Origin of the sequence: Amycolatopsis keratiniphila subsp. keratiniphila, from assembly GCF_001620365.2 — a bacterium.
Taxonomy (GTDB): domain Bacteria; phylum Actinomycetota; class Actinomycetes; order Mycobacteriales; family Pseudonocardiaceae; genus Amycolatopsis; species Amycolatopsis keratiniphila.
Window position 1 is genome coordinate 1 of record NZ_LQMT02000008.1, and the last position, 203,611, is coordinate 203,611.

Below are 203,611 nucleotides of genomic sequence, written 5' to 3' on the forward strand. Positions count from 1 at the left end.
CGCAACCGCTGCACCTCATCGCGGGTGGCTGGGTCCTCCGTCGCCGGTCCGGCCTCGGCGGCCTGTTTGGCTACGTTGACCCACGATCGCAGGGTTTCGTGATTGACACCGAGCTCGCGGGCGATCTGCCGCAACGGCCGGTCACTGGAGTTGACCAGCTCGATGGCGTCGCGACGGAACTGCTCCGGATACTTCGACCTGCGGGACACCAGGACATCCTCCCTCCAGACCTGTGTCTGGAATCAAGGTGTCCGCTCCCAGGGGGCAACTCCACGAGTTACGGCTTCAAGCACGCATGTTCGATGAAGCGCGTGAAGGCCCCCTTCCCTCGGCTCAACCGAAGGAAGGGGGCCTTCACGCGCTTGGGACACCCGCAAGCGGGCTCTGTCGGAAAGTTGCAAGTTCTCATCCAGTTATTGCGTTAATCCGGGGCTTCACTTTAGAGTGACCGCAATCACGTGACAGCCGTCGCGATCCCGAGATGAGGCTTGAAGATGAGCAGCACTTGGTCCCCTGCCGTGCGCCGCCGGATGTTCTGCCTGCTCCTTGCGGGCGGACTCACCCTGGGGGTGGCCGCCTGCGGTTCCGGCTCCGGTGAAAGCACCGGGGGCAAGGTCAAGATCACCGTGACCGGGCAGCCCCCGACCAGCCAGCCGTTCGAGCGCGGCGTGTTCGACGCCGACGTCAAGGAGTTCGAGGAGAGCCACCCGGACATCGACATCGAGCCGCACGAAGGGTTCATGGACCCGAAGACGTTCTCCGCCAAACTCGCCGGCGGGCAGCTCGAAGACGTCTACTACGTCTACTTCACCGACCCCGCGCAGATCATCGCGCGCCGCCAGGCCGCCGACATCACCGAAGCGGCCAAGGGCCTGAAGAACTTCGGCGACATCAAACCGGAATTACTCGACAACTTCCGGGATGCCGACGGCAAGCTCTACGGCCTCCCGACGATGAACTACAGCATGGGCCTGGTCTACAGCCGCCCGCTGTTCCAGAAGGCCGGGCTCGACCCGAATAAACCGCCGCAGACCTGGGACGAGGTCCGCGCGGCCGCGAAGAAGATCACCGCGCTGGGCAACGGCACCGTCGGATACGCCGACTACAGCAAGAACAACCAGGGCGGCTGGCATCTGACCGCCTGGCTCTACTCCATGGGCAGCGAGGTCGCCCGCAAGGACGGCGACAAGTGGGTCGCCGCCTTCAACAACGAGAAGGCCAAGGCAGCCCTGAACCAGTTGCGCGCCATGCGGTGGGAAGACGACAGCATGGGCAGCAAGCAGTTGCTCGAAGCGCAGGACGTCCAGCGCATGATGGGCGCCGGCCAGCTCGGCATGTACATGGCCGCCCCGGACAACGTCCCGGTGCTCGTCAAGCAGTTCAACGGCAAGTACGAGGACTACGGCGTCGCGGGGATGCCGGGCGGGCAGGGCACGCTGCTCGGCGGCGAGGGCTACATGATCAACCCCAAGGCCTCACCGGAGAAGATCAAGGCCGGTTTGGAATGGGTCCGCTGGAAGTACCTCAACCCGGAGCGCTTCGAGAAGCACGTCCAGCAGTACGTCGACGGCAAGCAGCCGGTCGGGCTGCCGGCCGAGCCGACCCCGGACGTCTGGCAGGGCGCCGTCCGTGATCAGCAGCTCGCGGTGAAGGCCAAGCACGCCAACGTTCCCGCCGAGAACTACCAGTCCTATGTGGACTCCGTTTCGCGGATCAAGGGCAGCATCGAACCACCGAACGCGCAGCAGGTCTACGCCATTCTCGACAGCGTGATGCAGGCGGTGCTCACCGATCGGAACGCGGATATCGACCAGCAGCTGTCCTCGGCCGAGTCGAAGGTCAACAGTGTCCTCGCCCAGGTCAAGTAGCGTCCTCGACTGGCCCGCGACAACGTCGTCGCGGGCCGGTCGGCCGGTCGCCTCGGCGGCCGAACGCCGCCGGAGCCGGTTGCGCCGCAAGCTCAAGGAGAACGTCACCGCGTACGGCCTGCTGTGCGCCGCGCTCGTGGTGTTCGCCCTGTTCTCGTGGTATCCGATCGTGCGCGGGGTGCTACTGAGCTTCCAGCAGGTCGACTTCGTCAACCCGCCGACGTGGGTCGGCTTCGACAATTTCACCCGCCTGTTCGAAGACCCGCTGTTCGGTATCGCCTGGCGCAACACGCTGTTGTTCACCGGGCTGGCACTGGTGTTCGGGTTCGTGGTGCCCTTCCTGACCGCGGTGCTGCTCAACGAACTGCGGCACGCCAAGGCGTTCTTCCGGCTGGCGGTCTACCTGCCGGTGATGCTGCCGCCGGTGGTCACCGCCCTGATGTGGAAGTGGTTCTACGACCCGGGCGCCGGCCTGTTCAACTCCGCCCTCGGTGCCGTCGGCCTGCCCGGCGGCCAGTGGCTGGACTCGAGCGACACGTCGATGCTGTCGCTGGTGTTCGTGTCGACGTGGGCGAACATGGGCAGCACCACGCTGATCTACCTCGCCGCGCTCGGCACCATCCCCGGCGAGCTCTACGAAGCCGCGGAACTGGACGGCGCGGGGCTGTGGAAACGCCTGATCCATGTCACCCTGCCGCAGACGAGGTTCGTGTTGCTGGTGCTCCTGCTGCTACAGGTGGTGGCGACCATGCAGGTGTTCACCGAGCCGTACGTGATGACCGGCGGCGGACCGGACGACTCCACCGTCACCGTGCTCCTGCTGCTGTACCGCTATGCCTTCGTCTACAACGACTTCGGCTCGGCCAGCGCGTTGAGCCTGCTGTTGTTCGTCGCGCTCGGGGTGTTCTCCGCGTTGTACGTGCGCCTGACCCGGAAGGCGGATGAGTCGTGAGGACGCTCGTCTCCCCCAGCACGCTTCGCAGCCCCGGCGGCAAGATCGGGTACGCCGTGATCTTCGCCTGCACGCTGCTCCTGTTCGTCATCGCGTTCCTGTTCCCGTTGTACTGGGCGGTGACCGGCGCGATGAAGTCACCCCAGGAGCTGGCTCAGACACCGGCGACGTTCATTCCGACCGAGTGGCATCCGGAGACCTTCGCCGACGCGTGGGACCAGCTGAGCCTCGGCAAGTACTTCCTCAACACCGTCATCGTCGCCGGCGGTGCCTGGCTGGCCCAGCTGGCCATCGACGTCCCCGCGGCCTTCGCGTTGTCGAAGCTGCGGCCGAAGTTCGGCAACGTCGTGCTCGGGCTGATGCTCGCGACGTTGATGCTCCCCGCCGCGGCCCTGCTGGTGCCCACCTACGTGACGATCACCGACCTGCCGTTGCTGGACATCAACCTGATCAACTCTCCGGCGGCGGTCTGGCTGCCCGCCGCCGCGAACGCGTTCAACATCTACCTGCTGAAACGGTTCTTCGACCAGATCCCCGACGAGCTGATCGAAGCCGCGCGGCTCGACGGCGCGGGACCGGTGCGCACCCTGTGGCGCATCATCCTGCCGATCTCCCGGCCGATCCTGGCCGTGGTCTCGATCCTCGCGGTGGTGGCCGCGTGGAAGGACTTCATCTGGCCGCTGCTGGTGTTCCCGGACACCGAAAAGCAGACGCTGTCGGTGATGCTGCAACGCGTGGCCATCGACATGCCGCTGAACGTGCTGGTCGCCGGCATGGTGCTCGCCAGCCTGCCGATGGTGGCGCTGTTCCTGGCGTTCCAGCGGCACATCCTCGCCGGGCTCACCGCCGGCAGTCTCAAAGGCTGACTCTCGCCGCATTCGGGGTTTCCACAAACGATTGGGAGGGCATTTCGTGACCGCAACAGGGCAGTCCGCCGGATGGTGGCGGAGCGCGGCGATCTACCAGGTCTACCTCCGCAGTTTCGCGGACGGGAACGGTGACGGCGTCGGCGATCTCGCCGGTGTCCGCGCGCGGCTGGACTACCTGGCCGAACTGGGGATCGACGCGATCTGGTTCACCCCGTGGTATCCGTCGCCGATGGACGACGGCGGCTACGACGTCGCCGACTTCCGGGAGATCGACCCGCTCTTCGGCACGCTCGCCGAAGCGGAGGAGCTCATCGCCGCGGCCCACGCCAAGGGGATCCGCGTGATCATCGACATCGTGCCGAACCACTGTTCCGACGAGCACCGCTGGTTCAAGGAGGCCTTGGAGGCCGCGCCGGGATCGCCCGAGCGGCAACGGTTCTGGTTCCGGCCGGGCCGCGGGCCGGACGGCTCCGAGCCGCCGAACAACTGGAAGTCGCGCTTCGGCGGCTCCGCCTGGACGCGGGTCCCGGACGGCGAGTGGTATCTGCACCTGTACAGCTCGCGCCAGCCGGACTTCAACTGGGACAACCAGGAGATCCGCGCCGATTTCGAGGACGTGCTGCGGTTCTGGTTCGACCGCGGGGTCGACGGGTTCCGCATCGACGTCGCCGACGGGCTGGTGAAGGACCCGCGGCTGCCCGACGTCGATCCGGGCGACGAGACGCCGTTCTCCGATCAGGAGGGGTTGCACGAGATCTACCGGTCGTGGCGCAAGATCGCCGACAGCTACCCGGGCGACCGGGTGCTGGTCGGCGAGATGTGGCTGCCGGATATGTCGCGGGCCGCGCGCTATCTGCGCCGCGACGAACTGCACGCGGCGTTCAACTTCGATTTCCTGGTGTGCCCCTGGGATTTCGCCCGGTTCAGAGATGTCATCCAACGGACGCTGGCGGCGCACGAGGAGGTCGGCGCGCCCGCGGCGTGGGTGCTGTCGAACCACGACGTCACCCGGCACGTGACCCGGTACGGCCGCGAGGGCGACACCGGTTTCGCGTTCGCGGACCGGCTGCACGGCACCCCGGTGGACCGGGGACTCGGGACCCGCCGGGCACGGGCGGCGGCGTTGCTGACCATGGCCCTGCCCGGTGGTCTCTATGTCTACCAAGGGGAAGAGCTCGGCCTGTGGGAGATCGAGGACATCCCGGGCGAACTCCGGCAGGATCCGGTGTGGGCCCGGACGAACGGCGCCGACCCCGGCCGGGACGGCTGTCGGGTGCCGCTCCCCTGGTCCGGCGACGCGCCGCCGTTCGGTTTCGGCACGGGCGGAGCGTGGCTGCCCCAGCCCGGGGAATGGCGTTCCAGCACGGCGGAGGCGCAGGCGGACGACCCGGCGTCGATGCTGCGGCTCTACCGCGACGGCCTACGGATGCGCGAGGAACTTCCCGCGCTCGGCCCGGGTGATCTGGAGTGGCTGGAGCTGGGCGACGGCGTGCTCGCGTTCTCCAGGGAGCCTGGCTTCACCTTCGTGCTGAACTTCTCGGACAAGCCCGTACCGCTGCCGCCGCATCGCGAGGTGCTCATGGTCAGTGGCCCCCTCGACCGTGAACTCCCGACGGACACGGCGGTGTGGCTACGCACCTGATCACCGGCCGGTCGTGACCCGGCCGATCCGGCCGCGCATCCGTGCGCGGCCCGCCGGGTCACGCCAGGCGAGGTGCCTGTCGAGCACCTCGCGGAGCACACCGCCGAGGACGAGGCCTTGGGTGGCGGCCTCGACGCAGGCGTGGTCGCGGAGCCAGTCGAACAGCTCCGACGAGCGTCCTCCCGGCAGCACGGACCGAAGGAGGTCTTCGGTGGTGTGGTCCGCTTGCGCGCACACGTACAACGCCCAGCGATGCGCCTCCGTCGGCGGATCACCGGCCAGGTGGGCGTACAGGGTGTCCACCACGTAGCGTGCCGCGTCCGCTTGCGGTGACCTGCTGACTTCGGCGGCCAGGGAGAGCGCGAACGGGTTGCCCGCCGCGAAGTCCACAATGGACTTCCGAAGGTCCGGCCCGACACCGCGTGCTTCGAGCAGCGCCGCGGACTCGTCGTCACTCAAGGGTTCGAGCTTCCGGATCGTGATCCGGCCCGACCACGCCGGATCGACCAGCAGCGTGGCGTCCGGACCCGTACGGCCCGCGATCACGGCCGTGACGTCTCCGGGCAGCCGGCGCAGGGTCTCCGCCGGATCGTCGAGCCCGTCGAACAGCCGCACGGGTCTGCCCACGGACGCCGCGTCGTCGGCGAACTTCCGGATCAGGGTCGACTTCCCGATCCCGGGGGATCCGGTGAGGAACAGCACCCCACCTCTCGCGAGCAATCGCCGGAACTCCGCGCGTTCGCGTTCACGTCCGACGAACAGCGGGTCCGGTCCGCGGGGTGTGGGCGTCCGCTCGTCCTCGGCACGAAGCACCTTTTGGTGCAGTGCCCGCAGTTTCGGCCCCGGCCGGACGCCGAGTTCCGCGTCGAACAGGTCGTGGATCGACCGATAGAGCTCGAGGGCCTCGGCGCGGCGCCCGCCACGATGGAGGGCGAGGAGATAGATCTCGTACAGCGGTTCTTCGAGGCGATTGCGCTCGATCAGCGCGGGCACCTCGGCCACCACCTCGTCGTGCTCCCCGAGTTCGAGGCGCAGCCTGAGCAGTTCCTGGGTTGCGGTCAGCTTCAGCCGCTCAAGGCGCGAACGCTCGTGTTCGGCCGCTTCGCCGGGAACGCCGGCCAGTGCCGTTCCGGTCCACAGTCCGAGCGCCCGCTCCAGCAGCTTCGCCGCCGTCTCCACGGAACGCGCCTGACGCGCGCTTTCGATCAGCCCGGCGAACTCGACCGCGTCGACCTCGAAGCGATCGGGATCCAGCCGGTAGCCGCCGGACCGCGAGACGATCGCCGATCCCAATCCCTGCAAGGAGAGCAACCGCCGGAGACGGGAGATGTAGGTCCGGATCACCGCCTCCCCGGTGGCGGGCGCCCGCTCGCCCCAGAGCCCGTCGATCAGCTCGCCGGTCCGGACGAAACTGCCCGCGTTGGCCAGCAACAGCATCAGCACGGCCTGCTGTTGTGGCGAACCGAGGTCCAGCCGGGTGCCGCCACTGGTGAACCCCGGCGGGCCGAGCACGGTGAAGCGGTACCGGACTTCCTGCGGCAGAGGGGACATGCGCGGAAAGGTAGGCGGACCCCGGCCGCGGCGGCGACCGTCGGACGACGTCGTCGGCGTACGTCGTCCAGGGGTGACGTACACGAATGACGTCATCCGACGGTCGCCGAGGTCAGGGGCGGATTCCTACGGTTGCGGCATGTCTGAAACCACGTACACCGCCGTCGCCACTTCGACCGCGGAAGGCCGCAACGGCGGCCGCGCGACCTCCGACGACGGCGTGCTCGACGTCGGCCTCGCCGTCCCGAAGGCCTTCGGCGGCTCCGGCGACGGCACGAACCCCGAGCAGCTGTTCGCCGCGGGCTGGGCGTCCTGCTTCGTCGGCGCCGTCCGCCGCGTCGCGGGCGTCAAGAAGGTGAAGCTGGAAGACCTCGCTGTCGTCGCCGAGGTGACGCTGCACCACGACACCGACGCGGGCGAGTTCCACCTGAGCGCCGCACTGCACCTGGAGGCCACCGGCATCGACCAGGCCACGGCCGACGAACTGGTGCAGGGCGCGCACCAGGTGTGCCCGTACTCCAAGGCGACGCGCGGGAACGTCGAGGTCACGCTGGACGCCACCGTCGCGTGAGCCGACCGTCTCGTGAGTGGCGAGGACGGCTCTGACCAGGGTGTCTTGGCTGCCTACTGGCTTCCGGCTGCTGCCGGTCCCTGGCTCGCGATCCGTGAAGGTTGTGGAGGTGTGTCGCGAAAGCCACTTTCGGGACATCAGACGTCTCGAAAGTGGCTTTCGCGACATGATCGCCAAGGCGGTAGTGGACCCGGCCACAGCCGACGTTGCGAAAGCCACTTTCGCAACCTTCAGCGTTGCGAAAGTGGCTTTCGCAACCCCCGCGGCGACGGCCGAGCCCGGCCGAAGACACCCTTGGCCCTAACCGTCCTTGCCACTCACGAGCCCCAGCGCTTTCTTGAGTTCCGCCCGCGAACTCACCCCGAGCTTCGGGAAGATCCGGTGCAGATGCGTGCCGACCGTCCGGTGCGACAGGTACAGCCGCTGCCCGATCTCCCGGTTCGTCAGGCCTTCGGCGGCCAGTTGCACGATGCTCAGCTCGTGCGGGGTCAGCTTCTCCCGCGCGTCCGGGCCGCGGTTGGGGCTCGACTCCCCCGCGCTTCGCAGTTCGCGGCGCGCCCGTTCGGCCCACGCGGTCATGCCGAGCGCGTCGAACGTCTCCCGCGCGGTGCGCAGATGTGCCCGCGAGTCCACGGCTCGCCGTTGCCGCCGCAGCCATTCGCCGTAGGCAAGATGCAGCCGCCCGCGTTCGGCCGGCCAGCCGTCGAGCTCCGCCCGCAGCGCGGTCTCGAACAGTTCGTCGCTCGGTTCGAGCACGGCGCGGGCGTACCGCAAGCCGATGTGCAGAGCGGGCGCCGGGGTCGTCGCGGCGAGCGGCTCCATCTCCGCGACGATCTCGCGCAAGGCCTCGACCTGCCCCGCCCGGACCGCGACCTCGGTGAGTTCCGCGATGAAATAGACGCGCAGCGCGAGCTGGAATGCGGGATCGGCGGGGTCGAAGAGACGCCGCAGGTCGGCGAACGCGTCGTCGAAGCGGCCTTCGCTCGACGCGGCGATGCCTCTGGCGAGCTGCACGGTGGCCAGTACCGGCCGGGCACCGGCGGCGAGCGCGGTCCGTTCGGCCTCGTCGGCCAGCGTCTTGGCCTGTTTGTGCTCACCCCGCAGCGCGGCGATCTCGGCCTGGACCGCGGTGGCGAACCCGTACATGAACGGCTGCCCGGTCTCCTTGGCGAATTTGGCCGCCTCCGCCGCGACCGGCACCGCGCCGGCGAGGTCACCGAGCCGGACCCTGCTCCACGCCTGGACAGCCAAGGCACGCGGCAACAACCCGAGCCTGCCTTGCGCCCGCAGCCCCGGAGCCGCGGCCGCGGAGAACCGGGCCGCCAGATCGACCGCGCCGACCTGCAGCGACGCGCTGCCGAGGAAGCGGTCGACCTCGGGGTCGGCACCGGTGGCGGCGGCGAGCCCGCGCAGCTCGCCGAGCACGGCCTCGGCCCGGTCGAACGGCGCCACGTAGGCGGCGACGGCGACCAGCCTCGGGTCGGAGTTCTCCACCGGCAGACGATCCGCGACGGCGAGCAGCGTTCCCCGGGTGTCCGCACCGGGTTCGGCCCAGAAACACCTCATGGCCGCGCCCCACAGGACGCGCATCGCCGAATCCGGGTGCCCGTCCTCCGCGATCGACTCGGCCAGCCGCGCCAGTTCCGCGATCCGTGAGAGATCCTCGCGGGCGCCGTCCTCGAACCCGCTGAGCAGCCAGCTCGCCGTCGCTCGTTGCCGTGAGGTGAGCTCTCCCGCGCGTGCGTCGCGGACGAGCCGTTCCGCCGTCTCACGACCGCCGGATTCGACGGCCAGCTCGGCCGCGCGCAGCAACCGGTCCGCCCGGCGCTCCGGATCGAGGCTCAGCGACGCCGCCTGCTCCAACGCGGCGACGGCGGCCGTCACACCACCGCGATGCCGCGCGCGATCGGCGGCGTTCTCCAGTTCCCGTGCCACGTTCTCGTCGGCTCCGGTGGCGGCCGCCGCCCAGTGCCAGGCGGCGCGATCCGGCTGTCCACGGAAGATCTCGGCGAGGCTCGAGTGCGCGCGTCGCCGTTCCTCGGCCGGCACCGAAGCGGGAATGGCCGAACGCATCAACGGGTGCCGGAACGAGACCGTCCTGGCTTCGAGGTCGATCAGCCGGGCTTCCGCGGCGGCATTCAGCGCCGACGGCTCGACGTCTTCACCCAGCAACGCCGACGCCGCCGCGAGGGTGTCGGCGAGCGAACCGGTCTCGTTGAGCGCGGCGACCAGCAAGGTCGTGCGCGCCGGTTCCGGCAGGGCGGTGAACCGGGCCCCGAACGTGCGCTCCAGTCGCTCGGTGAGGGGTAGCACTGGATCCGAGGTGCCGGTCAGGGCCGACGGCAGCTCGGTCAGGGCCAGCGGGTTGCCCGAGGCTTCGGCCAGGATCCGGGAGCGGACCGGCGAGGTGATCCCAGGGGCGACGGAGTCGAGCAGCTCGGCGGCCACCTCATCGGGAAGGCGCTCCAGGTCCATTGAGGACAGTCCCGCGTCGCGCAACGGCGACGGCTCCCCGTCCCGCAGGGTCGCGATCAGGACGATCGGTTCCGTCTCGATCCGCCTGGCCACGAACGCGAGCACGTCGGCGCTCTCGCGGTCCATCCAGTGGACGTCTTCGGCGGCGATCAGCAACGGTTTGGCCGACGCCTCCTCCGAAAGCAGCGTCAGCGCGGCGAGCCCGACCAGGTACGCGTTCGGCTCCGTCCCTTCGGCCAGCCCGAGCGCCGCCCACAGCGCGGAACGCTGCGGCGCGGGCAGCAGGTCGGCGCCCGCCCGGACCGGATGGAGCAGCTGATGCAGCGCGGCGTACGCGAAGTTGCGTTCGGCCTCGACGCCGGTCGCCCGCAGCACCCGCAGGCCGCCGAGCGTCGCCGCGGCCACGGCCTCCGCGACGAGCGCGGACTTCCCGACGCCCGGTTCGCCCTGGAGGAGCACGCCGCCACAGCCCGCGGCGGGACCGTCGACGAGTTCGGTCAGGTCCTTCAGCTCGGCTTCCCGTCCGAAAAGCGGCATGGTGCGGCATTCCTCCCGTCGGCCAGGGGCGGCCGCACCTTCGACGATACCCAAACGGTCCGGTTAGGACTGGCGGCGGCGTCCACAGGATGTAGACGGCATGTCAACACGATCGGCCTAGCTTCGGTCGCATGCACCAGGCTTCCCGGCTCACCTTCGCTCTCGCGCTCACCGGCCTGGCCGTCGGCTTGGCTCCCGCGACCGCGAACGCCACCCCCGGACGCGGTGTCAGCGCCGTGACCCTCTTCGACCACGTGGTCGGCGGCACCCAGTACGTGCTGAAGGAGATCACGCTGGCGCCCGGTGGCAGCACCGGCTGGCATTTCCACCCCGGCGCGGTCAGCGGAGTGGTCGAACGCGGCGTCCTCAGCCACCACGACGCGACCTGCGCGAGCGATGGCGTCTACCACGCCGGGCAGGCGATCACCGAGGAGAGCGGACCCGGTTACGTCCACATCGGACGCAACCTCGGGACCGAGCCGGTCGTGCTCGAGGTGCTCTACCGGGTGCCCGCAGGTCAGGCGCTGGCCGTCGACGTGCCCGATCCCGGCTGTTCGTTCGACTGAAATCCTGAAGGAAAGTGATGAGACGCAAGAAGCTGTTCCTCGCGGCGGCACCGCTGGCCGCCCTGCTGCCGCTGGTGCTGACCTCGGTCACCCAGACGGCGCCCGCCCAAGCGGCGGCGACGTCGTGCGCGGCGGTCCCCGTTTCGGCGCCGGACGGGGCGCGGATCGAGTCCGTCCAGGCGGAGCACAAGCCCGGCGGCACCGTCACGTTCCCGCCCACCCCGTTCACGCCTCCCGCCACGATCACCGACGTGCCCGCGTACTGCGAGATCACCGTCATCCTGACCCACGGCACGGCGGGTGATCACGTCAAGGTCGCCGTCACCCTGCCCCGGACCGGGTGGACCGGCAGGCTTCAGGCGATCGGCGGCAGCGCGTACACCGCCGGTGACTTCGGCGCCCCGCTCGTCCAGGCGGTCAAGGACGGTTTCAGTGGCGTGACCACCGACGCGGGCGTCCCCCTGACCTTCCTCGACACCTCCTGGGCGCTCACTCCCCGGGGCGAGATCAACCAGCCTCTCGTGACGAACTTCGCGACCCGGTCCGTACACGAGGCCGCGCTCGTCGGGAAGGACGTGACGCAGAAGTTCTACCAGCGGGAAGTCGCCTACTCGTACTGGAACGGCTGCTCGACCGGCGGTCGTCAGGGCTACTCCGAAGCGCAGCGGTATCCGGGCGACTTCGACGGTGTCCTGGCGAACGCGCCCGCCGTGCACTGGGCGGAGTTCGCAGTCGCGACGCTCTGGCCGCGGGTCGTGATGAACCAGGAGAAGACCTTCCCGGCGACCTGCGTCTTCACCGCCTTCCAGCAGGCCGCGATCAAGGCCTGCGACGGCCGGGACGGCGTCACGAACGGCATCGTCGACCGGCCCGACGAGTGCGGTTACGATCCCCGGTCGCTCATCGGCACGAAGGTGCTCTGCGGCGACAAGGAGGTCACCGTCACCGCGGCGGACGCCGAGGTCGTGCGCAAGATCTGGGCCGGGCCGACCGACGAGCACGGACGACGGCTCTGGGCGGGCCTGCCCAAGGGAGCGGATTTCGGCCCGGTGACGACGGCTCCCGGCTTCCCGGTCGCGGTGGGCTGGGTGCGGACGTTCTTGAAGAAGCAGCCCGGATTCGACACCGAGAAGCTCACCTACCGCCAGTTCGCCGACCTGTTCCGCCAGTCGGTGCGGGAATACGACGACGTCATCGGGACCTCGGACCCGGATCTGTCGGACTTCCGGCGGGCTGGCGGCAAGCTGATCACCTTCGTCGGCACCGACGACCAGCTGATCCCGCCGGGCGGAACGCTGCGGTACCGCCACGAGGTGGAGCGCGAACTGGGCGGCTCGAAACGGGTGAACGACTTCTACCGGCTGTTCCTCGCCCCCGGTGTCGCGCATTGCGGCGGCGGCGCGGGCGCCACGCCGACGAACGCGCTGGGCGCGCTCGTCGACTGGGTCGAACACGGTAAGGCACCGGCGACCCTGCCCGCGGCGAACGGCGGCAAGACCCGCGATCTCTGCCCGTATCCGCAGGTTTCGCGGTACCGCGGCCACGGTGATCCCGCGGTGGCGTCGAGCTACCGCTGCACCCTCCGCTGAGGTCCTCCAGACCCGTGCCCGTCGTGCCGGCGCCCCCTCCGGCACGACGGGCACTTCCTCACTCTGTGAGAACTCTTTGCCTTACCCCTCAAAAGTACGGTATTGACGACAGTGGACACCGCGACGGCGCACCTCGCACGGCTGTGCACCACTTCGTCCGAAGAAAGCGAAACCGTTGTACCGCAACGGAATCACCGGCCGGATCAGCACTGAACACCGCCATATCGCCCCGCGTCACGGCCGGGCGATATGACCCAAATGGTATGTACCAGTCGAGTGATACGCCTCGTACGGTCGGGGACGAATCCCCCTCCCCCGCCCGTTTCGAGGAAAGCGTTGAAATGAACAGAAAGATCTTAGCCGCGACTGCCGCGGCCATAACCGGGGCAGGCTTGGTCACCGCCATCGCCCTGACCCCCAGCGCGAGCGCCGGTCAACAAGCCACCGCCGGCGACCAGGTCCAGTCCGAAATGCTGGCCGCGATGGCCCGCGATCTGAAGATCAGCCCCGACCAGGCCAAGCTCCGGCTCGCGAGCGAACAGCGCGCCGCGGTCGCCGACAACACGCTGAAGAAGCAGCTCGGCATGTCGTACGCCGGATCGTGGCTGGACGGCAGCGGGACCACGCTGACCGTGGCGGTCACCGACGCCGCCGTGGGCGATCTGGTGCGCGCCGCGGGCGCGACCCCGAAGACGGTGGCCCGTAGCGCCGCCGACCTCGACGCGGCGAAGCTCCGGCTGGACGCCAAGGCCACCAAGGCACCGAAGACCGTTCCCGGCTGGTACACCGACGTCACCACCAACTCGATCGTCGTACTCGCCAACGCCGGTGGCGAAGCCGCCGCGAAGTCGTGGGCGACCTCCTCGGGCGTGCCGTCCGACGTGGTCCGCGTCGAGACCAGCACCGAACAGCCTCGTCCGCTGATCGACATCATCGGCGGCAACGCCTACACCTTCGGCTCGGGCCGCTGCTCCATCGGTTTCGCGGTCGACGGCGGCTTCGTGACCGCCGGTCACTGCGGCACCACCGGAACCCGCACGTCGAACCCGAGCGGGACCGTGGCCGGTTCCAGCTTCCCCGGCAACGACTACGCGTGGGTCCGCGCCGACGCGGGCAACACCCCGCGCCCGCTGGTGAACCGCTACCCCGGCACCGTGCCGGTCGCCGGTTCGACCGAGGCGCCGGTCAACTCGTCGGTGTGCCGCTCCGGCTCCACCACCGGGTGGCGCTGCGGCACCATCCTGCAGAAGAACACCTCGGTCACCTACCCCGAGGGCACCATCACCGGCCTGACCCGGACCAACGCCTGCGCCGAGCCCGGCGACTCCGGCGGTTCGTGGCTCACCGGCGACCAGGCGCAGGGCGTCACCTCCGGCGGCTCCGGCAACTGCACCTCCGGCGGCACCATCTACTTCCAGCCGATCTCGGAGATCCTGAGCGTCTACAACCTGCGCCTGACGGTCAGCGGGAACCCGCCGTCCAGCACCACCACCACGCCCACGACTCCGACCACGCCGACCAGCCCGACGACGTCGAACCCGCCGGGCGGCACCTGGGCGCCGTACACGTACTACGGCTCCGGCGCGACCGCCACCTACGGCGGCAGCAACTACCGGGTCATCCAGCCGCACACCTCCTTGCCCGGCTGGGAACCGCCGAACGTGCCCGCGCTTTGGGAACTCGCCTGACCTGGACCGCCCCCGGCGACCCGACCTCGCCGGGGGCGGTTCCTCCTCTTGACGACGGCGCGCGGGCGGCGGATCTCGAATCCCTCGTCCCCCGCGCCCGCCGCGGTGACCCCGCGGCGACGAACGAGCTGATGAGCATCGTCCAGCCGGTGGTCGCGGACTACTGCCGCAGCAGGATGGACGGAACGGACGCGCGGGTGATCGCCGCGGAGGACGTCGCGCAGGAGACCTGCCTCGCCGTGCTCACCGCGCTGCCCACCGCGAGGACCACCGGCGGCTCCTTTCTCGCCGCCGTCCTCGGGATCGCCGCCCGGAAGGTCGCCGCTGCCTTCCGGAGGCGAGCCCGGGACAGGTCGGAACCCACACCCGATCCGCCCGAACGCGCGACGCCCGAGACCGACGAACCCGAGCGGCTGGCCCTCGCCGCCGACGGCCACGACCGGTTGACGCGGCTGATGAGCACCCTTCCCGGTATCCAGCAGGAGATCCTCCGGTTGCGGATCACGGTGGGGATGACGGCGCCCGAAACGGGAGCGGTCCTGCGGGTGAGCCCTGGTCTGGTCCGGGTCGCCCAGCATCGCGCCCTGCAGAAACTCCGCACGATCATCAGCGAGGACGACCTGTGATCAGCCCCCTCATCGGTCCCGGGGACGGCCACACCTGGCCGATGGACATCGACGTCCGGCATCTGCGGCTCCTCGACGCGATCGCGTCGGCGGGCAGCATCGCGAAGGCCGCCACCGCGCTCGGGCTCTCCCAGCCCGCGCTGAGCGCGCAGCTCCACCGGGTCGAACGGGCACTGGAACGGACGGTGTTCGAACGCGACCGGCACGGCGTGCGGCCCACCGCGCTGGGCGAAGTGCTGCTGAACCACGCGCGGCGCGTCCTCGCCGCGGCGGACGACCTCGAACTGGCCATCCGCCGGTTCCACACCGCCCCCGACGAGGGGCTGCTCCGGATCGGCGCGCTCCCGACGGTCTTCGCCGAGACGTTGAGCGGCGTGGTCGCCGCGGCCGCCCCCGGCCGTCCGGTCGAACTGCTCACGGTGACCAGCCGGACCGCGCTGTTCTCGGCGCTTCTCGACGACACGGTGGAATTGGCGCTGTACGTGGACCACCCCGGGCAGGAAATCGTTCCGCCCGAGGGAATCAACCTGCTTCCCGTCGGAACGGAGCCGGTGTTCGTGACCGTGTCCCCGGAGCATCCCGTGGCCGGACGCGGTGAGGTTTCGCTGGCGGACCTCGACGGCTCGGCCTGGCTCACCGCGGCCGGTGGGGACGACGAGTTCCTCGATCACCTGACTGATCAGTGCGCACGGGCCGGGCTCGGCGCGATCACCGTGCGGAAGCTGGAACCGGCGGTGCTGCGGCAGACCGTCCGGCGTGATCCCCGTGCGGTGGCGCCGGCCCAGTCCCTCGATTCCGGTTCCACGATGCCCGGCCCGGTGGTCGCGCTCCGGGGTGTACCGCTGAGGACGCGTCATCTCCTGCTGTGGCGCGACGGCTCACCGGTCGACGTCCCGGCCGTCCGAAGTGGACTGGTGCACGCGATCACCGAGCTGGCCGCGATCCGCCACCGGCTTCCCGAGTGGGCGGCGGCGAATCCCGGCTGGCTCGGGACCTAGCGCTGGATGCAGTCGAGGCCGAGCCCGAACGCCGTGAGCACGTACTGGCAGATGTGCGTCGCGTGCACTTCGTCGGTTTCCAGGCAGCCCACCGGAATGCCCAGCAGGTCCACCGCGCACGACGCGTAGAACTGATTCGGGCTGCCGGGCACCGGGTCCGCGGCGGCGGGCGAGGCGGTGACGGCGCCCGCGGAGACCAAGAACGTGACCGCGGCCGCCAAGGCGGCGATTCGAGACTTCATCGTTCTCTCCTTTTCTTCCCCTGGCGGGTCGATGTCCCGCGTATTCCCCGGATCCGGCCGGTTCACCTGCCGATCACCGGAAAGTGTCACGGGTGACGTACACCGATGACGTCGCCCGACGGGCGCCGCGGTCCCCAGGCCGGTCCTAGCTTGAGTTCATGCCCGCCTTTGGGAAGCTCGCCCTCACCGCCGCCGTTCTGCTCACCGCCGCATGCGGCGCTCCCCCGGCGGCGCCCGCACCACCTCCTGGCACGGCCGCCGGCTGGTCGCCCGCCCCCGTCGTGCCGTTGCCGTCGCAACCGCCGCCTTCGCTGGTCGTGGACGCGCCCTTGCCCGATCAGCTGGCGATGGGGCTGGTCGTGTTGCGGTACCGGGCGGAAAACCTCCGGATCGTCCCGGTCTACGGCCCGGCCGCCCTGGACGTGTCGCCGCGGATCGGCCACATCCACGTGACCGTCGACGACGCGGCGTGGCACTGGGCGGACGGCAGCGGGGAGCCGCTGATCATCCAGTCGCTGCCGGCGGGACCGCACAAGGTGTGGATCGGGCTCGCCGATCCGACGCACAAGATCCTCGACGAGAAAACGGTGAACTTCGTCGTTCCCGTCCACAGTGGACACCACTGAGAAATTTTGGAGACCCTCGATGACTTTGGATCAGTACTACCTGCTCGGCCGCTCCGGGCTGCGCGTCAGCCGGATCGCGCTCGGCACGATGAACTTCGGCACCGGCGGTTTCCACGCCGCGTACGGCAAGACCGAGGACGAGGTCCGCCCGATCTTCCGCGAGTACCTCGACGCGGGCGGGAACTTCGTCGACACCGCGGACTTCTACACCGCGGGCGAAAGCGAGACCATCCTCGGCCGCCTCATCGCCGAGGCGAAAGTGCGCGACCGGGTCGTGCTCACCACCAAGTACACCAACAGCGTCGACCCCGGCGATCCGAACGCCGGCGGCAACGGCCGCAAGCATCTGATCCGGGCGCTCGAAGCATCGTTGCGGCGGCTGGGCACCGACCACGTCGACCTGTTCCTGCTGCACACCTGGGATCGCGTCACGCCGGTCGAAGAGGTGATGCGCACGTTCGACGATCTGGTGCGCGCCGGAAAGATCCGCTACGCCGGGCTTTCCGACGTGCCCGCTTGGTACGCCGCGCGAGCGCAGAGCTTCGCCGAGGCGAACGCGCTGACCCCGGTCGTCAATCTCCAGCTGCCCTACTCGCTCGTGGAGCGGACCATCGAGACCGAACACGTGCCGATGGGACGGCATCTCGGGCTCGGCGTCACCGCGTGGAGCCCGCTGGCAGGCGGATTCCTCACCGGCAAGTACCGGCCGACCGGCGAGACGCCGTCGGGCGAAGGCAGGCTGAGCGATCCGGGAAGCTCAGGGAAATCGTGGACTGACCGGGATTGGGCGTTGCTGAAGCCGCTGGAGAAGGTCGCGGACGAACTCGGTGTCACGATGGCGCAGGTCGCGATCAACTGGGTCACGACCCAGCCGGGCGTCGCGGCGGCGATCGTCGGGGCGAGCAGCGCGGACCAGCTGGGCAAGAGCATGGCGGCGCTGGACTTCGAACTGCCGCCGGATCTGCGGGCGCTCCTCGACGAGGCGAGTGCCGTTCCGCCGGAGTCGGTGTACCGGATGTTCACGCCCGAGTACCAGAACTGGGTGATCTCGCCCGGGGTGAAGGTCGGGGACAAGCCGGCGGGGTACGCGCCCGAGGTGCGGAACTGGTGACCGGGCTCCGCGGGTGATGGGGTGTTGCCGGAATTCGGCGACGGGCTTGGCCTGACTCTGTCGCCGATTTCCGGCGACCGGTGTGGATGGCCGACTCGGAACGACCGGCATTGGGCGGACGGTCGCCGTTTCGCGGCAACTGACCTGCTGGTCGTGTCATAGGCGTCTCGGGGGCCGACGCCGTTCTGGCCGTCGTCGGTTTCCGGCGACGGGCCGGGATGGCCAGGCCGAGCTCACGTGAACCGGTCGCCACATCCCGGCAACGAACCGGCCGGTCATGCCATGGCTGCCCCGACGGCACCAACACCGGCCAGAACCGTCGCCGATTTCCGGCAACCGCCGAGACAACCACCTCGCGACCCGATCAGGAACTCCCCGACTTCCTCCGCTGATTGGCCTGAAACCGCGCCTTCTTCGACCGATTCCCGCACGTGTTCATGTCACACCACCGACGTGTGCGGCTCTGGCTGGTGTCGAAGAAGGCGGCCAGACAGGTCGGCGACGCGCACAACGCCATCTTCCCGTCCCGTTCGCCCGAGATGATGCTGATCGCGTCGGCGGCGATCACGCTGAGGGCGTCTTCCACGCCGGCGACCCGCCATCGCCGCTCGCCTTCGGAGGTCAGGACGGCCGCGGCCCGCCCCTGAACGCTGCGGTCGTTGATGACCTGGACAGCGGCAGCGGGCAGGACTTCTCGAGTCGCGGTCGCGGTCGCGGCGGCGTGAATCGCTTCCCTCAGTTCCCGGGCGAGGTCGAGCTGGGCCGCGGTGCAGGACTCCACGGCGAGGCCGCTCACCGCCAGCCAGTCCACGAGCCGCTGCGGCGTGGGAATGCGCTCCACGGGCTCACCACGACGCTCCGTCAAAGTCGCCGTGAAGCTGGTCGCCAGCACGCTGCCGAGGCGGAAGTCGGGGAAGCCGGATCGCATGGAACCACCTTAGCCGGTTGCGTCGCGGCGGGACGAGCTGTTAGAACCGTCTTAGCCGGTTCACGACAGGAGGTCACATGACCAGCGAAGTGCAAGCCTTCGAAGCCCACGCGACCGACGCCGAACTCGACGATCTGCGTGCCCGATTGGCCGCGGCGCGGCTACCGGAAGCCGCGACGGTCCCCCGCTGGGGGCAGGGCGTTCCTCTCGCCGACCTGATCGAGGTCGTGGACTACTGGCGCACGGAGTACGACTGGCGGCGGTTCGAAGATCGCCTCGACCGGATCGGGCAATACCGCACGACCATCGACGGCCTGGGGATCCACTTCCTGCACCGCCGGTCCGCCCGCGCCGACGCCACTCCCCTGGTCCTGACGCACGGCTGGCCGGGCAGCATCGCCGAGTTCGTCGATGTGGTGGACGAACTGGCGGACCCGGCGGCCCCGGACACACCGGCGTTCCACGTCGTGGTCCCGTCGCTGCCGGGCTTCGGCTACAGCGACAAACCGGCCACCACCGGATGGGGAACCGAAAAGATCGCGGCCGCCTGGGTCGAACTCATGGGCAGGCTCGGCTACGACAGGTTCGCGGCCCATGGCGGCGACTGGGGCGGCAACATCACCACGGTCCTCGCCGGCCGGTTCCCGGACCATGTTCTCGGTATCCACACCACGTTCGCGGAGGGACCGCCCGGGCTGACGACCGAAGGACTCACCCCGGCCGAGCGCGAATGGACCGAGGAGACCTACGACTTCTGGCACCACCGCGCGGCCTACGCCAAACAGCAGGCGACCCGCCCGCAGACCATCGGCTACTCGCTCGTCGACTCTCCGGTCGGCCTGCTCGCCTGGATCCTCGACAAGTTCGCCGAGTGGTCGGACACCGAGGACAGCCCGTTCGAGACGATCTCCCGGGACCGCATCCTCGACGACGTCACCCTGTACTGGCTGACCCGGACCGGCGCGTCTTCGGCCCGCATCTACTACGAGAGCCACGACTCGCTCGACCCCGAACTCCGCGTCGACGTCCCGGCGGCGATCACCGTCTACCCCCGCGACATCGAGAAGTACCCGCGCCCCTGGGCGCAGGAGCGGTACCGGCGGATCGTCCGATGGAGGTCACCCGAGTCCGGCGGACATTTCCCGTCCCTGGAGGTTCCCGGGTATTTCGTCAAGGATCTACAGGAAGGCCTCGCGGCGGTGCGGCAAGCGGTATAGGTCGTTATACGATCCTCGACACGGGGCCGCCCGCCTTCACCCGGTCGTAGATCGCCCTCAGCCATGGCTGCCGAACGGCCGGAAGCCGCGCCAGCGTGTACAGGAAGACGTCCGGCGCGGGTGAAAGAGGCCCCCTCGGACGCTTCGGCAACGGGTCGTCCCGGAGAACACCCGCCGGCATGACCCCGGAAACCGGGGCGGTCACCGGGTCCTGTCCGAAAGCCAGCCAGGTCCACACCTCGGCCGCCAGCGGGACCACGTCGGTCGCGCTCGAATGCGGCCACGGACGTCCGGTCACCGGATGCCGCGGCACGAGAGCGATGTCGTCGGAATCCGGCAATCCGGGGCCCGCGAGTGCCAGGTTCCGGCGCGGCGGGCCGGACGAAGGCAGGGCGAGAGCGGCGCCGAAGACCGCGGAGACAAAACCATCCTCCACGGCGATCGTCCCGCCCCCGGAAACCGCGAACAGATGCGCCAGGGCATCGCCGACGGCCGCTTCCCAGTACGGGCACCACGCTCCTGAGGGTTCGACCGGCGGTAAACCTTCGAAAGTCCAGTCCTCGACAAGAGATTCTTCGGAGGGCTCGAATCGCACGGAGTCCGGGACGAACCGCACCTCCTGCCAGCGCGAGCAGTCGTCGATCCGGGTCCCCACCTCCAGTCCACAGCTAGCGCACGCGAGGTTGGGACCGCTACGGCCGTCCACGCCGTAGCAGTAGCCGTCGCACCGTTCCGGAATCAGCACTGTCTCGCAGGTGTCCCCCGGCGCGACCACGATCGATCCGGCCGCCCCGTCCGAAAGCAGGAGGACGGGCGCGAACAGCCTTCGAGCTTCCGCTTCGCTCTCGTCCCACGCTCGCCACGGCGGGCCGAACGGCTCCGGGTCGACGGCATAGGTCCCCGCCCGCATGAGCGGCGGCAGCAGGGCGTGCCCGTAACTGTTGCGCGCGTGCACCGGGAGAGCGACCCGTGTGACCGGCACGGTCAGTTCGGCGCCACAACCCGCACAACAGAACACGACCACCAGCCCCACCCCCAGCCAGGTCGCCAGACTACGCCGGCCCGAGGAACTCCCCCGCCACCGCCGCGAATTCTTCCGGTCTGCTGCCGTGCACCCGATGTCCCGCGTCCTCGACGACCACCAGGCGACAGTCCGGGATCAGCCCGCACATCCGCTCCAGCGACTCACGGCCCACATGACTGGACGGCCCACCGCTGATCAGCAGGGTCGGCGCCGTGATCACGCCGAGCCGCTCCCACCAGGCAGGGTCGGGCGTGCGGAGTTCGGTCATGATCGGGTCGATCAGCCGCCAGTCGAACGGCAACGGCCCGGACGGCTCCTGCGCGGGAGCCAACGGTTCCAACGCCTCGAGTGGAGGTGGCGGGGTGTCCTCGACGACCAGCCGCCGCACGCGGCCGGGCAGCCGCTGGGCGAGCAGCACGGCGACCCGGCCGCCCATCGAATGACCGACCAGGTCCGCTTCCTCGCCGAGGAGTTCGGCCACGCCGTCGGCCATCGCGTCGAGCGAGTAGCTCTCCACGTGGGCACTGTCGCCGTGCCCCGGCAGGTCGACCGCCACGACACGGCGATCCAGGCGGGCGGCGAAATCGTCCCAAGTGCCCGCCTTGCTGCCCAGGGCGTGCAGCAGGACGACGGGCACCCCGCCGGACGGGCCGGTCTCCCGGAAGGCGAGCATCAGGCCCGCAGGTGCGCCCGGTCCGGCGCGACGGCATGCCGCAACGGTTCCCCGAGCACGAATCGCCGCAGTTCCGCCGCCACGAGTTCGCCCATCCGCGCACGCTCGGCGCCCAGCGCGCCGGCCAGATGCGGGGTGAGCACCACGTTCGGCAACGTGTACAGCGGCGAATCCGGCTCCGGCGGTTCCGGCCAGGTGACGTCGAGGATCGCGGTGAGATCGGGACGCTCTGCCAGCACCGGGACGACCGACGGTTCGTCGACGACGGCGCCGCGGGCGGTGTTGATCAGGGTCGCGCCGACGCCCATCCTTGCCACCAGCTCGCCGTCGACGAGCCCTTCGGTCTCCGGCAGCAACGGCGCGTGCAGGCTGACCACGGGACACGTGGCGAACAGTTCGTCCAGGCCCACCAGCCGCACGCCGAGGCCGTCGGCGGTCGCCGGGTCGACGACGGGGTCGCTCGCGAGCACTTCCACGTCGAAACCGCGCAAATGCGACGCGACGAGAGCACCGATCTCGCCGAGACCGAGCAGTCCGACGCGGGACCGGTACGCGCCCGCGACCCGCGGATCCGGCGGATAGGCCCGCCGCTCCCGGATCTCCCGGGAGATGCGGTGCACCTGCTTGAGTCCTAAGAGGACCTGGGCCAGGGTGAACTCGGCGACCGGGACGGCGTTCGCGGCCGCGGCGGACACGATCGGCAGCTCACGCGCCCAGAACTCGGGCGTGGTCAGCGGCCGGACCGAGCCGGCCGCGACGAGCACGGCCCGCAGGTCCCGCGCGTGTCCCAAAAGGACGGAGTCCAGCACCGGGGCACCCCAGCCGGACAGCAGGATTTCGACGCCTTCCAGCGCCGCCGGGTCCTCCGCCAGCCGCTCGCGGGTGAGCGGTTCACGCAGGTCCGCCAGCGTGCCGATCTCCTTCAGCACCGCCTCGGGGTAAACGTCGTCGCGGCGGCGCTCCTCCATCACGAGAAGTGCTGTCGGCCGGTGTCGCAGCTCGGTCATTCCTACCTCCGGCGGCGACCATACATCGGATGCCTGAGCCGGTCCACGGACGGCGAGTCCCGCGCAGAGGCAAACACGGGAGATTGAAATTCGTAATGATCGGACCATTGACCGGAGACCGGGAAAGCGCTTACCGTCCCCTCCGAGGTAGACAGCGTGGTCCACAGTGAACAGGAGAAGCGATGCGGAAATCGCGGTGGATCGGCGTGGGACTCACTGTCTCAGCGCTGGTCCTTTCGGGCTGCTCGGCAGGCCCCGCCGGAACGAACGTCGCGCAGGACACCAAGGCGCCGTTGGAACTGTGGACCCGGACGACCCCCGGCGGCCCCGGCGAACAGGCCACCAAGCGGCTCGCGGAAGCCTTCGAGAAGGCCACGGGATTCAAGGTGCAGGTCACCGCGATCTTCGACGACTTCGAGACGAAGCTGGCCCAGCGCGCCGCCCAGCGCGACCTGCCGGACATCGTGATGAACGACGTCACCCAGGTCGGCACGCTGAAGAGCCAGGGTCTCGTGCGTGAGATCGAACAAGGCAAGATCAAGCACGCGTCGGAGCTCACCGAGCAGGCGCTGAAGTCCAACCAGACCCCGGACGGCAAGCTGTACGGCCTGCCCTACAGCGCGCAGGCTTCGGCGTTGCTGATCCGCAAGGACTGGCGCGAGAAGCTCGGCAAGGGCGTCCCGCAGAGCTGGGCCGAACTGGCGGACCTCGCCAAGGCCTTCACCACCGGCGACCCCGACGGCAACGGGAAGAACGACACCGCGGGCCTGAACGCGACGCTGTCGACCAAGCGGGGTTACGCCTCCTGGTACTTCTCCAACTTCCTGTGGGCCGCGGGCGGCGACTTCATCACCGAAGCCGGTGACGGCAAGTACAAGCCCGCGATGAGCACGCCCGAATCCGTGGCCGCGGTGCAGTGGTTCCGCGACCTCGGCTGCAAGGACAACGTGATCCAGCCCGGTTCGGTCACCATGCCGACCCCCGCGACCAACGAGACCTTCGAAGCGGGCAAGGCCGGGATGTACGTCGTCGGCCCGTACCTGCTGCCCCGGTTCGACAAGTCGCTCGGCAAGGACAAGTACGAGGTCGTCCCGATGCCGAAGGGCGCCAAGAACGCCGACGTCCTCGCCGAGGGCCTGTCGATCTTCATGATGGCCGGTTCGCCGAACCAGGCAGGCCAGGACGCCTTCGGTGACTTCGCGATCTCGGCCGACGGCCAGAAGATCGGCATGGAGGGCGAGTCGGCCTTCATCGTGCAGCTCCCGGTGAACAAGAACGTCGACATCACCCAGGTCCGCTCCGACCCGCGGTGGAAGACCTACGCCGAGATCTACGCGAAGTCCGGCCACTACGCGCCGTCCATCCCGAACTGGACGCCGGTCCGCCAGGACACCGCCGACACGATCAGCGCGCTCGTCGCCGACTGCAAGCTCGATCTCAAGGCGGAACTGTCCAAACTCGACACCAAGCTCACCGCGACCTTGCAGCAACAGGGGATCAGCGCCTCATGACCGTAGATCACGCCAAGCCGGCGGCCGTCGGCGCGGACCGTCCCGCCGTGAAGCGGGCGCCCGCGCCGAAGGCCCGCAGGCGCAGCGACCGCGACGGGAAGTGGTGGACGCCGTGGCTGTTCCTGGCCCCCGCCCTCATCCTGTTCGTGTACTTCAAGTTCATCCCGATGATCACCGCGGTGACGATGTCCTTCCAGGACGTCCAGCCGTATCTGGGCAACCAGTGGGTCGGCGGGCAGAACTACAGCACCGTCCTCGGTGACGAGGCGTTCCACTCCGCGATCTGGCACACGGTCGTGATCGCGGTCGGGCAGACCGCGGGGTCGATGATCCTCGGCCTCGCGCTCGCCCTGCTGATGGAGGGCCAGAGCAAGCGGCTGAAGTTCCTGCGGTCGGCGGCGTTCCTGCCGGTGGTCGTGCCGATCGCGGTGGTCGCCGAACTGTGGCGCATCATGTACCACCCGACCGAGGACGGGATGCTGAACTCCATCCTCGGCCTGGTCGGGCTGGGCCCGTCGGGATTCATCAACGATCCCGACACGTCGATGGTCTCGGTGATCATCACCGGGATCTGGCGCGGCGCCCCGTACGACATGATGATCTTCCTGGCCGGTCTGGCCGGTATCGACCGCGGCCTCTACGAAGCGGCCACTGTGGACGGTGCCTCCCGCTGGCGGAAGATCCTCCACGTGACGCTGCCCGGCCTGCGGTCGGTGTTCTCGATCCTGTTCGTCCTCGCGGCGATCCGCGGCCTGCGCGTGTTCACCGAGGTGTTCCTGCTGACCAACGGCGGGCCGAACGGCTCGACCGAGGTGGCGATGACCCTGATCTACAAACTCGGCCTGGAACAGAACCGGCTGGGCGTCGGCGCGGCGGGCGCGGTCCTGCTGTTCCTCGCGACGCTCGTGCTCACCCTGTTCGTCCAGGTGCTCCGACGGAGGCGAGACGCATGACCGCGGCCAACGATTCCGCCCTCGGCCTCGACGCCGTCAAATCACCGGCCGGACGGGTCCTGAAGTTCGTCCTGTACGCCCTGCTGCTCCTGGTGTTCGCCGGGCCGCTGCTGGCGCTGCTGGTCAGCGCGTTCAACGACGTCTCCGATCCGACGGCGCTGAGCGTCGTCCCGTCGAGCCCCACCCTGGACAACTTCGGCATCGCCTTCGACCTGGGCGTGGGGATGTATCTCCTCAACTCGTTCCTGGTGGTCGGCTTCGGCCTGCTGCTGCAGGTCGTCGTCTCGGTGCTGGCCGGCTACGCGCTGGCGCGCAAGAAGTTCCGGTTCATGACCTTCGTGCTGGTCGCGATCCTGGCGACGCTGATGCTGCCGGAGGAGATCCTCGCGATCCCCCTCTCGCTGATCCTGTCGGATCTGCCGGTGGTGCATCTGAACCTGATCGGCAGCCTCGCCGGGATGATCGTGCCGCTGGGCGCGTGGGCCTTCTCGATCCTGGTGATGACCGAGTTCATGAAGGACGTCCCCCGCGAACTCGAAGAGGCCGCGCGGATCGACGGCGCCGGCGATCTGCGGATCTTCGCGCAGATCATCCTCCCGATGTGCAAGCCCGCGCTCGGCGTGATCGGCGTCTTCGGCTTCACGATGATCTGGGACCAGTACCTGCTGCCGTTGCTGGTGTCGACCGACGCCTCGACCTACACCCTGCCGCTGGCCCTGCGGACCTTGCGGATCGACACGAACGTCACGCCCGGCGTGATCATGGCCGCGTCGCTGCTGGCGCTGCTCCCGTCGGTCGCCGCGTTCCTGTTCTTCCAGCGTTCGTTCGTCCGTGGCCTCGCCTCGGGCGCGCTCAAGGGCTGACCCACCATCACAAGGAGCGATGTGAGTTCCACCGCCTGGTTCACCCACGACCGGTTCGGGATGTTCGTCCACTGGGGACTGTATTCCCTGGCCGCCCGGCACGAATGGGTGCAGAACCACGAGAAGCTGACCGACGAGCAGTACCGGGTCTACTTCGATCACTTCGAGCCGGACAAGTACGACCCGCGGTCCTGGGCGCGCGCCGCGAAGGCCGCGGGCATGACCTACGTCGTGCTGACCACCAAGCACCACGACGGTTTCTGCCTGTGGGACAGCGACCTCACCGACTTCAAGGTGACGAACACGCCGTACGGCAAGGATCTGCTCGGCCCGTTCGTCGACGCCTGCCGCGAGGAAGGCCTGAAGGTCGGCTTCTACCACTCGCTGATCGACTGGCACCACCCGGCTTTCCCCGTCGACGGCACCCATCCCCGCCGTGACGACGCGGAGTACATCGCGGCGCACCAGTACGCCGACATCGCCGAGTACCAGCTCTATCTCCACGGTCAGGTGCGCGAACTGCTCACCCGCTTCGGCACGATCGACTACCTGTTCTTCGACTTCTCGTACAAGGGCCGCAAGGAATGGTGGGGCGGCAAGGGACCGGCCGACTGGGACTCCCCCGGCCTGCTCGCGCTGGTCCGCGAACTCCAGCCCGGCATCCTGGTCAACGACCGCACCGGGATCCCCGGCGACTTCATCACCCCGGAGCAGTACCAGCCGTCCGGCCCGATGACCCGCGACGGTGTCCCCGTGGTGTGGGAGGCGTGCCAGACCCTCAACGGCAGCTGGGGTTACGACCGCGACAACCTCGACTACAAGAGCCCCGAACTGCTCATCCGGATGCTGGTCGACGGCGTGTCCAAGGACGGCAACCTGCTGCTCAACGTCGGGCCGAACGGCCGGGGCGAGATCGACCCCCGTGCGCACGAAGTCCTCGCCGAGATCGGCCGCTGGATGGACCGCCACGAACGCTCCATCCGCGGCTGCGGTCCCAGCGAGTTCACCGCGCCCGCCGACGGCCGCTACACCCAGCGCGGGGACCGGCTGTACCTGCACCTGTTCAGCTGGCCGATGAACCACGTCCACCTGCCCGGGCTCGCCGGGCGGGTGCGTTACGCCCAGTTGCTCGACGACGCCTCGGAAATCCGGCAGGTGCACACGGATCCCGGGCAGACCGCGCAGAACACCCAGATGGGCGGGCAGCCGGAAGGCACGCTCACCCTGAAGCTCCCCATCCGGAAACCGGACACCCCGGTCCCGGTGATCGAACTGTTCCTCAGCACCGAAAGCCCCGCCGCCGAAACCCGCCCCACCGATTGAGCACGGAGGCATCATGGATCGCAGAAGGTTCCTCAGCGGCGCCACCCTCGGCGCCGCGCTGATCACCGTCCCCTGGGTCACCGCGGGCACGGCGTCGGCCAAACCGCAGGGGCTGTGCGCACTGAACGTCAGTTCGCTGACCGAGTTGCAGACCGCGATCAACCGGGCGGCTCCCGGTGCCGTCATCACGGTGGAGAACGGGACGTACGCCGTGCCGTCGGGCAAGCCGATCACCGTCAAGGGCAGGCGCGGCACGAAGGACCAGCCGATCACGATCATCGCCCAGTCCCGCGGCGGGGTGACGTTCACCGGTGAGCAGAGCTTCGTCTTCGACGACTCCACCGGTGTCACGCTCAGCGGATTCGAGTTCCGGCAGAGCACCACGCTGGAGATCCCCGCGAACTGTTCGCGAATCCGCCTCACCCGCAACGATTTCCAGCTGGCCGACCTCCCGGACCTGGACTGGGTGATGGTCCGCGCCGACTACAGCAAGGTCGACCGCAACCATTTCCACCACAAGACGACGATCGGCGTCATGCTCTGCATCGAGGGCGCGGACGACGACAAGATGGCTACCGGCGTCCACGTCGTGCGGAACTACTTCTCCGACCACAGCTTCGCCGGCGACAACGGCGGCGAGCCGATCCGGCTCGGGGTCAGCCCGCGCGCCCTGAGCACCGCCTCCGCCACGGTGGAGTACAACCTGTTCGAACGCGCGAACGGCGACCCGGAGGCGATCTCGGTCAAGTCGTCGGGCAACTTCATCCGCCACAACACCATCCGGAACAGCCGGGGCGGCATCGTGCTGCGCCACGGGAACAAGTCCGTCGTCGAAGCCAACTTCATCCTCGACGGCAAGGACGGCATCCGGATCTACGGCAACGACCACAAGATCGTCAACAACTACATCGCCGGACTGTCCAGCAGGGCGCTGGTCGTCGGCAGCGGCACCGTCCGGGACCACTTCCCGGGAGAATCGAAGGAATCCCGCCGTAAGAACGACGCGGCGGACCGGGTGCTCATCGCGCACAACACGCTGCTGAACAACGGCGGCACGCTCTCCGGCGAGACCAACCGGACGATCGAACCGCGCGACTGCACGATCTCGGACAACATCTTCGTCGGCGACAACGAAGACCTGGTCTCGATGAGCACCACGGGCAACTTCACCTGGTCCGGCAACATCCTGTGGGGTTCGGGCGGGAACGGCAACATCCCGGCCGGCACCTTCCGCCGGGTCGACCCGAAGCTCGTGCAGGGCACCGACGGGATCTCGCGGCTGGCCGCGGGCAGCCCCGCGATCGACTCGGCGACCCTCTCGACCGCACCGGTCACGCTGGACATCGACGGTCAGGCCCGCGGCAGCCTGCGTGACGTCGGCGCCGACGAGTACTCGACGGCCGCCATCGCCAACCGGCCGCTCACCACCGCGGACGTCGGCCCCGGCGCTCCGTAGTGAAAGCCGGGCTCACGCCGGCGGCAGCCCCCGCCGGCGTGAGCCCACCGCACCACCTTGGGAGGAACCATGGCGCAGCGTGCCGCGGGTTCGGCCACCCTGGCCGACGTCGCCCGTGAGGCCGGAGTGTCGCTCGCGACGGCGTCGAGGGCGCTCAACGGCGGGACGAGACAGGTCAGCGGCACCCTGCGCGAATCGGTGCTGCGGGCCGCGGAACGCTTGCAGTACACGGCGAACGTGCCCGCGCAGGCGATGGCCCGCGGCCGCGGCAATGTCGTCGGGCTGCTGGTGCACGACATCGTCGACCCGTACTTCTCCTCGATCGCGTCCGGCGTGATGCGCGTGGCCGCCCGGCACGGGCTGACGGTCACCATCGCGAGCACGGAAAACCATCCGGAGAAGGAACTCGAGTACGTCACGACGTTGCGCGGGCAACGGGCTCGGGCGGTCATCCTCGCCGGGTCGCGGAACGAAGACAGTGCCCTGCAACGGAATCTGACCAAGGAACTCAAGGCGTTCGAGGCCGCCGACGGCCAGGTCGTGGTGATCGGGCAGCGGAAACTCCCCTTCGACACCGTCATGCTGGAGAACCGCGCGGGAGCGGCGGATCTGGCCGAACAACTCGCCCGGCTCGGGCACCGTGACTTCCTCGTCCTCGCCGGGCCGTCCGGCCTGCTGACCTCGCGGGACCGGGTGCTGGGTTTCCGTGACGGCCTCGCCCGCCACGGCGTGCCCTTGCCCGAAAACCACGTGCTGCGCGCGGAATTCACTCGCGACGGCGGCTACGCGGCGATGGTGCGGGCGATCGAGAGCGGCTTCCGCGGCTGCGTGTTCGCGGTCAACGACGTGATGGCCGTCGGCGCGATGGCCGCCTGTCGCGACCGCGGTCTGCTGGTCCCCACGCAGATCGCGATCGCGGGGTTCGACGACATTATTACCTTGCGCGACATAAGGCCTTCGCTGTCGACTGTGCGGGTGCCGATCGAGCGCATGGGCGAACAGGCCCTCGACTTCATCCTCGACCACCGCGCGGACGGTCCCCGTGTCAAGCCGATCACCGGCGAGGTCGTGCTGCGGGAAAGCACTCAACCGTTGGAGGGAAAATGATCCGCCCGGGACTGTGTTCGGTGACCTTGCGGCGGCTGGACGCCGACGACGTCGCCCGTCGCGCCGAGGAGGCGGGGCTGCAGGTGATCGAATGGGGTGCCGACGTCCATGTCCGCCCCGGTGACGACTGGGCGGCCGAGCGCGCGTTCGAGGCCATGGCACGGCACGGGCTGACCTGCGACTCCTACGGTTCCTATTTCCGCGCGACCCCGATGGAGACCGGGAAGTTCGGCGAGATCGCCGCCACCGCGGTCCGGCTCGGCGCCTCGCGGATCCGGGTGTGGGCGGGGAAAGCGGGCTCCGAGGACGTCGACTCCTACGAACGCGAGCAGATCGTCGCCGGGCTCCGCGAGGCCGCCGACGTCGCGAACGAGCACGGACTCGAAGTCGCGCTGGAGTTCCACGGCGGGACGCTGACCGATACCGCCGAATCGACCGTGCGGTTGCTCGAAGAGGTCGGCCGCGACAATCTCGGCACCTACTGGCAGCCGCCGCAGGATCTGCCGGACGAGCAGGCGCTGACAGGGCTGGAACTGGTACTCGACCAGGTCCGCGCGGTGCACGTGTTCTCGTGGTGGCCCAGCAACGAGCGGCATCCGCTGACCTTCCGGACGGAGCTCTGGACGCGGGCGTTCGGTCTGCTCGCCAAGGCCGGACGGCCGCTCGACGCGTTGCTGGAGTTCGTCCCGGACAACGACCCGGACCTGATCCCCGGTGAGGCCGACTCGCTGCGGAAGCTGATCGAGGCGGGCGCGTGAGGTTCACCGAAGCCGACCGCCTGCTGTTCGCCGGCGACTCCATCACCGATTCCAGCCGCGACCGCACCGATCCCGCGTCGCTCGGCAAGGGCTACGTGCGGCGGATCGCGGATCTCCTCGGCGACGGCCCGGAGGTGCTCAACCGGGGGATCAACGGAAATCGGATCTACGACCTCGAAGCCCGCTGGGCCACCGACGTCCTCGCGGCGCGTCCCACGGTGCTGACGGTGAAGATCGGCATCAACGACACCTGGCGGACGTTCGACCGCGGCCTGCCGAGCCCGATCGACAAGTTCCGTGCCGCCTACTCCCGGCTGCTGGCGGGCGCACGGCGGGATCTCCCGGCCGAGTTGTACGTGATCACGCCGTTCCTGCTGCCGGTGGAGCCCGAACAGCAGGACTGGGTCGCCGATCTTGCGCCCCGTGTCGAGGCCGCGATCGAGGTGGCGACCGAGTTCGGCGCGCGGCTGATCCGCGCGGATCTGTTCATGCCGCGGGCGGCCGCCGAGCACGGGGCGGCGACGCTGGCCCCGGACGGCGTCCACCCCAGCCCGCTGGGACATCGCCTGCTCGCCGAAGCCTGGCTCGCGGCGGCCGGGTCGCCGGTCCAGGAGGCCCCGCTCTCGTAGCGGATACAGTTGCGTCCGTGAACCGGGATGCCGTCATTGCCGGACGTTACCGGCTGGAGCGCGAGGTCGGCCGGGGCTCGATGGGCGTGGTGTGGCGGGCGCGGGACGAGCGGCTCGACCGCACGGTGGCGCTCAAGCAGCTGCTGCCGGACACCTCGCCGGACGGCGCGCCGTTCCGGTCGATCGTGCGCGCGATGCGGGAGGCCAGGGTCGCCGCGCGGCTCAAGCATCCGCACGCCGTCACCGTGTACGACGTCGTGGAGCAGGACGGAACGCCGTTCCTGGTCATGGAATACCTGCCGTCGCGGCCGCTGACGGACCTCCTAGCGGACGACGGCCTGCTCCCCGCAGGCCGGGTCGCGGAACTCGGCGCGCGGATCGCCTCGGCGCTGGCCGCCGCGCACGAGGACGGGATCCTGCACCGCGACGTCACGCCCAACAACATCCTGATCACCGGCGACGGGAACGCGAAGATCGCCGATTTCGGCCTGTCCCACGCCACCGGGGAAGGGACCATGACCGGCGGCGGGCTCGTCGTCGGCACTCCCGCCTACCTCTCCCCCGAGGTCGCCGACGGCGAGGAACCCGGCTACCCGTCGGACGTGTTCTCGCTCGGCTCCACGCTCTACACCGTGCTGGAGGGTGCGCCGCCGTTCGGCACCGACGCCAACCAGATCGCGCTCCTCAAACGGGTCGCCCGCGGCGAGATCGTCACGCCCCGCACCACCGGCCCGCTCACGGACGTCCTGCTGCGCATGCTCCGGCGCGATCCCGCGGAACGGCCGGACATGGCCGAGGCCGGACGGATGCTCGCCGCCGTCGCCGACGGCCGTCCGGCGATCCTGGCCGGCACCAAACGGCTTCCCGCGCCCGCCCGCCGATCGCGCTTGCCGATCGCCATCGCGGGCGGCGTGGTGGTGGCGGGAGGCGTCCTGGCGGGGATCCTGCTGTTCGACGGCGACGCACCCGACGCCGTCGCCCCGGTGGCGGTGCCTTCGCCGTCGGCCGCGAAGCCGGTGTGCGAAGCGCGTTACGAGATCGCCAACCGCTGGCCCGGCGGCTCGGAGATCCGCGTGTCCGTCCGCAACGCCCAGGACACCCGGCTCACCGGCTGGGAGGTCAGCTGGACGCTGCCGCCCGGCACCCGTATCGCCAATCTGTGGAACGGTTCCCTCGCGCAGGACGGCGATCGCGTGCGAGTGTCCGAAGTGGACTGGAACGCGGTACTACCCGCCGGCGGGACGACCACGTTCGGCTTCATCGCGACCACCGAGGACGACGGCGGGGACACGCCGGTCGCGGTGTGTCGGAGTTCCTGAGCTGGTTCCCTGCGGAGGCCGTCGTGAGTGGCGATTCGGGTTCTAACCCGAATCGCCACTCACGACCACCTGGACCGAACGGCGGCTTCGCGTGATCGAACGGACAACACGTGTGATCAGACGGACGACACGCGTGACCGGAGGGACGACACGACCGCGACGAAGCCGCAGCCGCGAGTCGTCCGTCCAAACACACGTGTCGTCCATCCAGACACGCGAGTCGTCCATCTGGTCACGCAAGATCGCCAGTGGCTAACGTGCGGTCGATTCCCGCGCGTTCAGGCGCACGGGAACCTCGATCCGGTTCGGCCCACCGTCGACACCCTCGACGAGGTCCATCAACGCCGTGGCGGCACGGCCGCCCACCTCACGGGGATGCACGAACATCCCGGTCACCTGCGGCGAAACGAGCCGGAGCGAACCACTGTCGACGGCACTGCAGATCCCGAGCCCGTCGGGTACCGCGAGCCGTCGGCGGCGGGCCTCGTGGAGGACGCCGAGGGCAAGGTTCTCCGACGTCGTGAAGACGGCATCCGGACGTACCGGGCGGTCGAGCAGCCTGCCCAGCGCATCCGCCGTGCCTTCGGTGGTCGGCGGCTCGTCGATCTCGACCACCACCGGCTCCAGTCCCCGCTCCTCCAGCCAGCCGGTGTAGCCCGCGACCAGGTCCGCCGCGTACGACCGGCGGGTGTCGGTGGTGATCATCGCCGGCCGCTCGTAACCGTTGTCCGCCAAGTGATCCAGCATCAGCCGGGCGGCCGCGACCAGGTCGTTGTCGACGACGACCGGCACCGGGCACGGCGCCGCCATCGGCCGTCCGACGGTGACCAGAGGCCGGTCACGGCACCAGCCGGTCGCGAAGAAAGGCTCGTCGCCACGGGGATCCACCAGGATCGCGCCGTCGACGGCGAAGGCGTTCAGCCGGTCGAGGTCGGCGTCCGTCGGGGCGAGAAGCAAGGCGTACGACCGTTTCGACGCGGCCTCGGCCGCCCCGTTGAGCACTTCGAGGAAGTAGTCCGAGTTGGGCACGAGCGCGCAGGCGCTGCTCGCGTCGACCGAGTTCGCGAGCTGGATCGCCAGGGTGCGGCTGCGCCGGGTGACCAGCTGCTGCGCGTGCACACTCGCCTGATAGCCGAGGTCGGCCGCCGCCCGCGCGACCCGCTGCCGGGTCTGCTCGGAGATCCGCCCCTGTCCGCTGAGCACGTGGGAGACGGTGGTGATCGAGACCCCCGCGGCGGCGGCGACGTCACGGATGGTCGGCGACACTCAGGCCTCCACGGGCGGTCCCCAGACGCGGTTCGGCCGGTCGGTGTCCAGCCGATAGTCGGTGACATGGGCGTCGCCCAGCCTACGGCCGAGATCCTCCGCCGCCGCCAACGGCCGGGCGGGATCACGCTCCACCTCGCCCCGGCTGTTGCCGACGCCGACCACGATCCCGGCGAGATCCTGACGCAGATACCGGGTGAGTTCCTGGAACTGGGCCTCGAGGCCGAGCGTCGCGCCGCGATAGCTCTCCTCGCAGGAAATCAGCACCGCGGCCCGTTTACCCATCAACCCAGGCACGACGTCGGCGGTGTGCGGCGAACTGCCGGAGGTGTAACAGAAAAGCCGGTCGAAGAACGACTTGAGCCGCCCGGTCATGCCGTACCAGTGCAGTGGCGTCGCGTAGACGATCGCGTCCGCCGGGAGCACGTGATCGAACAGCAGACGCTCGTAGCCGTCCCCGATGCCGCACGACCGATCGCTCAGCCGGCAGTCACGGCAGTCGCCCAGCGGCGACTCGACGAACTCGGAGAGCCGGGCGAAGTCGACCGTGTGCCCGGACTCCTCCGCACCTTTGCCCAAAGCCTGCGCGAGAGCCCAGGAATTGCCTTCACGACGCGGGCTCGAATCGAGCACCAAGACCTTCACGTGGTTCTCCCCGGAGAGACTGCAAAAACGCTTTTTCAGTCTCTCCGGGGAGGTTTCACCTGTCAAGCGACCCAGGTCAGGCGACCTTGGCGGCCGCCGCGAGGATGACCTCGGCGACGACGTCCGGCCGCGAGACCGAGACGGCGTGCGAAGCGTCGACCCTGGTGACCTCCGAACCGGCACGGTCGGACATGAACGCCTGCGCGGCGGCGGGGATCGCGTGATCCTGCTCGGCGATCAGCGCCCACGACGGCAGGTTCTTCCACGCCGGCTCGCCGTCGAACGGGGTGCCGAGCGCGCGCTCGGTGACCGGACGCTGGGTGACCGCCATGACGTCGGCGGTCTCCGCGGGGACGTCGGCCGCGAACACGTCCGAGAAGTTCTCGGGCTTGATCGACAGCTCACCCTGGGCGGCCAGCACGTTCGTGGTGTCCGGCCCGAGCTTGCCACCCTCGAACCGGCCGGACAGCTCGAACACGCTCTCCCCCGCCTCCGGCTGGAAGGCGGCGATGTAGACGAGCGCCTTGACGTTGGGCGCGGCGGTGGCCGCGCGGCTGATCACCACACCGCCGTAGGAGTGCCCGGCCAGCACCACGGGGCCGTCCACTCCGTTGACGACGTCGGCGACGTAGGCCGCGTCGGACTCGATGCCGCGCAGCGGGTTCGACGCCGCCAGCACGCGATAGCCTTGCTCACGCAGCTTCGGGACGACGCCGTTCCAGCTGGACGAGTCGGCGAAAGCACCGTGGACCAGGACGATGGTGGGCTTCTGGTTGCTCATTGCTGCTCCTTCAGAGCCAGGGAGAATGATCGGTCTTTCTGCCTCAACCATGTCGGCCCGGGATGCCTTCCGCAACGTGACGAAGACGACCTGGTGGAATGACCGTTCTTTCTCTAGAGTTGAAAGATGCCGACTGTCGACCGGGACGTACACCCGAAGATCCGGCTGCTCGAGACAGCGTCACGGCTCTTCTACGCGGAGGGCATCCATGCCGTCGGCGTGGAGCGTCTGGTCTCCGAAGCGGCCGTGACCAGGGCGACGTTCTACCGCCACTACCCCACCAAGGACGACCTCGTCGCCGCCTACCTGAGCACCACGAGCGAACGGATCCGCGCGGGCGTCGGCGCGGTGACGCAAGGGAAGCCCGCCCGCGAAGCGCTGCTCGCCGCTCTGGGCATCGTCGGCGACCGGACGCTCGACGACGACTTCCGCGGTTGCCAGTTCCTCAACGCCGCCGCCGAATACCCCGATCGCGCGCACCAGGTGCGGCAGGTCATCGACGATCACCGGAACTGGTTCTTCGGCGTGCTCCGGGACTTGGCGCGCGACGCGGGCCATGCCGACCCCGAGCATGCCGCCCGCACGCTCGTCCTCCTCCGCGACGGCGCCCTACACGGCGGGAACCTCGACGACCCCGAGACCGTGCGAACCACCCTGGCCCGAGCGGTGGCCGACGTCGCGGGCTGAGCTTCATCGCGTCTTCTCGACGGTCGTAACAAGTGCTACCTTCGCGGGAGGGGGGGCACGGCCGGACCGAGGAGCGGCGACGATGAGGCTTTCTCCCAGCGCGCATGTCGACCCGTTCTGCCGTGACCGGCTGCCTCCCGCCGATCAGTGGCCGGAGTTCGTCTTCGCCCTGCCGGAACTCCGCTATCCCGACAGGCTGAACGCCGCGACCGCGTTGCTCGACGACACCATCACCCGGCTCGGTCCGGACCGGCCTTGCCTGCTCTCCCCCGCCGAAACGTGGACCTACGGCGAAGTCCTCGCCCGCGCCAACCGCGTCGCCCACGTCCTGGTCACCGAATTCGGTGTGGTCCCGGGCGATCGGGTGCTGCTGCGGGGCACCAACACCCCGTGGCTCGCGACGGTCTGGCTGGCCGTGCTCAAGGCGGGCGCGGTGGCCGTCACGAGCATGCCGATGCTGCGACGGGCCGAACTCGACAAGATCGTCGGCCGCGCGAAGCCCGCGCTCGCCGTCTGCGACGAGCGCCTGACGGACGAACTCCCGCCCGATCTGCCCGTCGTGGCGTACGGAACGGAACTCGCCGCCCGCGCGGAACGGCATCCGGCGACGTTCGCCGACGTCCCGACCGCGGCCGACGACGTCGCCCTGCTGGCCTTCACCTCCGGCACGACGGGCTCCCCGAAAGCGACCATGCATTTCCATCGCGATCTGCTCGCGATCGCCGACACGTTCTCCCGGCACGTCGTGCGCCCGACGTCCGGCGACCTCTTCTGCGGCACACCACCGCTGGCCTTCACGTTCGGACTCGGTGGCCTGCTGGTCTTCCCGTTGCGTGCCGGGGCGGCGACGCTGCTCGTCGAACGCGCCACCCCGGCCGAACTCGCCGCCATCGTCGCCGAGAAGGGCGTCACCGTCCTCTTCACCGCCCCGACCGCGTACCGCGCGATCCTCAACGCCGGCGAGGGACGGCTTCTGGCCGGAGTGCGCCGGGCCGTCTCCGCGGGCGAGTCGCTTCCCGCTCCCGTGGCCGAGCAGTACCGGGCGATCGTCGGGCGGCCGCTCATCGACGGGCTCGGCAGCACCGAAATGCTGCACGTGTTCATCTCCGCCGCCGACGACGACGCGCGTCCCGGCGCGACCGGCAAGGTCGTACCCGGCTACGAGGCGGCCGTCCTCGACATCGACGGTTCGCCCGTACCCGACGGCACGCCCGGCTTCCTGGCGGTGCGCGGCCCCACCGGCTGCCGCTACCTCGAAGACCCGCGCCAGCGCGACTACGTCCGCGACGGCTGGAACTTCACCGGCGACACCTATGTGCGCGACGCCGACGGCTACTTCCGGTTCGTCGCGCGCAGCGACGACATGATCATCTCGTCGGGCTACAACATCGCCGCCCCGGAGGTCGAGGAAGTCCTGCTGACCCATCCGGACGTGGACGAATGCGCCGTGATCGGCACACCGGACCCGGATCGCGGTTCGGTCGTCACCGCGTTCGTCGTCCCCCGCCCCGGCGCCGAACCCGGCACGGATCTCGTGAAAGCCTTGCAGGACCACGCGAAGGCGACCGCGGCGCCGTACAAGTATCCGCGGCGCGTGCGGTTCATCGAGGCGCTGCCGCGCAACGCGAGCGGGAAGCTTCAGCGGTACTTGTTGCGGGAGTTGTGAAAGCGGCTTTCGCCACCGGTCAGCGAATCCCGCGCCGCCGATTCGCCGCCACCAGCGCGACAATGCTCAGCGACGCTGTCGCCAAGAGGTAGTAACCGGGCGAAACAGGCGATCCGGTGGCCGCGATCATCGCGGTCGCGATGGTCGGCGTGAATCCGCCGAAGATCCCGACGGTGGCGTTGTAGGCGAACGAAAGCCCCGTTGCCCTGGTGTGAGCCGGGAAGACATCGGCCATCACCGAAGGAAGCGCGCCGAAGTAGATGGCCTTCAACAGGCCCAGGATCGTCATGGTCACCGTGAGGGTCAGGAACGACGGCGAAGTGGTGACCCACAGATACAACGGCACCACCCCGGCCCCGATCACCGCCGCGGCCACGATCATGATCCCGATGCGGCCGTGCCGGTCGGTGAGCAGTCCCACGATCGGTGTCACGAAGGTCAGAATGGCCGCGGTGATCATCAGGGCGACGAACGACAGCGAGTCGTCGAGGCCGAGGTTCTTGATCGCGAACGTCGGCAGCGACTGCAGGATGAAGTTCAGCGAGGTCGAGACGACCAGCGCTCCGCCGGCGATCAGCAGGCCGCCCCAGTGGAAGCGGAACAGCGTCCGGACCGGCGTCGACTTCGACTGTTTCTCTTGAGCGACTTCGGGTTCGTCGACGTGACGCCGGATGTAGTAGCCGACCGGGCCGACGAGCAGCCCGAAGACGAACGGGATCCGCCAGCCCCACGACGTCATCGCGTCGGCGCTGAGCGAAGCGGTCAGCCCGGCGGCGAACCCGGCGGACATCAGCGTCGCGAAACCCTGGCTGGCGAACTGGAAGCTGCCGAGGAAACCCTTGCGGCGGTCGTCCTGTTCGATCAGGAACGACGTGGCCGCCCCGAATTCCCCGCCCGCGGCGAATCCCTGGATCAGCCGCGCGACGATCACGCCGACCGGCGCGAGGAACCCGATCGTCGCGTAACCCGGCATCACCGCGAGCAGGAACGTCCCGATCACCATCAGCCAGATGGTCAGCACGAGCGCCTTCTTGCGGCCGAACCGGTCGGCGTAGGCACCGAGCACCAGACCGCCGAGCGGGCGCACGAGGAACGTGATGCCGAAGACCGCGTACGCCTGGACGAGCTGCACGGCGGCGTTCCCACCGGGGAAGAAGGTCTTGCCGATGTAGGCCGCCATCAGCGCGTACACGCCGAGGTCGAACCATTCGAGCGCGTTGCCGATGGTCGCCGCGGCGATCGCGCGCCGCGTGGACGACGGCGTGCGCGGTTTGGCCACCGTCCTGCCGGTCGTCATGCCTCCTCCCCGCGCCGTCCGAGCGCGTGGAACAACGCCGTGGCGAGGACGAGGCCTTCGCGCGCGATCGGCGCGAGCAGGTGCTCGTCGGGCGCGTGCTGCAGGCAGCCGGGATAGGAATGCGGCAGCCACAACGTCGGGAGGCCGAGCAGGTCGGTGAACACGTGGTTCGGCAGTCCCCCGCCGAAGCTCGGCAGGATCGCCACCGGCTGCCCGGAAACCTCGTCGAGCACGCTCTTCGCCCAGCCGACCCACGGGTCGTCGACAGGGGTGCGGCTGGCGAGGAAGCTGCCCTCGGCGGTCACGTCGACCATCGGAAACCCGTTCGCGGCAAGGTGTTTCGTGATCGCTTCGCCCACGCCGTCGACATCGGTTCCGGCGACGTAACGCAGTTGCAGCATCGCCCGGGCGCGGCCAGGAATGGCGTTCACCGGACGGTCGATGTCGGCCGCGCCGAGCGAAAGGACTTCGAGCGTGTTCCAGCCGTACAACCGCTCGGCCGCCGTCAGGCCGGTGTCGCCCCAGCCGTCGTCCAGCGCCGGGTCACCCGGTTTGTTCCCGATCTCGAGGCCGGCGAGCGCCGCACGGACGCTGTCCGGGAGCTCGGGCGGCAGGAGTTCCGGCACCTGGACGCGGCCGTGCCCGTCGACGAGACAGGCGATCGCGCCCGCGAGGGTGGTGGCGGGATTGCGCAGGACTCCGCCCCAGTTCCCCGAATGGTAGGCGTCGGGGCGGAGATCGACGTCGAGGGCGATCCGGACGCTGCCCCGCGCGCCGAGGAACACCGTCGGTGTCGCCGCGTCCAGGCGCGGGCCGTCGGACGCGATGAGGACGTCGGCGCTCAGCGCCTCCCGGTTCGCCTCGACGAACTCGTCGAGTCCTGGCGAGCCGATCTCCTCCCCGGTCTCGAAAAGGAACTTGAGGTTGAAGCCGAGCGAACCCGTTTCGGCGAGGAGCAGCCTGAGCGCGGTCAGGTTGATCAGGTGCTGCCCTTTGTTGTCCGCCGAACCGCGGCCGTACCAGCGCTCGCCGTCGGCGGTCAGCGTCCACGGATCCCGGCCTTCGCTCCAGCGGCCCTCGTGCCCGTCGACGACGTCGGCGTGGCCGTAGCACAGGAGGGTCGGCAGGTCCGGGCGCTCGACGCGGGTGCCGATCAGGAACGGGCCGCCGTCCGGGTCGGGATTCGGGTACGTCTCCACCGAACAGCCGAGCGCGGTCAGCGCCGGGGTCAGCACGTCGTCCAGGTATGCCTTGATGGCAACGCGGCCGCTCGGGTGATCGCTCACCGTCGGATATCGGACGAGTTCGGCGAGCTCGGCGAAGAACGCGCCGGAGTCGACGTGCTCGTGGGCCTTCGTGACCAGTTCCGCTGGGATCACCGCGTTGTCTCCCGATTCGCTCGTCGAGTGTCGCAGAGGAGCGTAAGTCGGTTTGCGTACCCTGACCATTGCCGTTTACCGTGCTCCGCGTTCTCATTACGGCAAACCTGCGGAGCCCCTGATGCGACTACTGCCGATCGCGTTGACGTACTTCCTCGAAGTCGCCCGCACCGGCTCGGTGTCCGAGGCGGCGACGGAACTGACGGTCGCCCCCTCGGCGATCAGCCGTCAGATCGCCAAACTCGAAGCGGGTATCGGGGTGCCGTTGTTCGTCCGGCATCCGCGGGGCATGGTGCCGACCGAGGCCGGGACCCGGCTGCTCGACCACGTCCGCCGCAGCGAGGCCGAATCGGCCGTTCTCGTCGACGAACTCCGCACCGGCCGCGGGCTGCACGCCCGGTCCCTGACGGTCGCCTGCTCCGAGGGCTTCGCCCGCCGCGTGGTCCCGCAGGCCATCGCCGCCTTCCGGCGCGACCATGACGTCACGTTCCACATCGACGTCGTGACCAGGGACGAGGCGACACGCCGGGTCCTCGAAGGTGCGGCCGACGTCGCCGTCACGTTCGCGACCGGGCCGCAGCACGGCGTGCGCGTCGAGAGCGCGGTCGTGGTCCCGGTGTACGCGATCGTGCCGCTCGGTCATCCGTTGACCAGCCGCGACGCCGTCGGGCTCGCCGAACTGTGCGAGCATCCGCTCGCGCTGCCGGCGCCGGGACAGAGCCTGCGCGATCTGTTCGACATCGCCGCGCGGATCGAGAACCTCACGGCGCATCCGGTGCTGGAGTGCAACGAACTGAGCCCGAAGTACGAGTTCGTCCGCTGCGGCGGCGGGATCGCCCTGGTCGGCGGGCTGGGTGACATCGAGGAGGACGCGGCCACCGAAGGGGTCGCGTACGTGCTGCTCGACAACGCCGTGTTCCGCAAACGCGAAGCCCAGGTGCAGACCATGGCGGGGCGGACGTTGTCCTTGGCCGCCATGCGGTTCACCGCGCTGCTGACGTCGTTCGTCCGGCCTCCGGTCAGCCGATCAGCACCCCGGGATTGAGGATTCCCGCCGGGTCGAGCGCGGATTTGGCGGCGGTGATCGCGGCGGCGAAGGGGCCGGGACGCTGCCGGTCGTACCAGGGCCGGTGATCGCGGCCGACGGCGTGGTGATGGGTGATCGTGCCGCCGTGACCCGCGATCGCCTCGGAGACGGCGGCCTTGATCTCGTCCCACTGGGCGACCGTGCTCCCCCAGCGCCCGGCGGCGTAGATCCCGTAATAGGGCGCGGGACCGTCGGGGTACACATGACTGAAACGGCAGGTGACGACACCCGCACCACCGCACACCGCGTCGATCGCGGCGCGGGCCGCCGAGGTGATCGCGTCGTGGAACTCCGGGAAGCCGTCCCACGTGCACGCGGTTTCGAAGGTCTCCACGATCAGCGAACGGCGGGCCAGCGCGTCGCGTTGATAAGGCATCCGCAAGAAGGACGAGCGCCAGGCCGATGCGCTGTCCTGACCGGCGGAATCCTTGCTGCGCCTGGCTTTCACCACACCACCGTGGCCCGCGGTCAGTTCGAGCGCGCGGTCGAGCCAGGTGTCGACCGGATGATCGGCGGATTCGAACGCGACCAGCAGGAGACCGCCGCCCACACTCGCGCCCGCGTTGATGAACGCCTCCGCCGGGTCGAGCAGACGGCAGTTCGACGGGTACAGCCCGGACTGCGCGATCGCGCGCGTGGCGGCGACCGCGTCCTCCTGCCGTTCGAAGGCGACGGACGCGGTCACCTGCCAGACCGGCCGGTCCTGCAGGCGCATCCAGGCTTCGGTGATCACGCCGAGCGTCCCCTCGGAGCCGAGGAACATCCGGTCTGGCGAGGGACCCGCGCCCGAGCCCGGCAGGCGCCGCGATTCGCTGATCCCGGCGGGTGTGACGACGCGCAGCGATTCGGTGAGATCGTCGATATGCGTGGCGAGGGTGGCGAAATGCCCGCCCGCACGGGTGGCGAGCCAGCCGCCGAGCGTCGAATGGGCGAACGACTGCGGGAAATGCCGCAGGGTCAGCCCCAGTGGGCGAAGCCGGTCTTCCAGCGCCGGTCCGAAGATCCCGGCCTGGATGCGCGCCGCGCGGCTGACCGTGTCCACTTCGAGCACCTCGCCGAGACCGGCCAGATCCATCGAAACCGCGGGACCGTCGAACCGCGGCTCGACCCCGCCGACCACGGAACTGCCGCCGCCGTAAGGAATCAACGGGGTACCGGAGGCCGTGCACCAGTCCAGGAGGTCGACGACGTCCTGTTCCGTGCGCGGGCGGGCGACCAGATCCGGGACGTGGTCGAGCCGTCCGAGTAGATTGCGGACGACGTCGCGGAACGCCTTGCCGCGAGCGTGGGACAACCGGTCGACCGCTCCGTCGCTGCACAACGCGGCGAGCGTGGCGGGCGGCCGGATCCTCGGCGCCGGGAGGTCGAGATCCGCGGGATCCGGCGGCGCGTGATCGGTGAAGTCGTGGCCGGGCAGCACCCCCGACGTGCGGGCGACCAGCGCGTCGGACTCTTCCTTGGACAGTTCGCCGTCAGTGGTGCCCCAGCCCCACCACGAACGCTCCTCGGCCGGCATCGTCGCCTCCGTTCGATATGACTCCCCAGTAAGTTACTTATCGGTCAGTTACCGTGTCAACGCATGAAGCACAGCACCCCAGGACCAGGGACACGCCGCGGGTGCTTCGAGTGGGTCGACAGCAGCCCTCAGAGGTAGCGAAGGCCTCCTTTCCTACCTTCAGAGTAGGGAAGGAGGCCTTCACGGACCGCGCCCCGACGATCGCCTGACACACCGGACAGCTCTTCCGCCCACGACCGATTCGACGCCTTCGACGCTTTACAACGTTGTATCAACGATGTAAAAACAGTCTGACGGCCAGCCGTGGCCCGGCTCACACCGGTTCCCTCCGGCCACGGGGTCGTGGTTTCACGCCTGCACAGGTCCAGTGGGAGGCGCACCTCCGCCGAGGCGGCCGCCCCCGGAGAAGGGTGTCGAGCAGATGTTGCCAACGTTGTCACCACAACGCCCCCGGAGACGTTTCCGGAAACCCCTGACCGCCGCGGTGGTCGCCATCACCGCCCTGGCGTTGACGTCGGGGGCCGCGACGGCCGCGGAGAGCGGCTGGAAGATGGGCAAGCCACGCCTGACCACCCCGTGGACGAACCAGGTGTCGCCCACCAACGCGCTGCCCGAATACCCACGGCCGCAACTGGTGCGCGAGAACTGGCAGAACCTCAACGGGGTCTGGGAGTTCGCCGGCGCCGCACCGGGCGAGGTCCCGCCTTTCGGCGAGAAGCTCGCCGAGAAGATCCTGGTCCCCTACCCCACCGAATCGGCGCTGTCCGGGATCCAGCGGCACGAGGACTACATGTGGTACCGGCGCACGTTCACCGTGCCCCGGAACTGGAACGTCGGCAAGGAGAACACCCTCCGGATCAACTTCGGCGCCGTGGACTACAAGGCGAAGGTCTACGTCAACGGCAAGGAGGTCGCCGCGCACCAGGGCGGCTACGGCGCGTTCTCCGCGGACGTCACCTCGGCCCTGAAACCCAAGGGAGAGCAGGAGATCATCGTCGGCGTCGAAGACCACACCGACGCCACCTGGCAGCCCGTCGGCAAACAGCGCCGGGTTCCCGACCGCGGGATCTTCTACGAGGGCGCCTCGGGCATCTGGCAGACCGTGTGGATGGAGCCGGTCGCGGCCAAGCACATCGGCACGCTCGGCATGGTCCCTGACCTCAAGTCCTCCACGCTCAAGCTCACCGTCGACACCGGTGGGAACTCCGGGCTGACCGTCGAGGCCGTGGTCCGCGACGGCCGGAAGGTGGTCAGCCGCAGCAAGGCGTCCGCGGCCGGGACGATCTCGCTGCCGGTGCCCAAGGCGAAACTCTGGTCGCCGGATTCGCCGTTCCTCTACGACCTCGACGTCGAGCTGAAGGACGGCCGCCGCACCGTCGACAAGGTGTCGTCCTACTTCGGCATGCGCGAATTCGGCACCGCGAAGGGCGCCGACGGCAAACTCCGGTTCACCCTCAACGGCAAGATCCTCTTCCTCCAGTCCACTTTGGACCAGGGCTACTGGCCGGACGGCATCTACACCGCGCCGACCGACCAGGCGCTGCGCTTCGACCTCGAACAGCACAAGGTCCTCGGCTTCAACACGGTCCGCAAACACATCAAGACCGAACCCGACCGCTGGTACCACCACGCCGACAAGCTCGGCCTGCTCGTCTGGCAGGACATGCCGTCGATGCGCACCGGCGGCCGCCCGCCCGTCGACGCCCAGCGGCAGTTCAAGGCCGAGCTGAAGGAACTGGTGGAGCAGAAGAAGAACTGGACCTCGATCGTCGGCTACGTGCCGTTCAACGAGGGCTGGGCGGAGTGGTCGCGCGAGGAGACCGGGCAGGTCGCCGAGAGCGTCAAGGCCCAGGACCCGACCCGTCTGGTCAACGCGCACAGCGGCGTCAACTGCTGCGATTCGCTCGGCGACTCGGGCAAGGGTGACGTCCTCGACTGGCACGCCTACCCCGGCCCCGCGAAGCCGATGCCCGACGCCAAGCGGATCTCGATCGACGGCGAGCACGGTGGCTACGGTCTCGAAGTCGAGGACCACATGTGGTTCGGCGAAGGTCACGCCTACGAGATGGTGAAGGACCAGGCGACCCTGAACAGCCGCTACGTCCAGAACCAGCGCGACGTGCTCGCGTCCGCGCAGAGCTGCGGCATCAGCGGCTCGATCTACACACAGATCACCGACGTCGAGCACGAGGTCAACGGCTTCTTCACCTACGACAGGCAGGTGAAGAAGATGGACTTCGCGCAGGTGCGCGCGGTCAACCAGGCGATCATCCGCAACGCCGACGGCAGCGGTTCGGGCGCGCCCGACCCCGGTCCCGGCACTCCGGGGATCGACGGTGTGCACGCCTACAAGTTCGACGAGGGCACCGGTTCCAGCGCCAAGGACTCGGTCGGCACCGCGCACGCCACCCTGACCAACGCGCAGTGGGCCGGCGGCGTCGAAGGCGGCGCGCTGGCCTTCACCGGCAACGGACAAGCCGACACCGGGACGAACCTCGTCAACACAGCCGGGAGCTACTCGGTTTCGGCGTGGGCGAAACTGGACGAGGCGAGCGGGGCGTTCCAAACCGTCGTCAGCCAGGACACCGGCCGCGACAGCGCGTTCTTCCTGCAGTACTCCGGGCAGGACCAGCGGTGGGCGATGAGCTTCGTCGGCCTCCGCGCCCTCTCCCCGGAGAAGCCGGAAGTCGGCCGCTGGTACCACCTGACCGGCGTTCGCGACGCCAAGGCGGGCACGTTGTCGCTGTACGTCGACGGCACGAAGGTCGCCTCGCAGAACGCCTGCTCGGCCGCCCCGAGCACCGGCCACACAGTGATCGGCCGCGGCCAGTACGGCGGTCAGCAGGTCGACTTCCTGCGCGGCGCGGTGGACGACGTCCGGCTCTACGACCGGCCGCTGTCTGACGCCGAGGTCGCGACGCTCGCGAAGCGCGACTGAGCCCGAGCACGCGGCGCCGGGGTCACTCCCGGCGCCGCGTGTCCGTCACCCACTCCCGCACGATGTCGCCGAGCACCGGCAGCGGCACCTGCCCGTTCCTCAGCACCACGTCGTGGAAGTCGCGGATGTCGAACGCCTCCCCCAGCTGTTCCTCGGCGAAGGCCCGCAACCGCTGGATCTCCAGCCTGCCCGTCATGTACGACATCGCCTGACCGGGCCATTCGATGTAGCGATCGGTCTCCGATTGCACCTCGACATCGCTGAGCACGCAATGTTCCGCGAGGTAGTCCACGCATCGCTGCCTGCTCCAGCCCAGCGCGTGCAGCCCGGTGTCGACGACGAGCCGCGCGGCGCGCAAGGAATCCTCGGCGACCATGCCGAGCCGCATCACGTCGTCGGAGTACAGCCCCATCTCGTCGGCGAGCCGTTCGGTATAGAGCGCCCAGCCCTCGTCGAACGCCGAGAGCGGGACGAGCCTGCGCAGCCGTGGCACTTCCTCCAGCTCATAGGACACACCGGCCTGGAAATGGTGCCCTGGAACGGCTTCGTGGAAGGCGACCGACTCGGCGATGAACCGGAACCGCTCGGTCACCCGGTAGGTGTTGGTGGAGTAGACGCCGGGACGGCTGCCGTCCGCCGACGGCGGCATGTAGTACGCCTGCGCGGCGGAGGGCCCGTCGGCTTCCGGCACGGCACGCACGACGCATTCGGCCGACGGTATCCGCCGGAACCAGCCGGGTGCGGCGGCCGCGGCCCGCGCGACGGCTTCCGTCGCGGTCGTGACCATCTCGTCCGCGTCCCGCCAGCGCAGGGACGGATCCGTGCGCATCCGGAGCCGGACCGCGACGGGATCGTCCTCGCCGAAGACGGCCGCGCCGAGCCGCCGGTACTCCTCGTCCAGCGCCCGGCCGAGTTCGAGACCGGTCTCGTGCAGTTCCTCCGGCGAGATCCCGGTGGTGGTGTGCGTCTTGACCAGGCCGGCGTAACTTTCCTTGCCGCCATCCAGCCAGCAGAGACCCGGCCGGTCGTCGGGGCGGCCACGTCCGGCGATCTCCCGGGCGAGCATTTCGCGATAGGCGACGAGCGCCGGGCGCACCCGCTCGGTGAACAGCCGCTCCCGCCGCTCGACGCGGTCGCCGGTCAACGGCGGGACGAGCAGCGGGTGGCGTTCGGTGGTCAGGGTCCGGTCCAGGTAGTCGATGGCGTTGCGCACCGCCCGTTCCACCGGTGTCCGGCCCGCCGCGATCCCGGCGCGGTGGCGTTCGGCCAGCGCCGCGAAGAAGTCCGGGAACGCCGCCAGCCTGGCCAGATAGTCCTCCTCCGCCTGTTCCCCCGACGGCTCCAGCTGCGGAAGCCAGGCCAGCGCCCCGATCCCCTCGGCCACCATCGGATCGGCGAGGATGAACTCCGTGAGCCGCGAATCCAGCCTGGTCAGAAGCGATTCCGCGTGATGGGCAATGACTCCGAGGGTGATCCGGTCCGGATCGGCGGACCGGGCGGCGTGCCCGGCGATCCGGGCGGCGCGCTCCCGCAGCCGGTCGTCGCCCGCCTCCGAGACGTCCCGCAGTTCGTGGTCGTGCCCGGGGACGTTGTCGAACGTCGCCATCAAAGGGAGCTCGGTCGCGAGGACGTCGAGGAGTTCGTCGGCCAGCTCCGCCGCGGTGGGCTCATCGCTCATAACCGATGACTACCAGACCGGGACCGGCGTCCGCTGGCAGATATTCGCATTCGCAAAAGCGCGCGCTGAGTCCTGCGCCACAACTCCGACATGGTCGGACTTCCGACTTTTAGGGTGGCTTGGTGAATGACGCCCAGTTCCTCGTCCAGAGCGGAATCGGCCGGATCACGCTGAACCGGCCGCGTGCGCTGAACTCGCTGAACCACGGCATGGTCCTCGCCATGCTCGACCACCTCGAAGCGTGGCGCGCCGACCCGGGGGTCCGTGCCGTGCTGATCGACGGCGCCGGCGATCGCGGGCTCTGCGCCGGCGGCGACATCCGCGCCATCTACGAGGACGCGCGCGCCGGCGGCACCGCGTCGTTGCGGTTCTGGGCCGACGAATACCGTCTCAACCTCCTGATCTCGCGTTACCCGAAGCCGTATCTCGCGCTCATGGACGGGCTTGTGATGGGCGGCGGGGTCGGCGTCTCCGCGCACGGCAGCCACCGGATCGTCACCGAACGCTCCCGTGTCGGCATGCCCGAGACGGGCATCGGTTTCGTCCCCGACGTCGGTGGCACGTATCTGTTGTCGCGGACACCCGGCGAACTCGGGACGCATATCGCGCTCACCGCCGGGGCGATCTCCGGGCCCGACGCGATCCACTGTGGACTCGCCGATCACTTCGTGCCCAGCGAACGGATCCCGGATCTGCTCGACGCGCTCACCTCGCGCCCCACGGACGAAGCGCTGGAACTGATCGCCGAACCCGCGCCGCCGAGCGCGCTGGCCGGGGACGCCGCCTGGATCGACCACTGCTACACGGCGGACACCGTCGAAGAGATCCTTTCCCGGCTCCACGCCGGCGGTGACGCCGCCGCGACCGCCGCCAAGGAGATCGAGGCGAAGTCGCCGACCGCACTGAAGGTGACCCTGCGGGCACTCCGGTCGGCGGCGGCGCTGCCCGACCTGGAAACCGTGCTGGCGCAGGAATACCGGATCTCGGCCCACGCCCTCTCGACCGCCGAATTCGCCGAAGGCATCCGGGCGCAGATCATCGACAAGGACCGTGCTCCGAAGTGGTCGCCCGCCACGCTGTCCGAAGTGGACGAACGGATCGTCGACGCCTACTTCTCCTGACCGGTGATCGCCCGGTAGAGCGGCCGCAGCAGGGCGGTGACCGAGGTTCCGTCCACTGTGGCCTTGAGCGGCGGGACCTCGTCGAGCAGTCCCAGCGGATCCCCGGCCGGCGGGCGACGCCGGTTCGTGACGTCGCCGGCCGGGCCCCAGCCGAAGAAGTCGTCCATCACCTCGTCGAGCTCCGGTGTCTCGTCCTCCGCCGCCGGGGCGGTCACGCGCGCACCCGCCTGACGTCCGATCTCTTCGAGCAGCGTCGCGCGATCGCGCCCGCGAAGCGTGAAGATCGCGAACGGATCCGCGTCCGCCTTGAGGGCGATCAGGGCCGCGACGAGGTGATCGCACGGGACACGGGTGCCGGGACACGTGCAGTCCAGCGACAGTTCCCACGCTGCCTCAGGGAACAGCGGCACCTGCTCGGCGGCGAAGAAGCGATCGATGTCGTCCGGGACCCGTCCGTCGAGCAGGGCGGTCCTCGTGGGCTCGTCCGCCACGACGGCGGCGACGACCGCCGTCCACACCTGCTTGCCGAACGCCGGCAGGCCGATACGGACCTCGTAGAACCGTTGCCGGGTCACCCGGACCCTGGCGACGGCGGCCCCCGGCCCCAGCGTGAGCGTATCGACCGTGCAGGGCGGAACCAGTCCTTTGTGGACGTCCAGTTCGTCGAGCGCCCGGCGGAATCCCTCAGTCATCGGCCGCCTCCCTGCCGAGTGTGAAGACCTCGCGCAGCGAATCGGTGGACAGCTCGGTGAGCCAGTCCTCCCCGTCGGTGACGACGAGATCGGCCAGCGCCTCCTTCTTGGTGATGACGTCGTCGATGCGTTCCTCGATGGTTCCGGGACAGACGAATTTCCGCACCTGGACGCTGCGGCGCTGGCCGATGCGGAACGCGCGGTCGGTGGCCTGTTCCTCCACCGCCGGATTCCACCATCGGTCGAGATGCAGGACGTGGGTGGCGGCGGTGAGGGTCAGCCCCGCTCCCCCGGTCTTCAGCGACGCGAGCAGGATCGACGGGCCCTCGCCCGACTGGAAGTGCTCGACGATCGAATCGCGGCGCCGCTGTGACAGCCCGCCGTGCAGGAAGGCGATCTTCACGTTCAGCCGGTGCGAGAGATGCGGCACGAGCAGGTGGCCGAACTCGGCGAACTGGGTGAAGCACAGCGCGCGGTCGCCGGAGTCCAGGATCTCCGCGAGGAGTTCCTCGAGCCGGTTGACCTTGCCGGAGCGGTGTCCGATCGGCGAACCGTCGTGCAGCAGATGCGCGGGATGGTTGCAGATCTGCTTGAGCTTGGTGATCGCGGCGAGGATGTTGCCACGCCGTTTGACCCCGGCGCTGTCGGCGATCTTCGTCATCATCTCGTCCACGGTCGCGCGGTAGAGCGTCACCTGTTCGCGGGTGAGGCGGTATTCCTGCAGGATTTCGATCTTCTCGGGCAGGTCCGCGAGCACGGTGGGGTCGGTTTTGAGGCGCCGCAACAGGAACGGCCGCGTCAGGCGGCGCAGCTCGGTGGCGGCGGCGAGGTCGCCCCGTCGCTCGATCGGCACCTCGAACCGCTCGCGGAACTCTTGCCTGCCACCGAGGACGCCGGGGTTGAGCAGATCCGAAAGCGACCACAGGTCGGCGAGCCGGTTCTCCACCGGTGTCCCGGTCAGCGCGACCCGGTGCCCGGCGGGGATGCGGCGCAGGGCCTGCGCGGGTCCGGTGTTCTGGTTCTTGACCGCCTGCGCCTCGTCGAGCACGAGCCGGTGCCAGCGGACGCCCGCGAGTTCGTCGGCGTCGCGGGCGGCGGTCGAGTAGGTGGTGACGACGAGATCCGCACCCTCGGTCGGCACGCGGCCGCGGTCGGCGCCGTGATGGAGGTGGACACGCAACTCCGGGGCGAATTTGGCTGTTTCCCGTTGCCACGTCCCGAGCAGCGACATCGGACAGACCAGCAATGTCGGCTGCCTGTCGTCCTGCGCTCTCTCCATCGCTTCGAGCGCGAGCAGCTGGACGGTCTTGCCCAGTCCCATGTCGTCGGCGAGGCAGGCCCCGAGCCCGATCGACGTCATGAACGAAAGCCAGGCGACACCGCGGCTCTGATAGGGCCGCAGCGTCGCGACGAAGGTCGGCGGTGGCTCGACCGGTTCGATGGCGCGCTGGACCCGGCCGGCGAGGAAGTCGTCGATCCAGCCGTCGGTGGTGACTTCGGTGACCGGCAGCGGTGTTTCGAAGCCGCCGCGGAGCAGCGCGAGCAGGTCCGCCGGCGTGGGCAGCGGCGGCTTCTCGCGGTCCGGATCGCGGCGGAGATACTCCAGGCCCGCGCGCAGCAGTTCGGGGTCCACGCTCACCCAGCGGCCGCGCAGCCGCACCAACGACGACTTCGCGGCGGCGAGCCCGGCGAGTTCCTCGTCGGTCAGCGCGTCCTCCCCGACGGCGAGCGCCCAGCGGTAGGAGGCGAGCTGGTGCCGTCCCAGCCGGTGCACGGCGGCCTGGTCGACCGGTGCGCCGCGGACGGACAGCTTGAGCGCGAGCTTCCGCCTGCCGCCCCAGCTCGCCGGGAGCTGGACGTCGAATCCGGCCGCGACCAGCTGTTCCGCGCCGCCGTCGAGGAACTCCACGGCTTCGGCGACGGTGAGGTCGTAGGTGCCCGGCTTCTCGGCATCTACCGCGGGCCCGAGCAGCGGCAGTACCCCGGCTGCACGCTCCAGCTCGGCGGTGAAGAGACCTTCGGGATCGGTGAACTTCGCGCCCGCCTTGCCGGACCAGACGTCCTCGGCCGGGAGCAGGAGACTCGGGTCGGCGGTGGAGCGCAGGAGGAAACGCAGCTGCCACTTGGTGCCGTCTCCGGTCTGATCGTCGGGGTCGTCGGCCGGGCCGTGCAGCGTCGGAACCTCGTCGAGCCGGAGGCAGACCGTACCCTCGGTGAGGTCCGTGTCGCCGATCGCGTCCCAGGCGGCGATGCCCTCCGCGACGATCCCCATCCGCCCCGGCGACTGGCCGACCCGGTCGTCGGCACTCTTCAGCGCGTGGAGCCACGACCCGAACGGGCCTTCGCGACCGTCGCTTTCCGTGGCATGCCCCGCGGCACCCAGCCGATCGCGGACTGCGGCGTCGACCAGGGTGTGGAGGGCGTCGGTGACGAGCGCCACCGGATCCGGCCCGGGATGTTCGGCCCGGCCGACCGGTGGGGTGGCCGCGATCAACGCGCGGACCGCGACCGCGTCACCGCCCCGGGCCACCGGCCGCCAGCGCGCCCGCGCCACGATCTCGTTCCGCACGAGCGTCGGCAGCACCCGGCCGCGGCGGACCAGGTCTTCCGCCAGCCGGACGACGGCGCGGAGATGGCGGACCGAAGTGCCGTAACTGACCGTCTCGGCCAGGTCTTCGAGCTCCGAGGGGTCGACCAGGAGGGCAGGCACCGACCAGGATTCCAGCGTCGGTTCCGGCTGCGGACGGCCACGGATACCCAGTTCGGGCGAGGCGATCGGGCCGCCGCGCCGCGACGGCAACAGCAGGACGGCGGTCGCCGGTTTGCCGGGATGCAGGGCGGTCAGATCCGCGACCGAGGCGGCGAACGGATGCGGCCGGGCCGCGCTCGACGGCCGCATCGACGTCGTCGCCGGGCGGTCGCCGTGTTCACCCCAGAGCACGATCCCGCGGCCACGGGACCACAAGCCGTGCACGACCAGTGGCGACATGTTCCCCCTCTCCGCGGTCTGGTCCCTCCAGCATGCCCGGCACCGATCAGCGGCCGATCAGCGAGTCGCCGATAGGATCACTTCGATGGAGGCAGCCGACGTTCTCGACGCGATCGATCCGCGCGAGGCATTGACCGTTCTCGGCCCTTCCAAGGCCAAGAACCGAGGCGGGAATGCCGCGGGAACCGAGACCGCCTGGCCGGAACCGATGCTTCGCGCACGAGCCGAGATCTTGGCGAGGTCCAAGGTCGAAAGCGGCGGCCTGCGGCCCGCGTGGCTGCGCTACAGCGGGAACTTCTACCGGAATGTCGGCGGCGCGCTGGGTGAGGCGGCCGAGCACGGGCGAACGCTGATCCTCAGCGGCGGCTACGGGATCCTGCGCGCCGGCGAGCCGATCTCCTACTACGACCGGAAGCTGCGGCTCAGCGACTGGCCGCCGGGAGTGCTCGAAGACGCCGTGCTGGGGGAAGCGCGCCGGATCGGCGCGACGAAAGCGGTCACTTTCGTCTCCGCCAGCGCCGATTACGCGAAACTGGCCCGGCGGATCCCTTGGGACATCGAGGCCTTGCTGGTCACGATCGAGTTCCACGGTGGCGGCGCGCAGGTCGAGGTGCCCCGGCGGCTGGCCCAGGCCTTCAGCGCGTGGTGGCGCCGGTCGCCGTCGGACTATCCGGCCGGAATGGTCGTGGAGGAACTGGGCTGATTCACGGCCACTGCGCCTCGGAAAGCACGCGCGCGGCCTTGAGGAACGCCTTCCGGTCGGCGGCCGACAGCCGGCCGAGCAGCCGTTCCTCCTGCTCCTGGATCCGGGCCTGGGCCGACCGCCGCGACGCGCGGCCCGCCTCGGTGATCCCCAGCAGCCGGACCCGGCGGTCCTTCGGGTCCGGCTCGCGGGTGATCAGCCCGTCCGCCTGGAGGGTGTCGAGGGTGCCGATGATCCGGGTCTTGTCCGCACCGATCGCCTTGGCGAGAGCGGCCTGCGTACGGACGGGCCCGTCGTCGAGGGCGCTCAGCACCACGTAGCCCCACATGGTCAACCCGTGCTCGGCCAGCACCGGCGTCTCGGCGTTCATCAGCCGTCGCATCAGCCCGCCGAGCATCGCCGCGAGATCCGGCCTCCCCTGCTCCGCCATGCGCAGACCATACCGACCGAAGTCGCGGAACCGGTTGACGAACTCGTACGCATACGTAGATGATGTGCGTATGCCTATCGATGACCTTCGCATCCTCGACGCCATCGTGACCCGGGCCAGCCTGGACCTCGTCACCAAGATCACCCCCGCGGACCTGGCCGAACCGACCCCGTGCAGTGCCTGGACCCTGCACGGCCTGCTGGCGCACATGGCGACCCAGCACCACGGCTTCGCCGCCGCGGCCGAAGGCGAGAGCCACCTCGACCATTGGCGGCTGGTCCCGCTGGGCGACGACCCCATCGGCACCTACCGCGCCTCGGTGAACCGGGTGCTGAACGCCTTCGTCCCCCACGACCTCGCCGACCGGAAATTCGCCCTTCCCGAGTTCTCCACCGAAGTCACCTTCACCGCGGAGCAGGCCCTCGGCTTCCATTTCGTCGACTACCTGGTGCATTCGTGGGACGTGGCCAAAACCCTCGGCCTGCCGATCACGTTCCAGCAGGAGGTCCTTGACGCCGGACTGCGGTTCGCCAAGGCGATCCCGAACGGGAAGAGCCGAAACGCGCCGGGCGCGGCGTTCGCGCCGGCCGTCGAAGCGACGGGACAGTCCGATTTGGACACGATCGTCGCCCTGCTGGGCCGTTCCCCGTCGTGGCCGGATCAGGTGGCCGCGGCGTGACGCGCGGCCTCGAGAATCCGGGCGGTGACAAGGTCAGGCTTCTCCAGCGACAACCCATGAGTGGCCTTGGGCACGACCTCGACCTCGATGTGCGGGTTCAGTGATGCGAGCCGGGCCGCCACCGCGCGAGCGTCGTGGATGACGCTGCGTTCGCCGACGACGATCCGGGTGGGCACGTCGATCGCCGCCAGCTCGTCGTCACCGAACAGGTGCATCTCAGGGAGTTGCTGCTTGTACTTGAGCGCGGCGAAGAGCAGAGGCCGCACCGTGTGCCGCACGCCTGGATCTCCCGACGCCACCAGCCGCAGGAGCCACTTGGGCAGGAACCAGAGGAAGATCTCGCGCAGGCTCCACCAGATGAAGCTCCGGCCGATCACGCCGAACCCCGCCGCTTCGATGGCGACGACACCCGCGATCCGGGAGGTGGACCGCGTCGCGAGGTTCAGCGCGAGCCAGCCGCCTCGCGAAACACCGGCGAGGTAGACCTTTTGGTGGTCTGTGTCCGCGAGAACGCCTTCGATGACCTCGGCGAGCCAGTCCGCGCAGTCCTCCACGGACTCGATCGGCGCGGTCTGGATCGATCGCCCGGGCTCGCCGAGGGAGTCGACCGCGTGGATCCGGTACCGGACGGCGAGTTCGGCGATATGCGGATACCAAGACAGCGACGTGCCCATCCCACCGGAAAGCAGCACGATCGGCGGGCCGTCCTCAGGCCCGCAACTGCGGACTCGCGTCGGGCCGAATTTCGTCTCGATATCCAACTCTTCGGCGGGAACCGGCCACTTCCGCAGAATCTCGTCGTAGACGGCGAAGAAGCGCTCTTCGGCCTTTTTGTCGGTGAACTCCCCCAGCATCTGGCCTCCTCTGGTTTTTAGTGCACTTGCACCATAACAGTGGGTGGCCATTTCGGCCACCCCTCACCGGCATGGCAGAGTGACCGCGTGCCGAAACGTGTGGACCACCAAGAGCGCAGGCGCGAGATCGCGGAGGCGCTCTTCCGGATCGCCGCCGCCCAAGGACTGCAGGCGGTCACGCTGCGTGCGGTGGCCGCGGAGGCGGGCATCTCGATGAACCTGGTGCAGTACTACTTCCCGACCAAGGAAGAGATGCTGCGCTTCTCCTGGCAGCGGATCGTCGAGCTGACCGCGGAGCACGCCGGGAAGACCATCGGCGAGGCGATGAAGACCGGTGACGAGCGCATCATCGTGCGCGCCTATCTGACCGCGGTACTGCCGGACGACGAGCGCGCCCGCATGCTCTCCGCCGTCCAGATCGCGTATTTCGCCGTCGACGTCACGCGCGGCAGCCAGGATCCCGATCAGGAACCGCTTCTGCCCCACCTCGTCCACGCGATCACCGAACTGCTCCGGGCGGCCCAGGAGAAAGGCGACGTTTCCGCGCACCTCGATCCCCGGCTCGAGGCGGACTCCCTCGCGACGATGTCCGCCGGCCTCGTCACGGCGATCATGGTCGACGCCTACACGGCCGAGCGCGCGTCGGAGATCGTCGACTACCGGCTGGACGGGGTGTTCAGCGGCGCTCGATGAGCGCCTCGATACCGTCCAGGATGCGCCCGAGGCCGAACTCGATGTCCGCTTCCTCGATACCTTCTTCGCCGTACGCCTCACCGGAAATCACGGCGGCGACGCGGGTGTAGCCCCGCTCTTCGAGACGCGGCCCCAGAAACGAGCCCAGGGCCCGGACCCGATCAGGAGGGCTCGCGTTCACGTCCCGGAGCAACGAGGCGGTGCTGCGGACCCATCCGTCGACCAGTACCGCGCAGCCCGTGACGTCCTGAGCGTTCAGCCCTGAATCGGCCATCCCCTCAAGGAAGTTCTCCAGCCACCCCAAGAGATTCGGCGTACTGGGCGCGCTTCGCACCGGCAGGTCGATCAGCCACGGATGACGACGGCAGCGTTCGAGGAGCGCGCGAGCCCAGGCGGTGACCGCGGCGCGCCAATCGCCAGGCGTCGATTTCGGCGGCGGACCCCAGGCCGCTTCGGCCACGAGGACGAGCAGTTCCTCTTTCGAGCTCAGATACCGGTAAAGCGCGTTCGCGGTGACGCCGAGGCGTTTGGCGATCGAAGGCATGGACAGTGCCGCATAGCCCTCCGCGTCGGCCTGCGCGATGGCCGCGTCGACGATCTGCTCGAGGCTGTATCCCGGTTTCGGCCCGCGCCGGGGCGCCGGAGCGTGCCCCCAGGCCAGCGCCGTACCCGGCGGCAGCAACTCGATCTCGACGTCGTCCATCGGGGCATTGTTGCATCCAAAACCGGTAAAGGCATACACTGTTCATGGCATACACAGTTACGTCACGAACTGGGGGATCGACCATGACCGAACCGACCAGGCGGAACGTGCTCCGCGGCGCGGCCGCGCTCGCCATCGCCGGAACGGCCGCGAGCAGCGGATCCGCATTTGCCGCGCCGGCTCCGGCGAAACCGCGCTACCCGTTCCTCGAAGGCGCCTTCGCGCCCGTCACCGAAGAGGTGACCGCGTTCGGGCTACCGGTGACCGGCCGCATTCCGAGCGATCTGTGCGGGCGCTACCTGCGCACGGGGCCGAACGTGCTCGGCCTCGAAGATCCGCGCGCGCACCACTGGATGCTGGGCGAGGGAATGGTGCACGGCGTCCGGCTGCGCGACGGGAAGGCCGAGTGGTACCGCAACCGCTGGGTCCGTTCGTCCGGTGTCGCGGCGAAACTCGGCGAGCGGTACCCGTGGCCGGTGCCCGCCGAGGACTTCGCGCCGAACACGCACGTGATGGCCCATCACGGCCGCATCCTCGCCCTGCAGGAATCCGGCGCCCCGCCGTACGAACTCGACGGCGAGCTGAACACGTTGGGCCCGTTCGATTTCAGCGGTTCACTGGAGGGCTCCTATACCGCGCACACCAAGTTCGACGCCCGCGCCGACGAGCTGCACGCGGTGACCTATCACCCGACCTGGGACCACGTGCGGCATCTGATGGTCGACCGGACCGGCCGCGTGGTGCGGACCACCCGCATCCCGGTCACCGACAGCCCGATGATGCACGACTTCGGGCTCACGGAGAACTACGTGGTCGTCTTCGACGTACCGGTCACCTTCGATCCACAGCCGGGCAAGATCGTGCCCTACAAGTGGAACCCGGATCACCAGGCCCGGGTCGGGGTGATGAAACGCGACGGCGGGCCGGTCCGCTGGTTCGGGGTGGATCCGGTGTTCTACTCGCACACCCTCAACGCCTACGAGCAGGGCTCCACGGTGGTGGTCGACCTGACCACGATGCCCGCGCCCTTCGAGGTCTCCGGAAAGCAGGGCTTCGGTGGTCCGTCCGCGTCGGGACCGCCGGTGCTGGAGCGCTGGACGATCGACCTCGCGCAGGGACGGGTCCGGCGCCGCGTCCTCGACGACCGGCCGCAGGAATTCCCGCGGGTCAACGAAAGCCTCGTCTCTCGACGGCACCGGTACGGCTACTCGGCCTCCCCCGGCGAACTGTTCGACGTCTACCTGGACAAGCCCTCCGGCTCCTTCGGCAACGCGTTGATCAAGCACGACCTGCGGACCGGACGCTCGGACGTGCACCGCTTCGGCCGGGGCGCCGACGCGAGCGAGGCGGTGTTCGTGCCGTCCTCCCGAGGCAAGGCCGAGGACGACGGCTACGCCCTCGCCTACGTCAACAACCCCGACCGCAACGCGTCGGACCTGGTGATCCTCGCGGCGCAGGACTTCACCGCGAAACCCTTGGCACGCATCCACCTGCCGAGGCCGGTACCGCTGGGCTTCCATGGCAGCTGGATCGCCGACTGACCGATCGGGCTGTCGCCGGACTTCCCGGCGACAGCCCATCCGTTCACACTCCGGTGAGCACCTCCTCCAACGCGGCGGCGGAGTCCGGATACCGCTCGAGCAACGCCAAACCGGTGGGCGTGGTGCTCCCCCACGGCTCGTCGCACCCCAGCAGACCCGCCACCGCGTCACACACCGCCGGATGCGCCGCCAGCAGCGCGAGGCCGCCTTTGGCCTTCCTCGCCACCGCGACGGGTTCCGGCTGGTCGTGCCAAGGCGGAACCCATTCGTCGAGCGCCGCGAGACGGCCGGGGAAGATCCGGCCGGCTTCACGCACGAGCAAGGGCACCAGTTCGGCTCCCCGCGACCGCAGGGTGGTGATCAACGTCGGCAACCACGGCAACAGCAACCTGTCCGGAAGCTCGGCGAAGGCGTTCGACACCGCCTCGACGACGAAGTCGGCCAGCCCCGGCGCCGGCTCCAGCGCGTGCACGAACCCACTGAGGTAGCGCGGATAAGCGGGCAGCACCATCGGGTTCGTCAGCAGTCCGGCGCACCGTTCCCGCAGCTCCGCCCGGGAGAGACGGCCGAGCTGCACCTGTGCCGCCCACAGCAACGCCACTTTCGACGGCTCCTGCGGATGCGATCCGACGATCGCCAGCTCCAGCTGGGTGCGGTCGCATCCCAGTGACAAAGCGAGCGACTCCATGCTGAACAGGAAGCCCAGCATCGCGGCGACCTGCTCGACACCGGCTTCGTCGTCGGCGAAGGCCGCCGGGAGCAGGGTGCAGTAGTGCGCGTACCCCGTCCTGACGAAGTCCTCGATCCATCGAGGCAGCACCGGCTCGCTGGTCCGGTAATGCGCCAGCAGCCTGCGCACCCGCCGCAGCACTTCCGGAGCGCCGTCGACGTTCCGTTCGGTGGCCAGCACCTCCAGGGCGCGCGTCCCCAACTCCCCCGCGAGCCGCGCGCTGCGAAGGTAAAGCGTCGCGTCTTCGACCGCTCCGAGCACCTTCGCGGCGGTGGCCTGCGGATGGTAGGCAGCGCGCCGAAGCCGTTGCTCCAGCACCTGCTCGACGCTGACCCCCTCGTAACCCAGCTCGATGAGGGCCCGCTGGTGGGTGCCCAGTGCCAGATCCCACGACTCCTGGATCGGCCGCTCGCCGAGCCGCCGCTCGCCCATGATCGGCCTCGCCGCACCGTGCGGCATCAGATAGCGCAACATCCACAGCAGATCGGAGCAGGGCTCCAGCTCCGGCCGCGACGCTATGTCGAGCAGCGCCCGCTGCACACCTCGTTGCTGCAGCTTGAGGTTCAGCGGCTCCAGCCTGTCGTGCACGTCGCGCGCCAAGGGTGGCAACGCGTCGTACCCGACCTGGCCGATCCGGTCGCCACCCATCATGATCTCGACGAGGCGGCGTATGTCGCGCCTGCCGGGCACGACGTCCTTCTCGATGCAGGTGACCGCCGCGTCCTGGAAGTCGTACGGTGTCGGCTTGGCCCGGTCACGCATGCCCGCCAGCAGGATCGAGGTCTCGAAGACCGCGATGGCGTCGGCCGTCGAGGACAGGTACCCGTTCCGGCGCGCCGCCCGCACGATCTCGACCGACCAGCCCAGCAACTCGGCCTCGTCCAGCCGGTCGAGTACCGGAGACCGTTGCAGGAAGCCGGAAAGCTGGTCCGATGGTTCCACTGCCACCGGATCCGGCGTCGGCGCGGGCAGCGCCGCGGCCTTCTTCCGCTTCGGCCCGCCCACCTGTCCTTCCAGCTGGAACTGCTTCACCTTGGTGCGCTTGAGGTTCTTGGCCCACTCGGTCGCCGCGATCGACACCGATCCCCCGGCGAGCCCGAACTGCGCCTCGATCGAGGCGTGGCTCGACGGGATCAGCCCGTACTGCCAGGTGCTCTCACTGCGCGGGCTGATCACGAACCCGTCCGAACCTTCGACGCCGAACTCCGCGACCCGGCTTGCCGCGTGGAAGGCGCCGCAGACGTAGAGGCACTCCGCCGGGTCCGCCCCTGACGCCGCGAGGTGTTCGCGCATGCGGGTCCACATGTAGCGCTCGCGGTCTTCGTCCACCCGCACGTGCCGGGTGTCCCCCGGCGCGAGACGGCGGAACAGGCTGCCGATCAGGAACATGACCTGGCGATAGGTGTCGTGGTCGCTGTCACCGAGCGGCAGCTCGACGTACTGGTGCCACCACTCCGACCAGTGCCGCACCCGCCCGTGCCGCAGCAGGTGTTCCTCGAGTTCGGCGAACCGGGGCCGCAGATCGCCGATCTCGACGCCGACCGCGTCACCGTGCAGCGCCGCCTCCTCCTCGGCGGGCGGAGCGTCCGGATCAGTGGACGGTTCGCGTTCGTCCCATTGGAAGACGTGGTCCGCCGACCGGTCGACCAGGACGAGCTCGACGCCCGGGGTGTCGAGGGCGTACGCGATCGCCTGGTACTCCGCCGAAGCCTCGGTGATCGGCGCGACCACGGACAAGGGCGCCCACTCCGCGGGGAACCCCTTCACCTCCGTCGCGAACGCCTGCACCGCCACGGGAAGACGGCAGTTGCGCAGCTCGGTCAGCAACGGCGCCATGTCCTCGCACAGTTCGAGGTAGACCACCTTCGGCTGCTTCTCCCGCAACCGCCGTGCCATCGCGACGGCCGAAGCCGGGGAATGGTGGCAGACCGGAAAGATCTCCAACGGCTCGCGCACCGCGCGGTCGACGTCGTCGACGAGCCCGAGCAGGATGCCCTCCAGCGCGCCGGGCCCGTCGGCGAAGGCGGCCGCGGCCTCCTGCAACTGGCCGCGCAACGCCTCTAAGGCGCCGCTCACGAGAGGGTGGCGATCGCGTCGCGGCCGCCGTCGAGGAACTCCGGCCAGTCCCCGCCCTCGTCCTTGCTGCGCGGCTCGACGACACCGTGCAGGTACTTGTTGAGGATCGCCAGATCCTCCGGCTCACGACGGGCGAGCGAGCCGACCAGCGACGACGCCAGGGTGCGGGCGGTCAGCGCGCGTTCCCCGAAGAAGTTGCTGTGCAACACCGCGTCTTCGAGCACGCCGATCTGTTCGGCCGTGGACAACGCGGACTCCAGCTTCTCGTCGTCGCTGCCGGCCGACGCCGCCGCTGCGCGAAGGTCGCCGAAGCTGCGCAAGAGCACATCGAGCAGCGTCGGCGGCACGTCCAGCTCGATCTGGTGACGGCGCAGGAGTTCCTCGGTGCGGAAGCGGACGATCTCCGCCTCGCTCTTCTTGTTCGTCACCACCGGGATGCGGACGAAGTTGAAGCGGCGTTTGAGCGCGGACGACAGATCGTTGACCCCGCGGTCGCGGCTGTTGGCGGTGGCGATCACGGAGAAGCCGGGCTTGGCGAAGACGATGCCGTCGCTGTCCAGCTCCGGTACCGAGATGTACTTCTCCGACAGGATCGAGATCAGCGCGTCCTGGACGTCGCTGGTGGACCGGGTCAGCTCCTCGAACCGGCCGATCGAGCCCGCCTCCATCGCGGTCATGATCGGCGACGGGATCATCGACTCGCGGGACTGGCCCTTCGCGATGACCATCGAGACGTTCCACGAGTACTTGATGTGGTCCTCGGTGGTGCCGGCGGTCCCCTGCACGACGAGGGTCGAGTTGCGGGAGATCGCGGCGGCCAGCAGCTCGGCGAGCCAGCTTTTGCCGGTGCCCGGATCTCCGATCAGCAGGAGCCCGCGGTCCGAGGCGAGCGTGACGATGGCCCGTTCGACGATGCTCCGGTCGCCGAACCACTTCTGCGAAATCTCACGGTCGAGGCCGTCGGCGCGCTCGGACCCCAGGATGAACAGGCGCAGCATCTTCGGGGACAGGCGCCAGGCGAACGGCTTGGGATTGCCGTCGACCGACTCCAGCCAGTCCAGCTCTTCGGCGTACTTGATCTCGGCGGGGGCGCGCAACAGGTCGGACATGTCTTGCCTTTCGGGGAGTTCAGGAGGTGAGGAAAGTTTTGAGTTCGTGGACGAGTTTGGTGATGTGACCGGAGATCACGGGCGTGCCGAGATCCTTGAAGCGCTCGCGGAACCAGGGATTGACGCTGCCCCGGCCGGCGCTGGTGACCGAACCGACCGGGATGAACTTCGCCCCGGACCGGTGGATCGCGGCCATGCTCTCGAAGAGCTGCTCGACGCGGGTCTCGTAGAAGTCCGAGATCCACACCACCACGGTGTTCGCGGGCTCGGCGATCTTCGGCTGGGTCAGCCCCATCGCGACCATGCCGTCGTTGCCGCCGCCCAGGTTCGTGCGCAGCAGCGTTTCGAACGGGTCGTGGACCCACGGGGTGAGGTCGAGCGCCTGCGTGTCGTAGGCGATCAGATGAACGTCCACTTTGGGCAGTCCGGCGAAGATCGAGGCCAGGACCGCGCAGTTGACCATCGAGTCGACCATGGAACCGGACTGGTCGACGACCGCGATGAGCCGCTGTGGCGTGGTCTTCTTCGCGGTCTGCTTGTAGTACAGGCGATCGACGTAGAGCCGTTCCTCTTCCGGGCTCCAGTTGGTGAGGTTCTTCCAAATGGTGCGATCGAGGTCGAGGTTGCGGAACACGCGCTTCGGCGGGACCGAACGATCCACCTTGCCCGTCGAGGCCTTCTCGACCTGGGTCCGCAGGACCTCCGCGATCTCGTCGACGTAGCGCCGGATGAGCGACTTGGCGTTGGCCAACGCCACTCCGGACAGGTTGTCCTTGTCCCGCAACAACTGTTCGATGAGGGACATACTCGGGCTCAGCTTCGCCGCGAGCGCGGGATCGGCGAGGACCTCGCGCAGATGCATCCGCTTCACGAGGTCCGCCTCGATGTCGCCGAGGTCCGGGCCGATGGCCGGGAGGAGGGTGCTCAGATCGGGTGTGCCGCCCCCGCCGGTGCCGCCGAGCCCGGTCGGAGCGCCTCCGGAACGACCACCGCGCAACTCACCAGGGCGGCAGCCGAGCGCGCGCTCCAGCCAGCCCGCGTCGGACTGCCAGCAGGACAGCCGCCCGGCGGTCACCGTGTGCGGCGGCTGAGCGAAGACGTTGAGCAGCACCTTCGATACGAGCGCCGCGCGCCGCACTTCCGCCGCCTTGTCCCGGCCGTCCCCGGCTTCGGGGACCATCAGCCCGTCGAACTCTGCGGCCAGCTCCGGATGACGCTGGACGACCGAGTCGACCGCGACGTTCGGATCCAGCAGCGCCGACGGCAAGCCGATGTCCTCGACCACGGCCACACTCGCGGACTCGAGCGCGGCCTGCTCCTCGGTGTCGAAGAGCCGGGCGAGCAGCCGCCAGTACAGGACCTGGCGGCGGTTGTCCTCGGGTTCGGTCATTTCCGCAGCAACCTTCCGGCACGCTCGCGCAGCACGGCCGCGGCGTCGGTGGCCGCCTTCTCGGCTTTCACTCCGACCTTGTCCGTGGTGCCGCCGGCCCAGGCTCCGGCGTGCACGGCGGTGGTCTTCTTCCGCACGGTGGTCTCGACGGCGAGCGGCTGGAGGCGGAATCCACCGTCCCACCGGATCAGGCCGATGCACGCGCTGGAACTCGCGACGGCCTTCGGCGTCAGCGGACCGGCCGCCGGGATGCGGTCCGTCTCGACGAAGAGCCGATTCCCGGCGAAGGTGAACGTGACCTCGTCTTCGCCACCCTCGATGTCGTAACCCTCGAGGAAGACGGGAACGGCGATCCGCACCGGGTGCCGGTCCAGCGGTGCGACCGCCGGGATGACGGCCTTCGGCAGGGCTACGCGTGCCGTGGAGAAAGCGTCCGCAGGTTCGCCGAGGCGGGCGTGCTCGTCCCGCCAGAGCAAGTCGCCCTCGGCGGTGACCGGCATGCCGGCGAGGTCCATGGAGCGGCCCTCGCTGATCGCCTTGAGCAGGGAAAGATGCGGGCGCAGCAACTGCCAGATCCCGGCGCCGATGATCGTGTCCGGCTTGGGCACGGTCGCGTTCGCACGCACGAGACGGGGCGCTGTGCCGTCCTCGGGTTCGAACACGGCGTGGACCTGGGCCTGCGCGGCCGTCGAGTGTTCGAGCAGGTCGACCCCGAGCGGCAGCAAGCGGCCGGTGACCGTGCCGATCTCCGGCGCTGCCACGGGGAGCGTCAGAACCATCGCCCGCGACCACAGATCGCCCCAGCGCCGGGCGGGGACGCGCTCCAGCGCCGCACCAGGACACGACGCCGCGAGCTCGGCCGCGAAACCGTCGAGCAACACGGCCAGCCGGCGCAGGCTCGGCTCGGCGAGCAGCGCCGAAATCACCTGCGCCGAGCCGGAGATGAGGTCGTGGTCGATGCCCTGCCAGCCGGCCCGGGCAAGGTCCGAGAGCCACGACCGGGCTGCCGCCAGCAGATTCGGCGACTCTGTCGCGGAACTCGGCCGGGTCGAGTCCTCGTCCTGCGGCCGTCCGGTCGCTTCGGCAAGGCGTGCGAAGACCGCGTCGTGCACGGAGCCGAACACCGCGATCCTCGCTGCAGCAAGGGAAACGAAGTGCTCCTCCCCCGCCGCACCGGCCGATGTCTTCTCCGCCGCCTCAGCGACGCGCGCCGCCAAGGGCGATCCGGCGACGGCATCGGCGAGTTCGGTCAGACCGGCGGTCTTCTGAGGACGAAGCAACCCGGCGACGAGCACATCGTCGAAGGCGTCGACAACCGCCAGCGCCTCGTCGAGACCGGCGATGGGATCGGTGAGCAGATCGACGCGCATCAGACCACCGCCCTGGTCGACGGGAACCACTGAAGCTCGGGCACCGGTGCCGTCGAAGCTTCGAATTCCAGGTATGCCAAATGCCGCAGGAATTGGCTGAACACGGAAGCCGCGGCGGTACTGTCACCCTGCGACGGCCGTGTCGCGCCCATGGTCTGCGAAATGGCCTGAGCCGTCGGCTCGGGAACCTCGACGCGCAGGTACCGCGCCACTCGCTCGGCACCGTATTGAAGGGTGGATTCGTTGATCAGGGCCAGAATGTGATTGCAGAACATCCCCCGTGCCCCGCCGCACGGCCGGTTGTTGTTGGTACTACAGGAGAATTCGTACGTGCTCGCCGCGACGGACGAGACGTACACCCGGCCGATGTCCGATCCGCTGGACACCACGCCCTGCACCCGTCCGTCGGCCAGTTCGACGAACGGGACCTTCGCGAGCTTGCGCGGACGAGCGGGTGGCAAAACCCGGGCCGTGCTCACTCTTTCCCAGTCTGACAACGCATCTTCTCCTTGCGGGGGTGCCTCGGTGGGGACTGGGACGAACCTAGCGGGAGGCACCGACAGTTTTGATCACATCCGGAGTTTTGCGAGCTGAACGGCCAGATCGGCGAGGCCGTCGGCATGGAAGTCGAACCGGTCCGTCTCGGACGGCGGGTCGCCTACGGGCCTGGCGACGTAGGCGGTCCGGAGACCGACGCTCTGCGCTCCCCGCAGGTCCCACGCGTGGGTGGCGACCATCAGCAGCCGCTCCGGCTTCGTCCTGGCCAGGTCGACGGCCATCTTGTAGACCGCCGGATCCGGCTTGTAGGTCTGCGCCTCCTCCGCGGAGAGCGCTTGATGCCACCGGAGGCCGGCATGGGCGTTGATCCCGAGCAGACTCGTCCGGCCGGCGTTGGAGAGCCCGATCAGCGTGTGGTGTTCAGCGAGCTTCGCCAGCCCTTCGACGGAGTCGGGCCACGGCGAGAGCTTCGGCACCACGTCCGTCTTGGTGGTGAGCTGGGCTGCTTCGCGGTCGAGAACGTCACTCGGGGCGTACGGCCGCTCCCCCGCGACGATGCGCCGCTGCTCGGTCTCGACGTGGCCCTGCCACAGCTTGACCAGCTCGTCGGCGTCGGCATCCGGCGCGGCCTGCCGGACGGCCGCGCGGATCCCGGCCGGCTCGTCGACGAGCGTGCCGAGGATGTCGAACACCAACGCGTCGATCTCCACGGTGAACCTCCCGGTAAGGGTTAAAGTGTCGGTTAACCGCGAACGTACGAGAGGTTGGTAAGGGATGCAAGTGGCGTTAGACGATTACGTCTGGGCGGCCGGCGTCGCGACCGACCTGGTCAACACGGCGCCGGAGGTATGGCACGGCGAAGACAAACTGCCAGACCTTGCGTCCCTTGCCGCTTTCGCCGAGCAGCGCTCGATACCCGGGAGCACGCGGCCTGGTGACCTGCGTGCCGTTCACCGGCTGCGTGCCACAGTGCGCGATCTGATCGACCAGCCAGCCCAGGCACGCCTCATCACCGGCGCCACCGCGCTCACCTCGTCGATCGGTGACGTCTCCCTCGATGCCACCTCGGGCCGCTCTCGATGGACCGTTTCGCTCCGACAGGGCGCGACCGTCGTCGACGCGCTTTCCTTGATCTGCGGTGTCGGGATACTCGGCGTCGTCCACTCTCTCGATGTGGCACGGTTCCGCGCCTGTGGCGCGCCGACTTGCCGAGGCGCCTTCATCGACACGACGCGCCCCGGCCGGCGGCGCTATTGCATGCCAGGACTCTGCGGGAACCGCGTCAACGTGGCGAATCATCGGGCGCGTAAGGCGTCCGAGCTTCACCACGCTTGAGCCGTCCGACAAAGTCAGCGAGATCGCGCTGCTGCGGGCCGCCACAGTGGCACTGCCCCTACCCGCCGACCACACCAGAGGATATGTCTCCACCGCCGCTAATGGTGGCTGGGTCGCAGGCAGCGGCACCCTTCGGCGCCGCGATCCGCCGGCACCAGGGTGTAGCCGAAGACCTAGAACGGACGTTCGGCCGGCAACGTGTCGACCGTGCGCGTGTGGCTTGTGGTGGCGTGGAGGCTGCTCAGCAGTGCGAGGGTGTGGGCGCTGGGCGTGGCGGGTTCGGCGTGGTAGATGATCAGTTGCTGACCGGGGGCGCTGCGCACGTCGAATGCCTGGTAGGTAAGGGTGAGCGGGCCGACGTCGGGGTGTACGAGGTGTTTGGGTTCGCGGGTCTTGCCGCGCACCTGGTGCGTTTCCCACAAGTCGCGGAAGTGCGCGCTCCCTTCGCTGAGTTCGGCCACCAGGTGCCGCAGGGCTGGGTCGTGTGGGTTGAGACCTGCGGCTACCCGCAGGTTCGCCACGGTGGCCTGTGCGGTCCAATCCCAGCGCGCGTAGAACTGTCGTCCCGCAGGGTCGAGGAAGGTCATGCGGGCGAGGTTGTCCACCGCGCGGAATGGTGAGAACAGCGCGTCGGCGAGGGCGTTGGTGGCCAGTACATCGAGGATGCGGTTGAGCACGAAGGCCGGGGTGTGCGGGTAGCCGTCCATGAGTTGCCGCAGTTCGGGGCTCACGGTCTGAGGTACCGGAGCGGGCGTGTCGTCCGGCGTGGCACCGGCCAGCCGGTACAGGTGCTCGCGGGCGTCGGGGTCGAGATCCAGTTCGCGGCACAGGGCGTCGAGCACTTGCGGTGACGGGTGGGTCTCGCGGCCCTGTTCCAGCCGGGTGTAGTAGTCGACGTTCACTCCGGCGAGCACGGCGACTTCTTCGCGGCGCAGCCCGGTCACCTTGCGGCGGCCGGAGTAGAGCACGCCCGCGTCTTCCGGAGATCGTTGTGCACGGCGCGCTCGCAGGAACGCTCCCAGCTCACCACTGCCCATGGCGATCATGCTAGATCGCTGCGCGTCCGGTTGGGTGGGTGCGGCACACCCAGCCACCACACGCCCTGCCATCGGTTTTCGCCGTCGCCGACGCTGGTCGGTATGACAAGCGATATCGACGTGGTCGGCATGTGGGTCACCGCGGACGGGCATATCCGGCAGGAGCTGCGCGCCGACGGGCGCTACGACGAAGCACGCGGCGGACGGCGTAGCGCCTACACCGGTCGCTACACGGTGACCGGGAACCACCTCGACTACTTGGACGACACCGGCTTCACCGCGACGGGCGACATCCGCGACGGCGTGCTCCACCACGAGCATCTCGTCCTGTATCGCGAATCCGCCGCCGATCACCGGCAGGCACGGCGATGAGCCTGCCACCGATCTCTGGCGACTTGGCGGGCAAGGTCGCGTTGGTCACCGGTGCCGCCCGCGGGGTCGGCGCGGCCACGGTCGCCTGGTTGCACGCCCACGGTGCGCGAGTAATGGCGACTGACCTCCGCCCCGAGGTGAATGGTCTCGCCACCCGGTTCGACCGCGTGTCCACCCTGGTCGGCGACGTGTCCCGAGAGGACACCGCGGTGCGATCGGTGGCCGCGGCCGTCGACCGGTTCGGCAGCGTGGACATCCTGGTCAGCAACGCCGGTCGATCCGTGAACAAGCCGATCACCGAGACCACCGCGACCGACTGGGACGAGCTGATGTCGATCAACGCCCGAGGGGCGTTTCTGCACGCCCGGGAAGCATTCCGGGTCATGCGCGAACACGGCGGGGGCGTGATCGTCACCGTCGGGTCGTTCGCCTGCACCGTCGGGTTGGCCGAGGCCGCGGCCTACAGCGCGGCCAAGGGAGCGTTAGCGCAGTTGACCAAGGTGCTCGCGCTGGAGGGCGGACCGCACGGCATCCGTGCCAACGTCGTCGCCCCCGGTGTGATCGAGACCGACATGCTCGACAACTTCCGGGCCGACAGCCGGGAGTACCTGCGCTCCTTCGGCGATGCCCACCCCCTGGGCCGCGTCGCGCAGCCCGAGGAGATAGCCGAGGTGATCGGTTTCCTGGCGTCGCCCCGCTCCAGCTTCATCACCGGCGCGGTCGTCGCCGCCGACGGCGGCTACACCGCCGCCTGACTCCTAGCAACAACGAGAGAAGGAGCACGTCATGCGTGGACGCCTCGCCGGCAAAGTCGCATTGATCACGGGCGCTACCGGCGGCATCGGGCAAGCCGCCGCGGAACTGTTCGCCCGGGAAGGAGCCAGCCTGGTCGTCACCGACATCTCCCAGGAGACGACGGACGAGCTCGCCGCACGACTGAAAGCCGAGGGCACCGATGCGCTGGCCGTCCGGTTGGATGTCTCCTCGCCGGAGAATTGGAGCGCGGCGATCGAGCTGACCCGGCGGCACTTCGGCCGCCTTGACATCTTGGTCAACATCGCCGGTGTCCTGGACTGGCCCGGCATCGAAGAGACCACAAAGGACGGCTGGGACCAGGTGGTCGCGGTCAACCAGACCGGCACCTGGCTCGGGATGAAGACCGCCATGCCCCTGCTGCGCGCTTCCGGCAACGCCTCCATCATCAATACCTCCTCAGTGCTCGGCCTGGTCGGTAGCGGAGCCGCCGCCGCTTACCAGGCGACCAAGGGAGCAGTGCGCCTGCTGACGAAGACCGCCGCCGTCGAATACGCCACCCGCGGCGTCCGGGTCAACTCAGTGCACCCCGGGGTCATCGCCACCCCGATGATCCAAGATCTGCTCGACGAGCAGGGCGACCGGCAACCCGACATCATGCGCACCCCTATGCGGCGTGCGGGCGACCCCGCCGAGATCGCTCCCGCGATACTGTTCCTGGCCGGCGACGAATCCTCGTTCATCACCGGAACCGAACTCGTCATCGACGGCGGACTCACCGCACACTGATGGTCAGCCCTGGTCCACACCTATGCCGGATATCCGCTCATGCCGCGAGGCGCGCGCTGTCCGCGATCCTGGTGAGGTCCTCTTCGGCAGGCGAGTCCGGCATCTGCAGGTCACCCCACACCACGACCAGCAGCGTCCCCTGGGCGGTGGGCAAGGCGACCACCCGGTAGGTGGTCGACGGCGGGTCGCACTCGGCCCTGCCGTGCGGGGTGACCGTGCCCTGCACCTGCGCCCCGCCGTCCGGGCGGCGTCCGACAGGGCCGGAAGACACCTGACCGCCGCTGCGGAAAGCCCGCGTTCCCCGATACATCAACGCATCCGCCGCGGCCGCCATCGGATCGGTGATACGCGCCCGGTCGAGGTACAGCTGGCCGAGGATGGCTTTCGGATTCGCTGCGCAGTAGCCCGGTTCGTACCGCGCGCCTCGGGTTCGAGCGTCCGGGATGAAGGTTCCGTCGACCGGCTGCCAGGTGGGTGGCACCTCGACGAACACGCCGAGCCCGAGCTCCAGCGTCTTCCAGCCGGGCGCCGGAGGGATTCGAGAGGTACCGCTCTCGCTGATAGGCCAGAATGAGGCAGCGCTGTCGTCGTTGCTGTTCAGGAACACCAGTAGCCCCGCCACCAGACCGGCGATCACCACCAGCACGCCGACGGCAATCCCCGCGAGCATCCCCGTGCGACGCCGTTTCGGCGAAGGCGCCTGGTAACCGGGCTGGGACGGGAAATCCGGAAACCATTGCTGCTGCCCCTGTCGTTCCACGAGCGCAGGCTAGCCCTCCGGCACGCGGTTCCGGCGCGGCTGTCCGCATCCTGCCAACGTCCTGTCACGCCGACGAGACGACCATTGAGCGACCGGTGGTAGTGCACGGCAAGTCATATTTCGTAGGGATAGACCCTGATCTTTTCAGGCTTCAGGTTGATCTCGACCCACGCGCCGGCCATCCCTTGAGGCAGGCCCTCGATATGGCCGAGGTCGATCACCACGTCGACCAACTCCAAGTGCGCCAACGGCGGCTCGGCCTCAATCTCGATGAGGCCGAGCCGTCCCCGGTAGAAGACTCCGCGTTCGTCCTGGTGAATGCACGGTTCCTCGACTGCGGCCGGCGAGCAGTTGGCCCCCCACTGGAACTCCTCGTCCAACTCCCACTCGATGTGGTGCTCGCCGGCCGCTGTCTCCAGGTTTCCGGCCCAAGACGCCGGAGCAGTCACTCATCGCCGATGAAGATCCGGATCGTCACATGCAGTTCGTGAGTCCCCAGTTGTGGGTTTCCACCGGCGGGAATTGACTCGGGCTTACCGCCCAGCCGACGGTGGTCCCACCCGGGACCACGGCGCACGAGCCGACATAGGTGTAAAAGCCGTCGAATGCGACGGCTCGACCGAAGGGAGTGAGACGCAGGCGCAGCGTGCCGCAGTTGTTGTAGTACACGTAAATCGTGGTGTTCACGCCGCCGGGCTGCTCGACTGTCGTGTTGCAGGCACGTCTCTGAGACGAGACCTCGACGGTATTCAGCACCCGGGCTTTCGCTTCGGGGCCGGCGATTTCGGCCACGGGCCGACCGTCGCCGGCGAGGGCGATACCGACGGGAACCAGCGCGACACCGCAGCCGATACCCGCAGCGAGCAGGAGAAGCCGAATTCGTGCGCTGAATGGCATAGGTTTTCCTTTCGAGTCCTTGATGCTGAGGTAGTCCTACGTCGATCGCGTCGTCAACTTTCCGGGACTACGGCATGGATGTCATTCGCACTCAGTCGCCATCGCTGAGCATTCAGTCGCCGATCTTTCGACCGAATGCCTGCTGCCTTTCGCTTCCAAGGGCAGCACACTGGCCGTAGGCGATCATCGCGAAGGGGGAAAATGCTCACCACGATGGACTTCCGGACCGATGACTTGCCTGTCTCGGACCGGGTCGACGCCTTTTTCGGCCGCCTCAGTGCGAACGTGCTCGTCAAGCTCCGCGGTGATCACCGGCCTGATCTGCGGTCGGATCAACGCGTGCTGAGTATGGGCGGCTTGGTCGTGTCGGCGATGACCGGCACGGTGCCGTCGATGCTCCTGCGGCGTACGCCGGCCATCGTCGCACGCGCTGACACGGAAGAGATCCGGCTGTCGTTCTCCGTGGAATCCCGGAGCATAGGGATCGGAGAGGACGACGTCGTGCTCCGCCCGGGCGATTGGTCGGTCGTGGATTCCGCGCTGCTCTACGACATCCCGGTGACAGGTGGCACCCACACCGAAACGTCACTAGGAGTGCCTTACAGCCGGATCCCCGTGCGACGAAGCCGGATCGAGCGGCTGATCGGCCACCCGCTGGACGGAAAGTCAGGTTACGGCGCTCTCCTGGCCCAAGTGCTGACCCAGATCGTGCGGGACGCGGCCTCGTATCGCCCCGAGGACGCGGCACAGCTGGAGACAACGGTCATGGACCTGGTGACCGCGCTCTGCTGCCGGGCTTTGGACAGTGGCTCGTCCGTGCCGTCCGAGAGCCGGCGCCGCACTCTCGTCCTCCGAATCCGAAACTTCGTGCGGGAGAACCTGCACGACCCCGGGCTGACTCCCGGTTCGATCGCCGCGGCTCACCATATCTCCCGCAGCCACCTGCACAACCTTTTCAAGGACCAGGAAGAGACGGTCGCGGCCTGGATCAGACGACAGCGCCTGGAACGGGCCGCCCATGATCTGGCCGACCCCGCCCTGCTCGACACCCCCGTGCACACGATCGCGGCCCGCTGGGGATTTCCCCGACCGGCCGACTTCACCCGAGCGTTCCGAGCCGGCCGCGGAGTCACTCCCCGCGAACACCGCCGGCGGCACACCAGCGCGGAAGTGGGACAGGTTTCCGCGCGAAGCCCGGGCGATCTGCTCAGCCGGCCGTCGGAGCCGGCCTCGTGACCGTCTCGCGCAGTTCGGCGGCGGCCTGGGCCATGAGCTGGGAGAGGGTGGTATCCGGCTCGGCGAGCCAGCGAGGCATGGCGCGCCGATGGATCGCCAGCACCACGTCGATGATGAAGCGTGCTTTGCCGGGCTCGACGCCGCGGCGCCCGAGCGCCGGCACCAGCGCGTCGGCGATGTCGGCGAGCTTGATCAGATCGCGTTCGGCCAGTGCCGGGTTGGCGGCGATCACTCGCCCCCGGCGCAGCAGGAACTCGCGCGGGCGGAAGATCTCCTCGGCGGTTCCCAGCGCGGTCAGCAGCGCCTCGATCGGGGCGAGGTCCGGGTCGGCTGCTTCGACTTGGGCGACGAGGTGGGCCTCGAGTTCGTTGCCGGCGAAGAGGACTTCCCGCTTGTCGGGGAAGTAGCGATAGAAGGAGCGCTCCTTCAGGCCGGCGGCGTCTGCGATCTGCGCGACCGAGGTGCGTTCGAACCCCTGTGTCTCGAACAGCTCGAGCGCCGCGCGCTCGAGCCGGCCCTGTGCGTCGGCTTCCCATCTCGGCATACGCACCAGAGTACGACAACAGAAGCTGTTATCGACTGGTACGGTCGATGACAACAGATGCTGTCATCAAATGGGAGATCGTCATGAAGGCTCTGCAATTCGACCGGTTCGGCTCCCCGGACGTGATCGTGCTCCGCGACGTCCCGCAGCCGGAGCCGGGGCCCGGCCAGATCAGGATCGCCGTGCGGGCGTGCGGCCTGACACCGGCAGACTGGCACGTCGTCGACGGTCTCCTCGCCGACCAGCTGCCGCCGCTGCCACGCGGGCTCGGCCTCGAGGTCGCGGGCACCGTGGACGCGCTCGGCGACGGCGTCGACGGCGTCCGGATCGGCGACCGCGTGTTCGGCCCGGCCACCTTCGACGGACCGACGGCGGGCGCCGCCGAGTACGCGCTGATGCCGGCCTGGGCACACATCCCCGACGGCGTCACCGCCGAGCAGGCCGCCGCGCTGCCGATGGCGGCCGAAACGGCGTGGCGCGCGCTCGACGACCTCGGCATCCAGCCGGGTGAGCTGCTACTCGTCCACGGCGCGGGCACCACCGTGGGCGAAGCCGCGGTGCGCTTCGCGCGGCACCGGGGTATTCGGGTGATCGCCACCGCCGGGCCGACCCGGGCCGCGGCCCTGGAAGAGCTCGGCGCCCAGGTGACCGGCTACGGCGAGGGCATGGCCGAACGCGTCAGCGCATTGGCCGGAGGCCGCGTCGACCGCGCACTGGACACGGCGCCGACCGGGGGCCGGATCGACCGCGCCGACCAGCCCAGTCCGGCCGGCGGCTCGCTCCCGGCCCTGATCGAGCTGACCGGGGATCCCGACCGTGTCCTCACCGTCTCGGACTTCGCCGCCGCGGCCGGGCTGGGCGTCCGGATCACCACCGAGATCCGCTACGACAAGATGGACGAGTTCGCCCGGCTCGCCGGCGAAGGCATCCTGGCCGTACCGGTCGCCCGCACGTACACACTCGAACAGATCCAGGAAGCTGCCGAGCTCAGCCAATCCCGCCGGCCCGGCGGCAAACTCTTGCTCGTCCTGTGATCACCTGGCGGGGGCGGTCCCGCTGCCGGACAAGTCCACCGCCAAGAGCCTGCTCCCCCGGTTACCCGGCGAGCGGGGCCCTCCCCGGCCAACGCCGAGAAGGGCCCCGCTACAACCAAACGTCAGACCCCGGCGATCTGCTGGATCCAGGGCCGGTACCGCGTGATGTTCGTGTACGCGGTCGTCGTCTGCCGGTCGCTCGTCGAGGCGACGCCGACCTGACGGCCGGAGGCGAACATCGGGCCACCCGAGTCCCCGCCGGCGGTGATGCCGTCGCCGCGGCGCGCGCACACCGCGATGCCGCCGTTGTAGTCACGGCACGAGACCGAGGTGACCGAGACGTTGGCGACCTTCAGATAGCGCGACTGGCAGTTGATCTCCGAGCCGCACTGGCTCGTCGCGCCCCAGCCGTAGACCTGGACGGTCTGGCCGACGGAGACGTTGGAGGTGGTGCCCAGCGGCGAGTACGTCGCGTTGACCGATGTCGTCAGCTTCACGATCGCGAGGTCCGCGCTCGGGTGGCGGGTGACGGTGGAGCCGGTGGCCATGGTGCCGCCGCTCTGCTGGTCGAGGCTGCCGATCCGGAAGGTGAACGTGCCACTGCTGGCCACGCAGTGCTTCGCGGTCAGGATGTACTGCGGCGCGATGATCGTCGAGGTACACGTTTGCCGTCCGTTGGCGAAGAGCCTGGCCGCCCACGGGCCGCTCGTCGCGTTCTGGCCGCCGATGATCATCGGCTGGACGTCGGAGGACGGTTCCGCGGCGGACGCCACGGGAGCGGTGACGCCGAGCAACGCCGCGAAGGCGGTGCCGGCGATCAGTGCGAAAGAGCGCAGTCGCATGGTTCCGACTCATTTCTGCGGCCGGGATTCGGCCGCGCGATGGGGACGGGGTGTGCTGATTCTGGGACGTGGCAAGAGAAACCGGAAACCGCCGAAAGTCGTGCAGTAGGTACTTATCTCTTCGCCGTGACCACCGCTAAGTGCCCCTCTAGGTACCGGAACCACCCACCGGCTACGACACCCGGCGTCCGTCCACTTGAGACAGATGGCGGCATAACTCCAGGGACATAACCCGGCGCCGGGGCTTCCCGAAAGCCCATCCCGCCGACAGAATCGCCACCATGACCGCAGCACAGTGGACCCCGACCTACGGCGACCCCTTCGAGCCGGTTCCCTACCGTCCGGCGCGCATGCCCGAGGAAGAATCGCTGGCCACCGCCGCCGATCTGCGCCGTCGCATGGACAGCCGCCGCACCGTGCGGATGTTCTCGACCGATCCGGTGCCCGAGCAGGTGGTCGTCGACGCCATCGCGGTGGCTTCGACCGCGCCCAGCGGCGCGCACCAGCAGCCGTGGACGTTCGTCCTCATCAAGGACGCCGCCACCAAACAACGGATTCGTGAAGCCGCCGAAGAGGAGGAACGCGTTTCGTACGAGGGCAGGCTCGGCGAGGAGTGGCTGTCCGCCTTGCGCCCGCTGGGTACCGACGCCGTGAAGACCCACCTCACCGACGCCCCGTACCTCATCGTGGTCTTCCAGCAGCGCTACTTCCTCGACGAGGACGGCACCAAGCACAAGCACTACTACGTCGACGAGTCGGTGGGCATCGCGGTCGGCATGCTCCTGACGGCGCTCCACCTCTCCGGGCTGGCCGCGTTGACGCATACGCCGTCGCCCATGCGGTTCCTCGGCGAACTGCTCGAACGGCCGCAGAACGAGAAGGCCTTCGCCGTCATCCCGGTCGGCTATCCGGCGGACGACTGCGTGGTGCCGAACCTGGTGCGCAAGTCCATCGACCAGGTGATGATCCGCCGCTGAGCCGGGGCGCGACCCGGGTGTGTACGCGCACCCGGGTTGCGCGAAACAGCGGCCAACAAGCACTCAAACTGCTCATTAGTGCAGTTTAATGCTCACTTTGGCGCATCTCTTGACATATCCGGCGGCGATTGGACAAGGTCTGGACACCGAAGGCGACACGAAGGAGTGTTCTTCATGGCCGACCTGCCCTCTGTCTCCCGGCGGACACTGTTCGGCGGCGCGCTCGCCGCCGGGGCGCTCGCCGCGATACCGGCGAGCGCCACCGCCGCGGAAGAAGCCGCGATTTCGCCCCGCCGTCCCGGTCAGCGCAGCATGATCGGCGTCCCGTTCGAGCGGCACCAGACCGTCCGGATCGGGATGATCGGTCTCGGCAACCGCGGGATGTCCATGATCGGCGGCTGGAGTGCCGTCCCTGGCGCCGCGGTCACGGCCGTCTGCGACATCCGCGCCGAGCGCGCGAAGGCCGCCGCGGACAAGCTCGCCGCCGCTGGGAAGCCGCGCCCCGCGGAGTACGGCGGGTCCGCCGAGGCCTACAAGAAGATGCTCGCGCGCGACGACATCGACCTCGTCTACATCGCCACGCCGTGGGAGTTCCACTACCCGCAGGGCAAGGCCGCGCTGCTGGCCGGCAAGCACGTCGGCGTCGAGCTGCCCATCGCCACCGAGCTCGACCAACTGTGGGACCTCGTCGACACCAGCGAGCAAACCCGCAAACACCTGTTCCTCGCGGAGAACTGCAGTTACGGCCGCAACGAGCTGGCCATCCTCAAGATGGCGCACGAGGGCGTCTTCGGCGAGGTCACCAACGGACACGGCGGCTACCTGCACGACCTGCGCGAGCTGCTGTTCTCCGACACGTACTACACCGACGCCTGGCGCCGGAAGTGGCACACACGCAGCACGGCGAGTTTCTACCCGATGCACGGCCTCGCGCCGATCGCCGCCTGCATGGACGTCAACCGCGGCGACCGGTTCGCCACGTTGCGCGCCACGGCGACCGAGCCGAAGGGCCTCGCCGATTACCGGAAACGCCACATGCCGCCGGGTCACCCGTCGTGGAAGGAGACCTACATCAACGGCGACCTGGTGACCTGCCTGATCGAGACCGAGCAGGGCCGGATCATCCGCGCCGAGCACGACGTCAGCTCGCCTCGTCCGTACAGCCGCATCAACAGCCTCGCCGGCAGCCGCGGCATCGTGGAGGACTACCCCGCCCGGATCTACGTCGAGCCCGACCACGGCGGACACGCGTGGAAGGACTTCGGGCCGTATCGCGAGCGCCACGACCACTGGCTGTGGAAGACGCTCAAGGACGACCCGAACCTCGGCGGGCACGGCGGCATGGACTACGTGCTGCAGTGGCGGATCGTGCAGCAGATGCGCGCCGGGCTGGTGCCGGACATCGACGTCTACGACTCGGCGGCCTGGTGCTCCCCCGTGCCGTTGAGCGTCGTTTCCCTCGCTCGCGGCGGGAAACCGGTGGCGGTACCGGACTTCACGCGTGGTGGCTGGACGAAAGCCCGGCCCGGGCTGGACTCGCAGCCTTCGGAGATGCCCGGTTAAGGCATTCCCCGCAGGTAGGCCGCCAGCGGCCGGGCGAACTGGACGACACTCGCCGGGGTGCCCGCCTCGACGCCGTCGAGGGAGCGCGCACCGGCGAAGCGGTCGAACAGCAGACCTTCGGTCAGGCTGACGAGGTCCGCGCCCGCGGTGGCGGGATCGGACGCGCCGAGGGCTTCGCACAACCGCGTCGCGTGCTCACGGGAAAACAGGGCACGCGCGAGAAGTTCGTGGAGCTCGGGGAAGCCGGCGAGTTCGATCGTCAGCGCGTAGCGGGCGGTGACGTGATGGCGGCGGCTCACCAAAAGGTCGTCGAGCCACGCCGCCATCGCCTGCGCCGCGGCGGCGTGGCCGTCGACGGCGGCGTGCGCCAGGCCGGTCAGCTGGAAGCGGTGGGCGGACGTGTCCGCGATACGCCGGACCACCGCTTCCAGCAACGCCTGGCGCGTGCGGAAGTAGTACGACGTCGAGCCGCGCGGCAGGTCCAGCCGGACGTCGACGGCGCTGTGCGTCAGGCCGCGGATTCCTTGCGAGGCGAGGATTTCCGTCGCGGCTTCGGCGATGAGTGTCCGCCGGTCAGTGGACTCCACAATGGACCTTCCCGTCGGACAGCGCGGTGAGCCTGCTCCGGATCCGGTCCAGATCCGGGACTTCCGGAGGGTCGCGGAAGAGTTCGTCCAACGACGCCCGCGCGTAGACGGCCAGCTCGACGCCCTGATCGACGAGGATGTCGATCAGCACCCGGAACCGCATCGTGGCGTCGGCCCCCGCCGTCCTCAGCGGCGGAACACCGGTGATGGTCCACCGGCGGTGGCGCGCGGCCAGGTCGAGGTAGTCCCCGGTCGACATCTTCGTGGTCGCGCAGAGCTCGTCGAAACCGAACGTGACACCGGACGTCGTCTCCGGGGGCAGGCCGACGACGAATCGGCCCGGCCTGGTTCCCGGCAGGCGGTAGTCGTTCTCGCCGTCGAGGCGCACGACGTCGAGATGCGCTCGAAGCGCCGTCACGACGGTCTCGATCTTGTCGTGGAAGAGCGGATCCGGCAGGAGCCCTTCCGGCGGGTAGTTCGATGTCGCGACCAGCGTGATCTTCCGGGCGAACACCGCGTCCAGCAACCGCCGCAGGAGCATCGCGTCGCCGATGTCGTGCAGATGGAACTCGTCGACGCACAACAGCGAGAGCCGGTCCAGCACCGCGGCGACGGCCCGGTCGATCCCGCCGAGGTCGTGCGCGGTGGATTGCAGATGCGCGAGCAGATGGTGCAGATGCCACCGGCTCTTGCGGCCGGGCGCGGCGGCATGGAAGGCGTCGAGCAGCATCGTCTTGCCCCGCCCGACCGAACCCCACAGGTAGATGCCCCGCCGCTTGCGCGGCACCTCGTCCAGCAGCGCCGCGACGGCGATCTGCCCGGAGTCCAGCTCTATGCCCATAGAGGAATCCTCTATAGGCATAGAGGGCCGGGCAAGCGAAGGTGATCGAGAGGACAGTCAGCCGCCGACCGTGTACCGGGGAACGACCCGGAAGACCCGGAGGTCCTTCGGGGTCCCCTTGGCCCGGAAGTTCCGACGCGGGCGCACGGTGAAGATGTCCTGGTCGAGTTCTTCGACGACACTGGCACTGGCCAGGACCTCGTCGCCGTCGGCGGCGGCCATGATCCGGGCGGCGATGTTCACGTCGACGCCGAGGTAGTCGTCGCCGACCCGCTGCGGATTCCCGCGGTGCAGCCCCGCACGCAGATGGGGCAGGTACCCCTCGGCCTTGATCACACTGACGGCGGAGCACGTCTCGTAGGCGGCGTTCACCGCCTCGCCCGGGTCGGCGAACACGGCCATCACCCCGTCGCCGAGCCCCTTGACGACACTGCCGCGGTGCCCGATGACGACCGACTCGGTCACCTTGGAGACCTCCCGCAGCAGCTGCAGCACGCGGTCGTCGCCGGCCTCCAGTGCCCAGGTCGAGAAGCCGACGAGGTCGGTGAACAGCACGGTGATGCCGTCCGCGGACACCGTCGGGGTGCCGGAGCGCCGGACGGCCTGCCATGCCTGGACCGCGGCCAGCCCCAGCTCGCGGGTGGCACTGGGACGATCGGCGCCCGCTTCGGCGAGCAGACGGGCGAGCCGGTCGGACGAGCGCCCCGTCGACGGCGCCAGCGGCTCGCCGGTCCCGGGGACGAGCCCGCGCAGGAACCGCGCGCCGCGCACCAGTCCCCTACGCTGATCCGTCGCGCGCAGGAACTGGCGGGTCCGGAGGTGCCACGGCTCAGGTCGTTCGGTCACGATCAAGACGATAGTCGTTCGCCGCGCGCACGGGGCACCTGTCACCGGGGTGACAAGAATACGGGCGGCATTCCCCCTTTCCGCCTTCGCGTGACAATTCGGGAACTCACCATTCCACATACGCGTGACAAGATCGAAGCGTAAAGAAAACGCGAGAGATCTTTTCCTTTCCTCGTTGGTGACTTTCCACCTACATTCGGTTTCGAGCCCATTCAACGACGAAAGGACCTGACATGACGGAAACCCTCGTACGGAAGGGTGTCCGGCGATTCCGCGCGGCCGGGATCGCGGCCGTGGTCGCCGGAACCGTAATGCTCACCGCGGCCGGAACCGCGGCCGCCGTCGAAAAGAATCTCACGTACAAGGGCGGCTTCCCCATCATCGGCGACCAGCAGGTGGCGGTGGTGGTGAAGGCGGAAATCCCGGCGACGGCCAAGGCGGGTGAGCCGATTTCGGTGCCGTTCACCCTCGACGTCGATGCCGGTCAGGCCGCCGGTGACGGGCTCCGGCTGGTCGGCGCCAAGAAGCTCTCCGGCACCATCAACTCGAAGGTGAATGTCGCGCTCGGCGAGCAGAAGGTGTCGATCCCGATCGAACTGCCGATCCCGGACACCGAGGTGCCTGCCGAAGGTTCCCTGAAGTTCACCGCGACCGGCAAGGTCGACTTCACCATCCCGGCCGGAACCCCCGCCGGCGAGGCGACCAGCAGCGTGGACCCGGCGGCGACCTCGCATATCGTCACCGACAGCTCGCTCGGCGAGTTCGACGTCAACCTCACCCTCGACCCGCCCGACCAGGACGCCGTCCTGGGCAAGACGACCGTCAGCTGATCGCCTGTCTTTCCTCCGGCTCACCGAGCCGGAGGAAAGACGCGTCTTGACCTCCAGCGCACTGGAGGTCGCAGACTCCCGATCATGTGGATTTGCGACAGGTGCGGTATCGAACATCCAGCCACCCCGGAGCCGCCCCGGTGCGTGCTCGACCGCGGTGAAGTCGGTATGGAGGAAGCCGGTGACCTCGGCGCGCACACCGGCCGCTGGTGGACGCACGAAGAACTGATGTCCTTGCCGCACAAGACCTTGCACCGGGATCACGGCCGCGGGCTGCACAGCATCAGGCGGGACCCGCAACTCGCGATCGGCCACTGGTCGTTCATCGCGACGACCCCGGCGGGCACCCTGCTCTGGGATCCGCCGTCCTGGTTGGACACCGAGGTGCTCGACGTCGTACGCGGGCTCGGCGACGTCGCCGTGATCGCCACCAGCCATCCGCATATGTTCGGCGCCCAGCTCGGCTGGAGCCGCGCGCTGGGCGGGGTCCCGGTGCTGGTCAACGAACGCAACCGCGAATGGCTGCCCGCGCCCGATCCGGCGTTCGAGTTCTGGGACGAACACGTGGAACCCTTGCCCGGCCTCGAACTGATCCGGCTCGGCGGGCATATGCGCGGCAGCGCCGTCGCCAGGACACCGGACGGCAGCATCCTGGCCGGCGACACGATCTCAGGTGGGCTCGCGCCGGGCTGGGTGTCGTTCCAGCGCAACTTCCCCAAGCACATCCCGCTGTCGGCGGCCGTGGTGCGTCGCGTCGTCGACCGGCTCGACGACTTCACCTACGACCGGCTCTACACCCTGGGCGGCGACACGATCGATCGTGACGCCCGCGCCGTCGTGCGCCGAAGCGCCGAGACCCACATCCGGTGGGTCAGCGGCGACTTCGACCACCTCACTTGACCGCGACGTTTTCCTTGGCCTTTTCCTTGCGGCGGAAGAACAACGCGATGACACCCGCCAGCCCCATGAAGAACGCGACGGCCCACATGCCGGGCCGGAAGCTGCCGGTGAGCCCCTGCAGCCAGCCGACGAGGTAGGGGCCCACGAAGCCCGAGAGGTTGCCGAAGGAGTTGATCAGGCCGATCCCGGCGGCCGCGCCGACCCCGGTGAGGAAGGCGTTCGGCAGCTGCCAGAACACCGGGACCGCGGTGAACACGCCGACCGCGCACAGCGTCACCGCGGCCATCACCAGCAAGGGCGAACCCAGGTAGAGCGCGGCCGCGATCGAGACCGCGCCGACGAACGCGGCGATGGCGACATGTCCCGCCCGTTCGCCGGTGCGGTCGGAATGGCGTGCCCACAACACCATCGCGACGGCGGCGATCGCGTACGGAACCGCTGTGATCAGGCCGATTTCGACGATGCTGTACTTGGTCTGGAACTGCTGCTCGAAGCCCTTGATCACCTGCGGGAGGAAGAACGCGAGCACGTAGAGGCCGAAGATGATCCCGAAGTAGACGGCACTCAGCGCGATCACGCGCGGGTCGGTCAGCGCCGACCGGGTGCTCACCTCGTGGCCGACCTCGCGGGTGTCCTCGGAGTCGAGGGTCGACTGCAGCGCGGTGCGCTGGTCCGGGGTCAGCCATTTCGCGTTCTTCGGCCGGTTCGGCAGCAGGAACAGCACCGCGAAGCCGAGCAGGATCGAAGGAACACCTTCGGCGAAGAACATGAAGCGCCAGCCCGCGTCGAAGCCGAGAGCCCCGTCGCCGTGCTTGATGAGCAAAGCGGAGATCGGGCTGCCGATCACCGACGAGAGCGGGACCGCCAGGAAGAACAGCGCGACGATCTTGGCCCGCACCTTCCGCGGGAACCAGTAGGTCAGGTACAGGATGATGCCCGGGAAGAACCCGGCCTCGGCGATGCCGAGCAGCACCCGCACGATGTAGAAGCTGACCTCGCCCTGGATGAACGCGGTGGCCGAGGCGACGATGCCCCAGGTGACCATGATCCGCGCGATCCAGACCCTGGCCCCGACCTTGTGCAGGATCACGTTGCTGGGCACCTCGAAGAAGAAGTACCCGACGAAGAAGAGGCCGGCGCCGAGCCCGTAGGCCGCCGAGCTGATACCGAGATCGGCGTTCATCGTGAGCGCCGCGAACCCGACGTTGACCCGGTCGAGATAGTTGAGCAGATAGAGCAGCCCGAGGAACGGGACCAGCCGGATCATCGCCTTGCGGACCGCCTGCGCGGTGGACACCTCTGCCGTCTGTTCGTCCATCCGCGGGAGTGTAGAGGGCGATCAGAACAACGGGGGCAGGAAGGCACCGAGGTTTCCGCCCGCCGCCCGGTCCGCCGGATCCGGATCGATCAGGACCGAGTCCGGATCGCGCGGGTCGTAGGTGACCTTGACCGTCGAACCACGGGCCGGGGCCTGCAGTGGCGGGGTGACCATCGTGGCGACGACGGTCCGCTCCCCCGCGTCGGTGGGGAACCGGACCTGCACGGTGAACCGGGGATTCCCCATCACCCAGACGTTGGTGAACTCGACGCCGAGCACGTGGCCGATCACCTGGCGGCCGGTCTGGGCCAGCGCCTGCGCGCGGTCGTCCGCTTCGGCCTTGGTGACGAACGCCCGTCCCAGCACCATGATCATGACCAGCGCGGTCACCCCGGCCACCGCCGGGACGAGATACGGCTCGTAGTAGACGACCCAGTCCACCTCGGTCCAGGGTTCGGACGGCAGCCGCTTCCCCACCGACTCCGGCGGCGTCCACGACGGGATCGCGGCGCCGGTGCCGAGCGCGATACCGAGCGACGCGGCCAGGCTGCTCGCCCGGAAGCCGACGCCCATCCCGCGCAGCGACATCCCGCCGCCCCACAGCATCGCGAACCCGAGCGACGAAGCCACCGTGATCGAGACGCTGAAGAACAGGACGAGGGAGACCGCCGGGCCCGCGTCGGGCCCCCACGTGTCGACGCGGTTCAGCGACATCAACCGGAAGCCGTCCAGCAGCCCGAGGGCGCCCGACCAGCCCGCGGCCGCCCAGGCGAGCGTCGTGGGTACGCCGAGCAGCCACAGACGCAGGCCGGGGCGACGGGTCCGCCTGGGGTCGTCGGGCAGGCCGAACTCGAAGGTCCCGAACATCTCCACCACCTAACCGATCGGGCCGAACACGGCGACCTTCGCCGGGTCCGCGGGGTCGACGCGGGCTTCGTGCCGGGTGCCGGGCGCGTACTGCTGGATCGTTCCCAGCGGAGCGATCAGCTGCGTGACCGTCCGGTAAGTGGTGCCGTCGGCGCGGGTGACCTCGAGCGTCGCGGTGTACTGCGCCTGCCCGGCGATCTTCCGGCCGGTCGGCTCCAGCCCGCGGATCACCAGGGTGGCGTGTTCGCAGGTGTCGTAGAGCCGCCGCAATTCGGTGCCGTAGGCCTGCAGTTCCTGCTGCTGGCGCAACTGCTCGTCCATCGGCAGCGCCAAGAACGCCGCCATGTCCGGGTCGGCGTCGAGGCTCCGGAACGCCTGCGCGGCCAGCTGCGGTGTCGGCAGCTGCGGGGTGATGTCGTGCCCCTGCGCGGCGGCGGCCTGCCGGAATTGCTCCGCGTGGCGCTGGAAGTCCTGTTCGCCCCGCGCCATGCCCTGCTGCGTCGCTTCGTTGATCTTGTCGCGGATCTTCTTGAACATCGGGTGCCGCCTTTCGCCGTGTCGTCGGTGCTGGACACAGCTTCGGCGGGGCGTTCCGCTACCGAACCCAGGTTTTCCCGTCGTCGGTCGCGTCGAGGCAGGTCAACGGCGCCCAGAAGACCGGTGAGGTCGCGGGTCCGGGGGTCTCGCGCCAGCGGGCGAGCCGGGATCGCTGCCAGCCGCACAGCTCGGTGACCGGATCCTCACCGGCGAGCGCGGTGTCGACGGCGATGACCAGTTCGGACATCGGGTCCGCCCCGGGCACGGCGGCCGACGTCGGCAGCGCCCAGACCGTGGCGGCGACCAGACCGGCTCCGGCCGCGACGGCGGCGAGCAGCACGCCGAACGGTTCGGCGAGGCCGAAATCGCTCGCGCTGGCACAGCCGACGAGCGCCACCCGCGCGGGCATGTCCATTTCGGACAGTGCGAGGTCGGCGGCGGTGAAGGGCCGGTGCGCGCCGATCGGGGCGGCCGTACCCGACAGCTCGGCCGAACAGGACAGATGCAGCGCGGTCTGCGCGCCGTACTCGTCGCGCACACGGCTGACGTGCCCGACGAACACCAGCCGCGAACAGGGCCCCGTCAGGAGTTCGGCGAGCAGCCGGCGGTCGGTGTCCGTGCGGCGCACCAGATCGAGCCCGCGTTCGGCGGCGGGAAGGAGCGGGCCACCGGCGAGCCGCTCGTCGAGATGGCGGATCAGCGGTGAGGTCGCGTCCTGTTTGCCGAGCACGGAACCCAGCTCGCCGAACGCGCTCTGGCCCGGGATGCGCGGGTCGAGCAGGTAGACCGGCGGGCCGTCGGCCGAAGACGAGGGGCGCGGGATCGCGGCCGGGGCGAGCAGTGAGACGTCGGCGACGTCGAGGATGCGCTCGTCGCCGTCGAAACAGAAGCCGATCTCGTCGAGCTCCAGCACACGATCGGCCCGCCGGTCGGGCAGTGCCAGCAGCCCCCACGGGACACCGGCGAGGCTCGGCGACGGCTGGATCCGCAGGAGCGGACGGTTTCCTCCGACGGCGGCACGCCGGAGCCGCTCGACCAGATCGGCGGGCAGGAGGTTGAGCGCGAGGATACGGGCCAGGCGTTGTTCCCCGGCGAAGCTCCCGAACGCGTCCTCGCCCAGCGACCGCCGGACCGCGTCGGCCACGCTCTCGCCTTCGTGCGGTGTCGGGGAAGCAGCGTCCAGACACTGCCGAGCGGTCGCGACCAGGGCGAAGTCGATCGGGTGGGTGTGGACGGCGTCGAGGTCCTCGGTGGTCCGCCAGGTGAGGAAGGTGTGCCCGGCGTCGGCGAAGCGCAGGAGGAACGTCTCGCGCCCGGGCTTCGCGGCCGGCCAGGTCTCGACGATGTCGGCGGCCGGGCGGGGCAGTCGATACCGCTCGGCGGCGAGGCGGAGCCACGGCTCCAGCTCCATGGGCGACGAAGGCGACCAGCGCAGCGCGGGCGGCGGGGCCAGCCGCAGCGGAAGCGACGAAGTCACGGAACCCAGTGCCGCCAACGGGAGTCCCTCGGCGACCGGGCCCACTTCGAGGGTGGGAAGCGTGCCGGTGAGGTCCAGCGAGCGCTCCTCCGCACCCGTGTACGCGCCGACTGCGCAGGTTCGCTCGATGAGTTCCGCAGCCAGTCGCTGCTCCCCGAGCTTCGCCAGCAGCGCCATCAACAGTTCCATCGCGGGACCGGCGACGTCGCGGGCCCAGGCCGTGCGTGCCTGCGGCGCGGCGAACTCGAAGCGGTACTCCGCCGCCGCGAGGGTCAGCGGAAGCAACAGGTCCAGCACCGCGGTCAGGTTTTCTCCACGGGCGAACCCGATCGAAGCCGCCACGAAATCCGTGTGCAGCAGATCCGCCCAGTCCCCCGACGACCGCGCCGATTCCCTCGCGCGGGTCGCGTGGTGTTCCGCCGTCGCCCAGTCGCCTTCCGCCGCCGCGCAGCGCGCCAGCGCCGTGTCCACCAGGCGCAGGCCCGGGCCGTCGCCGTTCGCCGTCCGGATCGCTCTCGCGTGTTCGAACTGCACTCTGGCCTGCGCGACGTCGCCCGCGTGCAGCAGCAACGAGCCCAGGGCGTGGCTCGCCTCCGCGACGTCACCGGTGAGGCCAGCCGCCGCGAGTTCGTCGCGGGCGGTGACGATCGCGGCGACCGCGCCAGGGAAATCGCCCGCGAGGGCGCGGGCCTCCGCCAGCCCGATACCCACCTTCGCGGCCATCGGGCTGCCCGCGTGCCGGGCGGTCAACCTCAGCAGATCCGCCCGTGCCTCGGCGTCCTCGCCGCCCGCCTGGTGGATCCGGACACGTTCGGCCCTGACCATGGCCTGCTGGTGCACGACCCGCTCGCGGGCCTCGTCGTTGTCCGCGAGGGCGTCCAACGCCGCCAGGATCTCCTCGATGGCCGTCCGCGCGCCCGCGAAGTCCCCGGCGGCGATCTGGACGCGCACGTCGAAGATCCGCAGCTCCAGCTCGTCGAGACCGTGAACGTCGAGCAACTCGGGCGGATATTGTCCGGGCCCGGCCTCTTTGCGGGACGCCGCCCGGCGCCGCTGCCCGGCGATCAGCTCACGCGCCTTGGCGACGTCGCCTTCCTCGGTGGCCAGTGAGATGAGCACGCGCTCGGCGACCTCGCGGGATCCTTCGATCATCCGCGCCTCGGCGTACTGTCCGAAGTGGACGATGGCGACGGCGCTCACCTTGAACACGCCGAGCACGGCTTCGGCGCATTGCCGCGCGTTGCGCAGGTCGCCCGCCGAATAACAGAGCGTGGCCAGATCGCTGACCGCGGCGACTTCGAGATCCGTCCGGTCGAGCCGCTGCGCGATCTCCCGCATCCGGACGTACTTCCGTTGCGCCTCCACGACGTTGCGCGTGACGGCCAGTCGTTTGGCCTCGTCCTGGACCTTGCCCGCCTCCAGCAGCAGCTTCCGGTACTGGCGCTCCGACAGCGAGCACGCGGGAAGTTCGCCGTACGGAGCCGGATCGAGCCCGAAATGCCGTGCGACGCAACGGCAGTTGTACCCGTGTGAGCTCGCGGGGCCCAGTTCGGGCGGAAGCGGGCGGTCCGGCGGGTTCCGGGGCGGCGGCATGCCGACGAGCACGTCAGAACTCCTCGTCGGCGGAAGCGGCCGCCGCCCGTTCGGCCAGCGTCCGGATCCCGGTCGGACGGGCTCGTACGAGCGCGACCACCTCGGCCCGGTCCTCCGCGGTGGTCCCGGCGACGCCCTCGTCCGCCACCCCGACGACGACGGTGATCCGTCCACTGTGGACATGTGCCGCGGTCCCGGCCAACTCGGCCGCGCCGGTGAACCGCCCGGCACCCAGTTCCAGCGGCACCTCCGCGAACGGCTCGCCCTCGTGGCTTGCGAAGGCGGTGATGGCCGCGTCGGCGAACGCGCCCGCGACGACGACTTCGAGCCGGGTGGCGGCCGCGGCGGCCACGATCCGCCAGGTCACCGTGTCCTCGCCGGCGTCCAGGATCCCTGGCGGCACCCGCGCCCAGTCGACGCTCGCGCGCCCGCTCGCCAGTACGCCTTCGCCGGGTGCGACCGGATCGAGGCCTGCGGCCAGCGCGTATGTGTTCTGGGTCGGCGCCGGTGTTTCCACGCGTGCCGCGGCTTCGGCGCGCACGACGTCGTCCTGATCGTCGAACCAGGCGGCGAGGCGCGCACACAGTGCCCGTACGTCGTCGGCGACCGGCGGCGCCGCTGCTGCGAGGGCGCCATCGGCGATCGCCGCGTCGAACAGTTCCGCCGGCGACGCTTCGAAACCGTCGAGAAGCCCTTCGGCCAGGTCCTCCACGTCGGCCGTCGCGACCGCGGTTTCGAGGTCCAGCAACGCCGGGTCCAGCGACGGGATGCCGAGCGACGGGCCCGCTGGCCACCAGCGACGCAACCACAGCAGCAACGCGAGCCTGCCGAGTTCCGGCCGGGCGGGCAGATCCGCCTGGCCCTGGCCGAGGGCGGCGAGGCTCGCTTCCGCGCCCACGAGCCGGGTCAGCCACGGTTCGGCGGCTCCGGCGTCACTGAGTTCGACACGCATCGTGGTCGCCCGGCCCGCGAGAAGATCGGCGAGGGAGAAACTGATGAGGCCGCCATCAGCGGCGATGACGGGCGTGTGCACCGGATGCGTCACGACACGGCCTCCAGATCCGGCAGCCGGGCCACGAGCGCGCGGCGCACCTTCGTCCGCAGATCCAGCGACGTCGAACGGACCACACCGGTGACGAGGTCGCGGACGTCGGCGGCGTCGGCGGGCAGGTCGCCTCGGACGTCGAAGCCGTGCAGCCGGACCCACAGCCTGCCGAGGAAATGCTTGGCGAACTCGCGAAGATCGCGCAACAGTTCGGCGTCGGGCCGCGGGGTGAGCGGGGTGGCCCCGGCCAGGGCACGGCGGGCGTGCAGGACGTAACCCTCCCGCGAGACTTGCGCGTTGAGCCGTCGCGCGAATTCCGGGACCCCGGTGGGTGCCGCGCCGTCGAGCGGCCGCAACGCCGGGGCGAGGACGACACCGAGCGCGAAGCAGGCGGCCAGCGCGGGCAGGCCGAGCCCGAATCCGGCGGCGACCCGGCCGAGTTCGTCGTCGACGAGATCCTCGACGGAGGCCCGCTCGTCCGGGGGAAGGCGACGCAACGTGGCGCGTACTCGACGTTCGACACTGCGTTCGAGCAGTTCAGCACCGGTCTCGGCGCGCCGGCTCAACGGCGGGACGGCGGTGCGTTCCCCGCGCTGCAGACCGAGATCCGGCGTGGGCAGCCCGGAGATCTCCCGGACGATCTCGCCGAACGCGCTTGCCCCGCCCGGCTGCCTCAGCCCGAGCCCGAGCGCGTGCCCGGTCGCCGAATCGGCGAGGACGCGCCAAGCGGTGTCGGAAAGCTCGTCGACGAACGCCCGGAGCGCGGCGATGTCGTGGGACACGGCGGATTCGGCGTGCCAGCGGCGACGCAATTCCGCGGTCAGCCGCGCCTCGTGCCGCGGATCCGCGAGATACGCGGTGAGCTGATCCACGCCGGCCGTGCCGCCCTCGCCGTGCAGATCCCGCAACGCCGCCGCGGCCGTCGCCGCCGCGTCGGGCCCCGGCGAGCCGAACCCCGTCGCCAATTCATACGCCAGGGGAAAACAGACGTCCTGGACGTTGCCCGCCGTGATACGCAGGGCGCGGCGCTGCCGTTTGAGGTGGGTGAACCACGCGGCCGTCGCGCGCAGCCTGTCCGCGTCGGCGAGCAGGAGCTCCGTCAGCTCCGCCGCCGTGACCGCGTCCAGTACCGGACGGCCGAGCCGGGGACGCGCCGCCGTGCGGATCACCAACGGGTCGATGATCTTCTTGATCGTCCGGGTCAGCGGTCCGCCGTCCGCGGACGACAGGACCTCGACGCCGGAAATGTCCGCCCAGGCCCGCGCGAGAACGGCCGACCTCAGCCGGGGTTCGCCCGATCCCGTCATCGCCCTCCCCTGTGCCTCGGCCCCGACTCTAGCCGAGTTGGAACTCGCGGAGCCGGGCGTACACCTCCGCCGCTCTCGGCGCTCCGAGTTCGTTGAAGATGGTCAACGCGTCGCCCCAGCAGGTCTTCGCCCACTCGGATTCGCCTTTCGTCGCCCAGAGCTGGCCCAGGTGGTCGAGCGCGGCCGCTTCGCCATAGCGATCCCCCATGTCACGACGTAGTTCCAAGGCGCGCTTCAGCTGTCCCGCGGACTCGCCGCCCCGGTCGATCTTCTGGAAGACGAGAGCCAGGCCCACCAGGGTCTCCGCTTCGCCGTAGCGGTAGCCGATCCGATGCCGGATGTCCAAGGCCTCCTGGAGGTTCTCGTAAGCCTGGTCGAATCTGCCCAGCCCGTGGTTCGTGAGACCGAGGAAGTGCAGGGTCTGCGCCACTCCCCATTCGTCACCGAGGTGCTGGAACACCTCCAGCGCGTCGGCGTGGTGTCCGAGGGCTTCGGCGAACCGGCCCTGCTCGTGGTACGCGATCCCGAGGCTGATCAGCGACTGGCCCTGCCCCCAGGAATCACCGATCCGCCGCCGGATCGCGAGCGCCGACTCCAAATACGCCAGCGCCTCTTCGAAACGGCAGAGGTCCCGGTGCGCGATGCCCAACCCGGCCAGCAGGGAAGCCTCGCTGAACTGGTCGGAGCATCGTCTCGCGGCCTCCACACCCGCCTTGTAGGTCGCGATCCAGTCGGCCCACGGTTTCCGCAAGGTGAAGTAGGCCCACAGCGCGAGCGGCAGCCTGCACGCGATCGAGCACCAGCCGGCGGCCAGCGCGGCGTGCACCGACGCGACCAGATTGGCCTGCTCGGCCTCGCACCAGGCGAGTGCTTCCCCGTAGCTGCCGAATTCGAACCCGCCGGAGACGTCCGGGGAGACTTCGAGAGCGACGCGCCTTCGCATGGGGGTGAGCACCCGGTCGGCGGAATCGGCGCCGGCGAGATACCACTCGAGCAAGCGCCGAGGCGATTCCTCGCATTCCTCGGCGGACTCCTCCGCATCGACACGTTCCCTCGCGTACACGCGCAGCAGGTCGTGGAAACGGAATCTGTCGCGGTCGACTTCGCTCAGCAGGCAACCCGCGGTGAGCTTGTCGAGCCTGCGCCGGACATCGGCCGTGGGCGGGCCGACGAGCACGGACGCGGTGACCACGGTGACGGTCGGCCCGGGATGCAGGCCGAGCATCCGAAAGACGCGTGCGGTGGCGGGATCCAAGGCTTGGTACGACCACGAGAAGACCGGCCGCAGGGCGGACATTTCGTCGTCACCCGTTTCGAACGCGTCGAGTCTCCGTGCCTCCGACCGGAGTTCCCCGAGGAGGTCCGCCAGCCGCAGATACGGATGAGCCGCCACACGCTCACCCGCGATCCGCACCGCCAGCGGCAGATGTCCGCACAGATCCGCGAGTTCCCTGATCGCGCCGGGTTCGCCGTCCGCCCGGCGCGCACCGATCGCCGTCCGGAGCAGGATCTCCGATTCGGCGGGCATCAGCATGTCCAAGGTGATCCGGCGGGCGCCGTTGGTCACCACGAGGCCGGACAGGTTGCTGCGGCTCGTCACCAGCACGAAACAGCCGGGCGTACTCGGCAGCAGCGGCCGCACCTCGTCGGGCGAGGTGACGTTGTCCAGCACGATGACGAACCGGCGATCGTTCAGCAGCGAGCGGAAGAGCGCCGACTTCGCCTCCAGGCTCCGCGGGATCTTCTTCCCGGGAACCTCGAGCGCGCGCAGGAAACCGGCGAGGACTTCGGGTGACGTACTGGCCGGACCCGGTGCGTAGCCGTGAAGATCGCAGTAGAGATCGCCGTCGGGAAAACGCTCGCGCCGCGCGGACGCCCACTGCACGGCCAAGGCGGTCTTCCCCACCCCTGGCGCGCCCGCGATGATCGCGACCGCGCTGGAGCGGGCGTCCTCCCGGTCCGCGATCGCGCTGATCTTCGCCAATTCCGTTTCCCGCCCGACGAACGTCGCGGTCACGGCGGGGAGCTGGTGCGGGGTGGGCGGAGAACCTTCACCACGCCCGGGGGACTCGTCGTACCAACGATCCATACCGGAACATCGCGCCGGGGCGGACCGGTGTCGCGGGTTCCCGCGGTTCCCACCTGAATGGCGCAGGTCGAGACGGCAAGGCAAAGACCCCGAACGCGACCGTTCGGACTAACTTTCGTCCGTTCTGTACATACTTTCGTTGACTTCGATCGAAAGTCCTCTTAGGTTCAGCGGCGTAACAGAGGTGCTCCGCCGCCGACCCGAGGAGCAACGATGCTTCCGTTTGTCCGCAAGCGCTTCAACCGGTCCATCGTCGCCTCGTTGGCGCTGGTCACGGCATTGACCGGGCTGACGACAGCCCCGGCCGAAGCGGCCATCCCACCCCAGCAACCCGGTGTCACGCTCCGCACGTACGACCTCCAGCGCGAGCTCACCAAGCTCTGCGCGATCAAATCCGGCCAGACCCCCAACGTCGACAAGCTGATGCCGACGATCGACTGGACCACCACCGCCGACTTCGGGCTCGGCGAGCGGTTCGTCTCCGAGGTCATCGGGAACATCAACATCGCCACCGCGGGCCAGTACGAGTTCCGGCTCACCAGCGACGACGGCTCCCGGCTCCGGATCGACGGCCAGACGGTGATCAACCACGACGGCCTGCACGGGGCGACCCCGGCGACCGGCTCGGTGCAGTTGGGCACCGGGTACCACGCGCTGCGGATCGACCATTTCGACAACACCAACGATCAGCAGGTCACCCTCGAATGGCGGCCGCCGGGCGCGGCGGGCTTCGCGCTCGTGCCGAACTCGGTGCTCAGCACCGACGCCGACGTCGTGCGGGTGACGTCGCCGGGACGCAAGGAATGCGAGGGTGCCACGGATTCACCCGGTGACGGCCTGCCACTCAACGGCGTCCACCCCGGGTTCACGCTGACAAACCTGCGTCCGGAGGGCTTCCAACCGCAGGTCACCGGGATGGACTGGCTGCCGGACGGACGGCTCGCGATCGCCACGTGGGGCGGCTCCGACAAGGTCCTCGGCGAAGTCCACCTGCTCAGCAACGTCAGCGGGAACACCGACCCGAGCAAGGTACGCACGCAGCGCGTCGCCAGTGGGCTCAAGGAACCGATGGGCGTCAAGTACGTCGACGGCAAACTGTACGTCTCGGAGAAGACGCGGCTCGTCGAACTGAACGACACCAACGCCGACGGCGTGGCCGACGACTACCGCACGGTCGCCACCTGGCCGTTCGGCGGCAACTTCCACGAGTTCGCGTTCGGCCTGTTGTACAAGGACGGTTACTTCTACGCCAACCTTTCCGTGTCCATCAACTACGGCGGCGCCACGACCGACCCGCAGCCCGCGCCCAACCGCGGCACGACGATCAAGGTGAACAAGGCCACCGGCCAGGTCTCCTACATCGCCGGCGGGCTGCGTACGCCGCACGGCATCGGATGGGGGCCGGAGGGCGACGTCTTCGTCACCGACAACCAGGGCGGCTGGCTGCCGGCGAACAAGCTCGTGCGGGTCAAGCAGGACCGCTTCTTCAACCACTACACCAATCCCGCGGGGCCGTTCGACGCGAAGCCGGTGACCGCGCCGGTGTTGTGGTTGCCGCACAACGAGATCGCGAACTCACCGAGCAACATGGTCATGCTGCCGAAGGGCCCGTTCGCCGGGCAGATGGTGTACGGCGACGTGACCTACGGCGGGCTGCAGCGCGCGTTCCTGGAGAAGGTGAACGGCGAGTACCAGGGCGCGGTCTTCCGCATGACCCAGGGCCTCGAGTCGGGTGTCAGCCGGATCAGCCTCGGGCCCGACGGCGCGATCTACACCGGCGGGATCGACGGCGGCGGGAACTGGGGCCAGCCCGGCAAACTCGCCTACGGCCTCCAGAAGGTGACGCCCAACGGCACGAACGCCTTCGACATCCGGGCGATGCGGGCCGTCGCGGGCGGATTCGAACTGGAGTACACGCAGCCGTTGTCGGCCGGGACCGCGCAGAACCTCGCGGCGAAGTACCAGGCGCAGCAGTGGCGCTACCAGCCCACACCTGCCTACGGCGGGCCGAAGATCGACGAGCAGACCCTGTCCGTCACCTCGGCGAGCCTGTCGGCCGACCGCAAGAAGGTCACGCTGCAGGTGGCGGGGCTGAAGGCCGGGCACGTCGTCCACCTGCGGTCGCCGCGTCCGTTCGCGGCGGAGTCCGGTGCGGCGCTGTGGAGCACGGAAGCCTGGTACACGCTCAACTCACTGGTCGGCGGTCCTCCGGCGAGCACGACCTACGAGGCGGAGCGGGCCGCGCTGAGCGGTGGCGCGGGGACGAACACGAACCACTCGGGCTACACGGGCACCGGCTTCGTCGACGGCTACTGGAACCAGGGCGCCGCGACGACGTTCACCGTCAACGCGCCGAAGTCCGGCGCCTACAACGCGGCCTTGCGCTACTCGAACGGCCCGGATCCGGCGCCGGGGACCAAATCGGTGACCGTCTACGTCAACGGGACGAAGGTGAAACAGGTCAGGCTCGCGAGCACCGGCAACTGGGACACCTGGAACACGCAGCCCGAGACGCTCAACCTCAAAGCGGGATCGAACACGATCTCCTATCGCTACGACGCGGGCGATGCGGGCAACGTCAACCTCGACAGCCTCACCCTGACCGAATCCCGGCGCATCCCGTTGTTCAAGGGCACCGATCTGAACGCGTGGGAGAAACGCGCGGGCGGCGCGGCCACCTGGCCGGTGTCCGGCGGCGCGATGGAGTCGAACGGCGGGGACATCCGCACGAAGCAGCAGTTCGGCGATTTCCGGCTGCACGTCGAATGGAACGAGCCGAACTATCCGCCGGAGGTCACCGGACAGGCCAGGGGTAACAGCGGCGTCTATCTCCAGGAGCGCTACGAACTGCAGGTGCTCGAATCCTTCGGGGACACCACGCTCGCCAACAACGAAGCGGGCGCGATCTACTCGAAGAAGGCACCTGACCGGAACATGGCGACGGCACCCGGGACCTGGCAGACCTACGACGTCACCTTCCGCGCCGCCCGGTTCGACGGTGCCGGGAACAAGACCGACAACGCCCGCGTGACCGTGGTGTGGAACGGCGTCGTGGTCCACAACGACGTGGCGATCGACGGCGGAACGGGCGACAGCATCCCGGAAAGCGCGGCACCGGGCGCGATCCGCTTGCAGGACCACGGGGATCCCGGTGAGAACCCGCGGTTCCGCAACATCTGGATCGAACCCATCGGCTGATCCGGCGCTGTCCGTGAAGGCCTCCTTGAGGGACCCTGGTTCCCTCAAGGAGGCCTTCACGGACTTGTCGGCGCCGCCAGGACGTCGCGCGCGACGAGCACGCCGCCGACGAATCCGACCGGCATCACGATCAGCGCGGCGAACGGGATCAGGCACAGCAGCGACACGGGAAGCCCCAGCCCGAGGGCGAGCGCGCGGTGCCGCCGCAGCACCAGCCGGCGCTGCTTCAGGCCCATCCCGCGCCGGTAGAAGGGCACGGCGATCAGTTCCAGCGCCAGGAACCACGCCGTCACCAACGCCAGCAGGACCGGCACCACGGTCTGCCCCACCACAGGGATGAAGCCCGCGATCAGCAGCGGGATCGTGAACATCAGCGAACGCAGCACCAGGACAAGGCCGTCCTTCAGGCCCATCACCAGCAACCGCCACCCCGACAGGTCCACCGCGCCGGGCACGCCGCCGAGATCGTCCTCGACCTTCTCGGCGATGTGCTCGTAGAACGGCCCGCCGACGGCGAGGGTGATCGCCGTGAAGCCGATCATGGCGATCGCCAGCACCGCCCCGAACACCGCGACGCCGACCGCCACCCGGATCGTCGTCTGCCAGCCCGGCGACCAGTCGTCGGCGAACGGCGTGATGAGCAGCGAGAGATCGTCGATCCAGAACGCCAGCGCGACGATCCCGCCGATCAGCAGCACCGTGGTCAGCAACGCGGGCAGCGCGCCGATCAGCAGCAGCCTCGGCGACCGCGCCAGGATGCCGAGGCCTCGCCCGAACATCCGGATACCCTTGAGAAAGTCCCGCACCGGACATTTCTACCAGTGCAGGCGCTGGCCGGGGTTGAGCAGGTTCCCCGGCGCGTACCGGGCCTTGGCGTCGGCGAGTTTCGGCCAGGCGTCGCCGAAGTGCGCGCGCCAGTCCTCTGTGGACATCGGCAGCGCGTTCGACGGGTAGACCTTTCCGCCGAGGTCGCGCGCCTTCCGGTAGAGGTCCACATTGAGCTCCAGCAGGCGCGCGTTGTGCAGCGGATCCTCGGGAACACCCACCCGCAGCGGGGAAAAGAGCCAGGAGAGCTCACCCGGCGGCACGCTGAACAGCGCGGTCTTCAACCGGTCGTTCCGCACCGGGTAGAGGAGGATGAGCCCGGTGGCGCCCAGTTCGGGCTCGCCGGTGGCGGCGAGGGTTTCGGCGACGAACCGCTCGACCGTGTCGTCGGTGAGGAACACGTTCAGCCACGGATGCGGACGGAACCAGCTCCCCATCGCTCGGAGCGCCGCCTCCCCGTCGGCCATCCGGTTCAGGAAGTCGAAATACGTCGTGTCCTCGTCTTCGGACTCGTCGAAATCCAGCGAGTCCAGCAACGCGGACTCGTCCGGCTCGGCGGGCGGTGTGTGGTAGGCGACCGCCTCCAGCATGTACCGCCAGCCGTCCTCGACGGGGATCAGCTGGCCCTCCACGTAGTCGAAACGACCGTCGCGGACCACCGCGCGCTGATCGGCCAGGAACGCCGGAAGCGTGTCGTAGTAGAGCTTCCACCGGCGGGCCCGCGCCGGGGCCGGGGTCAGCCGCAACGTCACGCGGGTGATCACCCCGCATTGCCCGAGACCGGCGAGGACCGCGTCGAACAGGTCCGCGTTCGTGTCACGGGAGCAGGTGAGCACCTCACCGGTGCCGGTGACGACCTCCAGTTCCACCACGCCATCGGTCTGCGTGCCGTGCTGATGGGTCGCTCCCCCGATCCCGCCGACCACCAGCGTGCCCGCGACGGTCAGTTCGAGATAGTCGGTGAGCACCGGCGGTGCCAGCCCGTGCGGCAGCGTCGTTTCGAGTACCTCCCGCCAGCGGGCACCGGCGTCCACCGATATCAGGTCGCCGGTGACCACCCGGCGCGGCGGCAGCGCGGTCATGTCCAGCACGATGCCGCCCTCGACCTGTCCCTGCCCGTACGGCGAATGCCCGGCGCCGCGGGCGGCCACCGGAAGACCTCGCGCGGCTGCGAACCTGAGCACGACGGCCACATCCGTCGCCGAAGCGGGCCGCACCACCAGGCCCGGCCTCGCGTGGATCAGCTTCCCCCAGTCCTCGCCGGCGAGGGACAAGGCGGCTTCTCCGGTGAGGATCTCTCCGGCGATGGCGGGCAGGATCTCGTCGGTCATGCCCGCACGCTACCGAGCGCGGGCCGATCTAGGCGATCTTCACCGACGCGAACCCCGGCGGCCGGATGCGAGATTCGGTGGCGTGACGAACACCTTGGCACCGACACGGCGGGCTCGCGGCACCGTGCTGGCCGCGGCGCCGCTGACCATCATGGCCGCGGCGATCATCGCGCCCAGCCTGCCCGCGATGCGGGAGGACTTCGCCGATACGCCCGGTTCCGGCCTTCTCGTCCGGTTGGCGCTGACCGTGACCTCACTCGCGATCGCGATCAGCGCACCCCTGTCGGGGATCGTCGCGGACCGCGTCGGACGCCGCCCGCTGCTCTTGTCGGGGCTGGGGCTCTACGCGGTTTCCGGTACGGCCGGGTTCTTCGTGGACGACCTCTACCTGCTGCTGATCACCCGGGCGGCGCTCGGGCTGGCCGTCGGCGGGATCATGACCGCGATCAGCACCCTGATCACCGACTGGTTCACCGGCGGACGCCGCGCCTCTTTCCTCGGTCTGCAGCAGGCTTTCGCGAGCCTGGGCGGCGTCGTCTTCCTGCCCTTGGCCGGATTGCTGGCCACAGTGAACTGGCATGCGCCGTTCTGGATCTACTCGGTTTCGGTGATCGTCGCGGTCTTCGCGCTCGTGTCCCTGCGGGAACCGGAGCGGAACAGCCCCGCGGCCGGTGAAGCTGGCCGGCTGCCCGCTCGCATCGGCGGCGTGTACGTCCTGGCGTTCGTGGTGACGCTGGTCTTCTACATGGCGCCGACCCAGCTGCCGTTCCTGTTGGAGGGCTTCGGCGGCGGGCCCGTCGTAGTCGGTGCCGTGTTCGCCGGGAGCACCTTGACCGGTGTCGTCGGCGCGCTCGCCTTCCCCCGGCTGCGGCGGCGCCTGGGCCCCACCGCGATCACCACCGTCAGTGTCGCGCTCATGGGCGTGGGCTGGCTGGTGATCGGTACCGCGGGCACCGTCGCCCAGGTCGTGGCGGGGCTGCTCGCGGGTGGGCTCGGCGTCGGCTTCGTCGTCCCGAACCTCAACCTGCGCCTGGCCGAGGCCGCCGATCCCGCGCGGCGCGGGCGGGTGCTCAGCGGCCTGGTCACCGGGATCTTCCTCGGCCAGTTCCTGTCCCCGCTCGTCGTCGAACCACTCGTCCAGGGCATCGGCATCGCCGGTGCGTTCACCTGGTCCGGCATCGCCTTGGCTGCCGGAGCGGCACTCGCCGCCCTTCTCTCGAATCGGAACAACGGAAAGGAAACACGATGATCTACCACGGCAACCGTTTCACCCTGCGGCCCGACGCCTCACCGGAGCAGGTCGAAGAGGCCTTGGAGAGCCTCCGGAATCAGGGCCGGGTCATCCCGGCGGTGAAGTCCTTCGTCGTCGGCCGTGATTTCGGCGGCGACTACGAATGGGGTGCCGTCTTCGCGATCGAAGACCTCGACGGGTACTGGGAGTACCTCATGCACCCGGCGCACCGGAACACCGACCGGGTCGGGCTCCCGCTGGTCGACCGGTTCGCGTCGTTCGACGTCACCGACGACCCGGATCCGGAGATGGGCGCGAAGATCGCCGAGCTGCACCAGCGCCGTTACGACAACGACGCCGAGCTCACCGAGCTGATCTCCGGCCTCGGCGAGTACTCCGGCAGTGCCGCGCCGGGAAAACACGGAGCCTGACCGCGGCTTCAGCCACCGTCCGCGAGTGAGCCGCTGCCATCGGGGCCGGTCACGATCACCCGGCTGCTCACCGCGGTCCCGAACGGGATGATCGTGACCTGCCACGTCAGCGGCTCACCGACGTGGATGGTCGCCTTCGCCCGCTCGACCAGGGCAGGGACGCGGTCGACCGCCGCCTCACGGAGGTCGAACCGCGGCACCTGGGCGTCGGTCGGGGCGAAGACCACGGTCAGCCGCCGGTCCTCGACGACCGCGGTGACCACCTGGGAAACGTCCGTGGCCCGCGCCAGCGCGTCGATCGCCCGGCGCAGTTCCCCTTCGCCCAGCAGGGATCTGTCGACGTTCACGGTCGCCGACCCCGAGGAGGAGGTAGTCGTGCCGGACTGGGTTTCTTCCGCCCGGGCGGGCTCTTCCGGCGCGAACAGCTCGACACGGAACAGGAACAGCACGAGAGCCGCGCCGAGCACGAACCCGAGGACCGCGAGCGCGCCGAACGCGCAACCCTCCGCCGGTTCCCGCACCAGGCTGGATTCGGGAGCGGATTCGATCGCCGCTTCGGCCACGCGGCGCTCCCACTCCGGTGACAGGCGCTCGACGACCTCCGCCTTCCACGGCCGGCCTGGCGGGTATCGCACGACCAGGACGTCGCCCGGCCGGTAGACCGGGAGGTCCACCAGGTTGATGCTGTGCGTGACCTTCAACCGGTAGGTCGGCTGGCCGTCGGGGGCGACGGTGAGATCGAAGTAGACCGGGATGTCCCCCGTCTCGGTGCCGCCCGCGCGGAGGCTCTCGATCTTCGCGAGCGCGATCACCGGCGCGACCCTCGCCTCACGAGCACGTCGTGGCGCTCCGGCGAGGTGGAGCAGGATTCCGTAGGCGATGGGGAGTCCGGCGCCCGCGATCATCAGCGGCACGTACTCGATGACGATCCCCACGATGAACGCGCACAGGGTCGTCCCGGTGATGATCCCGGTGAGGAATCCGCGGACGAGGGCGAGCGGCATGGGCGTGACTCCAGACTGTCGGGACTCAGCGGGCGGGCAGCCAGTCGCTGAGGGCGGGATGGCGCCGGAACGCCACGAAGATCTTCTTGTCGTCGGCCGGTGATGCCGGGTCGAACAGCACTTCGGCGGTCACGATCGTGGTGTCCCTCGTGCGGCGGGTCACCCAGTGTCGGACCCCCGCGCCGTCGGTGAACACGACCGTCACGTTCGCGCCCGCGACACGGGTTCCCGATTCGTCACCCGCCAGGCGCAGTTTCACCTCGACGATTCCGGCGGGCACCCGCCGGCCGTGCCGCAGCAACCATTCCCTGGTGCGGGCCGTCTCGGCGTGCCGTCGCGAAACCTGGACGGCGTACCACAGGGCCAGCATCGTCAGGGCGGACAAGAACGCGGGCGCCCACCAGTCGGCGTAGTAGAGGAACCACGCCCAGAGCCCCCATTTTTCGTCCTCGTGGAACACCGGGTCGACAGCGGTGCCGACGGCGAGCGGCGGAAGCCAGTCCCTCGACGAACACCAGAGGCCGAGCGTACTGGCCGCGAATGCCGCCACGACGGGGAACGCCGGTCCCGACGACCGTCCTTGGTAGCGCCTCATGGCGGCCGCCGCGAGGTTGCCGGAGGCGAGACAACCGAGCAAACCGAACGTTCCCCACAGGGGGCCGTAGGGCGGCGCGCCGTCGCCGCGGTCGTCGAAAACGCTGTCGATCGCCATCGTCCGGAACTGTTCGACGAGGTCACCGAAGCCGTGTCCGGCGAAGAAGCCGCAGACCAGGGTGACCGCCGACGCCAGGATCGCGCCCGCGAGCAGACGGCGATCACCCCGCAGCCGCTCGATGCGGTCGTGCCTGGCCTTGGCCGGATCCACCGTGTTCATCACGCTCACCTCCGTTCGGGTCCGCGGCCAGCTTCCGCGGTGCCGGGCGCTACCGAACCCAGGTTTCGGCTACCTAAACTGATTAGGTAAATCCCGAATGGACTATGGTACGGTGGCTGCCATGGCGAGAGCGGGACTGACCACGGAACGCGTGGTCCGGGCGGGCGCGGAGCTCGCCGACGAGATCGGCTTCGAGCACGTGACCCCCACCGAGCTCGCGAAGCGGTGCGGCGTCAAGACGGCGAGCCTGTATTCGCATGTGCGGAACGCCCACGAACTGAAGACCGAGATCGCCCTGCTGGCCTTGGCCGAACTCGCCGATCTCGCCGCCACCGCGGTGGCGGGGCTGGCCGGCAAGGACGCGCTGATCGCCTTGGCGAACGTCCACCGCGACTACGCGCTCGAACACCCCGGCCGCTTCACCGCCGCGAGATTCCGGCTCGCCCCGGAGAAGGCGTCCACCAGCGCCGGTGTCCGCCACGCCGAACTGATGCGGGCGATCCTGCGCGGCTACGACTTGGCAGAGCCGCACCAGACGCACGCGGTCCGGCTGCTGGGCAGCGTGTTCAGCGGCTTCGTCGGGCTGGAGTCCGCCGGAGGCTTCAGCCACAGCACCCCCGGCTCGCAGGAGAGCTGGACCGAGATCCTCGACGCGCTCGACGTCCTGCTGCGCGCTTGGCCCCGAACGAAATGAACGGAAGAATGCTCACCACCCCGATCACCGCCGCCCTCGTCCGGGGCGCGCTGGACCTCGAACACACCGAGCGCGGCGTGCTCCTCCACCGGCTGCCCGCGCGGGCCAGGCAGCAGATCCCCGACGGTCAGCTGGCCATGGCGGAATCGCAGCCTTCCGGAGTGCGGCTCGCCTTCCGCAGCGCGGCGTCGCTCGTCGAGCTGGATGTCCTGGCCACCAAACGGGTCTTCGCCGGCATGCCACCCCGGCCCGATGGCGTCTACGAACTACTCGTCGACGGACGGCTCGCCGGGCGGGCCCGTGTGACCGAAGGCGACACGATCACCGTCGACCTGGCCACCGGCACCGCGCGGCACCAGCCCGGTCCCGTCCGGACCCTGCGGTTCGACGGCCTGCCCGGGCACGAGAAGAACGTCGAGATCTGGCTGCCGCACAACGAGACGACGCGGCTCGTCGCCTTGCGCACCGACGCGTCCGTCCACAGTGTCCAGTCGTCCGGACGCGAGACCTGGCTGCACCACGGCAGTTCCATCAGCCAAGGCTCCAACGCGGCGACCCCGACCGGGATCTGGCCCGCCACGGCCGCGGCCATCGCCGGAAAGGAACTGGTCAATCTCGGCTTCGGCGGCAGCGCGCTGCTCGACCCGTTCACCGCCCGCGCGATGCGGGACACGGCGGCCGACTTCATCAGTGTCAAGATCGGGATCAACGTCGTCAACGCGGACCTGATGCGGCTGCGCGCGTTCGGCCCGGCGGTGCACGGTTTCCTCGACACCATCAGGGAAGGCCATCCCGCCACGCCGTTGCTGGTCGTCTCGCCGCTCTACTGCCCCATCCACGAGCACACACCGGGGCCCGGCGAGTTCGACCCGGACGCCTTGCGGGAAGGAAAGGTGCGGTTCAGGGCGGCCGGCGACCCCGCGGAGACCGCCGAGGGAAAGCTGACGCTCACCGTGATCCGCGACGAACTCGCCCGTATCGTCAAGGAGCGGAGCGCGAACGATCCCCACCTGCGTTATCTCGACGGTCTCGAACTGTACGGCGAGGCGGACCATGCCGAGCTGCCGCTGCCCGACCACCTCCACCCGGACGCGGCCACGCACCGGCTCATCGGGGAACGCTTCGCCCGACTGGCCTTCGAGGCCTCGTAAGCGGTAAGGACGCCGTCGCCGCGGGGTTGCGAAAGCCACTTTCGCAACCTTCAACGTTGCGAAAGTGGCTTTCGCAACCTACCTCCAGCATCTCCACGGCCCGTGAGCCGAAAGCCGGTAGGTGCCAAGACACCGTTGGCTAGAACCGGCCTCACCACTCACGAGACCCATCGATTTACTGTGCGCGTATACCTCGGTAGCCCCGTTTGCCGGTACCTATCTTTCTTCCTGTCCAACGAAAGTCGGTATCCGCCACCGGGGCGCCGGATCACCATGATCGGCACCGGATCACCGGTGCCGGGTCGCCTTGGCCGTGCCCGGCGACCCCACTGTGTCCAGTGCGGCCACCCCTCGCGCTGGATCCTCCCTCGCGAAAGTGAGACACCGGTATGCGCACAAACCCCTTGGCCCGTACCGCCACCACCTTGGTGGCCGCGGCCGCGGCCGTCGGCTTCCTCGCCCCGTCCACGGCCACCGCCACCACGATCGCGGGCTACTCCCCCACCGTGCAGCACGAGGCGGTGACGTCCCTCGCCTCCGAAGCCGGGATCAGCCAGGCCGCCGCGGTCGAGTTCCTCCGGACGCAGACGGCCAGCGTCGAAACGCTGCAGACGCTCACCGCGTCGCTCGGCTCCCGTGCCGCCGACGGTTACCTCGACGACGCCGCCAAGCCGGTGGTGAACGTGCTCGACCAGGCCGCCGCCGACCAGGTGACCGCGACCGGCGCGCGGGCCCGCGTGGTCAAGCACTCCACCGCGGCGCTCACGAGCGCGCAGAACGCCCTGCAGGCGTTGCCCACGGTCGCGCACACCTCGATCGGCCTCGACCCCAAGGCCAACCAGGTCGTGCTGACCATCTCCGACGCCGCGAAGGGCGCCGAGGCCCTCGTGAAGGCGGCCGAAACACTCGGTGATCGGGTCCGGGTGGAGCGGACCACCGGCGAGATGCACACCGCGATCTACAACGGCGAGGCCATCACCGGCGGCGGCACCCGCTGCTCGGTCGGCTTCAACACCAACCGCGGCGGCCAGAACTACATCCTCGACGCCGGCCACTGCACCCGCGCGGTGTCGCAGTGGAACGTCGGACCGTCCCAGGGCGCCAGCTTCCCGACCAACGACTACGGCCTGATCCGCAACACCACCGGCAGCGCGCCGGGCGCGGTCACCCTGTGGAACGGCTCCACCCAGCGGATCGCCTCCGCCGGTTCGGCCACCGTCGGGCAGCGGATCAGCAAGAGCGGCAGCACCACCCGGCTCACCTCGGGTTCGGTGCAGCGGCTGAACGTCACGGTGAACTACGCCGAAGGTTCGGTGTACCAGCTGATCCAGACCAGCGCGCTGGTCAACCCCGGCGACTCGGGCGGTTGCCTGTTCTCCGGCAGCGTCGGGCTGGGCATCACCTCCGGCAAGGGCAGCGGCACTTCGTACTTCCAGCCGATCGGTGAAGCGCTGAGCGCCTACAGCGTCACGCTCAACCCGTAAGCACTTCCCGGGCCCCGGTCACCGCGACCGGGGCCCGGCCTGTGCCTGGAAATGCTCGACGACGTGGTCGCGGAAGCGTTGCGCCGCAGCCGAAAGATAGCTGTCCTCGCGCCACGTGACGCTGAGCACGCGGCGGCAATCGGGGTCGTCGACGTCGAGCCAGACCACCGTCCGGCTGGTTTCCGGCCGCAGTCCGAGCGACGGCACGAGCGCGAGACCGAGGCCCGCGTCGATGAGCTGGAAGAGCACGGCGGCTTCGTCGCCCTCGCAGACGATGTGGAGTTCGAGCCCGGCCTTCGCGAAGAGGCGCTCGACGAGCGCCCGCTGCCAGTACCCGGGGCGCGTGGTGAGGAACGGCTCGCCTTCGAGGTCCGCCAGGCCGACGTGGCCACGCCCGGCGAGCCGGTGCCCGGAAGGCACACAGAGGAACACCTGTTCGTCGAGCAGCACGCGGCTGCGGATGTCGTTGCCCGCCAACGGTTGCGACGAGATGCACAGGTCGACGTCGCCGGATCGCAGCTTCTCCGCCATCCCCGCCGCCGACGCCTGGGACAGCCGCACGTCCACCAGCGGATGGCCCGGCACGAAAGTACGAAGCGGTTCTGTGAGGGCGAGCAGGCTTTCAGCCGCGACGGTGACGGTGCCGCGTTCCAGCCCGGCGGCGTCGTCGAGTTCCTGACGGGCGTCGTCGAGTTCGGCCAGCGCCCGGTCGACGCGGCGGAGGAACGCGGTGCCGAAGCGGTTGAGCCGGATCCGGCGGCCGTGCCGGTCGAACAGCGGCACGCCGAGTTCGCTTTCCAGCCTGGCCAAGGTCCGGCTGAGCGAAGGTTGCGCGACCCGCAGCTTCTCGGCCGCGCGGCCGACGTGTTCGAGCCGGGCGACCGTCTGGAAGTACCGGAGCGCCAGAAGATCCACTGCTGATACCCCACCTGTTATGAACAGATAACCGATCTTGTCTTGGACAGCATAAGGCCTCGGCTCTTACGTTCGATCGCGTGAGTGAAACCCTGACCAGCCCGAGCCGGAAGGCGAACGGGACGCTGGTGGTGAACCGGGTGCTGGTGAGCGCCCACGCCGTCGCGATCATCGGCCAGCCGGTGTTCGCCGGCGGCTATCTCGGCGGCGACTACGACATGCTGTGGCTGCACCGCTGGGGCGCGGACGCGGTGTCGTATCTGGCGTACGCGCAGATCATCGCGGCTTCGGTCCTCTGGCTGGCCCGCGGACCACGCTGGCTGTTCTGGATCAGCCTGCTGCTCGCGGCGGGCGAGACCGCGCAGTACCTCGCCGGGATGGCGGGCGCGCTCGATCTGCACATCCCCCTCGGCGTCGCGCTGGTCACCGGGGCGATCCTGACGACCATCGCCGTCTGGCGGCCGCAGACCTGGCGGGCGCGTCGATGAGCCGCCGCCTTCCTCGCAGGACCTTCCTCGGGCTCGCCGGCGGGGCCGGTGTCCTCGCCGCCGCCGGGATCGCGGCTCCCCGCTTGCTCGCGCAAGGCGCGCCGGGGACCGGTGAGCTGCTGCGCAGCGGAATCCCCTTGCCGGAACCATTCCGGGTGCCGCTGCCGATCCCGCCGGTCCTGCGTCCACAAAGGACCGCCGACGCCGATCACTACACCATCACCCAGCGGGCGGCCACGGCCGAGATCCTGCCCGGCGTCCGGACGCAGATCTGGGGCTACGACGGGATCTTCCCTGGCCCGACGATCGAATCGCGGCGGGACCGGACGGTGGTGGCACACCATCGCAACGAGCTTCCGGTGCCGACCGTGGTCCACCTCCACGGCGGGTACACGCCCGCGGATTCCGACGGTTACCCGACCGATCTCGTCCTGCCGCGGTCGGGCTGGAGCACCGCGCACGCCGGACACGGCATGGTCGACACCCGTGCCCGGATCTCGAACGGCGAGCGCGACTACGTCTTCCCGCTGCGGCAACGGGCCGCGACGCTGTGGTACCACGACCATCGGATGGACTTCACCGGTCCGGCCGTGTACCAGGGCCTGGCCGGATTCCACCTGATCCGCGACGACGAGGAAGACGCCCTGGGACTCCCGTCCGGGGAACGTGAACTGCCGCTGATGATCGCCGACCGTTCCTTCGATGAGCACGGCGAGTTCGCCTACCCCTCCCTCGACCGGTCGCTGCGGACCACTCCGGGAGTCGAAAGTGCTTATGTGGAGGGTGTTTTCGGCGACGTGATCCTCGTCAACGGGGCGCCGTGGCCGGTACACGAAGTCGCGGCCGTGCGGCACAGGCTGCGTCTCCTCAACGGCTCCAACGCGCGGCGGTACGACCTGGCGCTCGACCCGCCGCCACCCGGCGGCGGCGGTTTCGTGCAGATCGGCGCCGACCAGGGCCTGCTCGACGCGCCACGCGCACACGACCATCTCCCCGTCGCCCCGGCGGAACGGTACGACGTCGTCGTCGACTTCGGCCGCTATCCGGTCGGCATCGAAGTCACCCTCGTGAACCGGCTCGGCACCGGCTCGACCGCCCAGGTCATGCGGTTCGTCGTCGCGCGCCGTGCGGCGGACGACAGCCGGGTTCCCGCCAAGCTCAGCGAGATCCCGCCGCTCCCCCGCGAGCAGGCCACGACCACGCGCGACTTCTCGTTCCGTGCGGGCACCGTCCACGGTCGCGCGGGCTGGGTGATCGGCGGGGAACCGTTCTCGCCGGACCTGATGTCCGCGAGCCCGCGCCTCGGCGACACCGAGATCTGGCGGTTCGTCGCCGACATCCACCATCCCGTGCATCTGCATCTGGTGGGCTTCCGGATCCTTTCGCGGGGCGGGCGGCCGCCGGGGCCGTTCGACGGTGGCATCAAGGACACCGTCGATCTGGCGCCGGGCGAGTCGGCCGAGGTCATCGCCCGCTTCGACGGCTATCGAGGCCGGTACGTCTTCCATTGCCACAACGCCGAACACGAGGACATGGCGATGATGGCGAACTTCGAGGTGGTTTGAGACGCCGGGCCGGCAGGTTCCCCGCTCGTGAGTGCGGCCTCCAATCACGCGAGTCACGTCCCTGATCACGCGAGTCACGCCTTCGCTCACGCCGCACCAGTGGGTCACCCACGCCTCGTCGCCGTTCTCCACCAGCGGCGCGCTGGTCGTGGCCAACGCGCCCGCCGGGCAGAACGACAAAGTGTTCCGGGGCTTGATGATCTGGGGATTCAGCATGTGCGCGATCGCGCCGATCGCGACCTGGCTGCTCTTCATTCTGCCCGGCTGAGGCTGAGGCGGCCCATGTGGTCGTGAGTGGCGTTTCGGGTTAGAACCCGAAACGCCACTCACGACCACCCGCACCGTTCTGCTACCGGCTCCGGCGTTCGGCCAGCCAGCGTTCCGAATCGGGGGTGCCGCCGTCGAGCTGGTCCACCACCGCGTCGAGGAAGCTGCCGTGACCGTGATCGGCCAGCGCCCGCAACACCGCGTCCGGGTCGCCGCCCTCGATGATCGTGAGCAGCTCGCGGTGCCGATCGACGTTCTGCATCAACGATTCGCCATCGCGGCGGGCGCTGCGGTTGAGGGCCATGCACAGCTGCATCTGCAGGGAAAGCGCGCGGTAGGCCTCGGTGACCCGCTCGTGCCCGGCCAGCGCGACGATCGACTGATGGAAGTCGTACTTTCGTTGCGTGAACACACCTTCGTCGCCGTCGCGGCCCGCCTGTTCGAATGCCGCGAGGGCGGCCCGGCAGGCTTGCAACCGCTCCGGCGAGCGGACCGGGATCCCGGTCCGGACGGCGAAGGCTTCGAGTTCTTCGCGCAGGGTGACGATTTCGTAGACGTCGTGGCGGGTCAGCGAGCGGACGATGACGCCGCGCCGCGGATGGGGCACTACGAGTCCCTCGAAGGCCAAGACCTGCAACGCTTCCCGCAGCGGCGGCCGGGAAACTCCGAGCCGCTCGGTGAGCTTGGCCTCGACCAAACGCGTGCCGGGCGGGAGTTCGCCGGAAAATATCATCGCGCGCAGCGCCCGGGTGGCCAGGTCGGCCATGCTCGGCGGTGCGACGATCCGGCCGTCCTCGTCCTGCACGGAACTCATGGCCATCGACCCCCTCCCTGTCTGTATACGGTATATCAATCACCGTCGGCGGGCATGAGCGATAGGTCACTTCTTAATCGGTTGGACAATCCGTCCAGCGCTTATACAGTCGGTCTCGTGACCAACGAGCATCCGTATCCGCCCGCCTTCCGCAGCGGCGACCTGGTTTCCGTGTCCGGACGACTCGGCGTGACCGAGACCGGGGCGCTGGTACCCGGCGGATTCGACGCCGAATGCCCGCAGGCCTTCGCCAACCTCGATGCCGCGCTGCGCTCGGTGGGCGCGACCCGCGCGGACGTGGTGAAGGTCGTCGTCTACCTGACCGACATCGCCGACCGCGACGGCCTCAACCGGGTCTACGAGGAGTTCTTCTCCGAGCCCAGGCCCGCCCGTACCTGTGTCGGGGTCGCTTCCCTGCCTTACGGCGGTGTCGTCGAAGTCGAGGCCCTCGCCCGAGTACGCGATGTCTGAGCAGGACGCGATCCTCGACGCGCTCGCCCCGGTCGCCGACGGCATCGCGGCGACGCTCGGCTCGTTCTGCGAGGTCGTGGTGCACGACTTCCGCCGCCCCGAGAAGTCGGTGGTCGCGATCGCCGGCTCGGTCACCGACCGCACCGTGGGCGGCTCGATGAGCGAGATCGGCATGGGCCTGCTCGCCCGCGGCGACGACGCCGAAGACCAGCTGAACTACGTCACGCGGACGGCGTCCGGGAAGCTCGTGAAGTCTTCGACCATGCTGCTGCGCGACAGCGGCGGCTCGGTGTTCGGCGCGCTGTGCGTGAACCTCGACGTCACCGCTCTGAGTCAGCTGCGAACCCTCGTCGGCGAACTCGCCGATGTCGGCACCGCGGCCGAAACGCCGACCACCACCTTCGGCGACGACGTCGACGCCGTGGTGGACGCGATCGTCGACGAGCATCAACTCCGGCTGAACAAACCGTGGACCGCCCTCAGCCGCGAAGAACGTCTCGATCTGTTCCGCAGCCTGCACGCACGTGGAGTGTTCGCCGTGCGGCGGGCCGTACCCCAGGTCGCGGCGCGGATCGGGATCTCCCGCGCCTCCGCCTACAACTATCTCGCCGAAATCCGTGAACAAGGAGCATCATGACCGCCCCCGTGACCATCGACGACATCCGCGACGCGGCCGCCCGGCTGGCCGGGGTCGCGCACCGGACCCCGGTCGTGCGTTCCCGCACCCTCGACGAGCTCGTCGGCGGCGAGGTCTTCATCAAATGCGAAAACCTCCAGCGCGTCGGGGCCTTCAAGTTCCGTGGCGCGTACAACGCCGCGTCCCGGCTTTCGCCGGAGCAGCTGGCCAAGGGCATCGCCGCGTACTCCTCGGGCAACCACGCGCAGGCCGTCGCGCTCGCCGCGCGCGAACTCGGCAGCAGCGCGGTCATCCTGATCCCGGAGGACACCCCGCAGTCCAAAAAGGACGCCACTGCGGGCTACGGCGCCGAGATCGTCACCTACGACCGGTACACCGGCGACCGCGTCGCCATCGGCGAGGCGCTGGCGGCCGACCGCGGTCTCGCACTCATCCCGCCCTACGAGCACCCGCACGTGATCGCGGGACAGGGCACGGCGGCGCTGGAACTGCTGGAGCACACCGAATCCCTCGACACGCTCGTCGTCCCGGTCGGCGGTGGCGGCCTGATCGCGGGCAGCTCGACCGCCGCGAAGGCCGTGCGGCCCGGTATCCGGGTGGTCGGCGTCGAACCCGCCGCGGGTGACGACACCAAACGCTCGCTGGAGGCGGGGGAACGCGTGTCTATCCCGGTGCCGCGGACCATCGCCGACGGCCAGGCCGCCGAGATCCCCGGCGAACTGACTTTCTCGATCAACCGGCGGCTCGTGGACGACATCGCGCTGGTCACCGACGAGCAGGTCCGGGACGCGATGCGGTTCGCGTTCGAACGGCTGAAGCTCGTCATCGAGCCGAGCGGGGCGACCGGTCTCGCCGCGCTGCTCAGCGGTCGGATTCCCGTGTCGGGCCGGGTCGGGGTGATCATCAGCGGCGGGAACGTCAGCCCGGAACGCTTCGCCGAACTGATCGCCGGCTGACGTTGCGAAAGCCACTTTCGCAACGTTGAAGGTTGCGAAAGTGGCTTTCGCAACGCCTCGGCGAGGGCCGCATCTGATCACGCGAGTTCGGCGGCTGTCACAGGCCGAGCCCGCCCGCCAGCACCGGCCAGGAGTTCCGCAGCGCCCGCTGCCAGTACGGCCAGCTGTGCGTACCGTCGCCGTAGTAGTCGACGGTCGCCGGAATCCCCTTGGCCTTCAACCGATCCGTGAAGGTCACCGACGAAGCCAGCGCCTGCGGTTCGAAGATGTCGGACTGGCCGGGCGGGTCGAGCGGGCCGGTCTTGCCGTTCCCGCACGAGATGTAGAGCGCCGTGCCGCGCAGGCCGTCGATGTTGTCGTACGGGTTGTTCGCCGTCCAGATCGGGCGCATCCCCCAGCTGTCGCCCCAGAGCTCCAGGTAGTTGAAGATCCCCGCGCGGGCCAGGATCCCCTGGATGAACAGCGGGGCGCCCTGGTTGAGGGTGTTCGGCACCCCGCTGTAGGACGCCGCGGCGGCGAACATCCCCTTGTGCTTGTACGAATACGCGAGCGCGCCGTAGCCGCCGATCGACAACCCCGCGACCGCCCGGCGCGTGCCCGCCCGGTAACCGCGTTCGACGATCTGCCGCACCTCCAGGGTGTGGAAGGTGTCCCAGTCGGGAGTGCTCCTGAGCCCGAAGTTCCACCACTTCGTGTACATGCCGGCCGGGCCGCCCGTCGGCATGACGACGAGGGCGTCCTTGTCCGCGGTGAACGCCTTGACGTCGGTGAACTGGTCCCACGAGCGGTAGTCGACCGGTTCGCAGCAGCCGTGCAGCAGGTACAGCGTCGGCCAGGTCCGCGTGGGTTGCGCGGCCCAGCCGGCCGGCACCAGCAGGCGGACCATGCCGGTGGTGCCGAGCGCGGGCGAACTGATCTTGAGATCGACCGTGCGCGCGTCCAGCCAGGTCTCCTCGACGACCTTCGCCCCGTTGTCGGCGGAGACCGGCGCGGGCGCCGCGCTCGCCGGGATCGGGCTTCCGAGCAGAGCCACCATGGCCAGCGCCAGCAGACCCCACCGCCGGGTTCGCTTCATCACTTCTCCTCGCTCACAACGGGATGTTTCCGTGCTTCTTGGCCGGGAGGGTCTGCCGTTTGGTCCGCAGCGCGTGCAGGGCCCTCGCCACCTGAAGGCGGGTCTGCGACGGCGCGATGACCTGGTCGACGTAGCCGCGTTCCGCCGCCAAGTAAGGGTTCGAGTGCCGTTCGCGGTACGCCTCGGTCAGCCGTTTCCGTTCGACGGTCCGCTGTTCCGGTGGCAGTGCGGCGAGTTCGTGCCGGTGCAGCACCCGCACCGCGCCCTCGGCGCCCATCACCGCGATCTCGGCGGTGGGCCACGCCAGGTTGACGTCCGCGCCGAGGTGTTTCGAACCCATCACCGCGTAGCCGCCGCCGTAGGCCTTGCGGATCACCACGGTCACCTTCGGCACGGTCGCCTCGGCGTAGGCGTAGATCAGTTTGGCGCCGCGCCGGATGATCCCGTGCCGTTCCTGCGCCTCACCCGGCAGATAGCCGGGGACGTCGGCGAGGGTGAGGATCGGGATGCCGAAAGCATCGCAGAACCGGACGAAGCGCGCCGCCTTCTCCGAGGCGTCGATGTCGATCACGCCTGCCTGATGGAGCGGCTGGTTCGCCACGACTCCGACCGTCCGGCCCCGTATCCGGCCGAACGCGCAGATCATGTTCGGCGCGAAGGCGCTGTGGATCTCGGTGAACTCGCCGTCGTCGACGAGCCGCGAGATCACCTCGGTCATGTCGTAGGCCTGGTTCAGCGAGTCGGGCACCAGCCGGTCGAGTTCGAGATCGGTCGCGGTGAGCTCGGGAGCGGTCTCGTCGGCGTATTCCGGGGCGGGGTCGAGGTTGTTGGACGGCAGATACCCGAGCAAGGTCTGCACCCAGTCGATGGCGTCGTGCTCGTCGGTGGCCCGGTGGTGGGCGTTCCCGGAGACCTCGCTGTTCACCGCGGCGCCGCCGAGCCGCTGGGCGGAGACCCGCTCGCCGCTGACGGCGTGCACGACGTCCGGGCCGGTGACGAACATATGCGCGGTCTCGTCCACCATCACGGTGAAGTCGGTGATCGCCGGCGAGTACACCGCCCCGCCCGCGCACGGTCCCATGATCAGCGAGATCTGTGGGATGACACCGGACGCGAGCGCGTTGCGCCTGCCGAGCTCGGCGTAATAGGCCAGCGAGACGACGCCCTCCTGGATCCGGGCGCCGCCGGAATCGTTGATGCCGACCACCGGACAGCCCAGCGTCATCGCCAGGTCCATCACCTTGAGGACCTTCTCGCCGAAGACCTCGCCCATGCTGCCGCCGAACACGGTGAAGTCCTGGGAGAACACACAGACCTGCCTGCCGTCGACGGTGCCGTGCCCGGTCACCACGCCGTCGCCGTACGGCCGGTTGGCGTCCATCCCGAACTCGGTGCACCGGTGCCGGGCGAACTGGTCGAGCTCGACGAAGGAATCCTGATCCAGCAACAGTTCAACGCGTTCGCGCGCGGTCAGTTTGCCCTTGGCGTGCTGCCGGTCGACGGCTCGTTTCTCGGCGATCCGGAGATCTTCCTGGCGGGCGGCGAGGTCGGCGATCCGGAACGCCGTCGTGTCGGTCATGGCCGCGCCGCCTTGGGTGCCCCCAGCCGGGCCGCGAGCGCGGCGGCGACCACCTCGACATGCGGCGGGTCGATCATCGACAGGTGATCGCCCGGCACCCGGACGACCTCCAGATCCGCGCAGAAGGCGTCCCAGCCGAGGGCTTCGTCGGTGCGCAGGTACCGCGGGTCGAGGGTGGTGGTCAGCGGATGCGGCTCCTGCGCGCGCATCAGCAGCACCGGCCCGGCGTACGGTCCCGGCTCGTACCGTTCCGCCACCCGTGCGTCCACATAGGACTCGTACTGATGCCGCAGCACGCCGTGCCCCATCCCGGGCACCTGTTCGGCCAGCTTACCGATCACCAACCGGATCTGTTCGTCGTCGCCGAGCCGCACGAGATCCTCGCGCGGGATGTCCAACGGGACGCCGTAGGTCCGCTCGACGTGTTCGGCGAAGCGGTCGAACCGGTCCAGCAGGATCTCGTGCGCCGGCTTCCCCGGCGCGGGCAGCGGCAGGATGCTGTCGATCATGAACACGAGATCGACCCGCTCCCCCGCCGCCGTCAGCCGCCGGGCGGTCTCGTAGGCGAGGCAGCCCCCGAACGACCAGCCACCCAGCCGGTACGGGCCTTGCGGCTGGATTTCCCTGATCAGCTCGAGATAGCACTCGGCCTTGTCCTCGACCGTGTCCTCTTCGTCGATCCGTTCGAGACCGTAGACGGGCCTGCCCTCCGGCAGCAGGCGGACGAGCCCTTCGTAGACGCTCGTCGGACCGCCCGCCGGATGGAACAGGAACACCGGACCCGAGCCGCCCTTGCGCAACGGCCGGACCGGGCAGCCTCCGCGTCCCTCGATCGCGTCGCGCAGCAGATCGGCCATCGCGGCGATCGTCGGCGTCGCGAACAGGCCGTCAGGGACCGCTCCGAGCTGCCCGGCGAAAACGACGCGCAGCCGCTCGGCCGCTTCGGCGTCCCCGCCGACGGCGAAGAAGTCGTCGTGGACGCCGGGTTCCGCGCCGCCGAGTTCCGCCTGCCAGTGCCGGGCGATCCAGCGTTCGGCCGGATCACGTGGCCCGACGGCCGCACCCGGCGAGGCGGGCCGTGGATCCGCCTCGCGGAACCCGGCCTGTTCCGCGAGATGGTCGGCGAGTTCGCCGAGGCTCGCACCACGCAACAGCAGCGGGATCGGCAGTGGCAGGCCGAAGTCGCGTTCCACGACTCCCCTGGCACGCATGGCGGTGAGCGAATCCAGGCCGAGCCGGGTGAGCGGCGCGTTCCGGTCGATCTCGTCCGCGGCGAGGCCGAGCATGCCGGCGACGAGCCCGGCCAGATAGTCCGCCAGCATCTCGCGGGCCGCCTCGGGCAGGACCGCCCGCAGCGCGTCCAGTCCGTCCCAAGTGGACGGTCCGGTGACCGGTTCGTCCCCCGGAACCAGGATTTCGAAGAAGGGCCGTCCGGCCAGTCGCGGGAAAAGGGCCAGGACGGTCCCGGCGTCGACGCGGGCGATCCCGGTCGAGGCGCGGTCGCGTCGCAATACGGCGTCCAGCGCTGCCAGCGCCTCCTCCGTACCGAGCGGTTCGAGGACGGGGTTGCGGTTGCCGACGACCGCTCCGGCCTCGCCCCAAGCACCCCAGCCGATGGTCGCGGCCGGCAATCCGGCGGCCCGGCGCCACGTGACGAGCGCGTCCACCCACGCGTTCGCGGTGGCGTAGGCGGCCTGTCCCGGCGATCCGAAGAGTGCGGCCGCCGACGAGTACGTCAGCCACCAGTCGGGTTCGTGCCCGGCCGTCGCTTCGTGCAAACGCCATGCCCCCAGCGCTTTCGCGCGCCAGACGGCCTCGACGGCGTCCTCGTCGAGGCCGGCGGCGGCACCGTCGGACAGCACACCGGCCGCGTGCAGCACGCCACGCAACGGCAATCCACCATCGGTCGCCGCCGCGACCAACGCCTCGGCCGTCCCTGGTGCCGCGATGTCACCCGCCACCACGCGGACGTCGACGCCCTGGTCACGCAAATCCGCCAGCAGCGGTTCGACGGCGGGGCTCGCGCCACGCCGTCCGGAGAGGACGAGCCTGGTCGCGCCGCGTCCGGCCAGCCAGTCCGCGGCGACCAGGCCGAGGCCGCCGAGACCACCGGTGATCACGTAGGAACCTTCGCGCACAACGGTTTCGCGGCGTGGGTCGCCGAGTTCCGGCCGGGCCAGCACCCGGGTGTACCGGACGCCCTCACGCCAGGCGATCTCGTCGTCCGGCGCGTCCGCGCGGAGTTCCGCCGCCAGCTTGGCGACCCAGAGCAGAGCGGGATCCGGCTCGGCGTCGAAGTCGACCTGGCTCGCGCGCAGTTCGGGATGTTCGAAGGCGAGAACGCGGACCAGCCCGCGCAGCCAGGCCTGGCCGGGGTCTCCGCGCTCGCCGGGTTCGATGGCCGACGCGCCCGCGCTGACGAGCCACAACCGCGGCGCCCGTTCGACCAGTTCGGCAACGACACCGGAAAGCGTCGCGACCATCCGCGCGTCCCGCATCGGGTCGGGTTCGCCGGACCCGGCGCAAGCCAGGACTCCCGTGACTTCGCGGGCTCTCAGTGCTTCCGCCAGCGCGGCCCGATCTCCGAGCGGGACCGTCACCAGTTCGTCCCCGGCGAGCCGGTCACGCAACGCCGTCAGCCACGGCGTGTCCTCGTGCAGGACGACCCAGCGGCGCGGGCCCGGCGTGGCCGTCGGCAGATCGGCCTGCCGCCAGACCGTCTCGAACAGCAGCTCCGCCATCGGCACCGGCAACGCCGAACGCTGGAACCGGCGGCAGTAGACCTCTCGGAACTCGACCAGGACGACGCCGTCCGCATCGACCAGCTGGACACCGCCCACCAGGCCGTCACCGGCCGGATCGAGCGAGTCGAGCACGGCGTCGACCCGGGCACCGCGGCGTGGGTCACCGGCGACGACGACCTCGCCCAAGGTCAGCGGCAGGAACACCCCGTCGGTTTCGCGCAGCACGTCCCCGGCGGCCGCGGCCAGCGCGTGCAGGCAGGCATCGGCGATCACCGGCTGCAGGACGTACGCCGGATCGTCGGCGGGCAGGGTGATCGAGGCCGAAGCCCGGCCGGGTGCCGCCAGGACGTCGCGCAACCCGCGGAAAGCGGGACCGTAGCCCTGCCCCATCCCGGCCAGCAGCCGGTACAGGTCGATCGGCCTGGCATCGTCGCCGACCGCGCCGAACGGCACCACCGCGGTGTTCCCGTCGCGGACGCGAGCCGTGGCGTGCCGGACCCAGCCGCCGTCGGCGGACCGCGCGTAGACGTCCACTTCGGACGGCCCGGTACTCAGGCTGGTCGTCACCTCGGTATGCGCGGCGAGCGGGAGGACCCGGTGTAGTTCGAGGCCGCCGACGCGGAGCTGCCCGCCTGGTCGCAGGACCGATTTCGCCGCCGCGAGCGCGAGTTCCAGGAATCCGGCGGCGGGGAACAGCGGGACCCCCATCGCCGCGTGGTCGGCCAGCCAGGGCAGCGTCTCGGTCCCGACGTCCGCACGCCACAGGTGCCCGCCGGTCGGTTGTTCGATGTGGACACCCAGCAACGGATGGGTGCCCCCGGCCCGGTTCGCCGGGCGCCGTGGCCAGAACCGCCGGTGCCGCCAGCGCGGGCCGGGCAGCTCGACCGGAAGCGGGCGGGGCCCACCGTCGTCGAGCACGACGGGCAGCCCGAGGGTGTGGAGCCGGGCGAGCGTGGTCAGGAACGCCACGCGCTCGTCGATCTTGCGGCTCGTCGACGGCACGGCGAGCGCGCCGGTGCTCTGCTCGATCGCGGCCAGCGCCACGGGATGCGGCGAGATCTCGACGAACACGTCGTATCCGTCGGCGGTCGCCGCCGCCAGTGCCTGGCTGAACCGCACCGGACGGCGCAGATTCGCCGCCCAGTAGTCGACGTCGAACACCGGTGACCATTGTGGATCGTCGAGAACACTGCTGTAGCAGGGGATTTCCACCGGTCTCGGGGACAGTTCGCCGAGCTCGGCACGGAACCGGCCGAGAACGGCGTCGACGGCTTCCGAATGGCCCGCGCCGCCGACGGGCAGCCGCTTCGCCAGCCTGCCGAGGCTCTCGACGTGCGACACCAGCGCCTCGACCTGCTCGGCTCCGCCGCTGACGGTGCACTGGACCGGCGAGGCGTAGACCGCGACGGTGATCCCGGGGAAATCCGCTTCCAGATCGGCGAGTTCGGCCGGCGACAGTTCGACCACCGCCATCGCGCCGTCGCCGGAGGCGTCGACCTCGGCCAGCAGCCGGGCGCGGGTGGCCATCACGCGCAGGCCCTCGGCGACGTCCAGCGCACCGGCGACGACGGCGGCCGCGACCTCGCCCATCGAATGCCCGAGCACCGCGGCCGGGACGACACCATGCGCACGCCAGAGCCCGGCGAGGGCGAGCTGCATGCCGAACAACGCGAGTTGCGTCGCGCCGAGGTCCGGCGGGTCGTGGTCGCCGTCGAACACCGCGCGCAGGGAGAATCCGGCTTCGGCCCGGAACACCGGATCGAGTGCCTCCACCTCGGCCCGGAACGCGGGCTCGGTGCCCAGCAGGACGCGACCCATTTCGGGCCACTGGGAGCCGTAACCGGAGAAGACGAACACGACGTCGGACACCGGCGCGGCCTCACCGAGGACGACGTCGACACTCTCGCGCCCGGCGGCCATCGCACGCAAGGCGGCGGCCACCCGGTCGCGTCCCTCCGCGACGACCGCGCCACGGACGGGCAGGTGGTCCCGGCTCCTGGCCAGCGTCGCGGCGACCGTGTCCAGCGAGACCGATCGGTGCGCGGGATCTTCGAGCCAGTCCGCCAGATCGGCCGCCCGCGCCCGGAGCACCTCGGCCGAACGAGCGGACAGCGCGAACACGTGCGCCCTCTCGGTTTCCTTCCCCCGGGCGGCGAACGACGCGGCAGGCCACTCTTCGAGGACGACGTGGGCGTTGGTACCGCCGAATCCGAACGCGGAGACCCCGGCCCGCACGACGTCGGAGTAGCGCGGCCAGTCCGTCCCGGTCCCGACCACGCGAAGGCGGAGACCGGCGAAGTCGATATGCGGGCTGGGTTCGTGATGATGCGGGGTCGGCGGCAGCCGCCGGTGGACCATCGCGAGGACGACCTTGATCAGCCCGGCCATCCCCGCCGCGCCTTCCAGATGGCCCAGGTTCCCCTTCACCGAGCCGATCAGCAGCGGGCGGCCGGGTTCGCGGCAGGCTCCCAGCACCTCGCCGAGCGCCCCCGCCTCGATCGGGTCGCCCACCTCGGTCCCGGTCCCGTGCGCCTCCACGTAGTCCACAGAGGACGGTTCGACGCCCGCCGCCGCGTACGCGTCCCGCAACAGGTCCGCCTGCGCACCGGGGCTGGGCGCCACGAGACCGTTCGACCGGCCGTCGGAATTGACCGCGCTGCCGCGGATCACCGCGAGCACCCGGTCACCCGCGCGGCGAGCGGCCTTCAGCGGTCTCAGCACGATCACCCCGCAGCCCTCGCCGCGGGCGATGCCGTCGGCGGCGGCGTCGAACGGTTTGCAGTGCCCGTCCGGCGCCAGCACCCCGGCTCGCTCGAAGGAGGCGGTGACCGCGGGCGAGAGCAGCAGGTTCACCCCGGCGGCGAGCGCCGTACCGCATTCGCCGCGGCGGAGGCTCTGCACCGCCTGGTGCACCGCGACCAGCGAAGACGAGCACGCGGTGTCGAGGGTGAGGCTGGGGCCGCGCAGGTCGAACAGGTACGACAGGCGGTTCGCGGCGATGCTCGTCGCGGCGCCGGTGGCGGACCAGACGTCGACGGCGGCGGGATCGGCCATCGTCAGGTGGCCGTACTCGCCCGCCGAAAGCCCGACGAACACCCCGGTCCGGCTTCCGCGCAACGTGGACGGCGGGATCCCGGCGTGTTCCAGCGCCGCCCACGCGACTTCGAGCAGCATCCGCTGCTGGGGATCCATCGTCTCGGCCTCAGCCGGGGTGATGCCGAAGAATTCGGCGTCGAAACCGGCTATGTCACCGAGGAACCCGCCGCGGGCGGGGGTCTCCCAGCGATCCTCCGGAACCTCGCGGATGCCGTCGCGTCCGGCGTCCAGGAGCCGCCAGTACCGCTCCGGGGAGTCCGCTCCGCCCGGCAGACGACAGCCGATGCCGACGATCGCGATCGGTTCCTCCTCGCGGCCTTCGCCTTCGACGACCGCGGACTCCTCCACTGTGGACAGACGGGCGGCGAGCGCGGTGATCGTCGGGTACTGCCACACCAGCGTCGGCGGCAGCGGGCGGCCGAGATGCCTGCCCAGCTCCGCCGCCAGTTCCATCGACTCGCGGGAGGAAAGGCCGTTCTCGTACAGTGGCCGGTCCGGGTCGATCTGACCGGCGGGCGTGCCGGTCCGCTCGGCCACCCGTGCGATGAGCCAGGCGCGGATCCGGCCGGTCACCCGAGCCGCCGCGCGGTCAGCGATCCGTCCAGATAGGACTTCCGGCACAGCGCCCGGCTGATCTTGCCGCTGGAGGTGCGCGGGATCTCTCCCGGGGAGAGGAAGACGACGTCGTACGCCCGCAGGCCGTGCGCGGCCGAGACCGTCCTCCGGATCTCGCCGGCCGCGACGACGAGGTCGGCCTCGCTGCCCTTGGCGCGCTCCGCCAGTACGACCGCCGCCTCGCCGTCTTCACGCTCGATCGCGAACGCCGCGGCGGAATGCGGCCGGACGGCGGGATGGGTCTCCACGGTCTGCTCGATGTCCTGCGGATAGTGGTTGCGGCCGTCGACGATGACGAGATCCTTGAGCCTGCCGGTCATGAACAGTTCGCCGTCGTAGCGCACGCCGAGGTCCCCGGTCGCGAGCCAGCCCGCGCCGGACTCCGGGTCGATCGGAGGCAGGCCGAAGACGCCGTCGGACGCGGCGGGTCGCCCCCAGTACCCCACTCCGACGTTCGGGCCGTTGACCTGGATCTCCCCCACCCTGCCGGGTTCGACCAGCGCGCCGGTGACCGGATCGGCGATGCGGACCCGTTGGCCCGCCGGGAATCCGCACGAGACGAGCGTGGTGGACACCGCGCCGGGAAGCGCGGGCGTCGCCAGCCCCGCGGCGAGCTGTTCGCGATCGAAGGCGACCTCTCGCGGCGCCTTGCCCGCCTCGGTGACGGACACGAGCACGGTGGCTTCGGCCAGCCCGTACGACGACCGGTGCACCTCCGGGCGCAGCCCGCATTCCTCGAAGGCGCCGTGGAATTTCGCGATCGTCGACGGGAGGACCGGCTCGCTGCCGTTGATCAGCGAGACGACCCGGCTCAGTTCGAGGTAGCTCTTCTCGGCCTCGGTCACCCGGGAAGCGCTGTAGGCGTAGGCGAAATTGGGTGCCGCGCTGATCGCGCCGGGGCTGGCCGAGAGCGCGCGCAGCCAGCGCGACGGACGTTCGAGGAAGGCGAGCGGATCCATCAGGACCGACGACGCGCCCGCCGCCATCGGCGCGCCGATCCCGAGGATCAGGCCCATGTCGTGGAAGAGCGGCAGCCAGCTGACGGTGGACGTCGTCCCGGTTTCGATCGCGTAGGCGTCGCACGCCTGCCGGGCGTTGGTGAGCGCGTTGCGATGGGTCAGCATCACGCCCGCCGGCGTCCTCGTGGAACCGGACGTGTACTGCAGATACGCCAGTCCGTCCGGTTCCGGTCGCGGCCAGGAGCGGTCACCGGCCGCGACCGGAGCTGTGGTGTCGACGGCGAGCACGGCGGGGCGCTCGATCGCCGTCGAGGCGAGGAAACCGGCGGCGGCGTCGAGTCCGTCGGTGGTGGTGAGCACGACCTTCGGCGCGCAGTCGGCGAGCACGGCGGCCAGCCTGCCCGCGTGCCCGGGGAGATCCGGGGCGAACAGCGGGACCGCGACCAGCCCGGCGCGGATCGCGCCGAGGAAGGCGACGACGTAGTCCACGGACTGCCGTGCCAGGATCGCGGCCCGGTCACCGGCGCCGGTGAACGCGGTCAGCCGGGTGGCGAGGTGATCGACGCGCTCGTCGAGTTCACGCCAGGAGAGGTTGATCGCGCGGCCGTCCGCTCCGGCGCGATGGTCGAGGTAGGTCACCGCGACCTCGTCGCCGAGCCGCCACGCCCAGTACCTCAGCAGCGTCGCGAACGATTCCCCACCGGGTGTGTCGTCCGTGCCGCGGGCGGCGACGACCGTTTCCGAAATGGTTTCCATGGCCCCTCGTTAAGGACGTGAGCAGGAGCGGGTGAATTCGGAACGGCGCCGTTGCCGAAAGCGGATTCCATTCCGGAGACCGTTCTTTGTCTGCCCGGAACTGTATGGACGTCCCGGGAAGGGTGTCAATGAAAGGATGATGGAACGCCGGTGCCCGCGCGGACGTGCTCACCGCGAAGTGAGAAAGGGGGCACCCCGCTTGTCACTTCGGGACGAACTTCGGGGATTCAGGAGCCGGAGCGCGAGGAGCGCTCCGGCGAGTTGCAGCGCCGCGGCGGTCAGCAGCCCGGCCGTGTAGCCGTCCGCCAGCGCGGCCGCGGCGCCCTCGTCGAGCCGGGCCGTGCGGACCACCGACAGGACGACCCCGATCAGCGCGACGCCCAGCGCGCTCGACAGTTCGCGGGACGCGGTGAGCAGTCCGGAGGCCGTGCCCGCGTGCCGTTCGGCGACGATCTCCAGCGCGTACGAGGTCAACGGGGTGGTCAGGGCCGATCCGGCGCCGATCAGCACGAGTCCGGGAATCCTGGGCGGGATTTCCGGCAGATGGTTGACCGCGGCGAGCGCCAGCAGTCCGGCGGCCACCGTGGTCAGCCCGGCCGCGACTGTCCGATGTGGACCCCAGCGTGGTACCGCCCAGGGCACCAGCGGCGTGGCGGCGACGACCGCGACCGCCACCACGACCAGCGGCAATCCGGCGAGCATCGGCCCGAGGCCGAGGGATTCCTGATGCAGCAACGGCGTGAAGAAGAAGACCCCGGAAACCCCCAGTCCCCACAGCAACTGCACGGTGAGCGCGCCGGTGAACACCCGCGTGCCGGTCAGCGCCTTCGGCACCAGCCGCACGCGCGCGCGTCTTTCCCTGACCACGAACCAGATCGCGAAGGCCGTCCCCGCCGCGCAGAGCACCGCGTTCAGCTCCACCACGGCGGCGGTGACCAGGACCATCGCGGTGGTCACCACCAGCATGGACAGCACGGCGGGCCGTCCGGCCGCCGGATCACGATCCGCGAGGGCGACCCTGCGCACCAGCGTCAGCATGGCCGCCACGAACGGGAGGTTGACGAAGAAGATCCAGCCCCAGCCCAGATATTCGCTCAGCACGCCGCCGAGCGTCGGGCCGAGTGCGAGGGCGGCCGCGAGACAGGCGGTCCAGACCGTCGCGCCGACCGCCCGTCTTCGCGCGTCGAGGTCGGTGCGGAGCAGGCTGAGCAGGGCCGGGACCAGGAACGCCGCCGCCGCGCCTTGCAGAATCCGCGCGGCGATGACGAGCCACGCCGTCGTGGCGAATCCTCCGACGGCCGCGCCGGCACCGAACGCGAGCAGCCCCGCCCGCAGGGTCGCGGCCTGGCCCCAGCGGTCCACCAGCGTCCCCGCCACCGGCAGCAACCCGGCGAACGGGAGCATGTAGCCGATGCTCACCCATTGCAGCGTGGACAGATCGAGCCCGAGTTCCCGGGCGAGTGAAGGCGCGCCCGCCGCGACGATCGTGTTGTCGAGGGTGGTGACGAACGCCCCGAGCCCGATCATGAGGAGCGTCGCTCTCATTTCGGCTCCTGGTGAGTGAAGAGGACGGTTCGCGGCCGGGGCGAAGTCGTGACTCGCGTGATCAGACGCCGAACTCGCGTGATTGCAGGCGTAACTCACGTGATCGGAGGCCGCACTCGGTGTGCGGCCTCTACTCACGCGAGATCCGCCTCCAATCACGCGAGATACGTCTCCGATCACGCGAGTCCGGTACCCCGAGCACCGTCTTTACCACTCACGAAACCCGGGCCTGGTCTCTCGTGACAATTCCGGCCGCCCCTATTGGCACTCACGCCATAAAACTCAAAGCCACCCTTGCCGCGAAGCCTGCGCGCCCAGCTGGAACCGGGTCTGCGCGCCCAGCAGTTGCTGCAGGCGGCTGATCCGCCGGAGGACCGTGCGTTCACTGATCCCGAGTTCGCGCGCGATCGCCTCGTCGGTCAGGCCTCCGCTCAGCAACGCGAGCAGACGGCGGGTGGCGACGGTCGGTTCCTGCGTCGCCTCCGCGTCGTCCGGACCGCCCGCCCGCACCGGGACACCCATCCGCCAGAACGATTCGAACAGCTCGATCAGCGCGCTCAGCAGCATCGACGGATGGATCAGCAGGGCCAGCACGTCGCCGGCGTCGGAGTTCGGGACGGCGATCAGCGCCCGGTTGCTGTCGGCGATCACCAGCTTCAGCGGCAGCCTGGGGAACACCCTGGCCTGCTCCCCGAGCGCGATACTCGACTGCACCTGGGCGAATCCGTCGTCGGTCCGCAGCACCGACGAGTCGTAGACGACGCGGTACGCGATGCCGCGCGCCATCGAGCCCGGCTGCACCGTGCTCACTTCGGCCTTCGGGCTCATGTACGACCCCGGGTCCAGCGCGACGATGTCCACGCCCGCCTGCGTCTGCATGGCCTCGAAGGTGGCGATCACTTCGTCCCGGCTCCGCAGCACCTCGACGAAGTCCGCGTCGCGGCCGGTCCGCAGGGAGTAGGCGGCGCCGAGCACCTCGGCCGCTTCCCGTGCGCGGACGGCGGCCGCTTCGTGCTGCGCCGCGAACGCCGACAGCGCCGCGCGCGGCGGGCACACCTCGACGCCGGACGCTCCGGCGCGGATCAGGCCGAACCGCTCCAGCTCCGCCAGTTCGGCGCCGGGCGGACCCGGGCGCCCCTCCAGCAGGGCCCGGTACAGCTGCTCGGCCTCCACCGAAAGACCTCGCGACTCGGCGAGCATGACGCTTCTCCTCCCCAGCCCAGGATCGATCGACGTGACATCGATGTCACGCCTCATCCTTCTTGAGGGGGAAAGCGGCCGGATCGTGCGGCTGGACCGATAACGAAATCGTCACGGATCGCCGAAGAGGCTCCCGCGGGCCGGATCGGCCCGCGGGAGCCCTTGTGCGACGCTGCCGGGGATCAGGCGTTGGCAGGCATGCCCTTCTCGTCGGCTTCCGGCGTGGCGGTGCCTTCGAGCAGCTCACGGACGATCTCGTTCGCCTTGCGCACCTGGGGCGTGATCATCTTGATCTTGATCTTCCCGTCGTGCCCGAGGTTGCCGCCGACCTCGACCGTCTTGTCCTCACTGGGCAAGGGCAGGCCCTGGCAGCCGGTGAACTTCTTCTTCGGCGTGAGACCGGTCTGGAAGTAGGCGACGATCGGGTCGTCGACGCAGTCGGTGTTGTACGGGAAGATCCCGTGGCTGCCTTCGTTGTCGACGCTGATCATCTTGGCGCCCGGCAGGCCGTTCGCGGTGGCGAGCGCGCCCTCGTACGGCGTGGCCGCGTCGAGCTCGGTCTGCGCGATCAGCAGTTTCGGGAACGTCTTGGCGTCCGGCGCCGGCTTGGCGTTGGTGGTCGGCCAGAACGCGCACAGCGGCGCACCCGACAGGGCCATGATCGGCGCGATGAACGGCGCGTTCACGGTCAGGTCGGCCTGCCAGTAGGTCCAGTAGTGCAGGTTCTGGTTCCACTGGCCGTCCTGGCAGCGGATCGCCTCGAACGCCGCGTCCCAGGTCTCGACCTCGGCGCCGCCCTGGTACGAGGCCTTGCGCTCGACCGAGTCCTTCTTCGCGATGGCCTCGAGCGCGTTGCCCTTGGCCTTGTTCAGGAACGCCTTGTTCGCGTCGGTCAGGCCCGGGGTGGCGAGCGCCTTCGCGACGACCTGCTCCAGCTTCTCCGCGTCGGTCCCGGTGGGCGCCGGTCCCTTCGCCAGCGCGGCCACCATGGAGGCCGCCGACGGGTACTGGGTGGTGTCGTACATCGCCGGGATGATGAACCAAGCGGCGTAGAGCATGCCCGCGAATTCCCGCGTGCCGCCCGCCTTCTCCCAGTTGCGACGGATCTCCAGCGGGTCTGTGCCCGCCTTGTACTTGGCGTCGTTGCGCGCGACGTAGGGCAGCAGTGCCTCCTGGAACTGGCGGTCGCGGCTGCGCGGCTGCAGGTCCCAGGTCTTCTCCAGGGTCGAGCGGCTAGCGTCGGTCGACGAGTCGAGCAGGAACCGGTGCGCCTTGCTCGGGAACGTGGTGGCGTACCAGGTGCCGAGCCACGTGCCGTACGAGTAGCCGATGTAGCTGGTCTTCTTCTCGCCGAGCAGCACGCGGATGAAGTCCATGTCGTACGCGGTCTGCTCGGTGGTGATGAACTTCGTCAGCGGGTTCTTCAGGCAGCCTTCGACCTTCGCCCGGCTGATCACGTTCTGATCCGTGCTGTCCGGGACGGTGTAGCTACAGGTCAGCGGGGTGCTCTGGCCGACACCGCGCGGGTCGAAGCCGACGAAGTCGTACTGCGAGGCCAGCACGGGGCTGCGCATCGCCATCGCGGCGCCCCACGGGAGGCCTTCGCCGCCGGGCCCGCCGGGGTTGACCAGCGCGATGCCCTGCCTGCCGGTGCCGGGGTAGGCGGTCCCGGTCTTGGAGACGCGGACGCCGATCGTGTTGCCGTCCTGCGGGTTGTGCCAGTCCCGCGGCACCTGGACCGTGGCGCAGGCCAGGCCCTTGACCTTCTTCAGTTCCGCCTCCGTCGCCGGCGCGACGGACGGGAACGAGCACTCGCCCCAGGCCACGGCCTGCTTGGTCAGCGCACCGGCGAGCGCGGCGGTGTCCGGCTCGGCCTTGACCGCGGGAGCCGCACCCGCGGCGGGCGCCAGCACCAGGCCCGAGGCCAGGAACGCACCGGCGACCACGGCCACCGTGCCTCTCCGCGTCTTTCTCGTACTACTGATCACCATGATCCCTTTCGACAGGAGCCCCCCGACGTCCGTACGTGAAGTAAAGACCGGTGATCAGGTTTCCCACACGGCCACGAGCTGGCGGATACCCGACATGGCGGGATCTCGACACGAACGGTCAACCCGGGCTGGACCAGCCGTGCCGCCAATACCCGGCGAACGAGATGTCCGCCTTCGCCGCACCTCGCTCGGACACCAGATGGCGGCGCAGCGACGTCGCCAGCCGGGACTCCCCCGCGACCCAGGTGTAGAACCGGCCGTGCGGCAGCGATGCCCGCTTGACCGCCTCCAGGGCAAGGGTTCCCGGCCGGAGTCCCGGATCGTCCCTGCTGAGCCAGTGGACGCGGACGCCGTCGGTCGTGTCGTACCGCCGGATGTCCGCAGCGGTGGGCACCTCCAAGAACACCTGCGCGGCAAGGGATTCCGGAGCGTCGTCGAGGATCGCCAGCGCGGCGGGAAGGGCGCTCTCGTCGGCGACGACGAGCTGCCAGCCGACGTCGTCCGGTGGCCGGTACGTGGTGCCCATGTCGAAGATCCCGGCCGGATCACCCGGTCGCACGCGGCGGACCCACTCGCTCATCGGCGAATTCCCGTGGAGGGCGAACTCGATGTCGACCTCGTCGTCGGCGAGCCTCGCCCGGCGGATGGTGAGCGTGCGAACCCAAGGCCGGACCGATTTGGGCAGCAGCATCAGCTCCGGCATCCACGTCTCGTTCGAAAAGGTGGGCATCCGCAGCCCGCGTTGTCCCTCACGGGGGAAGAACAGCCGCACCGTCTGGTCCGCGCCCGTGACGACGAGGTGCTTCAACTCCGGACCGCCCAAGGTGACCGACGCGAAGCTCGGGCTGAGGCTGACGCGCTCCCGGACCTCCAGCGTGATCATCTTCCGCGAGACCGGGGCCTTGAGGCGCGGGATCATCGCGAGCTCTCAGTATTCGTGCAGGTCATAGCACTATTATGAGCATTTCCTCAGTTCTCGGGTACTCGCTTTTGCCTGCCCGGTGGGAGACCTCGGGAGCTGGGACGGGACACGATCGCGGACCGGGCCTGCTCACGTTCCGGCTCAGCCCGCGAGGCTTTCGGCGAACCGCCGCGCCGCGTCGAGATCCGCTGTACCGGGCCGGTTCTTGCCGATGCCGCCGACGAGTTTGAACGGGAGCCAGGTGTCGAAACCGCGGCACGAGAAGGTGCCCACCACATCGAATCCCTTGTGGCGGAGCAGCCGCGCGAGGCTGCGGAGGTAGCGCCGGAACGGCGGTTCGGGCAGCCCGCTCGTGGTGAACACGAACGCCTTCCGCCGCTGCTCCCCCGGCAGGTCCCGGACGAACCGGAGCAGGCGCGGATGGAAGTCCATGCCGAAGATCCCCGAGCCGAATCCCACCAGGTCACAGGAATCGAGGTCGGCCGGCCCGATTTCCTCGGGGCTGACGACGCGGGCGCCGAGCACCCCCGCCATGACGTCGGCGACCCTTCGCGTATTGCCGTGGGACACCGAAACGCACACGATGACGACCTTCATGCCGATCCTCCACTCCGCCGGTCCTTTCCCTCAAGAACCGGGCAGCGGCGAAGAACGTGACATCAGCCCTCGCGCAGGTGATCCCGCAGTTCCCGGGCCACGCGGGCCATCAGCACTTCGGCCTCCGGCTGGATCGCCGCGGACACCTTGGACTCGGTCAGCGCGGCGATCGCGAACATCCCGCCGTCGGCGTGTTCGACCACGCCGACCTCGTGCCGCAGGTTCAGCACGGTGCCCGTCTTCGACGACCATTTCGTGGCATCGGAGACGAAATCCGGGCTCAGCCGTTGCCGCAAGAGGTTGAGCCCCATGAGCTCGCGGACCCGCGCCGCCACCTGTTCGTCCACTTTGGACGGCTTCCACAGCGCTTCGAGCAGGTTCACGAACGCGCGGGCCGAACCGGAGCTCGCGCGTGTGACGTCGAGCTGCGGAACGGGATGGCCCTGCCCCGCGGTCCCCGCGTTGATCGCGAGCGCGTGCGCGAGGTGGACGTCGGCGGGGTCGAAGCGTTCGGCCGGGGTGTCGCTGAGATCCGCGGCCGGATGCCGCGCGGTGATCCCGGTGATGCCCCAGTCGCGCGTCATCCCGGTGACCTCGGCGGGCGGCGTCAGCGCGAACAGCGCGTCCGCGGCGGTCTCGTCGCTGATGGCCATGGTCAGATAGAGCAGGTCGTCGATCGCCACCCTGGCCGGATGCCGGAACCGCGTCAGCCCGGTCGGCCCCGGCGCGGTGGCCCGCCCCGGCTCGACGTCGAGCGCCGCCGAGCCGTCCAGCTCGCCCCGCCGGATGCGCTCCAGGGTCGCCGCGGCGAGCGGGATCTTCACCAGTGAGGCGCTCGGGAACTCGAGGTCGGGGTCGATGCCCACCTCGTGACCGGTCCGCAGATCGCGCACGAGGAAGGAACCCCGCAGCCCCCCGTCGGCCAGGTCGGCGCGCAGCCGCATGAGCAGCGTTTCCGTGTTCACGTCGTCTCCTCCGCGCCGAGACAGCGGGCGATGTCCGGCCCCAATCGTGCCCGGAGCCGCTGCGCGTCCTCGCCGGGCCCCGCCGTGATCTCGAACCCGCGCACGAGCCGGATCTCACCGATGGTCCGCCAGTTCAAGCCGAGGTCGGTGGCCTGCGCCGCCGAGCACAGCAGCAGATCGTCCGAACCGAACACGGCCGCGGCGGCTGCGGTCAGCGAATCGGCGACCGACACCTGCGCGGGCCGCAACCCCACCGCGTCACGGATCCGGAAGAGACGGTCGCGCAGATGCGGGACGTCGTCCTCCGGCTGGATCCAGACCCGCCGAGGCGAACGGCCGGACCGGCCGACCCGCAGCGTTTCCAGATGAAGGACGTCCGCCCGCGGCCTGCCTCCGCCCGCCACCCCGAGCGGCACCTTCCAGCTGCCCTCCTCGCCGGGGACGGCGGCGAGCGCGGCGCGGACCTCCTGCGTGCGCACGAGTTCCGCCCGTTCCCGCGGCGGCGCCTGCCGGAACTCCAGGAAGACGTCCACCGCCCGCGCCGCCGCGTCGAGTTCGGCGAGTTCGCGGACGGTGCAGGTTTCCGGCATCGCGAGCCGCATCGGCCGCAGCCTGGCGCGCCGCGCGTCGTGCTCCAGGGTGTCGGCCAAGGCCACCAGCCGTTTCGCCGACGGCAACATGTCCCGCCCGAACGGGGTGAGCAGGGCGCGCCGGGTGGAGCGGTCGAACAGCCGCTCGCCGAAATGCCGTTCCAGCGCGGCGATCCGGCGGCTCGCCACCGGTTGCGGGATGCGCGCGAGCGCGGCTCCGGCGGTGAACGTCCCGGCCTCGCTCACGCTCACGAACGCCCGGCAACTCCCGATCAGGTCCACGACCACATACTATGCGCGTTTCGCATGAAAGACGTCATTCGTGTCTTGGACAGCATGACCGGAGCTGGACAGACTGCGGGCATGTCCGTCACTTATCGCCGCTGGGCCGCACTACTGGCGCTCTCGGCCGTATCACTCGCCGCGTGTTCCGCACCTGCCCCCGCGCCACCTCCCGCCGCCGCTTCGCCCGTCGCGGCGTCCGGGCGCGCCGACTTCGAACAGCTCGAACGCACCTACCGCGCCCGGGTCGGGGTGTACGCGGTGGACACCGCGACCGGGCGCGAAGTCACCTTCCGCGCCGACGAACGCTTCGCCTACGCCTCGACGCACAAGGTGTTCAGCGCCGGCGGTGTCCTGCAGCGGACACCGATCGCCGAACTGGACCGCACGGTGACCTACGGGAAGCAGGACCTGGTCGTCAATTCGCCGGTCACGGAGAAACACGTGGCGACGGGCCTGCCGCTGCGCGCCGTCATGGACGCGACCCTCCGCTACAGCGACAACACCGGCGGGAACCTGCTCTTCCGTGAACTCGGCGGCCCCGAAGGACTCAACGCGGTGTTCCGCGGGATCGGCGACACCACGAGCCACGCCGACCGGATCGAGCCGGAACTCAACGACACCTTCCCCGGCGACCTCCGGGACACCAGCACACCCCGCGCCCTCGCCGTGAGCCTGCGTGCCTTCGCGCTCGGCGACGCCCTCCCCGAGGACAAGCGCAAGATCCTGGTCGACATGATGCGCGCCAACACCACCGGCGATCAGAACATCCGCGCCGGGGTGCCCGGCTGGGCGGTCGCCGACAAGACCGGGACGGCGGCTTACGGCACGCGCAACGACATCGGGGTGGTGTGGCCGCCGAACCGGGCGCCGATCGTCGTCTCGGTGCTCACCGACCGGCCGGACAAGGACGCCGAGATCGACAACAAGCTCCTCGCCGACGCCACCGCGGCCGCGGTGAAGGCCCTCCCCTGACCGGTCCCGCCGGGACGGACGAGGATCCGTCCGTCCCGGCGGGGTTCAGCGGCTCAGCGACGGCAGGGGTTGCCCGCCGGATGCGCCGAGGTTCCGTGCACGTCGGCCTGGGACTCCGCGAGCACGATCTTCGCGAGCGCGGTGTCCAGCGCGACGGCCTGCTGCTTCACGACGCCGTTCGCCACGGTCTGGCCGTTGAGCTTCAGCGAACCGATGACCAGCGGAATGGTCAGCGGCGCCGAGCCCACCGTGATCGACTCGCCGTTGATCTTCAGCGAGGCGACGTTCGAACTGCCGGCCAGCACCGGCGCGAGCCCGCCCGCCGACGGCTGACAGGTCGCCGTCGCCTGGGACTGGATCACGCCGAGTTCGATGGTCAGCCCGAGCGTGCTGATCACCGTCTTGTCGATCTTGGCCGACGCCAGCGCGCGATCGCCCGCGGCCGGAGCCACCGACTGGTCGTCCGGCGTCAGATCGGTCGACGCGGTCAGCACCTTGGTGTCCACCTTGATCAGGCCGGCGTTGAGCGTCGCTGCGGCGACGGTGCTGCTGTCGTCGGCACACGGCAGATTCGCCGGGTTGGCCCGCGCCGCGGTCACGCCGAGGACGTTCGCCGCGGTACCCGTGCAGGAGAAGACGCCGTCACGGTCGTCGTCGACGATCGTGCCGACCCCGGTCGCGTCGATCAGACCGGCACCGGCCGGGGCCGACAGGTTCACCGTGAAGGTCTCGTCCGGCTCGTCGACCTTGTCCGGGTTGACCAGGACGGTCACCGGTTTGGCCGTCTGCCCGGGAGCGAACGTGACCGTCCCGCCCGCCGCCGCGTAGTCGGCGGGCGCGGTCGCGGTGCCGTTGGCGGTCGCGTACTGGACCGTCACCGGATTCGGGCTGGGGCCGCCGAGCAGCGACACCGTGAACGTCGCCGGGACCTGCGCGCCCCCGGAGCCCTCGCCGACCGTCACGTCGTTGATGCTCAAGCCGAGCACGCGGACCGTGGTGGTCTCGACGTAGCCGCGGGAAACCCCGTCGACCTGGTAGTCGACGACGCACTGGTAGGTGCCGGGAGCGGCGCCGGCCGCCACCTTGATGGTCTCGGTGAACGTGGCGACCTCGCCGCTGGCCACCTTGACGCTGCCGGGGTCGTTGGTGACGGTGAGCTGCGGGTCGCAGCTGGTCACCTTCGGCGTCACGGTGACCTCGATGGACTTGATGCCGTCCAGAATGGCCTGCGAGACCTGGCCTGCCGGGACGTTGTTCAGCAGGACGCCGCCCGTCGCCGAGGTGATGGCGGAGGCCTGTCCCGTGGCGTCGAGTGCGCCGACGTTGACGGCGACCACGCGGATCTTCGCCGCCTGCAGCGCCGCGATGGTCTGGGCCAGTGTGTGCCCGCCGCTCGGATCGTGCGACGGCGCGTCGCCGAACCACGCGATGATGCGGGTGCCGTCCGGCCGGAAGGCGACCGCGCCGGTGGCCAGCTGGTAAAGCGCGTTCAGGTTGGCCTCCGGCGTGTCCCCGCCGCCCGCGGCCACCCACTGGTTGATCCCCGCCTGGACGGCGTTCGTGTCCCCGGTGATGCCCTGGTTGACCTTGAACGGCACCGAGTCGGTGAAGTCCTTGTACTCGGCCACGCCGAACTGCGCGGTCGGCTGCGCGGCGAGTACGTCACCGGTGATGGCGCTGGCGTTCGACCGCACGTTGCCGATCGGCCCGCCCATACTGCCCGTGGTGTCGGCGAGCAGGACGAGGTCGGGGTTCGGCGGCACGGCCGAGGTCGTCACGTTCTTGGTCACGGTCGTGCTCTGCCCCGCGTCGAGGGTGAGATCGACCGTTGCCGGGTCGACTCCCGGCGGGGCCGCGGCGGCGACCGCGGTGGACGCGAACATCGCCGTGACCGCGGTCAAGACGACGAGCAGTGGTCTTCGTGACATGGGTTTCCCTCCTCAGACCCGGCCGGAGCCGGAATTCCTGTGGGCTTCCTCGGAAAAGACGGAATATTTCGTTTTTCGTTAGCGCGAAGGCGGGACTTCACCCGGAGCGCCCTGTGTCAAGAGGCCCAACGGGCTGTTACCGCGAATCCGGGCTACTCGGACCAGGCCGGCATTGCGCCGTCCAGCCGAAGAACCTTCGACACCTCTCACTCTTCAGCGTGAAAGGCGTCGAAGTTTCCTGCGTTTTCCGTGATCAGCTCGGCCGGACGGAATCCGGATTCATCCGGCGAACAGTCACCGAATGTCGCAACGTCACGCGCCGACCGATACCGTGGCGAGACCTCGGGCTCAGTAGACGCACTGGATGATCGCGTCGTCCAAGCGGACGTACTTCGCCGGCCCGCCATCGTTGCCGTAGATCGGCTGGAGATAGACGGTGCCCACACCGTTCAGATTGAGATTGGGCAGAGTTATGGGCTCATAACCCGCCCGGTCGTCGATCCACTTCACCGTGTGGGAGATTTTCCGCCAGCCGTTGGGATCCCAGATCTCGAGGCCGATGTTCGCTCCGCCACCGACCGGGTCGGCGTAGACCGCGGCGGCGCAATTCGACCGATTCGACGGGAAACCGCTGAGCGATTTCGCGGTCCTCATCGCCGACCAGCCGTTGTCCGCGAAGAGCCAGCCGTTGTTGTTGCCGGTCCTGGCCACGCCCATGCCGATGTCGATCCAGAAATGACCGTCACCGCCTTGGATTTCCCGCTCCCAGACACCGAACGGGTTCGATTCGTAGCCGTCGGACCATTGCGTGATACCGGCGTGCGCCGTTCCCGCGAGCCCGAGGAGTACTGTCGAAAAAACCGACAGTACGGCGAATGGTTTCTTGAACACGAGAGTTCCCCCTCTGCGTGCGAAATGAACGCAGTCAGGGGACCAAAGTCCGCGACGCGAGCACAAGGTACCTTCGCGCGCACATTCGACCGCCTTAATCACCTACGCGGAGAGCGGCTCCGGCTGATCAACCTGCGCCAGTAGGCACTAACGGAGTGGTGTAGGCCGAAGGCTCCCTTCACCGAGTCTGATGCGACGAAAGGAGCCTTCGCCCCCGGTCGACTACAGGGAGCGGCGGTTCGGTCGCAGGTGCCCTGGTCCTGGACACTCCGCCCGGCAACACACGTTCTACCTTCGGTTCTCTAGGCGAGATCGACGGGCCGCGTCCGCAGCTTGGCCGCGATCCGGGCCAGCGCCTGCTGGTCCTCCGAGGTCAACGGGTCGAGGACGAGCTCCCGCACCGAACGGACGTGCGTGGGCGCGGCCGCGACGACCACGTCGTAGCCGTCGTCGGTGAGCACGGCGAGGGTGTACCGGCCGTCGCCGGGATCCGGTGTCCGCTCCACCCAGCCGCGCTGCTCGAAGCGTTTGACCACATTGGACAGACGAGAGAGCGAGCCGTTGGCGAGGTAGGCCAGTTCGCTCATCCGCAGCCGCCGTTGCGGCGCCTCCGAAATATGACTGAGGGCGAGGTATTCGAACAGCGTCAGCCCGGCGTCGTGCTGCAACGGCGACTCGAGCCGCCCAGGCAGCAGGAGAACCAGGGAGACCAGCCCGGTCCAGGCCTCCTTTTCGGCAGGGGTCAGCCACAGTGCTTCGTCCGGGTCCAGGGCGGCCATGGCGGAACCTTACCCAGAACGACCTGACTTCACATGTGAAGTGAAATCGTGCTAGCTTGACTTCAAGCATGAAGTCAACGAAGGGATCCGCCATGCCCCAGCCGGAGTTCTTCGCCACGCCTGGCTACGGCGACCGGCAACTGACCGAGATGCGCTACAGCCAGGCGGTACGCGTCGGCGATCGCATCGAGATCTCGGGCCAGGGCGGCTGGGACGACGACTTGAACTTCCCGGAGTCCCTGGAAGAGGAGATCGTCACGGCCTTCGAGAACGTCGCCCGCACCCTCGCCACCGCGGGCGCCACCTGGCGCGACGTCATCTCCGTCGACTCGTTCCACGTCCCGGAGGTCCCCGGCTTCATCGGCGAGACCCACAACCGCGTGATGGTGGCGCAGTTCCGCGAGCACATGGGCGACCGGGCACCGATCTGGACCGAGATCGGCGTCGCCGCCCTCGGCGCGCCGAAGATGCGGGTCGAGATCAGGGTCACCGCCATCGCCGGGAACGCCCACGTGTGAACCCCGGACTCCTTGGGTACTCCATGCCTGCGCCCATGCTCTTGGCCCAGCTGGGAAACCCGCTAAGGAGAACGCGTGGGTATCACGAGTACGAGACAGGCTTACGAATTCCCCACCGGTATCGCCCCGCCATTGGGAGCGGTCCGTGCCTGGCTGCGAGAGCAGCTGGGCGGGGTCGGACGCACCACCATCGCGGACACCGAGCTGCTGACCACGGAACTGGTCACCAACGCGCACGAACACGCGGACGGCGTCGCCGAACTCAGGGTCTCCGTCCCCTCGGGACGGGACGTCGTCCGCATCGAGGTCGACGATCGACGTCCGCGCCTGCGCCCGCGCCGCGTGATCAAGGACGATCCGACGAGCCCGCACGGACGAGGGCTGGCGCTGGTCGAGGCGGTCAGCACCGAATGGGGCGTGGACACCGGCGCCGGGTTCAAGACGGTGTGGGCGGAGATCCCGGCGCTCTGACACGATCATCGGGTGACCGCGCAGCGCCGCCCCCTGATCGCGCCGATGCCACGACCGGCGCCGAACAGGGTGAGCCGCGTTCCGCTTTGTCAAACGCCCCTCGCCCGGTCCGCGAGAGCACTCGCGAGCGAGGCCACCTCCGCCGACAGTCCCGTCCAGTCGTCGGAAGCCGTGCCGAGGTAGCCCGCCCGCGCGCGTTCCAGCAGCACACCGCCGCCGACCAGCGCCGCCGCGGTGTCCTTCGAGACGATCCGTCCCGTTTCGACGGTCACGACGATGCGCGCGAGCGTGAGCAGGACATTGCGTTCGTCGCCTTCGATCTCCGACAGGAGGCCGGGGATGACGCCGAGTGCCGCGTCGCGAAGCCGATCCGGCGGCACCGGATCGACGACCTCCGCGAGCGCGGGACCACGGAGAACCCGGTGCGCCGCATGGGCCGTGGCCGCGAGGATCACGACATCGGGATCCTCGGCAGGCCCGGGAAGACAACCCTCGACGAACTCCTCCCGAAGCCATTCCCCGTACTGGAAATCCCGGCGAGACGGTTCGTCCCCGGCCACGATCCCGGTCAGCTCGATCGGACGCCGGTCCGCCGCGCCGGGAAAGCGGTCGGCGTGGCCGCGCCAGCCCGAAAGCCGCAACAGCAGTGACACCAGCGCGCCACGTTCGTCTTCACCGAGCGACCGGCGGGTGACCAGCAGCAGATCGACGTCGCTGTCCGGTTTGAGCCCGCCCGCCGCGCCGGAACCGAAGAGGTACAACCCGAGGACGCCGCCGGGATCCTCACGGTCGAGATGGTCCAGCAGAGGTTTGATGCGCATGCCTCAACGATCACCCGCTACGCAAGGTATTTCCGCGCCCAGTCGGCGAAACCGGTGAGCGGGATGCCGAGGTCCCGCGCGTATTCCGGCCGTCCCGGCTGGCCGATCACGTTCAGCCACTCGTGCGAAGCGCCCATCGGCGGCATCCCGGCGGCGACCGCCTGCTCGACGGTCATGTCCGGGGCGGCCAGCTTCGTCCCCAGGGCACCGGACAGGATCCCGGCGATCTCGGTCATGGTCAGGAAGTCGCTCGCGAGCTCGAGTTCGACCCCGGCGAACCGGTCCGGGTCGGCGATGGCCGCCGCGGCGGCGGTACCGATGTCGTCGACGGCGGCGAGTGCGAGGGAGGTCGAGGGCTTGATGACGCTCACCAGGCCGCCGTCGACCCCGCGCGGGAACAGGAACTTCATGTCGGGCAGGAAGTTCTCCATGAAGAAGCCCGGCTTGAGCAGTGTCCACCGCGGAAAGCCCGCCTCGCGGAGGCGATCCTGGATCGCGGCCTTGGCGCCCAGCGTCGGCTCCATCGAGGACCAGCGCCCTTCGGCCCATCCGTCCGCCTCGACGTGCTGTCCGGCTCCCGAGACGGAGGTGTGCACGAACTGCGGCACGCCCGCCGCCTTCGCGCCCTCGATGAGGTTGACGCCTTGCGCCACCTCCCCCGCGAAGTCGAATCCGTCTTCGTTCATTCCGGGCATCTGCACCGAGAAGACGGCCCGGGCCCCCTTGGCCGCGCGGATCACGGAGTCCACGTCGTGGAGATCGCCGACGACGAGCTCGGCGCCGAGCCCTTCGAGGGCCTTCGCCTTGGCCGGATCGCGGACGAGCGCGCGGACGGGGACGCCGGCCGCGAGCAGGGCGCGGGCGGTCGCGCCACCCTGCCTGCCGGTGGCGCCGGTGACCAAAACGGGTGCAGCGGACATGATGACTCCCTCGGTCGACTAAGTGGCGGGGCCCACCACTTAATGTCCGCTACAATATGGCGGGCCCCGCCACTTACGCAAACACCGAGGTGAAGCCATGTCCGACGGTCAGCGCGCCGACGCACGGCGGAACTACGCGCGCATCCTCGCGGTGGCCGAGGAGGAGGTCGCGGCCCATGGCTCCGGCGCCTCGCTGGAGCAGATCGCCCGCACCGCCAACGTCGGTTCGGCGACCGTGCGCCGCCACTTCCCCACCCGCCGGGCGCTGCTGGAGGCGGTCTCCGCGAACCGGATCGCCGCGTTGTGTGCCCGCGCCGCCGAATTGACCGGCGAGGAAGACAGCCGGAAAGCGCTGTTGACCTGGCTCGACGAGCTCGTCGTCTACTGCGTCTCCGCCCGTGGCCTGGCGGCCGCGCTGTCGTACGAAGGGCCCACGCACGAGAACTCCTGTTCCGCCGCCATCGAAGACGCGGGGGAACCGCTTGTGCGGCGGGCAGCACGGGACGGCGCGGTGCGGCCGGAAGTCACCGTCGCGGAACTCGTCACGCTGATCGTCGGGATCGTCCTGGCCACCGAGCATCACCCGGATCCGGCCGCCCAGGCGGACCGGCTGTTCCGGCTGGCCGTGGCGGGGCTGAGCCCCCGGACGTGAAAGGGGCCGGAGTGGTCGTCCACTCCGGCCCCGCACGGATTCCGCCTACCGGATGCCGCGGCGGCCCGACGAGACCACCGCCGGCACCGGGGCGCCGTTGATCACGAACTGCGTCCCCGGCTCACGGACGACATCGCCGTTCGCGGAGTTGCTGATCGTCACGTTCGTCAAGGTCGCGCTGCCACGGGCGCCGCTCATCGCGAGGATACCCGCGCCGTTGTTCGACTTGTCGATCTTGACGTTGGTGAGGGCCGCGGTCACGACGCCGCCGCCCGTCTTGAACTGGACACCGTCGTAGGTCGAGTCGTGGATCTCCGTGTCCCGTAGCACGACCCCGGGAATGTCCTTGCCCTGCGCGAAGAACGTGATCGCGCCGAACTCCTGTTGCTCGCCCCAGAACACGCCGCCGCAGCGGTACAGGGCGTTGTTCGCGATGAGTGTCTCCCCGGAGAACGGCAGCGGGTCGTGGTCCGTCGCCAGCATGATGCCCGGGTAGTTCATCGTGTCGTGGACGATGTTGTTCTCGATCTTGTTGCCGTAGCCGCCGTAGACCGCGATCCCGTTGGCACGCCACGGAAGCTGGATCGTGTTGTTGGCGAACACGTTGTCGTGCGCGATGTCCTGCGAAGTATCCTTCACGTACTGGTTCGCCCACACCGCGAGCGAGTCGTCACCGGTGGTGCGGAACGACGAGTTGAACACCTTCGAGTTCCGTGTGCCGTTGGTGAAGTTGATGCCGTCGGCGTAGGTGTTCCGGATCCGCATGCCGCTGAACTCGAGGCCGTCGCCCGGGCCCCAGAGCGCCGGGACGTTGCTGTAGTCCCGGCCGACCCAGGCGCCGACGTTGGCGTGCTCGATCCACACGTTCGTGATCTTCGTGCCGGTGCCGAACCGGCCGTTGAGCCCGACGCCACCTTCCGCGCCGCCGTCCCCGCCCCGGATCCGGCCGGAGCCGAAGATGGCGATGTCGGAGATCTGCGTGTTCTTGTCGATGTCGAAGCCGAAGTTGCCCTCGTGCGGATGGTTGATGCCGCCCGCGTTCTGCGGCTCGATCAGCGAGTACAGCTGCGAATGCCACATGCCGGCGCCCCGGATCGTCACGTTGGAGATGCCGACCTGGTTGTACTGGCCGCCGCCGTTGGGCACGTTCGGGTCGTCGGTCAGGATCTTCTTCTCCTGCCGCCACTGCCCAGCCGGGATCCAGACACAGGCGATCACGCCGTTCTGGTCGTCGGTCACCGCGCGCTGGATCGCCGCCGAATCGTCGTTCCCGTCGTTCGGCACGGCGCCGTATTCCGTGATCGACGTGCAGTTCGCCGGCTTCTCCGACGCCGGGGCGACCTGCTCCAGATCGATGAGATCGACGATGTAGAACGCCGCGTTGTCACCACTGTCCCGCTGTAGCTTGAACTTCGTACCCGGCGGATACGACCGGGACAGCAGCGCGTGCGACTCGTCGAACAGGCGCCGCGCGTTGGCCTGCGGGGTGTTCGTCAGTCCTTCGGGGTCGTCGGTGCTGCCGTAGAGCCAGCTGTGCTTCGACGACAACGTCAGCTTCTGTGTGAACGTCCCATTGACGTAGAGGCTCAGGGTCGCGTCCTGCCCGCCACCGCCGGGGGCGTCCGGGATGGAGTTGCGCACGACGATCGAGTTCGCCTCGTTCGCCGACGTGAACTCCACGTACTGCCCCTGATTCGCCAGCCGCACGGACTTGCGGCCCGAGGACTCGGTCGCGAAGTTCGTGTGGCCGAAGGTGCGCAACGGGTCGGCTTCCAGCAGTTGTCCTTGGTACTGCGCGGCTTCCGCCTCGTACTCGACGTACGGGACGGCCGCGCCGCGGCCCACGACGATCGCCCGCGAGAGGCTGTTGTTGGACTCGTTGGTCTCCGTGACCGTGCCGGTCGCGTCGGCCGTCGCGGTCAGGGTCGCGCCACCGTCGGCGGCGGACCAAGTGCCCGCGATCGCGACGTTCGCGGTGGCCCCCGCCTCGATCGCGCCGGTGGCGCCGGTCAGCGTGGTGCCGCCGACGGTCAGCCGTGTCACCGAGGCGTCCGCGCCGCTCGTGCCGCGGTTGCGCACCGCGACGGTGAAGGACACCGCCGAACCGGCCGCCGGGTTGGGCGGATTCGACGTGATGCCGGCGACCTCGAGATCCGGCCCCGGCGCCTGCGCGACGACCAGCGGGGTCGGCGAGGTGTAGGTGTTGTTGGCCTCGTTCTGCTCGGCCACCGTGCCCGCCGGATCCGCGGTGGCGGCCACGGTGTACGTCCCCTGTGGACGCGTTCCCGCGTCGACGGTCACCGTCGTGGACGCTCCGGCGGCGAGTGCGCCGACCGCCGCCTCACCGACGACGGTGGCGCCGAGGCTGACGTTCACGGTCGTGGCGGCCGCGTTCGCGGTGCCGGCGTTCTTCACCGTCGCCGAGACGGCGAGCTTGCTGGTCTCCGTCGGATTCGACGGCGTCCAGCTCGTGCCGGTGACGACGAGGTCCGGGTTCGGCGCGGGGGTGCCGATCACCTGGAATTCCGCGACCTGGCCGCCGGGAGCGCCGGAGTTGGCGAAGAACTGCAGGCGTACGTCCGAAGCGCGGCCGCTGACCGGTACGACCACCGAGTTCTGGTTGGTGGCCGGGTCGAAACGGTGATCGGCACGGGCTGAAAGTGAGGTGAACGCGGTGGCGCCCTGCGCGCGGCCGAGGATCTCGAAGTTCTGCGTCCGCGCGCCCCAGATCGCGTCCGGGTTGAGCTTCACCACGATCGAGTCGACGTCCGCGTCGACGCCGAGTTTCACCGTCAGCGAGTTCGGATAGCCCGCGGCGGACTCCCAGTAGGTGGCGGTGTTGTTGTCGTTGGCATTGGCGGGGACGAACGAATGGACCGCCGACGTTGCCTCGATCGGTTTGCCCGCCGCCAGGTTCGCGCCCGCGCTCGTCCCCGAGCGCACGACGTGGTTGCTGTCGCCGGACTCGTTGCCCGCCGCGTCCTTGGCACGCACGAAGTACTCGACCCTCGTCCCGGCGGGCCGGGATTCGGTGAACGTGGTGCCGGTGATCGTCGTGACCGGCGTGCCGTCGCGATAGACGGTGTACCCGGTGACCCCGACGTTGTCCGCCGACGGCGACCAGGCCAGCCGGATCTGGCCGGCGGCGGGCTCGGTCAGCGCGAGATTCGCGGGCGCGCTCGGCGCCTGGGTGTCACCGGTGTCCGGTCCGTACAGCTCGAACTCCGACAGCTGCGCGGCGGGCCAGCGCGTGTTCGCGGTGACCTGCAGCCGCACATAGCGGGCCGACGCGGTCATCGGGATGGTGACGGTGTTGGTGCCGGGAGCGAACGCGTAGCCGGCAGGTGCGGCGAGGTCGGTGAACGCGGAGCCGTCGGTGCTTCCGCGCACGGCCAGCGTCTGGGTGCGGGATTCCCAGCCGGACGGCAGTTTCAGCTCGATCCGCGACAGGGATTTGGCCACCCCGAGGTCGGCCTGGATCCACTGCGGGAACGCGTTGTTGGCGGATTCCCAGTAGCTCTCCCGGTTTCCGTCGACGGCGTTCGCGACGGGATAGCCGGGCAACGCGCTGCTCGCCGACACCGTGCGGGTCAACGGCACTTCGGCGAGCGCAGCCGGACCGGGTGGGGCGGCGGGATCCGGTGGTGGCCCGCTCGCGGCGGAGGCGAAGGAGAGTCCGGCGACGGAAAGCCCTGCGACCAGGAGACCGGCGACGATCCGGGACAGGCGCATACGTGTCATGGCGTCTTCTCTTCTTTGAGACGGCGGGGAGGGAGCCAGAGCCGTACGAGCATGCAACAACCCGGTGACAAAATGCAAGAAGTTGACTTCTTTCCGAAATTTTGCGACTTCTCCCGGCTTGAGGCGCGATCAGGCCTTGCTGACGACTACGCACGTTCTCCGAACACGGGGCGACTCCGCTTCTTTTAGACACAGCAAGGGAAGGCGAGATCGCGTATTCCACGAATACGGTGCACGGTTGTACACTCAACGCAGGTTCGCGGCGTGGAGGTCGATCCCTGATGGACGTGACGAAAACCTTGAGGTCCGCACTCACCGGGACGACGGCCGAGTCGCGGTCCGCGGTCCGTGAGCTGCGGCGGGAGACCGAAGACCTGGTGGCGCGCCGCGCGGGCAGGACGGCGAACCGGCTGACCGAACTGGGCGAGCGGCTCGCCGACCTGGTCCTGGTCTCGGGGAGCAGGCTCGCGGGCCTCGCCGACCGGCACAGCAAGCCCGTGGGCGAGGGTGTCCGCCGGGAAGCGGGCCGGATCGGCGATTCGGTGGAGCGGTGGTCCGGCACGCTGTCGAACCGGACCATCCTGCTCGCCGAGGAACTGCTCGATCCGCGGCCTTCCGAGCGCCGCCGACGTCGCTAGGCCTCAGTGGCCTCGCCAGTCCGTGAAGGCCTCCTTGAGGGACCCAGAGTCCCTCAAGGAGGCCTTCACGGACTTGACCTGAACCCGGCCTCAGCCGGAGTACACCTGGCACATCGGTGCCACCGGCACTCGAGTGCCGAAAGCCCGGGTCCCGCGCCGCCCGCCGCGGCCTTCTCCCGTCTTTAGTCGCTATCAACCGCCGTATCCGCTTGCCTAGCATGGGAAAACCGGTATCGGATCCGGCCGGGCGATCCCTGGTGATCCGCCGTGGCCGTAAACGGGTGACCCGTCGATTTCCCTGATTCCCCTGCATTGGAAGGCACCCATGCGCATCCGAGGTCTCCTCACCGCACTGCTGTGCGCGGCCGGGCTCACGACGGTCGCGCCCGCGGCCGTCGCGGCCCCCATCATCGACGGCGAATACGCCCAGTCCGGCCCCTGGGCCGCCATGATCGAGCAGAACGGCGAGCAATGGTGCTCCGGTTCGATCATCAGCGCCCGCTGGGTACTCACCGCGGAGCACTGCATCGACGAACCCGGCGCCGAATACTCCGTCCGGGTGGGCGACGTCGACCACCAGGCCGGAACGTACGCGGTCGTGGCCGACATCTACACGCCGTCCAACGGCGCCGACATCGCACTGCTGAAACTGGACCGCTCGGTGACCACGACGTACGCGTCGCTCGGCACCTCCGTCGCGGTCGGCGACACCGAACACGTTTATGGCTGGGGCTACAACGAAGACGGTGACCTGCAGCGTTATCTCAAGGTCGCCCGGATGACGGTGACCAGTGTCGGGAATGGACTGATCAAGGCCCGCCGCGGCAACGGGCTGACCAACGGAGGCGACTCCGGCGGGCCGGTCTTCGTCGGCGGCAAGCAGGTCGGCGTGCACATCGCGGGCAACAAAGTGGACACCTCCACGCACACCAGCATCTCGGCGAACCGCACCTGGATCCGGAACACGTCGGGAGTCTAGGTCCGAACCGGTCCGGGAGCGGTGGCGCCGCCGCTCCCGGACCGCCGAGAGGCAGGTGGAAAGTGGCATCGACGGCTCCGGACGGGCTCGGCCCGCAGCTGAGCAGGCTGGGCCTCGGCGAAACCGCCGCCCGGATCTACCGGCGGATGCTCGAAAGCGCGCCCGTCACCGCCGAGGAACTGTCCTGGCGGGACGATGACGCGGAGAACGTCGAGCTGGCGCTGAAGGAACTGGCCGATGCAGGGCTCGCGGTGTCGTCCGGAGTGGACGGAGACGAGTACCTGCCGGCGAACCCCAGCGAAGCGCTCACCGCGCTGACCACGCGACGGCAGGCCGAGCTGCACGACGCCCGGCTCGCGGTCCAGACCGCATACCGTGCCTTCAGGCGGGCGCATTCGGGGATGCCGAACGCGCAGGACCTGCTCGAAGTGGTCACCGGCGACGCCATCATCCCCCGGCTGCAGCACCTCGCGACCACGGTGCGGCATCAGGTGCGCCGTCTCGATTCCCCGCCCTATTTCACCGGCGGCCGCCGGAACCTCCTGGAGGAGGAGCAACTGCGGCGCGGGATCGGCTACCGCTGTGTCTACAGTGGAGCGTCGTTCGGCGATCCCGGCTATCTGGCCGCGAACATCCTGCCGTGCCTGCGAGCCGGTGAGCAGGCCCGCCTGCTGCCCGAGCTCCCGGTGAAACTGACGCTGTTCGACGACCGTGCGGCCACCATCGCGCTGACCATCCGCGAGGCCGATCGCAACCAATCCATCGTCATCGTGCGCCCCTGCAGCCTCTTCTCCGCGCTGGAGGGACTGTTCGAAACGTCCTGGGCGGCCGGGCTCCCGATCGACCGTCGTGGCCGGACGTCCGACCAGCCGATCCGGCCGGTCGAGCGGGAGCTGCTGATCCTGCTCGCCGCCGGGCGCAAGGACGACGAGATCGCCACCGAACTCGGCGTCAGCAGACGGACCCTCTTCCGCTATCTCGAAACCCTGATGGACCGCGCGGGCGTCTCCAGCCGGTTCCAGCTGGGTGTCTTCGCCGCGCACAAGAACTGGCTCTGACCACCCCGCATTTCGTCCTCTGAATGCGGGAAGCCCTCACCCGGATGGGGTCACCCGGACAGACCATCCCCGCTGCGGCGAACGCTCCGGGGGCGGATGGTGATCTTGGAAAGGAGGGCGTCACCATGGGGAATCACCGACACCACACCGGCACCGCGTCGCTCCGGATCGCCACCGCGGGCCTGCGCGTGGCCGCGGTCGTCGTCGCGATCGCGGCCTGCGCCTGGCTCGCGCTCTGGCTCGCGTTCACCCTCTGAGACCCGCCGGCCCCGGCTGGGACTCGGGCGGGCTCTCGGGTTCCGGGATCGGGCGGTCCGGTCCCGGATCGGGGAGCCGTTCGGGCACCCCGGGGTCCGGGACCGGCTTGCCCGGGTCGGGCACCGGTTCGGGGATACCGGGTTCCGGCGGCATGGGGTCCGGCGGCGCCGGAGGCGCGGTCGTTCGAGGACTCGTCATCGCACTACCTCCTGCTCACGCCACTACCCGATGCGCCACCGGCCGAAACGGCCGGTTAGCCCGTATGGGTGGCGATCCAGTCCGCGATGACGTCCGCGCGGGAGGTCGTCTCGATGCCGGCGTGCGGGCAGTCCGGCCCGGTGGCCTCCAGCGAGACCAGCGCGCCGCCCGTGTCGCCGGGGACGAAGTACGGCGCCCCCGAGTCGTAGGTGCAGGCACTGGTCGTGATCGACGGCGCGGCGCCGCGGACGCCGATCGTCGTCGGGGCCACCGTCGCCACCTGCACGGTGCCTTGCTGCATCCGGGTGGCCGGAGCGGGATTCTTGGCGGTCAGGCTCCCCCAGCCCGCCAAGGTCAGCTGCTGGCCGACCTTCGGGAGCACCCGGCTCACGGTCAGCGGGGTCACCGTCGACACCGGCGTGTCCAGTTTGATGAGGGCGACGTCGTTTTCCTTCGCCTGCAGCACTTCGGTCGCCTTGCGCGCCACACCCGATTCGACCGCCTCGTCGACCAGGCCCAACGTCACCATCGTCGGATACGGCATCTTGCCCGCGACCCGCTTGCGGTGCGCGTCGTGGAAGCAGTGCCCCGTGGTGACCACCCAGCCAGGCGCGATCAGCGCGCCCGTGCAGTAGCTGCTGTAGGTCGAACCGTCGGGGCGCGGGATCTTCGTCATCGCGATCTTCGCGACGAACCCGAACCGCCCCGGTGGGACATCGGTGCCGTGGGCGACGTCCGGCGCGGCGAGCGCGGCCGGAGCGGTGGTGATGGTCAGGACAGCAGCGGCCAGCAGGGCGCGCAGACGCAATTTCTTACCCTTCGTCGATGAGGTGATCCGAGGCTAGGACCCCCTGCCCGACAAGGGGAATTCCCCGACCAGGTGTCACCCGATGGACGCCTGCTCCTCGATCGGCCCAGCGCGACGAGCGAGCCAATGGCGGTAGGGACGGCTGGTTTCGGTGTCGGAGCGGTAAGCCGCCTCGGCCGCCTCGATCAAGGCATCGGTGTCGCCGCCGAAGGCTCCTTCCACGCTCCAAGCGATCAGATACCGCATCCACAGCGGATCCCCCGCGAGCGGCCGGATCGCGATCCCGGGTGACGAGGGAAAGGTGACCTGACACGGGGAAATCGCCCGGCCCGCCGCGATCAACCGTTGCAGGGGACGCAATTCCGTGCTCCGGTGCGCGACCTGCGGCCGGAATCCCGCGCGGGCACAGGCTTCCTCGAAGCACTCCGGCCATCCGGCACCGTCGGACGGTCCGAGCACCCACCGTTCCCCGGCGAGCTCGGCGAGGTCGATCTCGGCGCGCCGGGCGGCCGGATGGTCGGCGGCGATCGCCACGAACACCGGTTGCGTCGCCAGCGGCCGCGACGCCACCCCCGGTGCCGATGGCAGGAGGTGGCCGGGATAGTCGGCGACGACCGCGGCGTCGAGTTGCCCGCCTGCCACGAGATCCAGCAGCCGCAACGGAGAGAACTCCGTGGTCACCGAAACCGCTTGCCCCCGGCCCGAATCACCGAGCCGGTCCGCCAGCTCGACGACCATGGACCCGCCGATCCCACCCAGCGCGACAGGACGTTTCTCGCCCTCCGCAAGGAAACGCGCCGCGTCCCCGTGCATCGTGTCCACCGCGGCGAGGACGGCCCTGGCACGGACGAGCACACATTCCCCGAACGCCGTCGGGAAGACCCCGTCGCGTCCCCGGACGAACAAGGTTCCCCCGAACGCACGCTCGATCCGTTGCACGGCGGCGGTCAGCGCGGGCTGGGTACTGCCGATCCCGATCGCCGCGCGCGTGATGCTGCCCGCGTCGGCGACGGCGCACACCACTCGCAGATGACGTAACTCGACGTCCATCACGCGGACCTTATGGCCACTTGGGATGTGCCGGAAGCCGTCGAAAGTCGGGATCGTTTTTCGTACTCCTCTCCCCTCTCCTCCCCGCAAGGAGTACGCATGCGACGCGCCTGCCTCATGCTCGCGCTGACCGCCGTCCTCGTCGCCGGGCTCGTTCCCGCGACGGCGTCGGCGGCTCCCCGATTCACGACGTCGATGGAGGCCTTCGAGCCCGGAGGAACCATCACCAGGGTGGACGTCACCCGGCCCGCTTCGGACCGGTCTGCCGCACCGCGGCAGATCACGGCCGCCGCCGCGGTGACCCCGATCGAGACCAACGGCCCCAGCGAGACCACCTTCGACCTGGTCTTCGTCGGTGACGGCTACACCTCCACGCAGCTGGGCACGTATTCGCAGCACGTCCGGTCCAGTATCGCCGCGCTGTTCGCCATCGAGCCGTACAAGAGCTACCGCAAGCAGTTCAACCTCTGGCAGGTCGACGTCGTCTCGCCCCAGTCCGGTATCACCAACGACCCGACCCAGGGCATCCGGCGCAACACCGCGCTGGGCTCGTACTTCTGGTGCGGCGGCATCGAACGGCTGTTGTGCGTCAACGAAACCAAGGCGAACCAGTACGCCGCGGCCGCGCCGGACGTCGATCAGGTCATCATGCTGGCCAACACCACGAAGTACGGCGGCGCCGGCGGCGGGGTCGCGACCTCCTCCGGCGGCAACATCCAGGCCAGCCAGATCGTCGCCCACGAACTCGGGCACTCCATCGGCGGGCTGGCCGACGAGTACGACTACGGCACCTGCGACACCCGGGAACCCCGGGAGCCCAACGCGTCCGCGCTCACCGCCCAGCAGATGAAGGACCGCCGGGCCAAGTGGTACACCTGGCTCGGCAAGCCTTCCCCCGACGGCGGCACGGTCGGCGTCTTCGAGGGCTCCCGCTACTGCAAGACCGGGATGTACCGCCCCAGCGTGAACTCGCTCATGCGCACCCTCGGCCGGCCGTTCAACCCGCCGAGCACCGAAGCGATGATCGCGGGCTTCCACCGTGAAGCCGCGCATCGGCACTGATTCTCCGTCATGGCCTCCGGACCGGGCCGCCGGCATGACCGGCGAGCCCGGTCGCCATGTCGCGCATGAAGCGCCGGAGATACCACCGGAAGACCCACGCGCTCCCCTTGCCCACGCGATACGTTCCATGCCAACGGATCCGCGTTCCCCCACCGGGCGTTTCGCACAGATCGACCGACGCCCGGTAGTCCAGCATCACCGGGACGTCCACCCCCTCGTAGGCGAACCGGCGTTCCGGGTCGAGGGCGGTGATCCGCTCCTTGGTGACCGTCTTACCGGTGCGGAAGGCGCGAACCGCGCCGACCTCGTCCCGGCCGTCGGCGGAAAGTCCTTGCGACGCGGCGACTTCCAGGGAACCGACCCGTGACCAGACCGGCCAGCTGCGGGCATCCAGCAGCAGGGCCCACACCGCGGCGGGCGGCGCCGACGATTCGGCGGTGACGTCGTACGACTGCATTCCACTCACAAGGCTCACCCTAGAAACGGCCGGGCGGGGTCACCATGCGCCGGATTGCGGCGCGGCGATCAGGAATTGCGGTACTCCGAGGGCCGCGATCCGGTGTGCTTCAGGAATGCGGCCGACAGTGCGCCGGGAGTGGCGAATCCGCATCTTCCCGCGATGGCGGCGATCGGGAGATCGGTGCCCCGCAACAACCTTCGCGCCTCCTCGATTCGGAGCCCGCCGAGAAACCGGTGTGGTGTCTCGCCGGTCTTCTCCTTGAAGACCCGGATGAAGTGGTAGACGCTCAGATGCACCTCACCGGCGATTTCGGCGACGCTGAGCGGATCGGCCAGGCGGTCACGCATCATCGCGACGGCCGCGCGGACCCGCTCGTCCTCCCGGCCCACGCTCGGCGGGCCCGGCTTCCGCGCGTGGCGGGTGAGCAGGTGCACGGCGAGGAAGGCGGCCGCGGATTCGGCGTAGAGGTCGTCGTTCTCCCTCGCACTCCCGGCCGCCCTTACCAGCTCTTCGAGCAGCGGATCGCCCCCGGCCACGGACGCCGCCATCGCCTCATGGTCCACCGCGCGGCCGCCCAGCCGTGCGGCGACCGATTCCACCGTGGTACCCGGGATATGCACCTGCAGGCTGCGCATCGACCCGTCCCCACGGTAGCGGCGCCGCAGCGGCCTGCCGGGCATGGCGAGTTCGAGCCGTCCCCATTCGTGCCGGCTCCACCGGCCTTCGCCGCGGGTCTCCATCACCGCCCGCCCGGAAAGCGGGAGGATCAGATGCAGATCCGCGACGGCGGGCAGACGCATGTCCTCCGCGACGGGAACGTGGTCGAACCGCTGGACGAGCAGCGACTCCCAGCCGGAATCCTCCCAGCTGCAATAGGTCCGCCGGACATAGCGGGACATGTCGAAACCGGTGTAGGGCTGAAGGTCGAATCGCTCGGAATCGAACACCACGCCTTCGAGGCTAGCCGAGCAGTTCCCTCACCCGCGGGACAACCTGCTCGCCGTACAGCCGGATCGAGTTCAGACGCTGCTCGTGCGGAAGCTCGCCGACGCTGTACTTGAGCTGGAACCGCGACAGGCCCAGGGTCCGCACCGCCCAGGCGATCTTCTGCGCGACGGTCTCGGGAGAGCCGACGAACAACGCGCCGCGCGGGCCCGCCATGGCGTCATAGTCGGCCCGGGACATCGGGCCCCAGCCCCGTTCGGCGCCGATCTTGGCGAAGGCGGCCTGGTGGTGCGAGAAATGCTGGGAGACGGCCAGTTCGTCGGTCTCGGCGATATGGCCGGGGCTGTGCATCGAGATCGGCAGCTCCTGGTGGCCCGCCTCCTTCAGTGCGCGCCGGTACAGGTCGGCGAGCGGGGTGAACCGTTCCGGCGACCCGCCGATCACCGCCATCACCAGCGGCAGGCCGTACGCCGCCGCGCGGACGACCGACTGCGGGGTGCCGCCGACCCCGACCCACGCGGGCAGGCTGCCCGATTCGGTGACCGGGAAGGCCTGCGCGCCTTCGAGGGCCGGGCGGACGGTCCCGGACCAGTCGACCGGCTTCTCCGCTTGCAGATGCGTGAACAGGTCGAGCTTCTCGGCGAACAGCGCTTCGTAGTCCTCCAGCGAGTAACCGAACAGCGGGAACGACTCGGTGAAAGAGCCACGGCCGAGCGTGACCTCCGCGCGTCCCCGGGAAACCGCGTCCAGCGTGGCGAACCGCTCGTACACGCGCACCGGGTCGTCCGAGCTGAGCACCGTGACCGCCGTGCCCAGCCGGATCCGCTCGGTCCGGCCCGCGATCGCGGCCAGCACGACGTCCGGCGAGGACACCGCCATCTCCGCGCGGTGGTGTTCGCCGACGCCGAAGTAATCCACGCCCACCTGGTCGGCGAGGACGCCCTCGGCCACGACCTCGCGGATGGCCTCGGCCTGGCTCACCGGACGGCCGTTCGCGTCGTTCCCGACGTCGCCGAAGGTGTCCAGGCCGAAGGTCGGCGCCTGCGGGGTGCCCAGGATCTCGTAAGCCATGTCCAACTCCTCAAGTAGTTGAACGCTCAAACGTCGGCTGCGGTGATCCTATTCCGCCCGGTGTACCGCAGGGCAGCGGTGGCGTGGCAGGCACGTCTCGTGACCGAGCGGGCGACACGGGTGATCAGACGGACGACACGCGCACGCGGCCGGGTCCGCCGCGAGTCGTCCATCTGATCACGTGTGTCGTCCATCTGATCACGCGAAACGGTCGGCCTCGACCGCCCCTTACCCACCAAGGGGCGAGGTCAGCCGCCGGCGATGTCACGCGCCAGCCGGCGCGCGTCGTCCATGGTGAATTTGCCGGTGATCTGGGTTTCCCCGCCGGTGATGGCCGACTGGATCGACGGCGCGGTCAGCACCCGGCTCTTCAGCACCATCGCGACCTGCTTGCCGACGTTCGCCGCGGTCCAGTCGGCCCACGTCCGCGCGCCCGCGTCGGTGAAGCTGAGCCCGACGAGCGGGCCCCCGGACTGCGTGTCGAGGCGAGCGTTCGCCCGGCTGAGATCGGCTCCGGTGAGGAAGGCCGGGCCGAGCAGGTATTTCGTGCCCTGCACCCGGTCACAGCTGACCAGCGGGAGCGCCGGGTCGTCGCGGCCGTCCAGCGGATCCGGTCCCCCCGAACAGTCCAGCGCCGCGACGGCGGCCTGCTGCCCGGCCGGATCCGTGCTCTGCCGGTCGGTCGCCGCGCCCGTGGCCGGGCCGGGCGGGAACTCCGCCAGGACCGGGCGGAACCGCAGCCGCGACCCGTCCTTGATCGCGAAACTGTCGCCTTCGGGCTCGGCTTGACCGGAAACCCCGCTCTGGCAACCGGTGACACCGAGCAGGACGAGGGCGATCGCTACGAGGATGTTCCGCACCGGGACATCCTGTCGTGTTCAGCGTCCGCGCGGGGGCGAAACGGCTCGACGCCGCACGGTCCGCTCGAGAATCCCGAGCGTGGCCTTGAGCGCGGATTCGGGAACCACGGGGAAGGTGATGCGTTCCTTCCACTCCTCGCCCACCTCCGACCAGTCGTAGTACGACGTGACCAGCGTGCCGCCCTCGGTGGGCTCCAGCCGGTAGCCGTAGATGTGCCGGGCATGCGGCCGGATCCGGCCTTCGACGGTCCACGCGATCTCCTCGCCCGGCGTGAGCGCCGTGATGACGACCTCGACGTCGTACTTGCCCAAAGGCACGTCCCCGAGCGCTTCCCGGTCCATGTGGACCACGAACCGGTCGCCCGCCTGCTCGACCGGATCCCCTTCCGCGTCGATGAGCATTCCGGACGCGTCGATGTCGACATGCCCCTGCGGATCGCTCAAGACCGCGAAGATTTCCTCGGCGGAGGCGGGAATCAGCCGGGAGACCTCGATGCGTTCGGGACCCGGGGTTTCCGCGGTGGCGATCAGGACCGCGCGAGCGAGAACGTGCGGCGCCATCGTGAAACCGAGGAGGGCGGGCGTGCAGTCGGCCGGGACGCCGAGCGACTCGACATCGAGGGCGTGCACGACGACGAAGTAGCGGTGCACGCCGTGCCCGGCGGGTGGTGCGGCACCGAGAAACCGCGTGAGGCGGGCGTCGTTGGGCACTTGGAAAGCGCCTTCGGGCAGCCCGGAGCCGGTGTCGTCACCGGCGCCTTCTGGCAGCTCCGTTACGGCCGCCGGGATGTCGGCGACCGCCCAGTGCCAGAAACCGGAACCGGTCGGCGCGTCGGGGTCGTAGACGGTGACGGCGTAGCTCTTGGTGCCGGCCGGGGCGCCGCTCCAGCTCAGCTGTGGCGAGACGTCCTTGCCGGCCAGCTGTTCAGGTGACCAGGCGGCGCCGTCGGCGACAGAAGTACTGGTGACAGTGAAGGAGGCCACCTCGGGCAACCTCGCGAAGGGATCGTTCATAAATCGACCATAACACAGATAATCGATTATCTATCGGTTCGTCTATGCTCTGCGGATGGCCTCACCGGACAAGCAGATGCTCTCCGAGCAGGTGTACACCCGCCTGCGGGACGCGATCATGCGCGGCGACCACGCCCCCGGCGCCCCGCTCAAACCGCAGGACCTCGCCAAGGAACACGGCGTGAGCCTGGCGGTCGTCCGGGAGGCACTCGTCCGCGTGGTCGGCGACGGCCTCGCCGACCGGCTCCCCAACCGCGGCTTCGCCGTCCCCGCCTTCTCCGATCGGCGCTGGCAGGAGATCACGGAAGCCCGCCGGACCATCGAGCCGCTCGTCCTACGCCTCTCCGTCGAACGCGGCGACCTCGACTGGGAGGCCCGAGTCCGCGCCGCCCATCACCGGCTGAGCCGGACACCGCCGTTCGTTCCCGAAGAAGGCGAGTACATCAGCGCCGCATGGTCCGAAGCCCACCGCGTCTTCCACCGGACCCTGCTCGACGGCTGCGGAAACCCTGTTCTCCTGGAGACGTTCGACCGGATGTGGACCGCGAGCGAACTGGCCCGCCGCTGGGCGGCGCACCGCGCTCCCGGCCGCGATCATCTCGCCGAACACCGCCTGCTGGAGGAAACGGCCCTCGCGCGCAACGCCGACGCGGCGGCCGAGGCGCTGACCCGGCATCTCACCCTCACCGCCGCCGCCTTGACCGAGTAGCCGCCGGTCCGGTCGGAAAATCACCCGGGCCGACCTAGCCCAGGTCATCACATCGGGTGTTTGCTTGCTCGCAGAACGTCGTTGATCGACGATTTGGGGGCCGCCGATGTCCTTCCGATGGGTACTTCGACTCATTCCGGTGACGCTGCTCGTGACCGCGGTAGCGGTGGCCGTCCCCGCTCCGGCGAACGCGGCTCCCGCCCCTCCCCTGGCGCAGGTATGGCCGACACCCCAGCAGGTGACGCCGCGAGCTGGGCAGGTCACCATCCCGCGTACCGTCGTCGAAGTCGTCGGAGCGGGCACCGATCCGTCCGCGCTCGCCGTCGTGGACCAGGCCCTCCGCGCGGCGGGCACGAGCACGATCGTCAAGGTCACCGACCACGATCAGGCCGCCGTCGACCGGGAACGCGGCAACGGCGGCCTCGTCGTCTTCGTCGGCGGGCCCACCGAAAGCAGGGCGACCGCTCTGGCGCTCACCGCGCTCCGCCTCAAAGGTCCGGAAGGCCTGGCCCCGGGCGGATACGTCCTCGCCGCCGACCGCGGCGTGATCGCACTGTCCGGTGTGGACACTTCGGGGACGTTCTACGCCGCGCAGTCGTTCCGGCAGCTGTTCGCTTCCGGCAAGAGCGGCGCGTTCGGCATCCGCGACTGGCCCGCGGCCCCGCTGCGCGGCGTGATCGAGGGCTTCTACGGCGCGCCGTGGTCGCACGCCGACCGGCTGGCACAGCTGGACTTCTACGGCCGCACCAAGCAGAACATGTACGTCTACTCGCCCAAGGACGACCCGTTCCTGCGCGCCCGCTGGCGTGACCAGTACCCGCCGGAACAGCTTGCCCTGCTCTCGCAACTGGTCGGGCGCGCCGCCGCGAACCACGTCGAGTTCACCTACGCCCTCTCCCCCGGCCTTTCCGTGTGCTACTCCTCCGACGCCGACAAGACCGCGCTGGTCACGAAGTTCCAGTCGCTGTGGGACATCGGGGTGCGGTCGTTCGCGATCCCGCTCGACGACATCTCCTACACCCGCTGGAACTGTGACGCCGACGCCGCGAAATTCGGCACCGGTGGCGCGGCCGCGGGCGCGGCGCAGTCGTTCCTGCTCAACCGCGTTCAGCAGGACTTCATCGCGACACATCCCGGTGTCGAACGTCTGCAGACCGTCCCGACCGAGTACTACGACCTCGCCGACTCCCCGTACAAGACCGCGCTGCGCACCCAGCTCGACAAGGCGGTGATCGTCGAGTGGACCGGCGTCGGCGTGATCGCCGGTCAGATCACCGAAAAGCAGGCCCGGCAGGCGAAGGAGGTCTTCGGGCACGACATCCTGATCTGGGACAACTACCCGGTCAACGACTACATCACCGAACGTCTGCTGCTCGGCCCGTACATCGGCCGTGAGCCCGGGGTCGCGAAGTACCTCTCCGGGATCACCGCGAACCCGATGGTGCAGGCCGAGGCGTCCAAGATCGCCGAATTCACCTCCGGTGACTTCCTGTGGAACCCGGACCGGTACGACCCGGACAAGTCCTGGCTCGCCGCCATCGCCGACCTCGGCGGACCCGCCGCACCCGCGTTGAAGGTGTTCGCGGAGAACAACTATTCGAGTCTGCTCGTCCGTCTCGAAACCGGGAAACCGGATCTGGATTCGCCGGTGCTGCGACCGCTCCTGGCCGCCTTCTGGACCGCGCTGGAGAAGAAGGATCCGTGGGACGCGGCCGCGAAACTGGATCGCTACCTGACCTCGATGGCTTCCAATCCCGAAGATCTGCGGCGCGGAATGGCCTCGAACCCGAAGTTCCTCGCCGAGATCGGACCGTGGCTCGACCAGGTCGGGCTCTACGGTCAGGCCGGCAGGCACGCGGTGCGGATGCTGCTGGCCCAGGTCGACGGCGACGGCGCGAAGGCGTGGGCTGAACGCGGCGAACTCGTCGCCGCGCTCAAGCGGGCACAGGCGATCCGCGTCCCGACCTCGCGGGGCCCACGCAACCCGAGCACCTGCACGGAGGTCTGCGTGCCGTTCCTCGACAGCGCGCTGGCCACCGCCGACCGCTGGTTCGGCCTGCCCGGGATCCGGCCGCGGCCGACGACGTCGCTCGGCACCTATACCGACAACGTCCCCGCCCGGATGGTCGACGGCGATCCCGAGACCTACTACTGGAGCGACTGGGCACCCCGGATCGGCGCCACCATCGGGGTCGACCTCGGTTCCCCGCAGCGGGTGTCCCATGTGGACATCCTGATGGGAAAGCCGACCAGCCCGGACGACTACGTCCGCGACGGCGTCCTCGAATACTCCGCCGACGGCACCCGGTGGACGACGGTGAAGACGGTCACCGAGCCGGTGATCTCGGCCGATCTCCCCGAAGGCGCCGAGGCACGGTTCGTCCGCATCCGCACGACCGGCGCCCAGACCTTCTGGGTCGTGGTGCGGGAGTTCACAGCGTCCACACCGGACAGTCCTAAGTACACCGTCACCGGCACCCCGACGGGATCGAACCTGGCCGCGGCGGCGGACAACAACGCCGATTCGCTGTACGCGGCGGCTTCGGCGCCGATGGCGGGCGACGCGCTCGCCGTCACGGCCGCCTCGCCGAAACCGCTGAGCAAGGTCGTCGTCCTGGCGGCCGACGCCGGCGCGGGCGCCGACGTCCAGGTCGCGGACGCGGCGGGTGGCTGGCGGACGATCGGCCGCATGTCGGGCGGCTACACGGAACTGCCGGCCGAGGGCGTGGTGACCGACAAGGTCCGGCTCCTCTGGTCGCCGGGAGGCGCGGCACCGAAGATCGCGGAGGTCGTCCCGGTCAGTCCACCGCGAGCGTGATGGCGGCCGTGTGCACCCGCCCGCCGTGTGAGAACTCGAGGAACAGCCGGTACTCCCCGCGTTCCGAGAACAGGGAATGGAAGGTCAGTTCGCCGTCGGCCAGCGCCACGCCGAGCGGCTGGACCGGATGCAGATGCGTCGCCGACAGCAGCATGGTGTGGAACCCGGTCATATGGCCGTTGGCGCCGAGATGCGGGTCGACCGCGGTGAGAGGCGTGCCGTCCGGGCCGCGGAGGGCGAACCGGAGGACTTGGGCCCGCATCGACGGGATGCTGGCCGCCCCGTCCACCCGCGCCACCCGGTATCCCGTGGCCGTCACGGTGTCGCCCGCCGGGGCGGGCACCGGTACGAAGGTGGTGTCGCCGGGCACGGTGAACGGGACACCGAGCACCACCGGATGTTTCGGATCCTTCGTGTCGAGCGGTACGAACTCGGCGAACATCCGGTAGGCGCCGCCGTCGGTCAGTGCGAGGTTCGTGTGCCAGGTGTCGCCGTCCAGCCTCGGATGCACGTGCTGGAAGACGTTCATGTCGTCGCGCACGGCGAAGAAGTGCATCTGCTTGGTCTGGTTGTCGAGGAACCGGGTCACCGGCCGCCCGTCGGGGCCGAGGATCCGGAACGCGACCGGTACCTCGGGACCCCGGACGGCGGGGGTGGTGACCCGCTCGAACCGGTAGCCGCTTTCCGCTTCCGACAGCCCGTCGCTGTGGGCTGCCGGAAGCAGATCCGCCGTCACGACGGGCTGCTGCTGGTGAGCCGAATGCGCGGAGCCCGGTGTCGGCCGGAGGGCCACGAACACCGCGGCCGTGCCGATCACCAGGGCCAGCGCGAGGAACAGCCAGTCCGTCAGCCGGGGTTTGCGCACGCCTTGCCCCCGGTCACTTGCCGCCGAGGTTCGGCTTCACCACGACCAGGCCCTGCTCGATCCCGTTGACGATGACGATGCCGCTGGAGAAGTACGGGTAGTTGCTCCACGCCCCGTTGAAGCTCGCGGCGTTGCCCGCCGGGTAGATGTCGAAGTAGCCGACCTCGGACAACTTCGCCGACGCGACCCCGCTGACGTCCAGGATCCGCAGACCGGCCTGGTAGTTCGCCTGGTAGGAATACTGACCCTTGATGTACTGGTTGTGGTCGATCGCGGTGGCGGGCGAACTGTAGACGCCGGTGTGCACGGGGGCGGAAAGCTTGGCCAGATCCCACACGTAGGTCTTGGTGCGCTTGTCGGTGCCGCGAGACTCGTCGAGTTCGTCGTCGAGCAGGAAGTAGCGCTGGTCGCCGGTCAGCCAGCCCTGGTGCGAGTACTGCGCGCCCGAGTAGCCCTTGCGCGAGATCTGGACGGGCCTGGCCTTGTCGGTCACGTCGACGATGGTCAGCGTGTCCTCGTTGGCGTTGAAGCAGATTTCCTTGCCGCTGTACGCCGTGTCCGGTCCGCGGTAGACGACGCACTGCGTGTCGTGGGTGTAGCCGTCCTGCGAAACGCAACCCGCCTTGGCCGGGGCCTTCGGGTTCTGGATGTTGACGATATGCGGCCCGCCGCTGCACGTGTTGGAGCCGATCGCATAGGCGAAGCCGGTCTCCTCGTTGATCGCGATGTTGTGCGCGGGACCGAATTCCTTGTACAGCGCGTCGGCGGTGAAGGTCTGGGGTGTGGTGACGGTGCGCAGCCTGGTCAGGTCGAACACCTGCATCCCGTGCCCGGTGATGAAGTCGGCCACGATGAACGCGTGGTTCTTGTACACCTTCATGTCCCGCCACGAACTGCTGCCGCCGTTGGAGGGCAGGTTGCCGAGGAACTTCGGCGAGGTCGGGACGCTCAGGTCGACGAACGCGGTGCCGTTGGTCCGCCCGACGATGGCGTATTCCTTGCCGGACGAGGGATCGGTCCAACCCCAGATGTCGTTGCCGTTCCCGCCGCCGAGACCGGAGAGGGGCAGCACGCTGAGCAGGTCGACGTTCTTGCACGGGTACTTGTCGGCCTTGCCGTTGACGCACGGGATACCCGCCGCGGTGCCGGTGACGGCGTGCCGCTCGGCCGGGACGTGGTCGGCCAGGAACGTCCGGGCCGCCGCCTGCCCCTCCGCCGTCTCGGGATCGTGCGCGGACGCCGCGGTCATCGACAACACCAACGCGGAGGCCGTCAGCACGGCCAGCCCCATCATCCGCACGAGTTTCATCCGAGGACTCCTCACCGGGTCGCGGTCGGCCTCCGACGATATGGGCACCCGGTCCCGGTGTATCCCGTCGAACGTATGGGGCTTTTAACCGTTTACGGCGGGTTGAAGGTGGGTGGTGGCGCGGTCTGCTCGCGACACGTCGCCGACCGGGCCCTGTCGGTCAGGGATTGCTCAGCTCCCGCACCGCCTGACGCGGTGGATGACGATGGACTTGCCGCGCGGCCATTGCCGGCTCGGTTCGCGATTCTCACGCCGCGCTCGGTCGGTCTCGGACTCGCCTCTGGTCATAGGCGCCGCTCGCGGGGTGCGACGCAGGTCTTTTCGATGGGCTCGACGCCTCCCGACTGCGGGCATGACGAGGGGCCCGTCGCCGGCGTGGCCGACGGGCTCCTCGGGGCCTAGACGTGATGCAGGGTGTTACGCCGGGGATGTCGGAGCGGATCCCGGTACTGAGGTGGGATGAACTCCGGTAACCCATCGGCCGCCATCCGTACTTCCCAGTCACCATGGTGAATCAGCCGATGGTGGAAACCGCAGAGCAGCACCAAGTTCCGGAGATCGGTCGGTCCGCCGTCGGCCCAGTGCTCAATATGATGAGCGTGGCAATTCTTCGGTTTCCGATGACAGCCCGGGAACGCACAACCACCATCGCGGATGTTCAACGCCCGTCTCTGACCGGGTGTGACGAACCGTCTCAGGCGCCCCATATCCAGCGGTTCACCCGAGCCGCTCATCACCACCGGCACCATCAGGCAGTCGCAGGCGGCGAGCCGCGCTTCCCGCGCGGTCATCGTCCCGACGAAGTCCAGGCACGCGGTCCCGAGACCCGATCTGAGTTCCTCGAGTCCGATGGTGACGTGTACCAAGGTGCGGTAGCCGCTGGTGCCGGGCTGATCGGGGCAGGCGATCGCCAGGTCGAGGAGTTCGGCCCAGGCGTCTCCCATGCGCTCGCACTTCATCCGCAGATCCGCCTGCCCGAACTCGTCCACCGGGCGAGGCTGGGCATGCGCCTCCAACGCGGCCGCGGTCCGGGCCCCGGTCTCATCGTCGAGGAGGCCGGTCAGCTTCCAGAACCCGTCTTTCCGGCGCTCCAGGGTGATTTCCCGGCGCGGCTCCTTCGGCTCGGGATCCTTCGGTTCCTTGCCGTCCGGGTCCAGCCAGCCCATCAGTTTCGCCTCAGCCTCGGAGAGCTGGCGGGGACCGGCGCTCGGGGCAAGCTCGCCGAGGATCTTCTCCGCACTCGCCCGATCCTCAGCCGAGGTGTCGGCAGGGAGCCGTTTCAAGATCTCCAAGATCTGATCGATCCGCTCATCCCCGACCAACCCCTGAGCGGCAACCGCGGCAGTGCAGGGAGCAACAGGCGGAACCTCCGTGCCATCCAAGGCCCGGGTGGGATTCAAGGCAAGAGCCCGCTTCACCACCGCGCCCGCTTCACCGCGCGACAACCCCGCCATCTCCGCGAACCAGCTCGCCGTACTGCCATGCCCGTATAAGTCCTTGGCGCCCCGATTCTCGATCTCCGCCAGAAACTGCCCCAAACCGGCAGAGGCCATACGAATCACCTGCAAGAACTGCTGCACACCATGCGCAAGCTCCAGCTTGCCGGCACGCCACAACTCCTGCGGCAACTCGGGAAGAAAGGTCTCGGACACAACTCCATAATACACCAACAAATCGAACACATGTTCGTAATTTTAAGCAACGGTCAAAACCCGCCAACAACACCGAAGAGTGAAACAGCTTCCCGACACCCAGCACATCCAGGCGAAACCAGTCACAGCCTGCAGGTAAGCGTTTTCTGCTAACATCCACCAACCCACTCACCGGAACTCAGGGAATCTCCCCGATGCGCCGACCACGAACCGAAGCGAGAGTGAACCGAACCAGTTCCGACAAGAAGGAGAACAGCACGCAGTGACTTCACCCGCGGCACAGCTCGAATCAGCCCTGGCCACGACCATCGAAGAGAAAACAGCACGAGGAAGAACAGACCAACTGCCCTCCACCAAGGGCTGGCATCCCGGCGCCAGGATCGGCGCCACGGCCGAACTCGGCGCGCTCCTCGCTTACAACGACGACGGATCCACCGGGATCTGCAATCTCGAGAACGGCCGCGGCACGTGGCTGAACCTGCAGCCCCAAGACCGAAAACAAGACGATCGCCCGTACTCGGTCTGGCGATGGACGGCCGCCTACAACGGCCGGCCCGCCTGCCTGATGGGACGTCTCGCTCCCGGAGCAGCCAGGCTGGAGCTCCACGCGAGCGACGGCACGGTCGCCGAAGCCGACGTCGTGGACGGCACCTTCGCCGCCGAAATAGCCGTGGACATGGCCGGTCTGCGCCACGCGCGGGAAAGGCTGGAAGCCCATGAAGCCGCTTCCGCGGAAGGCCGCGCGGAGTTCGAGCGTCTGATGGCCGACTCGCGAACGGAAATGGCGAAGCTCAAGGTCCGGGTCTACGACAGCGCCGGGACCCTCCTCTACGACGGCGCGGCGATCAACGCCACCGACTAGGGACAAACCGTTCGATGGGCTCCGGCCGAGAGCCCATCGAACGGATCTACGCGACCAGCCGCCTGAGCAACGACCCGGCGTCCTCGGCGAGATCGGCTACCTCTACATCGTCGACCGTGCCAAGGCCGTGATCATCACCGGCGTCTCGTCAAGATCCGGAGAGCGCTGCTGGACAACGCTTAGCGCCGCGCGAGCTCCTCCGCGGTCGGCAGCGGCCACTCGTAGCGTTCCTTCGCGATGCGGAGGTGGACCCACGTCTCCGCGGTCACGACGTCGGGTCGGCCGCTGATCTCTTCGAGCGCCCTGTCGAGGGCGCGGGCGGACTGCGCCGCGATGGTGGCGACGACGTCGAACCGGCCGATGGCCCTGGCCAGGAACTCGGTGTCCTCCCGCGCGGCGAGCGCGGCGGTCACGGAATCCCCGGCTCCTCGCACGTTCAGGCCGATCCCGCAGACGAGGCCGGCGTCCGGCCGCGCGCGGCTGAGCACCGGCGCGATCCGGATGACGTCGTGCTCGACCAGGAAGCGCACGCGGGTGCGCGTGGCCGACGGTGACAGCCCGACGTGCTCGGCGATGCTCGCGTAGCTTTCCCGCCCGTCGGCCTGCAACCGCAGCATGATCGCGAGATCGCGGTCGTCGAGCCGTAACCAGGGCGGCAGCGGGCGGCCTGGCATGAACAGGCCCTTGACCACATCCACGTAGACGAGGGTGTTGACCTGTTCCACCTCCGGCAGGCCGCGGATGGCGGCCACCGTGCGATAGAGCTCGGGCGAGTCGGGCAGGCGCAGTTCGGCGACGGTCTGGTGTTCCCCGCTCACCGCGGAGACGAACGCCGCGGCGGGCAGCGCAGCGATGGCGTCCGTCGTCGCCCGGGAGCGGCCCGAAGTGCGGATCGCGAGGTGCGCGTACGCGGTCAGGCCGAGGAACTCGGGGTGGACCGCCGCGACCACGTTCAGCGAGCCGTCGGCCTTCAGCTGCTCCAGCCGGGCCGACACGGCCGACCTCGAAGCCCCGACGCGTTTGGCCAGATCGGCGACGCTCATCCGGCCGTCCGTGCGCAAAGCCGCGACCAGCGCGTCGTCCACGACGATTTCTCCTCTGCTGAATTTCCGACGGCGGGACGCACCATATCACCGGCAAGAACAGCTCCAGAACAGCCGAGATAGCGCGTTGTGTTCATGATCGTGCACAGATCGATCGTGAACACCGTCCGTGCACGACCGATCTGATTGCGCCCGGAGTTTTCGTCGCTTACCTTCGCCCCACTTCATCGCCGAAAACCCAGGAGTCCGCCCGATGCGTCTGTTGCCCCTCGATCGTTCAGTCCTCGACGCGCGAGCGACGATCCTGCGTCCTGATGAGCTGGTGACCGTCGACGACACCACCGAAGGCGCGGAGGCGGTCCTCGTGTTCGGCGAGGAGATCGCCGCGGTCGGTTCCCTGGACGAATGCCGTACCCGCGCGGCGAGCCTCGGCCGTCCCGATCCGGAGGTGCGACGGCTGGCGGGCACGCTTCTGCCGGGCTTCATCGATCCGCACGCGCATCCCTTGATGTACGGGCAGATGATGACCTGGGTCGACTGCGGCCCCGAACGCGCGTCGACCATCCCCGCCATCGTCGCGCTGCTGCGTGAGGCGGCCGAGAACACCCCGGCGGGCAGGCCCGTCCGCGGCTACGGCTACGAGCACCGCAACCTCGCCGAGAAACGCCACCCCCGCAAGGAAGAACTGGACGCGGTCGCCGACGATCGCGAGGTCTACCTCATGAACGCCAGCGGGCACGGCGGCGTGGTGAACAGCTTCACGTTGCGGCGCAACGGCGTCACCCGCGACACCCCGGATCCCGACGGCGGGGTGTTCTTCCGCGACGAGCACGGCGAACTCACCGGCGAACTCTCGGACGCGGCGTGCAACATCCTCACCGGCGTCGCCGGGGTGAAGGTCGGACGGCACGGGCCGAACTTCCACCTCGAGGACGAACCGGAGGAGCACGCTCGGCAGCTGGCCGCGGCGCAGGAGAAGTTCCTCGCCGCCGGGGTGACCGCGATCGGCGACGCCCAGGTCACGCGCCGCGAGTTCGACATGTACCTGCGGCTGGACGAGGCCGGGCAGCTGAAGACGCGCGTCCACATGTACCTGCTGTCCCATCTGCTCGACCAGGCCCTGGAAATGGGACTGCACGGTGCTTTCGGCACCGCCCGCCTCGCTTTCGCGGGGATCAAGTTCTACGCCGACGGCACGCTCGGCGGGTGGACCGCGTACTTCCCGGACGGCTACGTCGGCGATCCCTGCCGCACCGGGCAGCTGTACCACGACCCGAAGGACTACGCCGCGCTCATCGACAAGGCCCACGAAGCCGGGCTCCAGACCGCGACCCACGCCCAGTCCCCCGACGCGATCGCCATGGTGCTCGACGCCATCGAGGACGCGCAGCAGCGTAATCCCCGGCCCGACGCCCGGCACCGCATCGAGCACTGCGGGCTGCCGTCCCCGGAGCAGATCAAGCGGATGGCCGCGCTCGGCGTCCATCCGGTCAACCAGCCCCAGCACTACTACAACTGGGGTGAAGGCGTTACCGACGCCGTCGGTACCCCCGGCGAGCGGTTCAACCCGCTCGGTGAGTTCCAGGCGGCGGGTGTGCCGGTCACGCTGAGCTCGGACGCGCCGGTCGCGGAACCGAATCCGCTCGAAGCCATCCAGACCGCGGTGACCAGGACGACCCGCCGCGGCCACCGGCTGGGCGGGGACGAGCTGCTGATCGACGTCCGGTCGGCCGTCGCCGCGCATACGATCGCCGGCGCCCGGGTGCTCGGCCGGGACCGCGACCTCGGTTCGATCACCCCCGGCAAACGCGCGGATTTCGTGCTGCTCGACGAGAATCCCCTCACCTGCGACCCGAGCCGGATCGCGGGCATCGGCGTGCTGGAAACCTGGATCGACGGCGAGGTGGCCCGATGACCGTCCGAACCGACACCCAGTCGCTCCGCCGGGCCCGCCGGGCCGGGCTCGCGGCCTTCGTCGGCACCACGATCGAGTGGTACGACTTCTACATCTACGCCACGGCCGCGAGCCTCGTCTTCGGCACCGTGTTCTTCCCCGCGACCGGCGACCGGCTGACCGGTGTCGCGGCGGCCTTCGCGACGTACGCCGTCGGGTTCTTCGCGCGGCCGCTCGGCGGCATCGTGTTCGGGCACGTCGGTGACCGGGTCGGCCGCAAGACCGCGCTCGTGGTCACGCTGACCATGATGGGCGTGGCGACCTTCCTGGTCGGCTGCCTGCCCGGCTACGACGAGATCGGCACGTGGGCGCCGATCCTGCTCGTGGTGCTCAGGTTCGTCCAAGGGCTCGCCGTCGGCGGTGAGTGGGGCGGCGCCGTGCTGATGGCCGTCGAACACGCGCCGCCGGACAAGAAGACCTTTTACGGCGCCTTCGCGCAGGCGGGTAACCCGGCGGGCGCGCTACTGGCCACCGGCCTGTTCAGCCTCCTGAGCACCGGCGGCACGGAATGGCTCGCCACCTGGGGCTGGCGGATCCCGTTCTTCGCCTCCGCACTGCTCATCGGGGTCGGCCTTCTCGTGCGGCTGAAGGTCGAGGAGTCACCGGTCTTCGAGGAAACCGCCGAAGAAACCGGCGTGCCGATCCTGTACGCGGTGCGGACCAACTGGAAGCCGATCCTGCTGGGCATCTGCGTGCTGCCCGTCGCGGTCGGCGGCTACTACCTGGTCACCACCTTCGCGACGGCGTACGCGACCGATCCGGCCGTCGGCGTCTCCGAATCGCTGGTGCTCAACGCGCTCACCATCGCCGCGTTCGTCGAACTGGTCGTCAGCTTCGGCGCGGCCTGGCTCGGCGACCGCTTCGGCCGGGTGCGGGTGGTCGTGATCGGTCTGGCCGGTGTCGCCGTGCTCGCGGCCCCGCAGTTCCTGGTGCTCTCGACCAAGAACGCGGTGCTGATCATCGCGGCGTTCGTGGCGATGCGCCTGGCGATGACGGCGACCTACAGCCCGATCGCCGCCATCCTGTCGCAGATGTTCCGGCCGCGGGCGCGCTACACCAGCATCTCGCTGTCGTACCAGCTCGCGGGCGCGGTGTTCGGTGGCCTCTCGCCGTTGGTGTCGACGCTGCTGTTCCAGGCGACCGGCAGTGTCTGGCCGGCGATCGGCCTGCTGATCGGGATGTGCGTGCTGAGCATCGCTTGTGTGCTGGCCGCGCCGCAGCACACCGACGAGGTTTAGCGGATGCGCAGCCGCCGCATGAGTTTCAGCCCGGACAGCATGCCTTCGACGTACTTCTCGTAGGTCTGGCCGCCGCGGGGACCCATGACCTGCTTCTTGAGCACCGCGACGTTCTTGACGTCGGTGTACTTGAGCAGGCCCTGGTCCCCGTGGCGGGCGCCGACGCCGGAGTTCTTGACCCCGCCGGACGGCGTCCCCTTCGAGGCGTACGCGGTGGCCAGGATGTCGTTGATGTTGACGTTGCCGGACTCGATCCGCGCGGCCACCGCACGCGCGGCGCCGACGTCACGGCCCCAGACGGAGGCGTTGAGGCCGTACTCGGTGTCGTTGGCGAGCGCGATGGCTTCGTCGACCGTGCGGTACTTGTGCAGCGCGACAACGGGTCCGAAGGTTTCGGTGACGCCGCAGAGCATGTCCTTCGTGACCCCTTCGAGGATCGTCGGCTCGAAGAACGCCGGGCCGAGGTCGGGCCGCGACTTTCCTCCACAAAGGACGGTCGCGCCCTTGGCCACGGCGTCGTCCACATGGGATTTGACCCGGTTCATATGGTCGACGGAGACGAGCGAACCCATGTCCGGCCCGAAGTCGTACGCGGCGCGGACGTCGAGGGCCTTGGTCTTGGCCACGTAGGCGTTCTTGAACTCCTCGTAGCGGGATTCCGGCAGGTAGATCCGCTCGATGTGCATGCAGATCTGCCCGGTGTTGCCGAAAGCACCGAAGATCGCGCCCTGCACGGTCTCGTCGAGATCGGCGTCTTCGAGCACGATCATCGGGTTCTTGCCGCCGAGTTCGAGACAGCAGCCGATGAGGTTGCGGCCCGCCTGTTCGCCGATCACCCGGCCGGTGGCGGTGGAACCGGTGAACATCACGTAGTTCGCCTGGCCGATGAGCGTCGGGCCGACGTCCGGGCCCTCACCGCACACCACCTGGAACAGCCCCTTCGGCAGCCCGGCCTGCTCCAGCAGCTCGACGCCGTAGAGCGGGGAGAGCGCGGTCTTGTTGTCGGGCTTCAGCACCACCGCGTTCCCGGCCATCAGCGCCGGGACGGCGTCGGAAATACCCGTGGCGAACGGGAAGTTCCACGGCGCGATGATCCCGACCACGCCCTTGGGCTGCCGGATCTCCGTCGACGTCGTCAGGAACGGGACCGGTCCCCCGCGTTTCGCCGGCGCCAGCAGTTTGGCGGCGCGCGTGAGGTAATGGCTCATCACCATCGCCGGATCGCAGGTCTCCTCGATCGCCATCCGGCGGTTCTTGCCGCTCTCGACCTGGATGAGGTCGGTGACGGCCGGCGCGTTGTCGACGAAGAGCGTGTGCGCGCGTTTGAACACCTCCAGCCGCTGCTTGAGCGGGGTGGCGGCCCATTTCTCCTGCGCGGCGCGCGCGGTGGCGAACGCCTGCTCGATGTCGGCGGGGGTCGACTGCGGCAGCTCGACGAGCACTTCGCCGGTGTAGACCTCGGTGAGTTTCCAGGTCGCGCCGGACGAGCCCGGCACGCGGGCGGCGAGCCGTCGGAGGAACGCGTCGGTCACCGACGCCGGACGGGTGAGCGCGAGCGGTGTGACGGTCATGGCCCTCTTTCCGTCAGTTGTCCGACAAGACGAGCTGCGCACCCATCTCGCCGATCATGATGGCGGGCGCGTTGGTGTTGCCGCCGGTGATCGACGGCATGATCGAGGCGTCGCAGACCCGCAGGCCTTCTACCCCGCGGACCTTGAGGTCGGGACTCACGACCGCGAGTTCGTCCACGCCCATCCGGCAGGTGCCGACACCGTGGTAAACCGAGGTCGCGCGGTTCAGGATCGCGTCGCGCAATTCCTGTCCCTGCAACGCTTTGCCAGGGTGCAGCTCCTCCTTGATCGAGCCGTTGAACGCCTTCGACGCGAAGATCTCGCGGACCATCTCCGAGCCCTCGCCGAGCACCTCGAGATCGGCCGGGTCGGACAGGTACTGCGGGTCGATGAGCGGCGCCGCGGTGGGATCGGCCGAAGCGAGCCGCAGTGTGCCGCGGCTCCTCGGGTAGATCAGCGTGGTGAGCACGGTGAGCGCGGGCCGTTTGTCGACGTCGTGCCGGATGGGCGCGTCCTGGTTCGGCGTCACGTACGCCCACGGCAGGAGATGCAACTGGAGGTCGGGCACCTCGGCCGCCTGGGAGGTCTTGAGGAAGGCGACCGCCTCGAAGACCGAGTTCGCCAGGAACGTCGTGCCGGGCCGCATCAGTTCGCTGACGAGGCCGCGCGCGAAGTACGGCGGCGTGCCCCTGTTCTTGCTCGACGACGCGCGGAAGGTCAGCGCGTGGAACATATGGTCGTGCAGGTTGTCGCCGACCGGCAGATCCGCGACCACGTCGATGCCGTGCTCCTTCAGATGCTCGGCGTGGCCGATCCCGGACAGCATCAGCAACTGCGCGGACCCGACGAAGCCGGCCGAGAGGATGACCTCCTTGCCCGCGCGCAGGATGCGCTGGCCCCCGTTCGCGTCGACGACCTCGACACCGACGGCACGGCCGTTCTCGATGACCACCTTCTTCGCCAGCACGCCGGACTGGACCTGCAGCGTGGCGGGTGCGAGATGGTGGATGTAGCCGCGTGAGGCGCTGTAGCGGAGGCCGTCGGCGGCGTTCTGCTGCATCCGGCTGACGCCCTCTTGGGACTCGGCGTTGTAGTCGTCGAGGATGTCGCAGCCGATCGCGTCGGCGGTCGCCTGGAGGAACTGGAGCGTGCCCTCCTGCGGGGTCTTGTTGCGGGTGACCCGGATCGGCCCGCCCGCGCCGCGGAAGTCGTTCTCGCCGTCTTCGAAGTCCTCCATCCGCTTGTACGCGGCGTTGACACTGTCGGCGTCCCAGCCCTTGTTGCCCTCGGCGGCCCAGGAGTCGAAGTTGGCGCGGTTGCCGCGCACGTAGACCATCCCGTTGATGGAACTGGAGCCGCCGACCACCTTGCCGCGCGGCACCGGCATCCGGCGATCGAGAACGTGTTTCTGCGGCACCGAGTAGTAGCCCCAGTCGAACGGCTTCTTGAGCTGGGGCACCGCGTGCATCGGGCCGACCAGCCCCGGCTTCTTGACGAGCATCTTCTCGTCCGTCTTACCCGCTTCGAGCACGATCACGCTGGCCCCGGCCGCCGCCAGCCTGCCCGCGATCGCGGCACCCGAGCTGCCCGATCCGACGACCACGTAGTCGGCCTCGTCGCCGCGCGCAGCCCTGTTCGCCATGTCCGCTCCTCGGTCAGCCCACCGTGCAGAACTGTAACCTGTTCTAGTTCTGTCACCGTATAGCGAGACCGGCCGGTTCCGCAACGGGCCGTCGCTCCCCGGCCGGCCTCCGAGACCTCAGCGCAGCGGTTCGAGCGCCTTCGCCAGCGGCTCCAGCACGGCGGGCGTGTGCGGCGGCGGCAGGTAGATGATCGCCAGGTCGAGGCCCACCTCACCGAGCGCTTCGGCCTCCGCGGCGACCTTCGCGTAGTCACCGTCCGTGCCGAGGCGCACGTGCGAGGACAAGGTGATCTCCTTGGGATCACGGCCGATGTCCGCGCAGTGCCGGTGCAGCACCTCGCGCTTGCGGGCGAACTCCTCCGGCGTGCCGCCGACGAAGTTCCAGTGCTGGGCGTACTTCGCGGTCGTGCGCAGGGTGCGCTTCTCGCCGCTGCCACCGATGCAGATCGGCGGATGCGGCTTCTGCACGCCCTTGGGTTCACAGCGGGCGTCGGTCAGCTGGTAGTGCTCGCCCTGGAAGGTCGTGGTCTCCTGGGTCAGCAGGCCGACGAGGATCTCGCAGGCCTCCTCGAAGCGGTCACTGCGCTCCTTGACGGTGCCCAGTTCCATGCCGTACGCGCCGGATTCCTCTTCGTTCCAGCCCGCGCCGACGCCGATCTCCAGCCGTCCGCCGGAAACGATGTCGAGGGTCGCGGCCATGTTCGCGAGAAGCGCCGGGTGACGGTAGTGGATCCCGCTGACCAGCGTGCCCAGCCGGAGCCGTTTCGTGGCCTGAGCGAGCGCGGTGAGCGTCACCCACCCTTCCAGGCACGGACCGGTCGAATCCGAGAAAATGGGATAGAAGTGATCGAAGGTCCAGCCCGATTCGAAGAGTTCGATCTCGTCGGCGGCCTGCCAGACGGCGAGCATGTCGGACCAAACGGTGTCCTGAGGCGAAGTCTTGATGGCGAATCGCATGATCTCGAGCGTAAACCTGGAGTTCCTCCAGACGCTCCCGGAATTCAGCGGGCGATACCGCGGCGAAGATAGTCGTCGGCGTCCACTCCGGACTCGACGAGCAACGCGCGCGTGTGCTCTCCCAGGGCCGGGACGTCGCCCATGCACGCCTCGAAATCGTCGAACGTCACCGGTGGCAGCAGGGCGTCGACTCGAGCGAATTCGGTGCCGATCTTGCGCCAGCGATCACGCGCCCGCAGCTGGGGATGATCGGCGACTTGGCCGACGTCCTTGAGCTGCGCGGCGGGAACCCCCGCCGCGGCGAGCCGTTCGTCGAGTTCGCTGTTGGTCCACAGCGATGTCCTCGCGGCGACAGCGGCGTCGCACTCCGCTCGATGAGCGACCCGCCGCACGTTGGTGGTGAAGCGCGGATCTTCGGCGAGATCGGGCGCGTCGAGGACCTCGGTGACGAGCGTGCGCCAGCCGGTGTCGTTCTGGACGCCGACGAGCATCTGGCCGTCACGCGTCGGGAAGGCGTCGTACGGCGCGATCGAACTGTGGCTCAGCCCCATCCGTTCGGGCTCGGTACCGGCGTACATCCGGGTGTTGAGCGCGTATCCCATCCATTCGACGGTGGCTTCCAGCATCGAGACCTCGATCGTCGCGCCCTCGCCGGTGCGCCAGCGGCGCAGCAACGCCGCCAGCACCGCCTGCGCGCAGTACATACCCGAAGCGATGTCGGCGGTCGGGATCCCGGTCTTCGCCGGCGCGTCCGGGGTTCCGGTGATCGCGATGAGCCCGGCCTCGGCCTGGATCAGCATGTCGTAGGCCTTGCGCCGCTCCATCGGCCCGCCCGCGCCGAACCCGGACAGGTTCACCACGACCAGCTCGGGGTGATCCGCCCGCAGATCACCGAAACCGAGCCGCTCCGCCGCGCCGGGGGCGAGGTTCTGCACGAACACGTCGGCCTTCGCGACCAGCCGGCGGACGACGTCACGCCCCTCGTCGGTCTTGAGGTCGACGGCGAGCGATTCCTTGCCCCGGTTCAACCAGACGAAATGCGCGCCGCTGCCGTGCACGGCGTGGTCGTAGGCGCGGGCGAAATCCCCGCCGTCGACGCGTTCGACCTTGATCACCCGAGCGCCGAGGTCGGCGAGGTTGCGGGTGGCCAGCGGTGCGGCCACGGCCTGTTCGACGGCGACGACGGTGACCCCGTCGAGTGGCCGCGTCATGCCTTCTTCTTCTCGGCCCGCACCAGCCCGCCGCCGATGATCAACCGCTGGATCTCGCTCGTGCCCTCGTACAGCCGCATCAACCGGACATCGCGGTAGATGCGTTCGACCGGGACTTCGCGCATGTAGCCGCTTCCGCCGTGGACCTGCACCGCGAGATCCGCGGCCTTGCCCGCCATCTCGGTGCAGAACAGCTTCGCCGCCGACGGCGCGATCCGCCGGTCCTCCCCCGTCACATACGCCCGCGCCGCTTCACGGGCGAGCGCGCGACCGGCGAGCACACCGGTCTGCTGATCGGCCAGCATCGCTTGCACCAACTGGAAATCCCCGATCGGCGTGCCACCCTGGGTCGCCGTCGCGGCGTACGCCACCGACTCGTCCAGCGCTCGCTGCGCCGTCCCGACGGCGAGGCCCGCCATGTGGATCCGGCCACGCGCCAACGACGTCATCGCCGCCTTGTAGCCGACGTCGCCGTCCCCGCCGACCAGCGCGTCGGGCCCGACGCGGACCTGCGAGAACGTCACGTCCGCGGTCCGCGAACCCTCCTGCCCCATCTTCGCGTCCTTCGCCCCCACCGTGATGCCCGGCGCGCCGGCGGGCACGAGGAACACCGCGATCCCGGTGTCCGTCCGCGCGAACACCACGAACAGTCCGGCCTCGGTGGCGTTGGTGATGAACTGCTTCCCGCCGTCGATCACCCAGCCGTCACCGTCCGGCTTCGCGCTGGTCCGCAACCCGGCCGGATTCGACCCCGCGCCCGGCTCGGTCAGCGCGAACGACGCGACGACCTCCCCTGACGCGATCCCCGGCAACCACTGGTCCTGTTGTTCCCGGGTACCGAATCCGACCAGCACCTGCCCGGCGATCCCGTTGTTGGTGCCGAACATCGACCGCAACGCCAGCGACGTGTACCCCAGCGCCATCGCGACCTCGACGTCCTGGACCAGGTCGAGACCGAGCCCGCCCCACTCCTGGGGGATCGCGTACCCGAACAGCCCCATCTCCGCGGCCTGCGCCCGCAAATCGGCCGGAATGGCGTCCGTGTTCATGATCTCCAGCTCCCGGGGCATCACCCGGGTGCGCACGAAATCCTTGATCTGGCCGAGAACGTCCGCGAACACGTCGTCGGGGACGTCGGGGTTGCCGGTGTACATGCCCTCACTATCGATCACCGTCCGGGTTCGGTCCACTCCCTCGGGTGGACCTCGCCGCGGGACCTACCGGAGATGTTGATCACCGTCCTAACGTCGAACCATGCGTACACGAACCGCTTTTCTTTCCCTTGCCAGTGCCGTCGCCCTCTGCTTCTCGATCCCGGCCGTGGCCTCAGCGGCCGAAGGCGAATTCACCTACCGCTATTACGACGAAGACGAAGAGCTCCAGGTCGGCACCCTGGTGGATCCACCCAGCGGCGAATGCATCGAAATACCCGAAATAGCCGACTGGGACGTCGACGCGTTCCGCCCGCGCAACGACACCGACTCGACCGCGGTGGTGTTCCTGGACGACGACTGCTCGAGCGATTCCTACTTCTCGCTGCGCCCCAACGGCGGCCGAGGCTCGGACAGACTTCTGCTCCGCTCGGTCATCTTCAGTTAGGCCGAGCGGACCTCGACACCACACTCCGCGCGGCGAAAGATGAGGCGCGGGGGTGGTCGTCGTGGCACGACGCGGACTGGTCTTCCTGGCTCTGCTCACGATCTTTCTGGGGCTGGTGGTGCCCCGCGCCTCGGCCGGCGGCCAGGTCACCAGGTACGAGGGCGAACTCGACGGCGCACGCTATCTGGTGCTGGTGCCGGAAAACTGGAACGGCACGCTCATGCTGTGGAGTCACGGGATGTACTCGCTGGCGTATCCGGAACCCGATCGGATCGCGCTGACGTCACAGCCCGCGACCGAGTCCTTCCTGCTGGCGCAGGGATACGCGCTGGCCGCGTCCCAGTACCGGACCGTGCGTGGCTGGTCGATCGAGGAGGCGCTCACCGACCAGACCCGGCTGCACGACTGGTTCACCCGCACGATCGGTTCGCCGCGGCGAACCATCGCGGCGGGCGAATCGGTGGGCGCGATCACCGCGACCCTGCTCGCCGAGCGGAATCCGCGCCGGTTCGACGGCCTGATGACCTTCTGCGGCAACCTCGCCGGCGGGGCCGCGCACTGGAATTCGTCGCTCGATCTCGGGTACGCGCTGAACACCCTGCTCGACGCGCGGCTGCAACTGGTGCGGATCACCGATCCCGCGGCCAACGTGGGCAGATTCGTCGACGTGGTGCAGGCCGCCACCGCGCACCCGGAAGGCAGGGCGCGGCTCGCGCTGGCGAACGCGCTGGCCGAGATCCCCGGCTGGCTGGACGCCACGCAGCCCCGCCCGCCGAGTGTCGCGGATCAGGTTTTCTGGCAGGGCGTATGGGATCGCTTCTACCGCGCCGGCGCGTTCGGCGTCGACAGGGTCGCGCTGGAACAGCGGGCGGGCGGCAACCCGGGCTGGAACGTGGGTATCGACTACCGGCGGATCCTGGCGAACTCCGGCGAACGGACGCTGGTGGAACGTGCCTACGCGGAGGCAGGGCTCGACCTCGGCGCCGACCTCGACCGGCTGGCGAAGGCGCCCCGAATCACTCCGGATCCGGCCGCGGCGGTCTATCTGGCCCGCTTCGGGCTGCCGCTGGGTCTCACGCCGGTCCCGGTGCTGACCATGCACACCGTCGCGGACGGCACCGCACCCGCGGCGCACGAACGCGCCTACGCCGAACGAGTGGGGCCGGGCGACGAACTACGTCAGCTGTTCGTGAACCGCGCAGGTCACTGTGTGTTCACCGCGTCCGAGGAGATCACCGCCCTGCGCACACTGGAACGGCGGCTGGATCGCGGACACTGGCCGTCGACCGGCCCCGCCACGCTGAACTCCGAAGCAGGCACGCTCGCCCCGGAACTCCAGACGATCTTCGACATCGTCCGGGAATCCCGGGTGACGACCACCCCGGCGTTCGCGCGGCATTCCCCTCCCCCGTATCCGAGGGCGCTGCCGTTCTAGGTTCCGGCGAGGATCATCAGCCCATAGGCCGACAGGACCCGGTTGACCGGGGCGAAGAAGGTGGAGCCGCCGCTGGAGCAGTTGCCGCTGCCACCGACCAGCACACCCTGGGCCTGCGTCCCGCTGACGAACGGCCCGCCGTTGTCCCCCGGCTCCGCGCAGACGGAGGTCCGGGTCAGGCCGGTCAGCGTCCCCTCCGGGAAGGTGATCGACACGTTCTTCGCCTGGATGATGCCGCACCGCCAGCCGGTGGTCGCGCCGTACCGGCACACCGACGCGCCGACCGGAGCCTCGACCGACCCGGTGATCGTCACGCGGGGCTCGGTGGGCGGGATGGAGGCCACCAGCCGCCAGTCGGTCGTGTTGGTCACCCGGATGACGATCGCGCCCGTCGGCGGCGTCTGGGCGCCCACGACCACCCCGACCACCCGGCCGGCGCTGCGGATCGTGTCACCGGGTCTGCCGCAAGCCGAACTCGCGATCAGGTAGCCGGTATTCCCCGAGACGGCGGCGAACCCGGCCGTGCACCGCGTCGCGGCGCTGCTCTGCAACACACTCCCGCCGCCGAGCGGGGCGGGAGCGCTCGCGTGCGCGGTCGACGGCAAGGCCAGGCCGAGGGCCAGGACCAGGCAGGACAGGGATCGGGGCAGTCTCACGGGACCCTCCGATGGCCGGGGATGTCCCGATCGTAACGAGCGGGACGCCCCGGCCCATCCGCCGAATCGCGCATTCTCAGCGCCAGCCGAGCTCCGGCGCCACGTGGGTGAGGATGCTCTCCAGCACGTGCGCGTTGTACTCGACGCCGAGCTGGTTCGGGATGGTCAGCAGCAAGGTGTCCGCGGCCTCGATGGCCTCGTCCTCCTTGAGCGCCCGCACCAGCTCGTCCGGCTCGGCGGCGTACGACCGCCCGAAGATCGCCCTGGTCGTCTCGTCGATCATGCCGACCTGATCGCGCGAGTTCCGGTCGCGGCCGAAATACGCGCGGTCCAGGTCGTTCGTCAACGCGAAGATGCTGCGGCTGACCGACACCCGCGGCTCACGCGAGTGGCCGGCCTCCTTCCAGGCTTCGCGGTAGGCCTCGATCTGCTTGCGCTGCTGGACGTGCAGCGGCTCCCCCGTCTCGTCGTCCTTGAGGGTGGAACTCTGCAGGTTCATGCCCTGCTCCGCCGCCCACACCGCGGTCGCGTTGGAGCTCGACCCCCACCAGATCCGCTCGCGCAACCCCTCCGAATACGGCTCGAGCCGCAGCAACCCCGGCGGATTGGGGAACATCGGCCGCGGATTCGGCTGCGCGAACCCCTCGCCCTCGAGCAGCTTGAGGAAGACCTCGGTGCGCTGCCGGGCCATGTCCGCCGCGGTCTGCCCCTCCGCCGGCCCGTACCCGAAGTACCGCCAGCCGTCGATCACCTGCTCCGGGGATCCCCGGCTGACCCCGAGCTGGAGCCTGCCGCGGGAGATGAGGTCGGCGGCGCCCGCCTCCTCGGCCATGTACATCGGGTTCTCGTAGCGCATGTCGATCACGCCGGTGCCGATCTCGATCTTCGACGTCCGGGCCCCGATCGCCGACAGCAACGGGAACGGGCTCCCCGCCTGCCGCGCGAAGTGATGCACCCGGAAGTACGCGCCGTCCACGCCGAGCTCCTCGGCCGCGACCGCCAAGTCGATCGACTGATGCAGGAAGTCGGCCGCGGACCGCGTCTCGGAGTGCGCGCTCGGTGACCAGTGGCCGAAGGACAGGAAACCAATCTTCTTCACGCCCGTGTAAGCGCTCCGTGACCAGGATTGATTCCCTGCCGGCAGTGCACACGGCCATAACGCAAAAGAGCGGACGGTCGCTATGACCATCCGCTCCACCCCGTAGGGTACTGCGCGTGTCCGAGGGGGGACTTGAACCCCCACGTCCGTTAAGGACACTAGCACCTCAAGCTAGCGCGTCTGCCATTCCGCCACTCGGACTTGCTGATGTGAGAAGAGTATACGTCCCCTGAGAGGCCTCGATCAGGGGGGTACGTATCGTCACCATGACTCACATTGAGATGATGTTCGGTTACCGTCTGGCAGCGATCGCGCCTCTCCGCGAGCGACTCCCGTAAGCAAGTCGCAGGCCATAGGCCGGTCAACAGAAAGCGACGGCTACTAACTCCCAGTGTTCGGTCGCCTCGCGTCGCAGTCGTTCGCCGTCGGGGCCGACAACACATGGCACGCCCGGCCTCCTTGGCGAGCTCACGCCACAGCGCCTCGCTGCGCCGCGACGGTCCCGACTGGGACGTGCTGGGGTTGCCGTTTGCGAGGTTGACCGAGCCTGCCGGATGTAGGCAACGCCGTCCTGCAGGATCCCCACACCGGAACGGTCAAAGTCGGCGTCGGCAGACAGCCGGATTCGACCACGACACCGGACTTCGCGTCGGCGCCGGTCGCGATGCGGAAGCAGTACTTGACCGCGTCGCCGTCCGGGTCGGTCACCGGCTTCACAAGGTCGAGGTGAACGAGGTCGACACGGCGAGGGTGGCGTTGAGGTTCTCGTACGTCCAAGCTCCGCGTTTCGGCGCCGATCAGCATGAAGAACACGCTGCCGCCGCGGGCGTTGACCCGGTCGCGGATGAACCGGTCAGCCCCTCTCCGGCGAAACTGCCGACGTCGCCGACGAGGGGCGCCGGTCACGTACCCGCCGACGCCATTGAAAGTGAAGGCGGACGCGAACGCCGAGCTGTCGTTCTCGATTGTGTTCTCCCCGCGCGATCGAGGCTGGCCCCACATTCCGTGGGGTCAGGGCTTCAACTATGTCGTCACCGCGGGATGAAACCCGGTCGCTCACGAGGACTGTTCCTTCTCCACGGCCTCGAGCAGCGACCTGGCCTCTACCGGAGCAGCGGATAACCGTTGCGGAGGTCACGGCCCACGCGACTCGGACGCCTTACGGCCATTGGAGCATGCCCTCGTCGTTGACCACGGGGTGCTTTTCGCCGTTGGGCAGTTCGGCTTGGCTGGCGTAGGCGTCCAGTCGTTCGGCGATTTCGCCGAGCATCTCGGTTACGCTGCCCCAGTGGGTCGCGCTGAACCCGTCCCCGGGCGCCATCATCATGATCATGCCGTGGTCGGTGCCTGGGCGTAGGTCCACGCACAGTGTGGTACCCGTGATGTCACGGCAGATGGGGACGAGCGCAGTGCAGAAGGGGCCTCCGTCATCACCTGCTTGGCTCTGGTGCATCTGACCTGGACCGCAGCATGTCGGATCCGTCGCGGTGGACTCCGACAACCGCTGGTATTCCTCGCGAACTCGTCGAACCGCGAGGGGGACGAACGCCGGCGGCACCAGATCCCCAGCTCGCTGGTCGTAGCGATCGACGATGCCATCCATGAGCGTCCACCAGCCGACGAGATCATCCGGGAGTGTGAGTCCGACGAGGCGCTGAAGCTCCCGGATATCGTCTGCAGGGCCGGGAAGCCGGATCTCGCGGGCGGCGGCGGGGGCGTGTTCGCGCAGCAGGTTCATGATCTGCTGCCACAACTGGTTCACCGGTGCGGTCACGAATACCCACCTTCTCGTCGTCGTGCGTTCGGGCTCGGCGCAGGTGAGGTGCGCCCGGTCTTCCGGACACACCTCACCGATGTCAGTTCGGACAGGCCAGAAAGCTTGGCGCACAACATAATTAGGAGGCAAGACCAGAGGAGGTTGCGCGATACTCCCTGGGTGATCACGATGCAGCCCGTCCTGGAGGCCCACGCGACAGGTGGCTTTGCCCTCTGGCCTGTCGCCGAGGTCGAATCGTTCGGGTATATCCCGCTCAGCGGAGAGCTCACGTCCCGCGAGGTCGGTACGGCGGTGATGTGCATCGCCGCCTGCAATGACATCGACCCTGAGGACGGCGTCCGCCCGCCCCGCCCCGCCGACCCGCTCGGGTCGTTCCTGCACGGCTTGCTCACCTTTGACACCCTCTTCGCGGCTGGCGGATTGCGGGTGACTGACAGTGCCACGGGCGTGGCGTTCATGCCGGGCTGCTGCAACGGCCTGGAGGACTGGCGCGAGTGGCACCACGTCCTCGAGGACAACGGCCAGGTCTGGTTCGGGCACGATCCAGATCCGCGCGCCGAACGCTGCGGCGATACCGTCCGGTTGACCGTTGACGCCGAACAGAGCGCGAGCCCGGTGATCGAGTTGCCCGTTACCGATCTTCGAAACCTCCTCGCTGGGGCCGAGCATGACCTCGCAGGTTTCCTCGCGCTGGCAGTCGGCTGGGCCGAGAGGAACCTGGCGAACCATTCCGCCGTCCCGGTCATCGGGGCCCTCGCACGCGCATTGGACCTCCCGACACCCGCCAAACCGCCCGCCGGGAACGCGTGAAGTCCTCGCGCGACGACTCGCGCCGACACCCAACGCCGTCGGCATACATCCGGAATTCTCAGTAACCCTGCGCGAGCATCGCAGCAGCGCCGCGACCGGTACGGGATGACCAACATCCGAGGCGGCGGCTATTGAGGACAGTTGGAAGAACAAACCGGCGGATACGAACGCCGGTCATAGGAGCCTTTCGACACGCTCCCGATCACAGACCACCCGAACGCCATCTTTACTGTCTATCTGACAGTAAGTACGGTCAGGACATGCCTGACGACGACTGGACTCCCCCGCCGGTACTGCTGGCCGTGGACCTGGTGATCTTCACCCTGCGGGAGGCGGTGCTTCACGTGCTGCTCGTCGAACGGGGCATCGAGCCTTTCCAGGACGCATGGGCGCTACCGGGCGGATTCTTGGCCAGTGACCGGGAGGACGTACTCGCCGCGGCCCGTCGCGAGCTACGGGAGGAGGCAAATCTTGATGCGTCGCAACTACATTTGGAGCAGCTGGGTGCCTATGGAACACCAGACCGAGATCCCCGCGGCCGCGTGATCTCGGTGGCCTACTTGGCCATCGCTCCCGGTCTACCGGAACCACTGGCAGGCACTGACGCCGCGCGTGCGGCGTGGACGCCGGTGCCGGACATCCTACGCGGGCGGGTTCGGCTGGCGTTCGACCACGACGAGATCCTCGATGACGGCCTGGAGCGAGCGCGAACGAAACTCGAACACTCGGCGCTGGCAACGGCTTTCTGCCAAGAGACCTTCACCATCAACGAACTACAGCAGGTCTACGAGGCCGTGTGGGGCTGCCCGCTCGATCTGCGGAACTTCTACCGGAAGGTCCAGGCCGTCGCCGGTTTCATCGTGCCCGCCGGCGACCAACGCCGCACCGGCAAAGGCCGCCCCGCCCGGCTGTTCAAGGCCGGTGATTGCACGACACTTCACCCGCCACTGGTACGACCCGCCACGACGACAACACGAGAGGGGAACCCATGACCGACGACCTCGTGGTGATGCTGACCGCCTTGAATCCCGAATACGAGGCGGTCCGGAACCGGCTCGAGAACCTGCGACCGCACCGGCACGATCGCGGTACCCGTTTCGAGGTCGGCACCGTTCGCGGTACATCCTGTCGCGTCGCACTCGCTCTCACCGGCAAGGGCAACCACTCGGCCGCAGTACTGGCCGAACGCGCCATCTCACACTTCTCCCCGGACGCCCTTATGTTCGTCGGTGTCGCCGGTGCTCTGTGGGGCACCCCGCTCGGTGACGTCGTCTTCGCGACTCACGTCTACGCCTACCACGGCGGCACGAGCGAGGACGATGGTCTCAAAGCCCGCCCCAGGACGTGGGAAACCTCGCACGAGGTGGCCCAGATCGCGCAGCATGTCGCACGCATCCGTGACTGGACGCGAGACGTCCCCGACGGCACGAACGCTCATTTCGGCCTCATCGCCGCCGGTGAGATCGTGCAGAACTCGACCATTTCCGCCGAGGCGCGATGGATTCGCGACCACTTCAACGACGCGCTCGCGATCGAGATGGAAGCCGCGGGCGTCGCGCAGGCCGGCCACCTCAACGGCGCCCACGTCGCAATCGTGCGCGGCATCAGCGACCAGGCCGACGGAACGAAGAACTCCGCCGCAGACCGGAACTGGCAACCACGGGCCGCCGCGAACGCCGCGGCGTTCGCGACCCACCTCGCCACCGAGCTACTCAAAGAAGGGGAACACGTCACCATGCGGAACTCGAACGCTTCGGGCGGGCCGCGCACTGTCCACATCAGTGGGACCGGGACGGTCGGGATGCAGGCCGGGACCATCACCGGCAGCACCGTCGTGCAGAACGTCTCCTCCCGTTCCGAGGGCGCCCCGGATTTCGCGACCGAGTTGTCGCGCCTGCGCCGCGACCTCGAACGAGAGCACTCGCGCGGACAGCTCGACGACGACACCTACGAAGATGTTCGTTGCCAGCTCGACATAGCTGACAAGGCGATCGCGTCCGACACGCCGGAGGGCAGGAAGACCTTTGTGTTGGCACTCAAGCGGCTCGGCGGGCTGATCTCGGAGCTCGCCGGTCCCGCGGCGAAAATCGCCGCGCTCGTGGCGGTGGCGAAGGGGCTCTTGTGATCCCGCCGACTCAATCCACGTTCACAGCTGAAGCCGGCTCGACGGTCGGGATGCAGGCCGACGAAATCCACAACTCGACGGTCTATCAAGTCCTACCCGACGCTCCACCCGAGGAAAAGTACAAGGTCGGCATCGCGTATCTGCGGGACGGCGTCCCGTCCCGTGCTCGCGAACTTATCGACGAAGCACGCGCCCACGGATACGACAACGCCGAAGTCAGGTTCCACTGGGTACTCGCGATGCTCAGCAAACGCTCCTATCGCGATCTCACCCCGGACGAACGGCAGCGCCTGGCATCCGAAGTGCACTGGTGCGACGACCTCTCAGGCAGCAAGTGGGCGCGCTCGCTCTCGGCAATATACGATCTGCTCGACTACCTCATCGGCACCGACAAAGATCCCGAGCACGCGCTCACGCAGCTGGCCGACTTGCCGTCACCGCAACGCGGGCAGGTCATCCACCACCTGGACCTGGTACTCACCGGCGGCCTGAAAGACCGGTTCTGGGCGGACATCCGTCGGCACGCGAAAGAAACACGCACAAGCCACGACCGGCAGAACCGTGTCTGGGCCTACTTCGAGCCGTCCCCGATCCGCCCGAGAACCCGACAGCCGACACCCGCCACGAGCACGACACGCGATCGCGTCCGAACCGGATTCGCCACAATAGCGGCAGCCCTCGGAGCCGGCTACCTGGCCAAAGCGGTCATCCTGACCGCACAGCCGCTGCCGATAGTGGCGTATCTGGCCGCGCTCGCCCTAGCGTGCTTCGCGATCCGGAGTGGACTCCAGTGGCACTACCTCAGCGGACGCCTCGCCGAGCACGAACGGCGATACGCGGGCCGGAACGGAACCACAGAAACCTCGGACCAGGGCTTTGCCGCCGGCGTGACCCGGCAATTCGAGTACTACTTCAATCGGTACCCGCCCAAGGGCATGGATCGGACGCACTGGACGAAGACAACCGCCGGTATTCGATCGTGGCTGCGCAACGAAATCGTCGATCTCTACCGCGAAAGCAGGGTCCCCGCCGGCCGGGTCAAGTGGCTCGTCCGCTTCCTCGCGCGAGATGTGCGCGACAAGTGGCACAAGGGTGAACTGTTCGAGTACCGCGAAAGGTACCAGGTCACCCTCTCCGTGAAGGTCATCTGCACACTGTCCACAATGGCCTTTCTCGGCCTCGTCTCCTACACCGTCTCAGCAGCGCTCGAAACCGAACTCCTGGCCACCGTGGCCGCGACTCTCGCCATGCTCTTCGGAACGGCCTACGCACTCCACGGCTGGTCGGACATCATCGGCGAACGCCGACGAGGTGCGGAAGACCTGCTCGAACGCGAGAGGGTACACAAAGCACGCGAGGACGAGTACCAGCGCTGGAAAGACAAGCTGGACGCGGTCCGGCCATCGGAAACCGAAATGGAGACCTGGCTGACTGCCGACAAGACGATCGTCGTCGAACGGGCACTGCACCACTACCGCCTCGCTTGGCGCGACGTACTCACTCACGCAGTCCTTCAGACACCGGTTAAGAACAGCAAACACGCGCGAGTCCGCGGTGGCCCACGACGATACGCGAAGTACGACATCCGCCTTTTCCTCATCACCCTCGACGGCGTGCGCGAGTTGGGCACCTCGATCGACTTCGAACACATGGCCCTCACCGACATCGAACGCAACAACTTCCGCTTCGACGCCGTCTCCTCGGTCTACGTCGCGACGCCGACCGACCTCAGCTGCGACCTCGAACTCACCCTCATGAACGGCGAACCCCGCGGCATCCACATCACCGACCCCACCAGCGACCAGACCACCCCCGATGAAAGCCCGGACGTGGTCGCACAGATGAACCTCGACGTCACCGGGTTCACCCACACCCTGCACATCCTGGAAGGCATCGCCGCCGAAGGAAAACGATGGATCGAACGCGACCCATACCTCACCAAGCCTCTCGAAGGGCTCGCGGACGAGCTCAATCGCCCCGAACCCGTCGAGCGCTAATGGCCGAAAGCCACGGCGGGTCAGAAGACCCGGGTGGTGACCGAGATCCAGGCCGAGATCGCCCAGTTCTGCCGCAGCGGGTCGTCCGGCATTTCACCCGATTGCCCTGCTCCGCACCCGGCGGGGTTCAGAGCGCCGAACCGACATGCGAAACACCGTGATCGTCGCATCGGCCCTGGACCTCGCCGAGGAGGACCCGTAGCAGTGAGGAGAGCTGGGCGCGCTGCTCCTCGCTCAGCCCGGAGATCAGGTCGAGTTCCCGCTCCAGCACCCGATCGACCGTCTGCTCCACCAAGGCGTGCCCGGCCGGGGTCAGTGTCACGTGCACGCTGCGGCCGTGTGGTTCGGTGTGCCGCTCGACCAGCCCCTCGCGTTCCGCGCGGGCCACCCGCTGCGAGATCGCCCCCGCAGTGACCAGGGTCAGCCTCGCCAGCTCCCTGGTCGTCAGCGAGTAGGGCGGTGAGCTGCGCCGAAGCACGCTGAGCAGGTCCAGCGTGGCCGAATCGACGTCGGAGTCCAGCAGGACGCGGCGCCGGTCCTCACCGAACAGCTTCGCCAGCTGCCACACCCGGGTCACGATGCCGATCGACTCGGTCGACGTGCCGGGCCGTTCGCGCTGCCATGCCGCCTCGATCTCGTCCGCGGCGTCCGGCGTGGGGTCCATTTCGGACGCTGCACTCATCCCAGACCTCCACCGCGGTTGTCGGCTGCACGACGGACAGCCTATCATTTAGCCCTAAACGTGAGTGGCCCGGCGAACACGAAGGAGGCTAGATGACCCGGACGATCCTGGTCACCGGCGGAGGTACCGGCATCGGCAGGGCCGTGGCGGCGAGATTCGCGGCGTCCGACGCCGTCGTGTACATCACCGGCCGTCGCAAGGACGTACTGGTCTCGGCGGCGGCCGACCTCGGCCCGTCGGCCCGGCCGCTCGTCTGCGACAGCACCGATCCCGAACAGGTGACCGCCGCGCTGGACGCGCTGGACGGGCCGATCGACGTACTGGTCAACAACGCGGGCGGCAACACCGACTTCGACCTCCCCGAGCAGGACGGGCTCGCCGGGGTCCTCGCGCACTGGCGGGCCAACCTGGACGCCAATCTGATCAGCGCGGTGCTGACCACCACCGCTGTCCAGGACAAGCTGGTCGAAGGCGGATCGGTGATCCACATCGGGTCCATCGCTGCGGACCAGGGCGCCGGATCGTACGGCGCGGCCAAGGCAGGACTCGCGTCGTGGAACGTCGACCTTGCCAAGCAGCTCGGGGCCCGCAAGATCACCGCGAACGTGGTTTCGCCGGGCTACATCCGCGAGACCGAGTTCTTCCGGGACAAGCTCCCCGCCGAGCGGGCCGAGCAGTTGGTCGACGCGACCAGCACCGGCCGCGCCGGGATTCCCGCCGACATCGCCGAAACGGTGTACTTCCTCGCTTCCGCCGGCGCCCGGCACATCACCGGGCAGACTTTCGGTGTCAACGGCGGCGCCCACCCGACCAGATAAGGACGGCGCAGGCGGGACCCCTTCAGTCCCCCACCCGGCCGGTGTCGTACGCCCACATCGCGATCTCGACCCGGTTCCGGGCGCCGATTTTGGTCAGCAGGCTGGCGACGTGGGTCTTGGCGGTCGTCAGGCCGATGAAGAGCTCGGCGGCGATTTCGGCGTTCGTGCGGCCGCGGGCGACCAGCGTCAGCACCTCCTCCTCGCGGTCGGTGAGCGGCTCGATCGGTTGGATCCGCCGGCTCGAGGGTTCCCTGGCGGCGAGCGTCGCCAGCAGCCGCCGGGTGATGTTCGGCGCGATCAGGGCATCGCCGACGGCGGCGGCATGGACGGCCTGGACGAGCAGGTCCGTCCCGGCGTCCTTGAGCAGAAAGCCCCGGGCGCCGGCCCGGAGCGCGCCGTGGACGTACTCGTCGAGGTCGAAAGTCGTGATCACGACGACCGCGATCGGGTCCGGGACGCCCCGCCCGGCGAGGAGCTTGGTCACCTCGATGCCGTCGAGGCCGGGCATCTGGATGTCGACCAGGCACACGTCGGGACGGAGCCGATGCGCCAGCTCGACGGCGGCGTGGCCGTCGGCGGCCTGGCCGACGACCTCGATCCCGGGCTGCGCGGCGAGGATCATCGACAGGCCGGTGCGCACCAGATCCTGGTCGTCTGCCACCAGCACGCGCACCGTCATCGGCGTACCCTAGTCGGCAGTTCGGCGTCGACCGTCCACCCGCCCTCGGGCGCCGGTCCGGCGCGCAGCGTGCCGCCGAGCAGATGCACCCGCTCGGTCATCCCCAGCAGCCCGAACCCGTGGTTCACCGACCGTGCCGGATCTATCCGTCCGTCGTCGGTCACGCGTAGTCGCAACGTTCCCGCGCCCTCGACGACCCGGATCTGCACCCGCGAGGCGTCGCGGGCGTGCCGCAGGGCGTTGGTCAGCGCCTCTTGCGCCAGCCGGTAGACCGCCGCGTCGATCTGGGGCGGAAGTTCGTCCAGGCCTTCCGGCAACTCCACGTCGATGACCGGGACCGGGGTGCGTCTGGCGAGGGACACCAGGTCGGCGACGCCGGGCTGCGGGCCGTACCCTGCCGGCGCTCCGTCACGCAGCACGCGGACCATCGCCCGCATCTCCGCGAGCGTCCGCGACGCTTCCCCTTCGATCGTCGCCAGCACTTCGAGTGCCGCCTCAGGTCGCAGCCCGGCCATCGCCCGGCCCGCCTGCGCCTGCACGGCGATCGCCGAGACGTGGTGGGCGACGATGTCGTGCAACTCGCGCGCGAGACCGACCCGCTCCTGGCCGCGGATCTGGTCCAGCTCCCGGCGCCGGCTTTCGGCGCGGTAGCGGAACGCCGCTCCCCCCGCCGCTGCCGCCGCGAGGATGGCGAACCCGCCGAAGACCTCGGTCGGCCCGACGTGGTCGGGGACCATGCCGATTCCCGCGGCGACCGCCACCACCGCCAGCCCGATCACGATCTCGCGCCCCGAGCCCCAGCGGACCAGCGCGTAGACGAGCAACAGGACGTAGATCATCGTGTCGAGACCCACGCTCGGGCCCAGCAGGCTCGCCAGTCCCAACGCCATCGCGGCGCCGAAGGCCACCACGACACAGGCCAACGGGTGGGTACGCCGCAACAGCAGCACCGGCGCGAGTCCGACCGCCACGATCGTCGCGAACGGCCGCCAGGTGACGTCGTCCCGGAGGGCTCCCTCGAGCAGCGCCGCCACCATCAACGCCCCGACCAGCACCCAGTCGCGCGGCATCCGTCCGGGAGCGTCCGTGGCGCGCGGCTCGGCCCACAGCGAGCGCAGAACGTTGGTGGTCACGCACCCAGCCTAGGGACCGCCTAGGCGCCAGGGACCGACCGAAAGAACGAGACGCCGCTCATCCCCACGGCCGGGACGGGTCCGGCCTCGACGACGATGTGCGCGCCGCCGGGCTCGGCGATCGTTGGCCCACCGATCCTCACCACGACAACGGAGCCCACGATGAGAACACGTCAACCCACCACCACTTTGGAAGACCCGCGGATCCCGGTGAAGGCCAAGCTCACCGCGGCGTGGACAGGCGTCATGTTCCTGTACGCCTACGTGGACATTCTCGCCTTCTTCAAACCCGGCGTCGTCACGGACATCCTGGCGGGCGTCGTCTTCGAGTTCGACATCAGCCAGCCGTTGTATGTCCTCTTCCTCACGCTCATGGCGATCCCGATCTTCATGATCGTGCTGTCGATGACGCTGCCAGCCAGGGCGAACCGCGTCACGAACCTCATCGTGGCCTCGGTACAGATCCCCTACGCGGCATTCAACGTGGTGGGCGGGTCCTGGACGTACTTCTACGGCCTTGGCGTCGCCCTGGAGGTGATCCTTCTCGTCTGCATCCTGCGGTACGCCTGGACCTGGCCGCGCACCACGCCATCGGCGACGGAAAGCGCGCTGCGGTCGCATCTGACGGACGAAACCAAGTCACACAGCGCCGCGACCAGATAAAGCTCATCGAGAAACACATGACCGCTGTCCAGCACACCAGCCAGTACCGATCAACCAGACACATCCCTGCCGGGCAACGACAGCCCGACGGCCGACCCAACGCGGTAGCGAGGCGCCGGTGCCTCATCCACCCGGAATCACGAGGGTGGGACATGGAAGGTTCGCGGACTGGACCTTCCGATGACGTCGAAATTCTGCGCCCACCCGGCGCGATGCAGATCATTCAGATCGGATGCCTGCCGCCACGGGCGCCAGCCGGTCGATTCCCAGTTGTAGTAGTCGTAGATGCTCACCTGATAGGTGATGTCGTAACCGCCGTCGCTGGTCGGCGTGACGACACCGCTGATCTGGAAGTCGAACCAGCCGAGCGCGGCAAGCCAGTCCGGGTTGGATTTGTAGTCCGCTCGATAATTGTTCGAGTAGCCGGTTTCGAAGGCGAAGGACTCGCGATGACCGGACGGGAAGCCACTCCACACCTTCATGGCCGCATCGAGGGCCACCCGCTCGACTTCGCTGTTCTGTCGCAAACCCCGCTCACCAAGCGCAGGGCAGATCCTCGCCGCGGATCACAGGGCGGCGCCGAGTTCCCGAGTGATCCGGTGCGCCGCCTCCGCGACGGCGCGGCCGTGTTCGTCGAACACCGCATCGACCATCCGCACGGTCGGGCCGGACACGGATACGGCACCGATCGGGGGGGGGGGGGCGTCCGCGTCCAGGATCGCCGCGCCGACGGCGACGATGCCGTCACTGAGGCGTTCCTGGTTGAGATACCGGCCACGGGCCCGAATTCCCGCCAGCCTGGCACGCAGCGCGTCCGGATCGACGATGGTGCGCCGGGCGGAGGCGTCGAGCGGGATGCGGTAGCCCAGCGGCAGGAACACGCGCAGGGAATGCGTGGTGTCGAGTCGCTCGAGGAGCACCAGTTCCCGGCCATCGGCGGCGGCCAGGTGGATGGTCTCTCCGGTGCCGGGCTGCAGTTCGTACAGGATCGGCAACGCGCGTTCCCACAGCCCCCGGCGCCGCGACCGCGGACTCCCGGCGCGCCTTCGTCAAGTCCTTTGTGGACAAATGGCTGAGCGCATTCCCTGCCGGGCTGGTCGACGGATTCGACGTCGACTGGGAGTTCCCGGTCTCCGGAGGGCTGCCCAGTATCGGCAACTCGCCGGCCGACCGCGCGAACTTCACCTAGCTGCTCAAGAAATTCCGGGCACAATTGCAGCGCTATGCCCGCGAACACGGCAGGCCCGGCCGCGCCATGAAGCTGTCCGCGGATAACCCCGCGGGCCGTGTCCAAGACGACGGACCCGGGACCGGGGGCGCGCCCTGCGACGCGTCCAACAGTTTCGACCTGCGTGAAGTCGGCAGGCTCGTCGACATCTTCAACCTGATGACCTACGACTTCTGCACGGGCTACTCGAAGTTCTCCTGCTTCACCGACCCGCTGGTCAAGCGGCCCGGTGATCCGAACGACGAGTACAACAACAACGTCGGCGCGCTGAAGTACATGACCGACCACGGTGTCCCGCGTGAGAAGATCGTCCTCGGCGTTCCCTTCTACGGCCGGGCGGTTCCTCGACTACAAGGTCCTCATGGGCCCGGAGTGGGCCGGGGACCCCGGATTCCGCAAGGGCTGGGGCCCGATCGTGCGCTCGCCGTACCTCTGGAACCCGGGAAAGAAGATCTGGGTGAGCTACGAGAACCCGTGGTCCATTCAGGCCCGCTCACTGTTCGCGAAACGCCACCGCCTGGCGGGCATGATGATGTGGGAGTTGGGGGCCGACGATCCGCAGCACGGTCTTCTCACCACGATGACCGGGCCCTGGCTCCGGTCCTGATGCAACGGCCGGCGTTGAGGAATCGTCCTCACCGGCGCACGACGTTTCACCTTCATGGCCCACACAACCCAACACAGGGCATGAGGTTCGGCCACACTCCCCCCCCCCCGGTCACGGTTTCCCCTCCGCTCGAGGAACGTGCGTTGGCCGGACCCAGTCTGGCCAACGCACAACCATCCGAACCGCTCAGCCGAGCCGGGCCCGCACCTCCCTTGCCTCCTTCAAACGTGGCGCGTACGCGGGATCGGCCGCGGCGAGCTGCTCGTACAGGTCCACCGCCTGCTGAGCGGGCTGTTTCGCCTCCTCGTTCCGGCCGGCGGCGATGAGGAATTTCGCCAGCTGGAGGGCCGCATCGGCCAGCTGCGGGCGGTACGCACCGCCGCCGTCGAGAAGTGCCTGGTAGATCTCTCTCACTTCCTTCTGCGCGACCGCCGCGTCGGCGGGTTCGCCCGCCGCGGAGAACCGGAACGCGAGATTGTTCAGTGCCCAGGCCAGTCCCGGTTTGTCCCCGAGTTCCCGATAGACGGCGACACCGTCACGGGCGGCCTGGATCGCCTCCTCGTGCAGCCCCGCCTGCTGGGCGAACGACCCCAGGATGACGTACGCGGAACCCAGCAACGGCTTCTGCGCCGGATCCGCCGCCGCCAGGACCCGGTAGAGATCGCGGCTCTCCCGCTGCGCCACCACCGCGTCCGACGCCTTGCCCGCCGCCGAATACCGGTAGCCCAGGTTGTTCAACGCCCACGCCAGACCGGCCCAGTCCCCGAGTTCCCGATAGACGGCCACGCCGTCACGGGCGGCCTGGATCGCCTCCTCGTGCAGACCCGCCTGCTGCGCGAACGACCCCAGGACGACGTGAGCCAAGGCCAAAGCCCGGCGTTGCCCGGGATCCGCCGTCGCGAGGTCCCGGTAGAGATCGCGGCTCTCCCGCTGCGCCACCACCGCGTCCGACGCCTTACCGGCGGCCGAATACCGGTAGCCCAGATTGTTCAACGCCCACGCCAACCCCGATTTGTCGCCGAGAGCGCGGAACCGGGCGACACCGTCCTTGGTCACGCCGATCGCTTCGTCATGCCCGCCCGCATTGGTGAGGAACGAGCCGAGGACGACCAGCGCGCGGGCCAGGTCGGCACCGGAATCCGCCAGCGAGCGCCACAGGGTCACCGCCTGGCGCTGCGTGTTCACCGCGTCGGTGGCCTTGCTCTCTCGGGAGAACTGCACCGCGAGCCTGCTCAGGCGGCCGGCGAGGGTGACCATGCCCGCGCGTTCGCCAGGACTGGGCCGGTACCCGGGTTTCGGCCACTCGGTCGTGGTCACCGGTCCACCGGCGATCGCCTTCCTCAGGAACCGGTTCTCCGACGGCCGCACCACCGCGGGATCGGCCTTCCCGTCGCCGTCGTAGTCCGCGGGGACCGGCAGGTCTCCGGTGCGCCCGAGGTTCGTCGTCCGCTCAGGCCCGCCGGTGGACGGCCGCACGGTCCAGGTGCCGTCCTCCGGCCGCCAGAAGGCGGCGTCCTCCTTGCGGTCTCCGTCGTAGTCGGCGTCGACCGCGATCTTCGCGGGAATGGGGTCGACCGGCGGGCCCACCTCGGCCGTGGGATGAATTGTCTTCGTGACCAGCCACAGGTTCCGCACCTGGTCACGGACATCCGGCAAGGCCTCGTCCGATCTGTCCTTGCGGCCCTTGAACGCCGCGGCGTAGCGCTCGGTCAGTTTCGCCAGCCTGCCCCTGCCGTCCTCGGCAAGGCAGGCAAGCAAAGGGTCCTCGGTCCGGACGCCCTCGGGCTTGGCGCACGGCGCGTCCCGTTCGGATAGCAACTCCTGTTTCCAGGCGGGGATTCCGTGTGCCAGATTCGACGCGGCCGTCTCGTAGATCCGCGACAGCTGGTTCGGCACGACTTCGTCCGCGGAGTTGGTGAAGACACCGAACGCGCCGTAGAGCAGACCGCGCAGCGTCATATCCGATTTCAGCGATTGCGGCAGCCCGAGTTCGGTGTACGTGCGCAACAGCATGGCCCGCAGGTTGAGGATCGCGGCCCGGTTCGCGGTTTTGAGGTAGTTCGCGTTGTCGAGGTAGTAGTTCGTCCTGGCCTGCTGCAGGAACGTGGTCATCCGGTCGACCGCGTCCTGTTCGGTCTCGGCCCGCTCGCCGATCCGCACGTTCGTGTCGAAGGCTTGGTACAGACCGGTCTTCCAGCCCTTCACGACTTCCTCGAACGGGTTCGGCCGCTTGGTGCAGAAGGCGGGACCGTTGTGGATGTCCTTGCAGTACTCGAGTTGCATGTCCTTCTTGACCGTGGCGGTGCCCCACCGGCTGGGTTCCGCGGGCTTGTCGGACCATTTCAAGTCCTGGGCGAAGTGGACCTCCAGATCGCCGTAGGTCCACTTTTCGGTACAAGGCTGCGGCCTCGGGTCGGCCTCGCACAGACCCGTCCGCTCGGTCACACGCTCGTCGACGAACCCCGAGTACCAGCAGACACCGTACTTGGGTGGGTCCACGTGCACGTTCCTGGCCAGCATCTGGGCCGGGCCCAGGAGCCGCCCCTTCATCTTCTCCGGAACCTCGATGTACTCGTCGAGGTTGCCCGAATTGCACTTCATCACCTTCGGGCCGCCGTCCAGGCCGCTGCGCTCGATGAGCGCGGCCTGCGTCGGCCCACCCCACAGGTTGTAGGCGCTCTTCGTGACGTCATGCTCGCGGTCCTGCGCCTCGTTGACGAGCCCGTTGAGCGCGGTGCCGTACTCGCCGAGCAGACTGGAGAACAGCGTGTTGATACCGCCGTCCGGCTTCGGCGTACTGAAGGTCTTCGCGGCTTCGAGGATCGCTCTCCCCTGCCCGATGACGTGGCCGGGCCGTTCCCAGCGATTACCCGGTTGCCCTGGGGGATTCACGCCGGGTTTGGCCGCCCAGTTCGGGTTCTGCGCGGAGAGCAGGGTATACGCGGTCGCGCCGATCTTCCACATTTCGGGGTTGCCGGTCGGACCGACCTCCGGCACACCTTCGTTCCAGCCCTTCCGGACCATGTAGCGCGACAGGTAGCGGATCATCCCGAAAGTCCCGAAATCGCGCAGGTTCTGCAGTACCGACCCATCCTCTGTGGACGTTCGTTCGGACGGTACGTAGGCACCCTCGGCCTTCGGCAGATCGACACCCGCCGGGTGGAACTCCTCTTCCGCCTGTTTGTACATGTCGTAGGTGAACTCGTCGCCGGGATGGTAGCGCAGGTAGTCGATCTTCGAGTCGGCCTGCTTCCAGGCATCGTCGGCGTACAGACCGGCCAGCGCGGCGGTGACGTTGACCCCGATGTTGTCCATCCGGTCTTCGATCCTGGTGAGCTGACCGGCCACGTCCATCAGGTTGCCCTTCACCGTGGCCACGTCGCCGGTGAGCCGCTTCAGCTGGCCGACGATGTCGGTGTACATCGCGCTGAGCCGCCGGTCGATGGCGTCGAAGCGCTCGTTCATGTTCTCCTTGAGCTCGTCGAGCTTCTTGTGCAGCTCCTCGATCTCCTTGAGGATCAGCTCCTCGACACTCGGCCCGGCCGCGCCGAACAGCCCCACCAGCGTGCTGACGGCGCTGAGCACGTTGCCGGTGAACGCGACCGTCGCCATGGAGAACACCGCGTCGATGGCCTTGAAGGCGGTGATGCACTCGTTGACCGCCGTGGCCACCTGGAGCGCGCCGCTGGCGAACGCCTTGAGGTCTCGCTCGGCCCCGGGATCGCCCACCGCCCCGAGGAAGAACGCGTAGCCGTCGAGAGCGCTCTTCGCCCCGTCGATCCACTTCTGGCGTTCCTTTTGCTCCGCCTCGAGGTCTTCCTTGGGCTTGGTCGGTTCCGGCTTCGCGTTCTTGAGTTCGTTGAACCAGAGGTTGCGCTGCTCCACCGTCTTCTCGATGGTCTTGGCCATGGCCTCGTCGGTCACGATCCGGAGCTGGTCCGGATTGGTCTGCACCTGGAGGAACGGCTCGATCTTCAGATGGTGCTGAAGCACGGCGGTGTTGCTCAGCTGCACCGCGGTGGACTTCGCGCTGACGCCGATGTCCTTGCCCAAGCCTTCGTCCCAGGCCGCGGTGAACTTGGCGTCGCCCCGCGCGGTCTTCCCGACACCGGACCACACGGAGGCCTGCGCCGACTCCAATCCGGCCCGCCAGGAGGAGATCTGCAGCGCGCTGCCCAGCCGGTCCCTGACCGATCCGGTCGGCGGCACGACGTCGCGCGCGATCAGGGCCGCCAGCAGTTTGCCCACCTCGGGGCCGCGCACGGCCGCGTCCTTCACCGTGTGCAGCACCGACAACGCCGCACCCGCGATCTCGTGGTCCTCGGTGAGCGACGTCCGCTCCGGCAAGGCGTCATGGATCGCGCCCTGAACCAGTTCGAAGTGCTCGGTCAGGGTCTTCTGGTCGGCACCCGGATGGGTGGCGTGCCAATCGAGCAGTTCCGCACTCGCCACCAGATGCTTGGTGTAGGTCTTCGTGTCGTCGACGGTGCGCACGTAACCGGCGAGCAGCACATCGGCCAGCTTCGCGGTGTCCACGAGGGATGCCTCGGCGATCGCGGGCGGCGCGGTGACCAGAGTGATCCCGGTCGCCATCGCCACGATCGCGGCGAGCAACCGGCGTCCTGAACGAACCCCCATGTGTTCCCCCTGTGCCTGCCACGTTTCCGGACCAGCACAGCTTGTCCCGGTGATCGATTTCAGTGCCACACCGGCAGGACGGCTTTGCGGGCCATGATCACCGCACGAAAGGGCATGGTGGAGGCTTCGGCGCGTTACGAGACGCCGCCCTCCGGCGCCGCTAAGTCTCGGCCTGACCGCCGGCCGGGAACAGGATCGGGCTCAACAGATATCTGGCGCGCTCCGGGGTGGCCGGATTGCGCAGGTACGGAAGGATCGCCGCACGCAGACCGTCGATCAGGCTTCCCACTTCCGCACGATCGAGCCACACCGCGTGTTGCCGGTAGCCGACCAGATCGGCGGCCGGATCGGCGTCCTCACGGTCGAGATACGCGTTGAATTCGGCGAGCAACGTGACCATGGCCAAGGCGAAGACATCGCGGTGGTCTTCGGGCTTCGCCGCGGCCACCGCGTCGGCGTCGATGATCGCGCGCTCCGGCCGCAGGCGGTAGCTCCGCTCCACGGCCCCCCGCACGCGGTGCTCGGCGGCGACCTCGAGAACACCCGCGTTGGCGAGCAGGTCGACGTGTCGATACACAGTCGCCTTCGACACGTCGGGCAGGTGTGCGCACAGCTGCGCGGTCGTGCGTGTCCGCCCGCCGGACAAGGCATGCACGATCCGCAGCCGCACCGGGTGCGCCAGCAGCTCCAGGGAATCCATGAAGCCATGTTCTCATTCGTGATACTGTTCTCAAAGTTGAGAACAGTGGAGTGGAGGACAGCATGACGCGGGACGGATCGGTCGACGAGAACCTCGAGACGTGGCAAGCGCCGGAGTACGCGGACCCGGACCTGTTCGACGAACACGCGGTGACCGTGGGGTCAGGCGCCTTCGCCGTGCCTGGCACAGTCGCCGTCCCTCACGGCGAGGGCCCGCACCCGGCGGCCGTCCTGCTCGCCGGCGGCGGACCGTTCGATCGGGACGGCACGGCCGGGCCGAACAAGAACCTGAAGGACATCGCCTGGGGGCTGGCCAGCCGAGGTGTGGCGGTATTGCGGTTCGACAAGGTCACGTACGCGCACCGCGAACTGGTCGCCGCCACCCCGGAGTTCACCCCGACCGGGGAATACGTCCCCCATGCCGTCGCGGGAATCGAGATCCTGCGCGGCTGGCCGACGGTGGACGATGATCAGGTCTTCGTGGTCGGGCACAGCATGGGCGGGAAGTTCGCACCCCGGGTGGCCGCCACCGGTTCCAAGGTGGCCGGTCTGGTCGTTCTCGCCGGCGACACCGTGCCGATGCAGTGGTCGATGGTTCGCGTCATCGAACACCTGACGAAGATCGATCCGGCGACCGCCGCCCTGCTGCCCACCGTCGAGGTGGCCACCGGACAAGCCGAACTGGTGGACAGCCCGGATCTTTCACCCGCCACACCCGCCGCGAACCTGCCCTTCGGAATGCCCGCACGGTATTGGCTGGACATGCGCGCCTACGATCCGGTGGCGGTCGCCTCGACGCTGGATCTGCCCATGCTCTTCATGCAAGGCGAGCGCGACTACCAGTTGACCATCGACGGCGACCTCGCCGGATGGCGCACCGGCCTGGCCCACCGGCCGGATGTCACCTTCCGCACTTACGCCGCCGACGACCACATGTTCTTCCCCGGAACCGGCCCCTCGATGCCCGAGGACTACGCACATCCACACCACGTGGACCCCGAAGTCGTCGCCGACATCGCCGATTGGCTCCGTACCGTTTCGGCCGCACCAGGGCGGCGGGGCCCGGCCGGCGTCCCAGCCTAGCCCGCGAAGGTGAAGCCGCCGTCTCCCCGGCGCGCTGTTCCTCGTAGACGACCTCACCCCGCATCGCCGATCTTCGTCGCACCCCGGAGATCAGGTGAAGATGACGTCCGAGCAGGAGCAGAAGGCCTCACCGGAATCGGGCCAGTGGCGTTGCCAGATCGAGTAGATCAAATGCCTGCCGGTGCGCCCGCCGAACGACTCCGGACGGAGATCAAAGGCTGAAGTCACAAGAACACGTGATCGTGCGCGGTTTCAGCGACGAGCCGGCTTCGCGGGCGTCAGCCATTTCACGGTAGGGCCGGCGCCGATGCCGTGCAGCACCACGCTGCCCAGGACCAGGGTGACGGTGATGAGCAGGATGGTGTCGGCGACCGGTCCCTCGGGGAGGCGATTGAAGGCGAGGAGCCCGAAGACGACCGACGTGGTGCCGCGTGGCCCGAGTATCCCGACCTGCAGTCGTTCGCGGTGGGTCAGCGCCGATCCGGCGAGGGACAGATGGACCGGGATGATGCGGACCACGGTGATCGCCGCGAAGCAGAACAACGCGACCACGCCAGAACGGCACTGACGCCCACGACGAACCACAGCGTCATCGTCAACAGCGAGGTGAAGTCTTCCAGCAGACGGAAGTCCTCGTCCAACGCACCGGCGCGCACCAGGTCGCGCCCCGCCGGGGAACGATGGATCTGCCTGGCCTTGGCCAGCCGGTGAACGTAGCGGAATGTGACACCACAGACGAAGGAGGCGACGAAACCGTTGCCGTCTATCGCGACGGTGGCGGTGTAGGTGAGGAACGGCACCAGCAGCACAGCGACGCGCCCGGACTGTTCGGTGAGCCAGCGTGCGCGGTGGGCGGCGGTCAGCAGCAAGGCCAGTCCCGCGCCGAACAGCACGCCGACTATCAGGGCTTTGAGCGCGAACGGCAGCACGGTCCCCAGCGCGTCCAGCGGTGTCCGTTGCTGAGTCCGATCACGGGCGAGGATCAGCGCGAAGAGGAACAAGGGAGAGATGATTCCGTCGTTGTAGCCGCTTTCCACGTTGAGCACACTGCGCACTCGCGAGGGCAGGCCACGGTCGCGCACCACCCGTTCGGCGGGAGCGAAGTCGATCGGCACGACCACCCCGGCGAGCAGAATCTCTGAGCCGGTTTCATCGGACCGATGGCGAACCCGCTCTGCCTCGATTCACGTCTCGGCCACAGCGAGACCTATTTGACCAGGGATGTCCCCGGCTGGATCAAGAAGACCCTGCAAGTCGACCCGGACAATTCGAAATGGGCCGTAGCGGGTTATTCCTATGGCGGAACGTGCGCACTCCAGCTGGCCTTGCGCAAGCCGGCGGTGTTTCCGACCTTTGTGGACATCTCCGGCCAAGACGAACCGACCCTCGGCTCGCGGGCCAGAACCGTCGAAGAGGCCTTCGGCGGGGACGAGCAAGCGTTCCGCCGGTTCAACCCGGTCGATCTGCTCACCACACACAGGTACCCCGGGTCCGCGGGCGTCGTCAGTGTCGGCAGGTCCGACTCGGTTTTCCTGCCGCAGCAGAAGCGCGTCTTCGAAGCCGCTCAGCGCAACGGGATCAACGTGACCTGGCGGGAAACGCCGGGTGCGCACAACTGGCAAGCATGGTCCGCCGGGCTGAGCGATTCACTCGCTTGGCCGGCCGGCCGGATGGGACTGGTCAAGCAGTGAAGGCATGGTTCGGCAAACTCGCCCGGATTGCGCTGGGTGTCCCCTTCACCACCGCCATGGTGGTGCTGCTCTGGCTGATCGGGCTCGCGACCGGGAGCCTGTGGTCCGGGCTCGCCCAGTACTTCGGGAACACCGTTCTCGTCGCGGTTCTGTGCGGATTCGCCGAACGGCACCTGTCGACCGTGCGGACCATGTCGGTCTTCCTGCTCACCCAGCTGCTGGGCACGACGGCGACCGCGGTGATCGTCATCGGCTCGGGCGCCGACGAATGGTGGTCCGCCGATCTGCTGTCGGCGGTCGAGGTCGGCCCGTCCGTCGGTGCCGTCGGGGTCCGCTGCCGCGATGAAGGCTCCGAGTACCTGAGTCTGTCGGGCGCACCACTCGCGCGGCTCGACCGGGACGAGCGGACCGTGCTCCCGCAACGACTGCTCGACGTCGTCGGCAAGACGCTGGAACCCGTCTACGGATTCCGGTCGCTCCTGGCCTACCCGCGGGTGGCGGCGTTGCCGAGCGTCGGCAACGCCATCGCCAGGGCGTATCTGCCGAAGATCACGTTCAGGCAGGCGTTCCAGCTGATCGGCAAGGTGGTCACCCGCCGCTAGGCCGGACGGGCGTATCGAGCGGCAGTTTCCGCGCTTTCTGTCCCGTTGGCGAGCGAGGTCACATAGTTTGCAACCGGCGCACTTGTCCGTCCACAAGTAACCGAGGAGAGCCGCTGGTCACCCCGGCGCCGCCTCGATCGTGGGTGGCCGCGTGCTCCCGCTGACCGACACCACTCTCCTTGCCCAGTAAGGGATTCAGCATGCGCAAGTGGACGACCAGATTACTCGTGGCGGGCGTGCTCGCCACGACCGCCGCGGCCGCCCTCGTGGCCGTCAACCCGGCCAGTGCGGCCGACGGTGTTTCCACCACGGCCGCCGAGTCGACGTTCCCCCTCGCCGACCCGGACACCGTTCAGGCGAAGGACGGCAAGTACGTCACTTACGGCACCACAGTCGGCGAAGGTGTCGGCGCCCGGTGCGGCGCGACCGGCAAACTGTTCGTGCCGGTGCTCGTGCACGGCTCCGGCAACACCGTCGGCGTGGGCACCTGCGCGTCGGCCGACGCACTGCCCAACGGGCCGGGTAGCTGGGCGGAGGGCAATGTCTGGGCGCCCGGCGTCGTCCGCTTCGGCGACACCTACTTCATGTACTACACCGCGTCCAGGCGGGGCTCCGGCCAGAAGTGCCTCGGCCGCGCCGTCTCGGGCAGTGCACGAGGACCGTTCACCAACCCCGTCGAGTGGGCGTGCCCGGGCAACGGCCGCTGGGCCATCGACGCGAACCCGTACGTCGCGGGCGGCGCCATGTACGTCGCCTACCGGGACGACGCGATCACCTCGTACCCGGAAACCGGCATCTCGATCGTGCGCACCCATGCCAACGGCATGGCCGACTGGGATACCCGGCGGGACGCGTTGAAGAGCACCGACATCGGCTGGGAGACCACCCGGATGAGCGGCGGCACCCACGTGGTCGAGAACCCGTCGATGTTCAAATCCGCCGACGGTTACTGGTATCTGGCCTACTCCGGCAACAACTGGGACAGCGTGCGGTACGCGACCGGCATCGCCAGGTGCGGCACCGGCCCGATCCCGTCGACGCGCTGCACGCCGCGGCAGAACGGGGCCGAGCGGCCGTACTTCGGGTACACCGGCACCGGCGGCCTCAACCCCTACCGCGGCCTGCCCGGCAACCACCCCGGCCCGGGCGGAATGGACTTCTTCCAGGCGGCCAACGGCCAGTACCACGCGGTGTACCACTGGTGGAACGGCACCAGGCGGTTCCCGATCGTCGCGGTGGTCCTCCGCAACGACGGCGGCTTCTACCTCAGTTAGGGTCCTGATCCCAGCCCGGCCGGCATCGGTCTCCGACACCTTTGCCGGCCGGGCCACGGATTTTCAGGTGAGGATCACGTCCGAGCAGGAGTAGAAGGCCTCGCCGGAATCGGGCCAGTGGCGTTGCCAGATCGAGTAGATCAAATGCCTGCCGGTGCGCCCGCCGGGCAGGTTCGCCCGCAGCGGGTAGGCATTGCCGGCGATCGGCGGGTTGTCCTGCTTGTAGAACGGGGTGTCTTCCAGATCGGACCACTTGAGCGGTTTCGTCGGGTCGTAACCCGGCTTGGTGACATACAGCTCGAACGTGCCCGCGTGCGGGGCGGTCAGCTGATACCGCAAGGTGTACGGCCCGCTGCCCGGCATCGTGGTCGCCGGCCAGTCGGCACGGGGCAGATCGAGCCCCTTGTACTTGTCCCGGCCGGCGCTGCACAGCTTGCCGTCCGGGATGATCTCGCGGCTACGGCCGCCGGCGTCACCGATGTTGACCTCGTCCCAGTCGTAAATCGGCCAGCTGTCACCCACCGCGATGGCGGCCTTGCACGCGGCGGACCGCGGGTTCTCCGGACCTTCCTGGAAACAGCGCATGATCCGGCTGATCGGATCGCCCATCGAGCCGTGCGCGAGCGCCGGAACGGCGGTGAACACCGAAACCGCGCCGAAGACAGCGGTCAATACGACGACTTTCACTGCGGAGCGGGAAAACTTCATCGCGAAGTCCTCTCATAAGAGGTCTAGACCATGCCACGGTAGGCGTCCGGCACACCGGCGTGTAGGACCGAAAGTCGGGCAGGTGCTCCGGCACGCGAGTTCGGCAAATCGGTTGATCACCAGGCAGAGGCCATGAAACGCTGCCGCCATCGATGGCGGGAGTTGCCCTTGACCGTGAAAACCACCCCGGTGATCGACGCCGCGTTGGCGAGGCGTCTGGTCGCTACGCAGTTCCCGCAGTGGGCCGGGTTGCCGTTGCTCCCGTACGCTCCGGCGGGCTCGGATCATGTGATCTACCGGCTGGGCGAGCAGTTGTCCGTGCGGCTTCCTCGCCACGACGGCGCGATCGGGCAGGCGAAGAAGGAAGCCGAGTGGTTGCCCCGGCTGGCCCCGCACCTGCCGCTGGCCGTACCCGTACTGGTGGGAGTGGGAGCAGCGGACTTCGGCTATCCGTGGCCATGGGCGGTGTCGCGATGGCTGGACGGCGAGGTGGCGACCGTGGACGCCCTGTCCGGCTCGCACGAGGCCGCTGTGGCGCTGGCCGGGTTCCTGACCGCACTCCACCGGATCGACGCCGGAACGACCGGGGATCTCACCGGCCGCCCGCTCGCCTCCCGGGACCCGGCGACGCGGTCCGCCATCGCGAAAGTCGGCGATGCCTTCGACTCCGCAGCGATGACCGACCTGTGGGACACCGCCCTCGCCGCCCCCGGCTGGGACGCTCCCCCGGTCTGGTTCCACGGCGATTTCCACACCGGCAACCTGTTGACTACCAACGGACGCCTCAGCGCCGTCATCGACTTCGGCGAGCTCGGCGTCGGTGATCCGGCTCGCGATCTGATCGTCGCCTTCACCCTCATGTCAGCCGAAACGCGAGCCACCTTCCGCGCCGCGCTCGACGTCGACGACGCGACCTGGACCCGCGGTCGTGGTTGGGCCTTGGCCACCGGTTTGAACGCCTATGTCTCCTACGCCGCCGTGAACCCCCGCGTCGCCGCGCAGACCGCCCGCCAGATCACCCAGGCCCTCTTCGGTTGAAAGACGGCGGCGGCTCGGGCAGCACGGCGGTCATCGCGCCGTCCACGGTGACGGTCTCACCGGAGACGAACCTGGCCTGATCGCCGAGAAGGAAGGCGATCACGCTCGCGACGTCGTCCGGCCCGGCGAGTTCGCCGGACGGCTGAAGCCCGGTCAACGCTTCGCGGGTGCCCGCGTCCCGCCAGCGATGCGCGTTACGCGGCACCATGACGAACCCCGGCCGGACGGTGTTGCACCGCAACCCGCGCGGTCCGAGTTCCACGGCGGCCGCGCGGCCGAGCGCCTCCAACGCGGCCTTGGCCATCGCGTACGGGGCCTGTCCGCCCCAGGCGAGGCCCGCGTGGATCGAACTGACCAGCACCGCGGCGCACGGCCTTCCCCCGGCACGGGAGACCAGTTGCTGCAACGGTTCCAACGCGGACACCGCGCCGATGTCCAGCACCTTGCGCACCGCGTCCGGCGTCTGCTCGGGGAAGGGGGCGCGATACTCGCTCAGCAGGCAATGCACCAGACCGGTCACGTCGCCGAGGGTGTCGAACGCGGCGCCGATCACGGCCGGATCGGTCGCGTCACCGCGGATCCACGGCACGCCGTCGTGTTCCGGTGGGTTCGGCGCGATGTCCACCACCGCCACCGGCCGTCCCTCCGCCCGAAGCGCACGGACCACGGCCGAGCCGATGCCGCCCGCGCCGCCGAGTACCACCACACCGCTCATGACCACTCCCCACTGGTGAAGAAGGCACGCACGACGAGTCCCGCCGCCGCGACGACCAACGGATTGCCCCGAGCCAGTGGCCGGATCAGCGCCCGGGGCGGAGCCGTCTCGACGCGATCGCGCACCGCGCCGAGCCAGCGGTCCGACGGCGCGCCGCTGCCGCCGAGGACGATCAGGTCCGGCCGCATCAGGTCGTACACCGTGTCGGCCACCAGGGCCACCTGCGCGCTGCGTGCCTCGAGAAGCCCGGCCGCGGCCGGATCCTTGTCGGCCAGGCGGATCAGCTCCGCCAGTGAGGTCGCCGCGACCCCGGCGGACCGGGCGGCGGCGAGCAACGCCACGTCCGTCCCGCACTCGCCGAAGCGCCCGTGACCGCCACCGGTGAGCTCGGGTACGAGGAGGCGGCCGAAGTCGCCCTGAACGATGCTGTTCGAGCACGCACCCATCGGCCTGCCGAGGAATCCCGTCTCCGTGACGTTGCCGATGAACAGATACGACACGTCGTGCCTGCCGAGCCCCGCGCCGAAGGTGAGTTCGGCGCCCAGCAGGGCGGGCACGTTGCCGTCCACCACGACGTCGAGCCCGGTCCGCTCACGCAACACGCCGTCGACCCGGACGCCGGCCCAGCCCAGCACGTCGTTGCGCACGACCCGGCCGGTCGCCCGGTCCACTTCGCCACCGGCGGTGACACCGAGGCCCAGCACCGGTCCCGGCGCGGCGTCCGCCATCCCGGCCGCCAGTTCCGCGGCATGCCGCAGGGTGGCGGCGCTGTCCGCCGGATCGCGGTTCTCGGCGTAGGTCTTGACGCAGTGCCCGGACAGGTCGGTCAGCCCGACCGTGGTCCGTTCGAGGCCGAGGTGCACACCGACCGCGTATCGGCTGGACGAGTCGAGCTCCACCGGCACCCGCGGCCTGCCGACACGGGCGACGGTGGACCGTCCGGTGAGTTCGCGGACGACACCGGCGGACAGCAGGGGCTCGATGATCCGGCTGACGCTGCCGTGGTTGAGGGACAGTTCCTTCGCGATGTCGGCTCGCGCCAGCGGACCGCTCCGGAGGAGCAACTGGAGCACGGCGGCCGTGTTGGCCTGCCGGGCCTGACGCGGCCGGCTTCCGGTGTGGCCGGGCTGGTTCGTCTTCACTCCGGCTTCCCGGACTCGACGCTGTTGGTCTCCTCGAGCTCGACACCTGTGGTGGCCAGCCAGGGCGACACCAGCACGATCACCGCGCTCACCAGGAACGCGCAGGCGTACCACGCGACGACCGCGATGCCGTGCTTCTGCGCCAGCATGGGGGCCAGGAACACGTTGAGCGCGATCGCGAGCCGGGTCACGCATTGCGCGATACCGGATCCCAGGCCCCGCAACGCGGTGGGGAACGCCTCGGTGCTCCACACCCAGGACAGCACGCCCGGGCCGAACCAGGTCAACATGGCGTACACGACCCAGAAGGCCACCAGACCGACGCCGGCGCGGTCACCGGTGAAAGCTATGCCGAGCCCGGCGGCGAACACCCCGAGGCACGTCCACACGCCCAGCCAGCGCCGGTTGACCCGGTCGATGATCGCCGCACCCGCCACCACGGCGATCAGCCCCACCACGAAACCCAGCAGCGAGAAGTACAGCGTGTTGGAGACCCCGATGCCGGTGCTGCTGATGATCAACGGTCCGGCAACCGTCGCCACCGCGCCACCGAAGGCCTGGATGGCGAAGAAGGCCGTGACCGTCGCCAGCCGCCGCCACGCACCGCCGGACACCAGCATCCGGTAGCTCCGCCGCTCCGACACCTCCCGTTTCGGCGGTTCCAACCCGAGCGCGTCGTAGATCCGCCGGGCCTCCTCCACGCGGCCGCGCGCGCTCAGCCACCGGGGCGACTCCGGCAGGAACTGCCTCGCCACCAGGACCGCGGCCGCGGGCAGCGCGGCCAGCCCGAACAGCCACCGCCAGGTCTCGTCACCGAACAGCGGCTGGAGCGCGAGCGCGAGCAACACCGACGTGATGGCGCCACTCAGCCACATCATGTTCGGCAGGCTGCCCGCGATCCGGCCCCGGCGGGATCGGGGCGCGATCTCGGTGAGGAAGGCGTGGGAGGTCGGGATGTCCATCCCCACCGCGAGACCGAGCACGAACCTGGCCGCGACCAGTTGCCACACGTCCTGCACGAACGCCGCGGCCAGGGAGGCCACCACGAAGACCACCAGGTTGATCATGAAGATCACCCGGCGGCCGAACCGGTCGGACAGATCGCCGAAGACCACCAGGCCGAGCGCCGTGCCCACGAACGCCGCCGCGGTCACGAGCCCGACCTGGGCGGCGGTGAGGTGGAAGGAGGGCTTGAGGAACAGGACGGCGGCGCCGATGACGAGCAGGTCGTAGCCGTCGATGAACTCGCCGAACGCGACCAACCTGCCGGTCCAGTTCCGCACGAACCGTGCCCGTCTCGGCGACATCGTCGACCGGCTCGCCATCGCTGACACCATCAGGATTCCTCCCCGCCCCGCTTTTTGTGCGACGAACACCAAATTAGGAGCGGGTCCGCCTTCCCTGCCGGTATCCGGCGGCTTCGGGGACGATCGGCCTGCCGAGTCAGGCCGATCGGGCAAGCGCCCGAAGGCGGCGGAGTGGTTGCCGTCCTCGGGCGGCGGGTCGAAGGGTGGCTTATCGAACGGCGGTCACCGCTCCCGCGTCGAAGACCCCTCGTTGGCCATGATCTCCTTGCCGGTCTCCTGGGTCGCTACGCGCAGGTCAGGGACGACGCAAACCCCTTGAACTACCTATGTAGCCTTAGCCAGGCTACCTATGTAGGATAAGTGCCGTGAAGAGAACGAGAGCGCTCGCCAACGTGGCGGCCGCGTTCCTGGAGGACCCCAACGGGCGCCACTGGGGCTATTCCCTGAGCAAGGCGTCCGGCGTGGCGTCCGGCGTGCTGTACCCGATGCTGACCCGTTTCCTGAGGGACGGCTTGGTGACGGATGGCTGGGAAGACCCGAACACCATCACCGAGAAGCGACCGCCGCGCAGATACTACGAGCTGACCGACAAGGGCCGGGTCGAACTAGCCGCCGTGGAGCAGGCCAAGAACAACGCCTTCCCGAGCAGGAAAAATCGCTTGAGGTGGGCCAATGACTGACCTACTGGAAGCCGTCGCCTCCTGGGAAACCTTACTGGTCGCACTGGCCATCTACGGTTTCGCCCCCGGATTCGTGTTACGCCTTCTTGTGAAGCTCTACCCGAAGAACGACCCTCGCCGACGCGAACTCATAGCCGAGCTCTACACGGTGAGACGACTCGAGCGCCCCTTCTGGGTGGCTGACGCGCTCGGCGCTGTGGCAGTGGAAGGCCTCCCCCGCCGCTTCGGCGAATACCGCCTCAAGCGGGCCATGCGAGTCGTGGAAGATCTGGAAAGACGACGCGGAATCAGGCCACGCTGGGCCAGTACCGACCGATATGGTGTCGACAGGTTTCAGGTATTCGTAGCGAAAAAAATCTCGACCGACGAACCGATCACGAAATCAGAGATGACCATGTTCGCCGACGAACCGTTCTCCGCGGAAGAATTGAAGCGTTACGTCAAGGCAAAAAGATTCGTCGCAAAACATCGTGCTCGAATCGAGGGTGGACGGGAATTCGCGTGAGCGGTGCAAGTCTCGCGGCCCGCCGAAGTCAGCCCCGGTCGAGAGTCCGCTTGATGACCTTCAAGCCCTGCGACATCGCCTCGGCCATCGGTGCGGCCAAGGCGTCGGGGAGGACGTCGCGGGCCCACACCAGCCGGCACCGTCGTCCGCCGTCGGCGAAGACCTGCATGGAGGCGTTGTCGTGGTCCGGCCGGACGGTGCCGCCGACCACCGAGTAGACGATCCGGCGTTTGTCGTGGTCGACGGAGACGCACCGCTCCCGGACCACCGTGCCGTCGGCGAAGGTGACGACCCGGCAGCCGTCCTCGATGCGGGTGTCTTCCACGAACCCCGGTGCCATCCGCGAAGGCCCCGTACTGAAGTCGCCGATCACCTTCCACACCGCTTCGGCGCTGGACTCGACCATGATTTCGTTGCTGATGGACGCCATGTCCCAAGGCTGCCCCGAACCTGTCCCCGGGTCTTGAAGATCTTTGCGGAACTGTCGGACCCTCGGCCTAGCCTCCGCGTGTGCTCTCCTTCCTCGAACTCGCAGCCCGCCCGGAGTTCGCGGTCGCGGCGGTGGACTGCCGCGACGATCACCGCGGCTGGACGGCTGAGCGGCCGCGCGAGGACGTGCGGCTCGTGTTCGTGCGCCGCGGCGGGTTCCGCAGGCGGGTCCGTGGTGTCCGCGTGGACCTCGACCCCACCGTGGGCTACCTCGGGCTGCCCGGCGACGAGGAGTACTTCGCCCATCCTGACGGCGGCGACACGTGCACCTCGATCAGCCTGACACCGGCGCTCTGGCGCACGATGGCGGGCGACGCACCACGACTGGAGCGCTCGTCGCTGTACGTCGACGGCCGGCTCGACCTCGCCCACCGGCGGCTCCTGGCCGCCACCCGTGCCGCCGACACCGACCACGCGGCGACCGAAGGACTGATCGGTCTGCTGGCCACGGTCGTCCGGCAGATCGTGACCACGACCGTCCCGGACGGCGACCGGGCAGCCACCGGTGACCGGACGCTGGTGGCCAAGGCACGGCGCCTGATCGGAGACGGTCATCCCGCCACGGCGGGCCTGGTTCCCCTCGCCACCCAGCTGGGTGTCTCGCCGTACCGGCTCAGCCGGGCCTTCACCCGCGAACTGGGAATTTCGCTGACCCGCTACCGAAACCGCGTCCGCGTAGCCCACGCGCTGGACCGGCTGGAGGCGGGCGAGCCCAGCCTGGCCGCCCTCGCCGCCGACCTCCGGTTCGCCGACCAGGCGCACCTGTGCCGGACCATGCGCGAGCATCTGGGGCACACTCCGACCGCCCTGCGCAGACTGCTCACCTGAGAACTCCCAGGCCGTGTCAGGTGTTCAGGTCTCTGCGCTGATAGCCGAGGACGCCCAGCACGATCAGCGCGCCCGACACGAGCAGGAGCGAAGTGGTCGCGCCCCAGTCCGGCGGCGTGCTGGGGACGGCAGCCAAGTAGGTGTACGGGGA

General features: G+C 69.1%; 183 protein-coding genes, 1 tRNA gene and 3 pseudogenes. 86 read left to right on the forward strand and 101 right to left on the reverse strand.

Features of this window, described 5'->3' with window-relative positions; genetic code table 11:
- The coding region (locus AVR91_RS06930) for a transposase (protein ID WP_143253918.1) at window positions 1-209 on the reverse strand (209 nt) is incomplete at its 3' end.
- A 285-nt stretch (window positions 210-494) separates the two neighbouring features.
- Between AVR91_RS06930 and AVR91_RS06935 the strand changes: the two genes are divergently transcribed.
- The 4 genes from AVR91_RS06935 to AVR91_RS06950 are packed head-to-tail and all read left to right on the forward strand — an operon-like array spanning window position 495 to window position 5,331.
- Window positions 495-1,868, forward strand: coding sequence for an ABC transporter substrate-binding protein (locus AVR91_RS06935; RefSeq protein WP_063270916.1), 1,374 nt, complete (start codon window positions 495-497; stop codon window positions 1,866-1,868).
- Window positions 1,846-2,820, forward strand: a complete 975-nt coding sequence (locus AVR91_RS06940; protein ID WP_063270915.1) for a carbohydrate ABC transporter permease — start codon at window positions 1,846-1,848, stop codon at window positions 2,818-2,820. The genes AVR91_RS06935 and AVR91_RS06940 overlap by 23 nt, the downstream gene beginning before the upstream one ends.
- Window positions 2,817-3,686, forward strand: a complete 870-nt coding sequence (locus AVR91_RS06945) for a carbohydrate ABC transporter permease (RefSeq protein WP_063270914.1) — start codon at window positions 2,817-2,819, stop codon at window positions 3,684-3,686. Before AVR91_RS06940 ends, AVR91_RS06945 begins: the two co-directional genes overlap by 4 nt.
- Before the next feature lie 46 nt (window positions 3,687-3,732).
- Window positions 3,733-5,331, forward strand: a complete 1,599-nt coding sequence (locus AVR91_RS06950) for a glycoside hydrolase family 13 protein (RefSeq protein ID WP_063270913.1) — start codon at window positions 3,733-3,735, stop codon at window positions 5,329-5,331.
- On the opposite strand, the gene AVR91_RS06955 is transcribed toward AVR91_RS06950, so the two are convergent.
- On the reverse strand, window positions 5,332-6,882 hold the full coding sequence (locus tag AVR91_RS06955; RefSeq protein ID WP_076857269.1) for a BTAD domain-containing putative transcriptional regulator: 1,551 nt from the start codon (window positions 6,880-6,882) through the stop codon (window positions 5,332-5,334). It abuts the gene before it with no gap.
- A 139-nt stretch (window positions 6,883-7,021) separates the two neighbouring features.
- On the opposite strand from AVR91_RS06955, the gene AVR91_RS06960 reads away from it, so the two are divergent.
- Complete coding sequence (locus AVR91_RS06960) at window positions 7,022-7,453, forward strand: organic hydroperoxide resistance protein (RefSeq protein WP_037336829.1); 432 nt, start codon at window positions 7,022-7,024, stop codon at window positions 7,451-7,453.
- A 300-nt stretch (window positions 7,454-7,753) separates the two neighbouring features.
- On the opposite strand, the gene AVR91_RS06965 is transcribed toward AVR91_RS06960, so the two are convergent.
- Window positions 7,754-10,465 (reverse strand): helix-turn-helix transcriptional regulator, encoded by a 2,712-nt coding sequence (locus tag AVR91_RS06965; protein WP_063276501.1) that lies wholly within the window; start codon window positions 10,463-10,465, stop codon window positions 7,754-7,756.
- A 131-nt stretch (window positions 10,466-10,596) separates the two neighbouring features.
- Here AVR91_RS06965 and AVR91_RS06970 point away from each other — a divergent pair, with 131 nt between their 5' ends.
- From AVR91_RS06970 to AVR91_RS06990, 5 genes are all read left to right on the forward strand, one after another.
- The gene (locus AVR91_RS06970) at window positions 10,597-11,031 is read left to right on the forward strand and encodes a cupin domain-containing protein (protein ID WP_063276500.1); all 435 of its coding nucleotides are present in this window, start codon (window positions 10,597-10,599) and stop codon (window positions 11,029-11,031) included.
- Window positions 11,032-11,048: 17 nt separating this feature from the next.
- Window positions 11,049-12,620, forward strand: coding sequence for a tannase/feruloyl esterase family alpha/beta hydrolase (locus tag AVR91_RS06975; protein ID WP_063276499.1), 1,572 nt, complete (start codon window positions 11,049-11,051; stop codon window positions 12,618-12,620).
- Window positions 12,621-12,961: 341 nt separating this feature from the next.
- Window positions 12,962-14,308, forward strand: a complete 1,347-nt coding sequence (locus AVR91_RS06980; RefSeq protein ID WP_063276498.1) for an alpha-lytic protease prodomain-containing protein — start codon at window positions 12,962-12,964, stop codon at window positions 14,306-14,308.
- Window positions 14,293-14,934, forward strand: coding sequence for a sigma-70 family RNA polymerase sigma factor (locus AVR91_RS06985; RefSeq protein ID WP_228708295.1), 642 nt, complete (start codon window positions 14,293-14,295; stop codon window positions 14,932-14,934). Before AVR91_RS06980 ends, AVR91_RS06985 begins: the two co-directional genes overlap by 16 nt.
- Complete coding sequence (locus tag AVR91_RS06990) at window positions 14,931-15,932, forward strand: LysR family transcriptional regulator (protein ID WP_063276496.1); 1,002 nt, start codon at window positions 14,931-14,933, stop codon at window positions 15,930-15,932. Before AVR91_RS06985 ends, AVR91_RS06990 begins: the two co-directional genes overlap by 4 nt.
- Here the strand turns inward: AVR91_RS06990 and AVR91_RS06995 are convergent.
- A complete protein-coding gene (locus AVR91_RS06995; RefSeq protein WP_063276495.1) occupies window positions 15,929-16,174 on the reverse strand; it encodes a hypothetical protein in 246 nt (81 codons plus the stop codon). The two genes, AVR91_RS06990 and AVR91_RS06995, sit on opposite strands and share 4 nt — an antisense overlap.
- 158 nt (window positions 16,175-16,332) lie before the next feature.
- On the opposite strand from AVR91_RS06995, the gene AVR91_RS07000 reads away from it, so the two are divergent.
- Window positions 16,333-16,800, forward strand: a complete 468-nt coding sequence (locus AVR91_RS07000) for a DUF6130 family protein (protein WP_228709143.1) — start codon at window positions 16,333-16,335, stop codon at window positions 16,798-16,800.
- Window positions 16,801-16,819: 19 nt separating this feature from the next.
- On the forward strand, window positions 16,820-17,911 hold the full coding sequence (locus tag AVR91_RS07005; RefSeq protein ID WP_063276493.1) for an aldo/keto reductase: 1,092 nt from the start codon (window positions 16,820-16,822) through the stop codon (window positions 17,909-17,911).
- Window positions 17,912-18,275: 364 nt separating this feature from the next.
- On the opposite strand, the gene AVR91_RS07010 is transcribed toward AVR91_RS07005, so the two are convergent.
- The gene (locus AVR91_RS07010) at window positions 18,276-18,839 is read right to left on the reverse strand and encodes a CGNR zinc finger domain-containing protein (protein ID WP_063276492.1); all 564 of its coding nucleotides are present in this window, start codon (window positions 18,837-18,839) and stop codon (window positions 18,276-18,278) included.
- Between the two features lie 77 nt (window positions 18,840-18,916).
- Here AVR91_RS07010 and AVR91_RS07015 point away from each other — a divergent pair, with 77 nt between their 5' ends.
- Complete coding sequence (locus AVR91_RS07015; RefSeq protein WP_063276491.1) at window positions 18,917-20,056, forward strand: epoxide hydrolase family protein; 1,140 nt, start codon at window positions 18,917-18,919, stop codon at window positions 20,054-20,056.
- A gap of 4 nt (window positions 20,057-20,060) precedes the next feature.
- Here the strand turns inward: AVR91_RS07015 and AVR91_RS07020 are convergent, their stop codons facing one another.
- The 3 genes from AVR91_RS07020 to AVR91_RS07030 are packed head-to-tail and all read right to left on the reverse strand — an operon-like array spanning window position 20,061 to window position 22,760.
- Complete coding sequence (locus AVR91_RS07020; RefSeq protein ID WP_063276513.1) at window positions 20,061-21,080, reverse strand: hypothetical protein; 1,020 nt, start codon at window positions 21,078-21,080, stop codon at window positions 20,061-20,063.
- Between the two features lie 28 nt (window positions 21,081-21,108).
- Window positions 21,109-21,753 carry an alpha/beta fold hydrolase gene (locus AVR91_RS07025; RefSeq protein ID WP_063276490.1) on the reverse strand — a complete coding sequence of 215 codons (645 nt, stop codon included), beginning with the start codon at window positions 21,751-21,753 and terminating at the stop codon, window positions 21,109-21,111.
- A complete protein-coding gene (locus tag AVR91_RS07030) occupies window positions 21,753-22,760 on the reverse strand; it encodes a hydroxyacid dehydrogenase (RefSeq protein ID WP_063276489.1) in 1,008 nt (335 codons plus the stop codon). Before AVR91_RS07030 ends, AVR91_RS07025 begins: the two co-directional genes overlap by 1 nt.
- Before the next feature lie 182 nt (window positions 22,761-22,942).
- On the opposite strand from AVR91_RS07030, the gene AVR91_RS07035 reads away from it, so the two are divergent.
- The 9 genes from AVR91_RS07035 to AVR91_RS07075 all read left to right on the forward strand — a co-directional run bounded on the left by AVR91_RS07035 (window position 22,943) and on the right by AVR91_RS07075 (window position 32,679).
- On the forward strand, window positions 22,943-24,271 hold the full coding sequence (locus AVR91_RS07035; RefSeq protein WP_063276488.1) for a sugar ABC transporter substrate-binding protein: 1,329 nt from the start codon (window positions 22,943-22,945) through the stop codon (window positions 24,269-24,271).
- On the forward strand, window positions 24,268-25,224 hold the full coding sequence (locus AVR91_RS07040) for a carbohydrate ABC transporter permease (protein ID WP_063276487.1): 957 nt from the start codon (window positions 24,268-24,270) through the stop codon (window positions 25,222-25,224). The genes AVR91_RS07035 and AVR91_RS07040 overlap by 4 nt, the downstream gene beginning before the upstream one ends.
- Window positions 25,221-26,087, forward strand: coding sequence for a carbohydrate ABC transporter permease (locus tag AVR91_RS07045; RefSeq protein ID WP_063276486.1), 867 nt, complete (start codon window positions 25,221-25,223; stop codon window positions 26,085-26,087). The genes AVR91_RS07040 and AVR91_RS07045 overlap by 4 nt, the downstream gene beginning before the upstream one ends.
- A gap of 21 nt (window positions 26,088-26,108) precedes the next feature.
- The gene (locus AVR91_RS07050; RefSeq protein ID WP_063276485.1) at window positions 26,109-27,410 is read left to right on the forward strand and encodes an alpha-L-fucosidase; all 1,302 of its coding nucleotides are present in this window, start codon (window positions 26,109-26,111) and stop codon (window positions 27,408-27,410) included.
- Between the two features lie 13 nt (window positions 27,411-27,423).
- Window positions 27,424-28,866 (forward strand): polysaccharide lyase 6 family protein, encoded by a 1,443-nt coding sequence (locus AVR91_RS07055; RefSeq protein WP_063276484.1) that lies wholly within the window; start codon window positions 27,424-27,426, stop codon window positions 28,864-28,866.
- Window positions 28,867-28,935: 69 nt separating this feature from the next.
- Entirely contained in the window at window positions 28,936-29,973 is a 1,038-nt protein-coding gene (locus tag AVR91_RS07060; protein WP_063276483.1) for a LacI family DNA-binding transcriptional regulator, read from the forward strand.
- Window positions 29,970-30,731 carry a sugar phosphate isomerase/epimerase family protein gene (locus tag AVR91_RS07065; protein ID WP_228709144.1) on the forward strand — a complete coding sequence of 254 codons (762 nt, stop codon included), beginning with the start codon at window positions 29,970-29,972 and terminating at the stop codon, window positions 30,729-30,731. The genes AVR91_RS07060 and AVR91_RS07065 overlap by 4 nt, the downstream gene beginning before the upstream one ends.
- Window positions 30,728-31,360, forward strand: coding sequence for a GDSL-type esterase/lipase family protein (locus tag AVR91_RS07070; protein ID WP_063276482.1), 633 nt, complete (start codon window positions 30,728-30,730; stop codon window positions 31,358-31,360). Before AVR91_RS07065 ends, AVR91_RS07070 begins: the two co-directional genes overlap by 4 nt.
- A 17-nt stretch (window positions 31,361-31,377) precedes the next feature.
- On the forward strand, window positions 31,378-32,679 hold the full coding sequence (locus tag AVR91_RS07075) for a protein kinase domain-containing protein (RefSeq protein WP_063276481.1): 1,302 nt from the start codon (window positions 31,378-31,380) through the stop codon (window positions 32,677-32,679).
- A gap of 252 nt (window positions 32,680-32,931) precedes the next feature.
- Here the strand turns inward: AVR91_RS07075 and AVR91_RS07085 are convergent, their stop codons facing one another.
- The 3 genes from AVR91_RS07085 to AVR91_RS07095 all read right to left on the reverse strand — a co-directional run bounded on the left by AVR91_RS07085 (window position 32,932) and on the right by AVR91_RS07095 (window position 35,371).
- Window positions 32,932-33,945 (reverse strand): LacI family DNA-binding transcriptional regulator, encoded by a 1,014-nt coding sequence (locus AVR91_RS07085; RefSeq protein WP_063276479.1) that lies wholly within the window; start codon window positions 33,943-33,945, stop codon window positions 32,932-32,934.
- Window positions 33,946-34,590 carry a flavodoxin family protein gene (locus AVR91_RS07090; RefSeq protein ID WP_063276478.1) on the reverse strand — a complete coding sequence of 215 codons (645 nt, stop codon included), beginning with the start codon at window positions 34,588-34,590 and terminating at the stop codon, window positions 33,946-33,948. It abuts the gene before it with no gap.
- A 76-nt stretch (window positions 34,591-34,666) separates the two neighbouring features.
- Complete coding sequence (locus AVR91_RS07095; RefSeq protein ID WP_063276477.1) at window positions 34,667-35,371, reverse strand: alpha/beta fold hydrolase; 705 nt, start codon at window positions 35,369-35,371, stop codon at window positions 34,667-34,669.
- 126 nt (window positions 35,372-35,497) lie between these two features.
- Between AVR91_RS07095 and AVR91_RS07100 the strand changes: the two genes are divergently transcribed.
- Both AVR91_RS07100 and AVR91_RS07105 read left to right on the forward strand, forming a co-directional pair.
- Window positions 35,498-36,058 (forward strand): TetR/AcrR family transcriptional regulator, encoded by a 561-nt coding sequence (locus AVR91_RS07100; RefSeq protein WP_063276476.1) that lies wholly within the window; start codon window positions 35,498-35,500, stop codon window positions 36,056-36,058.
- 82 nt (window positions 36,059-36,140) lie between these two features.
- Window positions 36,141-37,724, forward strand: coding sequence for an AMP-binding protein (locus AVR91_RS07105; RefSeq protein ID WP_063276475.1), 1,584 nt, complete (start codon window positions 36,141-36,143; stop codon window positions 37,722-37,724).
- A 19-nt stretch (window positions 37,725-37,743) separates the two neighbouring features.
- Here the strand turns inward: AVR91_RS07105 and AVR91_RS07110 are convergent, their stop codons facing one another.
- Both AVR91_RS07110 and AVR91_RS07115 read right to left on the reverse strand, forming a co-directional pair.
- Window positions 37,744-39,021 (reverse strand): MFS transporter, encoded by a 1,278-nt coding sequence (locus AVR91_RS07110; protein ID WP_063276474.1) that lies wholly within the window; start codon window positions 39,019-39,021, stop codon window positions 37,744-37,746.
- The gene (locus AVR91_RS07115; protein ID WP_063276473.1) at window positions 39,018-40,400 is read right to left on the reverse strand and encodes a M20 family metallopeptidase; all 1,383 of its coding nucleotides are present in this window, start codon (window positions 40,398-40,400) and stop codon (window positions 39,018-39,020) included. Before AVR91_RS07115 ends, AVR91_RS07110 begins: the two co-directional genes overlap by 4 nt.
- A gap of 121 nt (window positions 40,401-40,521) precedes the next feature.
- On the opposite strand from AVR91_RS07115, the gene AVR91_RS07120 reads away from it, so the two are divergent.
- On the forward strand, window positions 40,522-41,445 hold the full coding sequence (locus tag AVR91_RS07120) for a LysR family transcriptional regulator (protein WP_063276472.1): 924 nt from the start codon (window positions 40,522-40,524) through the stop codon (window positions 41,443-41,445).
- On the opposite strand, the gene AVR91_RS07125 is transcribed toward AVR91_RS07120, so the two are convergent.
- A complete protein-coding gene (locus AVR91_RS07125) occupies window positions 41,420-43,003 on the reverse strand; it encodes an FAD-binding oxidoreductase (protein ID WP_063276471.1) in 1,584 nt (527 codons plus the stop codon). The two genes, AVR91_RS07120 and AVR91_RS07125, sit on opposite strands and share 26 nt — an antisense overlap.
- Window positions 43,004-43,487: 484 nt before the next feature.
- On the opposite strand from AVR91_RS07125, the gene AVR91_RS07130 reads away from it, so the two are divergent.
- Window positions 43,488-45,941 (forward strand): LamG-like jellyroll fold domain-containing protein, encoded by a 2,454-nt coding sequence (locus tag AVR91_RS07130; protein WP_063276470.1) that lies wholly within the window; start codon window positions 43,488-43,490, stop codon window positions 45,939-45,941.
- A 22-nt stretch (window positions 45,942-45,963) separates the two neighbouring features.
- Here AVR91_RS07130 and AVR91_RS07135 read toward each other — a convergent pair whose 3' ends face one another.
- Window positions 45,964-47,619 (reverse strand): DUF885 domain-containing protein, encoded by a 1,656-nt coding sequence (locus AVR91_RS07135; RefSeq protein ID WP_063276469.1) that lies wholly within the window; start codon window positions 47,617-47,619, stop codon window positions 45,964-45,966.
- Window positions 47,620-47,741: 122 nt separating this feature from the next.
- Here AVR91_RS07135 and AVR91_RS07140 point away from each other — a divergent pair, with 122 nt between their 5' ends.
- Complete coding sequence (locus AVR91_RS07140) at window positions 47,742-48,740, forward strand: enoyl-CoA hydratase/isomerase family protein (protein WP_063276468.1); 999 nt, start codon at window positions 47,742-47,744, stop codon at window positions 48,738-48,740.
- Here AVR91_RS07140 and AVR91_RS07145 read toward each other — a convergent pair.
- Both AVR91_RS07145 and AVR91_RS07150 read right to left on the reverse strand, forming a co-directional pair.
- Window positions 48,728-49,432 carry an SWIM zinc finger family protein gene (locus tag AVR91_RS07145; RefSeq protein ID WP_063276467.1) on the reverse strand — a complete coding sequence of 235 codons (705 nt, stop codon included), beginning with the start codon at window positions 49,430-49,432 and terminating at the stop codon, window positions 48,728-48,730. The genes AVR91_RS07140 and AVR91_RS07145 overlap by 13 nt on opposite strands.
- The gene (locus tag AVR91_RS07150) at window positions 49,425-52,421 is read right to left on the reverse strand and encodes a DEAD/DEAH box helicase (protein WP_063276466.1); all 2,997 of its coding nucleotides are present in this window, start codon (window positions 52,419-52,421) and stop codon (window positions 49,425-49,427) included. Before AVR91_RS07150 ends, AVR91_RS07145 begins: the two co-directional genes overlap by 8 nt.
- Before the next feature lie 85 nt (window positions 52,422-52,506).
- Between AVR91_RS07150 and AVR91_RS07155 the strand changes: the two genes are divergently transcribed.
- Window positions 52,507-53,124, forward strand: a complete 618-nt coding sequence (locus AVR91_RS07155; RefSeq protein WP_063276465.1) for a YaaA family protein — start codon at window positions 52,507-52,509, stop codon at window positions 53,122-53,124.
- A 1-nt stretch (window position 53,125) separates the two neighbouring features.
- Here AVR91_RS07155 and AVR91_RS07160 read toward each other — a convergent pair whose 3' ends face one another.
- A complete protein-coding gene (locus tag AVR91_RS07160) occupies window positions 53,126-53,554 on the reverse strand; it encodes a MarR family winged helix-turn-helix transcriptional regulator (RefSeq protein WP_016333814.1) in 429 nt (142 codons plus the stop codon).
- A gap of 70 nt (window positions 53,555-53,624) precedes the next feature.
- Here AVR91_RS07160 and AVR91_RS07165 point away from each other — a divergent pair, with 70 nt between their 5' ends.
- Window positions 53,625-54,233 carry a TIGR03086 family metal-binding protein gene (locus AVR91_RS07165; RefSeq protein WP_063276464.1) on the forward strand — a complete coding sequence of 203 codons (609 nt, stop codon included), beginning with the start codon at window positions 53,625-53,627 and terminating at the stop codon, window positions 54,231-54,233.
- On the opposite strand, the gene AVR91_RS07170 is transcribed toward AVR91_RS07165, so the two are convergent.
- Window positions 54,215-55,087, reverse strand: a complete 873-nt coding sequence (locus AVR91_RS07170) for an alpha/beta fold hydrolase (RefSeq protein ID WP_063276463.1) — start codon at window positions 55,085-55,087, stop codon at window positions 54,215-54,217. The two genes, AVR91_RS07165 and AVR91_RS07170, sit on opposite strands and share 19 nt — an antisense overlap.
- Window positions 55,088-55,174: 87 nt before the next feature.
- Here AVR91_RS07170 and AVR91_RS07175 point away from each other — a divergent pair, with 87 nt between their 5' ends.
- A complete protein-coding gene (locus AVR91_RS07175) occupies window positions 55,175-55,780 on the forward strand; it encodes a TetR/AcrR family transcriptional regulator (RefSeq protein WP_063276462.1) in 606 nt (201 codons plus the stop codon).
- On the opposite strand, the gene AVR91_RS07180 is transcribed toward AVR91_RS07175, so the two are convergent.
- Window positions 55,764-56,483: a TetR/AcrR family transcriptional regulator gene (locus tag AVR91_RS07180; protein WP_063276461.1), complete on the reverse strand. Its 720-nt coding sequence runs from the start codon at window positions 56,481-56,483 to the stop codon at window positions 55,764-55,766. The genes AVR91_RS07175 and AVR91_RS07180 overlap by 17 nt on opposite strands.
- Before the next feature lie 83 nt (window positions 56,484-56,566).
- Between AVR91_RS07180 and AVR91_RS07185 the strand changes: the two genes are divergently transcribed.
- The gene (locus AVR91_RS07185; protein ID WP_063276460.1) at window positions 56,567-58,024 is read left to right on the forward strand and encodes a carotenoid oxygenase family protein; all 1,458 of its coding nucleotides are present in this window, start codon (window positions 56,567-56,569) and stop codon (window positions 58,022-58,024) included.
- Between the two features lie 43 nt (window positions 58,025-58,067).
- On the opposite strand, the gene AVR91_RS07190 is transcribed toward AVR91_RS07185, so the two are convergent.
- The 6 genes from AVR91_RS07190 to AVR91_RS07215 all read right to left on the reverse strand — a co-directional run bounded on the left by AVR91_RS07190 (window position 58,068) and on the right by AVR91_RS07215 (window position 65,907).
- Window positions 58,068-60,830, reverse strand: a complete 2,763-nt coding sequence (locus AVR91_RS07190; protein WP_063276459.1) for a DUF5682 family protein — start codon at window positions 60,828-60,830, stop codon at window positions 58,068-58,070.
- Window positions 60,827-61,939 carry an ATP-binding protein gene (locus AVR91_RS07195; protein ID WP_063276458.1) on the reverse strand — a complete coding sequence of 371 codons (1,113 nt, stop codon included), beginning with the start codon at window positions 61,937-61,939 and terminating at the stop codon, window positions 60,827-60,829. Before AVR91_RS07195 ends, AVR91_RS07190 begins: the two co-directional genes overlap by 4 nt.
- Window positions 61,940-61,958: 19 nt before the next feature.
- Window positions 61,959-63,329, reverse strand: coding sequence for a VWA domain-containing protein (locus AVR91_RS07200; protein WP_063276457.1), 1,371 nt, complete (start codon window positions 63,327-63,329; stop codon window positions 61,959-61,961).
- Complete coding sequence (locus AVR91_RS07205) at window positions 63,326-64,699, reverse strand: hypothetical protein (RefSeq protein WP_228709145.1); 1,374 nt, start codon at window positions 64,697-64,699, stop codon at window positions 63,326-63,328. The genes AVR91_RS07200 and AVR91_RS07205 overlap by 4 nt, the downstream gene beginning before the upstream one ends.
- The gene (locus tag AVR91_RS07210) at window positions 64,699-65,178 is read right to left on the reverse strand and encodes a hypothetical protein (RefSeq protein WP_228708299.1); all 480 of its coding nucleotides are present in this window, start codon (window positions 65,176-65,178) and stop codon (window positions 64,699-64,701) included. The genes AVR91_RS07205 and AVR91_RS07210 overlap by 1 nt, the downstream gene beginning before the upstream one ends.
- A gap of 90 nt (window positions 65,179-65,268) precedes the next feature.
- The gene (locus AVR91_RS07215; RefSeq protein WP_063276454.1) at window positions 65,269-65,907 is read right to left on the reverse strand and encodes a haloacid dehalogenase type II; all 639 of its coding nucleotides are present in this window, start codon (window positions 65,905-65,907) and stop codon (window positions 65,269-65,271) included.
- Between the two features lie 64 nt (window positions 65,908-65,971).
- Here AVR91_RS07215 and AVR91_RS07220 point away from each other — a divergent pair, with 64 nt between their 5' ends.
- The gene (locus AVR91_RS07220) at window positions 65,972-66,532 is read left to right on the forward strand and encodes a CGNR zinc finger domain-containing protein (RefSeq protein ID WP_228709146.1); all 561 of its coding nucleotides are present in this window, start codon (window positions 65,972-65,974) and stop codon (window positions 66,530-66,532) included.
- Between the two features lie 173 nt (window positions 66,533-66,705).
- Here the strand turns inward: AVR91_RS07220 and AVR91_RS07225 are convergent, their stop codons facing one another.
- The gene (locus AVR91_RS07225; RefSeq protein ID WP_063276510.1) at window positions 66,706-67,569 is read right to left on the reverse strand and encodes a helix-turn-helix transcriptional regulator; all 864 of its coding nucleotides are present in this window, start codon (window positions 67,567-67,569) and stop codon (window positions 66,706-66,708) included.
- Between the two features lie 102 nt (window positions 67,570-67,671).
- Here AVR91_RS07225 and AVR91_RS07230 point away from each other — a divergent pair, with 102 nt between their 5' ends.
- The 3 genes from AVR91_RS07230 to AVR91_RS07240 are packed head-to-tail and all read left to right on the forward strand — an operon-like array spanning window position 67,672 to window position 69,483.
- A complete protein-coding gene (locus tag AVR91_RS07230; RefSeq protein WP_063276453.1) occupies window positions 67,672-67,941 on the forward strand; it encodes an Atu4866 domain-containing protein in 270 nt (89 codons plus the stop codon).
- Entirely contained in the window at window positions 67,938-68,696 is a 759-nt protein-coding gene (locus tag AVR91_RS07235; protein WP_063276452.1) for an SDR family NAD(P)-dependent oxidoreductase, read from the forward strand. The genes AVR91_RS07230 and AVR91_RS07235 overlap by 4 nt, the downstream gene beginning before the upstream one ends.
- Before the next feature lie 31 nt (window positions 68,697-68,727).
- On the forward strand, window positions 68,728-69,483 hold the full coding sequence (locus tag AVR91_RS07240; RefSeq protein WP_063276451.1) for an SDR family NAD(P)-dependent oxidoreductase: 756 nt from the start codon (window positions 68,728-68,730) through the stop codon (window positions 69,481-69,483).
- Window positions 69,484-69,520: 37 nt separating this feature from the next.
- Here AVR91_RS07240 and AVR91_RS07245 read toward each other — a convergent pair whose 3' ends face one another.
- From AVR91_RS07245 to AVR91_RS07255, 3 genes are all read right to left on the reverse strand, one after another.
- Window positions 69,521-70,243, reverse strand: a complete 723-nt coding sequence (locus AVR91_RS07245; RefSeq protein ID WP_143253919.1) for a hypothetical protein — start codon at window positions 70,241-70,243, stop codon at window positions 69,521-69,523.
- A gap of 113 nt (window positions 70,244-70,356) precedes the next feature.
- Complete coding sequence (locus AVR91_RS07250; RefSeq protein WP_063276449.1) at window positions 70,357-70,692, reverse strand: hypothetical protein; 336 nt, start codon at window positions 70,690-70,692, stop codon at window positions 70,357-70,359.
- 25 nt (window positions 70,693-70,717) lie between these two features.
- A complete protein-coding gene (locus AVR91_RS07255) occupies window positions 70,718-71,140 on the reverse strand; it encodes a hypothetical protein (protein ID WP_063276448.1) in 423 nt (140 codons plus the stop codon).
- Window positions 71,141-71,341: 201 nt separating this feature from the next.
- On the opposite strand from AVR91_RS07255, the gene AVR91_RS07260 reads away from it, so the two are divergent.
- Window positions 71,342-72,376 carry a helix-turn-helix domain-containing protein gene (locus tag AVR91_RS07260; protein ID WP_063276447.1) on the forward strand — a complete coding sequence of 345 codons (1,035 nt, stop codon included), beginning with the start codon at window positions 71,342-71,344 and terminating at the stop codon, window positions 72,374-72,376.
- Here the strand turns inward: AVR91_RS07260 and AVR91_RS07265 are convergent.
- Window positions 72,348-72,920 (reverse strand): TetR/AcrR family transcriptional regulator, encoded by a 573-nt coding sequence (locus AVR91_RS07265; RefSeq protein ID WP_063276446.1) that lies wholly within the window; start codon window positions 72,918-72,920, stop codon window positions 72,348-72,350. The genes AVR91_RS07260 and AVR91_RS07265 overlap by 29 nt on opposite strands.
- A gap of 83 nt (window positions 72,921-73,003) precedes the next feature.
- On the opposite strand from AVR91_RS07265, the gene AVR91_RS07270 reads away from it, so the two are divergent.
- Window positions 73,004-73,954, forward strand: a complete 951-nt coding sequence (locus AVR91_RS07270) for an NADP-dependent oxidoreductase (protein WP_063276445.1) — start codon at window positions 73,004-73,006, stop codon at window positions 73,952-73,954.
- A gap of 122 nt (window positions 73,955-74,076) precedes the next feature.
- On the opposite strand, the gene AVR91_RS07275 is transcribed toward AVR91_RS07270, so the two are convergent.
- Window positions 74,077-74,796: a S1 family peptidase gene (locus AVR91_RS07275; RefSeq protein WP_063276444.1), complete on the reverse strand. Its 720-nt coding sequence runs from the start codon at window positions 74,794-74,796 to the stop codon at window positions 74,077-74,079.
- Between the two features lie 281 nt (window positions 74,797-75,077).
- On the opposite strand from AVR91_RS07275, the gene AVR91_RS07280 reads away from it, so the two are divergent.
- Both AVR91_RS07280 and AVR91_RS07285 read left to right on the forward strand, forming a co-directional pair.
- Entirely contained in the window at window positions 75,078-75,773 is a 696-nt protein-coding gene (locus AVR91_RS07280; RefSeq protein WP_063276443.1) for a nitroreductase family protein, read from the forward strand.
- A gap of 174 nt (window positions 75,774-75,947) precedes the next feature.
- A complete protein-coding gene (locus AVR91_RS07285; protein WP_076857278.1) occupies window positions 75,948-77,336 on the forward strand; it encodes a Gfo/Idh/MocA family protein in 1,389 nt (462 codons plus the stop codon).
- On the opposite strand, the gene AVR91_RS07290 is transcribed toward AVR91_RS07285, so the two are convergent.
- The 3 genes from AVR91_RS07290 to AVR91_RS07300 are packed head-to-tail and all read right to left on the reverse strand — an operon-like array spanning window position 77,333 to window position 79,616.
- Window positions 77,333-77,923, reverse strand: coding sequence for a TetR/AcrR family transcriptional regulator (locus AVR91_RS07290; RefSeq protein WP_063274737.1), 591 nt, complete (start codon window positions 77,921-77,923; stop codon window positions 77,333-77,335). The two genes, AVR91_RS07285 and AVR91_RS07290, sit on opposite strands and share 4 nt — an antisense overlap.
- On the reverse strand, window positions 77,910-78,764 hold the full coding sequence (zapE, locus tag AVR91_RS07295) for a cell division protein ZapE (RefSeq protein ID WP_063274736.1): 855 nt from the start codon (window positions 78,762-78,764) through the stop codon (window positions 77,910-77,912). Before zapE ends, AVR91_RS07290 begins: the two co-directional genes overlap by 14 nt.
- A gap of 57 nt (window positions 78,765-78,821) precedes the next feature.
- Entirely contained in the window at window positions 78,822-79,616 is a 795-nt protein-coding gene (locus AVR91_RS07300; protein WP_063274735.1) for an adenylate/guanylate cyclase domain-containing protein, read from the reverse strand.
- Window positions 79,617-79,843: 227 nt separating this feature from the next.
- Here AVR91_RS07300 and AVR91_RS07305 point away from each other — a divergent pair, with 227 nt between their 5' ends.
- Together AVR91_RS07305 and AVR91_RS07310 are read left to right on the forward strand one after the other, a co-directional pair.
- Window positions 79,844-80,440 (forward strand): DUF6801 domain-containing protein, encoded by a 597-nt coding sequence (locus AVR91_RS07305; protein ID WP_016333788.1) that lies wholly within the window; start codon window positions 79,844-79,846, stop codon window positions 80,438-80,440.
- Between the two features lie 168 nt (window positions 80,441-80,608).
- On the forward strand, window positions 80,609-81,340 hold the full coding sequence (locus AVR91_RS07310; protein WP_063274740.1) for an MBL fold metallo-hydrolase: 732 nt from the start codon (window positions 80,609-80,611) through the stop codon (window positions 81,338-81,340).
- On the opposite strand, the gene AVR91_RS07315 is transcribed toward AVR91_RS07310, so the two are convergent.
- From AVR91_RS07315 to AVR91_RS07345, 7 genes are read right to left on the reverse strand one after another with little or no spacing between them, the layout of a single operon-like run.
- Window positions 81,333-82,658 (reverse strand): MFS transporter, encoded by a 1,326-nt coding sequence (locus AVR91_RS07315; RefSeq protein ID WP_063274734.1) that lies wholly within the window; start codon window positions 82,656-82,658, stop codon window positions 81,333-81,335. The genes AVR91_RS07310 and AVR91_RS07315 overlap by 8 nt on opposite strands.
- Before the next feature lie 21 nt (window positions 82,659-82,679).
- The gene (locus AVR91_RS07320; RefSeq protein WP_063274739.1) at window positions 82,680-83,525 is read right to left on the reverse strand and encodes a DUF3592 domain-containing protein; all 846 of its coding nucleotides are present in this window, start codon (window positions 83,523-83,525) and stop codon (window positions 82,680-82,682) included.
- 9 nt (window positions 83,526-83,534) lie between these two features.
- Window positions 83,535-84,062 (reverse strand): hypothetical protein, encoded by a 528-nt coding sequence (locus tag AVR91_RS07325; RefSeq protein WP_063274733.1) that lies wholly within the window; start codon window positions 84,060-84,062, stop codon window positions 83,535-83,537.
- Between the two features lie 58 nt (window positions 84,063-84,120).
- Window positions 84,121-87,144, reverse strand: coding sequence for an ATP-binding protein (locus AVR91_RS07330; RefSeq protein WP_063274732.1), 3,024 nt, complete (start codon window positions 87,142-87,144; stop codon window positions 84,121-84,123).
- Window position 87,145: 1 nt separating this feature from the next.
- Window positions 87,146-88,177, reverse strand: a complete 1,032-nt coding sequence (locus tag AVR91_RS07335; protein ID WP_063274731.1) for a hypothetical protein — start codon at window positions 88,175-88,177, stop codon at window positions 87,146-87,148.
- Complete coding sequence (locus tag AVR91_RS07340) at window positions 88,174-89,484, reverse strand: hypothetical protein (protein WP_063274730.1); 1,311 nt, start codon at window positions 89,482-89,484, stop codon at window positions 88,174-88,176. The genes AVR91_RS07335 and AVR91_RS07340 overlap by 4 nt, the downstream gene beginning before the upstream one ends.
- A gap of 28 nt (window positions 89,485-89,512) precedes the next feature.
- Window positions 89,513-91,501, reverse strand: a complete 1,989-nt coding sequence (locus AVR91_RS07345) for an ATP-binding protein (protein ID WP_063274729.1) — start codon at window positions 91,499-91,501, stop codon at window positions 89,513-89,515.
- A 285-nt stretch (window positions 91,502-91,786) separates the two neighbouring features.
- Here AVR91_RS07345 and AVR91_RS07350 point away from each other — a divergent pair, with 285 nt between their 5' ends.
- Window positions 91,787-94,771, forward strand: a complete 2,985-nt coding sequence (locus AVR91_RS07350) for a family 16 glycoside hydrolase (protein WP_063274728.1) — start codon at window positions 91,787-91,789, stop codon at window positions 94,769-94,771.
- 56 nt (window positions 94,772-94,827) lie between these two features.
- Here the strand turns inward: AVR91_RS07350 and AVR91_RS07355 are convergent, their stop codons facing one another.
- Both AVR91_RS07355 and AVR91_RS07360 read right to left on the reverse strand, forming a co-directional pair.
- Window positions 94,828-95,577, reverse strand: a complete 750-nt coding sequence (locus AVR91_RS07355) for an EI24 domain-containing protein (protein ID WP_063274727.1) — start codon at window positions 95,575-95,577, stop codon at window positions 94,828-94,830.
- Window positions 95,578-95,586: 9 nt separating this feature from the next.
- Window positions 95,587-96,927, reverse strand: a complete 1,341-nt coding sequence (locus AVR91_RS07360) for an FAD-binding protein (RefSeq protein ID WP_063274726.1) — start codon at window positions 96,925-96,927, stop codon at window positions 95,587-95,589.
- Window positions 96,928-97,009: 82 nt separating this feature from the next.
- On the opposite strand from AVR91_RS07360, the gene AVR91_RS07365 reads away from it, so the two are divergent.
- Complete coding sequence (locus tag AVR91_RS07365) at window positions 97,010-98,176, forward strand: MFS transporter (RefSeq protein WP_063274725.1); 1,167 nt, start codon at window positions 97,010-97,012, stop codon at window positions 98,174-98,176.
- Window positions 98,173-98,589, forward strand: a complete 417-nt coding sequence (locus tag AVR91_RS07370; protein WP_037336691.1) for a Dabb family protein — start codon at window positions 98,173-98,175, stop codon at window positions 98,587-98,589. The genes AVR91_RS07365 and AVR91_RS07370 overlap by 4 nt, the downstream gene beginning before the upstream one ends.
- Window positions 98,590-98,597: 8 nt before the next feature.
- Here the strand turns inward: AVR91_RS07370 and AVR91_RS07375 are convergent, their stop codons facing one another.
- A complete protein-coding gene (locus tag AVR91_RS07375; protein WP_063274724.1) occupies window positions 98,598-99,593 on the reverse strand; it encodes a hypothetical protein in 996 nt (331 codons plus the stop codon).
- Window positions 99,594-99,618: 25 nt separating this feature from the next.
- The gene (locus AVR91_RS07380) at window positions 99,619-100,467 is read right to left on the reverse strand and encodes a hypothetical protein (protein WP_063274723.1); all 849 of its coding nucleotides are present in this window, start codon (window positions 100,465-100,467) and stop codon (window positions 99,619-99,621) included.
- A gap of 121 nt (window positions 100,468-100,588) precedes the next feature.
- Here AVR91_RS07380 and AVR91_RS07385 point away from each other — a divergent pair, with 121 nt between their 5' ends.
- The 3 genes from AVR91_RS07385 to AVR91_RS07395 all read left to right on the forward strand — a co-directional run bounded on the left by AVR91_RS07385 (window position 100,589) and on the right by AVR91_RS07395 (window position 103,796).
- On the forward strand, window positions 100,589-101,161 hold the full coding sequence (locus AVR91_RS07385; protein WP_063274722.1) for a TetR/AcrR family transcriptional regulator: 573 nt from the start codon (window positions 100,589-100,591) through the stop codon (window positions 101,159-101,161).
- A gap of 8 nt (window positions 101,162-101,169) precedes the next feature.
- On the forward strand, window positions 101,170-102,312 hold the full coding sequence (locus tag AVR91_RS07390; protein WP_143253920.1) for an SGNH/GDSL hydrolase family protein: 1,143 nt from the start codon (window positions 101,170-101,172) through the stop codon (window positions 102,310-102,312).
- 389 nt (window positions 102,313-102,701) lie between these two features.
- The gene (locus AVR91_RS07395) at window positions 102,702-103,796 is read left to right on the forward strand and encodes a S1 family peptidase (protein WP_211282660.1); all 1,095 of its coding nucleotides are present in this window, start codon (window positions 102,702-102,704) and stop codon (window positions 103,794-103,796) included.
- Between the two features lie 18 nt (window positions 103,797-103,814).
- Here AVR91_RS07395 and AVR91_RS07400 read toward each other — a convergent pair whose 3' ends face one another.
- On the reverse strand, window positions 103,815-104,711 hold the full coding sequence (locus AVR91_RS07400) for a LysR family transcriptional regulator (RefSeq protein ID WP_063274719.1): 897 nt from the start codon (window positions 104,709-104,711) through the stop codon (window positions 103,815-103,817).
- A gap of 80 nt (window positions 104,712-104,791) precedes the next feature.
- Between AVR91_RS07400 and AVR91_RS07405 the strand changes: the two genes are divergently transcribed.
- From AVR91_RS07405 to AVR91_RS07415, 3 genes are read left to right on the forward strand one after another with little or no spacing between them, the layout of a single operon-like run.
- A complete protein-coding gene (locus AVR91_RS07405) occupies window positions 104,792-105,199 on the forward strand; it encodes a hypothetical protein (RefSeq protein ID WP_063274718.1) in 408 nt (135 codons plus the stop codon).
- A complete protein-coding gene (locus tag AVR91_RS07410) occupies window positions 105,196-106,764 on the forward strand; it encodes a multicopper oxidase family protein (protein ID WP_063274717.1) in 1,569 nt (522 codons plus the stop codon). Before AVR91_RS07405 ends, AVR91_RS07410 begins: the two co-directional genes overlap by 4 nt.
- A gap of 31 nt (window positions 106,765-106,795) precedes the next feature.
- Window positions 106,796-107,032 carry a hypothetical protein gene (locus AVR91_RS07415; protein ID WP_072027493.1) on the forward strand — a complete coding sequence of 79 codons (237 nt, stop codon included), beginning with the start codon at window positions 106,796-106,798 and terminating at the stop codon, window positions 107,030-107,032.
- 81 nt (window positions 107,033-107,113) lie between these two features.
- Here AVR91_RS07415 and AVR91_RS07420 read toward each other — a convergent pair whose 3' ends face one another.
- A complete protein-coding gene (locus tag AVR91_RS07420; protein WP_083737441.1) occupies window positions 107,114-107,851 on the reverse strand; it encodes a GntR family transcriptional regulator in 738 nt (245 codons plus the stop codon).
- Between the two features lie 111 nt (window positions 107,852-107,962).
- Here AVR91_RS07420 and AVR91_RS07425 point away from each other — a divergent pair, with 111 nt between their 5' ends.
- The 3 genes from AVR91_RS07425 to AVR91_RS07435 are packed head-to-tail and all read left to right on the forward strand — an operon-like array spanning window position 107,963 to window position 109,909.
- Complete coding sequence (locus AVR91_RS07425) at window positions 107,963-108,316, forward strand: RidA family protein (RefSeq protein WP_063274716.1); 354 nt, start codon at window positions 107,963-107,965, stop codon at window positions 108,314-108,316.
- Window positions 108,309-108,953, forward strand: coding sequence for a helix-turn-helix transcriptional regulator (locus tag AVR91_RS07430; RefSeq protein WP_063274715.1), 645 nt, complete (start codon window positions 108,309-108,311; stop codon window positions 108,951-108,953). Before AVR91_RS07425 ends, AVR91_RS07430 begins: the two co-directional genes overlap by 8 nt.
- Complete coding sequence (locus AVR91_RS07435) at window positions 108,950-109,909, forward strand: pyridoxal-phosphate dependent enzyme (protein WP_063274714.1); 960 nt, start codon at window positions 108,950-108,952, stop codon at window positions 109,907-109,909. Before AVR91_RS07430 ends, AVR91_RS07435 begins: the two co-directional genes overlap by 4 nt.
- A gap of 97 nt (window positions 109,910-110,006) precedes the next feature.
- Here the strand turns inward: AVR91_RS07435 and AVR91_RS07440 are convergent, their stop codons facing one another.
- From AVR91_RS07440 to AVR91_RS07490, 11 genes are all read right to left on the reverse strand, one after another.
- Window positions 110,007-110,984, reverse strand: a complete 978-nt coding sequence (locus AVR91_RS07440) for an alpha/beta hydrolase (protein WP_063274713.1) — start codon at window positions 110,982-110,984, stop codon at window positions 110,007-110,009.
- A gap of 13 nt (window positions 110,985-110,997) precedes the next feature.
- Window positions 110,998-112,563 carry an acyl-CoA carboxylase subunit beta gene (locus AVR91_RS07445; RefSeq protein WP_063274712.1) on the reverse strand — a complete coding sequence of 522 codons (1,566 nt, stop codon included), beginning with the start codon at window positions 112,561-112,563 and terminating at the stop codon, window positions 110,998-111,000.
- A complete protein-coding gene (locus tag AVR91_RS07450) occupies window positions 112,560-118,976 on the reverse strand; it encodes a type I polyketide synthase (RefSeq protein ID WP_063274711.1) in 6,417 nt (2,138 codons plus the stop codon). The genes AVR91_RS07445 and AVR91_RS07450 overlap by 4 nt, the downstream gene beginning before the upstream one ends.
- Window positions 118,973-120,733 carry a fatty acyl-AMP ligase gene (locus AVR91_RS07455; protein ID WP_063274710.1) on the reverse strand — a complete coding sequence of 587 codons (1,761 nt, stop codon included), beginning with the start codon at window positions 120,731-120,733 and terminating at the stop codon, window positions 118,973-118,975. The genes AVR91_RS07450 and AVR91_RS07455 overlap by 4 nt, the downstream gene beginning before the upstream one ends.
- A 168-nt stretch (window positions 120,734-120,901) precedes the next feature.
- The gene (locus AVR91_RS07460) at window positions 120,902-122,278 is read right to left on the reverse strand and encodes an MFS transporter (RefSeq protein ID WP_063274709.1); all 1,377 of its coding nucleotides are present in this window, start codon (window positions 122,276-122,278) and stop codon (window positions 120,902-120,904) included.
- Window positions 122,279-122,560: 282 nt separating this feature from the next.
- Entirely contained in the window at window positions 122,561-123,478 is a 918-nt protein-coding gene (locus AVR91_RS07465) for a helix-turn-helix transcriptional regulator (RefSeq protein ID WP_037336653.1), read from the reverse strand.
- A gap of 182 nt (window positions 123,479-123,660) precedes the next feature.
- On the reverse strand, window positions 123,661-125,430 hold the full coding sequence (locus AVR91_RS07470; RefSeq protein ID WP_063274708.1) for an alpha/beta hydrolase: 1,770 nt from the start codon (window positions 125,428-125,430) through the stop codon (window positions 123,661-123,663).
- A gap of 157 nt (window positions 125,431-125,587) precedes the next feature.
- Window positions 125,588-126,388 (reverse strand): siderophore-interacting protein, encoded by an 801-nt coding sequence (locus tag AVR91_RS07475; protein WP_063274707.1) that lies wholly within the window; start codon window positions 126,386-126,388, stop codon window positions 125,588-125,590.
- Window positions 126,389-126,532: 144 nt separating this feature from the next.
- Window positions 126,533-126,988 carry a flavodoxin family protein gene (locus AVR91_RS07480; RefSeq protein ID WP_063274706.1) on the reverse strand — a complete coding sequence of 152 codons (456 nt, stop codon included), beginning with the start codon at window positions 126,986-126,988 and terminating at the stop codon, window positions 126,533-126,535.
- A 62-nt stretch (window positions 126,989-127,050) separates the two neighbouring features.
- Window positions 127,051-127,953 (reverse strand): serine hydrolase, encoded by a 903-nt coding sequence (locus AVR91_RS07485; RefSeq protein ID WP_063274705.1) that lies wholly within the window; start codon window positions 127,951-127,953, stop codon window positions 127,051-127,053.
- A complete protein-coding gene (locus tag AVR91_RS07490; protein ID WP_063274704.1) occupies window positions 127,950-128,831 on the reverse strand; it encodes a LysR family transcriptional regulator in 882 nt (293 codons plus the stop codon). Before AVR91_RS07490 ends, AVR91_RS07485 begins: the two co-directional genes overlap by 4 nt.
- 75 nt (window positions 128,832-128,906) lie before the next feature.
- Between AVR91_RS07490 and bla the strand changes: the two genes are divergently transcribed.
- Window positions 128,907-129,800 carry a class A beta-lactamase gene (gene bla / locus AVR91_RS07495; protein WP_063274703.1) on the forward strand — a complete coding sequence of 298 codons (894 nt, stop codon included), beginning with the start codon at window positions 128,907-128,909 and terminating at the stop codon, window positions 129,798-129,800.
- Window positions 129,801-129,853: 53 nt separating this feature from the next.
- Here the strand turns inward: bla and AVR91_RS07500 are convergent, their stop codons facing one another.
- From AVR91_RS07500 to AVR91_RS07510, 3 genes are all read right to left on the reverse strand, one after another.
- Complete coding sequence (locus AVR91_RS07500) at window positions 129,854-131,728, reverse strand: Calx-beta domain-containing protein (protein ID WP_063272662.1); 1,875 nt, start codon at window positions 131,726-131,728, stop codon at window positions 129,854-129,856.
- A 348-nt stretch (window positions 131,729-132,076) separates the two neighbouring features.
- Window positions 132,077-132,619 carry a hypothetical protein gene (locus tag AVR91_RS07505; protein WP_063272663.1) on the reverse strand — a complete coding sequence of 181 codons (543 nt, stop codon included), beginning with the start codon at window positions 132,617-132,619 and terminating at the stop codon, window positions 132,077-132,079.
- 302 nt (window positions 132,620-132,921) lie between these two features.
- Window positions 132,922-133,398 (reverse strand): MarR family winged helix-turn-helix transcriptional regulator, encoded by a 477-nt coding sequence (locus AVR91_RS07510; RefSeq protein WP_063272664.1) that lies wholly within the window; start codon window positions 133,396-133,398, stop codon window positions 132,922-132,924.
- 68 nt (window positions 133,399-133,466) lie between these two features.
- Here AVR91_RS07510 and AVR91_RS07515 point away from each other — a divergent pair, with 68 nt between their 5' ends.
- The gene (locus tag AVR91_RS07515) at window positions 133,467-133,916 is read left to right on the forward strand and encodes a Rid family hydrolase (protein WP_063272665.1); all 450 of its coding nucleotides are present in this window, start codon (window positions 133,467-133,469) and stop codon (window positions 133,914-133,916) included.
- A 75-nt stretch (window positions 133,917-133,991) separates the two neighbouring features.
- Window positions 133,992-134,387, forward strand: coding sequence for an ATP-binding protein (locus tag AVR91_RS07520; protein ID WP_063272666.1), 396 nt, complete (start codon window positions 133,992-133,994; stop codon window positions 134,385-134,387).
- A gap of 89 nt (window positions 134,388-134,476) precedes the next feature.
- Here AVR91_RS07520 and AVR91_RS07525 read toward each other — a convergent pair whose 3' ends face one another.
- Both AVR91_RS07525 and AVR91_RS07530 read right to left on the reverse strand, forming a co-directional pair.
- Window positions 134,477-135,208: an aminoglycoside adenylyltransferase domain-containing protein gene (locus AVR91_RS07525; protein ID WP_063272667.1), complete on the reverse strand. Its 732-nt coding sequence runs from the start codon at window positions 135,206-135,208 to the stop codon at window positions 134,477-134,479.
- 17 nt (window positions 135,209-135,225) lie between these two features.
- Window positions 135,226-136,128, reverse strand: coding sequence for an NmrA family NAD(P)-binding protein (locus tag AVR91_RS07530; protein ID WP_063272668.1), 903 nt, complete (start codon window positions 136,126-136,128; stop codon window positions 135,226-135,228).
- A gap of 97 nt (window positions 136,129-136,225) precedes the next feature.
- Here AVR91_RS07530 and AVR91_RS07535 point away from each other — a divergent pair, with 97 nt between their 5' ends.
- Window positions 136,226-136,780: a TetR/AcrR family transcriptional regulator gene (locus AVR91_RS07535; protein WP_063272669.1), complete on the forward strand. Its 555-nt coding sequence runs from the start codon at window positions 136,226-136,228 to the stop codon at window positions 136,778-136,780.
- A 45-nt stretch (window positions 136,781-136,825) separates the two neighbouring features.
- On the opposite strand, the gene AVR91_RS07540 is transcribed toward AVR91_RS07535, so the two are convergent.
- Window positions 136,826-140,521 (reverse strand): CARDB domain-containing protein, encoded by a 3,696-nt coding sequence (locus tag AVR91_RS07540; RefSeq protein ID WP_063272670.1) that lies wholly within the window; start codon window positions 140,519-140,521, stop codon window positions 136,826-136,828.
- 281 nt (window positions 140,522-140,802) lie between these two features.
- Between AVR91_RS07540 and AVR91_RS07545 the strand changes: the two genes are divergently transcribed.
- From AVR91_RS07545 to AVR91_RS44245, 4 genes are all read left to right on the forward strand, one after another.
- Window positions 140,803-141,159, forward strand: a complete 357-nt coding sequence (locus AVR91_RS07545; RefSeq protein WP_063272671.1) for a hypothetical protein — start codon at window positions 140,803-140,805, stop codon at window positions 141,157-141,159.
- Window positions 141,160-141,484: 325 nt separating this feature from the next.
- A complete protein-coding gene (locus AVR91_RS07550) occupies window positions 141,485-142,138 on the forward strand; it encodes a S1 family peptidase (protein ID WP_063272672.1) in 654 nt (217 codons plus the stop codon).
- Window positions 142,139-142,200: 62 nt separating this feature from the next.
- Window positions 142,201-143,196 carry a helix-turn-helix transcriptional regulator gene (locus AVR91_RS07555; RefSeq protein ID WP_063272673.1) on the forward strand — a complete coding sequence of 332 codons (996 nt, stop codon included), beginning with the start codon at window positions 142,201-142,203 and terminating at the stop codon, window positions 143,194-143,196.
- Window positions 143,197-143,321: 125 nt separating this feature from the next.
- Window positions 143,322-143,453, forward strand: coding sequence for a hypothetical protein (locus tag AVR91_RS44245; protein ID WP_267284099.1), 132 nt, complete (start codon window positions 143,322-143,324; stop codon window positions 143,451-143,453).
- Here the strand turns inward: AVR91_RS44245 and AVR91_RS07560 are convergent.
- From AVR91_RS07560 to AVR91_RS07570, 3 genes are all read right to left on the reverse strand, one after another.
- On the reverse strand, window positions 143,443-143,652 hold the full coding sequence (locus tag AVR91_RS07560) for a hypothetical protein (RefSeq protein ID WP_076857270.1): 210 nt from the start codon (window positions 143,650-143,652) through the stop codon (window positions 143,443-143,445). The genes AVR91_RS44245 and AVR91_RS07560 overlap by 11 nt on opposite strands.
- Window positions 143,653-143,707: 55 nt before the next feature.
- The gene (locus AVR91_RS07565; RefSeq protein WP_063272674.1) at window positions 143,708-144,460 is read right to left on the reverse strand and encodes a S1 family peptidase; all 753 of its coding nucleotides are present in this window, start codon (window positions 144,458-144,460) and stop codon (window positions 143,708-143,710) included.
- Between the two features lie 75 nt (window positions 144,461-144,535).
- Window positions 144,536-145,510 carry a LysR family transcriptional regulator gene (locus tag AVR91_RS07570; protein ID WP_063272675.1) on the reverse strand — a complete coding sequence of 325 codons (975 nt, stop codon included), beginning with the start codon at window positions 145,508-145,510 and terminating at the stop codon, window positions 144,536-144,538.
- A gap of 99 nt (window positions 145,511-145,609) precedes the next feature.
- Between AVR91_RS07570 and AVR91_RS07575 the strand changes: the two genes are divergently transcribed.
- Window positions 145,610-146,572 (forward strand): M64 family metallopeptidase, encoded by a 963-nt coding sequence (locus AVR91_RS07575; protein WP_063272676.1) that lies wholly within the window; start codon window positions 145,610-145,612, stop codon window positions 146,570-146,572.
- 7 nt (window positions 146,573-146,579) lie between these two features.
- Here the strand turns inward: AVR91_RS07575 and AVR91_RS07580 are convergent, their stop codons facing one another.
- The 5 genes from AVR91_RS07580 to AVR91_RS07600 form a co-directional block, all read right to left on the reverse strand.
- Window positions 146,580-147,029 (reverse strand): SRPBCC family protein, encoded by a 450-nt coding sequence (locus AVR91_RS07580; RefSeq protein ID WP_063272677.1) that lies wholly within the window; start codon window positions 147,027-147,029, stop codon window positions 146,580-146,582.
- Between the two features lie 68 nt (window positions 147,030-147,097).
- Window positions 147,098-147,982 (reverse strand): AraC family transcriptional regulator, encoded by an 885-nt coding sequence (locus AVR91_RS07585; RefSeq protein WP_063272678.1) that lies wholly within the window; start codon window positions 147,980-147,982, stop codon window positions 147,098-147,100.
- Window positions 147,983-147,992: 10 nt separating this feature from the next.
- Complete coding sequence (locus tag AVR91_RS07590; protein ID WP_063272679.1) at window positions 147,993-149,048, reverse strand: LLM class flavin-dependent oxidoreductase; 1,056 nt, start codon at window positions 149,046-149,048, stop codon at window positions 147,993-147,995.
- Between the two features lie 248 nt (window positions 149,049-149,296).
- Entirely contained in the window at window positions 149,297-149,908 is a 612-nt protein-coding gene (locus tag AVR91_RS07595) for a SecDF P1 head subdomain-containing protein (protein WP_063272680.1), read from the reverse strand.
- Window positions 149,909-149,926: 18 nt separating this feature from the next.
- Window positions 149,927-150,922 carry a YbhB/YbcL family Raf kinase inhibitor-like protein gene (locus AVR91_RS07600; RefSeq protein WP_063272681.1) on the reverse strand — a complete coding sequence of 332 codons (996 nt, stop codon included), beginning with the start codon at window positions 150,920-150,922 and terminating at the stop codon, window positions 149,927-149,929.
- Window positions 150,923-150,998: 76 nt separating this feature from the next.
- Here AVR91_RS07600 and AVR91_RS07605 point away from each other — a divergent pair, with 76 nt between their 5' ends.
- Together AVR91_RS07605 and AVR91_RS07610 are read left to right on the forward strand one after the other, a co-directional pair.
- On the forward strand, window positions 150,999-151,631 hold the full coding sequence (locus AVR91_RS07605) for a GntR family transcriptional regulator (RefSeq protein ID WP_211282666.1): 633 nt from the start codon (window positions 150,999-151,001) through the stop codon (window positions 151,629-151,631).
- 139 nt (window positions 151,632-151,770) lie between these two features.
- Window positions 151,771-154,449, forward strand: a complete 2,679-nt coding sequence (locus AVR91_RS07610; protein ID WP_228709148.1) for a beta-N-acetylglucosaminidase domain-containing protein — start codon at window positions 151,771-151,773, stop codon at window positions 154,447-154,449.
- Here AVR91_RS07610 and AVR91_RS07615 read toward each other — a convergent pair.
- The 3 genes from AVR91_RS07615 to AVR91_RS07625 form a co-directional block, all read right to left on the reverse strand.
- Window positions 154,430-155,314, reverse strand: a complete 885-nt coding sequence (locus AVR91_RS07615; RefSeq protein ID WP_063272684.1) for a hypothetical protein — start codon at window positions 155,312-155,314, stop codon at window positions 154,430-154,432. The genes AVR91_RS07610 and AVR91_RS07615 overlap by 20 nt on opposite strands.
- A gap of 13 nt (window positions 155,315-155,327) precedes the next feature.
- Window positions 155,328-156,623, reverse strand: coding sequence for a choice-of-anchor B family protein (locus tag AVR91_RS07620; RefSeq protein WP_063272685.1), 1,296 nt, complete (start codon window positions 156,621-156,623; stop codon window positions 155,328-155,330).
- Between the two features lie 398 nt (window positions 156,624-157,021).
- Window positions 157,022-158,275, reverse strand: coding sequence for an HNH endonuclease signature motif containing protein (locus AVR91_RS07625; protein WP_076857279.1), 1,254 nt, complete (start codon window positions 158,273-158,275; stop codon window positions 157,022-157,024).
- A gap of 262 nt (window positions 158,276-158,537) precedes the next feature.
- Between AVR91_RS07625 and AVR91_RS07630 the strand changes: the two genes are divergently transcribed.
- Window positions 158,538-159,137, forward strand: coding sequence for a hypothetical protein (locus AVR91_RS07630; RefSeq protein WP_063273331.1), 600 nt, complete (start codon window positions 158,538-158,540; stop codon window positions 159,135-159,137).
- Window positions 159,138-159,316: 179 nt separating this feature from the next.
- Here AVR91_RS07630 and AVR91_RS07635 read toward each other — a convergent pair whose 3' ends face one another.
- Entirely contained in the window at window positions 159,317-160,222 is a 906-nt protein-coding gene (locus AVR91_RS07635; protein ID WP_063273330.1) for an Lrp/AsnC family transcriptional regulator, read from the reverse strand.
- Window positions 160,223-160,433: 211 nt separating this feature from the next.
- Between AVR91_RS07635 and AVR91_RS07640 the strand changes: the two genes are divergently transcribed.
- Both AVR91_RS07640 and AVR91_RS07645 read left to right on the forward strand, forming a co-directional pair.
- Window positions 160,434-162,095 (forward strand): amidohydrolase, encoded by a 1,662-nt coding sequence (locus tag AVR91_RS07640; RefSeq protein WP_063273329.1) that lies wholly within the window; start codon window positions 160,434-160,436, stop codon window positions 162,093-162,095.
- Entirely contained in the window at window positions 162,092-163,372 is a 1,281-nt protein-coding gene (locus AVR91_RS07645; protein WP_063273328.1) for an MFS transporter, read from the forward strand. Before AVR91_RS07640 ends, AVR91_RS07645 begins: the two co-directional genes overlap by 4 nt.
- Here AVR91_RS07645 and AVR91_RS07650 read toward each other — a convergent pair.
- From AVR91_RS07650 to AVR91_RS07670, 5 genes are all read right to left on the reverse strand, one after another.
- Entirely contained in the window at window positions 163,369-164,943 is a 1,575-nt protein-coding gene (locus AVR91_RS07650) for a succinic semialdehyde dehydrogenase (RefSeq protein ID WP_076857272.1), read from the reverse strand. The two genes, AVR91_RS07645 and AVR91_RS07650, sit on opposite strands and share 4 nt — an antisense overlap.
- Before the next feature lie 13 nt (window positions 164,944-164,956).
- Window positions 164,957-166,585: a GMC family oxidoreductase gene (locus tag AVR91_RS07655; RefSeq protein WP_063271266.1), complete on the reverse strand. Its 1,629-nt coding sequence runs from the start codon at window positions 166,583-166,585 to the stop codon at window positions 164,957-164,959.
- A 117-nt stretch (window positions 166,586-166,702) separates the two neighbouring features.
- The gene (locus AVR91_RS07660) at window positions 166,703-167,542 is read right to left on the reverse strand and encodes an LLM class F420-dependent oxidoreductase (RefSeq protein ID WP_063271265.1); all 840 of its coding nucleotides are present in this window, start codon (window positions 167,540-167,542) and stop codon (window positions 166,703-166,705) included.
- Window positions 167,543-167,586: 44 nt separating this feature from the next.
- Window positions 167,587-168,753, reverse strand: a complete 1,167-nt coding sequence (locus AVR91_RS07665) for a CaiB/BaiF CoA transferase family protein (RefSeq protein WP_063271264.1) — start codon at window positions 168,751-168,753, stop codon at window positions 167,587-167,589.
- Entirely contained in the window at window positions 168,750-169,907 is a 1,158-nt protein-coding gene (locus AVR91_RS07670) for an acyl-CoA dehydrogenase family protein (protein ID WP_063271263.1), read from the reverse strand. The genes AVR91_RS07665 and AVR91_RS07670 overlap by 4 nt, the downstream gene beginning before the upstream one ends.
- A 100-nt stretch (window positions 169,908-170,007) precedes the next feature.
- Here AVR91_RS07670 and AVR91_RS07675 point away from each other — a divergent pair, with 100 nt between their 5' ends.
- Window positions 170,008-170,352: a hypothetical protein gene (locus AVR91_RS07675; RefSeq protein WP_063271262.1), complete on the forward strand. Its 345-nt coding sequence runs from the start codon at window positions 170,008-170,010 to the stop codon at window positions 170,350-170,352.
- Window positions 170,353-170,413: 61 nt separating this feature from the next.
- Window positions 170,414-171,787, forward strand: a complete 1,374-nt coding sequence (locus AVR91_RS07680; protein ID WP_143253921.1) for a DUF6351 family protein — start codon at window positions 170,414-170,416, stop codon at window positions 171,785-171,787.
- On the opposite strand, the gene AVR91_RS07685 is transcribed toward AVR91_RS07680, so the two are convergent.
- The 5 genes from AVR91_RS07685 to AVR91_RS07705 form a co-directional block, all read right to left on the reverse strand.
- Window positions 171,784-172,443 (reverse strand): S1 family peptidase, encoded by a 660-nt coding sequence (locus tag AVR91_RS07685; RefSeq protein ID WP_063271260.1) that lies wholly within the window; start codon window positions 172,441-172,443, stop codon window positions 171,784-171,786. The two genes, AVR91_RS07680 and AVR91_RS07685, sit on opposite strands and share 4 nt — an antisense overlap.
- Window positions 172,444-172,519: 76 nt before the next feature.
- On the reverse strand, window positions 172,520-173,542 hold the full coding sequence (locus AVR91_RS07690; RefSeq protein ID WP_016333704.1) for an LLM class flavin-dependent oxidoreductase: 1,023 nt from the start codon (window positions 173,540-173,542) through the stop codon (window positions 172,520-172,522).
- A 117-nt stretch (window positions 173,543-173,659) separates the two neighbouring features.
- A tRNA-Leu gene (locus AVR91_RS07695) sits at window positions 173,660-173,743 on the reverse strand.
- 267 nt (window positions 173,744-174,010) lie between these two features.
- Window positions 174,011-174,259, reverse strand: coding sequence for a hypothetical protein (locus AVR91_RS43685; protein WP_228709149.1), 249 nt, complete (start codon window positions 174,257-174,259; stop codon window positions 174,011-174,013).
- Window positions 174,260-174,701: 442 nt separating this feature from the next.
- Window positions 174,702-175,316 (reverse strand): SMI1/KNR4 family protein, encoded by a 615-nt coding sequence (locus AVR91_RS07705; protein WP_063271258.1) that lies wholly within the window; start codon window positions 175,314-175,316, stop codon window positions 174,702-174,704.
- 171 nt (window positions 175,317-175,487) lie between these two features.
- On the opposite strand from AVR91_RS07705, the gene AVR91_RS07710 reads away from it, so the two are divergent.
- The 4 genes from AVR91_RS07710 (at window position 175,488) to AVR91_RS07725 (ending at window position 180,251) form a co-directional block, all read left to right on the forward strand.
- Window positions 175,488-176,129: a hypothetical protein gene (locus AVR91_RS07710; RefSeq protein ID WP_228709151.1), complete on the forward strand. Its 642-nt coding sequence runs from the start codon at window positions 175,488-175,490 to the stop codon at window positions 176,127-176,129.
- A 260-nt stretch (window positions 176,130-176,389) separates the two neighbouring features.
- Window positions 176,390-177,121: an NUDIX hydrolase gene (locus tag AVR91_RS07715; protein ID WP_076857273.1), complete on the forward strand. Its 732-nt coding sequence runs from the start codon at window positions 176,390-176,392 to the stop codon at window positions 177,119-177,121.
- Window positions 177,118-178,254, forward strand: coding sequence for a 5'-methylthioadenosine/S-adenosylhomocysteine nucleosidase family protein (locus tag AVR91_RS07720; RefSeq protein WP_063271256.1), 1,137 nt, complete (start codon window positions 177,118-177,120; stop codon window positions 178,252-178,254). The genes AVR91_RS07715 and AVR91_RS07720 overlap by 4 nt, the downstream gene beginning before the upstream one ends.
- Complete coding sequence (locus tag AVR91_RS07725; protein ID WP_083737445.1) at window positions 178,251-180,251, forward strand: hypothetical protein; 2,001 nt, start codon at window positions 178,251-178,253, stop codon at window positions 180,249-180,251. The genes AVR91_RS07720 and AVR91_RS07725 overlap by 4 nt, the downstream gene beginning before the upstream one ends.
- Before the next feature lie 127 nt (window positions 180,252-180,378).
- Here AVR91_RS07725 and AVR91_RS07730 read toward each other — a convergent pair whose 3' ends face one another.
- Window positions 180,379-180,933: a MarR family winged helix-turn-helix transcriptional regulator gene (locus AVR91_RS07730; RefSeq protein ID WP_063271254.1), complete on the reverse strand. Its 555-nt coding sequence runs from the start codon at window positions 180,931-180,933 to the stop codon at window positions 180,379-180,381.
- Window positions 180,934-181,025: 92 nt separating this feature from the next.
- Between AVR91_RS07730 and AVR91_RS07735 the strand changes: the two genes are divergently transcribed.
- Entirely contained in the window at window positions 181,026-181,751 is a 726-nt protein-coding gene (locus AVR91_RS07735) for an SDR family NAD(P)-dependent oxidoreductase (RefSeq protein WP_063271253.1), read from the forward strand.
- 22 nt (window positions 181,752-181,773) lie between these two features.
- On the opposite strand, the gene AVR91_RS07740 is transcribed toward AVR91_RS07735, so the two are convergent.
- Window positions 181,774-182,430 carry a response regulator gene (locus tag AVR91_RS07740; RefSeq protein WP_063271252.1) on the reverse strand — a complete coding sequence of 219 codons (657 nt, stop codon included), beginning with the start codon at window positions 182,428-182,430 and terminating at the stop codon, window positions 181,774-181,776.
- Window positions 182,427-183,563, reverse strand: a complete 1,137-nt coding sequence (locus tag AVR91_RS07745; RefSeq protein ID WP_063271251.1) for a sensor histidine kinase — start codon at window positions 183,561-183,563, stop codon at window positions 182,427-182,429. The genes AVR91_RS07740 and AVR91_RS07745 overlap by 4 nt, the downstream gene beginning before the upstream one ends.
- A gap of 162 nt (window positions 183,564-183,725) precedes the next feature.
- On the opposite strand from AVR91_RS07745, the gene AVR91_RS07750 reads away from it, so the two are divergent.
- Window positions 183,726-184,226 carry a DUF6326 family protein gene (locus AVR91_RS07750; protein WP_063271250.1) on the forward strand — a complete coding sequence of 167 codons (501 nt, stop codon included), beginning with the start codon at window positions 183,726-183,728 and terminating at the stop codon, window positions 184,224-184,226.
- A gap of 137 nt (window positions 184,227-184,363) precedes the next feature.
- On the opposite strand, the gene AVR91_RS07755 is transcribed toward AVR91_RS07750, so the two are convergent.
- A complete protein-coding gene (locus AVR91_RS07755) occupies window positions 184,364-184,753 on the reverse strand; it encodes a hypothetical protein (RefSeq protein WP_063271249.1) in 390 nt (129 codons plus the stop codon).
- Window positions 184,754-184,792: 39 nt separating this feature from the next.
- Window positions 184,793-185,236 carry an IclR family transcriptional regulator domain-containing protein gene (locus AVR91_RS07760; RefSeq protein WP_083737447.1) on the reverse strand — a complete coding sequence of 148 codons (444 nt, stop codon included), beginning with the start codon at window positions 185,234-185,236 and terminating at the stop codon, window positions 184,793-184,795.
- A 50-nt stretch (window positions 185,237-185,286) separates the two neighbouring features.
- Between AVR91_RS07760 and AVR91_RS44250 the strand changes: the two genes are divergently transcribed.
- From AVR91_RS44250 to AVR91_RS44255, 3 genes and pseudogenes are all read left to right on the forward strand, one after another.
- The gene (locus tag AVR91_RS44250; protein ID WP_267284101.1) at window positions 185,287-185,415 is read left to right on the forward strand and encodes a hypothetical protein; all 129 of its coding nucleotides are present in this window, start codon (window positions 185,287-185,289) and stop codon (window positions 185,413-185,415) included.
- Between the two features lie 24 nt (window positions 185,416-185,439).
- A pseudogene (locus AVR91_RS44495) lies at window positions 185,440-185,751 on the forward strand (hypothetical protein); the annotation flags it as partial.
- Window position 185,752: 1 nt separating this feature from the next.
- The gene (locus AVR91_RS44255) at window positions 185,753-186,061 is read left to right on the forward strand and encodes a glycosyl hydrolase family 18 protein (protein ID WP_143253923.1); all 309 of its coding nucleotides are present in this window, start codon (window positions 185,753-185,755) and stop codon (window positions 186,059-186,061) included.
- A gap of 186 nt (window positions 186,062-186,247) precedes the next feature.
- Here AVR91_RS44255 and AVR91_RS07775 read toward each other — a convergent pair whose 3' ends face one another.
- A complete protein-coding gene (locus AVR91_RS07775) occupies window positions 186,248-190,699 on the reverse strand; it encodes a tetratricopeptide repeat protein (RefSeq protein WP_143253924.1) in 4,452 nt (1,483 codons plus the stop codon).
- Between the two features lie 160 nt (window positions 190,700-190,859).
- On the reverse strand, window positions 190,860-191,399 hold the full coding sequence (locus tag AVR91_RS07780; protein ID WP_063273312.1) for a helix-turn-helix domain-containing protein: 540 nt from the start codon (window positions 191,397-191,399) through the stop codon (window positions 190,860-190,862).
- Between the two features lie 62 nt (window positions 191,400-191,461).
- Between AVR91_RS07780 and AVR91_RS07785 the strand changes: the two genes are divergently transcribed.
- Window positions 191,462-192,481, forward strand: a complete 1,020-nt coding sequence (locus AVR91_RS07785) for an alpha/beta hydrolase family protein (RefSeq protein WP_076857277.1) — start codon at window positions 191,462-191,464, stop codon at window positions 192,479-192,481.
- A gap of 90 nt (window positions 192,482-192,571) precedes the next feature.
- Here the strand turns inward: AVR91_RS07785 and AVR91_RS42725 are convergent.
- Window positions 192,572-192,676 (reverse strand): annotated as a pseudogene (locus AVR91_RS42725) (lytic polysaccharide monooxygenase); the annotation flags it as partial.
- Window positions 192,677-192,733: 57 nt separating this feature from the next.
- Window positions 192,734-193,602, reverse strand: a pseudogene (locus tag AVR91_RS07795) (cation:proton antiporter domain-containing protein).
- Between the two features lie 39 nt (window positions 193,603-193,641).
- Between AVR91_RS07795 and AVR91_RS07800 the strand changes: the two are divergent.
- The 3 genes from AVR91_RS07800 (at window position 193,642) to AVR91_RS07810 (ending at window position 196,048) form a co-directional block, all read left to right on the forward strand.
- A complete protein-coding gene (locus AVR91_RS07800; protein WP_063273316.1) occupies window positions 193,642-194,172 on the forward strand; it encodes an alpha/beta hydrolase in 531 nt (176 codons plus the stop codon).
- Window positions 194,169-194,774, forward strand: coding sequence for a phosphatidylglycerol lysyltransferase domain-containing protein (locus AVR91_RS07805; RefSeq protein ID WP_063273317.1), 606 nt, complete (start codon window positions 194,169-194,171; stop codon window positions 194,772-194,774). Before AVR91_RS07800 ends, AVR91_RS07805 begins: the two co-directional genes overlap by 4 nt.
- A gap of 200 nt (window positions 194,775-194,974) precedes the next feature.
- Window positions 194,975-196,048 carry a family 43 glycosylhydrolase gene (locus AVR91_RS07810; protein WP_063273318.1) on the forward strand — a complete coding sequence of 358 codons (1,074 nt, stop codon included), beginning with the start codon at window positions 194,975-194,977 and terminating at the stop codon, window positions 196,046-196,048.
- A 63-nt stretch (window positions 196,049-196,111) separates the two neighbouring features.
- Here AVR91_RS07810 and AVR91_RS07815 read toward each other — a convergent pair whose 3' ends face one another.
- Window positions 196,112-196,756: a lytic polysaccharide monooxygenase auxiliary activity family 9 protein gene (locus AVR91_RS07815; protein WP_063273319.1), complete on the reverse strand. Its 645-nt coding sequence runs from the start codon at window positions 196,754-196,756 to the stop codon at window positions 196,112-196,114.
- Window positions 196,757-196,930: 174 nt separating this feature from the next.
- Between AVR91_RS07815 and AVR91_RS07820 the strand changes: the two genes are divergently transcribed.
- The gene (locus tag AVR91_RS07820) at window positions 196,931-197,794 is read left to right on the forward strand and encodes an aminoglycoside phosphotransferase family protein (protein ID WP_228709152.1); all 864 of its coding nucleotides are present in this window, start codon (window positions 196,931-196,933) and stop codon (window positions 197,792-197,794) included.
- Here AVR91_RS07820 and AVR91_RS07825 read toward each other — a convergent pair.
- From AVR91_RS07825 to AVR91_RS07835, 3 genes are read right to left on the reverse strand one after another with little or no spacing between them, the layout of a single operon-like run.
- The gene (locus AVR91_RS07825) at window positions 197,772-198,509 is read right to left on the reverse strand and encodes an SDR family NAD(P)-dependent oxidoreductase (RefSeq protein WP_063273321.1); all 738 of its coding nucleotides are present in this window, start codon (window positions 198,507-198,509) and stop codon (window positions 197,772-197,774) included. The genes AVR91_RS07820 and AVR91_RS07825 overlap by 23 nt on opposite strands.
- Window positions 198,506-199,651, reverse strand: a complete 1,146-nt coding sequence (locus tag AVR91_RS07830) for an ROK family transcriptional regulator (protein ID WP_063273322.1) — start codon at window positions 199,649-199,651, stop codon at window positions 198,506-198,508. The genes AVR91_RS07825 and AVR91_RS07830 overlap by 4 nt, the downstream gene beginning before the upstream one ends.
- Complete coding sequence (locus tag AVR91_RS07835) at window positions 199,648-200,988, reverse strand: MFS transporter (protein ID WP_228709150.1); 1,341 nt, start codon at window positions 200,986-200,988, stop codon at window positions 199,648-199,650. Before AVR91_RS07835 ends, AVR91_RS07830 begins: the two co-directional genes overlap by 4 nt.
- 335 nt (window positions 200,989-201,323) lie before the next feature.
- On the opposite strand from AVR91_RS07835, the gene AVR91_RS07840 reads away from it, so the two are divergent.
- Window positions 201,324-201,638 (forward strand): PadR family transcriptional regulator, encoded by a 315-nt coding sequence (locus AVR91_RS07840; RefSeq protein WP_063823126.1) that lies wholly within the window; start codon window positions 201,324-201,326, stop codon window positions 201,636-201,638.
- Window positions 201,631-202,143 (forward strand): hypothetical protein, encoded by a 513-nt coding sequence (locus AVR91_RS07845; RefSeq protein ID WP_063273324.1) that lies wholly within the window; start codon window positions 201,631-201,633, stop codon window positions 202,141-202,143. The genes AVR91_RS07840 and AVR91_RS07845 overlap by 8 nt, the downstream gene beginning before the upstream one ends.
- Before the next feature lie 28 nt (window positions 202,144-202,171).
- Here AVR91_RS07845 and AVR91_RS07850 read toward each other — a convergent pair whose 3' ends face one another.
- Window positions 202,172-202,573 carry an SRPBCC family protein gene (locus tag AVR91_RS07850; RefSeq protein ID WP_063273325.1) on the reverse strand — a complete coding sequence of 134 codons (402 nt, stop codon included), beginning with the start codon at window positions 202,571-202,573 and terminating at the stop codon, window positions 202,172-202,174.
- An 80-nt stretch (window positions 202,574-202,653) separates the two neighbouring features.
- On the opposite strand from AVR91_RS07850, the gene AVR91_RS07855 reads away from it, so the two are divergent.
- Complete coding sequence (locus AVR91_RS07855) at window positions 202,654-203,460, forward strand: helix-turn-helix domain-containing protein (protein ID WP_063273326.1); 807 nt, start codon at window positions 202,654-202,656, stop codon at window positions 203,458-203,460.
- The last annotated feature ends 151 nt before the right edge of the window (window positions 203,461-203,611 follow it).

Excerpts from the sequence above, each read along its gene's own strand:
- AVR91_RS06935 (WP_063270916.1), top strand. The coding sequence starts at position 495 with ATGAGCAGCACTTGGTCCCCTGCCGTGCGCCGCCGGATGTTCTGCCTG.
- AVR91_RS06955 (WP_076857269.1), bottom strand. The coding sequence starts at position 6,882 with ATGTCCCCTCTGCCGCAGGAAGTCCGGTACCGCTTCACCGTGCTCGGC.
- AVR91_RS06960 (WP_037336829.1), top strand. The coding sequence starts at position 7,022 with ATGTCTGAAACCACGTACACCGCCGTCGCCACTTCGACCGCGGAAGGC.
- AVR91_RS06965 (WP_063276501.1), bottom strand. The coding sequence starts at position 10,465 with ATGCCGCTTTTCGGACGGGAAGCCGAGCTGAAGGACCTGACCGAACTC.
- AVR91_RS06970 (WP_063276500.1), top strand. The coding sequence starts at position 10,597 with ATGCACCAGGCTTCCCGGCTCACCTTCGCTCTCGCGCTCACCGGCCTG.
- AVR91_RS06975 (WP_063276499.1), top strand. The coding sequence starts at position 11,049 with ATGAGACGCAAGAAGCTGTTCCTCGCGGCGGCACCGCTGGCCGCCCTG.
- AVR91_RS06980 (WP_063276498.1), top strand. The coding sequence starts at position 12,962 with ATGAACAGAAAGATCTTAGCCGCGACTGCCGCGGCCATAACCGGGGCA.
- AVR91_RS06995 (WP_063276495.1), bottom strand. The coding sequence starts at position 16,174 with ATGAAGTCTCGAATCGCCGCCTTGGCGGCCGCGGTCACGTTCTTGGTC.
- AVR91_RS07000 (WP_228709143.1), top strand. The coding sequence starts at position 16,333 with ATGCCCGCCTTTGGGAAGCTCGCCCTCACCGCCGCCGTTCTGCTCACC.
- AVR91_RS07005 (WP_063276493.1), top strand. The coding sequence starts at position 16,820 with ATGACTTTGGATCAGTACTACCTGCTCGGCCGCTCCGGGCTGCGCGTC.
- AVR91_RS07010 (WP_063276492.1), bottom strand. The coding sequence starts at position 18,839 with ATGCGATCCGGCTTCCCCGACTTCCGCCTCGGCAGCGTGCTGGCGACC.
- AVR91_RS07015 (WP_063276491.1), top strand. The coding sequence starts at position 18,917 with ATGACCAGCGAAGTGCAAGCCTTCGAAGCCCACGCGACCGACGCCGAA.
- AVR91_RS07025 (WP_063276490.1), bottom strand. The coding sequence starts at position 21,753 with ATGCTCGCCTTCCGGGAGACCGGCCCGTCCGGCGGGGTGCCCGTCGTC.
- AVR91_RS07030 (WP_063276489.1), bottom strand. The coding sequence starts at position 22,760 with ATGACCGAGCTGCGACACCGGCCGACAGCACTTCTCGTGATGGAGGAG.
- AVR91_RS07035 (WP_063276488.1), top strand. The coding sequence starts at position 22,943 with ATGCGGAAATCGCGGTGGATCGGCGTGGGACTCACTGTCTCAGCGCTG.
- AVR91_RS07040 (WP_063276487.1), top strand. The coding sequence starts at position 24,268 with ATGACCGTAGATCACGCCAAGCCGGCGGCCGTCGGCGCGGACCGTCCC.
- AVR91_RS07045 (WP_063276486.1), top strand. The coding sequence starts at position 25,221 with ATGACCGCGGCCAACGATTCCGCCCTCGGCCTCGACGCCGTCAAATCA.
- AVR91_RS07055 (WP_063276484.1), top strand. The coding sequence starts at position 27,424 with ATGGATCGCAGAAGGTTCCTCAGCGGCGCCACCCTCGGCGCCGCGCTG.
- AVR91_RS07060 (WP_063276483.1), top strand. The coding sequence starts at position 28,936 with ATGGCGCAGCGTGCCGCGGGTTCGGCCACCCTGGCCGACGTCGCCCGT.
- AVR91_RS07065 (WP_228709144.1), top strand. The coding sequence starts at position 29,970 with ATGATCCGCCCGGGACTGTGTTCGGTGACCTTGCGGCGGCTGGACGCC.
- AVR91_RS07095 (WP_063276477.1), bottom strand. The coding sequence starts at position 35,371 with ATGAGCAACCAGAAGCCCACCATCGTCCTGGTCCACGGTGCTTTCGCC.
- AVR91_RS07100 (WP_063276476.1), top strand. The coding sequence starts at position 35,498 with ATGCCGACTGTCGACCGGGACGTACACCCGAAGATCCGGCTGCTCGAG.
- AVR91_RS07105 (WP_063276475.1), top strand. The coding sequence starts at position 36,141 with ATGAGGCTTTCTCCCAGCGCGCATGTCGACCCGTTCTGCCGTGACCGG.
- AVR91_RS07110 (WP_063276474.1), bottom strand. The coding sequence starts at position 39,021 with ATGACGACCGGCAGGACGGTGGCCAAACCGCGCACGCCGTCGTCCACG.
- AVR91_RS07120 (WP_063276472.1), top strand. The coding sequence starts at position 40,522 with ATGCGACTACTGCCGATCGCGTTGACGTACTTCCTCGAAGTCGCCCGC.
- AVR91_RS07125 (WP_063276471.1), bottom strand. The coding sequence starts at position 43,003 with ATGCCGGCCGAGGAGCGTTCGTGGTGGGGCTGGGGCACCACTGACGGC.
- AVR91_RS07135 (WP_063276469.1), bottom strand. The coding sequence starts at position 47,619 with ATGAGCGATGAGCCCACCGCGGCGGAGCTGGCCGACGAACTCCTCGAC.
- AVR91_RS07145 (WP_063276467.1), bottom strand. The coding sequence starts at position 49,432 with ATGACTGAGGGATTCCGCCGGGCGCTCGACGAACTGGACGTCCACAAA.
- AVR91_RS07150 (WP_063276466.1), bottom strand. The coding sequence starts at position 52,421 with ATGTCGCCACTGGTCGTGCACGGCTTGTGGTCCCGTGGCCGCGGGATC.
- AVR91_RS07155 (WP_063276465.1), top strand. The coding sequence starts at position 52,507 with ATGGAGGCAGCCGACGTTCTCGACGCGATCGATCCGCGCGAGGCATTG.
- AVR91_RS07160 (WP_016333814.1), bottom strand. The coding sequence starts at position 53,554 with ATGGCGGAGCAGGGGAGGCCGGATCTCGCGGCGATGCTCGGCGGGCTG.
- AVR91_RS07165 (WP_063276464.1), top strand. The coding sequence starts at position 53,625 with ATGCCTATCGATGACCTTCGCATCCTCGACGCCATCGTGACCCGGGCC.
- AVR91_RS07170 (WP_063276463.1), bottom strand. The coding sequence starts at position 55,087 with ATGCTGGGGGAGTTCACCGACAAAAAGGCCGAAGAGCGCTTCTTCGCC.
- AVR91_RS07180 (WP_063276461.1), bottom strand. The coding sequence starts at position 56,483 with ATGGACGACGTCGAGATCGAGTTGCTGCCGCCGGGTACGGCGCTGGCC.
- AVR91_RS07185 (WP_063276460.1), top strand. The coding sequence starts at position 56,567 with ATGACCGAACCGACCAGGCGGAACGTGCTCCGCGGCGCGGCCGCGCTC.
- AVR91_RS07195 (WP_063276458.1), bottom strand. The coding sequence starts at position 61,939 with ATGTCCGACCTGTTGCGCGCCCCCGCCGAGATCAAGTACGCCGAAGAG.
- AVR91_RS07200 (WP_063276457.1), bottom strand. The coding sequence starts at position 63,329 with ATGACCGAACCCGAGGACAACCGCCGCCAGGTCCTGTACTGGCGGCTG.
- AVR91_RS07205 (WP_228709145.1), bottom strand. The coding sequence starts at position 64,699 with ATGCGCGTCGATCTGCTCACCGATCCCATCGCCGGTCTCGACGAGGCG.
- AVR91_RS07220 (WP_228709146.1), top strand. The coding sequence starts at position 65,972 with ATGCAAGTGGCGTTAGACGATTACGTCTGGGCGGCCGGCGTCGCGACC.
- AVR91_RS07225 (WP_063276510.1), bottom strand. The coding sequence starts at position 67,569 with ATGGGCAGTGGTGAGCTGGGAGCGTTCCTGCGAGCGCGCCGTGCACAA.
- AVR91_RS07230 (WP_063276453.1), top strand. The coding sequence starts at position 67,672 with ATGACAAGCGATATCGACGTGGTCGGCATGTGGGTCACCGCGGACGGG.
- AVR91_RS07235 (WP_063276452.1), top strand. The coding sequence starts at position 67,938 with ATGAGCCTGCCACCGATCTCTGGCGACTTGGCGGGCAAGGTCGCGTTG.
- AVR91_RS07240 (WP_063276451.1), top strand. The coding sequence starts at position 68,728 with ATGCGTGGACGCCTCGCCGGCAAAGTCGCATTGATCACGGGCGCTACC.
- AVR91_RS07255 (WP_063276448.1), bottom strand. The coding sequence starts at position 71,140 with ATGCCATTCAGCGCACGAATTCGGCTTCTCCTGCTCGCTGCGGGTATC.
- AVR91_RS07260 (WP_063276447.1), top strand. The coding sequence starts at position 71,342 with ATGCTCACCACGATGGACTTCCGGACCGATGACTTGCCTGTCTCGGAC.
- AVR91_RS07265 (WP_063276446.1), bottom strand. The coding sequence starts at position 72,920 with ATGCCGAGATGGGAAGCCGACGCACAGGGCCGGCTCGAGCGCGCGGCG.
- AVR91_RS07270 (WP_063276445.1), top strand. The coding sequence starts at position 73,004 with ATGAAGGCTCTGCAATTCGACCGGTTCGGCTCCCCGGACGTGATCGTG.
- AVR91_RS07275 (WP_063276444.1), bottom strand. The coding sequence starts at position 74,796 with ATGCGACTGCGCTCTTTCGCACTGATCGCCGGCACCGCCTTCGCGGCG.
- AVR91_RS07280 (WP_063276443.1), top strand. The coding sequence starts at position 75,078 with ATGACCGCAGCACAGTGGACCCCGACCTACGGCGACCCCTTCGAGCCG.
- AVR91_RS07285 (WP_076857278.1), top strand. The coding sequence starts at position 75,948 with ATGGCCGACCTGCCCTCTGTCTCCCGGCGGACACTGTTCGGCGGCGCG.
- zapE (WP_063274736.1), bottom strand. The coding sequence starts at position 78,764 with ATGGGCATAGAGCTGGACTCCGGGCAGATCGCCGTCGCGGCGCTGCTG.
- AVR91_RS07305 (WP_016333788.1), top strand. The coding sequence starts at position 79,844 with ATGACGGAAACCCTCGTACGGAAGGGTGTCCGGCGATTCCGCGCGGCC.
- AVR91_RS07310 (WP_063274740.1), top strand. The coding sequence starts at position 80,609 with ATGGAGGAAGCCGGTGACCTCGGCGCGCACACCGGCCGCTGGTGGACG.
- AVR91_RS07315 (WP_063274734.1), bottom strand. The coding sequence starts at position 82,658 with ATGGACGAACAGACGGCAGAGGTGTCCACCGCGCAGGCGGTCCGCAAG.
- AVR91_RS07320 (WP_063274739.1), bottom strand. The coding sequence starts at position 83,525 with ATGTTCGGGACCTTCGAGTTCGGCCTGCCCGACGACCCCAGGCGGACC.
- AVR91_RS07325 (WP_063274733.1), bottom strand. The coding sequence starts at position 84,062 with ATGTTCAAGAAGATCCGCGACAAGATCAACGAAGCGACGCAGCAGGGC.
- AVR91_RS07340 (WP_063274730.1), bottom strand. The coding sequence starts at position 89,484 with ATGACGGGATCGGGCGAACCCCGGCTGAGGTCGGCCGTTCTCGCGCGG.
- AVR91_RS07350 (WP_063274728.1), top strand. The coding sequence starts at position 91,787 with ATGCTTCCGTTTGTCCGCAAGCGCTTCAACCGGTCCATCGTCGCCTCG.
- AVR91_RS07360 (WP_063274726.1), bottom strand. The coding sequence starts at position 96,927 with ATGACCGACGAGATCCTGCCCGCCATCGCCGGAGAGATCCTCACCGGA.
- AVR91_RS07370 (WP_037336691.1), top strand. The coding sequence starts at position 98,173 with ATGATCTACCACGGCAACCGTTTCACCCTGCGGCCCGACGCCTCACCG.
- AVR91_RS07375 (WP_063274724.1), bottom strand. The coding sequence starts at position 99,593 with ATGCCGCTCGCCCTCGTCCGCGGATTCCTCACCGGGATCATCACCGGG.
- AVR91_RS07380 (WP_063274723.1), bottom strand. The coding sequence starts at position 100,467 with ATGAACACGGTGGATCCGGCCAAGGCCAGGCACGACCGCATCGAGCGG.
- AVR91_RS07385 (WP_063274722.1), top strand. The coding sequence starts at position 100,589 with ATGGCGAGAGCGGGACTGACCACGGAACGCGTGGTCCGGGCGGGCGCG.
- AVR91_RS07390 (WP_143253920.1), top strand. The coding sequence starts at position 101,170 with ATGCTCACCACCCCGATCACCGCCGCCCTCGTCCGGGGCGCGCTGGAC.
- AVR91_RS07395 (WP_211282660.1), top strand. The coding sequence starts at position 102,702 with ATGCGCACAAACCCCTTGGCCCGTACCGCCACCACCTTGGTGGCCGCG.
- AVR91_RS07410 (WP_063274717.1), top strand. The coding sequence starts at position 105,196 with ATGAGCCGCCGCCTTCCTCGCAGGACCTTCCTCGGGCTCGCCGGCGGG.
- AVR91_RS07420 (WP_083737441.1), bottom strand. The coding sequence starts at position 107,851 with ATGGCCATGAGTTCCGTGCAGGACGAGGACGGCCGGATCGTCGCACCG.
- AVR91_RS07430 (WP_063274715.1), top strand. The coding sequence starts at position 108,309 with ATGTCTGAGCAGGACGCGATCCTCGACGCGCTCGCCCCGGTCGCCGAC.
- AVR91_RS07435 (WP_063274714.1), top strand. The coding sequence starts at position 108,950 with ATGACCGCCCCCGTGACCATCGACGACATCCGCGACGCGGCCGCCCGG.
- AVR91_RS07440 (WP_063274713.1), bottom strand. The coding sequence starts at position 110,984 with ATGAAGCGAACCCGGCGGTGGGGTCTGCTGGCGCTGGCCATGGTGGCT.
- AVR91_RS07445 (WP_063274712.1), bottom strand. The coding sequence starts at position 112,563 with ATGACCGACACGACGGCGTTCCGGATCGCCGACCTCGCCGCCCGCCAG.
- AVR91_RS07455 (WP_063274710.1), bottom strand. The coding sequence starts at position 120,733 with ATGGAAACCATTTCGGAAACGGTCGTCGCCGCCCGCGGCACGGACGAC.
- AVR91_RS07460 (WP_063274709.1), bottom strand. The coding sequence starts at position 122,278 with ATGAGAGCGACGCTCCTCATGATCGGGCTCGGGGCGTTCGTCACCACC.
- AVR91_RS07465 (WP_037336653.1), bottom strand. The coding sequence starts at position 123,478 with ATGCTCGCCGAGTCGCGAGGTCTTTCGGTGGAGGCCGAGCAGCTGTAC.
- AVR91_RS07475 (WP_063274707.1), bottom strand. The coding sequence starts at position 126,388 with ATGATCCCGCGCCTCAAGGCCCCGGTCTCGCGGAAGATGATCACGCTG.
- AVR91_RS07480 (WP_063274706.1), bottom strand. The coding sequence starts at position 126,988 with ATGAAGGTCGTCATCGTGTGCGTTTCGGTGTCCCACGGCAATACGCGA.
- bla (WP_063274703.1), top strand. The coding sequence starts at position 128,907 with ATGTCCGTCACTTATCGCCGCTGGGCCGCACTACTGGCGCTCTCGGCC.
- AVR91_RS07500 (WP_063272662.1), bottom strand. The coding sequence starts at position 131,728 with ATGTCACGAAGACCACTGCTCGTCGTCTTGACCGCGGTCACGGCGATG.
- AVR91_RS07510 (WP_063272664.1), bottom strand. The coding sequence starts at position 133,398 with ATGGCCGCCCTGGACCCGGACGAAGCACTGTGGCTGACCCCTGCCGAA.
- AVR91_RS07515 (WP_063272665.1), top strand. The coding sequence starts at position 133,467 with ATGAAGTCAACGAAGGGATCCGCCATGCCCCAGCCGGAGTTCTTCGCC.
- AVR91_RS07525 (WP_063272667.1), bottom strand. The coding sequence starts at position 135,208 with ATGCGCATCAAACCTCTGCTGGACCATCTCGACCGTGAGGATCCCGGC.
- AVR91_RS07530 (WP_063272668.1), bottom strand. The coding sequence starts at position 136,128 with ATGTCCGCTGCACCCGTTTTGGTCACCGGCGCCACCGGCAGGCAGGGT.
- AVR91_RS07535 (WP_063272669.1), top strand. The coding sequence starts at position 136,226 with ATGTCCGACGGTCAGCGCGCCGACGCACGGCGGAACTACGCGCGCATC.
- AVR91_RS07540 (WP_063272670.1), bottom strand. The coding sequence starts at position 140,521 with ATGACACGTATGCGCCTGTCCCGGATCGTCGCCGGTCTCCTGGTCGCA.
- AVR91_RS07545 (WP_063272671.1), top strand. The coding sequence starts at position 140,803 with ATGGACGTGACGAAAACCTTGAGGTCCGCACTCACCGGGACGACGGCC.
- AVR91_RS07550 (WP_063272672.1), top strand. The coding sequence starts at position 141,485 with ATGCGCATCCGAGGTCTCCTCACCGCACTGCTGTGCGCGGCCGGGCTC.
- AVR91_RS44245 (WP_267284099.1), top strand. The coding sequence starts at position 143,322 with ATGGGGAATCACCGACACCACACCGGCACCGCGTCGCTCCGGATCGCC.
- AVR91_RS07560 (WP_076857270.1), bottom strand. The coding sequence starts at position 143,652 with ATGACGAGTCCTCGAACGACCGCGCCTCCGGCGCCGCCGGACCCCATG.
- AVR91_RS07570 (WP_063272675.1), bottom strand. The coding sequence starts at position 145,510 with ATGGACGTCGAGTTACGTCATCTGCGAGTGGTGTGCGCCGTCGCCGAC.
- AVR91_RS07575 (WP_063272676.1), top strand. The coding sequence starts at position 145,610 with ATGCGACGCGCCTGCCTCATGCTCGCGCTGACCGCCGTCCTCGTCGCC.
- AVR91_RS07580 (WP_063272677.1), bottom strand. The coding sequence starts at position 147,029 with ATGCAGTCGTACGACGTCACCGCCGAATCGTCGGCGCCGCCCGCCGCG.
- AVR91_RS07590 (WP_063272679.1), bottom strand. The coding sequence starts at position 149,048 with ATGGCTTACGAGATCCTGGGCACCCCGCAGGCGCCGACCTTCGGCCTG.
- AVR91_RS07600 (WP_063272681.1), bottom strand. The coding sequence starts at position 150,922 with ATGAACGATCCCTTCGCGAGGTTGCCCGAGGTGGCCTCCTTCACTGTC.
- AVR91_RS07605 (WP_211282666.1), top strand. The coding sequence starts at position 150,999 with ATGCTCTCCGAGCAGGTGTACACCCGCCTGCGGGACGCGATCATGCGC.
- AVR91_RS07620 (WP_063272685.1), bottom strand. The coding sequence starts at position 156,623 with ATGAAACTCGTGCGGATGATGGGGCTGGCCGTGCTGACGGCCTCCGCG.
- AVR91_RS07640 (WP_063273329.1), top strand. The coding sequence starts at position 160,434 with ATGCGTCTGTTGCCCCTCGATCGTTCAGTCCTCGACGCGCGAGCGACG.
- AVR91_RS07645 (WP_063273328.1), top strand. The coding sequence starts at position 162,092 with ATGACCGTCCGAACCGACACCCAGTCGCTCCGCCGGGCCCGCCGGGCC.
- AVR91_RS07650 (WP_076857272.1), bottom strand. The coding sequence starts at position 164,943 with ATGACCGTCACACCGCTCGCGCTCACCCGTCCGGCGTCGGTGACCGAC.
- AVR91_RS07655 (WP_063271266.1), bottom strand. The coding sequence starts at position 166,585 with ATGGCGAACAGGGCTGCGCGCGGCGACGAGGCCGACTACGTGGTCGTC.
- AVR91_RS07660 (WP_063271265.1), bottom strand. The coding sequence starts at position 167,542 with ATGCGATTCGCCATCAAGACTTCGCCTCAGGACACCGTTTGGTCCGAC.
- AVR91_RS07665 (WP_063271264.1), bottom strand. The coding sequence starts at position 168,753 with ATGACGCGGCCACTCGACGGGGTCACCGTCGTCGCCGTCGAACAGGCC.
- AVR91_RS07670 (WP_063271263.1), bottom strand. The coding sequence starts at position 169,907 with ATGTACACCGGCAACCCCGACGTCCCCGACGACGTGTTCGCGGACGTT.
- AVR91_RS07675 (WP_063271262.1), top strand. The coding sequence starts at position 170,008 with ATGCGTACACGAACCGCTTTTCTTTCCCTTGCCAGTGCCGTCGCCCTC.
- AVR91_RS07710 (WP_228709151.1), top strand. The coding sequence starts at position 175,488 with ATGCAGCCCGTCCTGGAGGCCCACGCGACAGGTGGCTTTGCCCTCTGG.
- AVR91_RS07715 (WP_076857273.1), top strand. The coding sequence starts at position 176,390 with ATGCCTGACGACGACTGGACTCCCCCGCCGGTACTGCTGGCCGTGGAC.
- AVR91_RS07720 (WP_063271256.1), top strand. The coding sequence starts at position 177,118 with ATGACCGACGACCTCGTGGTGATGCTGACCGCCTTGAATCCCGAATAC.
- AVR91_RS07730 (WP_063271254.1), bottom strand. The coding sequence starts at position 180,933 with ATGAGTGCAGCGTCCGAAATGGACCCCACGCCGGACGCCGCGGACGAG.
- AVR91_RS07735 (WP_063271253.1), top strand. The coding sequence starts at position 181,026 with ATGACCCGGACGATCCTGGTCACCGGCGGAGGTACCGGCATCGGCAGG.
- AVR91_RS07740 (WP_063271252.1), bottom strand. The coding sequence starts at position 182,430 with ATGACGGTGCGCGTGCTGGTGGCAGACGACCAGGATCTGGTGCGCACC.
- AVR91_RS07750 (WP_063271250.1), top strand. The coding sequence starts at position 183,726 with ATGAGAACACGTCAACCCACCACCACTTTGGAAGACCCGCGGATCCCG.
- AVR91_RS07775 (WP_143253924.1), bottom strand. The coding sequence starts at position 190,699 with ATGGGGGTTCGTTCAGGACGCCGGTTGCTCGCCGCGATCGTGGCGATG.
- AVR91_RS07780 (WP_063273312.1), bottom strand. The coding sequence starts at position 191,399 with ATGGATTCCCTGGAGCTGCTGGCGCACCCGGTGCGGCTGCGGATCGTG.
- AVR91_RS07785 (WP_076857277.1), top strand. The coding sequence starts at position 191,462 with ATGACGCGGGACGGATCGGTCGACGAGAACCTCGAGACGTGGCAAGCG.
- AVR91_RS07800 (WP_063273316.1), top strand. The coding sequence starts at position 193,642 with ATGGCGAACCCGCTCTGCCTCGATTCACGTCTCGGCCACAGCGAGACC.
- AVR91_RS07810 (WP_063273318.1), top strand. The coding sequence starts at position 194,975 with ATGCGCAAGTGGACGACCAGATTACTCGTGGCGGGCGTGCTCGCCACG.
- AVR91_RS07815 (WP_063273319.1), bottom strand. The coding sequence starts at position 196,756 with ATGAAGTTTTCCCGCTCCGCAGTGAAAGTCGTCGTATTGACCGCTGTC.
- AVR91_RS07825 (WP_063273321.1), bottom strand. The coding sequence starts at position 198,509 with ATGAGCGGTGTGGTGGTACTCGGCGGCGCGGGCGGCATCGGCTCGGCC.
- AVR91_RS07835 (WP_228709150.1), bottom strand. The coding sequence starts at position 200,988 with ATGGTGTCAGCGATGGCGAGCCGGTCGACGATGTCGCCGAGACGGGCA.
- AVR91_RS07845 (WP_063273324.1), top strand. The coding sequence starts at position 201,631 with ATGACTGACCTACTGGAAGCCGTCGCCTCCTGGGAAACCTTACTGGTC.
- AVR91_RS07850 (WP_063273325.1), bottom strand. The coding sequence starts at position 202,573 with ATGGCGTCCATCAGCAACGAAATCATGGTCGAGTCCAGCGCCGAAGCG.